This is a genomic window from Kribbella sp. NPDC020701 (assembly GCF_055562215.1).
In genome coordinates, this window is sequence record NZ_JBVHFT010000001.1 from 512,029 (window position 1) to 720,423 (window position 208,395).

At 69.1% G+C, this 208,395-nt stretch carries 198 protein-coding genes, 1 pseudogene and 1 riboswitch (1 of these 200 only partly in view); of the genes and pseudogenes, 117 read left to right on the forward strand and 82 right to left on the reverse strand.

Translation table 11 applies throughout. The features are described 5' to 3' along the window. From ACZ3HV_RS02350 to ACZ3HV_RS02375, 6 genes are all read left to right on the forward strand, one after another. On the forward strand, positions 1 to 223 hold the 3' portion of the coding sequence (locus tag ACZ3HV_RS02350) for an FHA domain-containing protein (RefSeq protein ID WP_360378853.1). The gene continues 314 nt to the left of window position 1, outside the view; the window shows 223 of its 537 coding nt (coding positions 315–537); its start codon lies beyond the left edge, outside the window; the stop codon is at positions 221 to 223. Further along, complete coding sequence (gene ftsR / locus ACZ3HV_RS02355; protein WP_465680079.1) at positions 210 to 893, forward strand: transcriptional regulator FtsR; 684 nt, start codon at positions 210 to 212, stop codon at positions 891 to 893. The genes ACZ3HV_RS02350 and ftsR overlap by 14 nt, the downstream gene beginning before the upstream one ends. 48 nt (positions 894 to 941) lie before the next feature. Next, positions 942 to 1,436: a bifunctional nuclease family protein gene (locus ACZ3HV_RS02360; protein WP_132143593.1), complete on the forward strand. Its 495-nt coding sequence runs from the start codon at positions 942 to 944 to the stop codon at positions 1,434 to 1,436. Between the two features lie 208 nt (positions 1,437 to 1,644). After that, the gene (locus ACZ3HV_RS02365) at positions 1,645 to 2,259 is read left to right on the forward strand and encodes a MerR family transcriptional regulator (protein ID WP_465680081.1); all 615 of its coding nucleotides are present in this window, start codon (positions 1,645 to 1,647) and stop codon (positions 2,257 to 2,259) included. Positions 2,260 to 2,394: 135 nt separating this feature from the next. After that, positions 2,395 to 2,484: riboswitch (glycine riboswitch) on the forward strand. 82 nt (positions 2,485 to 2,566) lie between these two features. Continuing rightward, positions 2,567 to 5,407 carry an aminomethyl-transferring glycine dehydrogenase gene (gene gcvP, locus ACZ3HV_RS02370; RefSeq protein ID WP_465680083.1) on the forward strand — a complete coding sequence of 947 codons (2,841 nt, stop codon included), beginning with the start codon at positions 2,567 to 2,569 and terminating at the stop codon, positions 5,405 to 5,407. Continuing rightward, positions 5,404 to 6,726 carry a serine hydrolase domain-containing protein gene (locus tag ACZ3HV_RS02375; RefSeq protein WP_465680085.1) on the forward strand — a complete coding sequence of 441 codons (1,323 nt, stop codon included), beginning with the start codon at positions 5,404 to 5,406 and terminating at the stop codon, positions 6,724 to 6,726. The genes gcvP and ACZ3HV_RS02375 overlap by 4 nt, the downstream gene beginning before the upstream one ends. On the opposite strand, the gene ACZ3HV_RS02380 is transcribed toward ACZ3HV_RS02375, so the two are convergent. Next, positions 6,700 to 7,467 (reverse strand): hypothetical protein, encoded by a 768-nt coding sequence (locus ACZ3HV_RS02380; RefSeq protein ID WP_465680087.1) that lies wholly within the window; start codon positions 7,465 to 7,467, stop codon positions 6,700 to 6,702. The two genes, ACZ3HV_RS02375 and ACZ3HV_RS02380, sit on opposite strands and share 27 nt — an antisense overlap. Before the next feature lie 176 nt (positions 7,468 to 7,643). Here ACZ3HV_RS02380 and ACZ3HV_RS02385 point away from each other — a divergent pair, with 176 nt between their 5' ends. The 7 genes from ACZ3HV_RS02385 (at position 7,644) to ACZ3HV_RS02415 (ending at position 16,111) form a co-directional block, all read left to right on the forward strand. After that, positions 7,644 to 9,137, forward strand: a complete 1,494-nt coding sequence (locus tag ACZ3HV_RS02385; protein WP_465680089.1) for a pyridoxal phosphate-dependent decarboxylase family protein — start codon at positions 7,644 to 7,646, stop codon at positions 9,135 to 9,137. Between the two features lie 186 nt (positions 9,138 to 9,323). Then, positions 9,324 to 10,877, forward strand: coding sequence for an IucA/IucC family protein (locus ACZ3HV_RS02390; protein WP_465680091.1), 1,554 nt, complete (start codon positions 9,324 to 9,326; stop codon positions 10,875 to 10,877). A 17-nt stretch (positions 10,878 to 10,894) separates the two neighbouring features. Then, positions 10,895 to 11,443: a GNAT family N-acetyltransferase gene (locus ACZ3HV_RS02395; RefSeq protein ID WP_465680093.1), complete on the forward strand. Its 549-nt coding sequence runs from the start codon at positions 10,895 to 10,897 to the stop codon at positions 11,441 to 11,443. Beyond that, complete coding sequence (locus ACZ3HV_RS02400) at positions 11,431 to 12,711, forward strand: lysine N(6)-hydroxylase/L-ornithine N(5)-oxygenase family protein (RefSeq protein ID WP_465680095.1); 1,281 nt, start codon at positions 11,431 to 11,433, stop codon at positions 12,709 to 12,711. Before ACZ3HV_RS02395 ends, ACZ3HV_RS02400 begins: the two co-directional genes overlap by 13 nt. Beyond that, positions 12,708 to 14,429, forward strand: a complete 1,722-nt coding sequence (locus ACZ3HV_RS02405; RefSeq protein ID WP_465680097.1) for an IucA/IucC family protein — start codon at positions 12,708 to 12,710, stop codon at positions 14,427 to 14,429. Before ACZ3HV_RS02400 ends, ACZ3HV_RS02405 begins: the two co-directional genes overlap by 4 nt. A gap of 120 nt (positions 14,430 to 14,549) precedes the next feature. Continuing rightward, positions 14,550 to 15,053, forward strand: a complete 504-nt coding sequence (locus ACZ3HV_RS02410) for a hypothetical protein (protein WP_465680098.1) — start codon at positions 14,550 to 14,552, stop codon at positions 15,051 to 15,053. A gap of 143 nt (positions 15,054 to 15,196) precedes the next feature. Further along, a complete protein-coding gene (locus ACZ3HV_RS02415; RefSeq protein WP_465680099.1) occupies positions 15,197 to 16,111 on the forward strand; it encodes a hypothetical protein in 915 nt (304 codons plus the stop codon). A 3-nt stretch (positions 16,112 to 16,114) separates the two neighbouring features. Here the strand turns inward: ACZ3HV_RS02415 and ACZ3HV_RS02420 are convergent, their stop codons facing one another. Then, positions 16,115 to 17,503, reverse strand: coding sequence for an amidase (locus tag ACZ3HV_RS02420; protein WP_465680100.1), 1,389 nt, complete (start codon positions 17,501 to 17,503; stop codon positions 16,115 to 16,117). A 76-nt stretch (positions 17,504 to 17,579) separates the two neighbouring features. Continuing rightward, a complete protein-coding gene (locus tag ACZ3HV_RS02425; protein WP_165553780.1) occupies positions 17,580 to 17,735 on the reverse strand; it encodes a hypothetical protein in 156 nt (51 codons plus the stop codon). 364 nt (positions 17,736 to 18,099) lie between these two features. Between ACZ3HV_RS02425 and ACZ3HV_RS02430 the strand changes: the two genes are divergently transcribed. Next, complete coding sequence (locus tag ACZ3HV_RS02430; RefSeq protein ID WP_465680102.1) at positions 18,100 to 19,065, forward strand: Mom family adenine methylcarbamoylation protein; 966 nt, start codon at positions 18,100 to 18,102, stop codon at positions 19,063 to 19,065. Between the two features lie 31 nt (positions 19,066 to 19,096). Here the strand turns inward: ACZ3HV_RS02430 and ACZ3HV_RS02435 are convergent, their stop codons facing one another. Further along, positions 19,097 to 20,635 (reverse strand): PfkB family carbohydrate kinase, encoded by a 1,539-nt coding sequence (locus ACZ3HV_RS02435; RefSeq protein ID WP_465680104.1) that lies wholly within the window; start codon positions 20,633 to 20,635, stop codon positions 19,097 to 19,099. Positions 20,636 to 20,710: 75 nt separating this feature from the next. Further along, entirely contained in the window at positions 20,711 to 22,546 is a 1,836-nt protein-coding gene (locus ACZ3HV_RS02440; protein WP_465680434.1) for an SCO7613 C-terminal domain-containing membrane protein, read from the reverse strand. Positions 22,547 to 22,980: 434 nt separating this feature from the next. On the opposite strand from ACZ3HV_RS02440, the gene ACZ3HV_RS02445 reads away from it, so the two are divergent. Together ACZ3HV_RS02445 and ACZ3HV_RS02450 are read left to right on the forward strand one after the other, a co-directional pair. Then, entirely contained in the window at positions 22,981 to 23,643 is a 663-nt protein-coding gene (locus tag ACZ3HV_RS02445) for a class I SAM-dependent methyltransferase (RefSeq protein WP_360375863.1), read from the forward strand. 171 nt (positions 23,644 to 23,814) lie between these two features. After that, complete coding sequence (locus tag ACZ3HV_RS02450; RefSeq protein ID WP_465680106.1) at positions 23,815 to 24,234, forward strand: DUF805 domain-containing protein; 420 nt, start codon at positions 23,815 to 23,817, stop codon at positions 24,232 to 24,234. Between the two features lie 69 nt (positions 24,235 to 24,303). On the opposite strand, the gene ACZ3HV_RS02455 is transcribed toward ACZ3HV_RS02450, so the two are convergent. Both ACZ3HV_RS02455 and ACZ3HV_RS02460 read right to left on the reverse strand, forming a co-directional pair. After that, on the reverse strand, positions 24,304 to 25,713 hold the full coding sequence (locus tag ACZ3HV_RS02455; RefSeq protein WP_465680108.1) for a metallopeptidase TldD-related protein: 1,410 nt from the start codon (positions 25,711 to 25,713) through the stop codon (positions 24,304 to 24,306). Beyond that, complete coding sequence (locus tag ACZ3HV_RS02460; RefSeq protein ID WP_465680110.1) at positions 25,710 to 27,221, reverse strand: TldD/PmbA family protein; 1,512 nt, start codon at positions 27,219 to 27,221, stop codon at positions 25,710 to 25,712. Before ACZ3HV_RS02460 ends, ACZ3HV_RS02455 begins: the two co-directional genes overlap by 4 nt. Positions 27,222 to 27,334: 113 nt before the next feature. Here ACZ3HV_RS02460 and ACZ3HV_RS02465 point away from each other — a divergent pair, with 113 nt between their 5' ends. The 3 genes from ACZ3HV_RS02465 to ACZ3HV_RS02475 are packed head-to-tail and all read left to right on the forward strand — an operon-like array spanning position 27,335 to position 29,191. Beyond that, positions 27,335 to 27,844 (forward strand): RNA polymerase sigma factor, encoded by a 510-nt coding sequence (locus ACZ3HV_RS02465; protein ID WP_465680112.1) that lies wholly within the window; start codon positions 27,335 to 27,337, stop codon positions 27,842 to 27,844. After that, positions 27,841 to 28,497: a hypothetical protein gene (locus ACZ3HV_RS02470; protein WP_465680114.1), complete on the forward strand. Its 657-nt coding sequence runs from the start codon at positions 27,841 to 27,843 to the stop codon at positions 28,495 to 28,497. Before ACZ3HV_RS02465 ends, ACZ3HV_RS02470 begins: the two co-directional genes overlap by 4 nt. Positions 28,498 to 28,546: 49 nt before the next feature. Next, positions 28,547 to 29,191 (forward strand): hypothetical protein, encoded by a 645-nt coding sequence (locus ACZ3HV_RS02475; protein ID WP_465680116.1) that lies wholly within the window; start codon positions 28,547 to 28,549, stop codon positions 29,189 to 29,191. Here the strand turns inward: ACZ3HV_RS02475 and ACZ3HV_RS02480 are convergent. Then, complete coding sequence (locus ACZ3HV_RS02480; RefSeq protein ID WP_465680118.1) at positions 29,188 to 29,889, reverse strand: nucleotidyltransferase domain-containing protein; 702 nt, start codon at positions 29,887 to 29,889, stop codon at positions 29,188 to 29,190. The two genes, ACZ3HV_RS02475 and ACZ3HV_RS02480, sit on opposite strands and share 4 nt — an antisense overlap. Further along, positions 29,889 to 30,230: an alpha/beta fold hydrolase gene (locus ACZ3HV_RS02485; RefSeq protein WP_465680120.1), complete on the reverse strand. Its 342-nt coding sequence runs from the start codon at positions 30,228 to 30,230 to the stop codon at positions 29,889 to 29,891. The genes ACZ3HV_RS02480 and ACZ3HV_RS02485 overlap by 1 nt, the downstream gene beginning before the upstream one ends. Before the next feature lie 41 nt (positions 30,231 to 30,271). Between ACZ3HV_RS02485 and ACZ3HV_RS02490 the strand changes: the two genes are divergently transcribed. The 6 genes from ACZ3HV_RS02490 (at position 30,272) to ACZ3HV_RS02515 (ending at position 36,453) form a co-directional block, all read left to right on the forward strand. Beyond that, positions 30,272 to 30,763 (forward strand): GNAT family N-acetyltransferase, encoded by a 492-nt coding sequence (locus tag ACZ3HV_RS02490; protein WP_465680122.1) that lies wholly within the window; start codon positions 30,272 to 30,274, stop codon positions 30,761 to 30,763. 123 nt (positions 30,764 to 30,886) lie between these two features. After that, positions 30,887 to 31,816: an ABC transporter permease gene (locus ACZ3HV_RS02495; RefSeq protein ID WP_465680124.1), complete on the forward strand. Its 930-nt coding sequence runs from the start codon at positions 30,887 to 30,889 to the stop codon at positions 31,814 to 31,816. 1 nt (position 31,817) lies between these two features. Beyond that, positions 31,818 to 32,816 carry an ABC transporter permease gene (locus ACZ3HV_RS02500; protein WP_465680126.1) on the forward strand — a complete coding sequence of 333 codons (999 nt, stop codon included), beginning with the start codon at positions 31,818 to 31,820 and terminating at the stop codon, positions 32,814 to 32,816. Then, on the forward strand, positions 32,809 to 33,804 hold the full coding sequence (locus ACZ3HV_RS02505; protein WP_465680128.1) for an ABC transporter ATP-binding protein: 996 nt from the start codon (positions 32,809 to 32,811) through the stop codon (positions 33,802 to 33,804). Before ACZ3HV_RS02500 ends, ACZ3HV_RS02505 begins: the two co-directional genes overlap by 8 nt. Then, positions 33,797 to 34,783, forward strand: a complete 987-nt coding sequence (locus ACZ3HV_RS02510) for an ABC transporter ATP-binding protein (RefSeq protein WP_465680130.1) — start codon at positions 33,797 to 33,799, stop codon at positions 34,781 to 34,783. The genes ACZ3HV_RS02505 and ACZ3HV_RS02510 overlap by 8 nt, the downstream gene beginning before the upstream one ends. Further along, a complete protein-coding gene (locus tag ACZ3HV_RS02515; protein WP_465680132.1) occupies positions 34,780 to 36,453 on the forward strand; it encodes an ABC transporter substrate-binding protein in 1,674 nt (557 codons plus the stop codon). The genes ACZ3HV_RS02510 and ACZ3HV_RS02515 overlap by 4 nt, the downstream gene beginning before the upstream one ends. Positions 36,454 to 36,463: 10 nt before the next feature. On the opposite strand, the gene ACZ3HV_RS02520 is transcribed toward ACZ3HV_RS02515, so the two are convergent. Together ACZ3HV_RS02520 and ACZ3HV_RS02525 are read right to left on the reverse strand one after the other, a co-directional pair. Beyond that, a complete protein-coding gene (locus ACZ3HV_RS02520) occupies positions 36,464 to 36,961 on the reverse strand; it encodes a phosphatase domain-containing protein (protein ID WP_465680134.1) in 498 nt (165 codons plus the stop codon). Further along, positions 36,954 to 37,499 (reverse strand): GNAT family N-acetyltransferase, encoded by a 546-nt coding sequence (locus ACZ3HV_RS02525; protein WP_465680136.1) that lies wholly within the window; start codon positions 37,497 to 37,499, stop codon positions 36,954 to 36,956. The genes ACZ3HV_RS02520 and ACZ3HV_RS02525 overlap by 8 nt, the downstream gene beginning before the upstream one ends. 162 nt (positions 37,500 to 37,661) lie before the next feature. On the opposite strand from ACZ3HV_RS02525, the gene ACZ3HV_RS02530 reads away from it, so the two are divergent. Then, complete coding sequence (locus ACZ3HV_RS02530; protein ID WP_465680138.1) at positions 37,662 to 38,789, forward strand: metallophosphoesterase family protein; 1,128 nt, start codon at positions 37,662 to 37,664, stop codon at positions 38,787 to 38,789. Positions 38,790 to 38,850: 61 nt separating this feature from the next. Then, positions 38,851 to 41,547 carry an AAA family ATPase gene (locus tag ACZ3HV_RS02535; RefSeq protein ID WP_465680140.1) on the forward strand — a complete coding sequence of 899 codons (2,697 nt, stop codon included), beginning with the start codon at positions 38,851 to 38,853 and terminating at the stop codon, positions 41,545 to 41,547. On the opposite strand, the gene fdhD is transcribed toward ACZ3HV_RS02535, so the two are convergent. Both fdhD and ACZ3HV_RS02545 read right to left on the reverse strand, forming a co-directional pair. Continuing rightward, positions 41,531 to 42,364 (reverse strand): formate dehydrogenase accessory sulfurtransferase FdhD, encoded by an 834-nt coding sequence (gene fdhD / locus ACZ3HV_RS02540; RefSeq protein ID WP_465680141.1) that lies wholly within the window; start codon positions 42,362 to 42,364, stop codon positions 41,531 to 41,533. The two genes, ACZ3HV_RS02535 and fdhD, sit on opposite strands and share 17 nt — an antisense overlap. Before the next feature lie 17 nt (positions 42,365 to 42,381). Continuing rightward, entirely contained in the window at positions 42,382 to 43,356 is a 975-nt protein-coding gene (locus ACZ3HV_RS02545) for a phosphotransferase family protein (RefSeq protein WP_465680143.1), read from the reverse strand. 56 nt (positions 43,357 to 43,412) lie between these two features. On the opposite strand from ACZ3HV_RS02545, the gene ACZ3HV_RS02550 reads away from it, so the two are divergent. After that, on the forward strand, positions 43,413 to 44,030 hold the full coding sequence (locus ACZ3HV_RS02550; RefSeq protein WP_465680145.1) for a trimeric intracellular cation channel family protein: 618 nt from the start codon (positions 43,413 to 43,415) through the stop codon (positions 44,028 to 44,030). Here the strand turns inward: ACZ3HV_RS02550 and ACZ3HV_RS02555 are convergent. Together ACZ3HV_RS02555 and ACZ3HV_RS02560 are read right to left on the reverse strand one after the other, a co-directional pair. Then, the gene (locus ACZ3HV_RS02555) at positions 44,013 to 44,741 is read right to left on the reverse strand and encodes a MerR family transcriptional regulator (RefSeq protein ID WP_465680147.1); all 729 of its coding nucleotides are present in this window, start codon (positions 44,739 to 44,741) and stop codon (positions 44,013 to 44,015) included. The genes ACZ3HV_RS02550 and ACZ3HV_RS02555 overlap by 18 nt on opposite strands. A gap of 39 nt (positions 44,742 to 44,780) precedes the next feature. After that, positions 44,781 to 45,980, reverse strand: coding sequence for an MFS transporter (locus tag ACZ3HV_RS02560; RefSeq protein WP_465680149.1), 1,200 nt, complete (start codon positions 45,978 to 45,980; stop codon positions 44,781 to 44,783). Between the two features lie 48 nt (positions 45,981 to 46,028). On the opposite strand from ACZ3HV_RS02560, the gene ACZ3HV_RS02565 reads away from it, so the two are divergent. The 3 genes from ACZ3HV_RS02565 (at position 46,029) to ACZ3HV_RS02575 (ending at position 48,500) form a co-directional block, all read left to right on the forward strand. Further along, complete coding sequence (locus ACZ3HV_RS02565; RefSeq protein ID WP_465680150.1) at positions 46,029 to 47,108, forward strand: ferrochelatase; 1,080 nt, start codon at positions 46,029 to 46,031, stop codon at positions 47,106 to 47,108. After that, positions 47,105 to 47,905, forward strand: coding sequence for an inositol monophosphatase family protein (locus tag ACZ3HV_RS02570; protein WP_465680152.1), 801 nt, complete (start codon positions 47,105 to 47,107; stop codon positions 47,903 to 47,905). Before ACZ3HV_RS02565 ends, ACZ3HV_RS02570 begins: the two co-directional genes overlap by 4 nt. A gap of 295 nt (positions 47,906 to 48,200) precedes the next feature. Further along, positions 48,201 to 48,500, forward strand: a complete 300-nt coding sequence (locus tag ACZ3HV_RS02575; RefSeq protein WP_130379292.1) for a DUF4193 domain-containing protein — start codon at positions 48,201 to 48,203, stop codon at positions 48,498 to 48,500. Between the two features lie 138 nt (positions 48,501 to 48,638). Here the strand turns inward: ACZ3HV_RS02575 and ACZ3HV_RS02580 are convergent, their stop codons facing one another. Further along, positions 48,639 to 48,965: a DUF4235 domain-containing protein gene (locus tag ACZ3HV_RS02580; RefSeq protein ID WP_360375809.1), complete on the reverse strand. Its 327-nt coding sequence runs from the start codon at positions 48,963 to 48,965 to the stop codon at positions 48,639 to 48,641. A 30-nt stretch (positions 48,966 to 48,995) separates the two neighbouring features. Next, positions 48,996 to 49,451 (reverse strand): DUF3093 domain-containing protein, encoded by a 456-nt coding sequence (locus ACZ3HV_RS02585; RefSeq protein ID WP_465680153.1) that lies wholly within the window; start codon positions 49,449 to 49,451, stop codon positions 48,996 to 48,998. A gap of 52 nt (positions 49,452 to 49,503) precedes the next feature. On the opposite strand from ACZ3HV_RS02585, the gene dut reads away from it, so the two are divergent. The 4 genes from dut (at position 49,504) to ACZ3HV_RS02605 (ending at position 51,897) form a co-directional block, all read left to right on the forward strand. After that, positions 49,504 to 49,956, forward strand: a complete 453-nt coding sequence (dut, locus tag ACZ3HV_RS02590) for a dUTP diphosphatase (RefSeq protein ID WP_465680155.1) — start codon at positions 49,504 to 49,506, stop codon at positions 49,954 to 49,956. A 101-nt stretch (positions 49,957 to 50,057) separates the two neighbouring features. Continuing rightward, positions 50,058 to 50,714: a DUF3710 domain-containing protein gene (locus ACZ3HV_RS02595; RefSeq protein ID WP_465680157.1), complete on the forward strand. Its 657-nt coding sequence runs from the start codon at positions 50,058 to 50,060 to the stop codon at positions 50,712 to 50,714. 18 nt (positions 50,715 to 50,732) lie between these two features. After that, positions 50,733 to 51,122, forward strand: a complete 390-nt coding sequence (locus ACZ3HV_RS02600; protein ID WP_360375801.1) for an OB-fold nucleic acid binding domain-containing protein — start codon at positions 50,733 to 50,735, stop codon at positions 51,120 to 51,122. Further along, positions 51,115 to 51,897 carry a DUF3159 domain-containing protein gene (locus ACZ3HV_RS02605; protein ID WP_465680159.1) on the forward strand — a complete coding sequence of 261 codons (783 nt, stop codon included), beginning with the start codon at positions 51,115 to 51,117 and terminating at the stop codon, positions 51,895 to 51,897. The genes ACZ3HV_RS02600 and ACZ3HV_RS02605 overlap by 8 nt, the downstream gene beginning before the upstream one ends. Positions 51,898 to 51,965: 68 nt before the next feature. Here ACZ3HV_RS02605 and ACZ3HV_RS02610 read toward each other — a convergent pair whose 3' ends face one another. Both ACZ3HV_RS02610 and ACZ3HV_RS02615 read right to left on the reverse strand, forming a co-directional pair. Further along, positions 51,966 to 52,643: a potassium channel family protein gene (locus ACZ3HV_RS02610; protein ID WP_360375797.1), complete on the reverse strand. Its 678-nt coding sequence runs from the start codon at positions 52,641 to 52,643 to the stop codon at positions 51,966 to 51,968. Continuing rightward, positions 52,643 to 53,305 (reverse strand): potassium channel family protein, encoded by a 663-nt coding sequence (locus ACZ3HV_RS02615; RefSeq protein WP_360375795.1) that lies wholly within the window; start codon positions 53,303 to 53,305, stop codon positions 52,643 to 52,645. The genes ACZ3HV_RS02610 and ACZ3HV_RS02615 overlap by 1 nt, the downstream gene beginning before the upstream one ends. A 155-nt stretch (positions 53,306 to 53,460) precedes the next feature. Between ACZ3HV_RS02615 and ACZ3HV_RS02620 the strand changes: the two genes are divergently transcribed. From ACZ3HV_RS02620 to ACZ3HV_RS02665, 10 genes are all read left to right on the forward strand, one after another. After that, complete coding sequence (locus tag ACZ3HV_RS02620) at positions 53,461 to 55,491, forward strand: APC family permease (RefSeq protein ID WP_465680162.1); 2,031 nt, start codon at positions 53,461 to 53,463, stop codon at positions 55,489 to 55,491. Beyond that, positions 55,488 to 56,696 (forward strand): class I SAM-dependent RNA methyltransferase, encoded by a 1,209-nt coding sequence (locus ACZ3HV_RS02625; RefSeq protein ID WP_465680163.1) that lies wholly within the window; start codon positions 55,488 to 55,490, stop codon positions 56,694 to 56,696. The genes ACZ3HV_RS02620 and ACZ3HV_RS02625 overlap by 4 nt, the downstream gene beginning before the upstream one ends. 141 nt (positions 56,697 to 56,837) lie before the next feature. After that, positions 56,838 to 61,151: a hypothetical protein gene (locus ACZ3HV_RS02630; RefSeq protein ID WP_465680165.1), complete on the forward strand. Its 4,314-nt coding sequence runs from the start codon at positions 56,838 to 56,840 to the stop codon at positions 61,149 to 61,151. A 10-nt stretch (positions 61,152 to 61,161) separates the two neighbouring features. Next, on the forward strand, positions 61,162 to 62,094 hold the full coding sequence (locus ACZ3HV_RS02635) for an LLM class F420-dependent oxidoreductase (protein ID WP_465680167.1): 933 nt from the start codon (positions 61,162 to 61,164) through the stop codon (positions 62,092 to 62,094). A 96-nt stretch (positions 62,095 to 62,190) separates the two neighbouring features. Further along, positions 62,191 to 63,405 (forward strand): Fic family protein, encoded by a 1,215-nt coding sequence (locus tag ACZ3HV_RS02640; protein WP_465680169.1) that lies wholly within the window; start codon positions 62,191 to 62,193, stop codon positions 63,403 to 63,405. A gap of 171 nt (positions 63,406 to 63,576) precedes the next feature. After that, positions 63,577 to 66,351: an aconitate hydratase AcnA gene (gene acnA, locus ACZ3HV_RS02645; protein ID WP_465680171.1), complete on the forward strand. Its 2,775-nt coding sequence runs from the start codon at positions 63,577 to 63,579 to the stop codon at positions 66,349 to 66,351. A gap of 77 nt (positions 66,352 to 66,428) precedes the next feature. Further along, positions 66,429 to 66,989, forward strand: coding sequence for a HEAT repeat domain-containing protein (locus ACZ3HV_RS02650; protein ID WP_465680173.1), 561 nt, complete (start codon positions 66,429 to 66,431; stop codon positions 66,987 to 66,989). 38 nt (positions 66,990 to 67,027) lie between these two features. Then, positions 67,028 to 67,393, forward strand: a complete 366-nt coding sequence (locus tag ACZ3HV_RS02655) for a YciI family protein (protein ID WP_465680175.1) — start codon at positions 67,028 to 67,030, stop codon at positions 67,391 to 67,393. Continuing rightward, positions 67,383 to 68,621, forward strand: coding sequence for an RNA polymerase sigma factor (locus tag ACZ3HV_RS02660; RefSeq protein ID WP_465680177.1), 1,239 nt, complete (start codon positions 67,383 to 67,385; stop codon positions 68,619 to 68,621). Before ACZ3HV_RS02655 ends, ACZ3HV_RS02660 begins: the two co-directional genes overlap by 11 nt. Before the next feature lie 74 nt (positions 68,622 to 68,695). After that, on the forward strand, positions 68,696 to 69,388 hold the full coding sequence (locus ACZ3HV_RS02665; protein WP_465680179.1) for a dihydrofolate reductase family protein: 693 nt from the start codon (positions 68,696 to 68,698) through the stop codon (positions 69,386 to 69,388). 214 nt (positions 69,389 to 69,602) lie between these two features. Here ACZ3HV_RS02665 and ACZ3HV_RS02670 read toward each other — a convergent pair whose 3' ends face one another. Both ACZ3HV_RS02670 and ACZ3HV_RS02675 read right to left on the reverse strand, forming a co-directional pair. After that, positions 69,603 to 70,019: an HIT family protein gene (locus ACZ3HV_RS02670; RefSeq protein ID WP_465680181.1), complete on the reverse strand. Its 417-nt coding sequence runs from the start codon at positions 70,017 to 70,019 to the stop codon at positions 69,603 to 69,605. After that, positions 70,019 to 71,926, reverse strand: a complete 1,908-nt coding sequence (locus ACZ3HV_RS02675) for a Na+/H+ antiporter (RefSeq protein ID WP_465680182.1) — start codon at positions 71,924 to 71,926, stop codon at positions 70,019 to 70,021. Before ACZ3HV_RS02675 ends, ACZ3HV_RS02670 begins: the two co-directional genes overlap by 1 nt. Positions 71,927 to 72,058: 132 nt before the next feature. Here ACZ3HV_RS02675 and ACZ3HV_RS02680 point away from each other — a divergent pair, with 132 nt between their 5' ends. Both ACZ3HV_RS02680 and ACZ3HV_RS02685 read left to right on the forward strand, forming a co-directional pair. Continuing rightward, entirely contained in the window at positions 72,059 to 72,898 is an 840-nt protein-coding gene (locus tag ACZ3HV_RS02680; RefSeq protein WP_465680184.1) for a CocE/NonD family hydrolase, read from the forward strand. Continuing rightward, a complete protein-coding gene (locus ACZ3HV_RS02685) occupies positions 72,895 to 73,410 on the forward strand; it encodes a hypothetical protein (RefSeq protein ID WP_465680186.1) in 516 nt (171 codons plus the stop codon). Before ACZ3HV_RS02680 ends, ACZ3HV_RS02685 begins: the two co-directional genes overlap by 4 nt. Here ACZ3HV_RS02685 and ACZ3HV_RS02690 read toward each other — a convergent pair. From ACZ3HV_RS02690 to ACZ3HV_RS02705, 4 genes are all read right to left on the reverse strand, one after another. Beyond that, positions 73,389 to 73,883, reverse strand: a complete 495-nt coding sequence (locus ACZ3HV_RS02690) for a DUF402 domain-containing protein (RefSeq protein ID WP_465680188.1) — start codon at positions 73,881 to 73,883, stop codon at positions 73,389 to 73,391. The genes ACZ3HV_RS02685 and ACZ3HV_RS02690 overlap by 22 nt on opposite strands. A gap of 340 nt (positions 73,884 to 74,223) precedes the next feature. Then, on the reverse strand, positions 74,224 to 74,805 hold the full coding sequence (locus tag ACZ3HV_RS02695; RefSeq protein ID WP_465680190.1) for a dihydrofolate reductase family protein: 582 nt from the start codon (positions 74,803 to 74,805) through the stop codon (positions 74,224 to 74,226). A 65-nt stretch (positions 74,806 to 74,870) separates the two neighbouring features. Next, positions 74,871 to 75,701, reverse strand: coding sequence for a helix-turn-helix domain-containing protein (locus ACZ3HV_RS02700; RefSeq protein ID WP_465680192.1), 831 nt, complete (start codon positions 75,699 to 75,701; stop codon positions 74,871 to 74,873). A gap of 407 nt (positions 75,702 to 76,108) precedes the next feature. Then, a complete protein-coding gene (locus ACZ3HV_RS02705) occupies positions 76,109 to 76,645 on the reverse strand; it encodes a DUF402 domain-containing protein (protein WP_465680194.1) in 537 nt (178 codons plus the stop codon). 147 nt (positions 76,646 to 76,792) lie between these two features. On the opposite strand from ACZ3HV_RS02705, the gene dxs reads away from it, so the two are divergent. The 5 genes from dxs (at position 76,793) to ACZ3HV_RS02730 (ending at position 84,409) form a co-directional block, all read left to right on the forward strand. After that, entirely contained in the window at positions 76,793 to 78,679 is a 1,887-nt protein-coding gene (gene dxs, locus ACZ3HV_RS02710; RefSeq protein WP_465680196.1) for a 1-deoxy-D-xylulose-5-phosphate synthase, read from the forward strand. Positions 78,680 to 78,709: 30 nt separating this feature from the next. Then, positions 78,710 to 80,056, forward strand: a complete 1,347-nt coding sequence (locus ACZ3HV_RS02715; RefSeq protein WP_465680198.1) for a gluzincin family metallopeptidase — start codon at positions 78,710 to 78,712, stop codon at positions 80,054 to 80,056. A 66-nt stretch (positions 80,057 to 80,122) separates the two neighbouring features. After that, positions 80,123 to 81,487, forward strand: a complete 1,365-nt coding sequence (locus tag ACZ3HV_RS02720) for a gluzincin family metallopeptidase (RefSeq protein ID WP_465680200.1) — start codon at positions 80,123 to 80,125, stop codon at positions 81,485 to 81,487. 69 nt (positions 81,488 to 81,556) lie between these two features. Then, the gene (locus tag ACZ3HV_RS02725) at positions 81,557 to 83,038 is read left to right on the forward strand and encodes an APC family permease (RefSeq protein WP_465680202.1); all 1,482 of its coding nucleotides are present in this window, start codon (positions 81,557 to 81,559) and stop codon (positions 83,036 to 83,038) included. Positions 83,039 to 83,098: 60 nt separating this feature from the next. Beyond that, entirely contained in the window at positions 83,099 to 84,409 is a 1,311-nt protein-coding gene (locus ACZ3HV_RS02730) for a hypothetical protein (protein WP_465680204.1), read from the forward strand. 75 nt (positions 84,410 to 84,484) lie between these two features. Here the strand turns inward: ACZ3HV_RS02730 and ACZ3HV_RS02735 are convergent, their stop codons facing one another. Both ACZ3HV_RS02735 and ACZ3HV_RS02740 read right to left on the reverse strand, forming a co-directional pair. Then, a complete protein-coding gene (locus ACZ3HV_RS02735; protein ID WP_465680206.1) occupies positions 84,485 to 86,599 on the reverse strand; it encodes a 3-hydroxyacyl-CoA dehydrogenase NAD-binding domain-containing protein in 2,115 nt (704 codons plus the stop codon). Next, positions 86,596 to 87,798 carry a thiolase family protein gene (locus ACZ3HV_RS02740; RefSeq protein WP_465680208.1) on the reverse strand — a complete coding sequence of 401 codons (1,203 nt, stop codon included), beginning with the start codon at positions 87,796 to 87,798 and terminating at the stop codon, positions 86,596 to 86,598. The genes ACZ3HV_RS02735 and ACZ3HV_RS02740 overlap by 4 nt, the downstream gene beginning before the upstream one ends. Before the next feature lie 185 nt (positions 87,799 to 87,983). On the opposite strand from ACZ3HV_RS02740, the gene ACZ3HV_RS02745 reads away from it, so the two are divergent. The 6 genes from ACZ3HV_RS02745 to ACZ3HV_RS02770 all read left to right on the forward strand — a co-directional run bounded on the left by ACZ3HV_RS02745 (position 87,984) and on the right by ACZ3HV_RS02770 (position 92,281). Then, complete coding sequence (locus ACZ3HV_RS02745) at positions 87,984 to 88,655, forward strand: hypothetical protein (RefSeq protein WP_360379482.1); 672 nt, start codon at positions 87,984 to 87,986, stop codon at positions 88,653 to 88,655. A gap of 21 nt (positions 88,656 to 88,676) precedes the next feature. Then, on the forward strand, positions 88,677 to 89,354 hold the full coding sequence (locus tag ACZ3HV_RS02750; protein ID WP_465680210.1) for a dienelactone hydrolase family protein: 678 nt from the start codon (positions 88,677 to 88,679) through the stop codon (positions 89,352 to 89,354). Beyond that, positions 89,351 to 89,839, forward strand: a complete 489-nt coding sequence (locus ACZ3HV_RS02755) for a glutathione peroxidase (RefSeq protein WP_465680212.1) — start codon at positions 89,351 to 89,353, stop codon at positions 89,837 to 89,839. The genes ACZ3HV_RS02750 and ACZ3HV_RS02755 overlap by 4 nt, the downstream gene beginning before the upstream one ends. 101 nt (positions 89,840 to 89,940) lie before the next feature. Further along, positions 89,941 to 90,531, forward strand: a complete 591-nt coding sequence (locus tag ACZ3HV_RS02760; RefSeq protein ID WP_465680214.1) for a winged helix-turn-helix domain-containing protein — start codon at positions 89,941 to 89,943, stop codon at positions 90,529 to 90,531. Beyond that, complete coding sequence (locus tag ACZ3HV_RS02765; protein ID WP_465680216.1) at positions 90,528 to 91,730, forward strand: MFS transporter; 1,203 nt, start codon at positions 90,528 to 90,530, stop codon at positions 91,728 to 91,730. The genes ACZ3HV_RS02760 and ACZ3HV_RS02765 overlap by 4 nt, the downstream gene beginning before the upstream one ends. Before the next feature lie 65 nt (positions 91,731 to 91,795). Then, the gene (locus ACZ3HV_RS02770) at positions 91,796 to 92,281 is read left to right on the forward strand and encodes a VOC family protein (RefSeq protein ID WP_465680218.1); all 486 of its coding nucleotides are present in this window, start codon (positions 91,796 to 91,798) and stop codon (positions 92,279 to 92,281) included. Here the strand turns inward: ACZ3HV_RS02770 and ACZ3HV_RS02775 are convergent, their stop codons facing one another. Then, positions 92,282 to 93,547: a ribonuclease D gene (locus tag ACZ3HV_RS02775; protein ID WP_465680220.1), complete on the reverse strand. Its 1,266-nt coding sequence runs from the start codon at positions 93,545 to 93,547 to the stop codon at positions 92,282 to 92,284. Next, complete coding sequence (locus ACZ3HV_RS02780) at positions 93,544 to 94,152, reverse strand: DUF3000 domain-containing protein (RefSeq protein ID WP_465680222.1); 609 nt, start codon at positions 94,150 to 94,152, stop codon at positions 93,544 to 93,546. Before ACZ3HV_RS02780 ends, ACZ3HV_RS02775 begins: the two co-directional genes overlap by 4 nt. Positions 94,153 to 94,265: 113 nt before the next feature. Between ACZ3HV_RS02780 and hemE the strand changes: the two genes are divergently transcribed. From hemE to ACZ3HV_RS02805, 5 genes are read left to right on the forward strand one after another with little or no spacing between them, the layout of a single operon-like run. Further along, positions 94,266 to 95,330 (forward strand): uroporphyrinogen decarboxylase, encoded by a 1,065-nt coding sequence (gene hemE, locus ACZ3HV_RS02785; RefSeq protein WP_465680436.1) that lies wholly within the window; start codon positions 94,266 to 94,268, stop codon positions 95,328 to 95,330. Continuing rightward, positions 95,317 to 95,823 (forward strand): GNAT family N-acetyltransferase, encoded by a 507-nt coding sequence (locus ACZ3HV_RS02790; protein WP_465680224.1) that lies wholly within the window; start codon positions 95,317 to 95,319, stop codon positions 95,821 to 95,823. Before hemE ends, ACZ3HV_RS02790 begins: the two co-directional genes overlap by 14 nt. Beyond that, entirely contained in the window at positions 95,820 to 97,229 is a 1,410-nt protein-coding gene (gene hemG / locus ACZ3HV_RS02795; protein WP_465680226.1) for a protoporphyrinogen oxidase, read from the forward strand. Before ACZ3HV_RS02790 ends, hemG begins: the two co-directional genes overlap by 4 nt. Next, positions 97,226 to 97,924, forward strand: a complete 699-nt coding sequence (gene hemQ, locus ACZ3HV_RS02800; RefSeq protein ID WP_465680228.1) for a hydrogen peroxide-dependent heme synthase — start codon at positions 97,226 to 97,228, stop codon at positions 97,922 to 97,924. The genes hemG and hemQ overlap by 4 nt, the downstream gene beginning before the upstream one ends. 5 nt (positions 97,925 to 97,929) lie before the next feature. Continuing rightward, positions 97,930 to 98,307, forward strand: coding sequence for a VOC family protein (locus ACZ3HV_RS02805; protein ID WP_465680229.1), 378 nt, complete (start codon positions 97,930 to 97,932; stop codon positions 98,305 to 98,307). Here ACZ3HV_RS02805 and ACZ3HV_RS02810 read toward each other — a convergent pair. Next, positions 98,304 to 100,379, reverse strand: coding sequence for an AAA family ATPase (locus tag ACZ3HV_RS02810; RefSeq protein WP_465680231.1), 2,076 nt, complete (start codon positions 100,377 to 100,379; stop codon positions 98,304 to 98,306). The genes ACZ3HV_RS02805 and ACZ3HV_RS02810 overlap by 4 nt on opposite strands. Before the next feature lie 129 nt (positions 100,380 to 100,508). Here ACZ3HV_RS02810 and ACZ3HV_RS02815 point away from each other — a divergent pair, with 129 nt between their 5' ends. Next, positions 100,509 to 101,180, forward strand: coding sequence for a GAP family protein (locus tag ACZ3HV_RS02815; RefSeq protein ID WP_465680233.1), 672 nt, complete (start codon positions 100,509 to 100,511; stop codon positions 101,178 to 101,180). 12 nt (positions 101,181 to 101,192) lie between these two features. Here the strand turns inward: ACZ3HV_RS02815 and msrB are convergent, their stop codons facing one another. The 5 genes from msrB to ACZ3HV_RS02840 form a co-directional block, all read right to left on the reverse strand. Further along, positions 101,193 to 101,615, reverse strand: a complete 423-nt coding sequence (gene msrB, locus ACZ3HV_RS02820) for a peptide-methionine (R)-S-oxide reductase MsrB (protein WP_360380143.1) — start codon at positions 101,613 to 101,615, stop codon at positions 101,193 to 101,195. A 69-nt stretch (positions 101,616 to 101,684) separates the two neighbouring features. Continuing rightward, positions 101,685 to 104,075 carry a lamin tail domain-containing protein gene (locus ACZ3HV_RS02825; RefSeq protein WP_465680235.1) on the reverse strand — a complete coding sequence of 797 codons (2,391 nt, stop codon included), beginning with the start codon at positions 104,073 to 104,075 and terminating at the stop codon, positions 101,685 to 101,687. Between the two features lie 82 nt (positions 104,076 to 104,157). Beyond that, positions 104,158 to 105,582, reverse strand: coding sequence for an adenylate/guanylate cyclase domain-containing protein (locus tag ACZ3HV_RS02830; protein WP_465680237.1), 1,425 nt, complete (start codon positions 105,580 to 105,582; stop codon positions 104,158 to 104,160). Beyond that, entirely contained in the window at positions 105,575 to 107,302 is a 1,728-nt protein-coding gene (locus ACZ3HV_RS02835; RefSeq protein WP_465680239.1) for an NAD(P)/FAD-dependent oxidoreductase, read from the reverse strand. The genes ACZ3HV_RS02830 and ACZ3HV_RS02835 overlap by 8 nt, the downstream gene beginning before the upstream one ends. A 106-nt stretch (positions 107,303 to 107,408) precedes the next feature. After that, positions 107,409 to 109,004, reverse strand: coding sequence for a M4 family metallopeptidase (locus ACZ3HV_RS02840; protein WP_465680241.1), 1,596 nt, complete (start codon positions 109,002 to 109,004; stop codon positions 107,409 to 107,411). Between the two features lie 168 nt (positions 109,005 to 109,172). Here ACZ3HV_RS02840 and ACZ3HV_RS02845 point away from each other — a divergent pair, with 168 nt between their 5' ends. Both ACZ3HV_RS02845 and ACZ3HV_RS02850 read left to right on the forward strand, forming a co-directional pair. Further along, entirely contained in the window at positions 109,173 to 110,264 is a 1,092-nt protein-coding gene (locus ACZ3HV_RS02845; protein WP_465680243.1) for a DNA polymerase domain-containing protein, read from the forward strand. Positions 110,265 to 110,329: 65 nt separating this feature from the next. Next, positions 110,330 to 110,803, forward strand: a complete 474-nt coding sequence (locus ACZ3HV_RS02850) for a carboxymuconolactone decarboxylase family protein (protein WP_465680245.1) — start codon at positions 110,330 to 110,332, stop codon at positions 110,801 to 110,803. 3 nt (positions 110,804 to 110,806) lie between these two features. Here ACZ3HV_RS02850 and ACZ3HV_RS02855 read toward each other — a convergent pair whose 3' ends face one another. The 3 genes from ACZ3HV_RS02855 to ACZ3HV_RS02865 all read right to left on the reverse strand — a co-directional run bounded on the left by ACZ3HV_RS02855 (position 110,807) and on the right by ACZ3HV_RS02865 (position 114,198). After that, on the reverse strand, positions 110,807 to 111,562 hold the full coding sequence (locus tag ACZ3HV_RS02855) for an SDR family oxidoreductase (RefSeq protein WP_465680247.1): 756 nt from the start codon (positions 111,560 to 111,562) through the stop codon (positions 110,807 to 110,809). A 64-nt stretch (positions 111,563 to 111,626) separates the two neighbouring features. Continuing rightward, positions 111,627 to 113,480 (reverse strand): glycoside hydrolase family 15 protein, encoded by a 1,854-nt coding sequence (locus ACZ3HV_RS02860; protein ID WP_465680249.1) that lies wholly within the window; start codon positions 113,478 to 113,480, stop codon positions 111,627 to 111,629. Next, complete coding sequence (locus tag ACZ3HV_RS02865) at positions 113,398 to 114,198, reverse strand: SURF1 family cytochrome oxidase biogenesis protein (RefSeq protein ID WP_465680251.1); 801 nt, start codon at positions 114,196 to 114,198, stop codon at positions 113,398 to 113,400. The genes ACZ3HV_RS02860 and ACZ3HV_RS02865 overlap by 83 nt, the downstream gene beginning before the upstream one ends. 58 nt (positions 114,199 to 114,256) lie before the next feature. On the opposite strand from ACZ3HV_RS02865, the gene moaA reads away from it, so the two are divergent. Further along, on the forward strand, positions 114,257 to 115,276 hold the full coding sequence (gene moaA, locus ACZ3HV_RS02870) for a GTP 3',8-cyclase MoaA (RefSeq protein WP_465680253.1): 1,020 nt from the start codon (positions 114,257 to 114,259) through the stop codon (positions 115,274 to 115,276). Positions 115,277 to 115,346: 70 nt separating this feature from the next. On the opposite strand, the gene ACZ3HV_RS02875 is transcribed toward moaA, so the two are convergent. Further along, positions 115,347 to 115,556, reverse strand: coding sequence for a hypothetical protein (locus ACZ3HV_RS02875; RefSeq protein WP_360381105.1), 210 nt, complete (start codon positions 115,554 to 115,556; stop codon positions 115,347 to 115,349). A gap of 178 nt (positions 115,557 to 115,734) precedes the next feature. After that, on the reverse strand, positions 115,735 to 116,082 hold the full coding sequence (locus ACZ3HV_RS02880; RefSeq protein WP_465680255.1) for a DUF3099 domain-containing protein: 348 nt from the start codon (positions 116,080 to 116,082) through the stop codon (positions 115,735 to 115,737). Between the two features lie 74 nt (positions 116,083 to 116,156). Between ACZ3HV_RS02880 and ACZ3HV_RS02885 the strand changes: the two genes are divergently transcribed. The 5 genes from ACZ3HV_RS02885 to ACZ3HV_RS02905 all read left to right on the forward strand — a co-directional run bounded on the left by ACZ3HV_RS02885 (position 116,157) and on the right by ACZ3HV_RS02905 (position 120,670). Further along, a complete protein-coding gene (locus tag ACZ3HV_RS02885; RefSeq protein ID WP_360381100.1) occupies positions 116,157 to 116,369 on the forward strand; it encodes a dodecin in 213 nt (70 codons plus the stop codon). Between the two features lie 214 nt (positions 116,370 to 116,583). Beyond that, a complete protein-coding gene (gene fabG, locus ACZ3HV_RS02890; protein ID WP_465680257.1) occupies positions 116,584 to 117,288 on the forward strand; it encodes a 3-oxoacyl-[acyl-carrier-protein] reductase in 705 nt (234 codons plus the stop codon). A gap of 36 nt (positions 117,289 to 117,324) precedes the next feature. Next, positions 117,325 to 118,095, forward strand: coding sequence for an enoyl-ACP reductase FabI (fabI, locus tag ACZ3HV_RS02895; protein WP_465680259.1), 771 nt, complete (start codon positions 117,325 to 117,327; stop codon positions 118,093 to 118,095). Further along, entirely contained in the window at positions 118,095 to 119,780 is a 1,686-nt protein-coding gene (locus ACZ3HV_RS02900; RefSeq protein ID WP_465680261.1) for a Mur ligase family protein, read from the forward strand. The genes fabI and ACZ3HV_RS02900 overlap by 1 nt, the downstream gene beginning before the upstream one ends. Before the next feature lie 38 nt (positions 119,781 to 119,818). Further along, the gene (locus tag ACZ3HV_RS02905) at positions 119,819 to 120,670 is read left to right on the forward strand and encodes a hypothetical protein (protein WP_465680263.1); all 852 of its coding nucleotides are present in this window, start codon (positions 119,819 to 119,821) and stop codon (positions 120,668 to 120,670) included. Between the two features lie 31 nt (positions 120,671 to 120,701). On the opposite strand, the gene ACZ3HV_RS02910 is transcribed toward ACZ3HV_RS02905, so the two are convergent. The 9 genes from ACZ3HV_RS02910 to ACZ3HV_RS02950 all read right to left on the reverse strand — a co-directional run bounded on the left by ACZ3HV_RS02910 (position 120,702) and on the right by ACZ3HV_RS02950 (position 131,539). After that, a complete protein-coding gene (locus ACZ3HV_RS02910; protein WP_465680265.1) occupies positions 120,702 to 121,874 on the reverse strand; it encodes a Dyp-type peroxidase in 1,173 nt (390 codons plus the stop codon). Next, positions 121,871 to 122,041, reverse strand: a complete 171-nt coding sequence (locus ACZ3HV_RS02915) for a hypothetical protein (RefSeq protein ID WP_465680267.1) — start codon at positions 122,039 to 122,041, stop codon at positions 121,871 to 121,873. The genes ACZ3HV_RS02910 and ACZ3HV_RS02915 overlap by 4 nt, the downstream gene beginning before the upstream one ends. 23 nt (positions 122,042 to 122,064) lie before the next feature. Continuing rightward, positions 122,065 to 123,207 carry a glycoside hydrolase family 99-like domain-containing protein gene (locus ACZ3HV_RS02920; RefSeq protein WP_465680269.1) on the reverse strand — a complete coding sequence of 381 codons (1,143 nt, stop codon included), beginning with the start codon at positions 123,205 to 123,207 and terminating at the stop codon, positions 122,065 to 122,067. Between the two features lie 4 nt (positions 123,208 to 123,211). Beyond that, the gene (cphA, locus tag ACZ3HV_RS02925; protein WP_465680271.1) at positions 123,212 to 126,016 is read right to left on the reverse strand and encodes a cyanophycin synthetase; all 2,805 of its coding nucleotides are present in this window, start codon (positions 126,014 to 126,016) and stop codon (positions 123,212 to 123,214) included. After that, positions 126,013 to 127,095, reverse strand: a complete 1,083-nt coding sequence (locus ACZ3HV_RS02930; protein ID WP_465680273.1) for a cyanophycinase — start codon at positions 127,093 to 127,095, stop codon at positions 126,013 to 126,015. Before ACZ3HV_RS02930 ends, cphA begins: the two co-directional genes overlap by 4 nt. Positions 127,096 to 127,137: 42 nt before the next feature. Continuing rightward, positions 127,138 to 128,508 carry a glycoside hydrolase family 16 protein gene (locus ACZ3HV_RS02935; protein ID WP_465680275.1) on the reverse strand — a complete coding sequence of 457 codons (1,371 nt, stop codon included), beginning with the start codon at positions 128,506 to 128,508 and terminating at the stop codon, positions 127,138 to 127,140. 84 nt (positions 128,509 to 128,592) lie between these two features. Then, positions 128,593 to 129,477: a GNAT family N-acetyltransferase gene (locus ACZ3HV_RS02940; RefSeq protein ID WP_465680277.1), complete on the reverse strand. Its 885-nt coding sequence runs from the start codon at positions 129,475 to 129,477 to the stop codon at positions 128,593 to 128,595. Positions 129,478 to 129,533: 56 nt separating this feature from the next. Continuing rightward, a complete protein-coding gene (gene serB / locus ACZ3HV_RS02945) occupies positions 129,534 to 130,751 on the reverse strand; it encodes a phosphoserine phosphatase SerB (RefSeq protein ID WP_465680279.1) in 1,218 nt (405 codons plus the stop codon). A gap of 53 nt (positions 130,752 to 130,804) precedes the next feature. Then, a complete protein-coding gene (locus ACZ3HV_RS02950) occupies positions 130,805 to 131,539 on the reverse strand; it encodes a hypothetical protein (protein ID WP_465680281.1) in 735 nt (244 codons plus the stop codon). Positions 131,540 to 131,600: 61 nt separating this feature from the next. Here ACZ3HV_RS02950 and ACZ3HV_RS02955 point away from each other — a divergent pair, with 61 nt between their 5' ends. The 4 genes from ACZ3HV_RS02955 to ACZ3HV_RS02970 all read left to right on the forward strand — a co-directional run bounded on the left by ACZ3HV_RS02955 (position 131,601) and on the right by ACZ3HV_RS02970 (position 135,196). Continuing rightward, positions 131,601 to 132,383, forward strand: coding sequence for an ABC transporter ATP-binding protein (locus ACZ3HV_RS02955; RefSeq protein ID WP_465680283.1), 783 nt, complete (start codon positions 131,601 to 131,603; stop codon positions 132,381 to 132,383). Positions 132,384 to 132,453: 70 nt separating this feature from the next. Next, the gene (locus ACZ3HV_RS02960) at positions 132,454 to 132,981 is read left to right on the forward strand and encodes an NfeD family protein (RefSeq protein WP_465680285.1); all 528 of its coding nucleotides are present in this window, start codon (positions 132,454 to 132,456) and stop codon (positions 132,979 to 132,981) included. A gap of 181 nt (positions 132,982 to 133,162) precedes the next feature. Next, positions 133,163 to 134,329 carry an SPFH domain-containing protein gene (locus tag ACZ3HV_RS02965; RefSeq protein WP_465680287.1) on the forward strand — a complete coding sequence of 389 codons (1,167 nt, stop codon included), beginning with the start codon at positions 133,163 to 133,165 and terminating at the stop codon, positions 134,327 to 134,329. A 120-nt stretch (positions 134,330 to 134,449) separates the two neighbouring features. Continuing rightward, complete coding sequence (locus ACZ3HV_RS02970; RefSeq protein ID WP_465680289.1) at positions 134,450 to 135,196, forward strand: sulfite exporter TauE/SafE family protein; 747 nt, start codon at positions 134,450 to 134,452, stop codon at positions 135,194 to 135,196. Here the strand turns inward: ACZ3HV_RS02970 and ACZ3HV_RS02975 are convergent. Continuing rightward, a complete protein-coding gene (locus tag ACZ3HV_RS02975; RefSeq protein WP_465680291.1) occupies positions 135,180 to 135,830 on the reverse strand; it encodes a TetR/AcrR family transcriptional regulator in 651 nt (216 codons plus the stop codon). The genes ACZ3HV_RS02970 and ACZ3HV_RS02975 overlap by 17 nt on opposite strands. A 50-nt stretch (positions 135,831 to 135,880) precedes the next feature. Between ACZ3HV_RS02975 and ACZ3HV_RS02980 the strand changes: the two genes are divergently transcribed. Beyond that, positions 135,881 to 136,834 (forward strand): quinone oxidoreductase family protein, encoded by a 954-nt coding sequence (locus tag ACZ3HV_RS02980; RefSeq protein ID WP_465680293.1) that lies wholly within the window; start codon positions 135,881 to 135,883, stop codon positions 136,832 to 136,834. Positions 136,835 to 136,846: 12 nt separating this feature from the next. After that, positions 136,847 to 137,278: an organic hydroperoxide resistance protein gene (locus tag ACZ3HV_RS02985; protein WP_360373553.1), complete on the forward strand. Its 432-nt coding sequence runs from the start codon at positions 136,847 to 136,849 to the stop codon at positions 137,276 to 137,278. Here ACZ3HV_RS02985 and ACZ3HV_RS02990 read toward each other — a convergent pair. The 5 genes from ACZ3HV_RS02990 to ACZ3HV_RS03010 form a co-directional block, all read right to left on the reverse strand. After that, positions 137,275 to 138,099, reverse strand: coding sequence for a helix-turn-helix domain-containing protein (locus ACZ3HV_RS02990; protein ID WP_360373618.1), 825 nt, complete (start codon positions 138,097 to 138,099; stop codon positions 137,275 to 137,277). The genes ACZ3HV_RS02985 and ACZ3HV_RS02990 overlap by 4 nt on opposite strands. A 111-nt stretch (positions 138,100 to 138,210) precedes the next feature. Continuing rightward, on the reverse strand, positions 138,211 to 139,305 hold the full coding sequence (locus tag ACZ3HV_RS02995) for a flavin-containing monooxygenase (protein ID WP_465680295.1): 1,095 nt from the start codon (positions 139,303 to 139,305) through the stop codon (positions 138,211 to 138,213). A gap of 78 nt (positions 139,306 to 139,383) precedes the next feature. Then, a complete protein-coding gene (locus ACZ3HV_RS03000; protein WP_465680297.1) occupies positions 139,384 to 139,998 on the reverse strand; it encodes a helix-turn-helix transcriptional regulator in 615 nt (204 codons plus the stop codon). 22 nt (positions 139,999 to 140,020) lie between these two features. After that, positions 140,021 to 140,551, reverse strand: a complete 531-nt coding sequence (locus ACZ3HV_RS03005; protein ID WP_465680299.1) for a YbaK/EbsC family protein — start codon at positions 140,549 to 140,551, stop codon at positions 140,021 to 140,023. After that, a complete protein-coding gene (locus ACZ3HV_RS03010) occupies positions 140,548 to 140,856 on the reverse strand; it encodes a GNAT family N-acetyltransferase (protein WP_465680301.1) in 309 nt (102 codons plus the stop codon). The genes ACZ3HV_RS03005 and ACZ3HV_RS03010 overlap by 4 nt, the downstream gene beginning before the upstream one ends. A 120-nt stretch (positions 140,857 to 140,976) precedes the next feature. Between ACZ3HV_RS03010 and ACZ3HV_RS03015 the strand changes: the two genes are divergently transcribed. Genes ACZ3HV_RS03015 through ACZ3HV_RS03045 form a run of 7 tightly spaced genes read left to right on the forward strand, consistent with a single transcriptional unit; the run spans position 140,977 to position 148,260 of the window. Beyond that, a complete protein-coding gene (locus ACZ3HV_RS03015; protein WP_465680303.1) occupies positions 140,977 to 142,554 on the forward strand; it encodes an MFS transporter in 1,578 nt (525 codons plus the stop codon). A 9-nt stretch (positions 142,555 to 142,563) separates the two neighbouring features. Next, positions 142,564 to 144,024, forward strand: coding sequence for a cobyric acid synthase (locus ACZ3HV_RS03020; RefSeq protein ID WP_465680305.1), 1,461 nt, complete (start codon positions 142,564 to 142,566; stop codon positions 144,022 to 144,024). 21 nt (positions 144,025 to 144,045) lie between these two features. Further along, positions 144,046 to 144,609, forward strand: coding sequence for a DinB family protein (locus tag ACZ3HV_RS03025; RefSeq protein ID WP_465680307.1), 564 nt, complete (start codon positions 144,046 to 144,048; stop codon positions 144,607 to 144,609). 4 nt (positions 144,610 to 144,613) lie between these two features. Then, complete coding sequence (sigJ, locus tag ACZ3HV_RS03030) at positions 144,614 to 145,522, forward strand: RNA polymerase sigma factor SigJ (protein WP_465680308.1); 909 nt, start codon at positions 144,614 to 144,616, stop codon at positions 145,520 to 145,522. Positions 145,523 to 145,538: 16 nt separating this feature from the next. Continuing rightward, entirely contained in the window at positions 145,539 to 145,949 is a 411-nt protein-coding gene (locus ACZ3HV_RS03035) for a hypothetical protein (protein ID WP_465680310.1), read from the forward strand. Between the two features lie 34 nt (positions 145,950 to 145,983). Beyond that, positions 145,984 to 147,105 carry a CaiB/BaiF CoA transferase family protein gene (locus ACZ3HV_RS03040; protein ID WP_465680312.1) on the forward strand — a complete coding sequence of 374 codons (1,122 nt, stop codon included), beginning with the start codon at positions 145,984 to 145,986 and terminating at the stop codon, positions 147,103 to 147,105. 12 nt (positions 147,106 to 147,117) lie between these two features. Next, positions 147,118 to 148,260 carry an acyl-CoA dehydrogenase family protein gene (locus ACZ3HV_RS03045; RefSeq protein WP_465680314.1) on the forward strand — a complete coding sequence of 381 codons (1,143 nt, stop codon included), beginning with the start codon at positions 147,118 to 147,120 and terminating at the stop codon, positions 148,258 to 148,260. 231 nt (positions 148,261 to 148,491) lie between these two features. Here ACZ3HV_RS03045 and ACZ3HV_RS03050 read toward each other — a convergent pair whose 3' ends face one another. From ACZ3HV_RS03050 to ACZ3HV_RS03060, 3 genes are all read right to left on the reverse strand, one after another. After that, on the reverse strand, positions 148,492 to 149,223 hold the full coding sequence (locus ACZ3HV_RS03050; protein WP_465680316.1) for a GAF and ANTAR domain-containing protein: 732 nt from the start codon (positions 149,221 to 149,223) through the stop codon (positions 148,492 to 148,494). Then, positions 149,223 to 149,978 (reverse strand): GAF and ANTAR domain-containing protein, encoded by a 756-nt coding sequence (locus ACZ3HV_RS03055; protein ID WP_465680318.1) that lies wholly within the window; start codon positions 149,976 to 149,978, stop codon positions 149,223 to 149,225. The genes ACZ3HV_RS03050 and ACZ3HV_RS03055 overlap by 1 nt, the downstream gene beginning before the upstream one ends. 104 nt (positions 149,979 to 150,082) lie before the next feature. Further along, entirely contained in the window at positions 150,083 to 150,214 is a 132-nt protein-coding gene (locus ACZ3HV_RS03060; protein WP_360373516.1) for a hypothetical protein, read from the reverse strand. 196 nt (positions 150,215 to 150,410) lie between these two features. Between ACZ3HV_RS03060 and ACZ3HV_RS03065 the strand changes: the two genes are divergently transcribed. The 4 genes from ACZ3HV_RS03065 to ACZ3HV_RS03080 all read left to right on the forward strand — a co-directional run bounded on the left by ACZ3HV_RS03065 (position 150,411) and on the right by ACZ3HV_RS03080 (position 152,413). Next, the gene (locus tag ACZ3HV_RS03065; RefSeq protein ID WP_465680320.1) at positions 150,411 to 151,007 is read left to right on the forward strand and encodes a sulfite oxidase-like oxidoreductase; all 597 of its coding nucleotides are present in this window, start codon (positions 150,411 to 150,413) and stop codon (positions 151,005 to 151,007) included. Beyond that, positions 150,977 to 151,726, forward strand: a complete 750-nt coding sequence (locus ACZ3HV_RS03070; RefSeq protein ID WP_465680322.1) for a ferredoxin reductase — start codon at positions 150,977 to 150,979, stop codon at positions 151,724 to 151,726. The genes ACZ3HV_RS03065 and ACZ3HV_RS03070 overlap by 31 nt, the downstream gene beginning before the upstream one ends. Before the next feature lie 2 nt (positions 151,727 to 151,728). After that, positions 151,729 to 151,995: a DUF6510 family protein gene (locus ACZ3HV_RS03075; RefSeq protein WP_465680324.1), complete on the forward strand. Its 267-nt coding sequence runs from the start codon at positions 151,729 to 151,731 to the stop codon at positions 151,993 to 151,995. A 205-nt stretch (positions 151,996 to 152,200) separates the two neighbouring features. Then, on the forward strand, positions 152,201 to 152,413 hold the full coding sequence (locus ACZ3HV_RS03080; RefSeq protein ID WP_465680326.1) for a hypothetical protein: 213 nt from the start codon (positions 152,201 to 152,203) through the stop codon (positions 152,411 to 152,413). A gap of 69 nt (positions 152,414 to 152,482) precedes the next feature. Here the strand turns inward: ACZ3HV_RS03080 and ACZ3HV_RS03085 are convergent, their stop codons facing one another. Next, on the reverse strand, positions 152,483 to 153,220 hold the full coding sequence (locus tag ACZ3HV_RS03085; RefSeq protein ID WP_465680328.1) for a MerR family transcriptional regulator: 738 nt from the start codon (positions 153,218 to 153,220) through the stop codon (positions 152,483 to 152,485). 85 nt (positions 153,221 to 153,305) lie between these two features. Between ACZ3HV_RS03085 and ACZ3HV_RS03090 the strand changes: the two genes are divergently transcribed. The 8 genes from ACZ3HV_RS03090 to ACZ3HV_RS03125 all read left to right on the forward strand — a co-directional run bounded on the left by ACZ3HV_RS03090 (position 153,306) and on the right by ACZ3HV_RS03125 (position 162,706). Continuing rightward, positions 153,306 to 154,526: an acetyl-CoA C-acetyltransferase gene (locus tag ACZ3HV_RS03090; protein WP_465680330.1), complete on the forward strand. Its 1,221-nt coding sequence runs from the start codon at positions 153,306 to 153,308 to the stop codon at positions 154,524 to 154,526. After that, positions 154,523 to 156,655, forward strand: a complete 2,133-nt coding sequence (locus tag ACZ3HV_RS03095; protein ID WP_465680332.1) for a 3-hydroxyacyl-CoA dehydrogenase NAD-binding domain-containing protein — start codon at positions 154,523 to 154,525, stop codon at positions 156,653 to 156,655. The genes ACZ3HV_RS03090 and ACZ3HV_RS03095 overlap by 4 nt, the downstream gene beginning before the upstream one ends. A gap of 304 nt (positions 156,656 to 156,959) precedes the next feature. Next, entirely contained in the window at positions 156,960 to 158,246 is a 1,287-nt protein-coding gene (locus ACZ3HV_RS03100) for an ABC transporter substrate-binding protein (protein ID WP_465680333.1), read from the forward strand. Continuing rightward, positions 158,243 to 159,205, forward strand: a complete 963-nt coding sequence (locus ACZ3HV_RS03105; protein WP_465680335.1) for a carbohydrate ABC transporter permease — start codon at positions 158,243 to 158,245, stop codon at positions 159,203 to 159,205. Before ACZ3HV_RS03100 ends, ACZ3HV_RS03105 begins: the two co-directional genes overlap by 4 nt. Continuing rightward, positions 159,205 to 160,089, forward strand: coding sequence for a carbohydrate ABC transporter permease (locus ACZ3HV_RS03110; protein WP_465680337.1), 885 nt, complete (start codon positions 159,205 to 159,207; stop codon positions 160,087 to 160,089). Before ACZ3HV_RS03105 ends, ACZ3HV_RS03110 begins: the two co-directional genes overlap by 1 nt. Before the next feature lie 311 nt (positions 160,090 to 160,400). Next, positions 160,401 to 161,555 (forward strand): helix-turn-helix domain-containing protein, encoded by a 1,155-nt coding sequence (locus ACZ3HV_RS03115; protein WP_465680339.1) that lies wholly within the window; start codon positions 160,401 to 160,403, stop codon positions 161,553 to 161,555. After that, positions 161,555 to 162,100: a hypothetical protein gene (locus tag ACZ3HV_RS03120; RefSeq protein ID WP_465680341.1), complete on the forward strand. Its 546-nt coding sequence runs from the start codon at positions 161,555 to 161,557 to the stop codon at positions 162,098 to 162,100. The genes ACZ3HV_RS03115 and ACZ3HV_RS03120 overlap by 1 nt, the downstream gene beginning before the upstream one ends. Positions 162,101 to 162,169: 69 nt before the next feature. Continuing rightward, positions 162,170 to 162,706 (forward strand): GNAT family N-acetyltransferase, encoded by a 537-nt coding sequence (locus ACZ3HV_RS03125; RefSeq protein WP_465680343.1) that lies wholly within the window; start codon positions 162,170 to 162,172, stop codon positions 162,704 to 162,706. A 4-nt stretch (positions 162,707 to 162,710) separates the two neighbouring features. Here the strand turns inward: ACZ3HV_RS03125 and ACZ3HV_RS03130 are convergent, their stop codons facing one another. From ACZ3HV_RS03130 to ACZ3HV_RS03145, 4 genes are all read right to left on the reverse strand, one after another. Then, positions 162,711 to 163,028 carry a hypothetical protein gene (locus tag ACZ3HV_RS03130; RefSeq protein ID WP_465680345.1) on the reverse strand — a complete coding sequence of 106 codons (318 nt, stop codon included), beginning with the start codon at positions 163,026 to 163,028 and terminating at the stop codon, positions 162,711 to 162,713. 91 nt (positions 163,029 to 163,119) lie between these two features. Continuing rightward, positions 163,120 to 164,043, reverse strand: coding sequence for a GNAT family N-acetyltransferase (locus ACZ3HV_RS03135; RefSeq protein ID WP_465680347.1), 924 nt, complete (start codon positions 164,041 to 164,043; stop codon positions 163,120 to 163,122). A gap of 27 nt (positions 164,044 to 164,070) precedes the next feature. Continuing rightward, positions 164,071 to 164,931, reverse strand: a complete 861-nt coding sequence (locus ACZ3HV_RS03140) for a sigma-70 family RNA polymerase sigma factor (RefSeq protein ID WP_465680349.1) — start codon at positions 164,929 to 164,931, stop codon at positions 164,071 to 164,073. A 79-nt stretch (positions 164,932 to 165,010) separates the two neighbouring features. Next, positions 165,011 to 165,541 carry a YbhB/YbcL family Raf kinase inhibitor-like protein gene (locus ACZ3HV_RS03145; RefSeq protein WP_465680351.1) on the reverse strand — a complete coding sequence of 177 codons (531 nt, stop codon included), beginning with the start codon at positions 165,539 to 165,541 and terminating at the stop codon, positions 165,011 to 165,013. A 158-nt stretch (positions 165,542 to 165,699) separates the two neighbouring features. On the opposite strand from ACZ3HV_RS03145, the gene cobT reads away from it, so the two are divergent. The 5 genes from cobT to ACZ3HV_RS03170 are packed head-to-tail and all read left to right on the forward strand — an operon-like array spanning position 165,700 to position 169,862. Further along, positions 165,700 to 166,740, forward strand: coding sequence for a nicotinate-nucleotide--dimethylbenzimidazole phosphoribosyltransferase (cobT, locus tag ACZ3HV_RS03150; RefSeq protein WP_465680353.1), 1,041 nt, complete (start codon positions 165,700 to 165,702; stop codon positions 166,738 to 166,740). Next, complete coding sequence (gene cobA / locus ACZ3HV_RS03155) at positions 166,737 to 167,975, forward strand: uroporphyrinogen-III C-methyltransferase (RefSeq protein ID WP_465680355.1); 1,239 nt, start codon at positions 166,737 to 166,739, stop codon at positions 167,973 to 167,975. Before cobT ends, cobA begins: the two co-directional genes overlap by 4 nt. Continuing rightward, a complete protein-coding gene (locus ACZ3HV_RS03160; protein WP_465680357.1) occupies positions 167,972 to 168,781 on the forward strand; it encodes a TrmH family RNA methyltransferase in 810 nt (269 codons plus the stop codon). Before cobA ends, ACZ3HV_RS03160 begins: the two co-directional genes overlap by 4 nt. An 8-nt stretch (positions 168,782 to 168,789) precedes the next feature. After that, positions 168,790 to 169,317 carry a GNAT family N-acetyltransferase gene (locus ACZ3HV_RS03165; RefSeq protein ID WP_465680358.1) on the forward strand — a complete coding sequence of 176 codons (528 nt, stop codon included), beginning with the start codon at positions 168,790 to 168,792 and terminating at the stop codon, positions 169,315 to 169,317. A gap of 14 nt (positions 169,318 to 169,331) precedes the next feature. Further along, positions 169,332 to 169,862 carry an AAA family ATPase gene (locus ACZ3HV_RS03170; protein WP_465680360.1) on the forward strand — a complete coding sequence of 177 codons (531 nt, stop codon included), beginning with the start codon at positions 169,332 to 169,334 and terminating at the stop codon, positions 169,860 to 169,862. A gap of 4 nt (positions 169,863 to 169,866) precedes the next feature. Here ACZ3HV_RS03170 and def read toward each other — a convergent pair whose 3' ends face one another. Together def and ACZ3HV_RS03180 are read right to left on the reverse strand one after the other, a co-directional pair. After that, a complete protein-coding gene (def, locus tag ACZ3HV_RS03175; RefSeq protein ID WP_465680362.1) occupies positions 169,867 to 170,472 on the reverse strand; it encodes a peptide deformylase in 606 nt (201 codons plus the stop codon). Positions 170,473 to 170,542: 70 nt separating this feature from the next. Then, entirely contained in the window at positions 170,543 to 171,358 is an 816-nt protein-coding gene (locus ACZ3HV_RS03180) for an LLM class F420-dependent oxidoreductase (RefSeq protein ID WP_360373449.1), read from the reverse strand. A gap of 76 nt (positions 171,359 to 171,434) precedes the next feature. Here ACZ3HV_RS03180 and ACZ3HV_RS03185 point away from each other — a divergent pair, with 76 nt between their 5' ends. Then, complete coding sequence (locus ACZ3HV_RS03185) at positions 171,435 to 171,944, forward strand: hypothetical protein (protein WP_465680364.1); 510 nt, start codon at positions 171,435 to 171,437, stop codon at positions 171,942 to 171,944. On the opposite strand, the gene ACZ3HV_RS03190 is transcribed toward ACZ3HV_RS03185, so the two are convergent. Continuing rightward, complete coding sequence (locus ACZ3HV_RS03190) at positions 171,923 to 172,627, reverse strand: response regulator (protein WP_465680366.1); 705 nt, start codon at positions 172,625 to 172,627, stop codon at positions 171,923 to 171,925. The two genes, ACZ3HV_RS03185 and ACZ3HV_RS03190, sit on opposite strands and share 22 nt — an antisense overlap. A 121-nt stretch (positions 172,628 to 172,748) precedes the next feature. Continuing rightward, positions 172,749 to 174,029: a sensor histidine kinase gene (locus tag ACZ3HV_RS03195; protein WP_465680368.1), complete on the reverse strand. Its 1,281-nt coding sequence runs from the start codon at positions 174,027 to 174,029 to the stop codon at positions 172,749 to 172,751. Here ACZ3HV_RS03195 and ACZ3HV_RS03200 point away from each other — a divergent pair. Genes ACZ3HV_RS03200 through ACZ3HV_RS03210 form a run of 3 tightly spaced genes read left to right on the forward strand, consistent with a single transcriptional unit; the run spans position 174,028 to position 177,176 of the window. Beyond that, positions 174,028 to 174,960: an ABC transporter ATP-binding protein gene (locus ACZ3HV_RS03200; protein ID WP_465680370.1), complete on the forward strand. Its 933-nt coding sequence runs from the start codon at positions 174,028 to 174,030 to the stop codon at positions 174,958 to 174,960. The two genes, ACZ3HV_RS03195 and ACZ3HV_RS03200, sit on opposite strands and share 2 nt — an antisense overlap. 3 nt (positions 174,961 to 174,963) lie before the next feature. After that, a complete protein-coding gene (locus ACZ3HV_RS03205) occupies positions 174,964 to 176,379 on the forward strand; it encodes a hypothetical protein (protein ID WP_465680372.1) in 1,416 nt (471 codons plus the stop codon). Then, positions 176,379 to 177,176: an ABC transporter permease gene (locus ACZ3HV_RS03210; protein WP_465680374.1), complete on the forward strand. Its 798-nt coding sequence runs from the start codon at positions 176,379 to 176,381 to the stop codon at positions 177,174 to 177,176. Before ACZ3HV_RS03205 ends, ACZ3HV_RS03210 begins: the two co-directional genes overlap by 1 nt. A gap of 7 nt (positions 177,177 to 177,183) precedes the next feature. Here the strand turns inward: ACZ3HV_RS03210 and ACZ3HV_RS03215 are convergent, their stop codons facing one another. The 9 genes from ACZ3HV_RS03215 to tkt all read right to left on the reverse strand — a co-directional run bounded on the left by ACZ3HV_RS03215 (position 177,184) and on the right by tkt (position 187,473). After that, the gene (locus ACZ3HV_RS03215) at positions 177,184 to 177,591 is read right to left on the reverse strand and encodes an SRPBCC family protein (RefSeq protein WP_465680376.1); all 408 of its coding nucleotides are present in this window, start codon (positions 177,589 to 177,591) and stop codon (positions 177,184 to 177,186) included. A gap of 74 nt (positions 177,592 to 177,665) precedes the next feature. Further along, a complete protein-coding gene (locus ACZ3HV_RS03220) occupies positions 177,666 to 178,247 on the reverse strand; it encodes a hypothetical protein (RefSeq protein WP_465680378.1) in 582 nt (193 codons plus the stop codon). Next, positions 178,234 to 179,055 carry an isocitrate lyase/PEP mutase family protein gene (locus tag ACZ3HV_RS03225; RefSeq protein WP_465680380.1) on the reverse strand — a complete coding sequence of 274 codons (822 nt, stop codon included), beginning with the start codon at positions 179,053 to 179,055 and terminating at the stop codon, positions 178,234 to 178,236. Before ACZ3HV_RS03225 ends, ACZ3HV_RS03220 begins: the two co-directional genes overlap by 14 nt. A gap of 42 nt (positions 179,056 to 179,097) precedes the next feature. Continuing rightward, entirely contained in the window at positions 179,098 to 179,826 is a 729-nt protein-coding gene (gene pgl, locus ACZ3HV_RS03230) for a 6-phosphogluconolactonase (RefSeq protein WP_465680382.1), read from the reverse strand. Next, a complete protein-coding gene (locus ACZ3HV_RS03235) occupies positions 179,823 to 181,007 on the reverse strand; it encodes a glucose-6-phosphate dehydrogenase assembly protein OpcA (protein WP_465680384.1) in 1,185 nt (394 codons plus the stop codon). The genes pgl and ACZ3HV_RS03235 overlap by 4 nt, the downstream gene beginning before the upstream one ends. Next, a complete protein-coding gene (zwf, locus tag ACZ3HV_RS03240; RefSeq protein ID WP_360373414.1) occupies positions 181,004 to 182,554 on the reverse strand; it encodes a glucose-6-phosphate dehydrogenase in 1,551 nt (516 codons plus the stop codon). The genes ACZ3HV_RS03235 and zwf overlap by 4 nt, the downstream gene beginning before the upstream one ends. 22 nt (positions 182,555 to 182,576) lie before the next feature. Beyond that, positions 182,577 to 184,160, reverse strand: a complete 1,584-nt coding sequence (locus tag ACZ3HV_RS03245; protein WP_465680386.1) for a glucose-6-phosphate isomerase — start codon at positions 184,158 to 184,160, stop codon at positions 182,577 to 182,579. Next, positions 184,157 to 185,266 (reverse strand): transaldolase, encoded by a 1,110-nt coding sequence (tal, locus tag ACZ3HV_RS03250; protein ID WP_465680388.1) that lies wholly within the window; start codon positions 185,264 to 185,266, stop codon positions 184,157 to 184,159. Before tal ends, ACZ3HV_RS03245 begins: the two co-directional genes overlap by 4 nt. A 35-nt stretch (positions 185,267 to 185,301) precedes the next feature. Further along, positions 185,302 to 187,473, reverse strand: coding sequence for a transketolase (tkt, locus tag ACZ3HV_RS03255; RefSeq protein ID WP_465680390.1), 2,172 nt, complete (start codon positions 187,471 to 187,473; stop codon positions 185,302 to 185,304). 274 nt (positions 187,474 to 187,747) lie between these two features. Here tkt and ACZ3HV_RS03260 point away from each other — a divergent pair, with 274 nt between their 5' ends. Both ACZ3HV_RS03260 and ACZ3HV_RS03265 read left to right on the forward strand, forming a co-directional pair. Beyond that, positions 187,748 to 188,662, forward strand: coding sequence for a heme o synthase (locus tag ACZ3HV_RS03260; protein ID WP_360373609.1), 915 nt, complete (start codon positions 187,748 to 187,750; stop codon positions 188,660 to 188,662). A gap of 725 nt (positions 188,663 to 189,387) precedes the next feature. After that, positions 189,388 to 190,203 (forward strand): annotated as a pseudogene (locus ACZ3HV_RS03265) (ScyD/ScyE family protein); the annotation flags it as partial. A gap of 36 nt (positions 190,204 to 190,239) precedes the next feature. Here ACZ3HV_RS03265 and ACZ3HV_RS03270 read toward each other — a convergent pair. Genes ACZ3HV_RS03270 through ACZ3HV_RS03280 form a run of 3 tightly spaced genes read right to left on the reverse strand, consistent with a single transcriptional unit; the run spans position 190,240 to position 192,690 of the window. Beyond that, a complete protein-coding gene (locus tag ACZ3HV_RS03270; protein ID WP_465680392.1) occupies positions 190,240 to 191,166 on the reverse strand; it encodes a COX15/CtaA family protein in 927 nt (308 codons plus the stop codon). A 19-nt stretch (positions 191,167 to 191,185) separates the two neighbouring features. Further along, the gene (locus ACZ3HV_RS03275) at positions 191,186 to 191,971 is read right to left on the reverse strand and encodes an ABC transporter permease (protein ID WP_465680394.1); all 786 of its coding nucleotides are present in this window, start codon (positions 191,969 to 191,971) and stop codon (positions 191,186 to 191,188) included. Next, on the reverse strand, positions 191,971 to 192,690 hold the full coding sequence (locus tag ACZ3HV_RS03280; RefSeq protein WP_465680395.1) for an ABC transporter ATP-binding protein: 720 nt from the start codon (positions 192,688 to 192,690) through the stop codon (positions 191,971 to 191,973). Before ACZ3HV_RS03280 ends, ACZ3HV_RS03275 begins: the two co-directional genes overlap by 1 nt. Before the next feature lie 155 nt (positions 192,691 to 192,845). Between ACZ3HV_RS03280 and ACZ3HV_RS03285 the strand changes: the two genes are divergently transcribed. From ACZ3HV_RS03285 to ACZ3HV_RS03325, 9 genes are read left to right on the forward strand one after another with little or no spacing between them, the layout of a single operon-like run. Next, positions 192,846 to 193,544 carry a helix-turn-helix transcriptional regulator gene (locus ACZ3HV_RS03285; RefSeq protein WP_465680438.1) on the forward strand — a complete coding sequence of 233 codons (699 nt, stop codon included), beginning with the start codon at positions 192,846 to 192,848 and terminating at the stop codon, positions 193,542 to 193,544. Further along, positions 193,541 to 194,953 (forward strand): Fe-S cluster assembly protein SufB, encoded by a 1,413-nt coding sequence (sufB, locus tag ACZ3HV_RS03290; RefSeq protein WP_465680397.1) that lies wholly within the window; start codon positions 193,541 to 193,543, stop codon positions 194,951 to 194,953. The genes ACZ3HV_RS03285 and sufB overlap by 4 nt, the downstream gene beginning before the upstream one ends. Beyond that, the gene (sufD, locus tag ACZ3HV_RS03295) at positions 194,953 to 196,173 is read left to right on the forward strand and encodes a Fe-S cluster assembly protein SufD (RefSeq protein WP_465680399.1); all 1,221 of its coding nucleotides are present in this window, start codon (positions 194,953 to 194,955) and stop codon (positions 196,171 to 196,173) included. Before sufB ends, sufD begins: the two co-directional genes overlap by 1 nt. Beyond that, entirely contained in the window at positions 196,170 to 196,508 is a 339-nt protein-coding gene (locus tag ACZ3HV_RS03300; RefSeq protein ID WP_465680401.1) for a non-heme iron oxygenase ferredoxin subunit, read from the forward strand. The genes sufD and ACZ3HV_RS03300 overlap by 4 nt, the downstream gene beginning before the upstream one ends. Positions 196,509 to 196,529: 21 nt before the next feature. Beyond that, positions 196,530 to 197,291 carry a Fe-S cluster assembly ATPase SufC gene (gene sufC / locus ACZ3HV_RS03305; RefSeq protein ID WP_465680403.1) on the forward strand — a complete coding sequence of 254 codons (762 nt, stop codon included), beginning with the start codon at positions 196,530 to 196,532 and terminating at the stop codon, positions 197,289 to 197,291. Further along, on the forward strand, positions 197,288 to 198,544 hold the full coding sequence (locus tag ACZ3HV_RS03310) for a cysteine desulfurase (RefSeq protein ID WP_465680405.1): 1,257 nt from the start codon (positions 197,288 to 197,290) through the stop codon (positions 198,542 to 198,544). Before sufC ends, ACZ3HV_RS03310 begins: the two co-directional genes overlap by 4 nt. 1 nt (position 198,545) lies before the next feature. Next, positions 198,546 to 199,004: a Fe-S cluster assembly sulfur transfer protein SufU gene (sufU, locus tag ACZ3HV_RS03315; RefSeq protein ID WP_465680407.1), complete on the forward strand. Its 459-nt coding sequence runs from the start codon at positions 198,546 to 198,548 to the stop codon at positions 199,002 to 199,004. Next, positions 198,997 to 199,380 (forward strand): metal-sulfur cluster assembly factor, encoded by a 384-nt coding sequence (locus ACZ3HV_RS03320; protein WP_360372035.1) that lies wholly within the window; start codon positions 198,997 to 198,999, stop codon positions 199,378 to 199,380. Before sufU ends, ACZ3HV_RS03320 begins: the two co-directional genes overlap by 8 nt. Continuing rightward, the gene (locus tag ACZ3HV_RS03325; protein WP_465680408.1) at positions 199,377 to 200,000 is read left to right on the forward strand and encodes an acVLRF1 family peptidyl-tRNA hydrolase; all 624 of its coding nucleotides are present in this window, start codon (positions 199,377 to 199,379) and stop codon (positions 199,998 to 200,000) included. Before ACZ3HV_RS03320 ends, ACZ3HV_RS03325 begins: the two co-directional genes overlap by 4 nt. Here ACZ3HV_RS03325 and ACZ3HV_RS03330 read toward each other — a convergent pair. The 3 genes from ACZ3HV_RS03330 to ACZ3HV_RS03340 are packed head-to-tail and all read right to left on the reverse strand — an operon-like array spanning position 199,982 to position 208,185. Continuing rightward, entirely contained in the window at positions 199,982 to 200,542 is a 561-nt protein-coding gene (locus ACZ3HV_RS03330; RefSeq protein ID WP_465680409.1) for a hypothetical protein, read from the reverse strand. The two genes, ACZ3HV_RS03325 and ACZ3HV_RS03330, sit on opposite strands and share 19 nt — an antisense overlap. A 3-nt stretch (positions 200,543 to 200,545) precedes the next feature. Then, on the reverse strand, positions 200,546 to 201,076 hold the full coding sequence (locus tag ACZ3HV_RS03335) for a hypothetical protein (RefSeq protein ID WP_465680411.1): 531 nt from the start codon (positions 201,074 to 201,076) through the stop codon (positions 200,546 to 200,548). A 26-nt stretch (positions 201,077 to 201,102) separates the two neighbouring features. Further along, positions 201,103 to 208,185, reverse strand: a complete 7,083-nt coding sequence (locus tag ACZ3HV_RS03340) for a hypothetical protein (RefSeq protein ID WP_465680413.1) — start codon at positions 208,183 to 208,185, stop codon at positions 201,103 to 201,105. Positions 208,186 to 208,395: the final 210 nt, after the last annotated feature.

Below are 208,395 nucleotides of genomic sequence, written 5' to 3' on the forward strand. Positions count from 1 at the left end.
CGGCCGGCACCCGGACAGCGACATCTTCCTCGACGACGTGACGGTGTCCCGCCGGCACGCCGAGTTCCGCCGGGACGCGAACGGCGTGAAGGTCCGCGATGTCGGCAGCCTCAACGGCACCTACGTGAACCGGGACCGGATCGACGAGGTCCGGCTGACCAACGGCGACGAGGTCCAGATCGGCAAGTACCGGTTGGTGTACTACGCCAGTGGCCAAGCCTGATCCGGCCATCGAGGGCCGCGGCATCGGAGCGGTGCTGCAGCTGCTGCAGGCTGAGTTCGCGGACGTCACCATCTCCAAGATCCGCTTCCTCGAGGCCGAGGGACTGGTGACACCGGCGCGGACCGCGTCGGGCTACCGGAAGTTCAGCGCCGCGGACGTCGAGCGGCTGCGGTACGTGCTGACCGCGCAGCGTGACCACTATCTGCCGCTGAAGGTGATCAAGGAACACCTCGGTGCGATCGACCGCGGTCTGCGTCCGGCGGCCGGTGGCCCACCGGTCGCCCCGAGTTCGTTGCCGCAGACCCCGGGGCAGCCGGCGCCGGTGGACTTCGGTGCCGACGGCATCGAGCTGAAGCTGACCCGGGCGGAGCTGCGCGCGGCCGCGGGGATTTCGGCGGAGCTGCTGGACCAGTTGGAGAGCCACGGCCTGGTGGTGGCCCGTGGCAACCACTACGGCGGGGACGCGATCGTCGTCGCCCGAGTGGCCGCGGAGTTCGCGCCGTACGGGATCGAGCCGCGGCACCTGCGGCAGTTCCGTACGGCGGCCGATCGCGAGGTCGGCCTGATCGAGCAGGTCACCGGGCCCCGCCGTACCGAGCAGACCGAGGAGCTGGCCGCGCTGGCCGTCCGGTTGCACACGGCGCTGGTGCGTTCCCGGCTGCCCCGCTAGCCACCCCGAGGGCCTACCAGGACGAACACCTCGGAGTAGGCTGAAGGTGTGCGCGAAGTCGACGTGGTCGGAGTCCGGGTAGAGATGCCCTCGAGTCAGCCGATCGTGCTGCTCCGGGAGGTCGGCGGAGAGCGTTACCTGCCGATCTGGATCGGCGCGGCCGAGGCGAGTGCGATCGCGTTCGCCCAGCAGGGCATGGAGCCACCCCGGCCCCTGACCCACGACCTGTTCGCCGAGACGATCCGCGTGCTCGGGCACACGCTCAGTCAGGTCCGGATCGTGAACCTGACCGACGGCGTGTTCGAAGCGATCCTGGTCTTCGACGACAAGACCGAGATCTCCGCGCGGCCGTCGGACTCGATCGCCCTGGCGCTGCGCACCGGGACACCGGTGTTCTGCACCGAGGAGATCCTGGCCGAGGCCGGCATCCCGGTTCCGGACAGTGAGGACACCGGCGCCGACGAGGTGGAGGAGGAAGAAGAGGTCGAGCGCTTCCGCGAGTTCCTCGACCAGGTGACTCCGGAGGATTTCGACAAGAGCTGACGTCCGGGAGGTGCGGCGGGAGCGGTCAGCCGACCGGCGTGGTACAAGACCAGATAGGTAACGATTCGGGCGGCGGTCGCGACACGCTCTCCGCTCGGCGCGGTTGTCGTTGACCCTCCCAGGTCGGCGGCTTACCTTGAAGGAGTTGTGGGGTGTTGTCACTCCACGGATGTGACCCGTTCCAGTCGGTACCCAGGGAGGCTCAGGCGTGACACGCACCGGCGACACGGATCTGACGGCGCAGTCGACGTCCGAAGCACGCGCCGAGGCGGCGGCCGCCGCCGGCGTTCAGGGTCTGCTCTTCGACGACGACCTGCGGCCGATGCCGGAGGACGTCGGGTTCCGTGGTCCGACGGCGTGCGCCGCGGCCGGGATCACCTACCGTCAGCTCGACTACTGGGCCCGTACCGGCCTGGTCTCCCCGTCCGTGCGCCCGGCGACCGGCTCCGGCACGCAGCGGTTGTACGGTTTCCGTGACGTCCTGTTGCTCAAAGTGATCAAGCGGCTGCTCGACGCCGGCATCTCACTGCAGCAGATCCGGACCGCGATCGCCCACCTGAGCAAGCAGGGCATCGACGACCTGACCCAGATCACGCTGATGAGCGACGGTGCCTCGGTCTACATGTGCACCTCGCCGGACGAGGTGATCGATCTGCTGGCCGGTGGCCAGGGCGTGTTCGGGATCGCCCTCGGTGGTGTCTGGCGCGAGGTCGAGGGTTCGCTGTCGGAGCTGCCGACCGAGCGTGCCGACGGCCACGAGGACGGCGACGGCCACGGCAACGACGAACTCGCCGCCCGCCGCCGCGCCCGCATGACCGGCTGACCTGTTCTTCACCCTGTGCGCCCACTCACCGCCAACGCGCTACGCGGTGTGTGGGCCACTTCGTTGTTACCCCTCGACGCTCGCGGGCTGCTGCCCGAACTGTTCGGGGATTCCTGGTAGCCTCGGGGCAGCCGTACACAGCACTCGGGAGAGACCCGTTCATCCGGGCGCCGAAGGGGCAATTCCTCCCCGGAACCTCTCAGGCCCATGGACCGAGTGCCACAGGCGACTCTGGAGCGCCCCCGCGTGAGCTGGGCGTGACAGAGGGGGAGGCGACCGGAAGCACTGTCAGCAACGGAGCCTCTAGATGAACAACTCACCCCAGCTCTCGGCGACCTTCGCCGACCGGCACATCGGACCCCGCCCGGACGAGATCGCCCGGATGGTCCAGCTTCTCGGGTACGACGACGTCGACGCGCTGGTGGATGCCGCGGTGCCGGCGTCCATCCGGTCCGCCGAGGCGCTCCGGCTACCCGAACCGGCCTCCGAGGTCGACGCTCTCACCGAGCTGCGCCAGCTGGCCGCTCGCAACACCGTGGCCACCTCGATGATCGGCCAGGGGTACTACGGCACCTTCACGCCGTCGGTCATCGTCCGGCGCCTCGTCGAGAACCCGGCCTGGTACACCGCGTACACGCCGTACCAGCCGGAGATCTCCCAGGGCCGGCTCGAGGCGCTGCTGAACTTCCAGACCGCCGTCTCCGACCTGACCGGTCTGCCGACCGCCAACGCGTCGCTGCTGGACGAGGGCACCGCGGCGGCCGAGGCGATGACGCTGGCGCACCGGTCGAACAAGAAGAGCAAGTCCGACCGCTTCCTGGTCGACGCCGACTGCTTCGCGCAGACCATCGCCGTGGTCCAGACCCGCGCCGAGGCGCTGGGCATCGAGGTCGTCGTCGCCGACACGACCGACGGTCTGCCCGAGGGTGACTTCTTCGGCTTCCTGGTGCAGTACCCCGGCTCCGGTGGTGTCGTCCGTGACCTCAAGCCGCTGATCGCCGCCGCGCACGAGCGCGACACCCTGGTCGCGGTCGCCTCCGACCTGCTCGCACTGACGGTGCTCGAGGCCCCGGGTGAGTCCGGCGCCGACATCGTGATCGGGTCCTCGCAGCGCTTCGGCGTACCGCTGTTCTACGGCGGTCCGCACGCCGGCTTCATGTCCGTCCGGACCGGTCTCGAGCGGTCGTTGCCGGGTCGCCTCGTCGGCGTCTCGGTCGACGCCGACGGCGCACCGGCGTACCGGCTGGCGCTGCAGACCCGCGAGCAGCACATCCGTCGCGAGAAGGCGACCTCCAACATCTGTACGGCGCAGGTCCTGCTGGCCGTGGTCGCGTCGATGTACGCCGTCTACCACGGGCCCGACGGCTTGCAGGCGATCGCCGAGCGGGTCCACGGGTACGCCGGCAAGCTGGCCGCGTCCCTGCGCGCGGGTGGTGTCGAGGTTGTGCACGCCGACTTCTTCGACACCGTGCTCGCCCGGGTTCCCGGCCAGGCCGCGGACGTCGTCGACGCCGCCCGGCAGAACGGCATCTGGCTCCGGCAGGTCGACGCGGACCACGTCGGCATCTCCTGTGACGAGAAGACCGATGTCGCCGCGCTGACCCGGGTCTGCCAGTCCTTCGGCGTCCGGTACGACGGTTCGCTCGACGCGCCCGCGGTGGCCGTCCCGCGGACGACGGACTACCTGACGCATCCGGTGTTCAACACGCATCGGTCCGAGACCGCCATGCTGCGGTACCTGCGCAAGCTGTCCGACTACGACTACGCGCTGGACCGCGGGATGATCCCGCTCGGGTCCTGCACGATGAAGCTGAACGCGACCACCGAGATGGAGCCGGTCACCTGGCCGGAGTTCTCCGATGTGCACCCGTTCGCGCCGATCGAGGACGCGGCCGGGTACGTGACGCTGATCGGCCAGCTGGAGCGCTGGCTGGCCGAGGTGACCGGGTACGCGAAGGTCTCGATCCAGCCGAACGCGGGCTCGCAGGGTGAGCTCGCCGGTCTGCTCGCGATCCGCGGGTACCACCACGCGCAGGGCGACTTCGAGCGGAACGTCTGCCTGATCCCGGCGAGTGCGCACGGCACGAACGCCGCCTCCGCGGTGATGGCCGGCATGAAGGTGGTCGTTGTCAAGGGCAACGATGACGGCACGATCGACCTGGACGACCTGCGGGCGAAGGCTTCCGAGCACGCTGCGCACCTCGCGGCGATCATGATCACCTACCCGTCGACGCACGGCGTGTACGAGGAGAGCGTGCGCGAGGTCTGCCAGATCGTCCACGACCACGGCGGCCAGGTGTACGTCGACGGCGCGAACCTGAACGCGCTGCTCGGCCTGGCCAAGCCCGGTGAGTTCGGCGGCGACGTCAGCCATCTGAACCTGCACAAGACGTTCTGCATCCCGCACGGCGGCGGTGGTCCGGGTGTCGGACCGGTGGCCGTGGCCGAGCACCTGGCGCCGTACCTGCCGAACCACCCGCTGCTGGATCAGGCCGGTCCGGAGTCCGGGGTCGGGCCGATCAGCGCCGCGCCGTTCGGTTCCGCCGGTGTGCTGGCGATCTCGTGGGCGTACATCCGGATGATGGGTGCCGAGGGCCTGACGGCCGCCACGAAGGCCGCCGTACTGACCGCGAACTACGTGGCGAAGCGGCTCGAGGGCGCCTTCCCGGTGCTCTACACCGGCGAGAACGGCCTGGTCGCGCACGAGTGCATCCTGGATCTGCGGCCGATGACCAAGGAGACCGGGATCAGCGTCGACGACGTCGCGAAGCGGCTGATCGACTACGGCTTCCACGCGCCGACGATGTCGTTCCCGGTGGCCGGCACGCTGATGGTGGAGCCGACCGAGTCCGAGGATCTCGGTGAGCTCGACCGGTTCTGCGACGCGATGATCGCGATCCGGCACGAGATCGACCGGGTCGCGGCGGGGGAGTGGCCGGCCGCCGACAACCCGCTGGTGAACGCGCCGCACACCGCCGAGTCGGTGATCAACGACAAGTGGGAGCACGCCTACACCCGCGAGGAGGCCGCGTTCCCGCGCTCGGTCGACCGGACCTCCAAGTACTGGCCCCCGGTCCGCCGCATCGACGGCGCCTACGGCGACCGCAACCTCATCTGCTCCTGCCCATCCCCGGAGGCCTTTGAGTGACCCTGGTTCGACCTGATACCGCCGCCGCGCTCTTGGCCGGGATTGCGGCGGCGCAGAGCGAAGGGAAGTTGCCGTCGGTGAATGCCGGCCTGGTCCGGGACGGGGCGCTGGTGTGGACCGGGTCGCGGGGCCAGTTCGCGACCGTCGATGGTGGGGTGCCAGGGCCGGACGTGCAGTACCGGATCGGGTCGATCACCAAGACGCTGACCGCTGTGCTGGTGCTGCAGTGCCGTGACGACGGGTTGCTCGCGCTGAACGATGCCGTGGGCAAGCATCTGCCGGGGATCGCGTTCGGTGATCGGACGATCCGGCACCTGCTCGCGCACAGCGGCGGGATGAACGCCGAGCCCGATGGCCCGTGGTGGGAGCGGAGTCCGGGTGTCACGTTCGACCAGCTGACGGCGGCGATGGACGAGTCGCAGGCCGTGGGTCCGGCCGACCGTCGCCATCACTACTCGAACCTCGGCTACGGACTGCTCGGTGAGATGGTCGCCCGGTTGCGGGGCTCGTCGTGGCTCGAGCTGGTTCAGGAACGCATCCTCGATCCGCTCGAGATGCGTCGTACGACGTACTTCCCGTCGGGGGCGTCCGCACAAGGGTTCTCCGTGCATCCGTTCAGCGGTCAGCTGGTGGAGGAACCGGCGTACGACGCGGGGGCGATGGCGCCGGCCGGGCAGTTGTGGAGCACGATCGAGGACCTGGCGAAGTACGCGATGTTCTTGATCGACCCGGTCTACGAGGTGCTCCACCGGGACACGGTCGAGGAGATGGCGGCACCGATGGCCGCGGATCCACGGGAAGGGCTGACCGCGTCGTACGGACTGGGTCTGCGACTGATTGCCGACGACCCGCACCTGCTGGTCGGGCACACCGGCTCGATGCCCGGCTTCCTGGCCGGCCTGTTCGTCGACCGCGCCCGCCGGCTCGGCGCTGTCACCTTGGGCAACGCCACCTTCGGCCGAGTCGCCTCGTTGCCACCCGACTTGATCGACACGCTGGCCACGTACGAGCCCATCCTGCCGCCCGAGTGGCTGCCTGAGCCTCCGCTGACCCAAGGCTCAGATCTCCTCGGCCACTGGTACTGGGGCAACACCCCGCTCACCATGTCCGTGTCCGCCGGCATCCTCCAACTCGCCGGCGGCCTCACCACCCGCTTCTCCCCGCTGGCGCCCGACCTCTACCAAGGCCGCGACGGCTACCTGGCCGGCGAGAAACTCCGAGTAATCCGCAAGGGCACCACCATCACCCACCTCAACATCGCCACCTTCGTCTTGACCAGGACGCCGTACGGGCTAGGCGATGATCTCGACCAGGCGTAGGCCTTCGGTTGGGCCGGTGACGGACAGTTCCGCGACCTGGCCGATCCCTCTGACGTAGTACTTGTTGTCCAGGACGTCTGGTTCGAGCGCGGTTGTCTCGGCTGTGCGGAGGGCGTGGCGGAAGGTGCCGAGGGGGACGGTCACCTTGGCGTTGCGGCCGACGACCCAGAAGATGTCCTCGGCGTGGCCGGCGTACCACTCCTGGCGGAACTTGCGGCCGAGTTGTGGGTGGGCCTGCATGAAGACCCCGGGCTGCGCGCCGTCGACGCCCGCGTGGAAGCTGCCTTCGCGGCTGACGACGCGACCGCGGCTGTCCAACTCGGCAGTGTCCTCGCCGAAGTACCAGACGTTGCCGCAGCGGTCCTGGGCGTAGTAGTCGCTGGTGCGCTCCTCCAGGACGTTGTTCAGGTAGAGGCGGTCCTCGACGATCCGGGTCCGGACTCCCGCGATCACTCTGGTCCGGGACGTCGTGACGACCAGGTTGAGGGCCTTCTCACCGTCCTTGACGCCGGTGGAGACCAGCGTGCGCCCGGGTTTGAGCGGGAACCACGGGTTGGTCACGTTCGGCGAGAAGTCGTCGGGGTTGATCTTCGGGTGGTAGTGGCTGCCGGGTCCGAACACCGGCAGTTTGCACGTCGACGGGTGGCGGTGGTCCGGGTGCGCGGAGCTTGTGGTGGGGGTGGCGCCGGCGAGCAGGGCGGCGACTGCGAGCAGGACACCGGGCTTCATCCAGCCGATCATGAGCTGTGCTCCTTTCGTTCACGATTCAGCCTGCGACCGAGGCGCTGAACGAGGCCTGAACGGGTGAGGCTCGCCACTGCGGGGGTGGCCGAGTTGACACGATGAGTCAGCGCGGCAAAAGTTAGGGCTGCCTTAGTAAGGCTTGCCTTACTCGACAACTTCTCCTGGGAGTCTGGATGTCGCAGCCCGCGCGTCTGACCGCGCTGCCCACACCCGTTCGCGACCCGTTCGCCGCGCGGTGGCCGCTCGCCTCGACGGTGTCGGATCGTGAGCGTGGACCGTTGCCGCACGGGTCGCCGGCGGAGGTACTGCGGCGTGCGGCGGAGGTCCTGGGCGAGCCGCGAATCCCGTCGACCGGGGTCGGCGAATCCGCGGCGCTGGACCTGATCGCGGGCCTACTCGAGGAGAACGGGATCGACCTGAGCCACCCGCACGCGGCCGCGCACCTGCAGCCGCCGGTGCTGCAGGTCGCGGTGGACGCGGACGCACTGGCGTCGGCGAGCAACGCGTCGATGGACACCTACGACTCCGGTCCCGCGACGCTCGCGATCGAGCAGTGGGTGGTCAAGGCGCTGGCCGGCCTGGCCGGGTTCGGTCCGGCGGCGGACGGCGTACTCACGCCGGGCGGCTCGATCTCGAACCTGCTCGCCGTGCTGATCGCTCGCGACGTCGCGGCCGCCGCTGCGGGAGTCGACGTACGGCGCAATGGCCTGCAGGGACTCGATCGCCCGGTGGTGTTCTGCTCCGAGCTCGCCCACTTCTCGGTCCAGCGAGCCTGCGCCGCCCTCGGGCTCGGTGAGGAGGCCGCGATCACGATCGCCTCCGACAAGAACTTCCGGATGCGCACCGACGTACTGGCCGACGAGCTCGCCAAACCCGGCCGTACGCCGGTCGCGGTGATCGCCACGGCCGGTACGACGGACTTCGGCACGGTGGACCCGATCGCGCCGATCGCCGAGCTGGCCCGACGGTACGGCGCCTGGGTGCACGTGGACGCGGCGTACGGGTTCGGGGCGTTGTTCTCGGATCGGCTCGCGGCGCTGCTCGCGGACCTGCCGCACGCGGACTCGGTCACGCTGGACCTGCACAAGATCGGCTGGCAGCCGGCCGCGACCAGCGTGCTGCTGGTGGCTGACCGGAACCGGTTCGCCGCCTTCGGCCGCTCGGTGGACTACCTGAACCCGGCCGACGACATCGACTCCGGGCTGGACGGTCTGCTCGGCAGGAGCCTGCAGACCACCCGTCGTCCGGATGCGGTCAAGGTCGCCACCACACTGACGGCATACGGGCGGGCCGGACTGGGCACAATGCTCGACACCTGTCACGAGCTCGCGCACGCCGCCGCGGCCCGGGTCGTTGCCGACAGCAACCTTGAGTTGCTGGCGCCGGTGACCCTGACCACGGTGCTGTTCCGGGTCGCCGGGCAGGGGCTGGAGGCGTCCGCGGCGGATGCCCTCCAGGGTGAGGTCCGGCGCCGGTTGCTGACGTCCGGGCGGGTGCTGATCGGCCGGACGAAGCTCCCGGCCCGCGGCGGCCGCCCGGCGGCGGTCGCGTTGAAGCTGACGCTGCTGAACCCGAATGCCACTGCGACGGACATCGAGAATCTGCTCGATCAGGTCGTAGCCACCGGCTTGAACGTGCTGGCGGAAACTGGCGAAGGAGCAGCGTGAGTTCTGTACTTTGGCCGGGCCTTCGGCGCCGGCGTGGTCATGGGGCTTGGTCTCCCGGCCTTCCCTCGTCGCTCCAGTCGCTTCGCTCCCTCCGCTCCTCAGTCCAGGCCGGGAGGCCCCATGACCTCGACAGCGGCTGTTGCACATCTCAATGCGATCCTGCGGTGCTATACGCGGGAGACCGCTGTGCCTGTGGCCGTGGGGACGCTGAGCTTCCAGGTCGGCGACTCGACCGTCACAGCGCGCGTGGAGCACGCGTCGCGGACCGGTTTGCACCAGTTCGCCGATGTGCAGGTCGACGGCGTACCGGCGGTTCCTGAAGACCTGGTCAGGTTGCTGTCCGCGGATGCGGATCCGGTTGAAATCGACGACCTGGCGGCGCGGACCGCGGAGTCTGTGCGCAACGTCGACCTGTTCGTGTCGGCGGCTGACGGTGAACGCGGGCCGGGGCGCTTCCTGGAGTTGGAGCAGGCGTTGCTGCTCGGGCACCTGAATCACCCTGCGCCGAAGAGCCGGGACGGACTGAGCGGTGACGAACTGGCGGCGTACTCGCCGGAGCTCGGTGGCCGCTTCGCACTGCACTGGTTCGAAGCCGATGCCGAGCTGGTGTCGTCGGACCAAGTGGCCGGCGCGCCCTCGCTACAGGGACTGGACGCCGTGCAGTTGATGGGCGCGCTGGCCGGTATCACTCCGTCGGCCGGGCGGATGCTGATCCCGGCCCATCCGTGGCAGGCGGCGTCCGTACTGCAGCGTCCGCGGGTGGCCTCGCTCGTCAAGGCCGGCCGGGTGAAGGCTCTCGGTCCGCAGGGTGCCGAGTGGTACCCGACGTCGAGTCTGCGGACTGTTTTCCACCCGGACCTGCCAGTGATGCTGAAGCTGTCGCTCGGACTGCGCATCACCAACTCCCGGCGCGAGTCGACGCCGACCGAGCTCCGCCGCGGGCTGGAGATCAACCGGCTGCTGGACGCGGCCTACAACGCCGGTACGGCGACCGCGCACCCGCGGTTCACCATCGTCCGCGACCCCGCGTGGGTTGCTCTTGACGAAGGTGGACCAACATTGACTGGTCTTGACGTTGCTGTACGAGAGGTGCCGGCAGATGTCAACAGTTATGCATGTTTGGCCGGTCTTGTTGCGCCGCGTCCGGGTGGTGTCAGTCGTCTGAGCGAGTACGCCGCGGAGGACCCGGCCGGCTGGGTGGCGACGTACATCGACCATGTGTTGATCCCGATGCTGCACCTGTACGCCGAGACCGGCATCGGACTGGAAGCACACCAGCAGAACACCCTCGTCCGGCTGGATGGGCTCGGGCGGATCAAGGGCGGTGCGTATCGCGACAACCAGGGCTACTACCTGGCTTCGTCGTACCTGCGCGGTTTGCTCGGCGTGACCGGCCTGAGCGACTCGACGCTGGCAGTTGTCGATGATCCGATTGTCGACGATCGACTGACCTACTACCTGCTGCACAACCAGGCGCTGGCCGCTGTCGGCTGCCTGGCCGTGGACGGGCTTGCGGACGAGGGCGAGCTGCTGAGCGTGGTGCGCGATCGGCTGACGCTGGCGTTGCCCTTGCTGAAGGCGGCTGGGCCGGATGGCGATCGGCTGGCCCGGCGCTGGCTCGAGGCGGAGACGCTGCCGTGCAAGGCCAACATGATGACCCGGCTGCGCGGCATCGACGAGGTCGTCGCCCCGCTGGATGCGCAGTCGGTCTATCTCGACATCCCGAACCCGCTCCGATGAGGTGTGATACCGGGCCGATGCTCCACCTGGACAACGGTTTCGACCTCCGCCCGGCCGGTGCCGAGGATGCCGGCAGGATCGCGTTGTGGATGGCGCAGCCGCACATCAGGCAGTGGTGGCACCAGGACTGGTCGGTGGAGCGCTGGGCGCAGGAGATCACCCGGCAGGCGGTGGGGGAGCACTCGGTGCCGTGCGTGGCCGCGGTCGACGCGGAGGACTTCGGGTACGTCGAGTTGTACCGAGTACGGCACGACCGGTTGGCGGAGTACTACGCCAGCGACGAGCACGACTGGGGAGTGCACGTCGCCATCGGTGACCTCACCAGGGTCGGACGCGGGCTCGGGCGCCAACTGCTGCGTGCGCTCGCGGATGCGGTGCTGCGGGCCGATCCGGCCTGTCAGCGAGTCGTGGCCGAGCCGGACCTCGAGAACACGCCGTCCGTCCGTGCGTTCGTCGCGGCCGGCTTCGTCCAGCAAGGGGAGCTGCAGTTGCCCGACAAGAGAGCACTACTGATGGTTCGCACCCGGACCATGCAGGAATCGGGAGGCATGACATGTACGACGTGATCGCGATCGGCTGCGGCCCGTTCAACCTCGGGCTGGCTGCGCTGGCGTCCGGTGTGGACGACGTACAACTCGCTGTGCTGGACAGCCGGCCCGAGTTCACCTGGCACCGCGGGCTGATGTTCGACGACGCGATGCTGCAGGTGTCTTTCCTGGCGGACCTGGTCAGCCTGGTGGAGCCGGCGCATCCGTTGTCGTTCCTGTCGTATCTGCGGGACAACGACCGGCTGTACCAGTTCTATGTACGGGAGAAGTTCCATCCGACGCGGCGCGAGTACGAGACGTACCTGCGCTGGTGTGCGGCGCAGCTGGACTCACTGCACTTCGGCCACCACGTGCGGGACGCTGTGTGGACCGGCTCTGCGTTCGAGCTCACTGTGGAGCGCGGCGACGTCGTGGAGACGTTCGAGACCCGGCATCTGGTCGTTGGAGTGGGCACTGAGCCCGCTGTTCCGGCTGCACTGGCCGGACTGCCCGAGGAGCGGTTCCTGCACTCCGCGGACTACCTGTTCCGGCGGGAGGACCTGCTACGGACCGGTCGGGTCACGGTCGTCGGGTCCGGCCAGTCCGGTGCGGAGTGTGCTCTCGACCTGCTGCGCGCCAACGCCGACGGTGGGCCTGCAGTGTCGTGGCTGACCCGGACTCCGTCGTTCACACCGCTGGACTACTCGAAGCTCGTGCTGGAGATGACGACACCGTCGTACGTCGACTACTTCCACGCACTGGACGAGGCGGCCCGCGACAAGTTGGTCAAGGAGCAGTGGCGGCACTACAAGGGCATCTCGTCGGACACCCTCGATGACATCCACGACGTGCTCTACCAGCGCGATCTGAGTGCTGCGCCCGTCGCACCGGTCGAGCTGCAGGTCGGCGTGGCCGTGGTGTCCGCGGTGGCTCGTGCAGACGGTGTCGAGCTGACGCTGCAGCACTCCGACAGCGGCAGGACGTTCCAGCACCACTGCGACGCCGTGGTGGCGGCCACCGGCTACCGCAACCGCACGCTGCCCTTTCTGACGTCGGTGGAGGATCGGATCACGCGTGACGCCGCGGGGCGTTGGGTGATCAACCGGGACCACAGTGTTCACGCGGACGACGAACTCGCGGGCCGGATCTTCGTGGCGAACGCGGATCTGCACAGCCATGGTGTCGCTGCTCCGGACCTGGGCATCGGGGCGATCCGCAATGCGGGCATCCTGAACAGCGTGGCCGGGCGTGAGGTGTTCCGCTTGCCCAAGTCCACGGCCTTCACGACCTTCGCCATCCCCGGATGAATCACTGGGATCGCTGTTCGGCAGAGCTGCTGGCGAAGCTGATCTCGCAGTTCTGCACGGAGAACCTGCTGCAGCCTGTCGACAATCGCCTGGACTTGGGTGAGGTGTCATACACCTTCGAGGCGACCCGTGGCGCGTTTGGCAGCTGGCGGGTCGCAGTCGACTCGGTACGCCGTACCACGGCCGGCATCCTCGGGAACGACGAGAGTGAGGTCGCGACCGACCCAGTGCAGTTCCTCGTCGACGCGGCCGGCGTACTGGGGCTGGACGGGTCAACCGTGGCTGGCTATGTCGCGGAGTTGACCAGCACGCTGGCGGCCGACGTACGGATGGCTTCCAGTGCTGTGCCGGCTTCTGAGCTGTTGGAGCTGCACCACAGCCGGTTGGAAGGGCATCTGACCGGTCATCCGTTGCTGGTGGCCAACAAGGGCCGACTAGGGTTTTCTGCGGAGGACAGTCTGCGCTATACGCCGGAGGCACGGACTCCGCTGCGCTTGGTGTGGCTCGCCGTACGGCGTGGGCTTGCAGAGTTCCGCGGTACGCCGGACTTGTCGGAGCACTCGGTGGTCGGGCGTGAGCTGGGCCCATCGGTGTTGGAGGAGTTCCGCGGTCAGCTAGTCGATCCGGACTCGTATGTATGGCTTCCGTGTCACCCGTGGCAGTTGGACCACGTCGTACGAACGCAGTGGGCGCGTGAGCTGGCCACGGGGGAGATCGTCGTACTGGGGGAAGGGCCGGACGAGTACCTGCCCACGCAGTCGATCCGGACGATGGTGAACATCTCCTCACCCCTGCGATACCAGGTGAAGCTGCCCCTCAAGATCCTCAACACCTCGGTCTACCGCGGCATCCCCGAACACTGCACCCTCGCGGCTCCGATGATCACCCAGTGGCTCCGCGGCCTCTGGTACCGCGACGAGGTCTTCGCCCGCCTGGGCACGGAGTTGCTGGGCGAAGTCGCCTCCGTCACCGTCCGCCACCCACAACTCTCCACCGCCCCCGGCATCCCTTACCAATGGACGGAAACCCTAGGCTGCATCTGGCGCGACCCCGTCGACCCTCGCCTGCGGGAAGGCGAGACCGTCTGGCCCCTTGCCGCCGTCCTCCACCCCGGCCTGACCGAGGCCTTTGTCACCCGCTCCGGCGCCGAGGCCGCCACCTGGATCAGCCACCTCCTAGCCACCCTCCTCCGCCCCCTACTCCATCTCATGCACCACTACGGCATCACCGTGAACCCCCACGGCGAAAACCTAGTCATCATCTGCACCCCCGAAGGCCTCCCGTCCCGCCTGGTCATCAAAGACCTGGTCGACGACATCAACATCTCCACCACCCCCATCCTTGCCCGAGGCCCCGAACCCGACTCCCACCACCGAGTCCTCCCACGCAAGCCGTGGCACATCCTCCGCCAATATCTGGTAGACGCCCTCCTCCTAGGAGTCCTCAACCCCCTAGCCGACCTCAACCTCATCCCCGCCGAAACCTTCTGGGGCCTGGCCCGAGGCGAAGTCGACCTCTACACCACCACCCACCCCGAGTACGCCGACCGCCTGTCCGCCACCGCCCTCACCGCCGAAACCTTCGCCCGCTACCCCCTGAACGGCTACCGCCTGACCCTCGGCTACGCAGACCTGGCCACCCGCCCGCCAATCCCCACCACCGGCACGATCCCGAATCCGTTGTCGAATGCACATCCCATCCGCCCCGAATGCCCTTGATAGTCGAGCCCTCCATGCCTCGGGCATCAGATCGCGTTTCCCTGGGTAGAAATCCAGAGAGGCAACACGATTCTGTGAGCTGACGCGAAGATTGGCGCCGGCTCGCCAGGAGGGGGATCGATGCAGAGCCTGCTGCTTCTCTCATCCGACAACCTGAGCCAACTGCCGGTCACTCCCGAGGGAGCCTTCTACCCGGCGACGTCGGACTCTGCTCACTTGCCCAAACAGGACGGCCGCGACGCCGCGAACCGTTGGATCACGGCGGCGCGACGCCTGGCACTCCATCCCAGCTTCGAGAATTCGTACTTCCTCCGCGTCGCCACCCTCGAGACCCAGCGAGGCAAGGAAGTGCGATTCGACGAGACGGGGCGGCTCCGGACGGTCGACGGGTTGTCCCTCCGAGTCGTCGCGTCCATCTACGGCAAGGAGTATGCACCGGATGCGGAATTCAAGCTCACCTGCACGACAGACGGCACCAATGTTCGAGTCGCGTCAGAGGATGTCTGTCAAACGACTGCACCAATTGGCGTTACGGCAATGTGTCGACCGCGACGGTTTCATCAGGCGTCGCCGGGGAGAAACAGACTGGTAGGTGGAAATGCGAATGGTGACCGAGGGCGCTGACCAGTGGATTGTGGTCCCGGAGAGGTGAGCCGGCAGGTGTATGGACAGTTGGTCATGCCTTGATGTGCTTCACCGCGAAGGGTTAGCCGACGACTCTGTGAGCTGACGGCGCGGTTTTAGCGCCGGCACCGGGGAGGGGACCGATGAACGGCCTGCTACTTCTCTCGTCAGATGACCGCCGACGGTACGCCGAGGATATCCAGACCGCTCTGGCGCTGCCGGAAGGCGGCATCATTCAGTTTCGCTATCGCATGCGGTGGGTTGCGCCTGCGCTGCAGGATGCGGTGCGGCATCAGCAGGTTGTGGGTGCGGTCGCCGTTCTGGGGTTTGTGGGTGCGGACCGGCCGCATGAGCCGTTCGTGCTGCCGGTGCGGTATGCGACGGTTGTGAAGGCGGACGTGGTTGCCGACATGGTGATTTTCCAGCTGCGCGTGCGGGGCTATCCGAATCTCGAGCTGTACCCGCCGTCCTTCGCGGGGATCGTCGAGATGAGCCGCGGGATGATGGGTCAGTTGAAGAGGAGAGGGAAGTTCTACCCAGCTACCTCGAGCTTCCCGGCGATGCCGGACGAGGTCCTGGAGGATGCTCCGCGGCGTTGGCTCAGTGCTGCGCGACTACTTGCGCTTCACCCGACGTTCAAGGGTTCCTCCTTCCTTCGGGTCGCGCCGGTTGAGACCACGCGGCGCAAGCTGGTGCTCGACGCCCAGGGCCGGATCACGACGGTGCACGACGAATCGCTGCGCATCACCACGTACGTCTTCGCCGAGAGCTACCAGCCGGATGCCGAGTTCAAGTTGACCTGCTCGACGGACGGCGCCAACCTGCGGGTTGCGTCGGACAACCCCTATCGCGTTGCGCTGAGGTACGACTCCGTCGAGTTCTGGCTGCACTCTGCCGGGCAGACCGATGACACGTCTTCACTGGTCACGATCAGCTTGGCGAGTGAGAAGAACCGTGCTCGGACGGTCGCGGCCAACGTTCGGCTGCCTGTGGTGGTGAGGCGATCGAAGTCACGGGGGCTGCGGGGGTGGGCGGCGGTCTTCAGTTCGCCGAAGTAGGGCTCAGGGGCTGGGGGCGTGGCGCCACATTCGTAGGTCTTCGTCGATGGCGACGCCGAGGCTGACGAGGTCTGCTTCGCGTTCGGGGATGGTGGCTAGGGAGAGGCCTACGGGGAGGGATCGGGGGTCTTTGCCGGCGGGGACGTTGAGGGCGGGGAAGTCGGCGATGGACCAGGGGACGGAGAGGCGGATGCGGGGGCCCTTGGGTGGGCGGGTGTGGTCGATGAGGGGTGGAGCGGCGTCGATCGTCGGGTGGGCCAGGGCGTCCAGGCGATGGGTGGTCATGATTTCGCGCCAGTCGTGCGTCCACTGATCACGGAGGCGGAGGGCTTCGGCGTACCGTTCGGGGCTGATGCGTTCGCCTTTGCGGACGCGTTCGCGGACCTGGGGTGTGTAGAGGTGGCTGTGGGGGACCAGGGCGTCGTGGATCTGGTGGGCTTCGCTCTCGTTGATGGTGTCGAAGACGCCGGTGGATTTCTCCAGGACGGCCTTGGTGTTCGGTGGGCTGTCGATCTCGATCAGGTGGGCGCCGCGGGCGACGAGCAGGTCAAGGGCGTCACGGCAGACGGTGGCGATGCGATCGTCGACCTGCTGCCAGGACATCTCGGTCGGAAGCCCGATCCGGACACCGCTGAGGTCGGTCGGGGGCTCGAGCGGGTACGGCGGAATCGGCTCGTCCCGCGTTGCCGGGTCGCGGGAATCGGGTCCGGCCAGTACGCGCATCAGGATCGAGATGTCGAGCATCCGGCGCGCCATCGGCCCGGCCACGTCGAACGAGGGGCTCAGCGGGATCACGCCGTACCGGGAGATCCGGCCGCGGGCGCTGCGGAGGGTACTGACGCCGCACGCGGCGGCCGGGATGCGGAGCGAGCCGCCGGTGTCCGTGCCGGTGGCGATCGGGACCATGCGACTGGCGAGCGCGGCCGCGGATCCGCCGGACGATCCGCCGGGGGTACGGCGTACGTCCCACGGGTTGGCCGTCGGCGTCGACGCCGTACCGTAGGCGAACTCGTGGGTCGTGGTCTTGCCGAGCAAGCCGGCGCCCGCGGCCGACAGGCGCTCCCAGACGGCCGCGTCCTCGGCCGGGACGTAGTTGGCCAGCACCTGGCTGCCCGCGGTGGTGAGCACGCCCTTGGTCAGGAACACGTCCTTGACCGCGACGGGTACGCCGGCCAGCGCACCGACCGGCTCGCCCGTGGCGCGGGCCTGGTCGGCGCGGTGGGCGGCCTCCAGCGCGAGTTCGGGGGTGCGGGTGACGAATGCGCGAATCGTCGATTCGGACAGGTCGATCCGGCGCAGGCAATCCTCGACGAGTTCGCGCGCGGAGAGTTTGCGCTGCGCCAATAACGGCAGCAACTCGGTCAGGCTGAGATCCGCGGCGGAGTCACTCACGAATGCGAGCCTACAAAAATACCCGCCCGGGGAGTCCCGGGCGGGTGTCGAGCGGGTGTTGCCGGAGCGCTGCGGCTCAGCGCCCCATGGCGGTTGCGACGTTGTAGAGGCCGAAGCAGAAGACCATGACCACCCCGAAGAGCAGAATGAACAGAATCTGTTTCCAGAAGGAGATCAGGAGTACCGCACTGGCCAGCACGACGACGGTCGCGACGAATTCGTTGGGAGGCATGGCGTTTCCTCTTTCCTTCGATTCACTTCCCTTGAGTTCTTGTCTTTCGCCGCTCACTGGTTAGAGTTGGGCGGCGGCTCGGCGTTATTGGTTACGCTTTCAGTGAACGCCGCGACAATCGGTTGTCAATGGAGATAATTTGGCACCTGGTTCTATGTCCGGACATGATTTTGGCAACCTCGCTCCGGGAGTGTCCGGGGTGTTTGGCGGGCGGCGGTGATACGCTGGCAGCTTTCCTGGTATCGCTTTGCGCCAATTGGCAGACCTGGCCTGCCAATTGGCGGCCGCCGGTCCAACACGCCGCCAAAACTCGTCCGGTTGGGAAGTTGCCAGGCCGCGGCAACGGTCGGCTAGCATTCCAGGTGTGGTGATCAGCGCCGCCGGCCCGGCGGCTCCCGCGGTCGTCCCGCCGCCTCCAGTCCCAGCAGTCGACGTGTCCCCAGCAGCCAGGCTTTCGCTCGATGATTGCCGAAGGCATGCACCCGGGTTCGCCGACCTGCTCGTCGACGCCGTGCACCGGCACGGCGTCCCGCAGCGCGCGCTCAGCGTCCGTACGCTGCTGCACCTGCCGCGCCTGGCCCGCCCGAACGGCATGATCGGGCTCAAGCCGGTGATCGCGGAACTGAATCGCAACGCGGCCCGATTACGGCGCGATCAGCGGGCCATCGACGACTTGATTCCGAAAGACAAGTACGAGTTGACCGATCTGCGTTTCGTGCGGCTCGGGAACCTTGAAGCGGACCGGATCTTCAGCCATCTGCATTATCTGCGCAGTGCCCGCGAGGGCTCGGTGAACTTCGCGCTGGTGGACCCGGTGAACAAGCTCCCGGTGACGCTCTGCAGTGTTTCCCCGCTGGAATGGATGAAGGTCGGACGGCAGATTCAGGCGCAGTTCGGCGTACCGCTCGGTGCGGCGTGGGACGTGTCCCGGGTGTATTCGTTCGATGTCGCGCCGGCGAATGCGATCTCGTATCTGCTGTCGAAGGTCCGGCAGGTGATCCGGCGCGAGATTCCCAGCGTGCAACTGCTGACCACGGCGGTCGATCCGAATCTCGGGTTCGTCGGAGCCAGCTACCGGGCCGCCAACTGGCAGCAGTGGATGTCGATCGAGGCCCGGCCGTATCTGTATGTCGACGGCATCTACGCCAGCCCGCGCCAGCTCCGGACCCGGTACGGCGGCGCCAATCTGAGCGAACTGCGTCGAGCCAACCCGAGCGGGCGCTTCGAGCAGAGCCGGGCCAAGCTGCTCGACTCGGTGATCTACTGCTGCCGCCTGCGCGGCATCACCGAAGCCGTCCCGCTCGAGAACCAGCGCCGCCTCCGCCGCTGACCAGTTGAAGCCGCCGTCAACGGTGAAGCGATTAGTTGAAGCCGCCGTTGACGGTGAAGGGGGAGCGGGCCAGGAGGGCCTCGATGCGGAGGCGGTCCGGCATCGAGTTCGACAGCGGGAAGTCGGTGGTCGCGCACGACATGGCGGCCGCCGCCCAGACGGCCACCGCCCCGTCGAACTTCCGCTTGTTGTCGATCAGCTTCACCGCCAGCGCCGCGCAGAACGCGTCCCGGGCGGTCGCCGACTCCTTGTAGATCGACGGGATCGTCGGCACGCTGAGCACGTCGTGAGCGGCCCCTGAGTACACCGTGCAGCCGCCGTTGACGAGCATGCACAGGGTCTCCACCCCGAAGGCGAGCAGATTCCGCGCGACCGGGTCGGGGTCGAACGGAACCATGCCGGCTGACGCGAAGTGGCCGAGCTCCCACGGGTGCGCGACCAGGTAGTCGATCCGGGGGAACGCATCGCGCGAGATGCGCTCGTCGACGTACGGCTGGCCCGGCGTCACGAGCACGAGCGGCCGGTTGTCCGGGTCCCGGTGGGCCAAGGCGAGCGTTCGCTGCATCGTCTCCCGGGGCACCTCGAAGGTCATCAGCAGCGCATCGCAGCCGGAGACCGCCTCGAACCGTTCGTCCACGTCCTCCGGCGACAGGAACACCTCGTTCTGGTTCCGCCAGTTGACCGCGATGCTGTCGCCGAGTTCCTTCTCGAACACCCCGGTGAACGGCGTACGACGTCCGCGCACGCGCTTCACGAGTGATGTGTCGACGCCCTCGTCCTCCAGGTACTGGATGATCTCCTCGCCGAAGCGGTCGTCGGTGACCGCGGCGATCAGGGAGGTGTGCATCCCGAGCCGGGCGGCCGCGACAGCCTGGTTCAAACCCTTGCCGCCGGGCGACAGATCGAAGCCGTAGGCCTCACTCGACGTCTCAGGTGCCGGCGTGTTCTTCACCCGGAAGGTCGCGTCCATCACTGCACCGCCGACCACGATCACCTGACCGGCGGGAGCAGCGTTCGCGGCAGGCGCGGCGTCCATCATGACCACGGTCTTCGAGCCGACGGAGTAGATGTCGCGGCGGATGAGCTGGTTGGCCAGCTCCCGGAGGACGGCGGGTTCGGTGGTGCCGCGTAGGGCTCGGTCACTGGGAGCTTCGCCGGGTTGGTGGCCCAGAGCTTGGTGGAGGCGGTGCCAGTGGTTGAGGAGGGTTTCGCGGCGGCGGCCCAGGGACGTGCTGTACAGAGAATGGGTGATGCGGTCGTCGATGCCGGCCCGGGCGTAGATGTCGGCGTGGAGGCCGAGGGCGAGGATTGCGTCGGCTACCAGTTGCTGGGTGCCGTGCAGGTCGTCGCGGACGCACGTGGCGACCAGGTCGAGGGCTGCGGAGGCCGGCTCGAGATCGTGGACGCTGGCGAAGCGGCGGGTGGCGGCCAGGTCGACCAGGGGTGCGGCGATGCCGGAGCGACTCGCGTGCAGCCGGGCGATGGTGAGGCCGTCATGGGTGCGGAGCTTCTCGAGCACGCTGGCAAGCAGCAGCACGTCCGCCGTCTGCTTGTCGCTGCGATTCGTCATCCGGCCCCCGGGTCGCGATTCTCCTCGAACCAAGTATGCGGACCCAGGGGCCACGGGGGAAACCGAGAGCGCGCGTCACCGCAGGGCGGTGATCCAGCGGGCAGCTTGTTTGGCCTGGGTGAGGCGGCGTTCGTAGGTGGCGCCGACGGCGAGGAGGATGGCGCCGGCGGCACCGAGGGTGATCCAGCGGGGGATCAGCGGGGCGACCTCGAGGAACTGCCAGATGCCGATCTTGGCGAGGACGGCGGCGCCGATGACGAAGGGGGCCTGGAGCCCGCGTTGGGTGCCGATCACGATGACGGCGAGCGCCGCGGCGACGACGAGCGTGACGCGGATCCAGTTGTCGTTGCTGTCAGCAAGCAATGTGGACGGGACCAGGCCGATCAGCAGGCCGGGGCCGAGGTAGACCCAGCTCGATTGGTTGCGCCAGGCAAGGATGCCGATGCCGAGCAGGACGATGGCAGGCGGAACGGTGAACCACTCGACCGCGGTGGCGCCGGATGCCAGAACGAAGGCGGTGTTGGCGATGATCAGCAACGCGCCGGCCACCAGCAGACCCGCGCGCCGGGCAGGATTCATGCCGTACGCAACCAAGGGGGCGGCGGCGATCGTGAGTACGACGCCGGTCGCGGTGTCCGCGTCGACCGTCGCTGCCATGATCCGGGCGAGCAGTACGGCGCAGGCGGCCGTCGAGATCAACACTCGCTCCAACGGCTGACCGACGTACCGGCAGGCGAGGGCGATACCGGTCGCGCCGACGAGCGCGAGACTGACGGCGCCGGCCCACAAACCGATGTAATCGTCGATGGCGAACATCACGATGGCGAACTGGGCGCCGAGCGAAGCGACCGCGGCGGCCGGAACGGCGTCGACGACCTTGCGCAAGGCCGCGAAGACGGCCAGTACGGCGACGGTCGCGGCGAAGTAGCCGAGTTGCCGGATGTCGTCGGTCAGCAGGCAGAAGAGGAGGTCGACCGCGGCGACGGTGATGGTCGAGACGTGCAGGACGAGCGCCAGCCTGCCGGTACGGCGGGCTACCAGCACCTCCGTGATTCCGAGCGCGGCGACGACGCCGGTGGTCAGCCAGCGGCCGGGACCGGGCAGTTGCGGAAGGCAGGTGGCGACGGCGAACCCGGCCGCTGCCGCGCAAACGGCCTCGCCGACTCCCGACTGGATCGCTGCGGGGAGTGGCCGCTTGGTGAGGATGACGAGTCCGGTCGCGGCGGCGAGACAGACGACCGCGGCCGTTGCGACCGTCTTCAGCAACTCGGCGTGCGTGGGGATCGGACCGGTGAGGTCGAAGTAGGTGCTCGAGTAGGTGGCGAGCAGACCGAGGAAGGTCCGCGTCATGCCGGCGACGAGGATGCCGCAGAAGACCACGGCCGAAGTGATGGCTCCGGTACGGCGAACGATGGGGGTGCCCTTGGCCGACAGGACTAGGGTGATGACGACCTGGGCCAGCAAGGCGGCAAGCAGTACCGGCAGGTTCGTCCGGTCGACCAGGATCAGGGGGAGCGGGAGCTGACCGGCGATCACGGTGGTGACACCGTAAGTAACCACGCGGGGTGCGAGCCGGGTCATCAACAGGTTGATCAGGGCAAGGGATCCGAAGACGATCGCGCTGTAGGTGAACCAGTCGATGGTTTCCAGTGAGCCGAGGCTCAGGGCGCGGGCGCCGTACAGGTCGACGGTGAGCAGGCCGCAGCCGAGGATGGCGAGGGCCTCGGCGGTACCGGCCAAGGAGCGCCGGCTGGCGGGGATGGAGCCCGCGAACGCCAGCGCGGCAAGGGTGCCGATGATGCCGGCCTGGATCGCGGCCGGAAGGCTGTCCCAGTTGACGGCGAGGAAGGTGACGGTGGCGGCGAGGAGCAGCAGGACGCCCAGGCCCAGCAAAGTGGCCTGCGGGCTCAGCTTCCGGGGTTTGTGAGGCGGCTTCGGAGGCTTCGGTGGCTTGGGCGGCGGCGGGAGGTGGCGAGGTTCGCCAACCGACGCTGGTGCGGGAACGCCAACCGCTGCTGGTGCTGGAACGCGAACCGATGGTGGTGCTGGAATGCCCCGCGGGGGCGGTGCCGGGTACGTCGGCGGCGGCACCGGAACGGGAGCGAACTGAGGCTGTGGAAAACCTTGTGGGTAACGCTGTGGAGCCGGCGCGGGCTCGATGGTGAGCTGCAGCGGGCTCTTACACGTCGGGCAGGTGATAGCGGCGGTAGGCATCGAGTCCTCCTAGGCTCACTTCACTATCTCGACGGGAACGGAGAACCGCGTGAGTACGTCTACTCAAATCTGTCGTAGGCTGCTGCGGTCTGCCGGTCGTCCAGATTGGCGTGACGAACACGGGGAGCAACATGAAGACTGGACACGTCGAGCTTGCGAGAGCTCAGCAGGAACGCTGGCAGACCGCGTACGCACAGCATCCGCAACTGCACGGATCGGAGCCGTCGGCCGCGGCGCGATGGGCGGCCGAGGCATTCGGTGCCGCAGGCATCGATGATGTGCTGGAGCTCGGCGCCGGGCATGGCCGCGACGCGCTCTTCCTGGCCAGACAGGGATTCAGCGTGCATGCCACCGACTTCAGCGAGTCGGCGCTCGACCAGCTGCGGCTGGAAGCACAGCGTGAAGGCCTCGACGACCGCGTCACCGCCGCGCTGCACGATGTCCGCGATCCGTTGCCGCCGGCCGATGCCACGGTCAACGCCGTGTTCGCGAATCTCCTGCTCAACATGGCGTTCTCCCGCACCGAGCTGCGCTCCCTGGTCGCGGAGATCCACCGCGTCCTCTGCCCTGGCGGGCTTTTCGTGTACGCCGTGTGGTCGGCGGAGGACCCGTGCTCGAGTCATTGGCAGCAGCTCGACAACGGTCTGTGCATGCACGACGGTTTCGTCGGCCGGTTCTTCGACGAGCAACTGGTGACCGAGCTCGCCGATCAGTGGACCTTCGACCAGGCAACGCCGTACGACGAGGGCCAACGGCGGATGTGGCGGGTCACGTTGACCAAGCCGGAAAGCTGAAGCCGGCTCTAGCATCCCGACGCTGCCGGATTCCGAAGAGGTGAAGTTGGCTCTGGTTCCGGCGCGGGAGATTGCGGTGTGGTCACCAAAGCGAAAAGTTGCATTGACGAACCCCGACCGGTTCCGACAGGCTCTGTCCGCGTCTCACCTTCGACCATCGGAGAAACAGTAATGCAGTGGTACATCGACGTTCTCAAGAAGTACGCCGTGTTCAGTGGCCGAGCCCGGCGGAAAGAGTACTGGATGTTCGTACTCTTCAACGTGATCGTGTCCATCATCCTGAGCATCCTGGACAGGATCATCGGCACGGACTACGCCAACGGGAGCAGTGGCGTCCTCTCGACGATCTACAGCCTGGCCGTGCTGCTGCCGTCGATCGGTGTGGCCATCCGCCGTATGCACGACACGAACCGCAGCGGCTGGTGGATCCTGATCAACCTGGTTCCCTGCATCGGCTGGATCTGGTTCATCGTGCTGGCGGCCCAGGAGGGCACCGCCGGCGACAACCAGTACGGTCCGGACCCGAAGGCGGCCGAGCGCTTCGGCCAGCCGGGTGCCGGTCCGGCCGAGCCGGGCTACCCCACCGTCTGATCCCAGACACGCAGAACGCCCCGCGAACCCACCGAGGGTTCGCGGGGTGTTCCGTTGTCCGGCAGAAGTTCAGCTGGCCTGGCTGACGCTGGACATGTTGAAGTCGGGCACGAGCAGCGGCGGCGTCGCGGTGCGGGAGAAGTCGTCGCCCCACTCCCTCGAGAACGACGGGACCGTGGCGCCGGCGGCGGTGAACCGGGCGAGCAGGTCGACCGGGCTCTCGTTGAAGCGGAAGTTGTTCACGGCACCGGTCACCTCGCCGTTCTCGACCAGGTAGACGCCGTCGCGAGTCAAGCCGGTGAGCAGCAGCGTCTGCGGATCGACCATCCGGATGTACCACAGGCAGGTGAGCAGCAGGCCGTGCTCGAGCCCGGCGACGAGGTCGTCGGTCGATCCGGTCGCGCCGTCGACCGACAGCACGTAGTTGTCGACGGCCGGGGTCGCGGCCTGCGCGCCGATCAGCGACGCCGTGTGCCGGCTGGTCATCAGGTTCTCGAGCTTGCCGCCACGGATCCAATCCGTCGCGGTCAGCGTGAGTCCGTTGTCGAACACGCTCGACGATCCACCGGACGATCGGGCCACCGCGAACGGGAACGTCTCGAGCCCCGGCAGCTGCGGGTCGGACAGCAGGTTCACCGGCTGCGACGACAGCGCGTCACCGATCCGGGTGCCGCCTCCCGCCTTCGAGAACACCGTCCGCCCCTCGAAAGCCTCCCGCCCGTCGAGGTACCAGTACAGGTACGTCATCACGTCCGCGACGGCCGCCGGTGGCAGCACCGTCGCGTGCCGGCCCGGATCGACCGAGACGGTCCGCGAAGCCCAGCCGAGGCGCCGGGTGAGCTCGCTGTCGAGTGCGAGCGCGTCGATGTCGCTGAAGTCGCGGGTGGCCGCGCCGACCCAGGCCGATTGACTCAGGTCACCGGACTTGCCGGTCGCGGTGACGTGGCCGCGGGGGAGCGCCTGGCGCAGCCGCAGTCCGGTGGACGAGCCGACGTACAGCGTGATGACCTCGTGGTCGGCGAAGCCGTACAGCCAGCGGCTCTCCTTCGTAGCCTTCTGCAACGTCTCGCCGAGCGCCGGAGCGAACGACGAGTAGACGCTGACCGACGTCTCGTCCGGCTCGGCGTCCCAGTCCGCGCCGACGCTGCCGTCGACGAGCGGTCGGGCGTCCTCGGCCGGGCTGGACCCGCGGGCGGTCGCGATCGCGGCGGACACGACCTCGCGCAGTGAATCGTCGGTGACCGACGAGCGGCCGACCACTCCGGCCGCCGTACCCTCGCCGGCTCCGACCGTGGCGATCACGGTCACGCTCGAGCCGCGCATCGCGCCGTTGGTGGTGAGCGTGTTGTTCGCCCAGCGCAGGTTGGCACTGGAGGTCTCCGCGACGATGACGACGCAGCCGTCGGCGCCGCCGGCCGCCGCCAGGGCGAGCCCCCGTTCGATGGTGTCCTGCGGGGTGAGCTGAATGGCGGTCGTCACCGGCCGGCCTCCTGCGTGGTGTTGAGAATGCGGACGCTGCGGAACAGGGCGGACGGGCAGCCGTGGCTGACGGCACCGGACTGCGCGGGCTGGGCCTTGCCGCAGTTCAGCGCGCCGCCGAGGACGTACGTCTGCGGGCCGCCGACCGCCTCCATCGAGCCCCAGAAGTCCGTGGTGGTGGCCTGGTAGGCAACGTCGCGCAGTTGACCGTCGAGTTTGCCGTCGGTGATCTTGTAGAACCGCTGTCCGGTGAACTGGAAGTTGTACCGCTGCATGTCGATCGACCAGGACTTGTCGCCGACGATGTAGATCCCGTTCTTGACCCGGCTGATCAGCTCGTCGGTGGACGGGCCGTCCGCGGCGGGCTGCAACGACACGTTGGCCATTCGCTGGATGGGGATGTGACCGGACGAGTCGGCGTACGCGCAGCCGTTGGAGCGCGGCGTACCGAGCAGGTCCTCGTTCACCCTCGCCATCCGGCGGTCGACCTGGTAGCCGACCAGTACGCCGTCCTTGACCAGGTCCCACTGCTGCCCGGCGACACCCTCGTCGTCGTACCCGACGGTCGACAGGCCGTTCTCGGCGGTGCGGTCGCCGGTGACGTGCATGACCGGTGAGCCGTACTTCAGGGTGCCGAGCTTGTCCGTGGTGGCGAAGCTGGTGCCGGCGTAGTTCGCCTCGTAGCCGAGGGCGCGGTCCAGTTCGGTGGCGTGGCCGATCGACTCGTGGATCGTGAGCCAGAGGTTGGTCGGGTCGATCACCAGGTCGTACGCGCCCGGCTCGACGCCCGGCGCGGCCATCTTCTCGGCCAGCCAGCCGGGGAGCTGTGCGAGCTCCTCGTCCCAGTTCCAGCCGGTGCCGGTCATGTACTCCCAGCCGCGGCCGGCCGGCGGCGCGCACGTCGACATCGAGTCGAACCGGTCGGCCTGCACCGCATGGGCGGTCAGGTCCGGACCGATCCGGACCCGCTGCTGCGTGTACGACGTACCTTCGGAGTTCGCGTAGAACTTGCACTCGTGGACCGTGGCGACGCGGACGCTCACATGCGCGACGCCCTCGGCCTTCAGCAGCCGGTCGCTGTAGTCGGTGAGCAGCGCAACCTTCTCCGCCCGCGGCACGCTGAACGGGTCGATCTCGTACGACGACACCCAGCTGACGTCGTCGTACACCGGCTCGTCGGCGAGCTCGATCGGCTCGGCGTTGATCGGCCGGGACACCTGCGCCATGTTCACCGCCTGCTCGGCGACCTGGACCGCCTCGTCCTCGGTGAGCGCGACGCCGGCGGCGAAACCCCAGGTGCCGTCGTGGATGACACGCACCGCCAGGCCGAGATCCTCGTCGTCCGTGGCGCTCTCCAGCACGCTGTCGCGCAGGGCGATGGACTCGGACCGGATCCGCTCCAGCCGGAACTCCGCGTAGGTGGCGCCCAGGTCGCGGGCACGCTGCAAGGCGGCCTCGGCCAGGGCATGACGGGGCAGAGCGAGAAACGCTGCGTCGATATCAGGCACAACCCGACCCTATACACGGGAACCTGGCGATGATTGGCGGTGTACTCACAGTGTCCGGAAGTAGACAGGGGGCCTAGATCAGCCAGGGTGATGAGGCGGAGATCCTGGCTCGGGTGCGTGCTGGTGAGTCGGCCGCGTACGGCGAGCTGGTGCTGCTGCACGCCCAGGTGGCGAAGCGTACGGCGGTGTTCCTCGGCGCCGGTGCGGATGCGGACGATGTGGTCCAGGAGGCGTTCGTGAAGGCCTACCGAGCACTCGGGGGCTTCCGCTCGGGTTCCGCGTTCCGGCCGTGGTTCCTGCGGATCGTCGCCAACGAGACCCGGAACGTCGTACGGTCGCGCGGTCGCAGGTCCCGTCGTGAGGAGCTGGCCGCGCCGCTGGACGTCGTACTGGATCCAGCCGAGCACGCGGTGTCGCTGGAACGGCGGACCGAGCTTCTGACGGCCGTACGGGCGCTGCCGGATCCCATGCGGCTCGTCGTGACCTGTCGCTACCTCTTGGACCTGGACGAGCAGGAGACGGCCGTTGTGCTCGGTTGGCCACGTGGGACGGTCAAGTCCCGGCTGCATCGTGCACTGGGCCGGCTACGGGACGCTCTACCCGACAAGGAGGTGCAGCGATGAACTTGGACGACGAACTGCGAGTCCTTGGACGTTCTGCCGTCGTACCTCCGGTCGATGAGGAACTGACCGCCGCAGTGCTGACGCGGGTCGCGGATCTGCCCATCCGGCGGAGGCTGCGGGACAGGTGGCGTGCGTTCCTGGCCGGCTTCCTGGTGCTGCTCGCCGGTCTGGCTCTGACACCACCTGTACGCGCGACTGTGGCTGAGTGGCTGCGCATCGGGGGAGTGGAGGCCCAGCCGGTCGGTACTGGTCCGAGCACCGCGCCGCCGGTGCCTGAAGTCCAGGGGCGCCTGTCGCTGGAGCAAGCCGAGCGGACTGCTGGGTTCCGGCCCGCTCTGCCGAGGGATCTCGGTGCACCAACCGGTGTCGAGGCGTCGAAGGGTTTCGTGGCGATGAGCTGGGACGGTGTCCGGCTGGAGCAGTTCCAGGCGGAGGTGTCGCCGCTGTACTTCAAGAAGTACTACGAGAGCCTGGAGTTCGTGCCGGACCTCGACGCCTTCTGGTTCAAGACACCGCACGAGCTGGTGCTGGCTGATCAGCGAGTGGTCCGGATTGCCGGGCCTACGCTCGTCTGGGTGCGTGGAGGGGTCACCTTCCGGCTGGAGGTGGCCGACAAGACCCGGGCGGTCGAGTTGGCACGCGGAACCTTCTAGCCGGTCGCGGTGTATCCGGGGTGAGTCCTCGTCTTCAGGGAGAGCCACCATGGTCCGCCGTACGCTCACACTGCTCGCCGCCCTGTTCGCCGTCGCCGCCCTCGGCACCACTCCCGCGCACGCGGGCGGTCCGACCAGCGTCCTGCTCAGCGCACCGCCGCAGGTGCTCGCCTTCGGCTACGAGGATCGCGCGTACAGCGACCTGCAGCAGCTGACCGAGGTGGCCGGCGGCCGCGCGGATGACGGCAACGGACCGCACGACGTCGGTCAGTTCGTCCGTGCCACCTGGCTGATCCATGACATGTCGGTCTGGCGGATCGACGTCATCTACCCGGAGGCACCCGGCGGCCCCTGGATCGCGACCACCGAGTCGCTGACGACCGGCACCATGCCCGAGAAGCCGACGTGGCACACCGCCACGAACCCCAGCGCCCTCGTAGAGTTCATCCGCTCACTCAAGCTCCTGAACGGGCAGACTTTCGACGGCGGCCCCACCACCATCGACTCCGTTCCCTCCCCGCTCACCGAGCCCACGCAGGCGCCGCTCCCGGCGCAGGCTGAGATCGACTCAACCGGCTTCTTCACCGGCTGGCGCTGGACCATCCCTGGCTTCCTCATCGGCGCGGCAGCGGCGGTCCTCGCCATCCGCCTGATCCCCAAACGCCGCTGGGACCTGGTGGACGTAGAGCCTTAGACGTCGGCCGCCAGCTCGAAGCCGTCGAAGAGTCTGCCGCCGTACGCGGCGAGGATGCGGTCTACGGCCTCGGCCAGGGTGTTGTCGTCGGTTCCGACGCCGTGCATCAGGGCCCGGGCGTGGTCGGTCCCGTGTGCCTTGTCGTAGGCCACCACCTCGCGCAGCAGGCCCTTGCCGGTGCCGGACCAGTGGCCGGCGCCGGTCAGCAACAGTCGGGCGGCGTCTTGCCAGAGGATCGAAGCGATGGCGGTGCGTTCGTCGCCTGTGGAGTCGGACAGGTCGTCCAGGAGGTTGGTGATGGTGTAGCGGAGGAGGTCAAGCTCGGTGGAGGTCAAGGGCTTGGGTCCGGCCGCCACCTCCGCCAAGCACGCCGCCTGCAACCGCGCTCCGGAACCGTCGGTGTCCAGGAGTACGACGGACTCGCCGACGAGCCGCATCATGGTCGGCTGACGACGGTCCTGGTCCTTGCCGCTGAAGTGGGCCAGCGACTTTTCGGTGTGGACGAACAGCTCGACCGGCCAGCCGCCGTACTCCAAGGACTTCCGCATCGGGGCCGGTGGGCCGTCGAGCAGCACTGTGATGTCCAGGTCGGACGTCGGAGAGGCGTTGCCGCGCACCACACTCCCGCCGAGCCACGCTGCTCGGGCAGCGGGGAACTGCTCGGTCACCAGTCGCAGCGCGACGTCTTTCGGCTCCATCAGGACAGTTTCAACCAGCCCAGCAGGTCGCGATAGGCATTTACCGGCTGGATGTGGCCGCCGGTGACCGCGAACCGCTCCCACCCGAGCGAGTCCGCCAGCGCCTCGGCGTCCGCGACCACGGAGGCCACGCTGCGCCCCGGTTGTCGCGTCGAGCCGCCGCACCCGGGGCGGTCCGGCATCACCATCCACAGGCCGGACTTCTCGATCGCCCCGACGGCCTCCGGCTGTTTCCATCGTGTGCTCGGCGATCCGCCGAACGACATCGCCGACAGGCCTCCCACCGACCCGTAGACGGAGTACCGCACCACCCGCTCGCCGACCTGCACCTCGCTGTCCACGGAGCGGAGCGTACTCAGTGCGACTGCGATAGAACATCGGGATGCAACTCGACATCGCGTCGTTGGCCGAACTCGAAGAGGTGCTCGGCGTGCTGGACGAAGCGGCGGGCTGGCTGAAGAAGGTCGGAGTCGACGACCAGTGGCCACCGCGGTTCCGGCCGGGGATGGTCGCTCCCGCGGTCGAGCGTGGCGAGACCTGGCTGGCTCGGGTCGACGGTGCCGTCGTGGGAACGATCACGCTGGACTGGGACGATCCGTTGTGGGCCGATGCCGAAGGGACGGCCGGCTACGTGCATCGGCTGGCGGTACGGCGGTCCGCGGCCGGAAGGGGTGCCTGGCTGCTGGATTGGGCCGTCGGCGCGACGCGTGAGCAGGAGCGTGAGTTCGTGCGACTCGACTGTGCGCGCTCGAACCGGCGACTCAGGTCCTACTACGAAGACCGGGGGTTCCAGCACCACGGCGACGTACCGGTGGGGCGGCGGGAGCAGGACGGACCCATGATCTGGATGAGCCGCTATCAGTTGCGCCTGTGATCCCTACCCGAATCTCGAGTTACCGAGTTGGGATTCTCGGGATTCGAGACGAGTTCGGCGTGGTGGGAGGATGCGGCCTAGCGTTTGTCGGCTGCGTGAATCGAACCCCTGTCTGGAGTACTTGTGAGTTCCTCGGTCGCCGTGACCGTTTCGCCGACCCGGCAGGCGTTGCGCCGGGTCCGGCGGGATCGCAGTGCCCGCGTCGGCGTCATCATCGTCGCCGGGTTGATCCTGATCGCGGCCGCGGCGCCGCTGCTGGTCAAGCTGGCCGGGCAGGACGCGTACACGTACCACATCGACCTGCTCGATCCCGCCCGCGGAAACGCCCCGAGAGGCGCCCTCGGCGGGGTGAGCAGCGACCACTGGTTCGGCGTCGAGCCGCTGACCGGCCGGGACCTGTTCTCGATCACGGTGCTCGGCCTCCGTACGTCGCTGTTCATCGCGATCGTGGTCACCCTGATCACGACCGTCGTCGGCACCCTGGTCGGCATCAGCGCGGCCTACCTCGGCGGCTGGTACGACGCGATCGTGTCCCGGCTGCTCGACTTCCTCTTCGGCTTCCCGCAGCTCGTCTTCATGATTGCCCTGGGCATCATCATCCCGGCCCGCTTCCCGCGCTGGCTGCTGCTGATCCTGGTACTCAGCGTGTTCGGCTGGGCCGGCCTGGCCCGGCTGATCCGCAACCAGGCGAAGTCCCTGGTCGCCCGCGAGTTCGTCGAGGCGGCCCGGAGCGTCGGCTCGTCCGGCTGGCACGTGATCACCCGCGAACTGCTGCCGAACCTGCTCGGCCCGGTCCTCGTCGTCGCCACGCTGGCCATCCCGGGCTACATCGGGGCGGAGGCCGCGCTGTCCTTCCTCGGCGTCGGCGTACCACCGCCGACACCCAGCCTCGGCCGGTCCATCTCCGACTCGATCGCCTGGGTCTACACCGGCGCCGATCCGTGGTTCCTGGTCTTCCCCGGCGCCATGCTGTTCCTCGCCGTCCTCGGCTTCACGCTGCTCGGCGACGGGGTCCGCGACGCGTTCGACGTCCGGTTGCGGAGGACGAGCTGAGATGCCCGACCTCGTCTGGTTCGTGATCCGCCGCCTGTTCTCGGCCCTGCTGGTGATGCTCGCGCTGAGCCTCGCCGTCTACCTGGTCTTCTACGCGATCCCCGCCGACCCGGCGCACCTGGCCTGCGGCAAGCCCTGTACGCCGGACCGCCTCGAGCAGGCGCGGCACTTCATGCAACTGGATCAGACCACGCTGCAGCAGTACCTGAACTTCCTCAAAGGCATCTTCGCCGGCCGCACGTTCGGTGACGGTGCGGCGGCCGTGCACTGCAACGCACCGTGCTTCGGCTACTCGTTCCCGCTGGCCCGCCCGGTCACCACGCTGATCCTCGACCGGCTGCCGGTCACCGCGTCGATCGCCATCGGCGCCGCCGTACTCTGGCTGCTCTTCGGGGTGTCGCTCGGCGTGATCGCCGCGCTCAACCGTGGCCGGCTGCTCGACCGGCTGGCCATCGGGGTCGCGCTGATCGGGGTGTCGACCCCGACGTTCCTGCTCGGCCTGCTGGCGATCCTGGTCTTCGGGTTCTGGCTGAACATGGTCCCGGTGAACGGCTACGTGCCGCTGACCGAGAGCCCGGTCGACTGGGCCTGGCACCTGATCACGCCGTGGCTCGTGCTCGCGGTGGTGCAGGCGGCGGCGTACATCCGGCTGACCCGTGCGCAGATGCTCGAGGAGCTGAACCTCGACCACATCACCACCGCTCGGGCGAAGGGCGCCGGCGAGTCGCGCGTGGTGGTGACGCACGGGTTGCGCGGCGTCATGGTGCCGATCATCACGCTCTTCGGCCTGGACCTCGGAGCTCTGCTCGGTGGCGCGATCATCACCGAGAAGGTGTTCAGCATGCAGGGTCTGGGGGAGTTGCTGATCAGCGCGGTCGGTCAGCTGGACGTGGCCGTGGTCGTCGGCGTGACGCTGTTCTCGGCCTTCCTGATCATCCTGGCGAATCTGGTGGTGGACGTGGTGCACGGTGTGCTCGACCCGAGGGTGAGCCATGGCTGAGCCGGTGCTGGAGGTGCACGACCTGCACGTCACGTTCTCGACCGAGGGCGGCCTCGTCCCGGCCGTCGACGGCATCGACTTCTCGGTCGCGCCGGGTGAGACGCTCGCGATCGTCGGGGAGTCCGGCTCGGGGAAGAGCGTCAGCTCGGCCGCCGTGATGGGCATCCTGCCCTCGAACGCCGACGTCAGCGGCGAGGTGCTGCTCGACGGCCGCGAGCTGATCGGCCTGCCGAACGACGAGCTGCGCAAGGTCCGCGGCAACGACATCGCGCTCGTCTTCCAGGACGCGCTGTCAGCCCTGAATCCGTACTACAGCGTCGGCTGGCAGGTCGCCGAGGCGTATCGGCTGCACCACGACGTCTCGAAGAAGACCGCCCGCCGGCGGGCGGTCGAGATGCTGGACAAGGTCGGCATCCCGGATGCGGCCCGCCGGGTGGACAGCTACCCGCACGAGTTCTCCGGGGGAATGCGGCAGCGGGTCGTGATTGCTATGGCTCTGGTGAACGACCCCAGAGTGCTGATCGCGGACGAGCCGACGACCGCACTCGACGTGACCGTGCAGGCACAGATCATGCGTTTGCTCGCCGACGTCCAGGCGGAGTTCGGTACGGCGCTCGTCCTCATCTCGCACGACCTCGGAGTGGTTGCGGAGGTCGCCGACGACGTCCTGGTGATGTACGCCGGGCGCGCGGCCGAGCGTGGCACGGTCCGTGACCTGTTCTACCGGGCGGCCCATCCGTACAGCCTGGGTCTGCTCGGTGCCATGCCGCGGGTCGACGTACCGCCGAAGCCGCGGCTGACCACGATCCCCGGCAGTCCGCCGTCTCCGGGCTCGATCACCACCGGCTGCCCGTTCCAGCCGCGGTGCGCGTACGCCGCCCAGGTCGGCGAGCGCTGCATCACCGAGCGGCCGGAGCTCACGCCGCGCCCGGGCGAGGGCGACCACGAGGCCGCCTGCCATCTGGGTCGGAGGCCGTCGGATGCCTGATGAGCTGCTCCGCCTCAAGAACGTCAAGAAGTACTTCGGCCTCCGGGGTGCGCCGTGGCGCGAGACGCAGGCGGTCCGCGCGGTCGACGGCGTGAACTTCGTCGTCCGCAAGGGCGAGACGGTCGGCCTGGTCGGCGAGTCCGGCTCGGGCAAGTCCACGCTGGCCCGGGTCGCGACCCGGCTCCTGGACCCGACCCAGGGCAGGGTCGAGATCGGCGGCACGGACGTCACCAGGCTGCGCGGCCGCCGGCTCCGGCCGGTCCGGCGGAAGATCCAGATGGTCTTCCAGGACCCGCAGGCGTCGCTGAACCCGCGCCAGTCGGTCGGCACCATCCTGAGTACGCCGTTCCGCGCGCAAGGGATCAAGCCGACCCGGGCCCAGCTCGTCGGGTTGCTCGAACAGGTCGGTCTCGCCGAGCAGCACCTGGAGCGCTACCCGCACGAGTTCTCCGGCGGACAGCGGCAGCGGATCGGGATCGCGCGGGCGCTGTCGGTGAAGCCCGAGCTGCTGGTCTGCGACGAGCCGGTGTCCGCGCTCGACGTGTCCGTCCAGGCGCAGGTACTGAACCTGCTCGCCGACCTGCGCGACGAGCTCGGCCTGTCGTACGTGCTGGTCGCTCACGACCTGGCCGTCGTACGGCAGGTGGCGAACCGGCTGGCCGTGATGTATCTCGGCACGATCGTCGAGGAGGGTCCGGCCGACCAGGTGTACTCGGCGCCGGCCCATCCCTACACGAAGGCCCTCCTGTCTGCGGTCCCGGTGCCCGAGCCGGGCGTCGTCCGCGATCGGATCGTCCTGACCGGCGATGTGCCCACCCCGATCGCACCGCCGTCGGGATGCCCGTTCCGGACCCGGTGTTACAAGGCCGAGGACGTGTGCGCCACCCAACGACCGGTGCTCGAGCCCGTCCAGGGATCGACCGAGCACCAGGCCGCCTGCTACTTCCCTGAGCCCCCCACCTCTGAGAGGAACCAATGAAACACCTAACCCGAGCGGTCGCGGTCGCGGCCGCGTTGGTGCTGGCGGCGGCCGCCTGCAACGCCAACGACAAGTCCACCGCTGGCGGTGGCAGCACCGCGGCCGCGGAGCAGGGCGGCACCTTCCACGTGCTCAGCACGAGCAAGGAGATCAGCCTCGACCCGGCCAAGAGCCAGAACCTGGGCACCAGCTCGATCCACCTGGTGCTGCGCGGCCTGACGTCGTGGAAGACCGAGCCGGGCAAGGCGGCCGAGTTGGTCCCCGACCTGGCCACCGACACCGGACAGGTCAGCGACGGCGGCAAGACCTGGACCTACAAGCTGAAGCCGGGCCTGAAGTACGCCGACGGGTCGACGATCGTTGCCGCCGACATCAAGTACGGCATCGAGCGGTCGTTCGCGCCGGAGCTGTCCGGCGGCCTCGGCTACCACAAGTCGCTGCTGGTCGGCGGCGACAAGTACACCGGTCCGTACAAGGGCGGCGAGCTGGCCTCGGTCGAGACCCCGGACGACACCACGATCGTCTTCAAGCTGAACAAGCCGTTCGGCGACTGGCCGTGGATCGTCAGCATGCCGGCCTTCTCGCCGGTGCCGAAGAAGGCCGACACCGACCCGGCGCACTACGGTGAGAAGCCGGTCGCCAGCGGCCCGTACCAGGTGGAGTCGTACACGCCCGGCTCGAAGCTCGTGCTGGTCCGCAACCCGAACTGGGACAAGTCGACCGACCAGGCCAGGACCGGCCTGCCCGACTCGATCGTCACCGACATGGGCCTGCAGCCCGACGTGGTCAACCAGCGGCTGATCGCGGACACCGGCGACGACAAGTTCGCCGCCTCCACTGGCACCTCCGTGCCGGCCGCGCTGATCCCGACCGTCACCGGCAACCCGGCGGTCAAGGCCCGCGTCGCCACGTCGCCGTCCGGTGCGCTGCAGTACCTGGCGATAAATACCAAGCGCCCGGCGCTGGTGAACCAAGCAGTGCGCAAAGCGATCGAGTTGGCCGTCGACAAGCAGGCTGTCCAGGTCGCCGAGGGCGGACCGGAGTACGGCGGTGAGATCGCGACGACCCTGATCACGCCGGGGATCGACGGCTACGACAAGTACGATATGTATCCGGCGCCGCCGACGGGTGATCCGGAGAAGGCCAAGCAGATACTCGCGTCCGGGGGTATCAGCAACCTCAACCTGGTGCTGGCCGCCGACAACACGACCGGTCTCGGCGTGGCTCAGGCGATCCAGCAGGGGCTGAAGCGGGCCGGGATCACGGTCACCATCAAGCCGCTGGACACCGAGCCGCTGACCGACCTGATCACCGGGAACAAGCCCGACTTCGACCTGACCGTGTCGACCTGGCTTCCGGACTACCCGAGTGCGCTCGGCAACATCCAGCCGCTGTTCGCGTCGTCGGAGATCGGCAACGGCGGGTACAACATCTCGCGCTACTCCAGCGCCTTGGTGGACTCCCAGATCGCCGCGGCCACGGCCGAGTCGGACCGGACCAAGGCGGCCAAGATGTGGGGCGCGGTGGACAAGCAGATCATGTCCGACGCGCCGGTCGTTCCGCTGATCTACGCGCGCAACGCGTTCCTGCACGGCTCGAAGGTGCAGAACTTCTACCTGCCGCCGTACCCGCCGTACCCGAACGTGCTGATCGTCGGCCTGAGCAAGTAGCAGTACGGCCTCAGGTCCGGCCTTCGGATTCCTGAGCGTCGAAGAGGGTCGGCTGGGTCTCGGCATCGAGTCCCCAGTCGGCCCTCATCACTGTGTAGCCGGCCTTCTCCGCGGCCGCGCACACCTTCACATCGTCGTCGACCAGGACGGCGATCGAGCGGTCCTCGGCCAGGCGTTTCAGCCGGCCGAGCTTCATCAGCACCGACGGTCGGCGGTCGGTGTTGCCGCGCATGTAGATCGTGCCGTCCGGGAAGCCGTTGTCCTTCAGCCACTTCACCGTGTCCCGGCGGAGCCGCTCGGGCCGGCCGGTCAGGTAGACGACCTCGTGGTCGGCCGCCAGCGTCGTCGCGACCGCGAGCCCTTCGTCCAGGACCGCGTCCTCCTTCGCGTGCGCGAAGAACGAGTCCCAGTCCTTCGGGCGCTTCGCCAGGAAGTGGATCCGCTTGCTGGTGTCGGACAGGGTCGCGTCGATGTCGAGTACGGCGTACGGGCGTCGATCGTCAGGCACGACGTCCAGCTTCCCAGGTCCGCCGCTCGATGGCGTACTCGACCTCGCCGAACGCGGTCCCGGGCAGCGGGTCGTCGAAGTGCTCGTGGTAGATCCGGACGAACCGCAACCCCGACCGCCGCATCACCGCGCGGGACCGGTGGTTGACCGCCATCGTGTCGGCGACGACCCGCTCCATCCCGAGCTCGGTGAACGCCTTGTCGATCAGGGCTCGTGTTCCCTCGGTCGCGTACCCCTTGCCCCAGGCGGTCCGGTTCAGCCGGTACCCGACGCCCACGGTCGTGGCGTCCGTGGTCGGCTGCAGGCCGAACCATCCGATGAAGGCGCCATCGGATTTCTGGTGAGCCGCGAACGTCCCCAGCTGCGGATGCTCGGCGTACACCTTGAGGATCGCCGGCAGTACGACGTTCTCGATCTCCTCGCGCGGGGTCGGCTGCCCAGTCAGGAACCGCATCACCTCGAGGTCTGAGTCGAGCCCGGTCAGCAAGTCGACGTCCGCCGCGGTGAACCGCCGCAACCTCAAACGCTCCGTCTCCACTCGCCGATCCTGCCAGCTGACCTTGGGCACCCACCAACCATTTCGGCCGCGGAGAAATGGTTGACCCGTGCCCAAAGTGGTGTCCGGAGTGTGGGCGGTGTGGGGGTGGTGGGTGTGTTGGTTCGGCGGTTGTCGGCGGGGCAGGTTAGCGTTCTCACCGCAATGGACGACTCGATCACGTTTCTGCACAGCTCGGACTGGCAGCTGGGGATGCTTCGCCGGTTCCTGGGGCCGGACGGCCAGGCCCGGTGGGGGCAGGGCCGGCTGGACGCTGTCGCGCGGATCGGCGAGGTCGCGACGGCCACCGGAGCGGCGTTCGTGGTCGTCACCGGGGACGTGTTCGAGCACAACCAGGTCGAGCGGCAGACGATCCTGCGGGCCTGTGAAGCGCTCAAGCGGATCCCGGTTCCGGTCGTCCTGCTGCCCGGCAACCACGACGCGCTCGAGCCCGGTTCGCTGTGGACCTCGAGCCAGTGGCAGGCGCACGCACCGTCGCACGTGACCGTTCTGACCGAGAGCAAGCCGGTCGAGATCGTGCCGGGGGTGGAGATCGTCGGCGCGCCCTGGCGCTCCCGCCGGCCGATGTCCGACCCGGCCGCCCCTGGGTACGCCGAGTTGACACCGGCCGATCCGGGGACGACGAGGATCCTGCTGGCGCACGGCCAGCTGACCAGCCTGTCCGGCGGGATGTCCGACGTACCGACGATCGATCAGGTCGCGCTGGAGGCGGCGGTCGCGGACGGCCGGCTGCAGTACGTCGGTCTCGGCGACCGGCACTCGACCACCCGCGTGACCGATCGGATCTGGTTCTCCGGGACGCAGGAGGTCACGTCGCCCGAGGAGGACGCGCCGGGCAACGTGCTCAAGGTGACGATCGGCGACGGCATCCTTGTCGAGCCGGTGCGCGTCGGCGCGTGGCACATGGTCGACCATCGGGTCGAGCTGTTCGACGAGGAGTCGCTGAAGGCGCTCGAGGACTGGTTCGCCGAGCTGCCGGAGAAGGAGCGGACCTACGTCCGGCTGGCCGGCGATGGTTCGCTGCCGCTTCCGCTGCTGAGTCGGCTCGACGCGATGATCGACGCGCAGGGCGAGGTGTTCGCGAGTGTCGAGCGCTGGGCGAAGTTCTGGACCGTACGGCCGGCACCGGACGCCGCGGATCTGGACGCGTTGCAGCTGAGCGGTCCGGCCCGGGCCGCGATGGAGGAGTTGCGCCAGGCGCTGGCCGGTGGCGACGAGGGCGCGGGCGCCGCGCTGTCGTTGATGCACAGACTGGCGCGGGACGCGGGATGAGGCTCCGTTGAGACTGCACTGTTTGGCGCTTCGTCATTTTCGCGGCGTCAAGGACCGTACCGTGCGGCTTCCGGCGCTGGGGACCACCGTGGTGGTCGGCGACAACGAGGTCGGAAAGTCAAGTCTGGTCGAGGCGTTCGGGCTGATCTTCGACCTGCCCGACGACTCGAAGTCGACCCGGATCCGCGACATCCAGCCGGTCGGCCAGGACGTCGGTCCGGAGGTGACCGTCGAGCTGACGCTGGGCGGCCGCGAGCTCACCTACACCAAGCGCTGGCTGAAGAACCGCTCCACCGAGCTTGCCGTGGTCGAGCCCGACGGCCGCCGCCGGTTGTGGACCGGCCGCGAGGCGCACAACGAGGCCGAGCGGCTCTTCCACGAGAACGTCGACCCGGTGCTGTGGCAGACCCTGATGGTCAGCCAGGGTCAGTCGTTGGTGCTGCCAACGCCGGCCGATGCCGAGCCGCTGATCACCGCGGTGACGGCCGAGTCGGGGACGCCGGTCGACGGTGCGTCGATGCCGCTGGTGTCCGCGGTCGAGCACGAGTACCTGCGGTACTGGACCCGTGGTGGCCGGGCGACGGGTGACTTCGCGAAGTCCGAGAAGGCCGTCGCCACTGCCGAGCTCACTTCGGCCCAGGCGCTGAAGGCGATGGAGGAGGTCCAGCAGGACATCCGGCGCGCCGAGCGACTGACCTTGGACCTCGAGGACGTCACCAGCCGGCTGACCGATCACCTCACCTCGGTCGAGGGACTGCGGGAACGCAAGAAGGCGACCGACGAGATCCTGCTCCGCCGCGACTCGGTCCGGAGCCGCGCCGAGACCGCACGCGCCCGGTTGGAGAACCACACCCGGACCCGGGTCGAGCGGGAGCGCCTGCTCGACGAGGCCGAGCGGTTCACGAAGACCGAGGCCGAGCTGGCCGAACGCCGTACCGATGCCGAGCTGGTCGCCAAGACCGCGGTCGAGATGGTGCAGGCGGCCGAGGCGGCGCTGGCGGAGGTGGTCGAGCTCAAGGACCTTCGGCGTACCGATGTGCAGGACGCGGAGCGCCGGGTCTCCGAGCTGATGGATCGTGCCGAGCTCGACCGGCTGCTCGGGCAGCAGGCCGAGTTGGTCGACGTCCGGGTGCGGATCGCGGCGGCCGGCACGATCCTGGACCGGATCAAGGTCGACGACGCGCTCGTCGCCGCGCTGGAAGACGCCCGCGCGGCGGTCGTCGAGGCCCGCGCGGCGCTCGCCGCCGGCGTGCCGGAGGTGTCGGTACGACGGCTTGGCGCGGAGCCGGTCGAGTTGTCGGGGACCGGGCTGGACGGCGAGGTGCCTTCCGAGCTGGGCTTCGACGAGTCGACCGAGGTGCTGGTCGCCGGTGAGCTCGTGATCGGCGTGCCCGGGCAGCTCGAGGTGACCGTCCGCGCCGGTGGCGAGGCGGCGACGCTGCGGTCGCGGGTGGACGACGCCGTCCGGCGTGAGAAGGACCTGCTGAAGAAGGCCGGCGTCAAGGATGTCGCGGCCGCGCGCGAGTTGCTGCGGAAGGCCGACACCGCGTCGGCCGAGTTGCACGAGGCCCGCCGGACCGAGCGGTCGCTGACGGCCGGTGGCGATCCGGGGGAGCGGATCGCTGTCCTGACCGCGCGGCTCGGTGACGACGACGAATCCGATGAAACCGCCGGGAAGCAACCCGCGGTCGAGGGCGTGCCCGGGCAGATGTCGCTGTTCGGGGAGTTCGAGTCGCCGCATGACACCTTGTTCGACGACTTCGAGGTGCCGGCTGCGGAGCCCGACGATCTGGCCGGTGCGCAGCGGGCGCTGGAGGACGCGCGGGACGGGCTGGCGGAGGCCGAGCGGTTGCTGGCGGACGCGGAGTTCGCGGCACAGCAGGCGCGGAAGGCGGCGGACGAGGACCGGTCCGAGGCGCAGCAGGCACGGGCACGGTCGGAGCTCGCGGGGGAGCGGTTGGCCGCTGCGGTCGAGGCGTTGGACGCGGCTCGGACCGTTCTCGACGACGAAGCGGTGGCTGCGGCCGAGGTGGAGGCAACCGCCGATGTCGAGGCGGTGCTGGAGGAGCTGACCGGCGTCCAGGAGCAGGCGGACGCAGCCGGTGCCGATCAGGTTGCGGGCGAGCTGGCCGATGCGCTGGCGGTCGCGACGCGGCTGCAGGGTGAGCGGGACACGCTGCGCGACGCGTTGCGAACGACCGAGGGCCGGCTCGAGCAGTCCGGGCGCGACGGCTTGGCGACCCGGCGCGATGTGGCCGACGTCGAGCTGGACGCCGTACGCGCGGAGCACGACGGTCTGCGGCGTCGCGCGGAAGCAGCTCGGCGGGTGCACGAGACTCTGAGCCGGCACCGGGCCGAGGCACAGACGAAGTACTCCGAGCCGCTGCAGAGCCGGATCGAGTCCCTCGGGCGGAGTGTGTACGGGCCGTCGTTCCGGATCTGGCTGGACGACGATCTGGCCGTCGCCGAGCGCGAGCTGGACGGCGTGCGACTGCCCGTCGAGGCGTTGTCGACGGGTGCCCAGGAGCAGCTCGCGATCATCACCCGGCTCGCGATCAGCCACCTGGTCAGCACCGGCGAGGGCAGCGTCCCGGTGATCTTCGACGACGCCCTCGGCTGGTCCGACAAGGCCCGCCTCCGCGACATGGGCGCCCTCCTCGGCCGCGCCGGGGACCACGGCCAGATCATCATCCTGACCTGCATGCCGGACCGCTACGAGTACGTCCCCAGAGCAACCTTCATCAAGCTGGACGGATGATGCGCTCCGGGGCGCTGTAGATGACGCAGCGGTTGCCTCGGGTGAAGCCGGCGAGGGTGATGTTGAAGCGGCGAGCGAGGTCTACGGCGAGGCTGGAGGGCGCGCCGACGGCGACGATCATGCCGATGCCTGCTGCTACGGCTTTCTGGATGATCTCGTAGCCGGCTCGGCCGCTGACAGCGAGGACCAGGCCTCGGCGGGTGTGGTGGTTGAGGACGGTCCAGCCGACGACCTTGTCGACGGCGTTGTGGCGCCCGACGTCTTCCTTGACGACCACCTTTCGGCCGTCGGCGGTGAACAGGCCGGCCGCGTGCAGGCCGCCGGTTCGGGTGAACGTCGGCTGGGCTTCGCGGAGTAGGTCCGGTAGGCGGCGTACGACGTCGACCGATACCTCGACGGGGTCGACCGGGTCGTAGTCGCGCTCGGCCAGCTCGTCGAGGCTTTGCTGGCCGCAGACACCGCAGGCCGCGGACGTGACGCCGTACCGCTGGGGTGGTTCGCGGTCGGGCGGTCCGTCGAACGTGACCGTGACGGTGTTGAACTGCTGCTCCTGCGTCAGCTTCACGTCGGTGCAGTAGGCGACCGTCCGGATCGCGTCCGGCCGGACCGCGAACCCCTCGCCGAGGCAGAACCCGGCGGCCAGCTCGAAGTCGGACCCCGGCGTCCGCATCGTCACCACGAGCGGCTCGGGCGGCCGGCCCGGCCACTCCAGCCGGAGCTCCAGCGGCTCCTCGGTGACGACGACGTCCTCCCGTCGCGACGTCCGGTCACCGTCCAGCACCTCGACCTTGAACCTGGCGGTCGGACCTTTAGTCATACCTCCACGGTAGGCGCTCACCACCCACGGCGTGCGGCAAGCCAGTCGAGGAAGGTCCAGGCGTACAGGCGCTGATGCTCGCGAAGGGCCGGCGTACAGCCAGGCGGTGGGGGTGCGTCGGCGTTGCGCAACATGTACGCCGCCACCACCGCGTTGTAGCAGTCGAGATGATCAGCAGGTACGTCGGCGGTCAGCGGGCTGCTGCGGATCGCGGCGGCCGTGTCGATGCCGTGGTACTGCGCGATGGGGAGCAGCCCGGCCCAGTCCAGCCAGCGGGGTCCGAGCGCCAGCCAGTTCCAGTCCACCGTCCAGCACGTACGGTCGGCGTCGATGATCAGGTTGTCCGGCCGGAGATCTCCGTGGGATGCCGCGTCCCCGGCGAAGGCTTCCGGCGCCAGCTGGACCAGGTCGGCGAGCTCGGGCAGGATCCGCCGTACCCACGGCTGCAATCCGCTCGGCAGCGGGCGATCACCCGCGATGATCTGGGCCGGCACGAGCAGCGGTGACTCACCCTCCACGAGGTCTTCGAGGAAGAGCTTCATCCCGTCGAACGGGCTCGGGTCCATCACCTCCACGATCCGCTCACAGGTCACGGTCACCAGCTCGAAGTCCTCGGCCGTCCACGGTGAACCAGGCATCCGCCCGTCCACCCACTCCGATACCACGGCGAACCAGTTCTCCGCCGACGCGGTGGCGACGATCGCCGGGACCTTGATCGCGGCCGGCAACTGCGGGACCACCTCGGCCTCACGCTGGTACGCGCGGTAGGAGTGCAGCGTGTCGGCCGAAGCCTTGATGAAGACCCGGCGGCCGTCGCCCAACCGGACCGGGGCAGCGAAGCCGCCCGTGAACCCGGACCTGACCGGCGCGGCGACCTCGGCGATCTCGGTGCCGAGGGCAACAGCCAGCGCCTCGTGAAGCGCGACCGGAAGCGCGTCCCACTCCGGTCGCAACGAAGTGGCGCTGTAGTCGACGTCGGGCGCTCGGCTCATGTCCACCGACGATAGAGCGGTCGGGGCGCGGGCGCCTGTGGTTTAGCGTGCGGGGTGTGAGTGGATCTGTGGGTCTGCAGGTGCTCGATCTGGTGGGCATCTTTGTGTTCGGGATCACTGGCGCGCTGGTCGGCGTACGCAAGAAGCTCGATGTGTTCGGCATCATGGTGCTCGCGCTGGTCACCGGGCTGGGCGGTGGATTCCTGCGAGACGTTCTGATCGGCGCGACGCCGCCGGCGGCGCTGCAGGACTGGCGCTACCTCGTGGTGCCGGTCGTGGCCGGGTTGCTCACGTTCTTCCTGCATCCCGGGATCGGCCGGGTGGAGCGATTGGTGAACATCTTCGACGCGGCCGGTCTCGCACTGTTCTGCGTCACCGGCGCGCTGAAGGCCATCGAGTACGGGCTGACGCCGCTCCCGGCGGTCGTGCTCGGCACGATCTCCGGCATCGGCGGCGGCGTGATCCGCGACATCCTCAGCGGCCGGGTTCCCGTCGTGCTCCGGTCCGAGATCTACGCCATCCCGGCCTTCCTCGGCGCCGCCATCGTGGTCGTCGCCGCGGCCCTCGAGTACCACGCCCTCTGGGTTCCGTTCGCCGCGGCCCTGGCGTGTTTCGCGATCCGGCTGGTCGCGATCCGCCGCGGCTGGAACGCGCCGCTACCCCGCAACCCGTGACGGTGCGGCCCAGCCGTTGACCACGGCAAGCAACTCCAGATACCTCGGCCAGCGCGGGTCGGCCTCGGTACGGCGAAGTTCGATCAGCCGCCCGCGGAACTCCGGGTCGTGCCACAGGGGCTGGTCCGTGGCGAGAGCACGGTAGCCCACGGCCATCCGCCGTACCGATGCCCGGAAGGTCTCGTCCTGCGTCAGCGTCGCCAGCTCCAGCCACGCCTCGACCTGCCGTCCGTCGGCATCGTCGGGGAGCACCGGGGTCAGGTTCTGGCGGACCGCGGCGAGCTCGGGCTCGTCGCCGAGGACGGCGGTCAGGAAGTCCGCGATCAGCGCGCGGCGCTCGTGGTCGGACTGGGCAGTGAGGTCATGCATGAGTTCGAGCTCCTCGGGAGTGGAATGGCGTTGGGCGACCACCGACAGGACGGCCTGCTGCAGCTGCAGGGTCCGGATCTGCACGGTCAGCGCCTCGGCGTGTGCGGTGACGACCTCGGCGAGCGTCCGCTCCTGCTCCAGCACCGCGCGCACCGTCGGCAGATCGATGCCTAGGGCACGCAACGTCCGGATGAGCTCGAGCCTCGCGACCGCGTCGCCGTCGTACCGGCGGTGACCGGCAGCAGTACGCCGTGACGCCAGCAGCCCTTGGTCGGAGTAGTACCGCACCGTCTTCACCGACACCCCGGCCAGCCGAGCGACCGCACCGATCGAGTGGTCCATGCCCACAGCCTCACACCTCCCCTGAGAGGAGATACAAGCCTAGTTATGAGCGAAGCGCCTCTTGGGCCGGGCGAAGGTGGTCGAGAAGGCGGCGACCAGGGCGCAGGCGATGCCGATCGAGAACGGGACCCAGTAGGCCTTCGACGGGCCCCAGAGGTCGACGGCGTGACCGGCGGCGGCGTTGCCCGGGGCGACGCCGAGGAGGATGCCGGTGACGGTCCAGGTGATCGCCTCGGTGAGGCGCTGGGGCGGGACCCACTCCTCGACGCAGGCAGTGACGGCAACCATGGTCGGCGCGATGGTGGTGCCGCAGAAGAACAGCACCACACCAAGCATCAGCACGCTGTCGACCCAGGGCAGCGGCGCGAGGGTGACGGCGAGCAAGACCGTGCCGAACAGCAAGCGCCGCTCGACCCGAGCACGCCAGTGCACCGAGCCGTACCAGAGTCCGGCCAGCAGGCTGCCGAACGCCCACACGGCCAGTACGACGCCGGACAGCCCTGCCTGACCCTTCTCGGTGGTGAACGCGATCGTGATCACCTCGGTGCCACCCAGGGTCGCTCCGAGCCCGGCACCGATGAGGCTGAGCAGCAGGATCGAGACCCAGGGGAGTGGCGTCTGCTCGGCGCCGTCGGACTTGCCGCGGCCGGGCGGATCCGAGGCGCGCAACATCGCCAGCCAGACACCGCCGATCAGTCCGAGCAGTCCGGCCGCGGACAGAGCGGCGTACGGGCTGACCTGGGTGGCGAGCGCGGTGACCAGAACCGGACCGACGATGAAGACGACCTCGTCGCCGACCGCCTCGAGGGCGAACGCCGTCTGCAGCGCACGCCCGCGGCCGAGCAGATGCGTCCAGCGGGCGCGGACGAACGAGCCGACCTGCGGACGGGTGCCACCGGCAACGAATGACAGGACGTACATGACCCACGTAGCGGCGTCGGCACGGACCGCGACGAGCAGCGCCCCGAGAGCGACGGTGCAGACGACCGAACCGATCAGGATCAGCATCCGCTGGCCGAAGCGATCGACCAGCCGGCCCTGGATCGGGCCGGTCAGCGCGCCGGCGATCACGGCGACGCCGGAGACCGTGCCGGCCAGGCCGTACGAGCCGCTCTCCTGGGCGATCAGGATGACGATACCGAGGCCGATCATCGAGATCGGCATACGCCCGAGGATCCCGGCGGCGAAGAACGCACTGGCACCGGGACGGCGCATGAGGTGGACGTAGGGCTTGAGCATGAGGGACCGGCAACACCCTAGCTGTTGGCGGTCTGAGAAACTCGGAATATGCCGCTGCCCCAGTCGCCTGCCGCCGCGCCGTACGACGCGGTCCTGCTGTTGTCCTTCGGTGGTCCCGAGAAGCCCGACGACGTCCTGCCGTTCCTGCAGAACGTCACCCGGGGACGGGGGATCCCGGACGAGCGGCTGAAGGAGGTCGGCGAGCACTACTACGCGTTCGGCGGGAAGAGCCCGATCAACGACCAGAACCGGCAGTTGCTGAAGGCGCTGCGGGAGTCGTTCGACGAGATCGGCCTGGACCTGCCGATCTACTGGGGCAACCGTAACTGGGCGCCGTACCTGACCGACACGATGCGCGAGATGGCCGCCGACGGGATCCGCCGGGCAGTGGTGATCGTCACGTCGGCCTATCCGTCGTACTCCGGGTGCCGGCAGTACCGCGAGAACCTGGAGGACGCGGCGCGCGCGGTCCCGGACGCGCCGCGGATCGACAAGCTCCGGCACTACGCGAACCACCCGGGCTTCGTCGGCTCGTTCGTCGAGTCGACCGCCGAGGCGCTGGGCACGCTGCCCGAGGGGTCCGCGATCGCCTACGTGACGCACTCGATCCCGACCGCGATGAACGCGACCAGCGGTCCCGACGGCAACGCGTACGTCGACTGGCACCTGGACGTGGCCGCGGAGATCAATGCCGAGCTCGAGCGCCGGACCGGGCAGACCCGGCGGACCGATCTGGTCTACTGCTCGCGGTCCGGCCCGGCGCAGGTCCCGTGGCTCGAGCCGGACGTGAACGACCACCTGGAGGCGCTCGCGGCCGAGGGTGTTCCGGGGGTGGCCGTCGTACCGATCGGGTTCGTGAGCGACCACATGGAGGTCATCTACGACCTCGACACCGAGGCCGCCCGGACGGCCGGGAAGCTGCGCCTGCCGATGGCCCGGGCCGCGACCCCCGGCACCGACGAGAAGTTCGTCACCATGCTCCGCGACCTGGTCGTCGAGCGGGCCGCGGCCGAACGCGGCGAGCAGCCGGCCCGGCCGTGCGTCGGCAAGCTCGGCCCGGCGTGGGACGACTGCCGTCACGACTGCTGCCCACCCCTGCGCCGACCTACCCCTAAGGAAGTTGTATGACCGCCGAGAGCCCCCAGCACCTCCTGAAGCTGGCCGTGGAGGTGGCGGAGGAGGCGGCCCGGCTGATCGTCGAGCGGCGCCGCGGCACGATCACGGTCGCCGACACCAAGAGCACCGTCACCGACGTCGTCACCGCGGTCGACCGCGAGTCCGAGGAGCTGATCCGGGCCCGGGTCCTGCAGGCCCGCCCGGACGACTCGTTCCTCGGCGAGGAGGGTGACGACGTGGTCGGCTCCAGCGGCGTGCGCTGGGTGGTCGACCCGATCGACGGCACGGTCAACTACCTGTACGACCTCCCGACGTACGCCGTCTCGATCGCGGTCGAGTACGACGGGGAGACGGTCGCCGGCGTGGTGGTGGACGCACCCAAGGGCGAGGTGTTCACCGCGACCAAGGGCGGTGGCGCGTTCGTGGACGGCAAGCCCATCCAGGTGTCGGGCTGCACCGAGCTGAGCACGGCACTGGTCGGGACCGGATTCGGCTACGACCCCCTCCGCCGGCAGGTCCAGGCCGAGGTGATCCAGCACCTGATCACCAAGGTCCGTGACATCCGCCGGATCGGGGTCGGCGCGATCGACCTGTGCTACGTCGCCTGCGGCCGGCTGGACGCCGTCTTCGAACGCGGGCTGAATCCGTGGGACTACGGAGCGGGTGCGCTGATCGCGGCCGAGGCCGGCGCGACCATCGGCGGGCTGAACGGGGCGCCGGTGTCGCCGGAGATGTCGATCGCGGCCAGTCCGGCGCTGTTCGGGCCGTTCCACGACCTGCTGGCCGCCGCGGACCCGTTGCGGGCCTAAGCAGTCGTGAGTGCTCGTTTCTGCGCAGTGCCGCGCAGTAACGAGCATTTAGGTGTTCGGTCCTGACATTTGTTGCGACACGCGGGTCACACGGTGGACCCAGTCGTGCATCGCGGAGCTTTATAGGGCACAATCCCGTCCTCGGGAGCGGTGGTTGCCGGTCCCGGCCTGGCTGTCAAGGGTTTCGGGGGACGAAGGTTCAGCGCGGTGCTTCGGCGCGGAATTTCTCGGCCGCTTTACCCGTTCAAGGGCTCAGCAGGCAACACCACGGGTATGAAGAGGGCAGGGAACTACCATGGCGACTGATTACGACGCCCCGCGCAAGACGGACGAGGACGCTTCCGAAGAGTCGATCGAGGAACTGAAGACTCGCCGTCACGACAAGAACTCCGGCAAGGTCGACGAGGACGAGGCCGAGGCCGCGGAGAGCTTCGAGCTGCCCGGCGCCGACCTGAGCCACGAGGAGCTGGCGGTGCGGGTGCTCCCGCGCCAGGCCGACGAGTTCACCTGTTCGAGCTGCTTCCTGGTTCACCACCGCAGTCAGCTCGCGGAGACGAAGAACGGGCAGCTGATCTGCCGCGACTGCGCAGCCTGACACCAGCGCCCTTCTTCTGCTTGAAGCACAACGGGACCGTTCCCAGACCCTGGGAACGGTCCCGCTTGTCATGTCCGGCCCCGCTGGTCCGCCTTCGCCAGGCCGCTACCACCCACGCCGAGCGGAGCGAGGCGGGTTTCAGTCGTCCTTCTTCACCAGATCCGTATCCGTGTCCTTGATCAAGCCCTTGGTCGCGTCCTGCTCGTAGCCCGGCGGCGCGTACCCGGTCGACTTGAGCCAGTACTCGGCCGCCCGCCGCTCGGCGAACAGCTTGGCGGCCGCCGCGGCGGCACCACTCGCCACCGCCCACGTGACGACTTCGGCGTACCCGCCCTCGCCGTGCTTCGGCGGTTTCCCGCCCGAACCCAGCTTCCAGGCGGTACTGACCGCCTTGTTCGCGACCAGACCCACCACCAGCGTGAACACGGCCAGTACCAGCTTCCAGCCGATCTTCGCTCCGACCACAGCAGCCTCCTTACAGCAAGTCCCCGACAATCAGGATCTTGTCACGCTGTGCCCGGTCAGCGCTGCTGCCAGTCGTTCCGGGTGCCGCGTGGCGATCACCCAGTACGGCGCGGGGTCGCGCGGATCGGTGATCTCGACCCGGACCGCGCCCCGTACGTAGCTGCGCAGCAGCAGGTACGCCTTCGGGTCGCACTCCCGCCCGAACGCGTCGCGCGCGTCCTGCCCGGTCAGCGCCTCGACCTTGCCGAGGTACGCCCGTTCGATGACGGCCTCCCCGGCCCGGAACCGCTCGGCGTCCACCTCGACCCGTGCCCCGCCGTACTGGAGGAAGGTGAGCACCAGGATGAGTGCGGCGAGGCCGCCGACGAAGGTGCCGCCGAACGACCCGACGGGTACGTAGGTGATCACGAAGAGCGTGACGACCAGGGCCGCGCCGATGATCCACCACGCCACCGGCACGCTCAGACGCTCGCGATAGGTACCCACAGGACCAGCCTGGCATGTGGTCGGTCCAGCCGTCTCGGTAGGGTCACCTCCCGTGACCGAGGTTCTGATCCAGCGACTCGACCCCGACCTGCCGCTCCCGTCGTACGCGCATCCTGGCGACGCCGGCGCGGACCTGGTGGCGGCCAGCGACATCACTCTCAAGCCCGGCGAGCGGGGCCTGGTCGGCACCGGCATCGCGATCGCCCTGCAGGACGGGTACGCCGCCTTCGTGCATCCGCGTTCCGGACTGGCCGCGAAGCACGGGGTGTCGCTCGTGAACACACCGGGCACTGTGGATGCGGGTTACCGTGGCGAGATCAAGGTGTGCCTGATCAACCACGACCCGCACACCGAGGTGACGCTGCGGCGCGGCGACCGGATCGCCCAGCTGATCATCCAGCAGGTGGAGAAGGCGCGCTTCGTCGAGGTGACTTCCTTGCCCGGTTCGGCCCGGGGCGCTGGCGGACACGGCTCGACCGGCGGTTTCGGTGATGTGACACGCTGAGCCTGGACGCGATGAGCTGTCCAAATGTGAACAGTGCATCCCTTGAGCTGACGGGTGCGCGAAACTACGGCGGGCTTGTACCGACACCATAAGGAAACAGAATGATTTTCCGCCGCAAGGCAAAGAACGAAGACCCCGAGACGACCGAGACGGAAGCGGCCGTCGAGGAGACCGGTACGGCGGAACCCCGCGCCGAGGGGCCGTTCGACTCCAGCGAAGTCGATGCCGAGGTGCTGGAGGCGGAGGACCGGATCGACCTGGGCGCGCTGGTGATCACCGGCATGCCCGGGATGGAGCTGCGGCTGCAGGTCGACGAGCAGACCGGCCAGGTGCAGGCGATCCTGCTGGTGCTGGAGGACTCCGCGCTCGAACTGCGGGCGTTCGCGGCACCGAAGAAGAGCGGCATCTGGGGCGAGGTCCGGCGTGAGATTGCCGCCGAGGCCACCCGGATGGGCGGCACGGCGACCGAGACCGAGGGACCGTTCGGCACCGAGCTCGTGCTGGTCGTGCCGGTCGAGGACCCCGAAGGACAGATCTTCAGCCAGACCTCGCGGGTGATCGGAGTGGACGGCCCGCGCTGGCTGCTCCGGGCCACCGTGCTCGGCCGGGCCGCGGTCGAGCCGGACTCCGCGCCGCCGATGGAGGAGAGGCTGCGCAGCGTCGTCGTGGTTCGCGGCCCCGAGCCGATGGCTGTCCGCGAGTCGCTGCCGTTGCGGCTCCCGCCGGGCGCTCAGCCGGCGGACGAGGAACAGGCGTGACGGGACTACACTCGAATCATGGGTAGCGACAAACCCGCGGGGCTGTGGAAGCGCGCGTTCCGGGGACTGGCCGGAGACCGCGACCAGCAGGACGCCGAGGTTCTGCAGGACTTCGCGCAGGACTGTGGTGCGCGGTCGATCACCGGCTGCCACGACCGGGAGATGGTCACGCTGTTCGGCACGTTGCGCACGATCACATTCAGCCCGCGCGGCGGCGTACCGGCCTTGGAGGGCGAGTTGTACGACGGCACCGGCACGGTCAAGCTGATCTGGCTCGGCCGGCGCAAGATCGCCGGGATCCACCCCGGCTCGGAACTGATCGCCTCCGGGCGGATCGGCGTCGTCGACGGTGACCGCGTGATGTTCAACCCGCGGTACGAGCTCCGTCCGACGGCCGCCCATGGCTGAGCCGACGTCGCGCCGCGACCAGGTCGAGGAGAACCTGGAAGAGAAGCTGGTCGACATCCTTCAGCCCGAGGTGGAAGCTGCCGCGACCACCCCGCCGGCCGAGGAGACCGAGAAGCCCGCGCAGACCACCGACAAGGACTTCTTCCACGCACTGGGTGGCTGGGGCGCGCTGCTCGACATCGGCCTGCCCTGGATCGCGTTCCTGATCGTCTACGCGGCCACCGACCACAACCTGCGGATCGCGCTGATCGTGGCGGTCGGCTGCGGTGCCGCGGTCGCCGTGCTGCGGCTGGTCCGCAAGCAGGCGCTCCGCAACGTCTTCGGCGGTTTCGTCGGCGTCCTGATCTCCGCCTGGGTCGCGAACCGCACCGGCAACGCCAAGGACGTCTACATCCCGGGCCTGCTCACGAACCTCGGGTACGGCGCTCTTTACCTGATCACCGTGCTGATCCGTTGGCCGCTGTTCGGCGTGCTGTACGGCCTGATCACGCAGACCGGCACGGCGTGGCGCAAGGACCCGGCGATGCTGAAGGGTTTCTCGCGGGCCACTCTGGTGTTCGTCGGCCTGTTCGCGATCCGCCTGATCGTCCAGGTGCCGCTGTACTTCACCGGCAGCCTGAACGCACTCGGCATCGCGAAGATCGGCCTTGGCCTGCCGTTCTACGCGCTCGCACTCTGGCTCGCGTACGCCGTACTGCGCGGATCGCTGCCGCCGGAGAAGTGGGCCGAGACACGTGACCACGTGACCCACCTGCTCCGAGGCAACAAGAAGTAGACAGCCGCCAGCCCTCGCACGCTAGGCAGGCGCTACGAGGTAGCGCCTGCCTAGCACGCGGGGGATTTCTACTGCTCGGCCTTGCGGTGGTGGGGGGAGAGCATGTCCTCGAGTTGTTCCTCGGTCTCGTCCGCGGCGACGAACAGCAGCTCGTCGTTCAGCTCGAGGGTGCCTTCCGGGTCCGGGCGCAGGACCCGGCCCTCGCGCAGGATGACCACCAGCGCGGTGTCCAGCGGCCAGTCGATGTCGCCGACCCGCTGACCGATCATCGGGGAGTCCTCGGGCAGGGTCAGCTCGACCAGGTTCGCGTCGCCCTGGCGGAAGGTGAACAGCCGGACCAGGTCGCCGACCGAGACGGCCTCCTCGACCAGCGCGGACATGATCCGCGGGGTCGAGACCGCGACGTCCACGCCCCAGGCCTCGTTGAACATCCACTCGTTCCGCGGATGGTTGACCCGGGCAACGGTCCGGGGGACACCGAACTCGGTCTTGGCGAGCAGTGAGACGACCAGGTTGACCTTGTCGTCGCCGGTGCTCGCGATCGCCACCTGGCAGCGCTGCAGCGCGGCTTCCTCGAGCGAGGACAGCTCGCACGCGTCGGCCAGCAGCCACTCGGCCCGCGGCACCGACTCGGCCTTGATCGCCCGCGGGTCCTTGTCGATCAGCAGCACCTCGTGGCCGTTCTCCAGCAGCTCGCCGGCGATCGAACGACCGACGTTGCCGGCTCCGGCGATGGCTACCCGCATCACAGCTCCTCAGGCTTGGTGCCGAGTTGGGCCTCGACCGCGGCGGCGTCGCGTTCCAGCATCACCACGTGCACCAGATCACCCTCCTGGATGACCGTGTCGGCCCGGGGCAGCAGACCCTCGCCGAGCCGGGTCAGGAACGCGACCCGGACGCCGGCGGCCTTCTCGATGTCGAGCACGAGCCGGCCGACCCAGTCGGAGTGCACGTGCACCTCGGCCAGCCGGACCGTCCCGGACGGATCGCGCCACTCCGGCTCGGACCCCTCCGGCAGCAGCCGGCGCATCATCTGGTCGACGGTCCAGCGGACGGTGCCGACGGTCGGGATACCGAGCCGCTGGTACACCTCGGCGCGGCCCGGGTCGTAGATCCGGGCCACCACGTTGCTGATGCCGAACGTCTCCCGGGCCACCCGGGCGGCCAGGATGTTGGAGTTGTCGCCGTTCGAGACCGCGGCGAACGCCTCGGCGTCCTCGATCCCGGCCTCGATCAGGACCTCGCGGTCGAAACCCATCCCGACGATCGTCCGGCCGGTGTAGTTCGGGCTGAGCCGGCGGAAGGCATCGGCCGACTGGTCGATGATGGCGACCGTGTGGCCACGCTTCTCCAAGCCCCGCGCCAGCGTCGACCCGACGCGGCCGCAGCCCATGATGACGACGTGCACTCGGTGATCACTCCTTGCCCCGTCTGGGGGCCGCTGGCTCGGGTTCGGCAGGGATAGACGCTACACCGGACCGGGGCTTCGGCTGACATCACAGACCGGCCACCCTCTGACTCCCTCTGACGTCACGCACCGCTCCTCCCTCTAACATCACCGGTGTGACTCCCGCTCTAGGCGATATCGGTAAACGGCTGCTGCTCGGGCGCAAACTGCGCAGCACCCAGCTGGGTGAGACCCTGCTGCCGAAGCGCATAGCCCTCCCGGTGTTCGCCAGCGACGCCCTGTCGTCGGTGGCCTACGCCCCGGACGAGATCTTCCTGACGCTGTCGATCGCCGGCCTGGCCGCGCTGACGATCTCGTGGAAGATCTCACTGGCCGTCGCGGTGGTCCTGGTCGTGGTGGTGCTGTCCTACCGGCAGAACGTCCACGCCTACCCTTCCGGCGGCGGCGACTACGAGGTCGCCAACGAGAACCTGGGTCCGACCGCCGGACTCACCGTGGCCAGCGCGCTGATGGTCGACTACGTGCTCACCGTCGCCGTGTCGATCTCGTCGGCCGCGCAGTACGCCGCGTCGGCGATACCGGCGCTGGAAGGACACCAGGCCACGGCGGCCGTGATCGCGGTGCTCTTCCTGACCACGATGAACCTGCGGGGCGTGCGCGAATCGGGCGCCGCGTTCGCGATCCCGACGTACATCTTCATGTTCACCATCCTGGGGATGGCCGCGTGGGGTTTCGGCCGGCTGCTGTTCGGGACTCTGCCGGACGCGAGCAGCTCGAACCTGGGTCTCGCCGCCGAGGGTCAGTTCGCGCACGGGGCGAGCGGGCTGGCGATGGCGTTCCTGGTCCTGCGGGCGTTCTCGTCCGGCTGTGCTGCGCTGACGGGTGTCGAGGCGATCAGCAACGGCGTGCCCGCCTTCAAGAAGCCGAAGAGCAAGAACGCGGCGACCACGCTGGCCCTGCTCGGCTCCATCTCGATCGCCATGGTGGTCAGTGTGGTCGCGCTGGCCAACGTGATGAAGGTGCGCTTCGCCGAGAACCCGGCCACCCAGCTGACCCTGGACGGGGTGCCGGTCGGGGAGGAATACCACCAGGACCCGGTGATCGGGCAGTTGGCCAAGGGTATCTTCGACCACTTCTCGCCCGGCTTCTACCTGGTCGCGGCGGCCACCGGCGTGATCCTGGTGCTGGCCGCGAACACCGCGTTCAACGGGTTCCCGGTGCTCGGCTCGATCCTGGCCCGGGACGGCTACCTGCCGCGTCAGCTGCACACCCGTGGCGACCGGCTCGCGTTCAGCAACGGCATCGTCATCCTGGCCGGCTTCGCGATCGTCCTGATCGTCGCGTTCAACGCCGAGGTGACCCGGCTGATCCAGCTCTACATCGTCGGTGTGTTCGTGTCCTTCACGATCAGCCAGACCGGCATGGTCCGGCACTGGACCCGGCTGCTGCGCGACGAGCAGAACCCCGGCGAGCGCGCCCGGATGAAGCGGTCCCGGGTGATCAACACCATCGGCCTGACGCTGACCGGCATCGTGCTGATCATCGTGCTGATCACCAAGTTCCTGCTCGGGGCGTACATCGCGATCATCGCGATGGCGGTGCTGTTCATGCTGATGAAGGGGATCCGCCGGCACTACGACACGGTCGCTCGGCAGATGGCGGCCGAGGGCGACGAGCCGCTGATGCTGCCGTCCCGGGTGCACGCGATCGTGCTGGTCTCCAAGCTGCACAAGCCGACCCTGCGGGCCCTGGCGTTCGCCAAGGCAGCCCGGCCGTACCAGCTCGAGGCGGTCACGGTCGACGTCGACCGGGACGAGTCGGACCAGCTCCAGGCCGAGTGGGACACCCGGGGCATCCCGATCCCGCTGAAGCGGCTGGCCTCGCCGTACCGGGAGATCACCCGGCCGATCCTGCAGTACGTCCGGGACATCCGGCGGCAGTCTCCTCGGGACGTGGTGATGGTCTACATCCCGGAGTACGTCGTCGGCCACTGGTGGGAGCACTTCCTGCACAACCAGAGCGCCCTGCGGCTCAAGGGGCGGCTCTTGTTCACACCTGGTGTGATGGTTACGTCCGTTCCTTATCAGCTGATCTCGGCGAGTGACGCGGAGGAGCGGCAGGATCGGGTGGAACGGGTCGCAGGCCAGGTACGGCGTGGAGCCCGTAAACCGTCAGGAGATCGGTGACAGACGAGACCATCGTCGGGACAGTAGTCGAGCTGGACGTCGGGCCAGTCGCGCACGGAGGGCACTGTGTAGCCCGGTACGAGGGACAGGTGGTCTTCGTCCGGCACGCGCTGCCGGGCGAGCTGGTGCACGCTCGCATCACCGAGCAGAACGCCAAGTACCTGCGGGCGGACGCCGTCCAGGTGCTCACACCGTCTCCACAACGGATCGAACCGCCCTGCCCGTACGCCGGTCCCGGCCTGTGCGGCGGCTGTGACTTCCAGCATGCCAACATCGTGGAGCAGCGGCGGCTGAAGGCGACCGTCGTGTCGGACACGCTCCGGCGCATCGGCGGGATCGAGCGCACGATCGTGATGGAGTCCCCAGGCGACGACGGCCTCGGCTGGCGGACCCGGATGCGGTACGCCGTGGTGGACGGGCGGCCGGGGATGTACGCGCACCGCTCGCACGACCTGATCCCGATCGACCGGTGTCTGATCGCCCACCAGGACACTCCCGACGTACTGAGTGAGCGGTGGCCGGGCGTGTCATCCGTACAGGCCGTGGTGTCCTCCGAGGGCAAGACCGCCGTACAGACCGATGCAGATCCCGGTGGGCGAGTCGTGGAGGTCGTGCGCAACCGGCGGTTCCGGGTGGAGGCCGGTGGGTTCTGGCAGGTGCACCCCGCGGCTCCCGAGACGCTGGTGGACGCCGTACTGAGCGGGCTGGAGCCGGCGGCGGGGGAGACCGCGCTGGATCTGTACTCGGGGGTCGGGCTGTTCGCGGCGTTCCTGGCCGAGGCGGGGTGCGCGGTGCTGGCGATCGAGGGTGACAAGGACGCGGTGCGCAACGCGCGGCGGAACCTGCATGACCTGCCGGACGTGACTTTGGAGAACGGTGACGTCGACCGGGTGCTCAATATGGCGGCCGGACAGGGGCTGGAGCGCGTCGATCTGGTCGTCCTGGACCCACCGCGGACGGGTGCCGGGAAGGACGTCGTACGACGGATCGCCGCACTGGGACCGCGGCGAGTGGCGTATGTGGCGTGTGATCCGGCAGCGCTGGCGCGGGACCTCAAGACGTTCGGGCGACTCGGCTACGGGATCGCCTCGCTGCGCGCTTTCGACCTGTTCGGCATGACACACCACATCGAATGCGTAGCCATCCTCGAGCCTGTGGACAGTACTGATGCCGCGCCTCCGGCGCGGCGGGTCATGGGGCTTTGACTCCCGGCCTTCCTCGTCGCTCCAGTCGCTTCGCTCCCTCCACTCCTCAGTCCAGGCCGGGAGGCCCCAGGACCGTGAAGTGGTGAGTGGGGGAGCCCTCGGGTAGCGTTCTGGCCTGGATTCCAATGCGCTGGAGACCTGATGCCGCTCGTTGACCTGGATGACCCGGAGGAGTTGCGCGCCCGCTGGACCGCACTCGCCGCGGTCGCCCATGCCACGGGCTTCGACCGGCGGTGGTACGCCGACGCCGCCGGGTACCACCATCAGGACGAGACGGCGTCCGTGTTGCGGATGGTGCGGCTGGGCGACGGGCGGACGGTGCTGTTCGGGTTCCACACCCAGCACAGCCAGACCACCGGCGCCGACCTGCTCGCGGGGTCGCCGGACTGGATCGGCCAGCCCGAGGTGCGGCGGCGACAGTCGGCGGGTGAGCTCGGGTTCGTGTACGGCGCGTTCAACGGGACCTGGGCGCGGGCGTCGTACCCGGGGGATCCGTGGCAGCCGGTGGAGGACGGGTTCGCGCCGATCGCGCAGTGGATCATCTCCGACGAGGCCGCCGCCGACGAGATGATCGAGTGGGTTACGGAGTGGGCCGACTACCTCGGCGGTCTGGACGAGCTCCGGCCGTCCGGGGTCGGGCTGATCCGGAGCATTTCGGCTTCCGGGATCACCGCCGCGGCGCTGGGTGCCTTCTTCGACCGCTTCGAGATCGACCCGCGTTCCCCGGTGCAGCCGGACGTGCCGGCCGGTGTGGCCGCGGGAGCGGACTTCACCCGGAACTTTGCGGTCACGGAAAATTTCGCCGACGAACCTGACACAGCCGAGGTCTCGGTCGTTGAGGATGTCGTGATTGGAACATCCGACGGCCCGCCGGTCGACGACGAGGAGGAATCCTTCGTCGTCCCACCCGGCATCAGCCCGTTCACCGGCCAGCCGATCGACGAGGCGCCGCCGGTTGCGCCGTACGAACAGGTCCCGTACCGCTCCGCCCGCGACGAGACCCCGCCGGCAACGCCGAACGAACAGGTCCCGTACCGCTCCGCCCGCGACGAGGACTACGGCGTCACCGCCAAGAAACAAGGCTGGCTCCGCCGCCGCAAACATGACGACACCCCGGCATCCGGCTCTCCGGACGCGCCCACACCCCACCAATCGCGCGGTCCCGGCGCCGACCCGTCAGGCCACCCCGGCACCCACCCATCGGGCGGCTACCCCCAGGGTGGCCCAGCTCCGGGAACCTATGTGCCCAACGGCATGACAGGCACCGGGCTGCCCAGCCGCTCGGGGTACGACCCCACCCTCCCGTCCGCCGAGCCACCACGCGTAGGCGGTGGTGTGCACGAGGGCGACGACTTCTACGCCAGCCTCTTCGCCGACGCCCCCGCAGCTGCCTACCAGCCAGAACCCCCCGCCCCCGACGCACAAGACTGGGAAACCGCCGAACAACCCTCCTGGTCCGACCAGGACGCCACCAGCGAATACAACCCCTTCGCCGACGACCCCACCCCATCCCGCCCAACCACCCCGCCGCGCGCCCCGGACCGCGAATGGGTAGGCGGCGCCTGGATCAACGGCGAATGGGTAGAAGACCCCACAGCCAACACCCAGCCCAACGAGTCGCCCTTCGCGCACCCGAACGACCCCCGGCCCCCTGAGCCGCCTCTCGCGCACCCGGCCGACCCCCGGCCCACCAAGCCGCCCCTCGCACGCCAGGCCGACTCCCGGCCCACTGAGCCGCCCCACGCGCACCCGGCCGACTCCCAGCCCGCCGAGTCCCCCTTCACGCGCCCCGCCGACTCGCCGCCGACCGGATCCCCCTTCACCACGCCGGCCGACGCACACGCAACCGACTCACCCTTCGCCCCACCGGCTGACCCGCACCCGGCGGCGCCTTTCGTCTCCCCAGCCGCCCCCCAGTCGACCGACTCTCCTTTCGCGCCGTCAGCCGACCCCCAGCCGACCGCCCCGCCTTTCGCCTCTTCACCGGGCGCCGAGGATGCAGAGGACGACGACGCTCCCACCGCCGAGATCGCCGCCGTCCTCGACGCGGACCCAGCGGAAGAAGAGCCGTCCTCCTTCACCGGCCCATCCCCGTTCGCCCCGGTCCAGCAGCCGGAACCCGCCGCATTCGCCGCGGATGACGCCGAGGACCAGACGGCCGAGATCCCCGCGGTATCAGCCGACCCCACCACGGCCGAGCCCACCGAGGCGATCGCCGAGGAAGCCCCCGCAGCACCTGCGCACCCCCTCACACGACCCGCAGAGGAGCCGCTCGCGGCACCCGCAGCGCAGCAATTCACAGCGGCAGAGGAACAGTTCACGCCAGCTGCGCAGGACCCGTTCGCACCAGGTGCAGCCCGGGAGCCATTTGCGGCATCTGAAGCTCAGGAGCCGTCAGCTACAGCTGCGGATGAGCAGTTCGCGGCCGCTGCAGATCAGTCGGCGCGACCAGCACTTCGGTTCAACGGCGCGGATGCGGAGGACGAGAACGAGGTCTTCGGCACGCGTGCTCCGGAGGCTAAAGCTCAGGTTCACCCTCAACCGCAACCATGGCCGCGTCCAGACCCGCACCCCGAGCCATGGCCCCAGCCCGACCCCCACCCGGCTCCCTGGCCGCAGCCCACCCCGCCCAGCCCAGAGCCCACTCCACCCACCCCCGGGCCGACGCCAACCCCCGACCCGTACCCAACCCCCGTACCAGGCCCCCAGCCCGGCCCACGACCCGAGCCGACGCCAGGCCCAGGCCCACACCCGGGCCCCACCCCCGAGCCAATCCCAGGTCCCGACCCCCAGCCGGGACCCGAGCCGACCCCAGACCCCGAGCCGCAACCGTGGCCGGACCCCGAGCCATCTCCCCAGCCCTGGCCCGACCCAGAGCCAGCTCCCCAACCGGAGCCCGACCCGCAGCCCGAGCCGGACCCTGCCCCCTGGCCGGACCCCGAACCAGAGCCCCCCACCGAGCAAGACCCCCAACCCCACCCCGAACCCACTCACGCCGAACCCACTCACGCCGAGCCCGCCTACGCCGAGCATTCCGAGCTCGCCCATCCCGAACGCACTCACGTCGAGCCCGCCTACGCCGAGCACTCCGAACCCGCCCACGCCGAGCACCCCGCATGGCTCGGTGAGATGGACGAAAACGAGTCTGCCGCGGCCGAACTGTCGTCGCCGTTCACGCCCACGCCCGAGGACGAAGAGCCAACCGGCTTCGTCCCGGTGGTAGACGAGACCGAGCCAACCCACCTGCCGGAGACGGCCGAGCCGGGCCGCACGCCGGTGACAGGCGAGAACGGCCAGAGCCGCGTGCCGGCCGCCGAGTACGCGGACCCCAAGCCCGCACCGGATGACGCCGCCGAGTACGCCGCCTTCCCGTCCGCCCCGGAGGCGGACGCGCACAAGAGGTTCGTGACGGCTACAGATGCCGACGACCGTGCGGGGTACGACGCCGAGGCCGACGAGCGTGCTGGGTACGACGCCGAGGACGACGAGCCGACCGGCTTCGTGCCGGTCATTGCTGAGTACGCGGAGTTCATGCCCGTGCCGGAGGCGAACGGGCACGCGGGGTTTGTGGACGAGGATGACGAGCCGACGGGCTTCGTGCCGATCGTCGACGCCGACGACGATGCGGAGGTCGCGTCCGTCGCGGGGACCGGGCAGGGCGCACCGGAGGAAGGTTGGCTGGACGCTGGGCGACCGGCGGACGGGGTCAACGGGCACGACTACGCCGCAGCCGAGGCGGCCAACCGGTACGACTACGCCGCGGGTGAGCGCGCGGCGGCGGAGGCGGCCAACGGGCGCGACTACGCGGCGAACGGGCGCGGGGCCGCGGTCGAGGATGGCGGCCGGCACGATCATGCTGCCGCCGAGGTGGGTGGTGGGCCTGACCCGCTCGCGGTGGAGCGGGCGGCGGCGGTGGTGGCTCGGATGTCTATTCCGGGGTTGGGGCTGGTGGGGGCTGATGGGCCTCGGATTCAGCCGGCGCCGGGGTCGATCGAGGAGGCGATGCGGGCCGAGGTCGAGCGTCCGCGTCCGCGGCCGACCGATTCGGAGGCGATGACGGCGTTGCACGCGTGGTGCCGGGCCCGGACCGCGGTCGTGCCGTCGGGGTTCACCATTCAGGTCCAGGTGCTGGACCCGAGCGCCCCGTCGTACCGGTTCGACCTCGAGCCCCCGGACGTGGACGACCCGGAGTACGCCGCCGACAAGCTGAGCGGCCTGCTCGGCGATCTGTGGCTGACCGAGGCGCAGACCGAGCAGGGCGGCTGGCTGTTCGCCCGGATCGACGCCGCCGGCCGGACTCTGCGCATCGACCGCTGGTACGACCAAGTGCCGGACTGGTGGGACAACCCGATCGAGCCGCGCCTCGACGTACACGGTCTTGTACGCCGTCTGTACGGGCGTGGTCCCGACTGGCAACCGTCGTACCTGGAGAAGTTGTACATCAGCGCGGGATAGCGTTGGCGCCATGCTTCTCAGGATCTTCACCGAACCTCAGCAAGGTGCCTCCTACGACGATCTGCTCGCGGTGGCACGCAAGACCGAGGAGAACGGCTTCGACGCGTTCTTCCGGTCCGACCACTACATGGTGATGGGCGACGACGACGGCCTCCCCGGGCCGACCGACGCCTGGATCACGCTGGCCGGACTCGCGCGCGAGACCAGCCGGATCAAGCTCGGAACGCTGGTCAGCTCGGCCACCTTCCGCAACCCCGGCGTACTGGCGATCTCGGTCGCCCAGGTCGATCAGATGAGCGGGGGGCGGGCGGAGCTCGGGCTCGGTGCCGGCTGGTTCGAGGCGGAGCACCAGGCGTACGGCCTGGACTTCCCGGACACGCCCGGCCGGTTCGACCTGCTGACCGAGCAGCTCGAGCTGATCACCGGCCTGTGGGACACGCCGCTGGGGGAGAAGTACAACTTCCAGGGCAAGCACTACCAGTTGACCGACTCGCCGGCGCTGCCGAAGCCGGTCCAGCAGCCGCACCCGCCGGTCATCGTCGGCGGCGCGGGCAAGAAGCGGACGCCGTCGCTCGCCGCGAAACACGCGAGTGAGTTCAACGCCGGCTTCCGCTCGGTCGAGCTGACCGACACCCTCTTCAAGCGCGTCCAGGCCGCGTGCGAGGAGATCGGCCGCGACCCGAAGACGCTCGCTCTGTCCACCGCGCACACGGTCGTCGTCGGGAAGGACGACGCCGAGGTCAAGCAACGCGCCGAGGCGATCGGCCGCGACGTCGAAGACCTCAAGGCCAACGCGATCGCCGGCACCCCCGCCGAGGTCGTCGACCGCCTGGGCCAGTTCGCCGCCGTCGGCTCCCAACGCCAGTACGTCCAGATCATGGACCTCCAAGACCTCACCCACCTCGACCTCATCGCGTCCGAGGTCCTCCCACAGGTCTCCTGAACGTCGGCGCCTAAGTCGGAACAAGGGCACAGGTAGTCTGAGTTAGACTACATAAGTCGGAATATCTCCGACCTTGTTCCGACTTGGGGAACGACGGTGGCCTTCGAGAACGCAGACGGCGCTGAGCCGGCGTGGCCAGCCCACGTGCCGGAACGGCGGCCGTGGCGGCAGCGCAGTCGGGGTGGTGCGGCCGCGGATCGCATGCTCAGCGACGTGATCACGATGCGACCGCCGTTGATCGCGGACCGCCAGGCGCGGCTGGGACCTGAACTCCAGGTGGCGATGGAGGCGTGCGTCATGGAGATTGTGGCGCTCGATCACTCCCACGGCGCCGAGCTCGGAGCCCTCGAGACGTTGCTCCTGCGGACCGAGTCGGTCGCTTCGTCGAAGATCGAGCACATCGATGCGTCGGTGGATGACTATGCCCGGGCGCTCCACGGCATCAAGTCGAATCCGTCGGCGACATCGATGGCGGCGTCGACCGCTGCGCTGGCAGCGTTGATCGGCTCTGTCGACACCGGTGCGGATATCGAGGTGCAGATGATCTTGATGGCCCACCTGGCGCTGATGCTCGATGATCCGCAGGAGAGCGCGTACGCGGGCCGCTTCCGCGACCTGCAGAACTGGATCGGCGGCAGCGACTACTCCCCACGGAACGCCGTGTACGTCCCGCCGCCTCCCGAGACGGTTCCGGAGTACATGGCTGATCTCGTCGCGTTTGCGAACCGCACCGATCTGCCGGTGCTGGTCCAGGCGGCGGTCGTCCATGCCCAGTTCGAGTCCGTCCATCCGTTCACCGACGGAAACGGCCGGATCGGCCGCGCGCTGATCAACACCGTCCTGCGTCGACGGGGCGCGACTCGCCGGGTGGTGGTCCCCTTGGCCTCGGCGCTGGTAGCGCGTCGCGACGACTACTTCGACGTACTGGCGAAGTACCGCGAGGGCAGCATCGAACCGATCATCCAGTCGTTCACCGAGGCTTCGATCATCGCGGCGCGCGAGGCCCGGGTGACCGCGGCCAAGATCGCGGAGTTGCCGCCCCGGTGGCAGCGAGAGGTCGGTGCGCGCGGTGGTAGCGCGACTGCTCGCTTGCTGGATCGGCTGATCGCGGCACCGATCTTCTCGGCGAGCGACGCGGAGGAGGCAATCGGAGGCGCGTCGAGCAGTGTGTACGCCGGTATCGAACGCCTGCACGCGGTTGGAGTGATCCGCCCACTGACATCGCGAACGAGAAACCAGGTCTGGGGTGCGGCGGATCTCCTCGACGAACTGGACGATCTCGCGGTCAGGATCGCGGCCGCGGCGCGCTGATCGCCAGGTGTTCGTCCACAGGTTCTCGATTGCTGGAGGGAGTGGCTCGATGTCGTGTATCTTGATGTCGAGAGAGTTTGGTGTGAGGTTAGGGGAGCCTGATCTCGCGGCTGGGTGGGTTACTCGGCAGGATGGGCCTCAGCGAACAGGACTGGACAGAGGAGCAGGTTGATGGCGAGCGTCGACAGCTTCGGTGCCAAAGGGGCACTCGAGGTCAACGGACAGTCGTACGAGATCTTCAGGTTGGCGGGCATCGAGGGTGCGGACACGCTGCCGTACTCGCTGAAGATCCTGCTGGAGAACCTGCTGCGCACCGAGGACGGCGCGAACATCACCGCCGAGCACATCAGCAAGCTCGGCAACTGGGACCAGAACGCGGCGCCGGACACCGAGATCCAGTTCACGCCGGCCCGGGTGATCATGCAGGACTTCACCGGCGTCCCGTGCGTGGTCGACCTGGCCACGATGCGCGAGGCGGTCGGTGAGCTGGGCGGCGACCCGACCAAGGTCAACCCGCTGGCCCCGGCCGAGCTGGTGATCGACCACTCGGTCATCACCGATGTCTTCGGCCGCCCGGACGCGTTCGAGCGCAACGTCGAGTTCGAGTATCAGCGCAACGGCGAGCGGTACCAGTTCCTCCGCTGGGGCCAGACCGCGTTCGACGACTTCAAGGTCGTCCCGCCGGGCACCGGCATCGTGCACCAGGTCAACATCGAGCATCTCGCGCGTACGGTCATGGTTCGCGACGGCGTGGCCTACCCGGACACCTGCGTCGGCACCGACAGCCACACCACGATGGTGAACGGCCTCGGCGTGCTCGGCTGGGGCGTCGGCGGCATCGAGGCCGAGGCGGCCATGCTCGGCCAGCCCGTGTCGATGCTGATCCCCAAGGTCGTCGGTTTCAAGCTGACCGGCTCGGTGCCGGCCGGCGCCACCGCGACCGACGTCGTACTCACAATCACGCAGCAGCTGCGGAAGCACGGTGTGGTCGGCAAGTTCGTCGAGTTCTACGGCGAGGGTGTCGCGGCCGTCCCGCTGGCGAACCGGGCCACGATCGGCAACATGAGCCCGGAGTTCGGCTCCACCTGCGCGATCTTCCCGATCGACGACGTCACCCTGGAGTACCTGCGGCTGACCGGCCGCAGCGACCAGGACGTCGCCCTGGTTGAGGCGTACGCCAAGGAGCAGGGCCTGTGGCACGACGTTTCGGTCGAGCCCCGCTTCTCGGAGTACCTCGAGCTTGACCTGTCCACGGTCGTCCCGTCGATCGCCGGCCCGAAGCGGCCGCAGGACCGGGTCTCGCTGAGCGAGTCGAAGGAGGCCTTCCGCGGCGCGCTCGCCGACTACGCCACCGAAGAGCTGGATGTCGACCCGTCGGAGACCGGGAGCTTCCCGGCCAGCGACGCGCCGAACGGCCACGGCAACGTGAACGACGAGCCGCACGTCCCGCACGGCGGTCCCGGCCGGCCGGCGAAGAAGACCAGGATCACGCTGAACGGCGCGGAGACCGAGCTCGACCACGGCCACGTCGTGATCGCCAGCATCACCTCCTGCACCAACACGTCGAACCCGTCGGTCATGCTGGCCGCCGCGCTGCTGGCCAAGAACGCGGTGGACAAGGGCCTCGCGTCCAAGCCGTGGGTGAAGACCTCGCTCGCGCCCGGGTCGAAGGTCGTCACCGACTACTACGAGAAGGCCGGCGTCACGCCGTACCTGGAGAAGCTCGGCTTCCACCTGGTCGGCTACGGCTGCACCACCTGCATCGGCAACTCCGGCCCGCTGCCGGAGGCGGTCTCTGCCGGGGTGCAGGAGGCCGACCTGGCGGTCGTTTCGGTGCTGTCCGGCAACCGGAACTTCGAGGGCCGGATCAACCCGGACGTCAAGATGAACTACCTGGCGAGCCCGCCGCTGGTGATCGCCTACGCGCTCGCCGGGACGATGGACTTCGACTTCGAGACCGACGCCCTGGGCCAGGACACCGACGGGAACGACGTGTTCCTGAAGGACATCTGGCCGGCCGCGGACGAGGTCGAGGCGGTGATCGCGACCTCGATCAACAAGGAGATGTTCGCCAAGGACTACGCGGACGTGTTCGCCGGTGACGAGCGCTGGCAGTCGCTGCCGACGCCCGAGGGCAAGACGTTCGCCTGGGACGCCGAGTCGACGTACGTGCGCAAGCCTCCGTACTTCGAGGGGATGGCGAAGGACCCGTCGCCGGTCACCGACATCGCCGGTGCCCGGGTGCTGGCCAAGCTGGGGGACTCCGTCACCACCGACCACATCTCCCCGGCCGGTTCGATCAAGGCCGACAGCCCGGCCGGCAAGTACCTGGCCGAGCACGGCGTCGACCGCAAGGACTTCAACTCCTACGGGTCGCGGCGCGGCAACCACGAGGTGATGATCCGGGGCACGTTCGCGAACATCCGCCTGCGCAACCAGATCGCGCCGGGCACCGAGGGTGGCTTCACCCGCGACTTCACCCAGGCCGACGCGCCGGTCACCACGATCTACGACGCGGCCCAGGCGTACGCCGCCGACGGGACCCCTCTGGTGATCCTGGCCGGCAAGGAGTACGGCTCGGGTTCGTCGCGGGACTGGGCCGCCAAGGGTACGGCGCTGCTCGGGGCGAAAGCCGTGATCACCGAGTCCTTCGAGCGCATCCACCGGTCGAACCTGATCGGCATGGGCGTGCTGCCCCTGCAGTACCCGGAGGGCGAGAACGCGGAGTCGCTCGGCCTGACCGGCGAGGAGACGTTCGACATCACGGGCGTGACCGCGCTGAACGACGGCGAGATCCCGCGCACCGTGCACGTCAAGGTCACCTCGCCCGACGGCGCCGAGCAGGAGTTCGACGCGGTCGTCCGGATCGACACCCCCGGTGAGGCCGACTACTACCGCAACGGCGGCATCCTGCAGTACGTGCTCCGCTCGCTGATCGCGAGCTGACACACCTGCTGGGAGAAAGGGCCGGGTCCGCCGTGGACCCGGCCCTTTCTGTCGGTGTGGGGCGCTTTACTGAGCGCATGGCCAAAGAGCGGGACGCGCCGCGCGAGATCGTCCGGGCTGCCTGTGCCGAGTATGGCGAGGACACAGTCATCGACTGGTGTACTGCCTTCCTCACCGAGGAGATCTCGGGGGAGGACGCGTACGGCGCTCAGCTGCCGAAGTTGGTCGCGATCACGGGCAGTCCCAACCCCGGCGGCTGGTCCGCGCCGGTCGACCCGGTGAACTACTACTGGATCAGGGTCTGGGCCGCTCGCGTCTTCCTCTACGTCTGGCGTGACGACGTCGTAGACGCGCTGCAGGTCGCCGCGCGGGATCCAGCGTGGCGCGTGCGCGAGCATGTCGCCCGCCTGACCGCGCAGCGAGAGCTGGGTCAGCTCGTCGACGCTTTGCTACCCGACCTCGAGCACGAGCTGCCAAGAGTCCGCTCGACGGCCGCCCGCGCGGTCGGTGCCGCCGGCGAGGCCGAGCACGCCGAAGCCCTCCGGCAACTCCTCGACGACCCGGAGCTCACGGTCCGCACGGCCGCCGAAAAGGCCCTCGACAGGCTGGAAGCCCGACTCGACCGCAGCTTCCGCTGAACCGCCGCCGGCGAGGCGCAACTCCAGGAGGAGACGCAATGAAGTACCTGATGCTGATCTACGGCAACGAGGACGTCTGGAACAGCTTGGCGCCGGATGACCTGGCCGCCCTGATCGACGAGGTCGACGGCTTCAACGAGGAGTTGCGTGGGTCCGGAGAGCTGCTCAGTGCCGAAGGGCTCATCTCCCGGCCGCGATCGGTGCGGTCGGTCGCCGGCGAGGTGATCCTCACCGACGGTCCCTACATCGAGTCGAAGGAGTTCGTCGGCTCCTACTTCGTGGTCGACGTCGACCGCGAGCAACGGGCCGGCGAGATCGCGCGGTCCTATCCGGGGCTGCGCTACGGCGGCGGAGTGGAGGTCTGGCCGCTGATGGCGAGCGGATGGGCCAGCGTTGAGCCGTGACGAGCCGGTCGAGCAGCTGCTGAGGTCTCTGGCGTCCCAGGTGCTCGGTGCACTCATGCGACGGTACGGCGATTTCGCCCGGTGCGAGGACGCGGTCCAGGAGGCTCTCATCGCCGCGAGCCAGAGCTGGCCGCAGGCTGGTGTTCCGGCTCGTCCGCGGGGCTGGCTCACCACCGTCGCGGTGAACCGTTACATCGACTCCGTGCGGTCCGACAGTGCCCGGGAGCGTCGGGAGCGGGCCGCCCTGGATGCCACGCCGCGTGATGCTCTGGTCACCCCACCACCGGACACGGAGGAGGCCCGGGACGACCTGCTCGAGCTGCTGTTCCTGTGCTGCCATCCGGCCTTGACCGCCCCGTCCCAGCTCGCGCTGACGCTGCGGGCGGTCGCCGGACTGACCACGAGTGAGATCGCCGCTTCCTTCCTCGTGCCCGAGAAGACGATCGGTCAGCGCATCTCCCGGGCGAAGCAACGTCTCCGCGAGGCCGGAGCGCGTTTCGCCGTACCCACGGAGCCCGAGCTGGAGTCCCGGCTGCAGGTCGTCCTGCACGTGCTGTACCTGATGTTCAACGAGGGCTACAGCGCCAGTTCCGGCGCGCACCTGCGACGCCCCGACCTCACCCGGCAGGCCCTGACTCTGGTACGGCGGTTGCACACGCGGCTACCCGATTCCGGCGAAACCTCGGGCCTACTGGCGTTGATGCTGCTCACCGAGGCCCGCAGCGCGGCACGAACCGGCCCGGACGGTGTCCTGATCCCACTCGCGGAGCAGGACCGCGCAGCCTGGGACAGCGCCGCCATTGCCGAGGGCACCGAACTCCTCACCGGCACGCTGGCCGCCCGCCCGCTCGGTCCGTACCAGGTGCAGGCCGCGATTGCGGCGATCCACGACGAGGCACCGTCGACGGACGCAACCGACTGGCGGCAGATCCTGGCCCTCTACGGGATCCTCGAGCGCCTGCAACCCCACCCCGTCACGACCCTCAACCGGGCGGTGGCGCTGGCGATGGTGCATGGACCCGACGCGGGACTGACGTTGCTGAAGGAACTGGAATCAGGTGCGCTCGCCGGCCATCATCGGCTGCTGGCTGTTCGCGCGTATCTGCTCGACCAGGCCGGCGAGAGCGCGGCCGCCGCCGCGGAGTACCAGCAGGCCGCACGTCTGGCAGGCAGCCGGCCCGAGCAGCGGTTCCTCTTGCAGCGTGCAATCCGATGCCTGGGCACGTAGAAATCCGGTCCGTGGCTCCGATCCTCCTGTGAGCAGCTCAAATCTGGAGCTGCCGGAAACAGGAGTGAAGCGAAATGACAAAAGTGACGGCTCAGATGTCAGTGTCGCTCGACGGCTGTTACGCCGGCCCGCGCCACGAAGGGGACGACCGCGAGTGGATGCAGTCGGCGGAGGCGGCAGGTTTCTTCCGGGTCACCCGCTGGGTGATCGACGCGATGGCCTGGCGGGAACGGCTTGGCTTCGCCGGAGGCGAACGCAACCCCGACTCCGACATCGTCGCCGAGTCGTTCGACGCGGCCGGCGCCTACGTGATGGGGCGGCGGATGGCTGACGGCGGTGAAGTGCCGTGGGGTGAGACCCCGCCTTTCCGTGCGCCGGTGTTCGTGGTCACCCACCGCGCCCGCGAGCCCCTGGCGCGGCAGGGCGGAACAACCTTCACCTATGTCACGGACGGGATCGTCAAAGCCGTGGAGCAGGCGCGGGCAGCAGCCAACGGTAAGAACGTCGCGATCGCCGGCGGCGGGACCTTGGTGCGCCAGGTACTTGCGGCCGGTCTGCTGGATGAGCTGGAACTGCACATCGCCCCGGCCGTCCTGGGCCGAGGCATGCGCCTGCTCGACGGGGTGGGACTGGCCGGCGAGGAAGCGATCGAGCTCACGCCCACCAGGGTTGTTCACAGTCCCGGGGTCACCCATCTTCGCTACACGGTGAATGGACGAGCGCCCCTCGTCCTCGATGACCGCGGCCGCGAGGCGGGCCTCGCCTGAGACGACGGGCCGCGGTTCCGTCGTGAATCCGGTCTAGTGATCAGCAGCTGCGTGTGAGCTCCCTGAGCTGTGAACTCGCGATGGACTGGGGAGGGTTTTCTCCCTGATTCGGGGGTAAAAGCCTCCCCGGTCCACGGGTGGCTGGCGGCCGGCTTGACGGCGGTCGTCTCGCGGGCACCCGCCGGCCTGGGGTGGTTGCTCGCGGGCGGCAGGACTAGCCGGCGAGGGCGGCTCGTAGTTTGCCGGCGTACTCGGCGGCTTCGGCGTCGTCGGCGTACTTGGTTCGGGGCCAGAAGAAGCCGCGTAGTCCGTCCCCCTTCGTCCGTGGCACCACGTGCACATGGAGGTGGGGGACGGACTGCGACACGACGTTGTTCACGGCAACGAATGATCCTTGGGCGTCCAGTGCGGTGCAGACGGCCGAGGCCAGGGATCGTGCGGCGCCGAACAGTGGGACCATCAGTTCGTCCGGCAACTCGATGAGCGTCGGCACGTGCTCGCGCGGCACGATCAGCGTGTGGCCTTTGAACACCGGCCGTACGTCGAGGAAGCCGACGACCTCCGGGGTGTCCAGCACGATCTGCGCCGGCGTCGTACCGGCGATGATGGAGCAGAAGAGACAGTCCGCCATCAGCCCAGCTTCTCGTCAACGAAGCACCAGCGCCAATTCTCGCCGGGTTCGAAGCTGCGCATGACCGGGTGCTGGGTCTCGTCGTAGTGCTTGCTGGCGTGCTTCATCACCGACGAGTCACAGCAGCCGACGTGCCCGCAGCCGAGGCAGAGCCGCAGGTGGACCCAGGTGCCGCCGTCTGCCAGGCACTCCTCGCAGCCGTCGGGCGTGTTCGGCGCGACCACGATCGGTGCCTGCTCGAGGTGGTCGCAGGCCCCGCCCGGAAGCACCTTGATCCGCAGGTCCTCCGACCGCCCGCCGACGTCGTCGTCCTCGTCCCGATCCAGGATCGACTCCTCGATGTCGAGCGCGATCTGCGCCCGCTGCAGTACCTCGTCGGCGACCAGGCCGGCGTCGCGAACCTTGAGGATGTGCTCGCGCTCGGCCTCCAGCATGGCGATCCGCAACCGGCGGTAGGCCTCGCTCGGCGTCTCGTACTCGCTCTCCGGCCGGCCGAGCCGCTCCCACGCGGCCTGCGCCCGGGCCTCGCCGCGCTGCCGGAGCAGGTTGACCACCTCGGGCGGGTCGTCCGGTGAGACGATCTCCTGGAGCTTGTCCTCCGCCGCGCGATGCGCACCTTGCAGTACGGCGGCCTCCTGCAGCGCATCCTCGGCCGGATCCGGTCCGGGCAGGCGCAGCCAGCGTACGAGCCAAGGCAGCGTCGAGCCCTGCAAGAGCAACGTGCCCGCGGTCACGGCCAGCGCGATGAACACGAGAACTTCGCGATCCGGGGTGCTTTCGGGGAGCGTGAAGACCGCGGCCAGCGTGACCACGCCGCGCATCCCGGCCCACGACACCACGACCAGGGCTTGCCACGACACCGGCCCCGGCCGGGACGGACCGAGGACCCGCCGGGACAGCAGCGTGGTCGGAATGAGCCAGATCGGCCGCAGCAGGACGACGGCGGCGAACACCGCGATCGTCGACGCCGCGATCAGCCAGGCCGGCAGCGGGCTCTGCGCCACATCGTCGAGGATCCACCGGGTCTGCAGGCCGATCAGCAGGAAGACCGTGTTCTCGAGCAGGAACTGGAACGTCCGCCAGTTGGTCCGCTCCGACATCCGCGACTTGGCCGACTGGATGATCGGTGCCTTGTGCCCGAGCACCAGACCGGTCACGACCACAGCCAGTACGCCGGACGCGTGGATGTAATGGTTCTCCGCCGCGATGTAGGCGATGAACGGCGCGGTCAGGCTGAGCGTGGTGTCGAGCACCGGGTCGGTGAACCGGCGGCGGATCTTGGCCAGCACGATCGCCACGATCAGGCCGATCGCGACACCTCCACCGGCCGCCCGAAGGAAGTCCAGCCCGACGTGCAGCACGGTCGGCGCGACCACAGCGGCCGCGAGCGCCGTACGGAGACAGACCAGGGCCGTGGCGTCGTTGACCAGGCTCTCGCCTTCGAGGATCGTGACGATCCGGCGGGGGAGTCCGACCCGCTTGGCGATCGCGGTCGCGGCTACCGCGTCGGGTGGCGCGACGACCGCGCCGATCGCGAAGGCGGCCCAGAACGGGAGCGGCTCGTGGCCCTGGGCCTCCGCGACTACACCGAGCAACCACCAGGCGACCACCCCGACGCCGAGGGCGGTGAACACGACCAGCCCGACCGACAGGAGGCCGATGGAGCGGCGGTGCTTGGAGAAGTCGACCCAGCTGGTCTTGATCGCCGCCGAGTACAGCAGCGGCGGCAGGAAGCCGACCAGGACAACCTCGGGCTCGAGTTCGACCCGGGGCACGAACGGCAGGTACGACGCGGCGATCCCGATGACCACCAACAGCAGGGGAGCCGAGATCCCGAGTCGCCGGGCCAGCGCGGCCCCGGCCGCGACCACGGCGACGAGGGCTACGACCTCGATCGCGATATGCACGAGGCACAGTGTCGCAGCGTCGGCGCGGTTTGGTGCCGTCGGTTCGCCGTGAGCGCAGCCGGGATCTGGTCAGTGGGGGTGTGGTGGTCTAGCGTGTGCGGAACGAGATCCATCGATCACTGGGGGTGACTGGTGCGCCGTCGGATTGTCTCTCTCGCTTGTGCGCTTGTTGTGGTCGCGTCCTCGTTGCTCGCGGTGCCCGCCGCGGCCGCGTCGACGGTCAGCAACGGGTGCGTCACCTCGGTCCCGGAGCCTGGTACGACGACGCCCGTACGGATCTGTTATTCGCCCTTCGAGCCCGCCGGCGCCTCGGCTGCCCACACTGTCCCGTTGATCTTCCACAGTCATGGCTGGGGTGGCAGCCGGACCAAGGACCCGGGCGCGTTCAAGGCCTGGTTCGACGCGGGATTCGGCGTACTGAGTTTCGACCAGCGCAGCTTCGGCGAGAGTACGGGCGTCGCCCATGTGATGAACCCGGACTACGAGGGTCGCGACGTGGTCAAGCTCGTCGACCTGGTCGCCGGCCTCGACTGGGTGACGAAGCAGCGGCCGGGTGATCCGCTGATTGGTGCGATCGGCGGGTCGTACGGCGGCGGGTACCAGTTCGCCGGCGCGTTCACCGAGCTGCGGGACCGCGGGCGGACCCGGTTCGACGCGCTCGCGCCCGAGGTCACCTGGTGGGATCTGAAGCAGAGCCTCGCCCCGGATGAGGCCGCGCGGACGCTCTGGCTCTCGCTTCTGTACGCCGGTGGCGGCACCCACCTTCCACCGGCGGTGTCGGCCGCGTTCGTCGCCCTGATAACGACCGGCGCCTGGCCGCCGGGTAAGGCCGGGCGCGATCTGGATGCGTTCTTCGCGCACGTGGTCATACGCTGCCGAGCGTCGTACCTCCTGGCTTCGCGACCGCTGGTGATCCGTGCTCGATCGCGCTGGCGTCGCCGAACTTCTCGGACCTCGCGGTGCGCTTCATGACCGCGAACCTGCTCGGCAAGGCGACCGGACTGTCCGGCTTCGGCGTCTATCACCTGTCGACCGCGGATGGTCGTTGCCTGACACAACGGAATCTGGCGCCGAACCAGCGGATTGCACTCGGCAAGATCCTCACCCCGACGGGCGCCGGCTTGCCGCCGAATCTGAAGATCGCGGCCGGACCGCTGACCGTGGCTGGAACACCCCGGCTCTCCGGCAAGCTCTACACGCTGGTCCCGGACTCGGGCTCCTTCTTCGCGCTCAGCGTCGGCGCCAACCCGCTGACCGCCAAGGTCGTACAGAACAACACGATGCCGCTTCGGGAGAAGCGCGTCGCCAAGGGTGTCCAACGCACGGTCGAGCTCCCCGCGATCGCCGTCGACGTACCGGCCGGCCAGAACCTCTACCTCACCGTCACCCCGGTCGCGGACATGTTCGCCGGCCAACGCGGCCCGCTCCCCGGCGCGATGCTCCTGAAGAACGCGACGCTGAGCTATCGAACCTTGTCGAGATAAGTCTTGTAGACGGACAGAAACGGCTCCTCCGTCGCGACCGCGCCGACCAGCCGGTCACAGGTCTCCTGCGCCGTCGCGATCACGTCGGCCGGATACCCGTACTTGACCTGATGCTCGGCGAACTCGTCCTCGTCGTCGACGAGCACCGTCCCGTCCCGCTTCTTGATCACGTCCAGATCGAGATCGATCATCGTGACCACGTCCTCGGAGAACTCCACCGGCGTGGTGATGTCGCAGTAGATCTCCGTCGACCGCGGCTCGTCGTTGAAGATCGCCGTGAACCACTGGTCCCGCGGGAACAACTGCACATGAGCCTGCTCCTGCGTCACCACCGGCTCGTCCCCGCGCTGCGACACCGAGTTCGCCGGCGCGCCCAGCCACACCCCGAACTCGTCCTCCCCGAGATACCGCATCCACTGATGCCAGTGCAGCTTCTCGTCGAACTTCCGATAAACCACCCGAACATCACGCATAGCCCCAAACCTATCGTCGCGGGGGTGCGCGGCCGTTCCACAAATGGCTCTTCGCAGTTGAAGGTGTAGTCGCTGGCTGGATGGTGGCTGGCGCGTCGGTCCCGGGGTAGGTGTCGAGGTCTTCCGAGGATGGAGGTCCTACGCCGCCCATCTGGAAGACCTCGAGTGCCTGACGCTACCTTCGGTTGCCCTGACCTGACCACGTTCTGCCGCCTGGATGAGCTCGGCCTGGTCGTGGTCGGCCAGCGTCTGGAGCCCGATCGCACGGTCCTGGCGTGCCGGCCCGCCGCCTACCGGCAACCGTTCGCAGTGGACCTCTTCGCGTGCCTGCTCAGATCGGTCAGCGGCGCACCTGATAGCGCAGGTGAAGCACCCGGTTGCCCTGAATCACCACCTCAGGATCTTCCAACAGGTGCTGCGCGTGGACCGACCCGAAGTAGCGTTTGCCGGACCCGAACACGACGGGTACGACGTCCATGCGCACCTCGTCGACCAGACCTGCGGCAAGCACCTGGCCACCGACGTCGCCGGCGGCGACCTCGACTATGCGGTCACCGGCAAGCTCCTGCGCCTTGGCCATGGCTGCCTCGACGCCGTCGACGAAGTGAAACGGCGCCTCGGGGTCCCAGCCCTCGGGCTCCGGCCGGTGCGTCACGACGACCACGTGGTCGATCCCGGCCGGAGGCTTCCCGTCCCAGCCGTCCGTCATGTCGAAGACGTGGCGGCCGGCGACTGTCACCCCGATCTGGTCCCAGTACGCCCGGGTGTAGTCGTTGGACACCTGCGACACCTTGAGCACGCCGCTGTCGTCCAACGGGACGTCACCGCTGGTCAACCAGTCGAACAGCGGTCCGGGTTGGTCATTCTCGTCCGCGATGAAGCCGTCCACTGACACCGAGCTGTACATGACCACCTTGCCCACGGGGCGCTCCTTTGCTTTGGGTGCCCCCAAATTAGCGAGTTGTGAGCTGTCGGTCTTGTAAGAAATCAATCGGCCGGCAGCGGCCAGCCTTCCAGCGTGTGGCCGGGATGTTCACGCAGGAACCGCCGCCGGACTTCGACGTACTGGGTTGGTGTGAGCCCGGTGAACGCCCGGAACTCGTGGCTGAAGTGGGCCTGGTCGAAGTAGCCTGCGCCGGCGGCGAGGTGACCCCAGTCGACCGGTCCGGCGGGGTTGATCGCGAACACGGTGGCGGTGAAGCGGTGGGTGCGGGCCAGCCGCTTCGGCGTGACGCCGATGAGCTCCTTGAACCGCTGTGCCAGATGAGTGGTGCTGACACCGGCTGCCGCGCTCAGGTCGCCGATCGCCACCGCCCCGCTGGTCGCCGCGATGACACTGCTCGTATGGCGAACCAGCCCCAGCCCGGCGGTCTCGCACAGCCGTCGGATCAGCTCCTCCTCGAGCAGCGTCAGCATCTCGCGCGGTCGGTCCGCCGTGGCCAGCCGGTCTCGCAGCTCAGCAATGGCGTGCCGGCCCCAAACCTGCTCTATCGTCACCGGCCGGTCACACAGCTCGGCCGCGGGCATCGGCAGGAACGGCGCCAGCCCCCACGGCTTGAAGTGCACGCCGACGGACCGGGTCCGGAGTGGGTAGCCGAACTCGAACGCGCGGGTCGGCATCGTGACCACGCAGCCGTCGGCGTACTCGGCCGTCTCGACGTCGGTGCCGGCGCGGATGCGGAACGGCGCCCCGAGGTTGACGATGAGCAACGCCGACGGCGACGGCGGCAGTGTCAGCCGGGCGTACGGCGACGCACCCTCCAGGTAGTAAAGGTCGTCGATCAGCCCGTCCAGCGGCGGTCGCGGAACTCTGGACACGTACTCCACTCCCACAGCATCGCCGACGCCCCGCCGGCATCGCCAGCCGCGCTGCCGCCTGTGCCCTGCTACGCGGCCGCGGGCGGTTCGCCGCCAAAGTCGACCTCGTCGACGGTCGTTCTCGGCGATCACGCCCTGGTTGCCGAACCGGGTCCAGGCGGAGAACCCGTTGTAGGCCTCGGCCTTTTGGTGGCGCGGTCACCCGTGCCCGCAGTGTGAAGAGCCCACAAACTGCAGGTTGCCGCGGCCGGTTCTGCAGGTTGATGCAACTTTGCTGCTAGCTATGGCTCGGGCGCGGATAGTGATCGAGCATGGTGAGGTTGCTACTGGGGGTGGCAACGTTTGATCGGCCCTCGTCGGCTCAGGGGGGCTCCTAGCCGATGAGGGCCGGTTGTTGTCCGCCGGCGCTACAGGGTGCGGATCAGTTCTAAGTAGGGCTTGTAGGCGGTGGTGAAGGGTTCTGTGGTGGTGATGTGGGTGGCTAGGTAGTCGCAGGTGGCTTGGGCGGTGGCTACTACCTGGGGTGGGTAGTTGTACTTGACCTGGTGCTGGTGGAACTCGTCTTCGTCCATGACGCGGACGGAGCCGTCTCGCATCAACCGGATGTCGAGGTCGAGGTCGACGGTGGTGACGGTGTCGACGCCGAACTCGGCGGGCATGGTGATGTCGCAGTAGATGGCGGTCTGGTGGGGGGTGTCGTTGAAGAGGGCGCTCCACCATTGGCCGTGCGGGAAGAGGCGGACGCGGTGGTGGTCGATGGTGGTCCAGCTGCCGTCGGCGCGCTGGCCGCGGGTGCCGGGGACCGAGCCCACCCACAGGCCGTGCTCGTCCTCACCGAGGCGGACGGCTTCCACGAGCCGGTGCGGCTGTCCGTCGTACTTGCAGAACAGCGTCCGCACCATGCCGATACCTTCCCCACCCCACCTTCCCCGGTCTGGCTGCATGCGATCACTCTAGGTGAAAGCCGAACCAACCTGCCGGAGCCGACGTCCTGGAATGTGAGATTGCTCCGGTGGTGGTTGCCAAGTTCGGAAACCGGGCGCCGGGTGAATAGACTCAAGTGTTCGAGGACGACCTGCGGGAGGAGCTCGATGCGTGTGCTGGAGAGGGTCGGAGGGCCGGCGGACCTCAAGACGCTGACCGGTCAGCAGCTCACTGATCTCGCGGCGGAGATCCGCGATGTGCTGGTCGAGACGGTGTCTCGGACCGGTGGCCACCTGGGGCCGAACCTCGGCATGGTCGAGATCACCCTGGCCATGCACCGCGTGTTCGACTCTCCACGCGACCGGCTGATCTACGACGTCGGGCACCAGGCGTATGTGCACAAGCTGGTCACCGGCCGGGTCTCGGAGTTCGACACGCTGCGTCAGCAAGGCGGCCTGTCGGGCTACCCGAACCAGGCCGAGTCCGAGCATGACATCGTCGAGAACAGCCACGCCTCGACCGCCCTGTCGTACGCCGACGGCCTGGCCAAGGCCTACAAGCTCCGCGGCGAGGACCGGCACGTGGTCGCGCTGATCGGCGACGGTGGCCTGACCGGTGGCATGGCCTGGGAGGCGCTGAACAACATCGCCGCCGCCAAGGACCTCAAGCTGGTCATCATCGTCAACGACAACGGCCGCTCCTACAGCGACACCGTCGGCGGCCTGGCCACGCACTTGACCAGCCTGCGCACCAACCCGCGCTACGAGAAGATCCTCGACCTGATCAAGAAGAATCTCGGGCGTACGCCGTACGTCGGCGCACCGATGTATGAGGTGCTGCACGGGGTCAAGAAGGGCCTGAAGGACATGCTCGCCCCGCAGGGCATGTTCGAAGACCTCGGCCTGAAGTACGTCGGCCCCGTCGCGGGCCACGACCGTGAGGCGATGGAGGACGCGCTGCGCAGCGCGAAGGCCTTCGGCGGCCCGGTGATCGTGCACGCGGTGACCCAGAAGGGCTTCGGGTACGCCGCCGCCGAGCAGGACGAAGAGGACAACTTCCACCAGATCCGCCCGGCCAACAAGCCCAGGGGCTGGACCGACGTGTTCAGCGACGAGATCGTGCGGATCGGTCACCGCCGCCCGGATGTGGTTGCGGTGACGGCGGCGATGCTGCACCCGACCGGCCTGGCGCCGTTCGCCGAGGAGTTCCCGGACCGGATCTTCGATGTCGGCATCGCCGAGCAGCACGCGGTGACGAGCGCGGCCGGGCTGGCGATGGGCGGTCTGCACCCGGTCGTCGGTCTCTACGCGACGTTCCTGAACCGGGCCTTCGACCAGGTCCTCATGGATGTCGCGCTGCACAACTGCGGCGTCACGTTCATGCTGGACCGGGCGGGTGTCACTGGTGATGACGGCCCGTCCCACAACGGCATGTGGGACATGTCGATCCTGCAGGTCGTCCCCGGCCTCCGCCTTGCGGCGCCCCGGGACGGCAAGCGGCTCGAGGAGCTCCTCAACGAAGCCGTCGACGTGAACGACGCGCCCACCGTCCTGCGCTACGCCAAGGGTGAGGTGTACGCCGACATCGACGCGATCGACCAGGTCGGCGGAGTCGACGTACTCAAGAAGTCCGGCAGCGACGTGTTGCTGGTTGGCATCGGGGCGATGACCGCGACCGCGATGGATGTCGCGCACCGGCTGGAGGCGCAGGGCTTCGGCGTGACCGTGGTGGACCCGCGGTGGGTCAAGCCCGTCGATCCGGCGCTGGTCGAGCTGGCCGCGAACGTCAACCTGGTGGTCACGATCGAGGACAACGGCCGCGCCGGTGGTTGCGGGTCGATGATCGCCCAGGCGCTGCGTGACGCGAAGGTGGCGACGCCGGTCCGCGACTTCGGGATCCCGCAAGAGTTCCTCCAGCACGCCAAGCGTCCTGCCGTACTGCAGGAGATCGGGCTGACCGGGCAGGAGCTCGCCCGCGACATCACCGAACTCATCGCCAAGCACCACGGCGACGCCCTCAACGAGCCGGCCGGCGGCCGACCGGGCAGCGCCTGAGCCGGACCAGGCCCGGGCCGGAGCGGGACCGTGACTGAGGCAGGGCGGCACACCGGACCGCCGCGGAGCCGGCATGCCGCCCGCCGCCGGACGCGGGTCTGGCCGGTCTTGCTGTCGCTGGTTCTCGTGGCGGCCGCGGTCGCCGGCGGTCTTGCCCTGCATAACTCCAGCGATCGGGCAGGCGGGTCGGGTGCCGCCGTGGCCACCACGCCGGACATCGACCTGGCCGCCCGGGCCGCGGCCGTGGACAAGGTGCTGAAGAAGCGCGCCCAGGCCGTGCTCGCCGACAACGAAAAGGACTTCCTGGCCGACGTCGACCCGGGCAACAAGAGCCTGATGGCCCGGCAGCGGACGCTCTTCACGAACCTCCGCCAGTTCGGCTTCGCCCGGCTCGCCTACCAGCAGCTGGCCCAGCAGTACGACGACGCCATCACCAAGAAGTACGGCCCGTCGACCTACCTGATCGCGATCGCGATGGTGTACCAGATCAAGGGGATCGACATGGTCCCGGTCCGCGCGATGCTCGGCTACACGTTCACCGAACGGCCGACCGGCGAATGGATGCTGGTGTCCGACACCGACCTGGACAACCGGCTGCCGCGCGGATCGCACCAGGAGGCGTGGGACACCGGCGACGTTCTGGTGAAGCGCGCGCCGCGGGTTCTCGTGGTCGTCGAGAGGGGCCAGGTGCAGCTCGCGACCAAGCTGGTCGGGATGGCGAGCAGCGCGGTCAAGGCGGTCAGCAAGAGTTGGCCCGGCGGCTGGAACGGCTCCGGCATGGTGATCGCGCTCGACGACAAGATCGTCCGCGGTGCCGACTACACGCAGCCGAAGAACGCCGAGGACGCGCTGGCGATGGCGACCTGGGTCTACCGGACGCTGCCGGGCGAGGTCACCGGCGAGGGGGAGCGCGCCGACTCGTACGTCGTCATCAACCCGCGCAACCGTGACAAGATCGACGCGCGGACGCTGGCGCACGAGTTCACCCATGTCGCGACCGCGCCGTACGGGCCGTACGCCCCGCGCTGGCTGGTCGAGGGCGCGGCGACGTACGTCGAGTTCCTGCCGATGGACGGTGCGGAGCCGCTGGCGCTCGACAAGTACAAGCGGGACGTCCGGACGAAGTACCTGGCCAAGGCCAAGAGCCTGCCCGCCGACGCGGTCTTCTTCCAGCAGTCCGACAGCTCGTATCCGCTGTCCTGGCTGGCCGTCGACTACCTCTTCGCCCGGTACGGCGGGACCGAGATCGGCACGCTCTACCAGGAGCTGGCAGCGCTCGGCAAGACGCAGGCCGATCGAGACCGAATCATGCTCGAACACGTCGGACTGACCGAGGCAGGATTGTTCCAAGCCCTGAAAGCCGCCGCGGCGGCCTAGAACGGCCCGCGTCGAGTAGGGTAGCCGGGCCGTGACTGACGGGTACTCGGAGGGGAACGACCCGAAGTGAGTGCGACCACCCCTAGCGCCGGACCGCCGGGCGCTCAGGTTCCGCATGGTCCCCGCCGCTGGCTGGGATTGCTGGCGGCGGTGGCACTGGTGTGCGGCGGCGTGGTCTACACCGTTGGAGAGCGGCACGAGGACGCCCGGGCCAGGTCCGTGGCGCCCCTGACGCCAGGGCCGAGCCAGAGCACCAAGCCGTCGAAGACCGCCGCCGCAGTCGCTGCCCGGCGGGTTGCGATCGACACCATCCTGCTGCGTCGTGCGCAGGCCGTGCAGACCGGGAACGAGCAGTTGTTCCTGGCCGATGTCGATCCGGCCAACAAGAAGCTGGTGGCCGCGCAGAAGGTGCTGTTCGCGAACCTGGTCGAGATCGGCTTCACCGAGCTCGGCTACAGCCAGGCCGAGGAGCGGTTCAATCCCGCGGTGCTGCAGGCGCACGGCCGGACGACGTACCTGGTCCGGGTGCTGATGCGCTACCAGATCCCGAAGGTCGACATCACGCCGGTGACGACCGAGCTCGGGTACACGTTCGTCAGCCAGGCGGGCCGGTGGGTGCTCACCGACGACGACGATCTGGACAGCGACCTCGGCCCTGGTGCGCACCAGGAGGCCTGGGACCTGGGCCGGATCGAGGTGCTCCGCGGGCCGCGGGTGCTGGTCGTGGTGGAGAAGGGCGACACCAAGCGCGGCCGGGCGATCGTGACCGAGGCATCCGAGGGACTGGCCGAGGTGTCGGCGTACTGGCCGCGGAAGTGGCGTGGCTCGGTCTTCGTGATCGCGCTCGACGAGACCAACGTCCGCGACGCCCGGTTCGCCGACGAAGACATCGAGTCGGCCGCGAGTGCGGGCTCGACGTTCTCCTCGCTGCCCGGTCAGGACACCGCCGACGGCACGGTCGCCGGCGCCTACATCGTGATCAACCCGAACGAGCGTGACCGGGTCGACGAGATCCTGCTGTCGCACGAGACCACCCACGTGGCCACCGCCGACCTGGGCGGCTACGAACCGCTGTGGCTGGCCGAGGGCGCGGCCGAGTACGTGTCCTGGCGGGGGATCGAGGCGATCAGCGGACCGGGTGAGGTCGGCAAGTGGGAACAGGACGTCATCGACGAGGCGCTGCCGGCCATGAGCTCGCTGCCCGACGACGCGGGCTTCTACCAGAACTCCGCCGACGTGTACGGCGTCAGCTGGCTGGCCGTGCGCTACCTGGTGCAGCGACTCGGGCTCGACCATGTCGAGGAGCTGTACGAGGACATGGCGATGCACGGCACCGACCAGGCCTCCCGGGACCGCATCCTGCTCAGCCGCAGCGGCCTCACCGAGGCGACGTTGTGGACCTCACTGCAGACCTACCAGCCGCAACGCTGAGTGGCGGTTTGACCTCGCGCGGTCAGAGCGGCAGTCTCGAATGGGTTCCGTCCATTCGAGGAGGCGCAAATGAGTCTTGTGCGGAAGAAGACGATCGAGCAGTCGATCGCGGACACCGACGAACCGGAGTACCAGCTCAAGAAACGCCTCACCGCGGTCGATCTGACCGTCTTCGGCATCGGTGTCATCATCGGCGCCGGCATCTTCACGCTGACCGGTCGCGCGGCCAAGGCGTACGCCGGGCCGGGCATCGCGCTGTCGTTCGTGCTGGCCGCGGTCTGCTGTGCGCTCGCCGCACTGTGCTACGCCGAGTTCTCGTCCACGGTCCCGGTGTCGGGGTCGGCGTACACGTTCTCGTACTTCTCCCTCGGTGAGATCTTCGCCTGGATCATCGGCTGGGACCTGCTGCTCGAGTTGATGCTCGGGGCAAGCGTCGTCGCCCAGGGCTGGTCGACGTACGCGGCTCTGTTCCTTGATGAGATCGGGTTGGGCTGGCCGGAATCGATCGGGCCGGACAGCAACGTGAACGTGCTCGCGATGCTGCTGGTCGCGGTGCTGGCGACGCTCGCGACGATCGGGATCAAGGAGTCGCTGCGGGTCAACCTGGTGCTCGTCGCGATCAAGCTCTTCGTGGTGCTGTTCGTGATCATCGCCGGCCTGTTCTACATCAAGGGCTCGAACCTCTCGCCCTTCATCCCGCCGAGCGTGCCGGCCCCGAACGGCGATGTCACCATCACCACCCCGCTGTTCCAGGCGCTGTTCGGGTTCACCCCGTCGACGTTCGGCGTGATGGGCCTGGTGTCGGGCGCGTCGCTGGTGTTCTTCGCATTCATCGGGTTCGACGTGGTCGCGACCACCGCCGAGGAGGCGAAGAACCCGCAGCGCGACCTGCCGCGCGGCATCATCGGCTCGCTGGCGATCTGCACCGTGCTCTACGTCCTGGTCTGCATCGTGATCACCGGCATGGTGAAGTACACCGACATCAACGGTGAGGCGGCGCTGGCCGAGGCGTTCCGCTCGGTCGGGCGCGGTGGCTTCGCGACACTCATCTCCGCGGGTGCCGTGGCCGGTCTGACCACGGTGGTGCTGACCCTGATGATCGGCGCCGCCCGCGTGGTGTTCGCGATGAGCCGCGACCACCTGATGCCGCGTCAGCTGGGCAAGACGCACCCGAAGTGGGGTACGCCGTACCGCCTGACCATCGCGATCGGCATCATCGTCGCGATCGTGGCCGGTCTCACCCCGATCGGGAAGCTCGAGGAGATGGTGAACATCGGCACCCTGGCCGCGTTCACCCTGGTCTCGATCGCCGTACCGCTGCTGCGCAAGAGCCGGCCGGACATCGAGCGTTCGTTCCGGGTGCCGGGCAGCCCGGTGATCCCGATCCTGGCCGCGCTCATCTGCCTCTACCTGATGCTGAACCTGTCGCTGGAGACCTGGCTGCGGTTCGCCATCTGGATGGTGCTCGGCTTCCTCGTCTACGCCCTCTACGGCTACCGCAGGAGCCGGGTGGGCATCGAGGAACGCACCGGCGAGGTCACCAAGGCCTGACCTGCCCGCTCGGATGGTCGGCGGACGGTAGGATCAGCCGACCATCCGAGGGGGATATCGATGAAGCACCCGAGACGCTTGCTCGCGGGCTGTGCCGCTCTGGCGCTCGCCGCGACCGCGGGTGTCATCGTCGTCCGCGATCAGCAGGGCGCGTCGCCCGGCAGCAATGCCGCGGCCGCGGTCGAGGCCACCGCGACGCCCGGCCGCCTCACGGATGCGCAGAAGAAGGTCCGCAAGGACCAGGTCGACGTCGTCCTGGCGGCTCGGGCGAGAGCGGTGCTGAAGGGCAGCCAGGGCGGTTTCCTCGCCGCGGTCGATCCGAAGCAGCCGCGGCTGGTGGCGCGGCAGAAGCTGTTGTTCACGAACCTGCGGAAGTTCGGGTTCACCAAGCTGACGTACTTCGCCGCGGAGGAGCGCGAGTCGCCGGAGCTGACCACGAAGTACGGCGCGGGTGCGTTCACGACCCGGGTGATGATGCGGTACCAGCTGGCCGGCCTGGACGCGAAGCCGGTGCAGACCGACCTCGGGTACACGTTCGTACGGCGCTCGGGGGCCTGGATCCTGGTCGAGGACAGTGCGATCGACGGCGAGCTGAGCGACGACGGGCACCGGCAGCCGTGGGACTACCAGGAAGTCGCGGTGGTCCGGCGCGGCAAGGTCGTCGTCGTGGTCGACAAGCGCGAGCTCGCGCTCGGGCAGAAGGTCGCGAAGGTGTCGCAGGGGGCGGTCGACGCGGTCCGGCGGCACTGGCCGCGACCGTGGAACGGCGCGGTGATGGTGGTCGCGATGGCCGAACCGCGGGTGATGTCGCTGCTGTGGACGTCCGGCTCGGGCTCCGGCTGGACCATCGCTGCCAAGGCGGTCACCCTGTACGACGGGGAGCCGATCGGGCCGAAGACGACGACGCCGGTGAGCAGCCGGATCGTGGTGAACCCGGCGGTCCGCACGCGGCTCGACGAGGATCTGCTGGTGCACGAGATGACGCACGTCGCGACCGTGCCGATCGGTCACAACACCCCGATCTGGCTGGTCGAGGGGCTCGCGGAGTACGTGCGCTGTGCGTCGATCGAGGATGATCCGCACTGGACCGTCGACCCGTACCGCAAGACGGTGCGCACCAAGTATCTGCCGGGGATGAAGGTGCTGCCCGGTCCCGCGGAGTTCGACGCCGACGGGGATCGCTCGTACGGGCAGAGCTGGTGGGTCACGGCGTACCTGGAGTCGAAGCTGGGGGAGAAGGGTGTGGCGTCGCTCTACACCGACCTGGCGCAGCACACCACGACTCAGGCGGCGTACGAGGCGATCCTCAAGAAGCACACGGGGAAGACGCCGGCCCAGCTGGTCGCCGCCGTCAAGAAGTTCAAAGGCTGAAAAGCACCCGCCCCCCTCGCTTCGCTCGGGGGGGCGGGGATGGGACACAAAGCCGGGGGCTCGGCAGGTCCCTGGTCAGGCGAGGCTTGCGATGCCCTTCGGCAGGAAGCGGGTGCCGTTGACCTTTTCGGCGATGCCGGTGCGGTCCAGGTAGGGGGTGATGCCGCCCAGGTGGAAGGGCCAGCCGGCGCCGAGGAGGAGGCAGAGGTCGATGTCTGCGGCCTCGGCGACCACGCCCTCGTCGAGCATGATCTTGATTTCTTCGGCCAGGGCGGTGAGGACCCGGTCGCGCAGTTCGTCGGGGGTGGACGGCTTGTCGCCGACCGTCACCAGGGCCTCGACCTCGGGGTCGACGACCGGCTTGCCCTCCGGCCACAGGTAGAACGAGTTCTTGCCGGCGGCAACGACCTTGGCGAGGTTCTCCGAGACCGTGAAGCGGTCCGGGTACGCCCGGTTCATCGTCTCCGCCACGTGCAGCGCGACCGGCAGACCGACCAGCTGCAGCAGTACGAACGGCGGCATCGGCAGCCCCAGCGCCGACAACGCCTTGTCCGCCGCCGGAATCGGCGTGCCTTCGTCCACCGCCGCGCTGACCTCACCCAGGAACCGGGTCAGCAGCCGGTTCACCACGAACGCCGGCGCGTCCTTCACCAGGACGCACGACTTCTTCAGCGTCTTGCCGACCGCGAACGCGGTGGCCAGCGACGCGTCGTCGGTCTGGCCGGCCCGGATGATCTCGAGCAGCGGCAGTACCGCGACCGGGTTGAAGAAGTGGAACCCGACCACCCGCTCCGGGTGCTCCAGGTCCGCGGCCATGTCCGTGACCGACAGGGACGAGGTGTTCGTGGCCAGGATCGCGTCCGGCCGGACGATCTTCTCCAGGTCCGCGAAGATCGTCTTCTTCAGCTGCAGTTCCTCGAACACGGCCTCGATCACGAAGTCGGCGTCCGCGAACACGGCCCGGTCCACCGAGCCGGAGACGAGCGCCTTCAGCTGGTTCGCCTTGTCCGGCCGGATCCGGCCCTTGCCGAGCAGCTTGTCGATCTCGCCGTGCACATACCCGACCCCACGGACCACGCGCTCCTGGTCGAGGTCCGTGAGTACGACGGGGACCTCGAGGCGCCGTACGAACAGCAGCGCCAGCTGGCCCGCCATCAGACCGGCGCCGACGACGCCGACCTTGGTGACCGGGCGGGCGAGCGACTTGTCCGGCGCACCGGCGGGGCGCTTGGCCCTCTTGTTCACCAGGTCGAAAGCGTAGAGGCCGCTGCGCAGCTCCTCGCTCATGATCAGGTCGGCCAGCGCCTCGTCCTCGGCCGCGAACCCCCGGTCGCGATCGTTGTCCTTGGCCGCCGCGATCAGCTCCAGCGCCCGGTACGGCGCCGGCGCCGCACCGCTCACCTTGACGTCGGCGAATCCCTTGCCCCGGGCAACAGCCGCGTCCCACGCGGCACCGCGGTCGACGTCCGCCCGCTCGACGACAACCGAGCCGGTCAGCACCTTGCTCGCCCAGATCAGCGACTGCTCGAGGAAGTCCGCCGAGTCCAGCAGTACGTCGCCGATGCCGAATCGCACCGCCTCCGGCCCGCTCAGCATCTTGTTCTGGTTCAGGGCGTTCTCGACCACGACCTTGACGGCCTTGTCGGCGCCGATCAGGTTCGGCAGCAGGAAGTTGCCACCCCAGCCCGGGATCAGGCCGAGGAAGACCTCCGGCGTCGACAGCATGCCGGCCGCGACCGAGATGGTCCGGTACGTCGCGTGCAGCGCGACCTCGAGTCCGCCACCCAGCGCGACACCGTTCACGAAGGCAAAGCTGGGCTTCCCGCCGTCGACCAGCTTGCGCAGCACCCCGTGCCCGATCCGGCCCAGGTTCAGCGCCTGCTCCCGGTCGACCAGCTTCGGTACGCCGGTCAGGTCGGCGCCCGCGGCCAGGATGAACGGCTTGCCGGTCACACCGATCGCGACGATCTCGTCGCGCGCCAGAGCGGCGTCGATCGCGGTGTTGAGCGAGGCTAGACCCTTCGGGCCGAAGGTGTTCGGCTTGGTGTGGTCATGCCCGTTGTCGAGCGTGATCAGCGCCATCGTGCCGGCCTTCCCAGGCAGCACCACATCGCGAGAACGGGCGAGCGTGACGACCTCGTCGCCGGACAGCGCGACCGCGGTGTCGATCAGTTCCTGCAAGTCGCTCATGCGGCCGCGTTCCCTTCCCAGTTCGGGTTCTCCCAGATGACGGTTCCGCCCATGCCGAGGCCGACGCACATGGTGGTGAGGCCGTAGCGGACCTCGGGGCGCTGCTCGAACTGCTTGGCCAGCTGGTTCATCAGCCGGACGCCGGACGACGCCAGCGGGTGGCCGTACGCGATCGCACCGCCGTACGGGTTGACCCTCGGGTCGTCGTCGGCGATGCCGTAGTGCTCCAGGAACGCGATCGCCTGGACGGCGAACGCCTCGTTCACCTCGAACGCCTGGATGTCGTCGATCGTCAGCCCGGCCAGCTTGAGGGCCTTCTCGGTCGCCGGGATCGGCCCGACGCCCATCACCTCGGGCTCGACGCCGGCGAAGCCGTAGGAGACCAGCTTCATCTTCGGGGTCAGCCCGAGCTCCGCGGCGGCCTCGGCGGACGCGAGGACGCAGGCGGTGGCGCCGTCGTTGATGCCGGCGGAGTTGCCCGCGGTGACGCGGCCGTGCGGACGGAACGGGGTCTTCAGCTTGGCGAGGTCCTCGGCCGTCGTGCCGGGGCGCATGGGCTCGTCAGTGGACGCGTAGCCCCAGCCCTGCTCGGCCGACCGGGTCGCGATCGGGACCAGGTCCGGCTGGATCAGGTCGTTGGCGTAGGCCTTCGCGGCCCGCTCCTGAGACGCGACGGCGAACGCGTCCGCGCGCTCCTTGGTGATGGCCGGGAACCGGTCGTGCAGGTTCTCCGCGGTCGAGCCCATCACCAGGGCGGAGGTGTCGACCAGCTTCTCGGAGATGATCCGCGGGTTCGGGTCCACACCCTCGCCCATCGGGTGCCGGCCCATGTGCTCGACACCGCCGGCCACGACCACGTCGTACGCGCCGAAGGCGATCCCGGCGGCGGTGGTGGTGACGGCGGTCATCGCGCCGGCGCACATCCGGTCGATGGCGTAGCCCGGGGTGGTGTTCGGCAGGCCGGCCAGCAGGGCCGCGGTCCGGCCGATGGTCAGGCCCTGGTCGCCGATCTGGGTGGTGGCCGCGATCGCGACCTCGTCCACCCGCTCCGGCGGGAGCTCCGGGTTCCGCCGCAGCAACTCCCGGATGCACTTGATGACGAGGTCGTCGGCGCGGGTTTCGGCGTATTGACCTTTTGCCTTGCCGAACGGGGTGCGAACGCCGTCGACGAACACGACATCGCGGATCTCACGGGGCACGAGGGCCCTCCTCTGGGGGTCGGGAAAGCTACCCCGATGCTACCCGCCGGTAACAGAACTCCCCAACCACCCCACGCTGTGCGGCTGCTCACAAACCACAGCCATGTGGTCACTCAGGCGTAACCCGTGGCGAATGGCGTCGAATCGGCGCATGCTGGTGCCAGGTAGCGATGGGGAGCCGTTCTATGAACAACTTTGATCTCGCCGTACCCGTCCTCAGCCGGGGGAAGCACCGCAATCCGCGTAAGGGCGCCTGTTTCATGGAGTTCGCCTCGTATCTGGCGGGCGAGCCATGGTCGGACCACCCTGCCTGCACGCATCCGCTGCTCGCGGGCGTGGCGCGGGACGTCAACGACTGTACGACGGATGCCGGCCGGTCGCGGCTGGCGCCGCTGATCCCGTCCGTGATCGGCCTGACGCCCGACGATCCGCACGTCGTGCCGCGGGTGACCGCGCGCTGCATCCAGCACGCGCTGCCGGTGGTCTCGCAGGAGCGCCAGTACATCCTGGCCGTCGCGTTGCTGGTGGGGGAGAAGCACCTGGCCGCGCTGGACGGACGTCCGCTGGACGACCTCGAGCCGGACTCGCTCGCGGTGCTGGAGTCGGTCCCGTCCGCGACCAAGTGGGCGCGGTCCTTCACCGCCCGGACCCGCCGGGGTACGCCGGACTTCGCCCGCCGGACCGCACCCCGGGCCGTGTCGTGCGCGGTCGAAGGCATCTCGCAGGCCTGCGTACCGGACCCGGACGACCGGCTGTACAACCTGCTCATCGCCGCGATCGCGGAATGCAAGGCCTGGGTGCCCAAGCCCGCGCCTGCTCCGATGCCGATCACGGAAGACCGGGTGGAAGTTCGCTAGCCGAGAAGTAGGCTTCACCGTGTGACGTTGGAGATCGATACCGGTAGCGGGTTGATGCCAGTCCACGAGTGGGGCTCCACGGACAGCGACACGCCGGGGGTGCTGCTCCTTCAGGAGATCTTCGGGGTCTCCGACTACATCAAGCAGCGTGCGGCGGATCTTGCTGCGCTCGGGTACTACGTGGTGGCGCCCGAGATCTACTGGCGGCTGGACGAGACCGAGCTGGACGAGTCGGACCCTGAGTTGCTGCAGCGCGCCATGGGCATCGTGCAGCGGCTCGACTGGGACCTGGCCGTTTCGGACGCGGTCGCCGCGCTGGAGTACTTGCGCAGTCGCGACCGCGCCACCGGCGTGGTCGGCTTCTGCTTCGGTGGTGGCCTCGGCTTCAACGTCGCCGCGGCCTCGTCGCCGGACGTCCTGGTGAGCTACTACGGCTCCGCGCTGCCGCGGCTCCTGGAGCTCGCGCCGAAGGTGGATGCGCGAAGCCTGCATCACTTCGGCGACGCGGACACCTATCTCGAGGTGGACGCGGTCGTCCCGGCGCTGGGCGAGGCCGAGATCCACCGGTACCCCGGCGCCGGTCACGCGTTCGACAACCCCTTGCCTGCCTTCCACCACGCGGACGCCGCCGAGCTCGCGTGGCGCCGTACCGTCGACTTCCTCTCTCGCAACCTCCCAACCTCCCAAGGAACAGCATGAGCCTGTACGACATCCCGCTGACGACCCTCTCCGGTGCACCGACCTCCCTCGGTGACTACAAGGGCAAGGCCGTCCTCGTCGTCAACGTCGCGTCGAAGTGTGGCCTGACCCCGCAGTACGAGGGCCTGGAGAAGCTCCAGGAGACGTACGCGTCCCGCGGCTTCACCGTGCTCGGTGCCCCGTGCAACCAGTTCGGCGGCCAGGAGCCGGGGACGGCGGAGGAGATCGAGACCTTCTGCTCCACGACGTACGGCGTGACCTTCCCGATGCTGGACAAGCTCGAGGTCAACGGCGACGGCCGGCACCCGCTGTACGCCGAGCTGACCGCGACGCCGGACGCCGACGGCGAGGCCGGTGACATCCAGTGGAACTTCGAGAAGTTCCTGATCAGCCCCGAAGGTACGGTCGCGGCCCGCTTCCGGCCCCGCACCGAGCCGCAGTCCGACGAGATCGTCACCGCGATCGAAGCCCAGCTCCCGGCCTAGTTACGCCTGCTCGTCAGATCGCCCACCGCGGGTCCGCGGTGGGCGATTTCTTTGGTCCGGATTCTGTTGCAACAACTCTTTCGAAAGAGTACTTTCGACGCATGCCGAACCCGCATCGTCGCCTCAGCGACCCGCGTGAACTCACCGCTCTGGCGCACCCGGTGCGGATGGCGATCATCGAACTGCTGTCGATCAGCGGTCCATTGACCGCGACCGAACTGGCCGACCGGCTCGACGAGACGCCGGCCAACTGCTCGTGGCACCTGCGGAAGCTGGCGCAGTACGGGTTCGTCGAGGAGGCCGCGGGCGGGAAGGGCCGGCAGCGACCGTGGCAGGTGCCGGGGCTCGGATTCCGTTGGGACGACGAGCACGCGTCGGGGTCGCTCGACGAGCGGCGGGCCGCGCAGGCGCTGTCCGAGGTGGTGATGGGTCGCGCGATGGACCGGCTGCGGGAGGCGCAGCAGCGCGCGCCGGAGGAGTCCGAGGAATGGCGCGAGGCGCACAGCAGCACCGAGATGGTCGCGTGGCTGACCGCGGCCGAGCTCAAGGAGATGAATGACGCGATCAATGCGGTCCTCGACCGCCATGTGGAGCGACTGACCGAACCGGAGCAGCGGCCGCCCGGCTCGAGGCTGTGTGAGTTCGTCGCGTGGGGCGTACCGACGTACCTCCCGGGGGTCGAGCCGGCATGAGGAAGCTGTTCGCACAGCCCGGGTTCCCGCGCCTCTTCGGCGGGTTGAGTACGTCGATGCTCGGCGACTCGATGATGTTGCTGGTGCTGAGCATGTGGGTGAAGACGCTCACCGGCTCCAACGCGCTCGCCGGGCTGACGTTCTTCTTCATGGTGCTGCCCGCGCTCGGTGCTCCGCTGCTCGGCGTCTGGGTCGACCGGCTGCCCCGCAAGGCGATCCTCGTCTGGGGCAACTTCGCCAGTGCGGCCGCGGTGCTCCCACTCGTGTTCGTGCGGGGCGAGAACGACGTCTGGCTGATCTGGGTGGTCGCGTTCCTGTACGGCGTCTCGTTCGTCGTCCTGCCCGCCGCCGTCAACGGGCTGCTCAAGGAGTTGCTACCGGACGACCTGCTCGTCGACGCCAACTCCAGCCTCGCCACGATCAAGGAGGGGTACCGGCTGTTCGGGCCGCTGGTCGGGGCCGCGATCTTCGCCACCGCGGGCGGCTGGCTGGTGGCGGTCGTCGACGCGGCCAGCTTCGCCGTCGCCGGACTGCTGATCGCGACGATCAAGGTCACCGAGAGCCCGGCGCCGGTGCGGAACACCTTCCGGGAGGACCTCCTTGGGGGTGTCCGCTTCCTGGTCGACGACCGGGTGCTCCGCCACGTCCTCGGTGGGCTCGCGATCTCGATCCTCGTCATCGGCTTCTTCGAGTCGTCGATCTACGCGCTGATGGACGCCTTCGACAAGCCGCCGACCTTCTCCGGCGTCTTCGTGACCTGCCAGGGCGTCGGCGCGGTCATCGGCGGACTCACCGCGAGCCGCGTCGTACGGCGTCTCGGCGAGGTCTCCGGCTGTGCGATCGGCCTGGCCGCGCTGGCCGTCGCCACCATCGTGTGCGCCGGCGCGCCCACCATCGCGGTGGTGCTGGTCGGCGCTGGCATCTGTGGTCTCGGCCTGCCGTGGACGTTCGTCGCGTTCACAACGTTGCTGCAGCGCCGCTCGCCCGGCCACCTCATCGGCCGGGTGTCGACCGCGGTCGAGGTCCTGCTGTCCACGCCGCAGGCGATCTCCCTCGCACTCGGCAGCCTGCTCGTCAGCCTGCTGAGCTACCGCACGATCTTCGTCATCATCGCGACGGTGATCCTGCTCGGCGCACTCCAGATCGTTCTCACCCTCGGCGATCAGATCCGTCGAAAGCCGACCGTCAGCGTGGAGTAGAGGACCGAAGTTGTCCTGTACTGCTTCTAGCGTGAGGGGTAGCCGACCGCGAAGGAGCAGGAATCATGACGACTGTGAACCCGATCCCCGAGGGATACCACTCGGTGACGCCGTGGATCATCGGGCGCGACACCGCCGGGCTGATGGACTTCCTGGCGGCCGCGTTCGATGCCGAGGACCTGGGCGGACGGGTCGTGGACGAGCACGGGAACATCGGGCACGCCGAGATGCGGATCGGGGACTCGGTGGTGATGATGTTCGACAAGCCGGACTGGCCGCCGACGCCGGCGTTCCTGCGGCTCTACGTGCCGGATGTGCACGAGACGCTGAAGAAGGCCGTTGCGGCCGGGGGCACGGTGGTGACCGAGCCGACGCATCTGTTCTGGGGCGATGTCGTGGCGCGGGTACACGACCCCTTCGGGAACTTGTACTGGCTGCAGACGCGGATCGAGGTTGTCGACGAAGCCGAGTTGGGGCGCCGGTTCGCCGATGAGAAGTTCACCAAGGCGCTGGAGTACGTGCAGAGCTCGTTGTTCCGCCCGGTGGGCTGATCAGTCCAGCGGTTTGGCGGGCGCGGCCTCGGAGGCCATGGCGTCGGTCAGGGTCTCGGCGGTGAGGCCGATCTGCCAGCCGCGGGCGTGGTGCTCGCGCAGGAACGTCGTCACCACGTCGAGGCTCAGGTCGGGCGGCGGCGACCATGCGAGGCGCCGGATCGTGTCGGGGGAGAGCAGGTTCTCGGTCGGCAGCCGGTGTGCCTCGGCGATCTCCGAGACCGCGGCTCGCGCGGCGGACAACCGTGCTGCCGCGTCCGGGTCGCGGTCGGCCCAGGCTCGGGCCGGCGGCGGGCCGTCGTACCGGGGTCCTTGCTTGGGGAGCTCGGACTCGGGGAGGCGGCGTGCGTGCTCGACGGCCTCCCACCAGGTCCGCATGTGCCGGTGCGCGCCGCGGCCCTTGAACGCGGTCAGGCGCTGCAGCGTGTCCCGGTCGGCCGGCATCGCCGACGCCGCCTCGACGATCGCCGCGTCGGGCAGGATCCGGCCGGGGGAGATGTCCGCGGTCTCGGCGATCTGGTCGCGGGCCTCCCACAACGCCCGTACGACGGCCAGACTCCGGCGATTGCGGACCCGGTGCATGCCCGACGTACGACGCCACGGGTCGGGCCTCGGCTCCCGCGGGGGAGCCTCGAGGATCGCGGAGAACTCCTGCTCGGCCCACTCCCACTTGCCCTCGCGGCGCAGCTCCTGCTCGATCGCGTCGCGCAGCTCGATCAGCATCTCGACGTCCAGCGCGGCGTACACGAGCCAGGGCGCGGGCAGCGGCCGGGTCGACCAGTCGGCGGCGGAGTGCTCCTTGCGCATCCGGTAGCCGAGGACTTCGCTCACCAGCGAGGCCAGGCCGACCTTCGGGTACCCGAGGAGGCGGCCGGCCAGCTCGGTGTCGAACACCGTCCGCGGCACCATCCCGACCTCGGCCAGGCAGGCCAGGTCCTGGTTGGCGGCGTGGATGATCCACTCGGTGTCGACGATCGCGTCGCCGAGCGCGGACAGGTCACCGAACGGGATCGGGTCGATCAGCGCGGAGCCGGAGCCCTCGCGGCGCAGCTGCACCAGGTACGCGCGGTGCGAGTACCGGTAACCGGACGCGCGCTCGGCGTCGACGGCGACCGGGCCCGTGCCGGAGCGGAACGCGTCGACCACCTCGGTCAGCGCGGAGTCGGAGTCGACGACCTCGGAGAGCCCGTCGCGCAGCTCGAGCAGCGGCAACTGCGCGGTCGGGTCGTCCGGGACGGGCGACTGCTGGGTCTCGGCTGGGCTCATCGGCCCCGCTGTCCGCGCCGGGTCGGCATCGCGACCACTCCCGGCGGAACCGGCGGCAGGCCGGCCGCCGTGCAGAGCACCTCGCCCCACGCCTCGGCGTGCCGGGTCACGTCCACGCTGCGACCGTCACCAGGTCCCGGTACCGGACTCCAGGACGCGCGGATCTCGATCTCCGCCGTCGCGTCGTCGTCGGCCATGCCGCCGAAGCTTTCCGATACCACTCTGGTGACGGTACCGCTCGGGGCCAGGAAGTCCGCACCCCGGTCGGTCAGCGCCTCCATCAGCCAGGTCCAGCCCACGCCACCGAGCAGCGCGTCGGTCACCATCTCCGGTTCGACGGCGGCACGCACGTACGCGACACAGCGGAAGGTCGACTGCCAGGCGTCGTTCCCGTCCGGGTCGTAGAGGATGACCAGGCGGCCGGTGGCGATGTCGTCGCCGTCGACCGTCACGTCGGCGCTGACCGCCGCCGCATGCGGTGCGATCCGCTGCGGTGCGGGCATCTCCTCGACGAATACCTCGGGCCGGAACCGGGCACCGCGCAATTGCGACACTGCCTCGGCGAACTCCGCGGGTGGCGCGTCGACCTGCTTGCGGGCACCCATGCTTCGCAGCCTACGACTGATTACTCACCGACGCTGCTCTCGACGCGCCGGTAACAGGCCGCGACCACCCTGTGAGCAGCCTGAAGGCGGCGTGGGATCATCGCTCTGTGCCCTTGACAGACACCTCGGCGACCGCCCGTTCTCCCTTCCTGCTCGCGGCCCGCGGCGAGCCCGGACCGCACACGCCGGTCTGGTTCATGCGCCAGGCGGGGCGTTCGCTGCCGGAGTATCACAAGGTCCGTGAGGGGACCACGATGCTCGAGTCGTGTATGCGTCCCGACCTCGTCGTCGAGATAACGCTGCAGCCGGTACGCCGTTACGGCGTGGACGCGGCGGTCTTCTACTCCGACATCGTCCTGCCGCTGAAGTCGGTCGGTTTCGACATCGAGATCAAGCCCGGCGTCGGCCCGGTGGTCGCGAACCCGATCCGCGACGCCGCCGGCCTGGAGACGGTCCGCCCGGTCACACCGGCCGATGTGCCGTACATCACCGAGTCGGTGCAGCAGTTGGTCTCCGAGCTCGGCGGGACCCCGCTGATCGGGTTCGCGGGCGCGCCGTTCACGGTCGCGTCGTACCTGGTCGAGGGTGGGCCGAGCAAGGACCACGCCAAGACGAAGGCGCTCATGCACGGCAACCCGGCGCTGTGGCACGCGCTCGCGGACCGGTTGGCCGATGTCGCCATCGCGTACCTCTCGGTCCAGGTCGAAGCGGGTGCGTCCGCGATCCAGCTGTTCGACTCGTGGGCGGGCGGGCTGTCGCCGCGGGACTACGAGCGGTTCGTCGAGCCGCACTCGGCCAAGGTCTTCGACGCGCTGGCGTCGTACGACGTACCGCGGTTGCACTTCGGCGTGAACACGGGCGAGCTGCTCGGCCTGATGAGCGCGGCCGGCGCCGACGTCGTCGGGGTCGACTGGCGCGTGCCCCTGGACGAGGCGGTACGGCGGATCACGGCGGCCGGCGCGGGTCCGAAGCCGGTGCAGGGCAACCTGGACCCGGCGCTGCTCTTCGCCGGCTGGGACGCCCTCGAGCCCGAGATCGACCGGATCCTGGCCGAGGGGCACGCGGCACCCGGTCACATCTTCAACCTCGGCCACGGTGTCCCGCCGAACGCCGACCCCGAGGTCCTCGGCCGGATCGTCAAGTACGTCCACGCGAAGTCCGCCCGTGTACCTGCCTGACCACGAGGTGACGCTGGAGCGTCTCACCGCAGCGCACGCCGACGCCGTACTGGCGTTCGAGCTGGAGAACCGCGAGTACTTCGCCTCGTGGGTGTGGGACCGCGGTGACGACTACTTCACGTCCTTCGCGGCCATTCACGCGGCCCGCCTGGCCGAGCAGGAGGCTGGGGTCTGCCAGTTCCACGTCCTGGTGGACAAGTCCGGTGCGGTGGTCGGCAGGGTGAACCTGGTCGACCTCGAGAACGGGTCGGCCGAGCTCGGCTACCGGATCGCGGAGAAGGCCGGCGGCAAGGGGCTCGCCACGGCCGCGGTGCGCGCGGTCATCCAGCTCGCTGCGTCGGAGTACAGGCTGACGAGGCTGTGGGCGGGGGCGTCGGACCGCAACCCCGCGTCGCAGACGATCTTGACGCGGGCAGGCTTCCGGCCGATCGGCAAGTCGAACACGGACCTGGGACCGGGGACGAGGTACGAGCTGATGCTGGAGGACTCGTGAGCAGGGTGGTTGTGGTTGGTGGCGGGATCAGCGGGCTGGCGGCTGCGTACGCGCTGGCGACCGGGCCGAATCCTCCACAGATCACCGTGCTCGAGGGGTCGCCGCGGCTCGGGGGCAAGCTGGCGGGCGATGAGCTCGAGGGTGTGCCGGTCGACCTGGGCGCCGAGTCGGTGCTGGCCCGGCGGCCGGAGGCGGTCGACCTGATTCGCGCGGTCGGGCTCGGCGACGACCTGGTGCATCCGGCCACGACGTCCGCCGGGCTATGGGTCGGGGACCGGATCCGGGCGATCCCGCCGACCATCATGGGCGTCCCGGTCGACCCGGCCACGACGGTCGACGTACTCGGATCATCGGCCGCTTCCCAGGTCGCACATGAGGCGGAGTTGCCCGCGCCGGCGCTCACCGAGGACGTTGCGATCGGACGGTTCGTCGGGGAGCGCATGGGGTCGGCGGTGACGGACAAGCTGATCGATCCGCTGCTCGGCGGGGTGTACGCCGGCAAAGCCGAGGAGATCTCGCTGGCGGCCGCGGTCCCGGAGCTCTACGCCAAGCTGCGGACGGCCCCGAGCCTGCTCACGGCGACCGCCGAGCTGCGGGAGGCAGGACAGCGTCGGGCCGGTCAGCCGGTGTTCGCGGGCGTCGTCGGTGGGGTCAACCGGGTGATCGAGGCGCTGGAGAAGGATCTGACGGCTCGTGGTGTCGACATCCGGCGCAAGCTCGCCGTACGGCGGATCACGCGGACGGCCGATGGATACACGCTGGAGGCCGGGCCGGTGCCGGCTCCGACTCTGCTGACCGCGGACGCCGTGATCGTCGCCGTACCCGCGGCGCCCGCGGCCCGGATGCTGGCCGACCTGGTGCCGGCGGCATCGACCGAGCTGGCGACGATCGAGTACGCGAGCATGGCGATCGTGACGCTGGCGGTCCGGAAGAAGGACTGGCCGGCTGATGCGATCGGGTCGGGGTTCCTCGTGCCGTCGGTGGAGGGGCGGACGATCAAGGCTGCGACGTACTCGCACGCGAAGTGGGAGTGGTCGAGCGAGGCCGGGGGAGACCTGGCGGTACTGCGTGCCTCGGTCGGACGGCTCGGTGAGGAGTACGTGTTGCAGCGGTCCGATGAGGAGCTGATAGCGCTGGCCACCGCGGACCTCGGGCGTGCCATGGGGTTGCAGGCGCCGGTGGTCGGGTCCCTGGTGACTCGCTGGGGTGGTGGGCTTCCGCAGTACGCCGTGGGTCACCTGGACCGCGTCGACCGACTGGAGGCGGCCGTGCAGGCGGAGCCCGGTCTGGCTGTGTGCGGAGCGGCGTACCGGGGCGTCGGGATCGCCGCCTGCGTGGCGTCGGGTGGCAAGGCGGCCACCCGGGTGCAGGCTCATCTGGCCACATTGGAGACAATGGGTTCGTGACAGAGAAGCCGAAAGCTCGCGAACTCAACAATGTGATCCGGTACACCCTGTGGTCGGTCTTCAAGGTCGAGACGCCGCTGGGGGACGCGGACCGGGACGAGCTGACCGCTGAGCTGTCCGACCTGCTGGCGAAGCTGCGGGCCGACGACGACGTGGTGATCCGCGGCATCTACGACGTCGAAGGATTCCGGGCCGACGCCGACTTCATGATCTGGTGGCACGCGCCGACGTCGGACTCGCTGCAGAAGGCGTACCACGCGCTGCGCCGGTCGAGGCTCGGGCGGCACCTGGTTCCGGTCTGGTCGCAGTTCGCGCTGCACCGGCCGGCGGAGTTCAACAAGAGCCACATCCCGGCGTTCCTGGCCGACGAGGAGCCGCGGGCCTACGTGTGCGTCTACCCGTTCGTGCGGTCCTACGAGTGGTACCTGCTGCCGGACGAGGAGCGGCGCTTCATGCTGGCCGAGCACGGCAAGATGGCGCGCACCTACCCGGACGTGCGGGCGAACACGGTGGCGTCGTTCGCGCTCGGCGACTACGAGTGGATGCTGGCGTTCGAGGCCGACGAGCTGCACCGGATGGTCGACCTGATGCGCGATCTGCGCGCGTCCACGGCCCGGCGGCACGTCCGCGAGGAGATCCCGTTCTACACCGGCAAGCGGACCGAGCTCGGCGAGCTGGTCGCGAACCTGGCGTAGCGGACGTGCACCGCAAGGCGTTCCCGGTCCTGTACGTCGCCGACGTACGCCGGTCCGTGGAGTTCTACACGCTGCTCGGCTATGAGTCGACGTACCAGTTCCCGCTCGAGGGCGACCCGCACTACGTCGGCCTGGAACGCGGTGACTCCTCGCTCGGGCTGTCCGACGTGAGCTGGCCGGAAGCCCAGCTCGGCATCACCGTCGGTACGGCGCCCCGCTTCGAGCTCTTCGTGTACGTCGACGACGTCGAAACGGCTGTGGAATCCTTCCGGGCCGCCGGGTACAAAGTCCTGCAGGAGCCGGCGACCATGCCCTGGGGCGAGCGCCAGGCCTACATCTCCGACCCCGAAGGCAACCCGGTCGCCCTCGCCACCCCGATTTAGGTCCCCGGCTTCTGGAACAGGTAGTCCTCGGCGCGCATGGACGAGGGCGGCTTGACGTCGTCGGGGAGCAGTTCGCGCAGGTCGCGTTCGGTCAGGCTGTCCGCGTCGCGGGTGGACAGCCGGGTCGCCTGGTTGGAGATGGCCTCCTCGAGCACGTTCCGGATGAACCGGCCGTTGCCGAAGTTGTGGCTGCGCGGCGCCGGCGGGATGACGCTGCGGACCTTGGCCAGCACGTCGTCGGTGTAGATCATGCCCTTCTGCCCGGCCTGCAGCTCGAAGATCGCGATCAGCTGGTCGTTGTCGTACTCGCTGAACGACAGCAGCTTCGGGAACCGTGAGGCCAGCCCGGTGTTGGACTCCATGAACCGCTGCATCTCGCGGTGGTACCCGGCGACGATCACGATGCAATCGTCGCGGTGGTCCTCCATCATCTTCAGGATCGTGGTGACGGCTTCGAGGCCGAAGTCGCCCGGGCTGTTCTCCGGTACCAGGGTGTACGCCTCGTCGACGAACAGCACCCCGCCGAGCGCCTCGCGGAACTTGGCCGCGGTCATCGGCGCAGTCTGGCCGACGCTGGAACCGACCAGGTCGGACCGGTCGACCTCGACCACGTGACCCTGCTCGAGTACGCCGAGCTGCTTGTAGATCCGGCTGAGCAGCCGGGCGATCGTGGTCTTGGCGGTACCGGGCTTGCCGACGAACACCATGTGCCGGGCGCGCTCGTGCGTCGGGAGGCCGAGCTCCATGCGGCGCAGGTTGGTCCTGACCTCGGCCACCATCCGGCGGACCGCGTCCTTGACCGAGTCCAGCCCGATCAGCGTGTCCAGCTCGGCGAGCGGGTTGTCCCCAGGCGTAGCCCCGGGAAGAACCAACTCCTCAGGCTCAGGCCGGCTCTGAGGAGCGACGGACTCCGGAGCGACGTCGGCGATCGGCGCAGGCTCAGGCTGGGCCGGCGGCTCGGGCTCAGGAGCGATCTCGGCCACAGGTTCGGGCGCGGGGACGGCCGCGATCCTCGGCTCCGGGACAGCCTCGACCGGCCGGCGGTGGTCTTCGTGGAGGTGCCGGAAGAAGGTAGTCAGGTCCGGGATCTGCGGGTCCGGCCAGGGTGCGTCCGACAAGACGCCGGACAGGTGGACCGACACGCGGGTAGCGGCCGCGGCCCAGGAGCGCGCGAGTACCTGCTGGTCGTCGCGCACCGCACGGGCGAGCCACTCGGTGTTCCCGGCCAGCCAGGCGGCCGGCTCGAAGTCGTCCTTGGTGTCGGCGACGGCGTTCACCACGTCCCAGCCGGCGCCGCCCATGACCTGACCCACGGCCGGGGGAAGGCCGTCGAGCCCGGTCGTCAGGATCAGCTGAGCCATCAGCTGGGCGAAGGAGCCGGCCTGGTCGTCTGGAACCGTCATCAGCAGCTTCGTGTGCGCGTCCTGCAGCGTGCTGAGCGAGTACTGCAGGGCCGACGCGGAGCCGGCCAGCTCCGGCAGCACCGCGCGCTCGTTGTCGCTGAGCGCGGCCGTCCGCCAGAACTGAGCGATCGTCTCGTAGTCGGCGAGCGCGTGCATGCGAGTGACCTCGCGGTCGGCCAGCACCCGGTCGAACACGGTGGTCAGAACGCGGGCGCGAGCCGCCATCGGCGGCGCGTCGACGAACAGGCTTACCACGTCCCGAGACAGTTGCAGCGCCTGCCGGCGGGCCTGCTCGGGGAAGCTCCGTGCACCAGACACCGCCTGCAGCGGCCAGTCGGTGTCCGCGACCCGGATCACGTATCCGGCGCCGCCGAACCGGTACGGCGGCCGGTAGAAGTCCCGGGTGAGTTCGGCCGCGACGTCGGCGTACTCGCCGTGCAGGACCGGGATCCAGCCGGTCAGCAGCGGGGCGACCTGATGGGTGAACCACACCGCGGCCGGCGTCCCGTTGACGAAGTCCGGAAAGGCGGCCGGCCGCAGCGTGTTCGCGTCCTCGGCCCAGGTGCGCAGCTGGCTGCGGACACCGGCCAGCCAGTCGCCCGGCACCTCCCAGGGCTGGTCGGCAGCAAGGACATCGAGAACGCCGGGTCTCCGGGTGTCGTCAGCCACGCTGGCTCACTTTAGTGCGTCAGCGGGCGACGCCCGGAGCATCCTCATCCCGCGTGGGTGATGTCGGTCCGTGGCGGCGGGTGATCGACTTCTGACGGTCGGCACCAGGGCAATCGAGAGGGCTGCGACATGGGTGGTGTCATCGGCGAGATCCTGCCGCTCGCGCTGGGCGTGGCGATCAGCCCGATTCCGGTGATCGCGGCGATTCTCATGCTGCTCTCGCCTAGGGCGGGGTCGACGAGTATCGGATTCCTGGCCGGCTGGGTGGCCGGGATCGCCGTCGCGGCGACGGCGTTCACCTTGCTGTCCGCGCTCCTGCCCGAGACGGACTCCGACGCCTCGAAGCCGGTGCTCGGCACGATCAAGCTGGTGCTGGGGGCACTGCTCATCCTGCTGGCGGTCCGTGAGTGGCGAGGCCGGCCTCGGACCGACGCCGAGCCGGCGCTGCCGAAGTGGATGTCGGCCATCGACACGCTGACCCCGGTCAAAGGACTCGGCCTCGGCTTCCTGCTCTCGGCCCTGAACCCGAAGAACCTGATCATGGCCGCCGGGGCCGGCATCGCCATCGGGACCGCATCACTCGGCACGGGTCAGGTCGTCGTGGTGCTGGTGATCTTCACCGTGATCGCCGCGTCCACCGTCGCCGTCCCGGTGCTGGCCTACCTCGCGGCCGCCGACCGGATGGCCGCCCCACTCGAGTCGCTCCGCGGCTGGCTGGTCCACGAGAACGCCGTCGTCATGGCGACCCTTCTCCTGGTGATCGGGGTCGTCATGATCGGCAAGGGCATCGGCAGTTTCTAGGCGGCCCGGCCCTCAGGCTGAGGCGGGCTCGAGGTTGAGGCTGACGCTGTTGATGCAGTAACGGAGGTCGGTGGGGGTGTTGTAGCCCTCACCTTCGAAGACGTGGCCCAGGTGGGACCCGCAGTTGGCGCACCGGACCTCGACGCGCTTCATGCCCAGGGTGGAGTCCTCGATGTACTGGACCCGGTCCTCGGCCAGCGGCGCGAAGAACGACGGCCAGCCGCAGTGCGAGTCGAACTTGTTCTCGCTTCGGAAGAGTTCCGCGTCACACGCCCGGCACTTGTAGACCCCGACGGTCTTGGTGTCGGTGTACTCACCGGTGAACGGCCGCTCGGTGCCGGCCTTGCGCAGCACGTGGAACTCGGCGGGGGAGAGCTGCGCCTTCCACTCCGCCTCGGACTTACTCACGGCGTACTGCTTGATGTCATCTGTCACGACCCCAGTATCGGCGCCCGGGCAAGCAAAACCCCGCCCGGACGCCGTACGTAAGGGTCCCGTGATCGGTCAGCGCACCCAGGACGGGAGCGGGATGACGCGGACCACCTGGGGGTCGTGGTCGCTGATCTGGTCCGGGAACTCGGCGTTCATGTGGACCACGTCGTACGTCGAGGCCGGCTGCAGGTTCCTCGAGATCAGGATCTGGTCGAGGATCTGGCTGTTGCCCTCGAACACGTAGCTGTAGCGCTCCTTCAGCGGCAGCGTCCGTGGCATGTCGATCAGCGCGGTCTTGCCCGACCCGACCAGGATGTCGGCTGTCTCGGACCAGTCGAAGTCGTTCAGGTCACCGAGCACGATCACGTTCGCGCCCTTGTCCTTGGCGAAGATCTCGTCGGCGAACCCGCGGACCGCCTGGGCCTGCAGGTGCCGCTTCGCCGCGGTCACCTGGACCGGCGGCTGGGTGCGGCCCCACAGCGGGTCGTCGCCGCCCTTGGAGCTGAAGTGGTTGACCACCACGAACAGGCTCTGACCGTGCCAGGTGAACTCGCCGGCCAGCGGGACACGGGTGGCGTCCCAGGCCGCCGTGTTGCCCGGGTCGACGCGACCCGGCGACGAGCTCAGGTGCGGCCGGCCGAACCGGTCGGTGGTGATCGTGGTCGCGACCGTCGAGGTGCCACCCGGGCGGTCGACGAACTTCACCGGCTTGTCGGTCCGGTACAGGAATGCGACCCGGATGTTCCCGCCCGGCTCGCCGCCCTCCTTGTTGTTGACCGGATCGATCTGGCGGTAGTCGTACTTCGGTCCGCCCGCATTCTGGATCGCGGCGACGAGCAGGTCGAGGGTGACGTCGGCCGCGGTGGTGCCGGAGTTCGTGGCGCCGTCGTTGTCCTGCACTTCCTCCAGGCCGATGATGTCCGGCGCCGCGAGGTTCTTCACCACCGCCTGGGCCAGCCCGTCGAACTTGGCGTCACCGTCGGACGGGTCCAGGTTCTCCACGTTGAACGTCGCCACCGACACCTGCAGCGGCGAGGACTTCTGCGTCGTCTCCCGCTGCACGCCACCGTCGATCACGGTCGGGGTCACGGTCGGCAGGAACTTGAAGTTCCCGAACGAGTAGTCCAGGACACCGGTCACCACGCCGGCCAGCTTGTCGCCCGTCTTCGCGTCCGGGATGGGCGTGAGTACGTCGTCGAGCAGCACGCGCTCGGGGTTGCTGTCGGTCTTCTGCAGCAGGATGCCGCCGCGCACGGTCCGGACGCCGGACCCGGCCGGTACGACGGACAGTTCGCGGAACGAACTGGTCGGGCCGGTCACCTCGGGCTGGTCGATCCCCAGCCACATCCCCTCCAGCGACTCCCAGAAGTCGAGCCCGTCGTTGGCCGGGTCGAACGCCGTGCTGGTGGTCTCCACGTCACCGTTGGAGTCGTCGTCGATCACGGTCGACGGCGGGACGCGCCCACCCGGGCCGACGATCGTCGGTGCCGGTACGGCGGCGGTGCCGGTGACGGTGATGGTCGGGTTGGTGAGCTCCGTGGTGGTCAGGTTGTCGGTGCCCGAGCCGCCGGGGCGGAACTCGGCGACCGTGCCCTTGACCGTGACCGCGTCACCGACTGACACCGTCGGCGCGGAGCTGGTGAAGACGAACAGGCCCTCGCTGGTCGCCGGGTCGTTGTCCGGCTGCGGGTCCTGGAACCAGAACCCGTTCGTGGTCTTCGCGGTGACCACACCGGTCACGTTCTCGGCCACCTTGCCGTTCAGCGGCGACAGGTGCGCGGCGCCCTGGATGTCGTGGATCTTCGCGTCGACCGGCGGTTCGGTCGGGGTCGAGGTCAGCGTGCCCGGCGAGGGGTTGCCCACGGCGAAGTCGGCACCGTTGTTGTCGGTGTCCTTCGTCGGGTCGATCCGCGCCGCGGACGCCGTGTTCGACAGCGTGCCGGTCGGCGCGGTCTCGGAGTCGTTCGCCGCGGTGCCGTAGCCCACGTAGTCGCGAACGGACGGGTCGGCGTGGCAGGCCGAGCCACACGCGAGCGCGGTCTGGGTGGTGACCAGCGCGACCTTGCCGGCGCCCGCCGCCATCATGATCGTGCCCGAGACGTCCGGAGTCGGCATCGGTGCGCCGTTCCCCGCGCCGGCGCCCTCCTGGACCAGGTACGCCGCTCCCGGGGCGATGCTGCCCGTCAGCTTCGTGACCTGCCAGGTCGTGCCACCGGCCGCGGCGTACTGGACCGACCAGCCGCTCACGTCGACCGGGGCCGAGCTGTTGTTCGTCAGCTCGATGAAGTCATTGGTGTACGGCGCGCCGCTGTTGCCGCCACCGCCGTACACCTCGGTGATGACCACGTCGGCGGACGCGGCCGCGGCCGGTCGGGCCACGAACGCGGCCACCCCGGCGAAGACGAGACTGGAAGTGACCACGAGGGCGCCCAGGCGGCGCCGTGATCGGATCTGGGCAGACATGTGCCGGATTCTCACACCGGGACCCTGCCCGGCCAAGGTCCAACACGTGAACACCAGGTACGTGCCCGAAAGGCACGGGTGATCATTCGCCGGGCGCGTGCGCGTGCAGTGCGAGCAGGTGGTGGACCTCCAGCGGCTCGGCCTTCCCCTTGAGCGTGAGCAGGCCCAGCGACTCGGTGACAGCGTCCGGCAGGAGCTCCTTGGTCCCAGGGCCGATGGCGACGCCGCCGCCCGGAGCCTTGCCCTCGATCCGGGACGCCACGTTCACGGTGTCGCCGATGACGGTGTGGGTCCGCCCGCCCTCGGTCCCGAGCAGGCTGACCGACGCGATGCCGCTGTTGATCCCGACCCGGAACTGCGGCCAGTGCGGGTGCGCTGCCCGGACAGCGACCGCCGCCTCCTGCAACGCGAGCCCTGCCGCGGCCGCCCGGGCCGCGTGGTCCGGCTGATCACCGCGCTTGTTGAAGGTCACCATCAGCGCGTCCCCGATGATCCGGTCGACCACGCCGCCATGCCGCCGTACGACGGGCGGAACGACCACCTGGAAGTACGTGTTCAGCATCGCCGTGATCTCGGCCGGACCGTGCTTCTCGGAAAACGTCGTGAATCCCTCCAGGTCCGCGAACAGGACGCTCAGTTCACGCTGTCCCGAGACGGTGTCCTCCAGGTACAGATCCGCGAACCGCTCCTCGTACCACTGGATCCGCACCCCGGCCATGACCAGCACGAACGCGGCGAGCATGAGCACGTGCCACTCCCACCACGACAGCGCCCAGTTCCGGGCGAACACCAGCGCGACCATCGCCTCGGCCAGCAGCACGAACGCGGCGACCATCGACAACAGCATCAGCGACGGCCGCTCCCACCACGTCCGCAGATAACGAGCCGCGGCGATGACGTAAAGCAGGACAGCCGGTACGGCCAGCGCCGTAAGGATGCCGTCGGCAACCTCAGGCACCGCCGTGGCGTGCAGCGGTGGCAGCCGGAGTACGGAAGCCGCAGCCCACAACGCCATCAGCGTGAGCAGTCCGGCCCGAAGCCACCGCCCCCAGCGGACCGCCGCAACCGCCCTCCCACCCGACAGATTCAGGCTGGACAAGAACGCGAACACCGACCCCAGCGCCACACCTACCGGAGTCGCGAGCGTGAACCCGGCGTTCGGTGTGTCCAGCAACACCTTCGGCGTGGCCAGCGCGTGCAACCCGAGAAACCCGGCCGCCGACAGAAACGTCAGTGACACCAGCAGCACCCGCGGATCGCCCCGCCGAATCGCCGCAGCACCGGTCGCATACGCCAGTACGGCGCTCGACCCGGCCGTCACCAGCACCAGCCAGAAGTGCGACGGGTGATGTTCCCAGTGCACGTCGAGCCGCGGCTCGCGGATCAGCAGGATCAGCCCGGCCAGCGGGATGAGCAGCGCCAGTGCGGTCAGCGCGACCATTGCCGGGGTGTAGACGAACCGCTGCGATGTTGTCTGGTTCACCCGCTCGCGCTCGCGATCAGGCATCCGACGAGACCTTGAAGTGGGTGTGGATCTGCGACACGACCACCGAGCCCTCGCCCACCGCGGACGCGACCCGTTTCACCGACCCGCTACGCACATCCCCGATCGCGAACAATCCCGGGACGGTCGTTTCGTAAGGCTGCGGCGGCCGCTCCTCGGGCCAGCGCGGATCCGCGGCTGCGTCCGAGCCGGTCAGCACGAATCCGTGCTCCTCGCGGCCGAGCTCCTCCGGCAGCCAGCCGGTCCCCGGCACCGCGCCGATCATCACGAAAAGCCCGTTCGCGGGCAGCGTCTCCTCGGCGCCGGTCTCGCGATCCCGCACCGTCACCTCCTGCAGCCGTCCTTCGCCGCTACCGCCGACGACCTCACAGGAGGCGCGCACCGTCACGTTGGGCGCGGCGTCGATCTCATCGATCAAGTACTGCGACATGCTCGCGGTCAGGTCCTTGCCCCGGATCACCAACGTGACCTGCCGGCAGTACCGGGCCAGGTGCAGCACGGCCTGCCCGGCCGAGTTCCCGCCGCCGACCACGCAGGCGTCAAGCCCCTTCAAACCATGGGCTTCCGACACACTGGCGCCGTAGTAGACGCCGTTTCCCATCAGCTTCTCCAGCGACGGTACGGCGAGCCGCCGATAGGACACCCCGGTCGCCAGGACCACGGCCCGCGCCGTCACCTCGCCCACATCACCGATCACGGCGACGAACTGGCCGTCCCGCCTCTCGATCGTCTCCACCGTCCGCATCAGCATGAAATGCGCACCGAACACCCACGCCTGCTGATAGCCCCGCTGCGCCAGCTCCGACCCGCGGATCCCGCGCGAGAACCCGAGGTAGTTGCGGATCAGCGAGCTCGTTCCGGCCTGCCCGCCGATCGACTCCCGTTCCACCACCAGCGTCCGCAGCCCCTCGGACGACGCGTAGACAGCCGCCGCCAGCCCACCCGGGCCGGCGCCGATCACGAGCACGTCGAACGACGAATCCTCGCCCTCGGCCAGCCTCGTCGACACACCCCACGCCTCGGCGATCTCCACATCGGTCGGATCGTGCAGTACGGCGCCACCCACCGCCGACATCCACACCAGCACACCGTCGCCCGGATCCGGTTCCCCGATGTAGGCCAGGACGTCGTTCGCCAGGTCCGAACCGCTGGGCCGAAAAGCGCTCGGGATGCCGTTGCGCGCGAGCAGGCTGCGGATCTCCTGACCACGGACCGAAGTGGCCGAGGCGATCACCACCACCTCACGCCAGTTCGCGACCTCGTACCGCGACCACTCCTGGACGAACTCCGCCACCGTTCGGTGGAACAGCTCGTCGTGCGCGATCCACGGCTTGAGTACGTAGTAGTTGATGTCGCCGACCGACATCGCGGCCAGGATCGCGGTGGCGGTCGCCCGGTCCGCCCACGCACCCCACTCGATCAGCAACGCCCGGCGGGCGTCGGGATGCAGTGTCCGGGACGCCGCGAAGATCTCGGCGCGGTGCTCGTCCGGGATGGCATGGTCGACCAGGACAACGGCGACTCGTTGTCCCGCATCGTGTGCCCGGCGTAGGGAGTCGAGTGCGGCGGCGGCCGACGGTTCGCCGCGCACTCGGAAGTCCGCGCCGAAGCCGCGTTCCAGCTCTGTCTCGCATCGGTCCAGACGCCCAGGGTCAGCGTCGACCACGAGCAGTAACGGCCGTGCGCGATGCAGCTTGTTCAATGCCCCGGGATCCCCGCCCATGCTTGTGACGGTAGGTCGGCCGCACCGGGGGAGCAATGGCCAAAACGTTTGTTCGCCGGTCCTGCCCGCCCCAGTGGGACAGGACCGGCGAAGTTGTCACAGTCAGTCAGTTGACGCTGACTGCGGACCACGCGGCGGCGACGGTTGCGCGCTCGGTGCTGTTGGCGCCGTACAGGTCGGTGGCCGCGTTCAGGGTCGCGGTCCGGGCCTGGGCGTACGTCGTACCGGTGGTCATGTAGGTGGTCAGTGCCCGGTACCAGATCTTGCCGAGCTTGTCGTGGCCGATGCCGGTGACGGTCGAACCGTTGCAGGTCGGCGAGTTGTGCGGCAGGCCGCCGATCGTCTTCGCGCCGGAGCCCTCGGCGAGCAGGTAGGCGAAGTGGTTCGCGATCCCGGAGGAGTAGTGCACGTCGAGGTTGCCGACGCCCGAGGACCAGCAGTCGGGGGAGTTGCCGTCCTTGCTCGGCTTGTCCATGAACCGCAGCGCCGGGCGGTCCTTCATGATCTCTTCGCCGATGTAGTAGTCGCCCGGGTCGGCCGCCTTGTTCGAGTAGAACTCGACGAGGGTGCCGAAGATGTCGCTGGTCGCCTCGTTCAGGCCGCCGGACTCACCGGAGTAGGTCAGGTTCGCGGTCGCCGAGGTGACGCCGTGGGACATCTCGTGGCCGGCCACGTCGATCGACACGAGCGGACCAGCGACGACGTTGTCGCCGTCGCCGTACGTCATCTGCTTGCCGTCCCAGAACGCGTTCACGTAGTTGGTGCCGTAGTGCACCCGGCTCGGGACGCCCTTGCCGTCGTTGAAGATGCCGTTCCGGCCATGGATGTTCTTGTAGTAGTCGAACGTGGTCGCGGCGCCGTAGTGCGCGTCCACGGCGGCGGTGGCCCGGTTCGCGTTGGTGCCGGTGCCCCAGTGGTTGTCCGCGTCGGTGAAGCGCGTCGGCGTCGGGCAGCCGAGGCCGAACAGCTGGCACAGGATGGAGTCGGTCTTGTTGTTCGCGTCGGCGGTGAAGCCGTTGCCGCGGGCCGGGTCGGTCAGTGTGAAGCCGCCGGTGGCCGGCGTGGTGTCGAGCGGCACGGTCCCGCTGTACAGGCTCTGGCCGTCACCGGTCGCCGTCTCGATGTGCTGCTCGCTGACCAGCTTGGCACCGGTCAGGGCGTCCACGGTCGTGGTGATCTGGCTCGGCGTACCGTCGGCCTGGGTGCCGACCGTGGTGACCAGGTAGGCCAGTCGCGGCGCGCCCTTGCGGGCCTCGATCACCAGCGTGGGCTTGCCCTCGGCCTTCAGGCCCTTGCCGAGTGCCTTCGAGGTGGCCGCGGCGACGCTGACCTTCGGCGTCCGGTTCACGTTCGCGCTGCGGCTCAGCGTCAGGCTGGCGCTCTGGAAGCTGCCGTCCTTGGCCTGGTGGACGACCACGTCACCACCGAGGACCTGGAGCCCACCGATGGTCCGGTCCATCCGGACGTGGCTGGCGCCGTCGGGGTCGACGATGACGTCCTTGACCACGAACGCGTCGGCACCGGTGGCCCGCAGTACGGCGAGATTCTCGCCGATCGCGGCCTTGGCCCGGGCAACGGCCGCGGCAGGTGTGGGGACGGGGTCTGCGGTCGGTGCACCCGTAGCGGTGGTGGCACTGGACAGACCGAGGGCGGTAGTGGTCGCCACTGCGGTGGCAGCGGCGAACAGGGCGGATCTGTTCATCCTCGTGCTCCTTCAGAGGTGTCCCGGGGGCCTCACGCCCCAGGAACGAGGTGCAGGAACGTTACCGCTCGGTCACCTACCGTGGCCAGAGGTTGAGAAAAGTTGCCTTTCCTGCAGCCTTGCGGGAAATTCCGCGTTTTCGTCGTCGTCGGGCGATAGCGTCGCGGCATGGCGAAGAGCACAGCGGTGGTGGTCACCGTGGGAGACCGCGAGGTCCGGGTGTCCAGCCCCGATCGGGTTGTCTACGCAGCGACCGACTGGGCTCCGGAGGTCACGAAGCTGCAGGTCTGCGAGTACTTCATCGGTGTGGCTCCCGCGTTCATGCGAGCCTCCGGCGACCGTCCGGTCGCCCTGGAACGCTGGCCCGGTGGGTGGCGCGAGGGGATGACGCTGTCGGTGGATGCGACCGGTCGTCAGACCGGGGACGGCTTCTACTCCAAGCGCCTCCCCAAGGGTGCGCCCGACTGGCTCCAGACCTGCCGCATCCTGACGCCGAACGGCCGCCCGATCGACGAGCTGTGCCTGACGGAGCCTGCCGCCGCGGTGTGGGCGGCCCACATGGGCACGCTGACCTTCCACCCGTGGGCCGTGCGGAGCAACGATCTCGACCACCCCGACGAGCTGCGCCTCGATCTCGATCCACAGCCCGGCGCGACGTTCGCCGACGCCCGGCGGGTGGCCGGCGTCGCCCGTGAACTTCTCGAGGAGCTGGGCCTTCGGGGATATCCGAAGACCAGTGGCAACCGGGGTATCCACATCTACGTGCGGATCCGGCCGGAGTGGACCTTCGACCAGGTCCGGCACGCCGCCGTCGGCCTCGGCCGCGAGCTCGAGCGCCGTGACGACGGCGTGACGACGGCCTGGTGGAAGGAGGAACGCGGCGAGGCTTCGATCTTCCTGGACTTCAACCAGAACCTCCGCGACCGCACGGTGGCGGGCGCCTGGTCGCTGCGACCGCGGCCGGGTGCGCCGGTCAGTACGCCGATGACCTGGGACCGGCTTGCCGAGGTGGACGACCCGCGTGCCTTCAACCTGCACACGGTTCCGGACTACCTCGCCGACGGCGATCCCTGGGCGGACATGGACGACACGGCGTACCCGCTCGATCCGTTGCTGCGCCTGTGGGAGGAGCTCCCTGGCGGAGAGCTGAACTTCCCACCCGACTACCCGAAGATGCCGGGAGAGCCGCCCCGCGTCCAGCCGAGCAAGAAGGTTGCCGAGCACTGGGACGAGCAGGGCAACCGCATCGCCCCCGACTGACACTTTTCGGGGCTGTCTCGTCGGAGTGGTGTCAACAACTCATCCGCTAAGGAGAAGACACCACTATGGACGCCCGTTTGGATCTGTTCACCAATCCGGTCGCGATGAAGTTCATCAAGCATGTCAACGCGGGGAGCCTGGTTGCGCGGTCGGCCGGCGTGCCGATCGACACGCTCGAGCTGATGGCGTTGCGCATCAGCCAGATCAACGGCTGCGCGGTCTGCGTCGACATGCACACCAAGGACGCGATCGAGCGCGGGGAGACCTCGCTGCGCCTCAACCTGGTCGTGGCCTGGCGGGAGGCGACGGTCTTCACCGAGGCCGAGCGCGCCGCCCTCGCGCTGGCGGAGGAGGGCACCCGGCTCGCCGACGCCGCACCGGGGGTCAGCGACGAGGTGTGGGCCAACGCGGCCAAGCACTACAACGAGGAGCAGCTTGCGGCGCTCATCGCCACCATCGCGATCATGAACACCTGGAACCGCCTGAACATCATCACCCAGCAGCCGGCCGGCGACTACGTGCCCGGCCAGTGGGGCTGACGGTCAGATCGTTCGCAAGGCCCCGCCGTCGACCGGGATGATCGTCCCGGTGATGTAGGAGGCGGCGGGGGAGAGGATGAAGGCGGCGACGCGGCCGAACTCGTCGGGGTCGCCGTAACGACGCAGGGGGATGGTCTTCTCGGAGGCGCGCCTGGCCGCCTCCGGGTCGCCACCCTTGCCGTCGAGCTCCTTCAGGCGGTCGGTCGCGATCCGGCCGGGCATCAGGCCGTTCACCCGGGTGCCGTTCGGGCCGAGCTCGTCGGCCAATGTCTTCGCGACCATCGCGAGACCGGGACGCAGGCCGTTGGAGATGGCCAGTCCGCTGATCGGGGACTTCACCGACGACGACAGTACGAAGGCGATCGACGTACCGTCCGAGCCGGTCCGGGCGACCGCGCGGGCGATTCGCAGGGCACCGAGGAACACGCTGTCGAACGCCGCCCGCCAGTCCTCCTCGTCGGAGTCGAGTGCCGTGCCCGGCCGGGGACCGCCGACGCTGATCAGGGCGCCGTGCAGTGCGCCCCACTTGGCGACCGCGGTCGCGGCCAGCCGCTCGGCGCTGTCCGGCGTGGCGTTGTCGACCGGGATGCCGACCACGTTCTCGCCGAGCTCGGCGGCGGCCCGGGTGATCGCCTCCTCGTTGCGGCTGGAGATCACCAGCCGGGCGCCTTCGGCAGCAAGGGCTTTCGCGGTGGCGAAGCCGAGTCCGGCGCTGGCGCCGGTGACGATGTAGGTGCGATCGCGCAGTCCGAGGTCCACGCCTCCATCCTGCCTCACCACTGTCCGTCGCGCACCTCGACCGGTTCGTGGCCGATGGCAAGAACTAGTACGCCGACCTGCGCAGTGGGGACTCGGCCGTGGTCAAGTGCCAGGCGGTGTTGACCAGGCCGAGATGCGAGAAGGCCTGCGGGAAGTTCCCGAGCATCCGGCCGGTGGCCGGGTCGTACTCCTCCGCGAGCAGTCCCACATCGTTGCGCAGGGCAACGAGCTTCTCGTACAGGTCCCGGGCCTCGCCGACCCGGCCGATCATCGCCAGCGCGTCGGCCAGCCAGAACGAGCAGATCAGGAACACGCCCTCGTCGTCCTGCAGCCCGTCGTCGGTGTGCTCGGTCAGGTACCGCCGGACGAACCCGCCGGACGACAGTTCGCGCTGCACGGCCTCGACGGTCCCGACCACCCGCGGGTCGTCGGCCGGCAGGAACCCGACCTGCGGGATGAGCAGTACGGCGGCATCGAGCGCCCTGCTCCCGTAGGCCTGGGTGAACGTGTTCCGGTCGGCGTCGAACGCCTTCGCGCACACGTCGCGATGGATCTCGTCGGCCATCGCCCGCCACTGCTTGTCCGGACCGCCCAGTCCGTATCGTTCGACCGCCCGCGCGGCCCGGTCGAACGCGACCCAGGCCATCACCTTCGAATAGGTGAAGTGCTGCCGGCCGCCACGGACCTCCCAGATGCCTTCGTCCGGCTGGTCCCACACCTCGCTGAGGTGGCGCATCAGCCCGCGCTGTACGGCCCACGCCTCGTCGCTCGACCCGATCTGCGTTTCGCGGGCCAGCGCGAGGACGTCCATCACCTCGCCGAACACATCGATCTGCAGCTGGTCCGCGGCCGCGTTCCCGATCCGTACCGGCGCCGACGCGCCGAATCCGGGCAGCCAGTCCGCCTCGAACTCCGACAGCCGGCGTTCGCCGGTCACGCCGTACATGATCTGGAGGTCGGCGGGCGATCCGGCGATAGCGCGGAGCAGCCAGTCGCGCCAGGCAACCGCCTCCTCGGTGTACCCGGACCGGAGCATTGCGGCCAGCGTCATCGTTGCGTCCCGCAACCAGCAGAACCGGTAGTCCCAGTTGCGCTGCCCGCCCAGCGACTCGGGCAACGAGGTGGTCGGCGCCGCGACGATGCCGCCGGACGGCCCGTAGGTGAGTGCCTTCAGTGTGAGGATCGACCGCGTGACCTCCTCGCCGAACCCGTTCGCACCTTTGCTGCGGGCGATCCATTCGGTCCAGAACGTCTCGGTCGGCTCCAGCGCCGCGAGGGCGTCGGTCGGCTCCGGCACCGGGTGGTGCGACGGATGCCAGGTGAGCACGAACCAGGCCCGGTCCCCGGCCGAGACCCGGAAATCGCCGTACGTCGCGAAGTCACGCCCGTGCTGGTGGACGTCGGATCGCAGCGACACCGCGTCCGGACCCGCGATCGCGACCACCTGGCCGTTCAGGTTCCGCACCCACGGAACGACGTGACCGTAGTCGAACCGCAATCGCAGCTCGGACCGCATCTCCACGGTCCCGCTGATGCCTTCGACGATGCGCACGATGTCCGGCGCGGCATCGCGGGGCGGCATGAAGTCGATCACCCGGACCGAGCCGGTGTCCGTCGACCACTCGGTCTCCAGGATCAGCGTGTCGTCGCGGTAGTGCCGGCTGCTGACCGCGTCTGCATCGCGCGGGGCGACCCGCCAGTGGCCGTTGTCGTCGGTGCCGAGCAGGGCCGCGAAGCAAGCAGGTGAGTCGAAGCGCGGAAGGCACAGCCAGTCGATCGAGCCCTGCTTGGACACCAGTGCGGCGGTCTGCAGGTCCCCGATCAGTGCATAGTCCTCAATCTGCCGCGCCGGCACGTGCTTCCGGCCGTGGCTCCGCGGGGGACTCGGGTGCTGCCGCATCGCCTGCTGACTTGCCACCGTGACCTTCCTGTCTGGAGAAGTAGACCAGTCCGCCGAGCGCCAGCAGCGCGAAGAAGAACCACTGCAGCGCGTAGAAGAAGTGTGGCCCGTCGTCGATCTCCGGTCCCGGGAACGCGCCGAACGCCGGGTCGTTGGCCGGCTCCTGCTTGTCCACGGTCAGGTAGCCGTCGTACAGGTTCAGCCCGAGGACCTTCGCGAAGTCCGGTCCGTTGATCAGTCGCGCCGTACCGTCGTCCGGCGTGCCGCCGTTGGTGCTGCCGCCGCGTTCGCTGCGCTGGAGCCGGCCGGTGATCGTCACCTCGCCGGTCGGTGTGGCGGGAATGCTGAGCGGCGCGAGCTCGGCGCCTTGACGGGCCAGGAAGCCACGGTCGACCAGCACGGCCTTGCCGTCGGCCAGGCGCAGCGGGGTGACGATCTCGAAGCCGGGCCGGTCGTCCACGTTGCGGTAGCGCATGACGATCTGCTTGGACGCGTCGAACGTGCCCGTGACGACTGCCGTCCGCCAGGCATGCTGGTCGCCGACCACGCCCTGCGGGCCGACGATCTGGTCGATCGGCGCGGGCGGAGCGGCCAGGTTGGTCCGGGTGACGTCGTTGCGGGCCTTGCGCTCGTCCAGGCGGTGTAACTGCCAACGGCCGAGCTGGACGCACACCCCGGCGAGCACGAGGACGGCCAGCGCGGCGGCGATCCAGCGGACATTCATCAAGCGACCCACAGCTCGAACTTTAGCCATGCGCTGAAACCACCCGCCCCCGGGACGTAGGCTGGGGGCGATGACAGCAACCGAAGAGGCGACGCAGTTGGGTCTGGCGGACCGGTACGGCCGGGTCGCCACAGACCTGCGCGTGTCGCTCACGGATCGTTGCAACCTGCGCTGCACCTACTGCATGCCCGAGGAAGGCCTGGACTGGCTGCCCAAGCCGGACCTGCTCACCGACGACGAGATCGTCCGGCTGGTCTCGGTCGCTGTGACCCGCCTGGGTGTGCGGGAGATCCGCTTCACCGGTGGTGAGCCCCTGCTCCGGCGTGGTCTCGTCGGCATCGTCGCGCGTACGACGGAACTCGCACCACGACCCGAGGTGTCGCTGACGACCAACGGGATCGGCCTGGCCCGGCAGGCGCAGGCCCTCAAGGACGCCGGCCTGGACCGGGTGAATGTGAGCCTGGACACGATTCGGCCGGAAACGTTCGTCGAGCTCGCCCGCCGGGACCGGCTGAAGGACGTGCAGGCCGGGCTCGAGGCGGCGCATGATGCGGGGCTGACCCCGGTGAAGGTGAATGCCGTCCTGATGCGCGGTGTGAACGACCAGCAGGCGCCCGAGCTGCTGGAGTACTGCCTGGAACGTGGCTACGAACTGCGCTTCATCGAGCAGATGCCGCTGGACGCCCAGCACGGCTGGAACCGCGCCACCATGATCACCGCGGACGAGATCCACGAACAGCTGGACGAGCGGTTCGGCCTCACGCCGGTCGACGCGTCGACTCGGGGGAGTGCACCGGCGGAATCATTCCTGGTCCGCGGCGGGCCGCAAACCGTCGGCATCATCGCCTCGGTCACCCGGCCGTTCTGCGGTGACTGCGACCGGGTCCGGCTGACCGCCGACGGTCAGGTCCGGGACTGCCTGTTCGCGCGCACCGAGTCGGACTTGCGGACGGCACTGCGGTCGGGGGCCGACGACGACGAGCTGGCCGACCGCTGGCGACGGGCGATGCGGAACAAACTCCCCGGTCACGGCATCAACGACCCGAGCTTCCTGCAACCGACCCGGCCGATGTCCGCGATCGGCGGCTGAGCGCCATACCGGACCAATCCGGCGGAGTCTCACACTGGCCCAATCCGGAAATGTACTTTTTCGGTGCGGGCTAACGCGCTGAGGAGAAAGGCTCGACCTCACGTAGGAATGACCGGCGGGCCAGGAAGTCGGACAAGCTGTCCTTGTGCTCGTCGCAGGCCAGCCACGTCTTACGCCGGTCAGGAGTGTGGATCTTCGGGTTGTTCCACAGCAGCGCCCAGGTGGCCGGCTGCCCGCAGCCCCTGGCGGAGCAGACGGACGGAAGCGCTTCCTCGGTCACCTGTTGGCCTATTCCTGATTACTCAATAATCAAAAGACTGGGGAAATGAAGCGACGTCGGACAGCCACGGGGGGAGCCGTCCGACGCCGCATCAAGTCTCTGAATTTCACTCATGAACTTCAGAGCACGCGGGAGATTCTGACACGGATGCTGCCAAAGTTTCCAGTCCCGGCGAGGATCACTTTTCGGTGTCGTTGTCGCGGTCCGGATCCGGCGGTGTGACGACCCCCGGCTGCGACCCGATCGCAGGCCGTTGCGGCGCCACGAACGCCGCCGGGCTGTCCACCGTCGTGGTGCGCTGGGTGTTGGCCAGGACGACCGCGATGTAGGGCAGGAACACGGCCGCGACGATGAACCCCCAGCGCCACGGCGACGGGGTGACCACGGCGAGCACGAAGCAGACGATCCGGATCGACATCATCCAGGCATACCGAACGATCCGGCTGTCCAGATCCGCGGACCGGCCCGGCTGCGCACTCGTCACCGAAATGACGGTCTCGCCGCTCCGTTCACGACGTCTCGACATCTATCCTCCTCACCAGGAACAACGGTACGCCGCGTCACCCGCTCCGGCGCAGCCAGGATGGAGAGGAACGTCTCATGACCGATCGCACCTACCGAGTCACCGAGATCGTGGGCACGTCCAAGGAAGGCCTGAACCAGGCGATCACGAACGGGATCCACCGGGCCGGCGAGACGCTGCGGCACCTCGACTGGTTCGAGGTCACCGACATCCGCGGCCACCTCGCCGACAACCAGATCGATCACTACCAGGTGACCATGAAGGTCGGCTTCCGCCTCGAAGACGGCTGATCCCCCCGCGCATCCCCCCGCGCATCCCCCCGCGCACAACCCTCCAACTCGGTGGATAACCACTGAGCTGGAGGGTTGCCCACTGAGAATCTGACCGGGCAACCCTCCAACTCAGGGGATAGCCCCCGAGTTGGAGGGTTGTGCCGGGGTGCGGGTGGGGGTGGGGGGTGGGCGCGATAGCGTTCGTGCGAACTGTGTCGGGTGAGGAGGGCTTGTGAGCAGGTCTGTGTTGGTGACCGGTGGCAGCCGGGGGATCGGGCTGGCGATCGCGACCGCGTTCCGGGACGCCGGTGACCAGGTCGCCGTGACGTACAACAGCAGCGAGCCGCCGGCCGGCTTCCTCGGGGTCAAGTGCGACGTCACCGACGCCGCCCAGGTGGACGCCGCGTTCGACACCGTCCAGGAGCAGCAAGGCCCGGTCGAGGTGCTGGTGGCCAACGCCGGCATCACCCGCGACACGCTGCTGCTGCGGATGTCCGACGACGACTGGGACGCCGTCATCCAGGCCAACCTCACCGGCGCGTTCCGGGTGGCCAAGCGGGCCGCCAAGGGCATGCTGCGGCTGCGCCGGGGCCGGATCATCTTCATCTCGTCCGTGGTCGGCATGCTCGGCTCGCCCGGCCAGGTCAACTACGCGGCCAGCAAGTCCGGAATGATCGGCATGTCCCGCTCGATCGCGCGGGAGCTCGGCAGCCGCGGGATCACCGCGAACGTGGTCGCCCCGGGCTTCGTCGAGACCGACATGACCGCGGTCCTGCCGGAGGAGACCCAGAAGCAGTACCTGAGCCAGATCCCGCTCGGCCGCTTCGGCCGGACCGAGGAGATCGCGCAGACGGTCCGCTGGCTCGCCTCCGAGGAGGCCGGGTACATCACCGGTGCGGTGATCCCGGTCGACGGCGGCATCGGCATGGGCAACTGAACACCAATACCCACTTTTTCTGAGAAAGGGACGCCGGTGGGCATCCTCGACGGCAAGCGGATCCTGGTCGCCGGAGTCACGCTGGACTCCTCCATCGGCTTCGCGACGGCCAAGGTGGCGCAGGAACAAGGCGCCACCGTGCTGATCTCGAACTTCGGCCGCGCGCTGAGCATCACCAAACGGATCGCCAAACGCCTGCCGGTCGAACCTCCGGTACTGGAGCTCGACGTCACCAACCCCGACCACCTGGCCGCGCTGCCGGATGCCGTCCGCGAGCACGTCGACGGCCTGGACGGTGTCGTGCACTCGATCGCCTATGGGAACCCGGAGACGATCCTCGGCGGCAAGTTCCTGGACGGCCCGTGGGACGACGTGGCCCAGGCCGTGCACGTCTCGGCGTACTCGCTCAAGGCGCTGGCCGTCACCTGTGCGCCGTTGATGAGCCGCGGCGGCAGTGTCGTCGGGATGACCTTCGACGCGACCGTCGCCTGGCCCGGGTACGACTGGATGGGCGTGGCCAAGGCCGCGCTCGAGTCCACCAACCGCTACCTGGCCCGCGATCTGGGGGGCCAGGGCATCCGCTGCAACCTGGTCTCGGCCGGACCGCTGAAGACGCTGGCCGCGAAGGCGATCCCGGGCTTCGAGAAGTTCGAGGAGCCGTGGCTGGATCGCGCCCCGCTGGGCTGGGACCCTTCCGACCTGGAGCCCACCGGCCGGACCATCGTCGCGCTGCTGAGCGACTTCTTCCCCGCGACCACCGGCGAGATCGTCCACGTCGACGGCGGCTACCACGCGATGGGCGCTTGATGGCGTCTTCGCTGGTTGAGCTCCGGGTCCTGGACGGCGCCAACCTTTACTTCAGCCGTGCCGCCATCAAGCTCACGCTCGACGTGTCGGCCCTCGTCGACGCCCCGGCGCCGGCCGCGAAAGCCTATGGACAGGCCATCGGTCTCGGGGCCACCCGGCCCGGCCGGATCGGGTCCGGGTTCCGGCAGCGGTTCGCGATCCGCGTCGTGGGTCACGTCGTACGGCGGATCGCGCGGGAGGCCGGGATCGGCCGGATCGGTGTCCGGGTCCGCCCGGAGTCCGACGTACGGCGGCTGGTCGTGGCGTTCCCCTGGGCCCACGAGGGGCGCGCACGGGCGCTCGGGGCCGCGATCGTCGAGGTGCTGGACGCGTTCGGGCAGGACGACCTGACCGACCTGATCGCGACCGTCGGCGACCGGGTCCGCAACGAACCACCGGGGAACCCGCCGCCGACCCTGCGCCCGAAGGTGCCGGTCGTCGCGGTGACCGGCACGAACGGCAAGACCACGACGTCGCGGATGATCGCGCACATCGGCCTGGCGGCCGGCCTGCACGTCGGCTGGTCGAGCACCGATGGCGTCTACTTCGACGGCAAGCTGGTCAAGTACGGCGACTTCTCCGGACCGAGTGGTGCCGGTCAGGTGCTGTCCCAGCCGGGGATCCAGCTGGCGGTGACCGAGACGGCCCGGGGCGGGATCCTGCGCCGCGGCGTCGGCGTGGTCTCCAACGACGTCTCAGTCGTGACGAACGTGACCGCGGACCACCTCGGCCTGGGCGGCATCGACACCGTCGACCAGTTGGCCGAGGTGAAGGCGGTCATCACCCAGATCACCCGGCCGCGCGGCTGGTGCGTGGTGAACGGCGACGACCCGCGGACGTTCGCGATGCGGCTCGGTTCACCGGCCAAGTGCTGGGTGTTCTCGCGTGACCCGGACTCGCCGTCGATCCGGACCGTGCTGGACGAGGGCGGCCGGGCGACGACCGTACTGGACGGGTTCATCACGGTGCTCGACCAGGCGAGTGACCCGGAGCCGTTGCTGAAGGTCGTCGACGTACCGATGACGCTGTCCGGGCTGTCGCACTACAACGTCGAGAACGCGCTGGCGGCCGCGTCGGCCGCGCTCGGGCTCGGGTTGCCGCGGGCGGCGGTGATCGAGGGACTGAGCACGTTCGCGCCGAACGAGAACAACCCCGGCCGGATGAACATGTACTCGCTGCGCGACTTCACCGTCGTGATCGACCTCGCCCACAACGAGGCCGGGCTGGAGGCGCTGCTCGAGATCATGAACGGCGTCCGGCCAGAGGGCGGACGGTTGCTGCTGGCCCTCGGTTCGCCGGGGGACCGGGCCGACGACATGGTGTCCGCGCTGGGTGCGATCGGGGCCCGGGGCGCCGATCGGGTGGCGATCGGCCACAAGAGCGAATACCTGCGGGGCCGGCCGCCGGCCGAGCTCGAGGAGGTGTTCCGGGAGGGCGCCGCGTCGGTGGGCGTGGACGACGTACCGGCGTACCCGACCGAGCTGGAGGCGGCGCAGGCGCTGGTCGGCGAGGCGAAGCCCGGGGACGTGGTCGCGGTGATGTCTCTGCAGGATCGGGCGAGTCTTGACAGCTGGTTGCGGTCCGAGGGGGCTACCGTCGACACACCGGAGATCTTGAAGAGCAAGGTCGACAGAGCCCAGCACTAGCCCCGTCCGCCCGCGGTTGGGGCGGGGAACGGGGTGTCATGCGCTACCTGTGGTCGATTCCGTCCGCGGTGATCGCCTGGTTCGTGGCAGGCTTCTCCGCGACGTACCTGAAGGGTCTGCCAGGCGGTACGACGTTGTTCGTGCCGCCGCGGATCGACCTGCTGGTGCTGGGCGGGTTCGCCGGGGGAGTGCTGGCCGGGCTCCTGATCGCCCGGGTGCGGGTTGCCGTGCCGGTGGTGCTGATCGTTGCCGCGGGCATGTGGTGGCTGACCGGGAACAGCTGGTCCGACCGTTCGCTGGTGATCATGTTGCTGGTGGCAAGCGCTGTCGGCGCCCTGTTCGGTGCTTCGGGCGCCAGAAGCTCGGTCATCGCCGCGTTCGCACTCGCCTTGCCGGTCGCGTGGTACGCCCTGCGTCCCGCTCAGCAACTGGACGAGTGGCGCTGGCTCTGGCAGTTGAACGGTTTGCTGGTCGCGATCGGGCTCGCTCTGCTCCTGTACGTCGCCTGCTGGCGTCGAGGCTGGCGGTCGGCGTACTTCTGGGTGCCGCTCGCGGGCTTCTACCTGGCCTCGTTCGGCATCGTGGACGCGGTCCGCGTGATCAGCCGCTCGAGCGGCAAGCCGATGGACGCGGTCGGCGACCGCGCCACCGAGGCCTTCTTCCAGTCCTTCGAGCCACTGCTCCGCGAGTACTGGCCGTGGCTGGTCCTCGCCGTCCTGCTCGCCATCCCGATGGTCGCCCTCAAACTCCGCGCCCTCCCGCCGCCACCGCCCCCGGTCGACCCGTACGCCGACAGGTCCAACGACGCCGTCCTGTCCGACGACCTCGACTGGATCGACCGGGACGAACCCCGCCGCCGGCTCCTGCCGAGGCGGGATCCGGTCACTTAGCGGGCCGTGGTCAGCGTTGCAGGGTGACAGGTCAGCCGAGGAGTTTCTGGCCGAGCCAGCCGCCGGGCTGGAAGCCGGGCGGGAGGGCGAAGACGGCGGATCCGATCGTGGTGGTCCACTCGTTCAGGGCGTCGGCGGCGTCCAGGCGGGCGAGCAGCGGGAGGAACTGGCCGGCGATATCCGCCTGGTGGCTGAGGAAGATCAGGCCGGACTCGCGGGCCGGGCCGTTGTCCTGGACGTAGTTGAGGCCTTTGCGGAAGATCCGGCGGCCGTCGTTCTCGGAATGGTGGGACAGGCGCGCGTGGGCGTTCCCGGCGATCGCCAGGCGGCCGTCGGCGTCCCGGGCTTCGAGATCGAGTTCGTCGTGCTCGGCGTTGCCTGTCAGCGGTGCGCCGGTGGAGAACTTGCGCCCGACGGCGCGTTCTTGTTCGGACCGGGTCAGCTCGTCCCAGGTGTCGAGGTTCATCCGGATCCGCCGTACGACGAGCGTCGTACCACCGCGGAACCAGTCGGGGCCGTCCGTCGACCACACCGTGCTGTCGAACTCCGGCGTACCGACGGCCGGGTTGCCGGTGCCGTCCACCTGGCCGAACAGGTTCCGCCCGGTCACGGGTTGCCCGTCGGACCCGGTCCCGTTCCAGAACCCGGTCTGCCGCCACACCGGGGTCGCGAACGGCTGCGCGTCCGCGACCAGCCGTCGTACGGCGTGCACCACGCTGACCGGATCGTCCGCGCCGACGAGCACCAGCAGGTCCCCACCCGACCAGGCCGGCTCCAGCCGGTCGTGCTTCATCACCGGCAAGTCATCCAGCCCACCAGGCTTGCTCCCGGTCAACTCGAACACCCGCGCACCGAATCCGACGGTCACGGTCAACGCGACGTTCGCGATCGCCAACTCCGGCGCCGTGTCTCCCGGTGTCGGCCGCCCATCGGCCAAGGCAACAATGTCGCTGGTCCACAACCGCATCAGCCGCCCTAGCCCGGCCTTGTCCGTCCCAAGCCGGAAGCCCACGAGCTCGGCATGTTCGGGTGACGGGGCAGCGATCCCCGGCTGGTGGTCGCCGTACGGCGAGATCACCCGAGCCACCGGCTGCTGGTCGTTGTCGAGAGCAACTACCGCGCCGCCGCCGACGGCCGCACCCGCGGCCGCCACCCCGGCGAACCCGATCAGCTGCCGCCGGGACGGCCTCCCCGCGTCCGTCACTTCGTCGTGGGCGTGGGGTGGTAGTGCTCCTCTTCCTCGGTGAAGGCCTTCACCGGGACGGTCAGGTCGTGGCTGCTGCCGTCGGAGAACCCTCCGTGCATCGCCATCTCGTGCAGCTGGACCACGCCCGCCACCGGGGAAGTTGCCGAGGTCAACTTGATCTTCACGGACAGGCCAACGACGATGACGGCTACGGAGTTCCGAACGTGTCGCGGATCGCTTCCAGGAAGCCGTGCCCGTGGGTCGTGTCGGGCAGCAGGTACGAGCCCTCGGTCCACTCGTTCCACGCGTTGACGGTGACGACCGGATGCCGTGGGCGATGCCGGTCGAGGAAGTCTTGCGCGAGTTCGAGCCCGGCCTTGAACTCCGCCGGGCTCTGATCCCACACCGGCGTCCACGGGTAGATCGACCGCCGGAACGGCACACTCTGATCGGTCCGTGGCGACGAGTCCCAGCCCACCGTGACGTTGGGATAGAACGGTACGCCGAGTTGCCCGGCGTACCGCTCGTACTCCGCGAACGCGGACGCCCGCAGTTCGTCGACGGACCCGGTCGGGAAGTCGGCCTTCCCGGCGTCGTAGTGATGCAGCCACACGTACGACGTCCCGGAGTCGAACCCGAGCCGGTCGAACGTCTCGTGGGCGCTCAGCGGCGAGTCGGACCCGGTCGGGATCACCGCGGCACTCCAGAGCACCGCATCCAGGTGCAGCCCTGGATGCCCGGCCCGCTCGGTCTCCGCGCGGAACCAGTCGAGCGCGTCCCGCGCCTCGTCCAGTCCGCCGAGACCCTGCACGAAGTTGGCTACGTCGTACAGGGTGAACCACGGCCGCCCGTCGATCCGAAGGTAGTTCGGCCGGGAGAAGTAGCGCTCGATCACGAACCGGGCCATCGCTTCGAAGGCCGTCCGGTCGACCGCGCCGTCCTTCAGTTGCTGCGGGATGGCACCGTCCGTACTGCGACTCGGGAAGATGTCGACCAGGTGATGGTTCGCCCACATCAGCGCGAACGTCATCCGCTCGTTGTTGCCCGCGGCCAGGAACCCGTTGTCCAAGGCCCCGGACAGATACGGCCCGTCGTCGTACCAGTAATAGTCGAACAAGAATCCGTCGACACCGTGGGCCACGGCGAGGTCCACGTCCTCGGCCGCGACCACCGGATCGTTCTCGTCACGGCAGCCGAGCGCGGGCACCCGCGGCTGACGATGACCCTCGAACCGAGCGGTCGCGCCCTTGACCAGCTCCCACTCGCTCCAGCCGTCACCGAACCACTGGGCATTCCGGGGATCCCGGTGCCAGCTGGGGAAGTAGTAGGCAAGGACGGTGGGGCGGGTCATCTGGTCACTCCATCGAGGGGTCGGGCTCTTCGTCGGGTTGGACGAAGTCGGGGTCGCCGCCTTCGTCGCCGGAGCGGGCCCCGGCCTGGGCGAGGTGGGAGACGGACTCGAGCTCGGCCAGCACGGTCTGGTGCTGATCGACGCACAGGACGACGAGATCGCCACGGTTGGAGCGGCTGAGGGCGTGCCGGATTGCGGTCAGCTCGTCGAGCACGATGTCGACCTGCCGGCAGCGGGCGCCCTTCTCCATCGCCGCCCGTACGCCGGTCTCGACCAGGGCAGCCGACTCACCGCGCTTCCGTCCGCGCAGCCGCGCGTCCTCGCGGACCACGACCACGTCGAAGTGCTCGGCCGCGACCTCGCCCAGCTCGCGGATGTCGTCGTCACGCCGATCGCCCGCGGTCGCGACCACGCCGATCCGGGACGGCCGCCCGAGCTCCGACGACGCGCTCAGGCTCTCGCCGAGCTTGTCGACGAAGTCCCCGAGCATCCGCATCGCCGGAGCGTTATGACAGTAGTCGACGATCACCGTCCGCCCGTCGACATCGATCTCGTTCAACCGACCGGGGGACAGGTAGTACGACGTACTGAACGTCCGCAGCCCTTGCCGGATGTCGTGCAACGGCGCACCGGCCGCGAACGCCGCCGCCGCGGCCGCCATCGCGTTCTGCACATTCATCATCGCCCGCCCGCCGAACGTTGCCGGGAGCAAGTGTGTCCAGGCCAGCTGCATCGACCGGCGACCGTGCTTCACCACGATCATGTCGCCGAGATCCGACCGCTCCAGGACGACGGCCCGCCCGCCGCGCCGGCAGTGTCCTTCGATGTAGTCGCGGACCTCGCTGCCCGGCTCGGCCATGCTGAACCACACCACCTGGCCGGAACAGCGCCGGCGCATCTTGCGGACCAGCGGGTCGTCGGCGTTCAGTACGGCGTACCCGGTCCGTGGTACTGCCTCGACCAGGACCGCCTTCACGTCGGCGAGCTGCTCGAGCGTCTCGATGCCACGCAGCCCGAGGTGATCGGGCTGGACGTTCAGCACCACGGCCACGTCGTTGCGCTCGTACCCGAGTCCTTCCCGCAGGATGCCGCCGCGCGCCACCTCGAAGACGGCGAAGTCGACCCGCGGGTTCTGCAGCACCATCCGGGCGGACTTCGGCCCGGACGCGTCCTGGCGGATCACCAGCCGCTCGTCGATCACGATGCCGTCGGTCGACGTCATCCCGACCTTGCGGCCGATGCCCTTGAAGACATGGCTGATCATCCGCGAGGTGGTGGTCTTCCCGTTCGTCCCGGTCACCGCGATGATCGGGATCCGGCTGGTCGCGCCCGGCGGGAACAGCATGTCGACGACCGGCTTGGCGATGTACTGCGGCTCGCCGATCGTCGGGTTGGTGTGCATCCGGAACCCGGGCGCCGCGTTCACCTCGCAGATCGCGCCGCCGGTCTCGCGGACCGGCTGGCTGATGTCCGGGCAGATGAAGTCGATGCCGGCGATGTCGAGCCCGATCATCCGGGCCGCCTCCTCGGCGATCTCCACGTTCTCCGGGTGTGCCTCGAAGGTGCGGTCGATCGAGATGCCGCCGGTGGACATGTTGCCGGTCAGCGTCAGCTTCACCATCGACTCTTCGGGCGGTACGTCGTCCAGCTCGAAACCCTGGCTGCGGACGAGCTCCCGGGCCGCGGCGTTCACGGTGATCCGGGTCAGGATCTTCTCGTGCCCCACACCGCGCCGCGGGTCCGCGTTGGTGATGTCGACCAGCTCCGCGACCGTGTGGATGCCGTCGCCGACCACGTGCGCGGGGACGCGTTCGGCGATCGCCTCCATCCGGCCGTTGATGATCAGGCAGCGGTAGTCCTTGCCGGTGACGAAGCTCTCGACGATCACCGAACCACGCCGCGACTGCTCGGCGGCGATCGGGAAGGCTTCCCGGACGGCGTCCGCGTCCTGCAGGTTCAGGCAGACACCACGGCCGTGGTTGCCGTCGAGCGGCTTGCACACGACGGGGTAGCCGATCTTGTTCGCCGCCGACACAGCTTCGTCGACCTCGCGGACCGAGACCGACCGCGGTACCGGCAGACCGGCGGAGGCGAGCAGTTTGGTGGTGAGGTCCTTGTCGCTGGCCACGTCCACCGCGATCGAGCCGGTCTCGGACGTCATGGTGGCCCGGATCCGCTTCGCGTGCACACCCTGACCGAGCTGCACCAGGCTGAACTTGTTCAGCCGGATCCACGGGATGTCGCGGGACACCGCCTCGTCGACGATGGCCTGCGTCGACGGTCCGAAAGCGCTCCGCTCGGCCTGCCGGATGAACTTCTCCAGCTCGGTGGTGAAGTCGAAGTCCGGCGTGGGCTGGACCAGGTAGTTCACGAACCGGACGGCGAGCTCACCCGCGGCCAGGCCGACGCCCTCGTCGGCGTACGCGTAGACGATGTTGTAGCGGCCGGGCACGCCCTTGACCTGGCGGGTCTTGCCCCGGCGCATGTCGTGGCCGGCCTCCTGCTGGAGCTGCAGCGCGACGTGTTCGGCGATGTGGCCGAGCCAGGTCCCTTCGTTCAGGCGCTCGATGAAGCCGCCTCGGCGGCCGCGCGAGCAGTGATGCTGGTCGAGCCGGGGCAGGTACTCGAGCAACCTCTCGGTGAAGCCCGGGATCGTGTTCGACGGGAAGTTCTCCAGCGAGCCCAGATCGACCACGAGATGAATGGCGGGCTCGTAGCTCCACACGTTCGGTCCGCGATAGACGCGGGTCTCGATGATCTTGAGGTCCGGGCTGGGAGTGCCGGTGGTGCCGGTGGTGGTGTCGGTCATGCGTGTCCACTGTCTGGTTGCGGGCTGTCGGGGTGGTTGAGTTCGGCGCCGGCCGTGATCGGCTCGGTCGCCTTCGGTCTGGACTCCCCGGCGGCCGCGGGTCTCGTGGCCCGCTTCGACGCTCCAGTCTGTGCCGTACGACGTCCTTCCCGCCGCTTGCGCTCCGCGTAGTACTTGGGTGACACGCCCTCGGCGGCGATCTCCTTGGCCAGCTTGCGCAGGTCCGCCTCGGCCGCCTGCATCTCGGCGATCTCGGCGGGCGGCGGCTGCTTGCCGTACGACAGCAGTACGCGCGCCTGCAGGTCGAAGGTCGCCGTCGCCGGCAGCACGTGCAGTACGACGCCGGACGCGAGGATCGGCTCGGACCGGGCGGCGTAGTGGGCGTTCGACGTGATCCGGCTGCCGTCGAAGATCGTCACCGCACCCCGGCCGACGACCTCCAGGTGAGATCCGCGGAAGACGGCCGCGGTGTCCTCGTCGACGCCGATCCCGAGCAGGCCGGGGGACTGGGCGACGAGGGACAGCAGGCGACCGTACCGGTTCCGCTGGGCGAAGTGCTGGTCGACGATGGCGCCCTGGACCAGGCCGAGGCCGTTGGAAAGCTGGCTCATCCGCTGCCGCGGGGTGGCGCCGGAGCGGCCGAACGCGATCATGTGCTCGGCCAGGATGCTCGCGCCGGCCGACGTACCGCCGACCGCGGCACCGCGCGCGTGGGCGGCGGTGACCGCGCGGCCGAACGCCGTACCGGTGACGACTCCGGCCAGCTTGAGCTGGTTGCCGCCGGTCATGAAGATCCCGGTCGCGTCGTTCAGCGGCGCGATGAACGCCGGATCGTCGGCGTCCTCCCGGTTCTCCGGGCGAACGCCGACGACACTCGCGGCACCGAGCGCGGCGAACAGGGCGTGGTAGACGTCGACGACATCCGGCCCGAGCGCCGACGCGGTCGGCACGACCACTATCCGCGCCTTCGGGCCGCCCGCCGCCTCGACGAACTCCTGCAGCACCAGCCGCTTCTTCAGCTTGTCCTCGGCACCACCGATAGCGAACAGAGCCCCCGGCCCACCCTGCACATCAGACATAGCCGAAGGATAGGTGCTCACCCCCTCCGGAACCGCAATCGGTCAGTGGCCGAAGGTGAACCAGTTGAGGTTGACGTAGTCGGCAGGTTGGCCGCTGGTGAAGGTTATGTAGACGTCGTGGGTGCCGGTGACGGCGGAGATGTTGGCGGGGACGGATCGCCAGGACTGCCAGCCGCCGGTGTTGGCGACGGCGAAGCTGCCGATCGGGGCGTTGGAGCGGCTGTCGAGGCGCACCTCGACGAGACCGCTGACACCACCTGCGGCGCCGGATGCGACCCGGCCGACGAACTGGTGTGCGGCGCTGCTGCCGAAGTCGATGCCTCGGTAGAGAGCCCAGTCGCCGTTGCTGATCTGCATCAGGTTCTGGCCGCCGCCGGAGTCCGTGGTCGTCTCGACGCCCGTACCGGATTGCTGCTGGAACGACTCAGCTTGCAGCGTGCTGTACGCCGTGCCACCACCGCCCGGCGGGGGAGTGGTCGGGGGCGTGGTGGTGCCGCCGCCCTTCGAGGACACCGCCACGTAGTCGACGACCATCGGGCGGTCAGGCACCGTCTCAGCGCGCGGAGTCGGCCCGTTGAGCGCATCGGGGAACGCACCACCGATTGCGACGTTCAGCAGGATGAAGTAGCCGGCGTGCGAGGTCATGTTGGTCCACGTGTCGGCCGGCAACTGGCCCTGACTGACCGAGTGGAACTGCTGTCCGTCGACGTACCAACGCAACTGGTTCGGCGACACGCTGGTGTCCCACTCGAAGCGATAGGTGTGGAAACCCGACTGACAGGTCGAGCCCGGGCATGCACGGCTGGCGCCGATGCCTGTGGTCTCGTTGCAGGGACCGCCGGGGTTCACGCCGCAGTGCAGCACGCCCCAGACCGAGTTGATCCCGTTGACGTTCTCCATGATGTCGAACTCGCCGATACCCGGCCAGTTCCAGTAGTTGCCGCGGTACGGCGCGCCCAACGCCCAGAACGCCGGCCAGTACCCGAGGGCCGCGTTGCCCGTGACGTTCGGCATCTGGATCCGGCTCTCGATCGCCAGCACCCCACCGGCCGGTGGCTTGAAATCGCTGCGCTGGCTCTCGACCCGCGCGGAGGTCCAGTTCCCGGCACCGTCCCGGCGGGGTGTGATCCGCAGGTTGCCGGTGCCGTCGAGGGCGAGGTTGTTCGTGCTGTTGGTGTAGTTCTGGATCTCTCCGGTACCCCAGTTACCCGGACCGCCCGGGTAGCCGTGCCCGGTGTCGATGATCCAGTTCGCGCCCGACGGCAGCGTGCCGTTGGCGCCGTCGAAATCGTCACTCCAGACGGTGGTCCACCCGGCCGGAGGGGTCGGGACACTGGCCTGCGCCGCGACGGCGAGGGCTCCGGTGACCAGGAGTGGGGCGAGCAATGCGGTGATGAGGGGGCGGGAACGCATAGCGACCTCCAGGATTTGATGAGGCCAATGTGAGCGCTCTCATGCCTGGGTGTCAACAGCTCGTCACCCTCCGGATCATCTGGATCAGAGGTTGGTGCGGTAGACCGTCGTACTGCGGCGGACGTGCATGCCGAGGCGTTCGTACATGGCCAGAGCGCCGGTGCCGGAGTGCGTCCAGAGGATGCAGCTGCGGCGGCCGAGCTGATGGAACACGACACACGTCTCGTCGAGCATGGCCCGGGCGATGCCCTGGTTGCGGTGGTCGGCGCGGACGGCGAGCCGCTCGACGTACCCCTCGTCGCTGTTCGGCAGGTCGAGCGAGATCACCGCACCGACCACCTCGTCACCGATGTAGGCCAGCGTCGAGGCGTCCGGCCGGAAGGTGGATCGCTCCACCGTCAGCCTGGCGAACTCGGCGAAGGACTTCCGGCGCGGCTGGAACTCCGAGAACGCGTCCTCGACCAGCTCGTACACCTCTTCGGTCCGCGTCGCGTCGTAGCTGCCGAGGCGCAGCCCGGCCACCGGCTCCGGCGACCGCGGTCCGTCGATCGGCCGCTCGAGCAGCCAGTTGGTCGCGAGTACGTCGTACCCCCGGGACTGCAGCAGGCCGGTCCCGGCCTTGTCCGCGTCGTCGACGATCTGGGCCACCCAGTCGCTGCCGACCTCGCGAGCCCGCTCCTCGACCCAGCCGATCAGCATCGTCCCGATCCCGGCCGAACGGTACGACGGCAAGACGTTGACCTGCGCGTGTTTGCCCAGATGGACCCACGCCCACGCGGCGAGATCACCATTGCCGGCGTGCACGACCAGCGAGTCGCGCTCGGGATCCAGCTCGGGCCGGACCAGATCCGCCGCGACCTGGTCCGGGACCACCTCGACCTGTCCGTGCCATTCCTGCTCGGCTGCGGCGATCAGTTCGTAGATGGCCTGCGCGTCCGCGGCCGTCGCCGGTCGGCTCGAGAAATCCATGGCCCGAGTTTCGCGCACCCGGGCCGGCGATCCGGCCGTTTTGCAGCTTGCTGCAATCAGGCCGGGTTTTCCGCGTCGGCGGCTTCGACTTCCTCGCGGCTGATACCGAGCAGGTAGAGGATCGTGTCCAGGTAGGGGACGCTCAGGTGGGTGTCCGCCGCGGCCCGGACGACCGGCTTGGCGTTGAAGGCGACGCCGAGGCCGGCGGCGGCGAGCATGTCGAGGTCGTTGGCGCCGTCGCCGATCGCGACCGTCTGGGACAACGGCGTACCGGACCGGGCCGCGAACTGGCGCAGCGCGGTGGCCTTGCCGGGGCGGTCGACGATCTCGCCGATGACCCGGCCGGTGAGCTTGCCGTCGACGATCTCGAGCTCGTTCGCCTTGGCGTAGTCGATGCCGAGCTCGGCGGCCAGCTTGTCGGTGATCTGGCTGAATCCACCGCTGACGATCGCGAACTGGTACCCGAGCCGCTTGAGCGTCCGCACCAGCGTCCGGGCTCCGGGGGCCAGCTCGATCGCGGCGTACACCTCGTCCAGAGCCGACACCGGCAGGCCCTCGAGCCGGGCGACCCGGTGCCGCAGCGACTCGGCGAAGTCGAGCTCGCCGCGCATCGCCTGTTCGGTGACCGCGGCAACCTCCGCCGCCCGGCCCGCGTGCCCGGCGAGCATCTCGATCACCTCGCCCTGGATCAGGGTCGAGTCGACGTCCATCACGATCAGCCGCTTGGCCCGGCGGTACAGCCCGCCGTCCTGGACGGCGACATCGAGCCCCTGCCGGACACCTTCCAGCGCGAGCACGGTCCGCAGCGCTTCCGGATCGGCACCGGAGACGGCGAACTCCATCGCGGTCACCGGGTAGCGCGCCATCCGGCTGATCCGGTCGATGTTCGCGCCGGTGTCGGCGATCCGGCCGGCGATCGCGGCCAGGCCCTCCGCGGACAGCGGATGCCCGATGACGGTCACCTGGCTGCGGCCCTTGCGCCGCGGTTCGTTGTCGCCGACACCCTTCTTCACCGAAATCTCGACGTCGAGAACGCTCGCCAGTGCCTTCAGTTCTTCCTTGAGGCTCTTGTGGTCGCGCGGCGCGGACAGCAGGACGCCGAGCACCAGCCGGCCCCGGAGGACGACCTGTTCGGCGTCGATCACCTCGAGCCCGCGGCCGGCGAGCGTCGAGAGCACAGCCGACGTCAGCCCCGGCCGGTCCGTACCCGTCAACGTCACCAGCAGCGTCGGCCGCTCAGCCGCCCGCCTCTCAACCTCACCGAGATCAGTCATGGCACCACGAACGCTACCTAAATCAGTTGGCGTTGCGCCGTTCGGTCCAGATCTCAAGCATGAACAGGCGGGGCGCAGGCGGCGACCAGGGCTCGGCGGGCGGCGGAGGCGAGGTCGAGGAGGGCGCGGCGGCGGGCGTCGGCCTCGGCTCCGGTGACCGCGGCGCCGTCGTCCTCGAGCGCCGCGTCCGCGATCGCCAGACAGCGGCGAGCCGTTGCCGCCGCCTTCACCGCACGCGGTTGGTAGCCGGGGGCAAGGTCGTCGTTCTTGCCGGTGCCGATCCGGCGGATGTCGATCAGCGCGTCCGCGACCTCCGGCTTCCATCGCGCGACGTCGAGCTCAGCCAGTGACTCGGCCGCTTCGATCAACGCCTGCCGCAGACCGCGATCCGCCTCACCTAAGTCGGCCGGCGGCGGGCTCGTCGCCGGCAACACTGTCCACTGCACGGCCGGACCGACGTACGCCGGAACCAGTCCGATCGCGGCGCCCGTGAGTACGACGGCCTCGCCGGTCTCCAACGCGGCCTCGTTGAACGACGGGGGACCGGCCAGTCCGATCGGATCACCTGGAACAGGCAACGCGAGGTGGGCCTGGGTCGCACCGGCGGCCCGCAACAGGTTCAGCGCGACCGGCAACGTGGCCGGTTCCGGATGCGCGGCCAGACCCGCGACATGGTGACCGACGTCCTCGCCGAGGATCTTCAGCGCGGCGGTGTCGGGGTCGCAGGCACCGGTGAGCATCGCGTTCGTCCACACGGTGAACCGGACGGAGGCGGAGGTGGTCAGCACGCCCGCAAGTCTCTCACCACCCGAAGACACGTCGCGGAGGGCGACCCCTTAGGTTTTGAGCATGACTGCAGTGGTGGAGCTGGCCGGGGTGTCGATCGTTCGCGGTGACGCACTTCTGCTCGAGGGGATCGACTGGACCGTCGACGAGGCCGACCGGTGGGTGGTGATCGGGCCGAACGGCGCCGGCAAGACGACCCTGCTGCAGATCCTCGCCGCACAGATCCACCCGACCGGCGGTGTCGCCGGACTGCTCGATGAAGTGCTCGGTGCGGTCGACGTCTTCGAGCTGCGGCCGCGGATCGGACTGACCAGTGCCGCATTGGCCGACCGCCTGCCCAAGGGGGAGCGCGTCTCGGATGTCGTGGTCTCCGCGTCGTACGCCGTACTCGGTCGCTGGCGTGAGGAGTACGACGAGCTGGATCACCAGCGGGCGAAGGAGTTGCTGGCCGAGCTCGGCATCGCGCACCTCGCCGACCGTACGTTCGGCACACTGTCGGAGGGGGAGCGGAAGCGGGTGCAGATCGCCCGTGCGCTGATGACCGACCCCGAGCTGATGCTGATGGACGAGCCCGCGGCCGGTCTCGACCTGATCGGACGCGAGCAGCTGGTCCGGTCGCTCAGCTCGATCGCGACCGCGGTCGGTGCGCCCGCGATGGTCCTGGTCACCCACCACGTCGAGGAGATCCCGCCGGGCTTCACGCACGCTCTGCTGCTCAAGCAGGGCCGCATCGTCTCGGCCGGTCCGCTGGACCAGGCCCTGACCGCCGAGACCCTGAGCGAGACCTTCGACCTGGCCCTGTCCCTCAAGCAGGAGGACGGCCGCTACACAGCCCGCGCGCTCTGACCGGGAGCGCGTGACCGACCAGACGCGTCCAACAGCCACGGGAAGCCCCCAACGTGGATAGGCTTGGGAAATGATGGATTGGCTGCGGGACAACATGTGGGCGGCATGGCTGACGGTCGCCGCCGTCCTCGGTCTGGCCGAGCTGGCATCGCTCGACTTCACCCTGCTGATGCTGGCCGCCGGCGCGCTCACGGCCGCCGGTGTGGCGGCCTTCTTCCCAGGGCTGCTGTGGCTTCAGATCGTCATCGGTCTGATCACCGCGGGCGCGATGCTGGGAGCCATCCGTCCGCTGCTGGTGCGCAAGATCCATCACGGCACCGAGCTGAAGACCGGCTCGGCCCACGTCATCGGGCGCATGGGGACCGTCGTCAAGGAGATCCACCCCGACGGCGGCGGCTCGATCCGGCTGAACGGTGAGCTCTGGACGGCACGCCCGTACGACGAGGTGTCGACGATCGCGCCCGGGACCCGGGTCGAGGTCATGTCGATCGACGGGGCGACGGCGGTCGTCTACCCGGTCGGCGACCCCCTGCACCACCAGCTGAACAACCCCGAGCAGACCCCGAACCCGAACCCCACGGACCCGCCGCAGAGCTAACCCATGAGCACGCCGGCGCCGAAGGCCCGGCCAATTGCATGGCGAAGTACTGTCGGTAGTGAGGGACGGCCGGTAAGTACCTGCTTGATCAGGCAGCCGACGCGCCGGGAACCGGTACGCCAGGTGGACCGTCGATAGGAAAGACTGTCCGTCCTGAGGGTTCTGTCGAGTGGAGGGTCAAGTGACCGCGTTCCTCATAGTGCTGGCATTGGTCGCCTTACTGGTGATCGTCACACTGGTTAAGTCCGTCCGGGTGGTGCAGCAGCAGACCGTCGGGATCGTCGAGCGATTCGGCAAGTTCAAGACCGGTCTGCAGCCGGGGCTGAACCTGTTGACGCCGTTCGTCGACAAGGTCCGCTACACCATCGACATGCGCGAGCAGGTCGTCGCGTTCCCGCCCCAGGGCGTCATCACCGAGGACAACCTGATGGTGTCGATCGACTCCGTCATCTACTTCCAGGTGAACGACCCGGTCCGGGCGACGTACGAGATCTCCAACTACATCCAGGCGATCGAGCAGCTGACCATGACGACGCTGCGAAACATCATCGGTGGCATGGATCTGGAGCAGACGCTGACCAGCCGTGAGGAGATCAACGAGAAGCTCCGCTACGTGCTGGACGAGGCGACCGGCAAGTGGGGCATCCGGGTCAACCGGGTCGAGCTGCGCTCGATCGACCCGCCGCCCTCGATCCAGGACTCGATGGAGAAGCAGATGCGCGCCGACCGCGACAAGCGCGCCGCGATCCTGACCGCCGAAGGTATGCGGCAGTCGGCCGTCCTGTCGGCCGAGGGCCAGAAGCAGTCCGCGATCCTGACCGCCGAGGGTGACAAGCAGTCCCGGATCCTGCGGGCCGAGGCCGAGCGGCAGGCGCGGATCCTGAAGGCCCAGGGTGAGGCACAGGCCATCACCACGGTCTTCAACGCGATCCACGCCGGCAAGCCGGACCAGGGTCTGCTCGCGTACCAGTACCTGCAGATGCTGCCGTCGATCGCTCAGGGCGACGCGAACAAGCTCTGGATCGTGCCGAGCGAGATCGGCGACGCGCTCAAGGGCCTGGGTAGCGCGGTCGGCCAGGTGGCCGGCATCCCGGCGAAGGCTGAGGGCACCTGGCAGGCGCCGGAGCTGTCCAACGGCGAGGTGCCGGAGCTGGACAGCACCGGGGCGACGACCGGTGCGCCGGCCGCGGCGGTGGCCGAGGCCGACAACGCGGTCCGCGAGGCGATCGCCGCGGCCGAGAACGCCGCGGTCGGCAACCGTGGCCAGGTGCCGGTGACGCCGTCGATCAACTCGCAGCAGGACCTTCCGACCCAGGAGCCGCCGGCCGCCGAGCCGCCACAGCGTTGACGCAGAACCATGCAGAGGGCCTTTCCGGATCCGTCCGGGAAGGCCCTCTGCATTACTTGTCTGTTCAACTGACGGACGGATGAGCGCCGGGTGCGGTCAGGTGCGTAAAGTCGGGCAGCGATGACATGGTACGAGGCGCTGTTCGTCCTGATGGCGGGGCTGGGCGCGGGCACGATCAACGCCGTGGTGGGGTCGGGCACGCTGCTGACCTTTCCCGCGTTGCTTGCCGTCGGCATCCCACCCGTCCTGGCGAACGTCAGCAATACGGTCGGTCTCGCGCCGGGTACGGCGGCCGGCGCGATCGGCTACCGGCGTGAGCTCCAGGGCCAGCGCGGCCGCATGCTCCGGCTGATCCCGGCGTCGCTGCTCGGCGGCATCGTCGGGGCGGTGCTGCTGCTGACGCTGCCCGACTCCGCGTTCCACGCCGTCGTACCGGTCCTGATCCTGCTCGGCTGTCTGCTGGTCGCCTTCCAGCCGTGGCTGTCGCGCTGGATCAGCGTGCCGTCGCATCAGCACCGGGGTGCGTGGTGGGTGATCCCCGCGGTGTTCGCGACCGGCGTCTACGGCGGGTACTTCGGTGCCGCCCAGGGCGTGCTGCTGATGGCGATCCTGGGCCTCGGCCTGGACACGAACCTGCAGCGGATGAACGGCCTGAAGAACGTCCTCGCCACGGTCGTGAACTCGATCGCCGCGGTGCTGTTCATCCTTGTCCACGACATCGACTGGCTGGCCGCCGGCCTGATCGCGGTCGGCTCCACCATCGGCGGCTTCATCGGCGCCCGCTACGGCCGCAAGCTCCCGCCGATCGCACTGCGCGCGCTGATCGTCTGCATCGGCATCCTCGCCATCGTCACGATGGTGTTCTGACCCGTAGTCCCTCGAGCAGCAGGTCCAGCCCGTAGTCGAATTGCTCGTCGCCGCCGGTTGTCCGGGCCAGCTCCGGGGCGAGCTCGACGACTGACGGAAACTCCTGGGCCGACAACGACTCCATGGTCGTCCGTAGGCGCCGCCACGCCTCGGGATCACGGCGCTCGGCCGCCATCTGGATCTCCCAGGACGTTGCCCCGAGCACGTACGTGAACAGCGTGGTGTGTGTCCGTGCCGCCGTCTCCGGGTCGAACCCGGCCGCGCGCAGCACGCCGAGCAGGCCTTCGGCCACCCGAGCGGTCTCGTGCCCGCTCAGCGGCCGGCCCGCGAGTAGTTGCGCAAGGCAAGGATGCTGCAGCATCAGCAGCCGCAGCGACCGGCACACCGCCCGCACCTGGTCCGGCCAGGCCACCTCCTGCGGTACGGCGGGCAGCAGCCCCATCAGGTGATCCCGGACGGCGTCGTACAGGTCGTCCTTGTTCCGGAAGTAGGTGTAGAGCGCCATCGGGCCGACACCGAGCTCGGCGGCGACACCACGCAGGCTGAAGGCGTCCGCGCCATTGGACTCCATCAACTCGAGCGCGGTCCGCACGATCAGCTCGGAGCTCAACGTGTTCCGCGGTGTGCGCGCCATGTGACGCAGCTCCCTTCGATCTACCTAACGTACAGTGTATAGTACGGTGTATGCGAGCGATTCAGATCACCGAGTTCGGTGGACCCGAGGTCCTGAAGATCAGCGACGTGGCGGACCCGATCGCCGGTGACGGCCAGGTGCTGATCACCGTCGACCGCGCCGGCATCAACTACGCCGACACGCATCAGGTCGAGAACAGCTACCTGTCCAGGACCGAGCTTCCGCTGATCCCGGGCGGTGAGGTCGTCGGGCACACCGACGACGGCCGCCGCGTGGTCGCACTGGTCGGCTCCGGTGGGTACGCCGAGAAGGCCGTGGCCCACGCGCCGTACGCCTGGGACGTCCCGGAAGGTGTCAGCGACGGCGACGCGCTCGCTCTGGTCCTGCAGGGCACGACCGCCTGGCACCTGCTGAAGACCTCGACGCACTTGCAGTCGGGGGAGTCCGTCCTGGTGCACGCCGGTGCCGGCGGGGTCGGATCGCTCGCCGTGCAGCTCGCGAAGCAGTGGGGCGCAGGCCGCGTGATCGCGACCGCGTCATCGGACGAGAAGCGCAAGCAGGTGCTCGAGCTCGGCGCGGACGCCGCAATCGACGGTACGCCGGAAGGCTTGAAGGACCGGATCATCGAGGCGAACGGCGGTAAGCCCGTCGACATCGTCCTGGAGATGGTCGGTGGGCCGACGTTCGACGAGTCGTTCGCCGCGCTGGCCCGGTTCGGCCGCCTGGTCACCTTCGGTGCCGCGTCCCGGCAGTCGGCCGCGCCGATCGATCCGAGCCGGTTGATGAAGGGCTCGAAGACCATCGCCGGCTTCTGGCTGGCCGACTGCTTCGGCAACCCCGCGTTGCTCGCCGAGCCGTTGGCCGAGCTCTTCGACCTGACCGTGGCAGGCACCCTCCGCCCGATCGTCGGCGGCGAGTACGCGTTGTCCGACATCGCCACCGCCCACGAAGACCTGCGAGCCCGCCGGACCGTCGGCAAGCTCGTGCTCGACCCCACCCGCTAGGAGAATCCTGATATGACGATTGCAGTTGAGAAGGTTCTGTACACCGCGCACGCCACCGCCCACGGCGGTCGCGACGGCAAGGTCGCCACGAACGACGGCAAGCTCGACGTCACGGTCGCGCCGCCGGTCGAGATGGGCGGCAACGGCCAGGGCACGAACCCGGAGCAGCTGTTCGCGGCCGGTTACGCGGCCTGTTTCCACAGCGCGCTGAAGCTGGTCGCGCGCAAGGCCCGCCAGGACGCCGACGGCTCGACCGTCACCGCGTCGGTCGGCATCGGCCCGATCAACGGCGGCGCCGGCTACGGCCTGGAGGTCGAGCTCGAGGTCAGCCTGCCTGGCGTCGACCGCGCGGTCGCCGAGGAGCTGGTCGCGAAGGCCCACGAGGTCTGCCCGTACTCCAACGCCACCCGCGGCAACATCAAGGTCGACCTGACGGTCGCCTAGTCCATTCGAGCGAGGGCCTCTTTCAGGAGACTCTCCGTCTGGGAGACGGGTGCGGCCGCGATCGTGAGCCCCTCCATGATCGCGACGTACTCGTCGACCTCTTCCCGCTTGTCCAGGTATAGCGCGCTGGCCGCGTGCTCGATGTAGACGACGTCAGGCAGGTCGCCCTCGGGGAACCGCAGGATGCTGAACGCGCCGCCCGCGCCCGGGTACCCGACGCTGCTGAACGGCATCACCTGCAGCGTGATGTTGGGCTGCTGGGTCCACATGATCAGGTGCTCGATCTGGGCCCGGATGATCTTCTCGCCTCCGACCGGCCGGTGCAGGACCGACTCGTCGATGACCACCCACAGCCGGGCCGGGTTCGGGCGGGTCAGGATCTGCTGCCGGTTCACCCGCAGTCCGACCCGTTGGTCCACCTCGGTCCCGGGCAGGTAGGACTTGCCGAGCTGGACGACGGCTCGCGCGTACTCCTCGGTCTGCAGCAGGCCGGGGACGAACATCACCTCGTAGGTCCGGATCAGCGTCGCCGCGACCTCGAGGCCGACGTAGTTGGTGAACCAGCTCGGCATCACGTCGCCGTACCGGGACCACCAGCCCGGGTTGTTCGCGGCCCGGGCCAGCTCCATCATCCGGAAGCGTTCCTCGTCGTCGGCCATCCCGTAGAGCTCGAGCAGGTCGCTGACATCGCGTTCCTTGAACCCGACCCGGCCGAGCTCCATCCGGCTGACCTTGGACTCCGACGCGCGGATCTGCCAGCCGGCGTCGGCACGGCTGATCCCGGCCGCCTCCCGCATCCGCCGCAGCTGTCCGCCGAGCATGATCCGGAGCGCGGTCGGACCACCGTCGCCACCACTCACCGTCACTGGATCACTCACTCGACTCCGAACCCACCCTCGCGCGCGTCCACTCACCCATTTCAGCCCGCGATGCTACCGCCTGTCCACGGCAACAGGCCGGTCGGCACCCCGCGGAGTCAGATTGCGGACTCGCCGGGCCAGATATCGCGCGTCCCTGTCCACGCCTTGGATGGTCGCGGACGCCACCGTGAACTGGAAATCCAGTCCCAGGAACAGCAGGCCCGGCTCGGCTGCCACGACGCCGCGCTCGTGCCGGACCCGTCCGCCGTCGAACACTGCCAGGTCGATCCAGCTGTGGTCCGGACCGGAACCGGTGCACCACACCACGGTCGATACCTCATCGAGTACGTCGCCCTCCGCGGTCACCGGCCGTCCGTCACGCACACCCTCGATGCGCCCGATCCGGACGATGCCGGCCGCGTCGAGGTGGGCCAGCTTGTTCCGGGTCAGCGGGAGGCCGCGCTGCTGGGTGCTCGCGATCGCCTTGCGGCCGATCGGTGTCCCGCGGGTGAGCACGTATTTGAAGAGGAACATCACGAGTGGCGTGGTCAGCCGTCCGACGGTGGAGTCGATATCGACCGGGATCTGGCCCGGGTGCCGGCCGGCCAGCAGGACGCGATGGGTCTTGGCTGCTTCGAGCGCGACGTCCGTACCGGAGTTGGCGGCGCCGACCACCAGCACCGTTCCGTCCGCGAACTGCGCCGGGTTGCGGTACTCCAGCGAGTGCAGTTGCCGGATCGATGGATTGAGCTCAGCGGCGAATGCCGGCCGATGCGCCGTCGTGTGCATGCCTGCCGCAACGACGACCTGATCAGCTCGCCAGTCCTCACCAGTGGTCTCGATCACGAAGCCCTGATCGTCCCGCGACAGCCGCGTCACCCGTACGCCGGTCCGGACCGGCAGCTCGTGGTGGACGGCGTACCGCTCCAGGTAGTCGGCCATCTCGTCGCGAGTCGGACAGCCGCGCGTCCCGATCCGCAGTCCCGGGAGACTCGCGTACCGCGGCCGGCTGAACAGCAGCAACGAGTCGTACCGCTCCCGCCAGCAGTCACCGATCCGCTCATCCGCATCGAGGACGACGAAGTCCTCGCCCGCCTTGCGGAGGTAGTAGCCCATCGCCAGACCGGCCTGGCCGCCCCCGATCACCACAATCCCGACCCTGTTCATGAGTTCACGCTAGGCGTCGGGTCGCCGTCGCCACATCGGCCGACCACGCCAACTCAGCTCGGCGCCGAGTGGTCATTTCTACCCAGTCAGCTTGTGCTGATACGCCCATGCCGTGGCGGCCGCCCGGCTCGAGACTCCCAACTTGCCGAAGATGTTGCTCACGTGACGGGCGATGGTCCGCTCACTGAGGAAGAGCTGGTCGGCGATCGCCCGGTTCGTCACGCCGGTGGCGAGCAACCGCAGTACCTCCACCTCCCGCGGACTCAGCACACTGCTGCGATCCGCTTGATCGAGGGCTGCCAGGTCCGCCACCGCACCGAGTCGCTCGAACACCACCCGCGCGCTGTCGAGTTCCATCTGCTCGGCGTCGGCCTGCAGGAGCAGTCCGGTCAGCTCGCTGTTGTCGTCCGGGACGAGTCGCTCGGTCCGGGCCCGCCAGCCCGCCGCCCGAGCGACCTCGCCGTGCTGCTGCAGATGGAACCCGAGCCAGAAGGCGCTCCGCAACGCCGGCACCAGCTCACCACGGGCCAGATGTTCCTCGTGCGCGCGCTCCCGGTAGACGGTGACCTCGTCGTCGTGCCCGAGCACGAACGCGGCGATGGCCAGCCGGTCCAGATCCTCCGGTGGGAGCGGACTACGCCGGTCAGCGGCGGTCAGTTCCGCGTATTCCGCCGGCCAGTCGTGCTGCTCCATCGCCCCATGCCTCGGTCCATCGCTACTGCTGGGCCAGGTCCAGCACTGTTGCTGTCGGCAACTTCGCCAGCTCGGCGCCGTCGAGGAGCAGCTTGGAACCCCGGATCCCGCTGCCGATCACCACCAGCCCGGCCGCGGTCACGCGCGAGTCCACGAGGATCGGCCAGTCCGCGGGCAGTCCGATCGCGGTGATCCCGCCGTACTCCATACCGGTCGAGGCGACCGCGTCGTCCTGGGCGGTGAAGGAGATCTTCCGGACGCCGAGGTGCTTGCGGATCACGCCGTTCACGTCGGCCCGGTCGGTGGCCAGCACCATGACCGCGGCGTACGTCTCCTCGCCGGCGCGCTTGCCGAGCACGATCACGCAGTTCGCTGACGCGGCCATCGGTACGTCGTACTCCGCGCAGAAGGCCGCGGTGTCGGCCAGGCCGGGTTCGATCGCCGCGGCGTACGCCGGGATGTCACCGAGGGCCTCGCGCACCGGCGCCGCGAGCAGTTCGGGTACGTCGGCCGCCGGCTGCCACTCGAGCTTGCCCAGCACCGGGGCCGTCACTCGGACTCCTCGCCGGGGCGCTTGATCAGGTCGGCGTACTCGGTGTGCTCCTCGAGAAAGTCCTGGTAGAACGGGCAGGCCGGCTTCACCCGGAGCCCTTGCGTCCGCGCCTCGTCGAGCGACTGCGTCGCGATCCGGCCGGCTACGCCCCGACCGCGGAAGTCCGGCAGTGTCTCGGCGTGCAGGAAGGCGATCACACCAGGATGCCGCTTGTAGTCGACGAAGCCCATCAGGTTGCCGTCGGCGTCCAACGCCTCGTACCGGCTGCGCTCCTTGGCGTCCACCACGTTGATCTCGTTCTCCATGCCGCAACTCTAGCCATCGGGCCGGCGTCGTCACCGAGGGTTTGGAATTTGTGACTCCCGGGGTACCGCCAGAGGGGCGTGCCCGGCACGCCGGCGGAATCTGGTCTCGGGAGGAGCAGGATGAGCGAGCACGCGCTGGAAGAAGGCAAAGCGATACCGAGTCTCGTGCCGGCCAGGATGGACCGGCTGCCGTGGACCCGGTTCCACTGGATGATCGTCATCGGTCTGGGCGTCTCCTGGATCCTGGACGGGCTCGAGATCCAGCTGGTCTCGCTGGTCGGCAACGTGCTCAAAGAGCCGGCGACCCTGGGCCTTTCGACCGCCCAGGTCGGCCTGATGGCGTCGGTCTACCTCGGTGGCGAAGTCGTCGGCGCACTGGTCTTCGGCCGGCTCACCGACAAGTGGGGCCGGCGCAGCCTGTTCATCATCACGCTGATGGTCTACCTGATCGCCTCCGGCCTGGCCGGCCTGTCGTGGGACATCTGGTCGCTGCTGCTCTTCCGGTTCATCGCCGGCATGGGCATCGGCGGTGAGTACGCCGCGATCAACTCCGCGATCGACGAGCTGATCCCGTCGAAGTACCGCGGCCGGGTCGACATCGGCGTCAACGGCACTTACTGGGCCGGTGCGCTGATCGGCTCCGCCGTCGGTCTGGTGTTCCTGAACGAGGACATCATCCCGATCGAGTGGGGCTGGCGGCTGTGCTTCCTGATCGGCCCGGTGATGGGTCTGATGATCATCTACCTGCGCCGGCACATCCCGGAGAGCCCGCGCTGGCTGATGACGCACGGCCGGGTCGAGGAGGCCGAGCGCACCGTCGACGGCATCGAGGAGACGGTCCGGCGCCAGGGCGGCGAGCTGCGCGAGGTGGGCGACGACGAGGCGATCAATGTGGTCGACTACCCGCCGGTGAGGTACCGCGAGATCGCCCGGGTGATGCTGCGCGACTACCGCAGCCGGTCCTTCCTCGGCTTCTCGATGATGGTCACCCAGGCCTTCCTCTACAACGCGATCTTCTTCACCTACGCGCTCGTACTGAAGGCGTACTTCGGGCTGAGCGACTCCAGCATCGCGCTGTACTTCTTCCCGTTCGCGATCGGCAACCTGGCCGGACCGCTGTTGCTCGGGCATCTCTTCGACACCATCGGCCGGCGCAAGATGATCTTCGGCACGTACTCCGTGGCCGCCGTGGTGCTGTTCATCACCGCGATGCTGTTCAACGCCGGTGCGCTGAACGCCGCCTCGCTGACCGCCCTGTGGTGCGTGGTGTTCTTCTTCGCCTCGGCCGGTGCGTCGTCGGCGTACCTGACGGTGAGTGAGATCTTCCCGATCGAGCTGCGTGGTCAGGCGATCTCGTTCTTCTTCGCGATCTCGCAGCTGACCGGTGGTGTGATCGCGCCGTTCCTGTTCGCCTCGCTGATCGGTGAGGGCGACAACCCGGCCCGTGGTCCACTGACCGTCGGATACGTCATCGGCGCCGCGGTCATGCTGGCCGGCGGCATCATCGCGTGGATCTTCGGCGTCGACGCCGAAGGCCAGTCGCTGGAGAACATCGCCAAGCCGCTGTCGGCGCGCGAGCGCGGGTCGACCCGGTTCCAGGGTGCGGCGCCGCGGCTGCCCAGCACCGACGCGCAGGGGCGCCGCATCACCCCGGTCAAGCCGGAGGCCGAGCAGGGCAGGCCCACCGACGAGCCATAAGATCACCGGGTGGGTTCGCTTCTGATCGCTGGCACGACGTCCGACGCGGGCAAGACGACAGTCGTGACCGGACTGTGCCGGTGGCTGGCGCGCCAGGGCATCCGGGTGGCGCCGTACAAGGCCCAGAACATGTCGAACAACTCGATGGTCTGTGCCGACGGCGCCGAGATCGGCCGCGCGCAGTGGATCCAGGCCGTTGCCGCGGGCGCCGAGCCCGAGGCCGCGATGAACCCGGTCCTGCTCAAACCGGGCAGCGATCGCCGCAGCCACGTCGTCCTGATGGGGGAGCCGTGGGGTGAGCTGACCGCTCGCGGGTTCCTGACCGAGCGGGCCGAGCTCGCCAAGGCGGCCTTCGCGGCGTACGACGACCTCGCGTCCAGGTACGACGTGATCATCAGCGAGGGCGCCGGCAGCCCGACCGAGATCAACCTCCGGCGCTCCGACTACGTCAACATGGGCCTCGCCCAGCACATCACGGCGCCGGTGATCGTGGTCGGGGACATCGATCGCGGGGGAGTGTTCGCGTCGATGTTCGGCACGGTCGCGTTGCTGGACGCCGCCGACCAGGCGCTGATCAGCGGCTTCCTGGTGAACAAGTTCCGCGGTGACGTCTCGCTCCTGCAGCCCGGGATCGACATGCTCACGTCGGTCACCGGCCGGCCGACGTACGGCGTACTCCCGTGGCTGCCCGAGCTCTGGCTGGACTCGGAAGACGCTCTCGACATCCCCGTACGGCGAACTTCCCCGGCCGACCTGCTCACGGTGGCGGTGGTCAGGTTCCCGCGGATCAGCAACTTCACCGATCTGGACGCACTCGCGGTCGAGCCGACCAACAGCGTGTTCTTCACGACGAGCGCGGCCGAGGTGCGGGACGCGGATCTCGTCGTCCTGCCGGGCTCGCGGGCGACCGTCTCGGACCTGGAATGGTTGCGGTCGCAGGGCCTGGCTGACGCTGTGGCGTCCCGGGTCGCGGCCGGCCGGCCGGTGCTCGGGATCTGCGGCGGATACCAGGCCCTCGGCGCCACGATCTCCGATCCTCACGGTGTCGAGGGCGGCGGCGAGCACGCCGGGCTCGGGTTGTTGCCGGTCGCAACGACCTTCCACGCCGAGAAGACGCTGGCGCGTCCGGCGCCCACGGCGTACGAGATCCACCACGGTGTGGTCACGGTCACCGGGGACGCCACCGCGTTCCCGGGCGGCTGCCGCGCGGGTAACACCTGGGGGACCATCTGGCACGGTCTCCTCGACGACGACACCGCCCGTCACACTTTCCTGGCCGAGATCGCCGAGCTGACCGGCAAGCCCGCGCCTGATGGAACCGTTTCCTTCGCCCAGTTGCGCGAGGCGCGCCTGGGTCGGCTCGCCGACACCATCGACGAGTACGCCGACACCGCCGCGCTGCTTCGGCTGATCGAGCAGGGCCCGACCTCGGCGCCCTTCGTGCCGCCGGGTGCGCCGGAAACTGTCTGACGCTCGGCTACCGTCCCCCGCATGAAAGCCGAACTGCAGACGTATCTCCAGGCGACCCGGGCACTGCTGCTCGCGAAACTCGACGGGCTGAGTGAGTACGATCGCCGCCGGCCACTGGTGCCCTCCGGGACGAACCTGCTCGGCCTGGTCAAGCACCTGGTCGGGATCGAGTACGTCTACCTCGGCACGAGTGTCGGGCGGCCGCCGTCGGAGCAGCTGCCGTGGGACGCGGACGGCACAGTCTGGGAGGGCGCCGACATGTGGGCGCTGCCGACCGAGTCCAGCGACTACCTCACCGGGCTGTACAAGGAGGCCTGCGCACACAGCGACCGGTCGATCGCCGAGATCGACCTGGACACGCCGGCCGAGGTTCCCCACTGGGCCGAGGGGAACCGGCGTACGACGTTCGGCGCGCTGCTGGTCCGGGTCGTCGACGAGACGGCCCATCACGCCGGGCATGCGGACATCGTCCGGGAGTTGATCGACGGGCAGGGTGGCGCGGATGCGGACATGCTCGACGAGGCCGGCTGGTCGGAGTACTACCTGAAGGTCCAGCGGGCGGCGGAGAGCTTCCTGACAGACTGAGGACGTGGATGACTTCGAGCGTCTGCGGGGACGGCTGTTCGGGATCGCCTATCGGATGCTGGGTACGGCGACCGATGCCGAGGAGATCCTGCAGGAAGCGTGGGTGCGCTGGCAGGGTGTCGACCACGCGACCGTGCGAGACCCTGACGCCTACCTGGCCAGGGTGGTCACCAATCTCTCGATGAAGGAGCTGACGTCGGCCCGGGTACGGCGGGAGACGTACGTGGGGGAGTGGTTGCCCGAGCCGGTGCTGACCGGGCGGACGGAGTACGACGCGCTCGGGCCGCTCGAGGTCGTCGCGGAGCGGGAGTCCGTGTCGTTCGCGCTGCTGTTGTTGCTCGAACGACTCACGCCGGCGGAGCGGGCGGCGTACGTACTGCATGAGGCGTTCGCCTACGGCTTTCGCGAGGTCGCCGAGCTGATCGGCACGAGCGAGGCGAACGCGCGTCAGCTCGCGTCGCGGGCCGGCAAACGGATCGCCGCCGGGTCACGCCGGGAGCAGCCCGTCGATCGGGCCGGGTGGCAGAAACTCGTGGAGCGCTTCCTCGCGGCCGCTCGGCTGGGGGAGATCGAGGAGCTGGAGCAGTTGCTGGCCGAGGACGTGGTGTCCACGGCGGACGGCGGCGGCAAGGTCATCGCGGCCCGGAACGCGATCGCCGGGCGGGATCGGGTTGCTCGCTACCTGATCGGCACGCTGGAACGTTTCGGGGCCGGGATCGAGGCTGGTTTCGCCGAGGCGAACGGACGGCCCGCACTGGTTGCCGTAGGCCCTGAAGGAGTGGTGGCGATCTGCTTCCTCGAGGCTGGTCCGGACGGTGTGACCGACCTGCGCTTCGTGATGAACCCCGACAAGCTCGCCTTCGCTGCAAGCCAGTTGTCACGAATCGGAGGGCTACCGGATCTGAGCTGGTGAAACGAAAGGACACCACATGACGACTCGGAGCGCAGTCATGAATACCTACGTCCGCACGGTCCTGGTGGTCTTCGCCGCCTACGAGATCATCCTCGGTCTCTGGCTCACGATCGTCCCGAAGACGTTCTACGACCACGTGCCGACGGTCAACTGGACCCCGCCGTACAGCGACCATCTGTTCCACGACTTCGGCGGCGCGACCCTCGGCCTCGGCATCGTGCTCACCGCCGCCGCGATCCGCTTCGACCGCTTCCTCACCACCGTCGCCCTGCTGGCGTACCTGGCTTATGCGGTGCCGCACCTGTTCTTCCACCTCGGGCATCTGGAGGGGAACGAACCCGGCTGGTCGATCGCCCTCGCGGTCGTGCTCGCGCTGAGCGCTCTGATTCCGGCCTCCGCGGTGGTGGCGGCGCGCACAATGACTTGACGACTGTGACAGTAGAACTGTCACAATGGCCTGCATGGGTCCACTCGAGGGCGTGAAGGTGGTCGAGCTGGCCGGGATCGGGCCGGCGCCGTTCGCGTGCATGATGCTCGCCGAGCTCGGTGCCGACGTACTCCGGATCGACCGCCCGGGCGGCGGACTCTCGATGGGTCCGCCGGAGCTCGACCTTGTCAACCGTGGCCGTCGCAGCGTGGCCCTGGACCTCAAGAACCCCTCGGCGGTCGACGTCGTACGACGCCTCGTCGCACAGGCCGACGTACTCGTCGAGGGATTCCGGCCGGGCGTCGCCGAGCGGCTGGGCGTCGGTCCGGAGGAGTGCCACGCGATCAACCCGGGGCTCGTCTACGGCCGGATGACCGGCTGGGGTCAGGACGGCCCGCTCGCGCAGACCGCCGGGCACGACATCGACTACCTTGCGTTGTCGGGCGCACTGCACCTGATCGGCAGGATCGGTGGTCCGCCGCAGGTCCCGGCGAACCTGCTCGGCGACTTCGCCGGCGGCTCGCTGTACCTGGTCATCGGCGTACTCGCGGCGCTGCACAACGCCCAGCACAGCGGTCAAGGCCAGGTGGTCGACGCCGCGATCGTCGACGGCTCGGCGCATCTGACCACGATGCTGCTCGGTGCCCTCGCGGCCGGGACCTGGCGGCAGGAGCGCGGCACGAACCTGCTCGACACGGGTGCGCCGTTCTACGACGTGTACCAGACCTCGGACGGCAAGCACGTCGCGGTCGGCGCGCTGGAGCCGCAGTTCTATGCCGAGCTGCTCGAGAAACTCGACCTCACCGCCCCGGACCGCAACGACCCGGCGCAGTGGCCCGAGCTTCGGAAGGTGCTGACCGAGACCTTCCGGCGGCGCACCCAGGCCGAGTGGGCCGAGCTGTTCGACGGATCGGACGCCTGTGTCACGCCCGTCCTCCCGCTGGCCGCCGATCATCCGCATCTCGTTGCCCGAGGCACCTTTGTGGATCACCACGGCGTCCGGCAGGCCGCGCCGGCCCCACGCTTCGACCGGACGCCGACCAGCCTCGACCGGCCGCCCGCGCGAGCGGGGCAACACACCCGCGAAGCCCTGGCCGACTGGGGCATCACCGATGTCGACGACCTGCTCGCCGCGGGCGCCGCCATCCAGAACTGAGAGGAACCGCCCGTGGAACGTCAGCTGTTCGACTCCGATCACGATGCCTTCCGCGAGACCGCGCGAGCGTTCTGCGACAAGGAGATCGTGCCGCACCACGACAGCTGGGAGGAGGCCGGCATCGTCCCGCGCGAGCTGTGGACGGCGGCCGGCCAGGCGGGCCTGCTCGGCTTCATGATGCCCGAGCGGTACGGCGGTGGCGGGGTCCGCGACTTCCGGTTCAACACCGTGCTGATCGAGGAACTGACCCGGGTGCGCGCGAGTGGGGTCGGCTTCACGATCCACACCGACATCAACTCGGCGTACCTGCTGGACTATGCGACCGAGGAGCAGAAGGCGCGCTGGCTGCCCGCGTTCTGCTCGGGGGAGACGATCACCGCGATCGCGATGACCGAGCCGGGCGCCGGCAGTGACCTGCAGGGGATCCGGACCACGGCACGGCGCGACGGGGACCGCTACGTGCTGAACGGCCAGAAGACGTTCATCTCCAACGGGATCCTCGCCGACCTCGTCATCGTCGTCGCCAAGACCGACCCCGAAGCCGGTGCGCAAGGCATCTCGCTGCTGGTCGTCGAGCGCGGGATGCCCGGCTTCGAGCGCGGCCGCAACCTCGACAAGATCGGCCTGAAGGCGCAGGACACGGCCGAGTTGTTCTTCGACGACGTGCGCGTCCCGGCCGCGAACCTGCTCGGCGAGGAGGGCCAGGGCTTCGTCTACCTGATGGAGAAGCTGCCCCAGGAGCGCCTGACCATCGCGGTCGTCGCGGCCGCCGCCTGCGAGAACGTCCTCGACGAGACGTTGCGCTACGTGAAGGAGCGCAAGGCCTTCGGCCGGCCGATCGGCTCGTTCCAGAACAGCCGGTTCGTGCTGGCCGAGCTCGCCACCGAGACCCAGATCGCCCGCGTCTTCGTCGACCGCTGCATCCAGGAACTGAACGCCGGAACGCTGACCGTCGCCGAGGCCGCGATGGCCAAGTGGTGGACCACCGAACTGCAGAAGAAGGTTGTCGATCGCTGTCTGCAACTGCACGGTGGCTACGGGTTCATGACCGAGTACCCGATCGCGAAGGCCTACCTCGACACCCGGATCCAGACCATCTACGGCGGCACCACCGAGATCATGAAGGAAATCATCGGCCGCACGATGGGCGTATAGCCCGCTCGCAGGAAACCCGCCACTCGTGCGCTCGCGGGTCGCGCGCAGCGTGGCGGGTCCTGCGCCTGATCCGCCAGCCATGCGGAGGGTGCGTCCGAAGCTGACTCCTACCGTGCCACGCCAACCCCTCCCTGGGGCACGACACGGTCGGACGCCGGGGTCTGGGGCATACCTGGACAGGCCACCTCAGCGTAGCCATCGACACCGGACTGCGCCAGACTGTGGATCGTTCTACCGCGAGGGCGCGGAGGGGGGAACGGGGATCGCGATCCGATCCTGGACGACGTCGTCGGCGACCGCGGTCAGGCGGCGATTGTTCGTGCGGGCGTAGGACCGCAGCGCGTTGAACGCCTCGTCGACCCCGATGCCGAGGCTGTGGCTCAGGAAGCCCTTCGCCTGCTCGATCTGGATCCGGCTGTTGAGGGCCGTCTGCAACTGCTCGGTGACGATCTCGTGCCGGGCCACGGCGCGCTGGTGCACGATGCCGATGGTGGCGGCGTCGGCCAGCGCTTGCCCGAGCGCGATCGTGGCGTCGTCCAGCGGTCCCGTCGCGGGGCCGAACAGGTTCACGGCTCCGAGGACGGTGTCACGCAGCCGCATCGGCAACGCCTGTACCGAGAAGTAGCCGGCCGCTGCGGCCGCGGCTGCGAACTGCGGCCAGCGCGGGTCACCGGCGCGGAGGTCGGCCCGCACCGGTTGTCCGGTGGTGATCGCGTCCAGGCAGGGCCCCGCGGAGTTCTGCAGCTGGGTCAGCTCCACCAGCCGGGCCTCCTCGGTCGAGGCCGCCACCAGATTGAGTACGCCGCGGTGGTCGACAACCAGGATGCCGCAGGCCGAGACGCCCAGGAGTTCACTGCAGCGTTCCGCGAGCCGGTCCAGGAAGTCGATGATGTCGAAATCCTCGACCAGCGTGTCGACGAGCTCGATGAACACCTCTCGCACTCTCCGATCTGATGTGCTCATCAGTTCTCCTCCTGTTGGTGCTCGTTCTTGCTGCCTTCGTCGCGGTCGCTCTCCAGGACCAGCCGGCCCGCCATCACCTCGGTGGCGATCTCGTGCAACGGGCGTTCCCGGCTGTACGCGTAGGCGCGCAGCCGGCTCAAGGCGTCGGCGACATCGATGCGCTGCTGGGCGGCGACGACCCCGGCAGCCTGGTGCACCTCGGCCCGCCGCGTGGAGAACGCCGCATCGATCACCTCGGTCAGGTCGGTGCTGAGGCCGTGCCGGTGGTCCAGCGCCAGGACGAACACCGCGTCGGCGAACATCAGAGCGTCCTGGAGCTGCTCGGGTCGCAGCGGTCCGGCCTGTTCCCGGTACACGCTCAGCACCCCCAGCCGGGCAGCTCCGGCGCCGACCGGAAACGCGAACAGACCGTGCACGCCTCGCGCGGTGGCGGCTGCCGAGAACTCCGGCCACCGCTGTCCGGCGGAGAGGTCGGACAGATCAGCCCGCAGGACGGGCGCACCCGTTGCGACGACGTCACCGGTCGGTCCTTCCCCGAGGGTGGCCTGCAGTTCTTCCAGTTCGGCTGTCTGCTCGTCGGTGGCCAGCAACGGCTCCAGGACCTGGCCGTTGCGCTGCATCGACAACCCGGCGCCCATCGCGTCCAGGGCCTGGGCGCACGCGATCACGGCGTACCGCAGGGCCGGCGATGCGCCTGCGCTCTTGGCAGCAGCATCGATCGCCCCCCACACCCTGGCACCGCGGTCGTGATCCACCCGTTCCGTCCACAGTCGGGCCGCCGCCGGGCGGATGCTCCACCCTAGCGGTACCACCGCCAGAGTTCTCATCATCTCCCCGCCGTACCCTGTTTGACTGATCTTCACTCGTCCGCCGACGGCTCCTCGAGCGGTGTCTCGGCGGATTCCGAGTCGGCCGTCGGTCGTTCGGCCGGCCGCGCGCCCGCGGTCGGCGTCGTTTCGCCGACGGGTCTCAATCCGAACCATTCGCTCATCGGTGCACCCTCTAGGGACGGTCGCGCGCAGCGCGCCACCGAGGTCCAGGGCAGCACCACCAGCCTGCAGTCTAGGCCGATTCCGGGCGTGGCGCTCGCCCTCGCGGGCGCGCCGGTACGACGAATTCCCGGCCAGGGGATGGAGTTCGGGCGGAGCCGTGGTTGACTTCCCCTCAGGATCTTCAGGGAGGTCGACATGGGCATCGTGTCGCCAGGTTTCACCGGTCGTCGCGGGAGTGGGGCGGATCTGCCGCCGGGGCAGTATCTGACCAGGGATTTCCCGGTGTTGTCGGCCGGTCCGACACCGCACATCCGCACCGATCACTGGGAGTTCACGGTCACCACCGAGACGGGCGAGAAGTCCCGGTGGGACTGGGCCGGGCTGCTCGCGTTGCCGGCCGAGGACATCACCAAGGACATCCACTGCGTGACCCGGTGGTCGAAGCTGCAGACGGAGTGGAAGGGCGTCTCGCTCGACACACTGCTCGCTGATGTCGAGACGGGCGCCGACTTCGCACTTGCGCACAGCTACGGCGGCTACACGACCAATCTGCCGCTCGAGGACCTGCTCGACGGCCAGGCCTGGATCGTGTACGAGTACGACGGTGAGCCGCTGGACCCCGAACACGGTGGCCCGGCCCGCCTGCTTGTGCCGCATCTGTACTTCTGGAAGAGCGCCAAATGGGTGCGCGGACTGGTCCTGACCGACACCGAGGACCTCGGCTTCTGGGAAACCGCCGGCTACCACGAGTACGGAGACCCATGGAAAGAACAGCGATACGCCGGCGACTGACCTGGCAGACGGCCACAGTCTCCGACGTACGGCGTGAGACGGCGACCGCCCGGACGATCGTGCTCGACGTACCCGAGTGGCCCGGGCACCTCGCCGGGCAGCACCTGGACGTCCGGCTGACCGCACCGGATGGCTACCGGGCCTCCCGCTCGTACTCCATCGCTTCGGCGTGGACCGGCGGCGACACCATCGAGCTGACCGTCGAGCAGGTTCCCGACGGTGAGGTCTCGTCGTACCTGGTCGACGTACTGAAGGTCGGTGACCCGCTGGAGATCCGTGGGCCGGTCGGCGGGTGGTTCGTCTGGAAGCCGGAACAGGAGGGGCCGGTCCAGCTGATCGGCGGGGGATCGGGTGTCGTCCCGCTGCGGGCGATGCTGCGCGCCCACGCCGCCGCGGACAGTACGACGCCGGTCCAGCTGATCTATTCGGTACGGCGTCCTGCCTCGGTGATCTACGTGGCCGACTTGAAGGAGCTGGCCGGCTCCGACGATGTCGACGTACGACTCGTCTACACGCGCGAGGCCCCGGAGGGTGAGCCGCGGGTGGGACGGATCGATGCCGATGTGATCGAGCGGCTCGCGTTCCGGCCCGAGGACGCGCCGACGACGTACGTGTGTGGGCCGACGCCGTTCGTGGAGACGGTGGCGGATCTGCTGGTCGCGGCCGGTCACGACCCGGCCCGGGTGAGAACAGAGCGCTTCGGACCGACAGGAGAATAGTGATGACTGAAGCCAGTTATCTTGACGGCAATGCCGCGGCCGGAGCTATGAGTGAGCTCTTCGCCGTCGACATCACCGCCGCGATCACCCGCTGCGCTGCCTGCGGTCAGCTGGGAGTGTTCGCGGACTCACACGTTTATATGAACGCGCCCGGCCTGGTCGCCCGGTGCCGGGGCTGTGACAGCGTCCTCGTCCGGGTGGTGACGACCGGCGAGGAGACTTACCTCGACCTGCGCGGGCTCACCTACCTGCGCATCCCCAGCGCCTAGACCGCACCACCTTGCAACCCCGGTCACAAGCCCGACCGGGGGGACTCGACGCGCCGCCTGTGCTGGCGGGTGCCGGTGGCAAACAAACGGATGACAACTGGACGGCCGGTGCGGGTCGCCGCACTGAGCTGGTGATTTGCAGACCGGAAGCGTAGCGTGAGCTCCGCCCCGGACCCTGGCGCCGATCGTCGCGCTGGAGAGGGTCATGGACTCACAATTCCTGGATCGATTGGCGACGTCCGAGCGCCTGGAATCCTGGCAACCCGGGGATCTCGCGGCCGCGCTGGAGGTCGTCGAACGACTGGATGCCGCGCGTCAGGGACCGGACGGGAGCCTGTGGGCGCTCGACATCAGGCTGGCGATCTGCCGGCAACGGCTGCAGTTCGAGCTCGACCGCCGGGCGGCAGAAACCGGCTAGCGGCATCTTGAACCGCTGGACCGTCCGCGAGTGTCAGGGGAAACTCGTGGGGAGGGGACGGTCCAGCCCTCAGCGGCGCTGTTTGCTCTGCGTCCGGCGGATGGTGTCGCGCTGGGTCTCGCCGACGGCGCGTTCGTAGGCGAGCACGAGCCCCTGGATCGTGACCGGCTTGAACCGCTCGACCAACTGCTGGAGGTGCTCGGGCGGTCCACCGGAGACCCGGTAGTGCGGCCAGACCTTGGTCCGGAACACCTCGGTCAATTCCTCGGCGATGGCCCGGCCGTGCTCGGTGAAGATCCGCCCCGCGGAGAGCACCGCCTCGACCGGCAGGTCCAGGTCGAGCATCTCGACCCCGAGGCTGAGGTGGGCGGTCGCCACCTGGAAGACGTCCTCGTCGGGCGTCGGCTCGACCACGCCGAGCGCGATCAGCATCTCGATGTCGTCGTCGGTCAGCTCGCGACCGGTCCGGCGTACGAGCGTGGCGCGGTTGAGCGTCTCGGGCAGGTCGCGCATCCACGGCGTGAGCAGGGTGCGGTGCAGCGCGATGTCTTGCGGCGACGCATCGGTCGGGATGCGCTCCAGGTACCCCTCGATCGCCGACAGCGTGAACCCGTGCGCCTGCAACTCGCGGACCAGGTCGAGCCGGGCGATGTGTTCCGGCCCGTAGTACCCCACCCGTCCGCGCCGGACCGGCGGCGGGATCAACCCGCGCCCGGCGTAGAACCGCAGTGTCCGCACTGTCATCCCGACCCGCGTCGACAACTCGTCGACCGTAAGGGTCGCAGCATCCCCCGTGACTTCCGACATGGCGGAGATCATAACGACCCCTCCTTGACCATCGTGACAGCGATACTGTCACAATCGGAGGGACTTCTCGACCGACGGGATCATCATGAGTGACGAAGCCTTCCTGTACGACGCGATCCGCACCCCGCGCGGCAAGGGCAAACCGACCGGGGCGCTGCACGAGGTCAAGCCGATCCAGCTGATCACCGGCCTCCTGCACGAGCTGCGGGAGCGGCATCCGGACCTGGATCCGACGGCCATCGACGACGTCGTGCTCGGTGTGGTCACGCCGATCGGCGACCAGGGCATGGACATCGCGAGGACCGCGGTCCTCGCCGCCGGCTACCCCGAGACGACCGGTGGCGTGCAGCTCAACCGGTTCTGTGCCTCCGGCCTGGAAGCGGTGAATCAAGCGGCTCAGCGAGTCCGGTCCGGGTGGGAGGACTTCATCCTCGCGGGCGGTGTCGAGTCGATGTCGCGCGTACCGATGGCCTCTGACGGCGGCGCCTGGGCGATGGACCCGGAGACGGCGCTGCAGACCAACTTCATCCCGCAGGGCATCAGCGCCGACCTGATCGCGACCCTCGACGGCTTCTCCCGCACCGACGTCGACGCGTACGCCGCCGAGTCGCACGCGCGCGCCGCCAAGGCGTGGGCAAACGGATACTTCACCCGCTCGGTCGTGCAGGTGCGCGACCGCAACGGGCTGCAGATCCTCGACCACGACCAGCTGGTCCGGCCGGGTACGACGGTCGAGACGCTGGCCGGGCTGCCCGTGTCGTTCGCGGCGATCGGCGAGCACGGCGGGTTCGACGCGGTCGCCCTGGAGAAGTACCTGACTGTTGAGCGGATCGAGCACGTGCACCACGCGGGCAACTCGTCCGGCATCGTCGACGGTGCGGCCCTGGTTGCTATCGGCAACGAGAAGGCCGGTGAGGCGCTCGGCCAGGCGCCACGCGGCCGGGTGGTCGCCGCCGCGGTGAGCGGCGCGGATCCGACCATCATGCTGACCGGTCCGGCGCCGGCCGCCCGCAAGGCGCTGACCAAGGCAGGACTCGAGGTCAGCGACATCGATTTGTTCGAGATGAACGAGGCGTTCGCGGCCGCCGTGCTGCATTTCATGAAGGATCTCGGCGTACCGCACGAGAAGGTGAACGTGAACGGTGGCGCGATCGCGCTCGGTCACCCGCTCGGTGCCACCGGCGCGATGCTGATCGGAACCCTGCTTGACGAACTGGAGCGGCGTGAGCTCCGGTACGGACTGGCCACCCTGTGCGTCGGCGGCGGGATGGGCGTCGCAACAATCATCGAGAGGCTTGCCGCATGATCTCCTGGACCAACGTCGACGGTGTCGTCACGCTGACGATGGACGACCCCGATGCCTCGGCGAACACGATGAACGACACGTACCTCGCGGCGATGGGCTCGGTGGTCGAGCGCCTGCAGGCTTCGTCCGGCTTGAAGGGCGTGATCGTCACCAGCGCGAAGTCGACGTTCTTCGCCGGCGGGAACCTGCAGATGCTGTCGCAGATCCAGCCGTCACAAGCGGCTCAGGTCTTCGAAACAGTCGAGGAGGTCAAGCGTCAGCTGCGAATCCTCGAAACCCTGGGTGTGCCGGTCGTTGCGGCGATCAACGGCAGCGCGCTCGGCGGTGGGCTGGAGATCGCGCTGGCCTGTCACCACCGGATCGTGGCCGACGACAGCCGGATCGAGCTCGGCGTACCCGAGGTGACGCTCGGACTGCTGCCGGGCGGCGGCGGAGTGACCCGCAGCGTCCGCATGCTCGGGCTGCAGGACGCGCTGATGAAGGTGCTGCTGCAGGGCCAGCGGATGAAGCCCGCGCACGCATTGAGTGTCGGCATCGTCGACGAGGTGGTGCCGGCCGATCAACTGCTCGACGCCGCGCAGGCCTGGATCGCGTCGTACGACGGCGACGCGAAGCAGCCGTGGGATCGCGATGGATACAAGATCCCAGGCGGTACGCCGGCCTCGCCGAAGCTGGCCGCCTTCCTGCCGGCGTTCCCGGCGAACCTGCGCAAGCAGTTGAAGGGTGCGCCGTACCCGGCACCGCGGGCGATCATGAGCGCCGCCGTCGAGGGCAGCCAGGTCGACTTCGCCACCGCGTCGCGGATCGAGTCCCGGTACTTCGTCTCGCTGGCGACCGGGCAGATCGCGAAGAACATGATCCAGGCGTTCTTCTTCGATCTGCAGGCGATCAACGCCGGCGCCTCGCGGCCGAGCGGCGTACCTCGGTACTCCGCGCGCAAGGTCGGCGTACTCGGTGCCGGGATGATGGGCGCGGGGATCGCGTACGTGTGCGCGAAGGCCGGGATCGAGGTCGTGCTCAAGGACGTCTCGCTGGAGGCCGCGTCGAAGGGCAAGGAGTACTCCGAGAAGCTGCTGGCCAAGCAGGTGCAGAAGGGGCGGAGCTCCGCGGCCGACGTGGAGGCGTTCCTGAGCCGGATCACGCCGACCGCGGACCCGAACGACCTGGCCGGGTGTGACCTGGTGATCGAAGCCGTGTTCGAGAGCGAGGAGCTCAAGCAGAAGGTGTTCGCCGAGATCGCGGGCGTGGTCGAGCCGGACGCGCTGCTCTGCTCGAACACCTCGACCCTGCCGATCACGTCGCTCGCCGACGGGATCGACCGGCCGGACGACTTCATCGGCATGCACTTCTTCTCACCGGTCGACCGGATGCCGCTGGTCGAGCTGATCGCGGGGGAGAAGACGTCGGATCGTGCCATCGCCAGGGCGTACGACGTGGTGCGGCAGATCAAGAAGACACCGATCGTGGTCAACGACAGCCGCGGCTTCTTCACCTCGCGGGTGTTCGGCACGCTGGTGATGGAGGGCGCGGCGATGGTGGCCGAGGGCGTCGACCCGGTGATGATCGAGCGGGCAGCGACGCAGGCCGGCTTTCCCGCGCCGCCGCTGGCGATGCTCGACGAGGTCACGCTGACGCTCCCGCAGAAGATCCGCGATGCGGCCAGGGCGGCCGGCGACAGCGCGGGTGCCTTCGACGACCACCCGGGCATGGGAGTGACGGATCGGCTCGTCAACGAGTTCGATCGCCGGGGCAAGGCGGCCGGTGCCGGGTTCTACGACTATCCGGCCGACGGCGCCAAGCGTCTGTGGCCAGGACTGTGGGAGCACTTCGCGCGTGACAACGACGTACCGCTGGTCGATCTTCAGGAGCGGATGACGTTCGCGATGTCGCTCGAGACCGTGAAGTGCCTGGACGAAGGCGTACTCCGTTCGGCTGCCGACGCCAACGTGGGTTCGATCTTCGGCATCGGCTTCCCGCCCCTGCACGGCGGGGCGTTGCAGTACATCAACGCCTACGGGTTGCCCGCCTTCGTCGAGCGGTCCCGCGAACTGGCCTCGTCGTACGGCACACGCTTCGAGCCTCCTGCCCTCCTGGTGCGGAAGGCGGAGGCCGGCGAACAGTTCCGCTGATCACGGCGCGGTATCAACTCCAGCAAACCTCCACATATTCGAACAAACAAGAGCGCGTCCGGTCTTGCGCCGGACGCGCTTTTGAGACATTGTGCTGACACTTCTACAACGATTGACCTTGACCGGGATGGCGTGGCGGCTTCCGATGCGGCGGCTTCCGTGCCAGAACGGTCCCTGGCGAAGTCTGTTGTGGTGTTGGTTTTAGTTGTACCGTGTGCGAAATCGGAGATGCTTAACGGTGTTAAGTAACTCGGAACCGTCGGCGTCGTACCCCCTGCGGCGTCGCTTTCGGGAGGTGGAATACGTGCCTGCTCATGTTCCGAACGCCGGCCTGACCCGGCGGGATCTGCTGAAGCGGACCGGAGGTCTGGCCGCACTCGCAGCGCTGACCGCGGCCTGCGGTGGCAACAGCGGCCGGCCGTCGTCGGACAGCGGCGGAGGCGGCGGAGCGAAGGTCAATCTGTCCCAGTGGTACCACCAGTACGGCGAAGCCGGGACGCAGCAGGCTGCGACGAAGTACGCCAAGGCCTACACCGACGCGAATGTCTCCGTGGCGTGGACCCCCGGTGACTACGCCAGCAAACTGTCGTCCGGCCTGCTGTCCAACAAGGGCCCGGACGTGTTCGAGAGCCAGCTCAACATCGGCATGGTGAAGAGCAACCAGGTGGTCGCGCTGGACGACATCCTGGCCGACGTGAAGGACGACTTCCAGCCCGGTGACCTGGCCACCAACACCGTCGACGGCAAGATCTACGGGATCCGGATGATCGTCGACCCGCAGGTCATCTACTACCGCAAGTCCCTGCTGGACAAGGCCGGGATCAAGCCGCCGGAGACCATCGACGATCTGATCTCCGCGGCCAAGGAACTCACCACGAACAAGGTGAAGGGCATCTTCGTCGGCAACGACGGCGGCAACGCGATGGGCGGGCCGGCGATGTGGGCCTCGGGCGGCAACTACCTGACCGACGACAACAAGCCGGGCTTCACCGGCGAGAGTCAGGCGAAGGCGTTCGGCAAGCTGCACGAGCTCTATGCGAGCAAGAGCGTCCTGCTGGGCTCGCCGACGGACTGGACCGACCCGGGCGCGATCAACCAGGGCCTCGCGGCGATGCAGTGGATCGGCATGTGGGCCGTTCCCGGGATGCAGAAGGCCCTCGGCGACGACCTCGGCGTGATCCCGTTCCCCGCGCTCGACGCGCAGAACAAGCCGGCCGTGTACTCCGGCGGCTGGACCCAGTTCGTCTCGGCCAAGAGCCCGAACGTCGACGCGGCGAAGAAGTTCGTGAAGTGGCTGTGGATCGACAAGGAGGACTTCCAGGAGGACTGGTCGCTGAACTACGGCTTCCACATCCCGCCGCGGAAGAGCCTTGCGGCCAAGGCGTCCAAGCTGCAGAGCGGTGTCGCGGCCGACACGGTCAAGCTGACCCAGGACTACGGCCACACCGACAACCCGGCCTGGACTCCCAAGATGGGTACGGCGTTCGGTGACATGCTCACCAACATCATCAAGAAGGGAGCCGACCCCGCTGCCGAAATCACCAAGGCCGAGAAGACCGTCAACGACGAACTGACCCGGTTGTTCGGATGAGCGCTTCGGTCAAGACTCCCCGCACGACGGACCCCGCCGCCACTGGTGAGCGGCGGGGTTCCCGGCGCCGCAAGGGCATCGCCGGGAACACGATGTGGTTCTGGATCTTCGTCGGCCCGTTCGTGATCGGGCTGCTGGTCTTCTCCTACCTGCCGATCATCTGGAGCCTGGTCCTCAGCTTCTTCGAGGCCTACAACACGGTCACGCCGTCGAAGTTCGTCGGGCTGCAGAACTACATCGACATGCTGAAGGACCACAACTTCATCTCCAGCCTCGGCACGTTCACGATCTTCGCGATCTTCATCGTGCCGTTGACGTTCATCCTCTCGCTGGCCTTGGCGTTGCTGGTCAACCAGGTGAAGATCGCGCGGGCGTTCTTCCGGTCGGTGTTCTTCCTGCCGACCGCGTGTTCCTATGTGGTCGCGTCCCTGATCTGGCGGTTGTCGATCTTCAACGGCGTCCGGTTCGGGCTGGCCAACACGGTGCTCGGCTGGTTCGGTGCCGACGGGATCGCGTGGCTGTCGACGGTCGACCCACCGTGGTACTGGCTCCCGATCGTGACGGTCCGGCTGTGGTTGCAGCTCGGGTTCTACATGATCCTGTTCATCGCCGGTCTGCAACGGATCTCGCCGACGCTCTACGAGGCGGCGTACGTCGACGGGGCGAAGCCCGGGTGGCAGGTGTTCCGGTACATCACGCTGCCGCAACTGCGGGCGACGTCGGTCGCCGTACTGATCCTGAACCTGATCGCGGCGTACCAGGCGTTCGACGAGTTCTACAACCTGGTCGGCAACGTGAACTACGCCCGTCCGCCGCTGGTCTACCTGTACGGGATATCCCTGGGGTCGATCCAGGACCTCGGCCACGGCTCCGCCGGTGCGCTCATCCTCGCGGTCATCATCATGATCGTGACACTGCTGCAGAACCGGATCTTCGGTTTCGGAAAGGCGGGTGACTGATGGCTGTCGCCGAGCGTACGACGGGAACCCCCCAGCCGATCGGCTTCAACCGGAGCGCGATGGGCCGGGTCGGCCTGGTGCTGCGGTGGGTCGCGCTGTTCATCGCGGTGGTCCTGTTCCTGCTGCCGTTCTACCTGATCCTGCGCAACGCCCTGTCCACCGAGGCCGACATCACGGCGCCTTCGTGGACGTTGTTCCCTTCGCATCTGCAATGGAGCAACATCACCGAGCTGTTCAACGACACCGAGGTCCCGATGGCACGGGCGCTCTACAACTCCGCCGTCGTGGGGATCCTGGGCACGGCCGGACAGTTGCTCCTGGCATCAATGGCCGGCTACGGGCTGGCCAGGATCCCGTATCGTCACGCCGACAAGATCTTCTACGCGATCGTCGCGACCCTGATGATCCCGGGTGCGGTCACCTTCATCCCGAGCTTCATCGTCGTGTCGTCGCTGGGCTGGGTCTCGTCGCTGCGTGGTCTGATCATCCCGACGTTGTTCAGCGGGTTCGCGGCGTTCTTGTTCCGGCAGTACTTCCTGGGATTCCCCAAGGAGCTGGAGGAAGCCGCGCGGGTCGACGGTGCCGGGCATTTCGGTGTGTTCTGGCGGATCGTCGTACCCAACTCCCTGCCGTTCTTCGCGGCGCTGGCGGCGATCACCTTCATCGGCAACTGGAACTCGTTCCTCTGGCCCTTGGTGATCGGCCAGGACTCGTCCTCCTGGACAGTCCAGGTCGCGATGTCGACGTTCGTCACCGCCCAAACCATCAACATCCACGAACTCTTCATGGCAGTAGCCGTCTCCATCCTCCCCTTGGTCCTGATCTTCGCCTTCCTCCAGCGCTACCTGATCCAGGGCGTAACCCAATCCGGCATCAAGGACTGAAAGACAACTGAAGAATGTAAGAAGTCGGACACCGCTTCGCGGCGACAGTTCCTTCGGCCGCCTCCGGCGGTGCGCCAACCGTGGTCAGGGAACGGCGCACTCGGCGCGAAGAGCTGTCACAGGGAACACCGCACGATTGCCGGGCACCGAGACAGTCACAGAGCAGTCCCACTAGCGGGCGGCGGGGAGTCCACCAGGCTCCCCGCCGCCGTCGTACGAGTGCCGTCGTGTATCTCGGCGCTGGCTCACATGTCATGCTTGGGGGTGGGCGAGTGTTGGGAAAATCCCAACGGTTTTGCTAGGCTCGGGTTATGGATCAGCAACTGGCGGCAGTCGGCGAGCGCATCCGTGCACGCATGCCCGCCGGCCTCAGTCAGCGGAAGCTGGCGAGTGCGGTCGACATGCCGCCCGACGCGTTGTCTCGCGCTCTCAATGGGCAGCGTGGCTTCTCGTCGATCGAGCTGGCGCGGCTCGCGGAGGCGCTGGGGGTCGGCTTGCACTGGCTGATCACTGGCCAAGAGGATCCCCTGCGCGTGGATGTCGCGGCTCGACACGCGTGGGATGCGCTCCGTGCGGAGCGCGTGAATCCCGGCCGTGAGGCCGACGACGAGGTGATCCAGAAGGTCATCGCTGTCTACCACGAGGCCTACCCTGACGGGCCGCCGAGTTCGCGGGCGCTTCCGAGCGCACCAGACGTACTCCGCAGGGAGTTGAAGGACGGCTTCGTCCGTCGGATCGCGGAGTTGGTCGAGAAGACCTTTGCTATCGACGTCATTCGCGTGCCTGAGTTGTCGACTGACTATTCGCTGCGCATCGGCAGCCGCTCGGTGATCCTCCTGGTGAGCACGACGAACTGGTTCCGCAACAACTGGTCGGTTGCGCATGAGCTCGGGCATCTCGCGCTCGGACACCATGCTGGTGATGCCGTTGACGTGACAAATGAGCGTCCGGCCAACGATTTTGCCGCAGCGATGCTGCTGCCCGAGGCCTGGATGCGCCGGACCAAATGGGCCCAGCTTGATGAGCGGGGGCTCGCCGAGATCGTCTGGGGTGCTGGCGTCTCTGTCGAAGCGCTGCGGAATCGGCTCCGCGAGCTGCGCATCAAGGCTGGGCCTGTGGTGGAAGGCTCGCTCAAGCAGTCCACGCAGCGCCTTCTCCGTCCGCACGTGAAGGCGATCGCCGGCACGGATGCCGACGTCGATGCCATCGTGGAGCGAGAGGCCGCATCTACCGGGCGCAGGTTCCCGCTGCAGGTACTTTCAGACCTCTCCCAGCGGGTTGGTGCCGGCCAGGCCGATCCCTACGTGCTCGCGTGGGCGATGGGTGTCCCGGTCGACGAGATCGATTTCCCCGAGCCAGATGAGGACCTGGCGTCGACGGAGTACGAAGAGCTGCTCGCCGCGCGACCCAGTGCCCGCGAATGGGCGGAGCGACTGGCATCCGAGCGTGGACAGACGGAAGCTTGATGGCTGAGCGCCGCCTTCAATGGAGTCGGATCAACAAGCAAGAAGCTCGGGAACTGCAGTCCTTCACCTGCACGGTCGAGTGGCCGTGTACTCCGCGGGGACGGAGGGAGCCTGAACACCCACGTCCCTGGGAGTGGCAGGCCCAGCGTCACCTTCGCCAGCTGACGCAACACCTGCGCGAGGGCGACATTGCCCTCGTCGGGCGCGATGACGAGGGCTTGGTCGGCGCCGCACTGCACCTGTCGTGTGCGGCCAGCAGAGGCTTCCTGGTAGTCGAGGTCAAGGTCGGCGCGGTGAGCGTGCGGTATCGCCACCAGAGGGGTCGGTTCCTCGGCGATGAGCTCATCGACGTTGCGAGAGCGACCGCGATCGACGAGGCCAGACGGATTGGTGCGTCGGCGCTGAGTTCTTTGGGTTACATCCACGAACGCAACTTGGCGAGCACCTACATGGCGATGCGAGCTGGAGCAGAGCCGCAAGGGATGCCAGACGAGCGCGGCTACCAGGTATGGCGCTATGACGCCGGCGTGCCGCCAGTTGACTGACCTCGGAACGGCCAACTCCGGTTGCGGGATCGGCTCGGAGGTGCACTGGTGTGGTGACAGGGTTGGGGTGTGGATGACGTGATCAGGGCTGGGTGGCTGAGGTTGCGGGGGTTTACGAGCGGTGATGTCGCGTGGGTGTTCGAGGTTTCTCAGGATCCTGCTGTGCAGGAGTTTGTGCAGGTGCCTTCGCCGTACCTGATGGAGCATGCGCGATTCTTTGTCGAGTGCCTGGCGATCGAGAAGGTGGCTACTGGGGAGCGAGCCGAGTTTGTGGTTGAGGATGCCGAGTCGGGGGAGCGGTTGGGGCGGGTTGGGTTGGGGATGGGGGCGAATGCCTCGGCGGAGATTGGTTACTGGGTTGCGCCGGGGGCTCGTGGGCGAGGGGTGGCTCCGACGGCTGTGCGGGCCGTTTGCCGGTGGGCGTTCAGTACGAAGGGCCTCGAGCTCATCGAGTGGCGGGCTGAGGTGGGGAACGAGGCGTCGCGGCGGGTTGCGGAGAAGGCGGGCTTCCGGATGGAGGGGGAGTTGCGGAAGCGGTTGGTTCATCGCGGGGTGCGAGTGGATGCGTGGGTTGGCTCGCTGCTCAAGGATGAGACCTTTGGGTAGACAGTCACCTGTGGGACCAAAAGAGGGCGTGGCCGGCGGTGCCTTCGGGGACGTAGTGCTGGGAGTCGACTGTCAGGCCGGCCTGGGTTAGCCAGGTGCGGTTGGTGGCGGCGTCGGTGTGGCTCCACCACATGGGGGTTCCGCCGTCGAGCCAGTTGTCTTCTACGCCGGTCCACTCACTCACCAACTGCGTGGGGTCGGGGCGGATCACGCTCAGTTCGCGGCTGGTGGTGGGTGTTCGCGGGGTTGGTGAGTGCGGCAGGGCCGCGATGGCGGCGGTTCGCGGCGGGGGCGTGCTGGGCGGCGCGGACGTGCAGGCCATCACATTGGCAGTGCTCGGGTCGCGTCCCGCGGGGGCGCGCGGTGAAGACCAGGTTGTGATGGCCTGGCGGTTCGCTGCCCACGGGAAGGAGCTACTCGGTCAGGCCCATGGACGCCAGGCGGTCCGGGGCGCTGATGGGCGGTCCCGAGAGGGTGAGGTGGTGGCCTTCGGCCAGAGTGAGGGTGAAGGTTCGGCGGTGCCACGGGGTATCGGTGGGGGGAGTGGAGTCCACCAGGCCGGCGGATACGGCGGCGTCGTACAGGGGGTCGACCAGTACGCCGACGTCGAAGGTGATGGTGGCTGGGGCGATCTCGGCTGTTGCGCGTTGTACGTCGAGGCCGCTGCCGCCGTTCCAGGGGGTGAAGCCGAGGGACGCGAACTCCGGCTCTGGTTCGCCGAACTGGAAGTGGGTGTGCAGGCCGAGCAGGTCGCTCAGGAGGGTGACCGTGGCGGCGACGTCGCGGACGTGGAGGACGGGACGGACCGCGAAGGTGGTCGGGTCTGATGGATGAGCGGCGCGGGCCATGACTACGGACTGGGCGATTTCGCCCTTGTCAGATCGAGGGAGTCGGCCGACGAGGTCGAGACCGGCGTGCCGGGCGACGCCGATCGAGCGCGTGTTGCGGGAATCGATCCAGGCTTCGACCCCGGCAATGCTGGGCTGCGACAGGAGGTAGTCGACGACCGTACGCGCCGCCTCGCTCATCAGACCGGAACCCCAGTAGGCGCGCTGGAGATACCAGCTCATCCCGCGGATCGGTGTGCCCTGGTCCGAGAAGACGCCGATCACCCCAACGGCGGTCTCGTCCGGCCGGATCCGCAGTACCCAGGTCCAGCCGCCGTTGTCGCCGAACTCCCGCTGCAACCGCTCGTGACTCTCCTCCGAACTGTGACTCGGCGTGGAGTAGCCGGCACGCGCCCACTCCGGGTCCGCGAACATCGCATGCAGCGCGCCGAGGTCGCGGGCAGCGTCGTACGGCGCCAATTCGAGCCGTCGGGTCATCAGCAGTTGCATCGTCCAAGTCTGCCGCCCGGAGAGGGTCTACTCGGTCAGGCCCATGGAGGCTAGGCGGTCCGGGTCGCTGACGGAGGTGATGCCGGTGATGCGGCCGTTGACGATGGTGCAGGCCATCACGCCGAGGAGGTTGCCGTTCGCGCCGTACGTGACGATGCCGGGCTCGCCGTTGACGAGGGCTGCGCGGGCGGTGACCGTGGCGCGGGCGCCGCGCTGGACGCGGGTGGCGACCTCGGTCGCGCCCTGGCGGACGACCAGGCCGCGCCGGGTGTGGGAGTGCCAGATCACGTCCGGGTCGAGCATCCGCAGCAGGCCTTCGAAGTCGCCCTCGCGGGCCGCCGCGAGAAAGGCGTCGACCACCGCGCGCTGCCGCGACTCGTCGGCCGGGTGCCGCGTGCCCTGCACCTTCCGGCGGGCCCGGCTGGCGAGCATCTTGGTGGCGTCCGCGGACTTGCCGATGATCTGACCGATCTCGGCGAACGGCACCGCGAACAGGTCGTGCAGTACGAACGCCAGCCGCTCGCTGGGACCGAGTGTGTCAAGCACCACAAGCAGCGCCACCCCGACCGACTCGGCCATCAGCGCGTTGTCCTCGGGTGCCTCGGCGCCGTCCTCGATGACCACGAGCTCGGGCAGCTGGTCGTCGTACGACGCCTCGGGCCGGGTCTTGCGGGAGCGCAGTACGTCGATGCAGACCCGGCCCACCACCGTCGTGAGCCAACCGGAGAGGTTGTCGATCGAGCCGGCGTCCTGGCGCGCCAGGCGCAGCCAGGCCTCCTGTACGGCGTCCTCCGCGTCCGCCCGCGATCCGAGCATCCGGTGGGCCACCGCCACCAGCCGCCGGCGCTGCTCCTCGAACGCTCCGGCCAGGGCGTCATCCGGGGTCATCCAGTTACCTTCCTCCAGCGAGTTCCGTCATGACCATGACGAGCCCAGACCGGCAAAGGTAACTGGACGACCCGGGGAACTACTCCGCGATCTGGTAGGTCGGGGTGATGATCGCCCGGGCCAGCGTGTGGAAGGCCAGGTTGAAGCTGACCACGGCCGGGCTGGCGTCGGCGTCCACGTCCAGGGCCTCGACGTCGATCGCGTGGACGGCGAAGTAGTAGCGGTGGACCTGGTCGCCGGGCGGCGGGGCGGCGCCGCCGAAGTTCTTGGTGCTGAAGTCGTTGCGGACGTGGAAGGCGCCGTTGTCGAGGCGGTCGGTGCTGCCGGCGCCGGTGGGGAGCTCGGTCACGGTCGCGGGGAGGTTGACCAGGACCCAGTGCCAGAAACCGGACGGGACCGGCGCGTCAGGGTCGAAGCAGGTGACGACGAACGCCTTGGTCTCGGCCGGGAAGCCGGACCAGCTGAGCTGCGGCGACTTGTTGCCGCCGGCGAAGGCCTGGTCGTCGGACAACTGCTGGCCGTCGGCGACGTCCGTACTGGTGACCGTGAAGGAACCGGCCTTGGGGAGCAGTTCGTACGGGTCCGGGGTGACAGGACGATCGAGCGACATCTGGATCCTCCGGGATCTCGCGACGTGTGGTGATTCCGACATTACTGTCCACCGGAACCGGATCCGTCCCGGGGCAGGGGTCGGAGGATGCGAAGATCGGGGCAATCGGAACGGTCGCGCCGCGGACGTGGCGGCCGGCAACGGAGTGGAGGAGCGCGGTGGAGCAGTACCTGGACCGGATCGGACCGGCGGACGAGGTCGCGATGCGAGCGGCCACCGAGCGGCAGGCCGGGTTGACGAAACCGGCCGGTTCCCTCGGTGTGCTCGAGGAGCTGTCCGTCCGGGTGGCCGGGATGACCGGCAGTTGCCCGCCCGCGGTGCCGGCACCGGCCGTGGTGACGGTCTTCGCCGCCGACCACGGCGTGCACGCCCAGGGTGTGTCGCCCTGGCCGCAGGAGGTGACCGCCGCGATGCTGGCGAACTTCGCCGCCGGCGGTGCCGCGGTGAACGCGTTCGCGGCGAACAACCGCGTCGACGTCCGCGTGGTCGACGTCGGGGTCGCCACGCCGGTGGACGAGCTGGACATCGTGCACGCGAAGGTCCGGCCCGGTACGCGCGACCTGTCCACGGAGGCGGCACTCACCGAGGACGAGGCCCGCGCGGCGATCGCGGTCGGGTTCGACCTGGCGGACACGCTCGTCAGGGACGGCTACCGCTGCCTGCTCACCGGCGACATGGGGATCGCGAACACCACCGCGAGCGCCGCCCTGATCGCCACCTTCACCGGCTCGACGGCCGACGTGGTCACCGGCCGTGGCACCGGTATCGACGACGCCACGTTGGCCCACAAGACCGCGATCGTGCGGTCCGCTCTGGCGCTACACGACGTACCGGCGACCGATCCGCTCGGCGCACTTCAGGCGTACGGCGGCCTCGAACACGCGGCGTTGGCCGGGTACATCCTGGGTGCCGCGGCCAACAAGGTGCCGGTGATCCTGGACGGGGTGATCGCGGGTGCCGCGGCGCTCGTCGCGCAGGCTCTCCACCCGGCGGTGATCGACTACTGTGTCGCCGGCCACCGGTCCGCCGAGCCCGGGCATGCGGTCGCGCTGAAGACTCTCGGGCTGCAGCCGCTGGTCGATCTCGATCTGCGGCTGGGCGAGGGGACCGGCGCGGTACTCGCGTACCCGATCCTGACCTGCGCCGTCCGCGCGTTGGCCGAAATGGCGACGTTCGAGTCCGCGGGGATCACCTCGTGACGAGTCAGTACCTGTCCGGTCTGGTCCTCGACGGGCGGCGCGTTGTCGTCGTCGGAGGCGGCGGCGTGGCCCAGCGTCGGCTGCCCCGGCTGCTCGAGGCGGGCGCCCGGATCGACCTGATCTCGCCGTCGATCACGCCGACGATCGAGGGCCTCCTCAGCAACCCGTCGCTGACCTGGATCGAGCGCGGCTACACCGACGGCGATCTCGACGGCGCTTGGTACGTCGTGGTCGCGACCGACGACACCGCGGTGAACGACCAGGTCTCGGCGGAGGCCGAGGGGCGGCGGATCTTCTGTGTCCGCTCCGACGACCGCTCGCGCGCGACCGCGTGGACGCCGGCGTCCGGGCAGCACGATCACGTGACCATCGGCGTACTCGGCGGCGGCGATCACCGGCGCTCGGCCGCGGTCCGGGACGCGATCCTGGAAGGTCTGCGGACGGGGGAGTTGGGAGCGCGTCAGGTCGACAAGCATCCCGGCGTGTACCTCGTCGGCGGAGGGCCCGGCGATCCGGATCTGATCACCGTCCGCGGGCGGCGGTTGCTGGCCGAGGCGGACGTGGTGGTGGCAGATCGGCTCGCGCCGCAGCCGTTGCTGGACGAGTTGCATCCGGACGTCGAACTGTTCGACGCGGCCAAGCTGCCGCGTGGACGAGCGGCTCAGCAGGAGGAGATCAACCGGATCCTGGTGGATCGCGGCCGGCAGGGGAAGGTCGTCGTACGGCTGAAGGGCGGCGACCCGTACGTGTTCGGCCGCGGCTTCGAGGAGGCGCTCGCCTGCGCGGAGGCCGGTGTGCCGTGGACGGTCGTGCCGGGGATCACCAGCTCGATCTCGGTGCCGGCGGTGTCGGGGATTCCGGTCACGCATCGCGGCGTCACGCATGAGTTCACGGTGGTGTCGGGGCACATCCCGCCGTCGCATCCGGACTCGTTGATCAACTGGGACGCGCTGGCCCAGCTGAGCGGGACGCTGGTGCTGTTGATGGCGGTCGAGAACCTGCCCGCCATCACCGAGCGGCTGATCGCCGCCGGGCGGCCCGCGACGACGCCCGCCGCGGCGATTGCCGACGGCACCCTTCCGGGGCAGAAGATGGTGACGTCGGAGCTGGCCGGGATCGCCCAGGCGATGAAGGAGGCGGGCGTCGGAGCGCCGGCGATCGTTGTCATCGGCAACGTGGTGGCGGTGGCCGAGCAGGCCCGGGGCGCCGCGGACGCCGGCGGTCGGCCGGCGTGAGTTCACTGGTACCGCTGGATGATCCGGCCGACAGCCGGCTGGCGGACTACGTGCAGCTGCGGGAGGTGAATCTGCGGCGCCTGCTGGAGGAGGCGCACGGACTCTTCATTGCCGAGGGCGACAAAGTGATCCGCCGCGCCGCGGACGCCGGCTACGAACCGCGCTCGTTCCTGCTGGCGCCCCGCTGGTTGGAGTCCCTCGAGGACGTGCTCGAGAAATGGCCCGACACCCCGGTGTACGTCGTCTCCGAGGAGCTGGCCGAGCAGGTCACGGGCTTCCACGTGCACCGTGGCGCGCTGGCGTCGTACAAACGCCGCGCCGCCGTCCCGCTGACCGAGCTCCTTCGCGACGCTCCCCAGCGGATCGCGATCTTCGATGACATCGTCGATCACACCAACGTCGGCGCCGGGTTCCGGGCGGCCGCGGCGATGGGCGTCGAGCTCGTGCTGGTGACGCCGACGTGTGCGGATCCGCTGTACCGGCGTTCGATCAAGGTCTCGATGGGCACGGTCTTCCAGGTCCCGTGGACGCGGCTGGAGTCCTGGCCCGGAGATCTGGAACTCCTTCAGGACAAGGGATACGTCGCCGCGGCGTTCGCGCTCACCGACGACTCGATCACCCTCGGCGACCTCGCGGCGCGCCACGACGAGCGGCTCGCGCTGATCTTCGGCACGGAAGGCCACGGCCTGAAGCCCCACGTGCTCGAAAAGGCAGACCTCACCGTGCGCATCCCGATGGCCGGCGGCGTCGACTCCCTCAATGTGGCATCCTCGGCAGCAGTCGCGTTCTACGCCACACGACCCTAGGGGGAGTCATGCGTACGACGGAACGCCTGCTGCTACGCCCGTTTCGTGAAGAGGACCTGGAGCCGTGGGCCGCGCTGAACGCCGACCCGGAGGTGACCGAGTTTCTCGGGGAGCCGTTGAGCCGGGAGGAGTGCGATCGGATCGCGGCGGCGGTGAACGAGCAGTACACCGCTGAGGGTTTCGGGTTCCTAGCGGTCGAGCGTCGTACGGACGGGGCGTTCCTGGGCGCGGCCGGTCTCAGTCGTGAGCAGTGGTACCCCGAAGATCTCGAGATCGGCTGGCGGCTGGCCCGCGAGTACTGGGGTCAGGGCTACGCCACCGAAGCGGCAGCGTCCTGGCTGGACCACGGGTTCGGCGCCCTGAGCCTGCGGCGCGTTATTGCGGTGACCGATACGCCGAACGTCCGTAGCATCGCCGTCATGCGCCGGCTCGGGATGAGCTTCGACCACGAGACAGTTCTGGAGGAGGACGGCGTCGAGTTCGCGGCGACCATCTACTCACTCACGGCGGAGGCATGGAGCACAGCCCGAAAGTAGTCCCCAAGGTTGTCATGGTCACCGGCATGCAGGCCGCGGGGAAGTCGACGGTCGCGCCGCTGCTGGCCGCGCGACTCGGTCCGCCGGCGGCGACGCTGGACGGGGATGTGTTCTATCGCGGCGTGGTCGCAGGAGCCGAGGTCATGACGCCGGAGCCCTCCGCGGAGGCTGTGCGGCAGTTGGAGCTGCGGTACGACGCCTCCGCGCTGGTGGCGCAGCACTACGCGGACGCCGGATTCGATTTCGTCTGCAGTGACATCATCCTGGGCGAGCACGTCGAGCGCTGGTTCGCCCGGTTGCACGGTGTGGCGACGTATCTGGTGGTGCTGATCCCGTCGGTGGAGTCGATCGTCGAGCGGGAGATCGGTCGAGGCGGCAACAATTCGTACCGCGACTGGGGTCCCTCGCTCGAGGACGGCGTCCGTGCGTTGCAGGCAGGTTTGGAAGAGATCCCGCGCCGGGGGCTGTGGCTCGACACGACCGGACAGACCCCGGAGCAGACCGTCGACGTGATCGTCGCCGACTTGGAGAAGGCCCGCTGGTAGACCGTCAGGTGGCGGGAGTGTCCTCGTGGGCGTCCTCGTGCTCGATCATCGGGGAGACCGGCCAGTCGGACGGGTAGTCGGCGGCGAGCTCCTCGGCCTCTCCGAACAGGCGCTTGCGGTACTTGCGGGACAGGCGGTCGCCGAAGACCGTGCCCTGAGTGTGGTCGGTCTCGTGCTGCAGGCAGCGGGCGAGCAGACCGTCGCCCTCGAAAGTGACCGGCTCGCCGTGCTGGTCGACGCCCCTGACCCGGGCGAAATCGGGGCGGGCGCACTTGGTGAACGCACCCGGCAGGGACAGGCAGCCCTCGTCGCCCTCGTCCAACTGGCGGTCCTTGCCCTCCGGGAGCTCGATCACCGGGTTGCAGACGACGCCCTGGACCCGGTTGCCGTCCTTGTCCGGGCAGTCGAACACGAACAGTTGCAGGTCCACGCCGACCTGGTTCGCGGCCAGGCCGACGCCTTCGGCCGCGTTCATCGTCGCGACCATGTCGGCGACCAGCGTCTGCAGGTCGTCGCCGAAGTCGGTGACCGGCTGGTTGACCCGGTGCATGACGTCCTCACCCCAGCGGGTGATGGGCCGCACCGAACCGTTCTCAGGCAACGTAGACATGCCGGAAATCCTAGCGGGACTCCGTTGCGTCCGGAGAACCGTGCGCAACGGCCCTCCGGACGCAGCCGGACTACTTCGCGTTCAGGTCGTCGCGCCAGGCGACCCAGTCACGCAGCAGGCCCAGGTCGTAGTCCGGGCCGGAGGCGTGCACGGTGAACAGCCGGGTGCCGACGTCGAGGAGCGACTTGCCGGTCTCCTCGGGCGTCTTGGTGCCGACCGCGGTCGAGCGCTCGATCTCGCCCGGGTCGCGGCCGATCGTGCGGCAGTGCTCGTCCAGGACGGCGTGCTTGTGCGCGATCGTCTCGGCGTCGCCGAAGCCGTGCCAGATGTGCGCGTGCTGGGCGACCAGCTTCAGCGTCTTCTTCTCGCCGCCGCCGCCGATCAGCACCGGGATGTCCCGGGTCGGCTTCGGGTTCAGCTTGGCCCAGCGCTGCTCGATCCGCGGCAGCGCCTCGCCGAGGGCGTCCAGCCGGCCGCCCGCCGTACCGAACTCGTAGCCGTACTCGTCGTAGTCCTTCTCGAACCAGCCCGAACCGATGCCGAAGATCAGCCGGCCGTCGCTGATGTGGTCGACCGTGCGGGCCATGTCGGCGAGCAGGTCGGGGTTGCGGTAGGAGTTGCAGGTGACCAGGGCGCCGATCTCGACCCGCTCGGTCGCCTCGGCCCAGGCGGCCAGCATGGTCCAGCACTCGAAGTGCAGGCCCTCCGGCTCACCGGACAGCGGGTAGAAGTGGTCCCAGTTGAAGAGGACGTCGACACCGATCTCCTCGGCCGCGGCGGCGGTCCGCCGGATGTCGGCGTACTGAGCATGCTGGGGCTGGAGCTGCAGGCCGATCCGTACCGGGAAGGCGGCGTACGGGCGGTCGGTGGACTCGGAATCTGTCATGGTGGTGATCCTATCCGGCGTTGCGGAGGGTCCTCCGGATCGCCCCGGATAGCGGACCACGAGGGAGTACGGCGCGATGCCGGACGAGAACGGGATCGACGAGTTCGCGCGGCTGTTCAGGGGCTTCCTGGAGCGGATGCAGTCTCCCGGGCCGAAGAACGCCCGGGAGAGCCTGAGAGAGCGGTTGCGGACGCATGTCGGCGTCGACCCCGAGCAGGTGCCGGTGGTGTCGTCGAGCTTCCCGTCGTACGACCTGCCGAACGTGCAGCGCGCGATCGAGGCGTGGTTCGACGAGTTCGAGGTGCTTGGGCTGGCCGGATCGAACCGCGGTCACCATTCGCTCGGCGAGCTGCTCGAACTGGCCGAGTACGACCGGTTCGGGATCGGCGCGGTGGACTACCAGCGGCTGCAGATCGACGTCGACGAGGAGATGGACTGCGTCGCGTTCGGCTTCTACCTCGGTGTCCACGGCGAGGACCGGTACGTCGCTCTGTTGCGCGCGGCGAATCCGCAGTACGTGCGCGACTACCGGCCGGGCCCGGCACGCGCGCCCGCTCCCGGCGTCTACAAAGGCCTCATCGGCTGAGAGTTTCGGCGGGTGGTGCCTGGGATGACGAGGCCTGACTCGTAGGCCGCGATGACGGCCTGGGTGCGGTCGCGCAGGCCGAGCTTGCCGAGCAGCCGGCTGACGTGGGTCTTGACCGTCTCCTCACTGACCACGAGTCGGCTCGCGATCTCCGGGTTGGACAGACCCTCGGCGATCAGGCGGAGCACCTCCAGTTCGCGCGGTGTGAGGCGCCCGAGCGGCACGCCCGATTCCGCTGCGGGCCGGAGTCGGGCGAACTCCGCGATCAGCCGGCGGGTCACGGTCGGCGCGAGCAGGCCGCCTCCGGACGCGATCACCCGGACCGCGTCGAAGAGGCGTTCGGCGGTCACGTCCTTCAGGAGGAAGCCGCTGGCTCCGGCGGCCAACGCGTCGTACACGTGCTCGTCGAGGTCGAACGTCGTCAGCATCAGGATCCGTGGGCCTGGTGCGGGGGCAGACTCGGCGACGATGCGCCGCGTCGCCTCGATACCGTCCAGCACCGGCATCCGCACATCCATCAGGACGACGTCGACGGACACGTCGTGGCACAGCCGGACCGCCTCGCTGCCATCGGCAGCGGTACCCGCGACGACGAAGTCCGGCTGGGTGCCGAGGAGTGCGCCGAACCCGGCCCGGACCACCTCCTGGTCGTCGACGACGGCGATCCGCGTGGGCGAGGTCATGGGGCCTCCCGGCCTGGACTGAGGAGCGCAGGGAGCGCAGCGACTGGAGGGACGAGGGAAGGCCGGGAACCAAGGCCCCATGACCCTGCCGGCGCCGGAGGCCCGGCCAAAAGCACCGCCGTCATGGCTCGTCCGGCGGGATCGGCAGCACGGCCTCGACCACGAAACCGCCGCCCGGCGACCGGCCGAAGACCAGGGTTCCGCCCATCATCGCGGCGCGCTCGCGCATACCCACCAACCCGTGCCCACCGGTTCCGTCCTGGTCGAGCGCGGGGCCCGGGCCGTTGTCGCGGATCCGCAGGCGCAGTGCCTCGTCGGTGTAGTCCAACTCGACATCCGCGGCCGCGCAAGGCGCATGCCGCCGCGCGTTGGTCAGCGCCTCCTGCACGATCCGGAACGCCGTCAGCTGGACACCGGGGTCCAGCGGCACGACGTGGCCGCGGACGATCAGCCGGGTACTCGCGCCCGACGACGCGCGGGCCTCGTCGACAAGGGCGTTCAGCTGTTCCAGGCCGGGCTGCGGTGACCGCGCGCCGCGGGTGCCGCTGTCGACGTCCTCGCGTAGTACGCCGAGCAGCCGGCGCATCTCCGTGAGCGCGGACCGTGCGGTGTCGCCGATCGCGACCAGTCGTTGCGCGCCCTCGGGCGGCATGCCCGGTGTCGTCAGCCGGGTGGTCTCGGCCTGTACGGCGATGATCGAGATGTGGTGCGCGACGACGTCGTGCAGCTCGCGGGCGATCCGGGCCCGCTCACCTCGTGCCGTGTAGTCGAGCAGGGTCTCCGCCGTCTCCCGGCCGGCCGCCGCGGTGGCGGCCGCGGTACCGCGCTCCCGCACGGCGGCGCCGAGGAGGACGGCGGCCGTCATCAGCACCAGTACGGCGGTCGAGCCCGGCCGCTGCTCCGCGAGCGCGAACACCACGAACGGCAGCAGGAAGGGAAACGCCAGCCGGCGCGATCGGCTCCGCGCCAGCCGGTACAGAGCGACGAGCCCGGCAAGGATCCCCGCGACGTACGGCGCATCGGAGCCGGCGAGCACCACGACGTTCGCGAGCGTGACGGCCAGCGCCACCGGGATCGGATGGGCCGGCAGGAACGCGATCGGCACGGTCGCGCACAGCCCGAGGAGCAGTCCGGTGCCTAGATCCAGGCCGGTCCGGTCGCCCCCGTTGCCGGCCTCCATGAGGGCGACCAGGGCGAGCGCCACTGCCGCGACGACGAACGCTTCGCGGGTGCCGGCGATCCTGCGGACGCTGACCAGCGCGCGGTCGCCCAGCTCACGGGCCTGGCTCACAGCCTCATTGTCCGCCCGGTTCGTCACCCCGGCGTCCCCCACGCGAGGGACGCCCAGACGGCTCGGCAGCGTGACGACAGCGGCCCGGCGGCTGCGTAGCGTCAACGCCATGGAAGCTAACACCGTCGAGGTGCACGAGCTGCACAAGACCTACGGCGCCACGATCGCGGTGGACGGACTCTCGTTCACCGTCCGGCCGGGTCAGGTGACCGGCTTCGTCGGGCCGAACGGTGCCGGCAAGTCGACGACGATGCGCGTGATCCTGGGGCTGGACGCGCCGGACAGGGGCAACGCACTGATCGGGGGACGCCGCTACCGGGACCTCGAGACGCCGTTGCGCGACGTCGGCGCGCTGCTCGATGCGGCCGCGGTTCATCCGGGCCGCAAGGCACGCGACCATCTGCTGTGGATGGCGCAGTACAACGGCTTGCCGGCCCGGCGCGTGGATGAGGTCCTCGAACAGGTGGGCCTCACCGAGGTGGCGCGACGCCGGGCCGGCGGGTTCTCCCTGGGGATGCGCCAGCGTCTGGGCATCGCCGGCGCCCTGCTGGGGGATCCGCCGGTGCTGCTGTTCGACGAACCGGTGAACGGGCTGGATCCGGAGGGCATCGTGTGGATCCGCGGCCTGCTGAAGTCGCTGGCCGCCGACGGCCGAGCGGTGCTGGTGTCGAGTCACTTGATGGGTGAACTCGAGGGCAGCGCGGACCATCTGATCGTGATCGGCCGTGGCCGGCTGATCGCCGACACCACGGTGCACGAGTTGGTGGCCGCCGCATCGGCGGACCGGGTCGTGCTCCGCACGCTGGACCGGACGCAGGCGATGACAGTGCTGGCGACCGCCGGCGCCACCGTCGCCGCCACGGACCATGATCGGCTGACCGTCACCGGGCTGACGTCAGAGCAGGTCATCAAGATGCTGAACCAGCACGGCCTGGCTTTCACCGAGGTGGCCGCACATCGTGCGTCCTTGGAAGAGGCCTACATGGACCTGACCCGGGACGCGGTCGAGTTCGCCGCGCGGACCCCGCCCCAGGAGGTGTGAGCGATGCGCGGCTTCCTGCGGGTCCTGCACGGGGAGTGGACGAAGTTCCGCTCGGTGCGCAGTACGGCGCTGTGCCTGGTCGCCGCCGTCGGAGTCAGCGTGCTGCTGGAAGTGCTGGGTTCGTCGGCCGGTAAGACCGATGCCAACGAGCTGCCGCGGTACACGGATCAGGCGTACTTCGTGCACAAGCCGCTGGCCGGCAACGGGTCGGTGATCGCCCGGGTCGTCAGCCAGCAGAGCAGTCACGAGTGGGCGAAGGCCGGCCTACTGGTGAAGGCCGGCGTTGCGCCGGGAACGCCGTACGCCGCCGTGCTGGTCACGCCGGACCACGGCGTACGGATGGAGGCGATGTTCGACACCGAGCAGGCCGGTCCGGCCGACCGGGCGCCGCGCTGGCTCAAGCTGACCCGGGCCGGCAACTCGATCACCGGGTACTCGTCAGCCGACGGCCAGGCCTGGCAAGAGGTCGGCACGATGACCGTGGCTTTGCCGCGCGACGTCGAGGTCGGCCTGTTCGTCGCGTCGCCACCGCGTTATGTGTCGACACGGACGGGCAGCGGGTCGGCGATTTCGATCGAGAACACCGTGGGTTCGGCGGTCTTCGACAGCGTCGCGCTGGCAGGGGCGCAACCGGGGCAGCAGGACTGGACCGGCCACAACATCTCGACGCTTCCGTCGAAGCAGACCGGCGGGGTTCCGACCGGCGACCTGCGCCGGTCCGGCGACACGTTCACGATCACCGGATCGGGCGACATCTCCGGCTACGGCATCGGCAGCTGGCATTCGCCGGGGGAGGACGACGTGGTGCTGCTCAGCCTGTTCGGCGTCCGGGTCGGCATGATCGCGGTGATCGCGCTCGGCGTGCTGTGGATGACCGCGGAGTACCGGACCGGAATGATCCGTACGACGTTCGCCGCCGGACCCCGGCGCGGTCGCGTGCTCGCCGCGAAGGCGGTCGTACTCGGCGGCACGGTCTTCGTCGCCGGGCTGGTCGCGAGCGTCGCCTCGTTCCTGCTTGCGCAGCCGGGCATGCACGCGGGCGGCTACAACCCGCCTGCCTATCCGCATGTCTCGCTGTTCGACGGCCCTAGTCTGCGGGCGGTCATCGGTACGGCGATCTTCCTGGCCCTGATCGCGCTGTTCAGTCTCGGCATCGCGGTGCTCAGGCGGCGCACGGTCGGCGCGATCGTGTTCGTGATCGCGCTCGTCGTGGTGCCACAGATCGTCGTACCGGTGATCTCGCCGGAGGCCGATGTCTGGGCAAGCCGGCTGACGCCGATCGCGGGTCTGGCCGTCCAGCAAACCGTCGACCGGGCCGGCCAGGCCATCGGCCCGTGGGCAGGCCTGGGTGTGCTCTGCGCGTACGTCGTCGTCGCGCTCGGCCTGGCCCGCTGGCAACTCGGCCGCCGGGACGCGTGATGCGTGCCGGGCGGGCGTTGCGAGCAGAGTGGACCAAGTTGCGCACGGCGCCGAGTACCGGCTGGACGCTGCTCGCGGTGATCCTGTCGACAGCAGCGGTCGGTGGCTTGGTGACGTGGGATCTGACCCCGCCGAACTGCGCGCGCTCGGACCCGTCCTGCGACTTCGACCTCGCCAAACTCAGTCTGTCGGGCGTGTACCTCGGCCAGGCCGCGGTGATCGTGGTGGCCGCGCTGGCCGTCACCGCCGAGTACGAGACCGCGATGATCCGGACCACCTTGGCGGCCTGTCCGCGCCGATTCGCCGTACTGGCTGCGAAAGCGGTGACCGTCGCCGCGGCGGTCCTCGGCGCCTCCGCCCTGAGTGTGCTCACGTCCTTGCTGGTCGGCCGCGGGTTCCTGGCAGCCAACGGGTTCACCGCGGCGGCGGGTTATCGGCCGCTGTCGCTCGCCGACGGGCCGACGTTGCGCGCGTACGCCGGAACCGTGCTGTACCTCGGCCTGGTCGCCCTGATCAGTCTCGGTGTCGCGTTCGTCGTCCGCCATACCGGCGGCACGGTGACGATCCTGCTCGTGCTGTTCTACGTCGCACCGATCGTTTCGATCGCCGTCACAGATCCGCGGTGGAAGGAGTGGATCCTGAAGGTCTCGCCGATGACGGCCGGCCTCGGGATCCAGGCGACACTGCGCCTGGACGCGCTGCCGATAGCACCGTGGCCGGGACTCGGTGTGCTCGCTCTGTATGCCGTGGCTGCCTTGTCTGCGGGGCTGATCCTGTTCCGCTTCCGGGACGCGTGAGCGAGGCTTACCGGCTGAAGTACGACGCCATGTGCCCGAGCATGATCGCCACACCGGGCTTGATGGTCTTCTCGCCCTCGGCGGACAGGCCTTCGCTCCGATAGTCCAGCTGGGTCCGTCCGCCGGCCAGCTCCGACAGTTGCACGGTGATCTCCTCGGCCGGCTCGTCGAAGAGGAGTACGACGCTGCGCGGCAGATCGACCGCACCGAAGCGCAGGGTGAACGGCACCTCGGTGTCGCCTTCGCCGACGAACACGGCCGAGATCTGCCCACCGCGCCGCGCGTCGATGGTGACGCGGTCGGCCGGGGTGGTGAAGCCTTCCGCGAGGAACCAGGCGGCGAACGGCTCCGGCTCGGTAAACGCGCGGGCGACCTCGGCAGGCGGTGCGTCGATGGTCTGGCTGAGGGTGAACATGTCGCGGACCTCCTGGAATCGGACTGACTCCAGTACTGTCCCGCGACCGGTTTACGAAATCTTTCCGGTCGGGATCAGTCCGGCCGGGGGACTGAGGTGGAGCGACCGAGGCGGAGACTCCAGAGCGGGAAGAGCAGGTAGGTGCCCGCCCAGCTGAAGCCGCCGAAGTAGGTCCAGGCGGGCGCAGCGTCCATGTCGTCGAGACCCATCGCGATGCCGGGCGCGCTGACGAAGCCGAGCAGCATCACGATGCCGGCAACCAGGCCGGCTCTCCGCAGCTGACGGAGCCAGGGGTCGTCGGGCCTTCGGTTGATGGCGACCAGCCAGATCCCGATCACCGCGAACCCGAGGCTCGACACCAGACCCGCGAGGAAGAACCCGGTCGCGTCGGTGAGGACCAGGATCGAACCGATGACGGTGATCCCGGCGCCGAGCGCCGCGATCACCACGAACGCGCGCCCAGCGGTCACGCCGGCCTGCTGGCACCGCCAAGCCAGCGCAGCGCTGAGCAGCCCCAGTACGCCGTTGCCCACGTCGTTGACGGCTCCGAACGCGTCGATGCCGAGGTAGAGCAGGATCAGGCACAGGCAGGTACCGAGGCCGACGATCCCGTGGATCGTCGGCAGCGTCCGGAGGCATCCTTCAGGCCGGCTCACCCTTGGATGATCGCGCAAAGAGCTGGTTGAGGTCAGCCTGGGGGATCTGGTCGGCGGCGAAGGTGATGGTGCCTTTGGTGGCTAGTTCTTCGGCGCTGCGGCGGATGAAGCCGAGGGCGGCTCGGGCGATGCTGCCGCCGAGGCTGATCCGGGTGACGCCGGCGGACTGGAGGTCGGCGACGGTGAGGGTCGACGTACCGAGGCCGATGACGACGTTGAGGGGTCCGTCGATCTCCCGGACGAGGGTGCGGATGGTGTCGAGGTCGTTCACGCCGGGGACGTAGAGGCAGTCGGCGCCCGCCGCGCGGAAGCGGTTGGCGCGATCGATGGAGTCGCTCAGCGAGGTCGGCGTACGCAGCAACTGACCGTCGGTCCGGGCGGTCAGCACGAAGTCCTCGCCGGCGGCCTCGCGGGCGGCGACGATGCGCTCCACCGACAGCTCGACGTCGTACAGCTCCCGCCCGTCGTAGTCCTCGATGTTCCCGCCGGCCAGCCCGGCGTCGCGGGCCAGGGCGATCGTGTCCGCAACCCGTGAAGGCTGAGCTCCGTACCCGTCCTCGAGGTCGCCGTTGACAGGTACAGCGCTCACCGCCGTGATCTCCCGGATCCGCTCGAACATGACCTCACGGGACACCGACGGCGCGCCATCGGGCAGCGTGTGATCGCCCTTCGCCAGCGAGAAGGCGATCCCGGCACTGGTGGTCGCGATCGCCGGAAAGCCCGCCTCCGCCAGGAGTACGGCGCCGCCGGCGTCCCAGGCGTTCGGCATCACGAAGTGACCGGTGTGCAGCCCGCGGAAGCTCGTCATGCCGCCGAGTCTGCCACCCAGACTGTTCGGCGCCCGCCGAAGTCAGCCTTGACTCTCGGACAGTCTTCCAGCGGCTGCTTCGTCGAGCAACCAGAGGGTGCGGTCGAGGCCGCGGGGGCGTGCCGCGGGGACGTCGCCGCCGGACAGGGCCTTCGCGACCGCGTCCGCCTTGTCCTCGCCGGAGACCACGAACCACACCTCGCGCGCCCGGTCGATGGCCGGGAGGGTGAGGGAGACCCGGGTCGGCGGCGGCTTGGGGGAGTCGTGTACGGCGACCGCGGCAACGTCGGTGATCTTCACCTGCGGATAGCCCGGAAACAGCGACGCCACATGCCCGTCCGGGCCAACGCCGAGCATCAGTACGTCGAAGGTCGGTGAGCCGGCCGCGGCCAACTCGGCCGCGTAGGCCTCGGCTGCTGCCTCGGCGCCCTGGCCCGCGTCGGCCGGCATCGGGTGCACCCTGGCCGGGTCGACGTCCACATGCGAGAGCAGAGCATCCCGAGCCTGCGTCTCGTTGCGCTCCGGATCGCCGTCGGGCAGGAAGCGCTCGTCACCCCACCAGAACTCGACCCGGCTCCAGTTGATCGCGGTCCGGGCCGGCGACTCCGCGACGGCCCGGTGGACGACCGCGGCGACGCGACCGCCGGTCAGCACGACCTGTGCGACCCGACCGTTGCTCTGGGCATCGACCACCGCAGTGAGGAAGCGCGCGGCGACGGCGTGGGCGAGGCCCTCGGCGTCGCGGTTCAGCAGGACGGACGGGGCGCTCATGAGCGTCCCGCCACCCGCTTGCTCGCCGTCTTCTTCGCGGCCGTCTTCTTGGCCGCGGCCTTCTTGGCGGCACCCTTCTTGACCGCGGTCTTCTTGGCAGCGGCCTTGCGTACGGTCGCCTTCTTCGCCCCGGACTTCTCGGCCGCAGTCTTTGCGGTCACAGCCGCCTTCTTCGCCGGAGCCGGCGAGGCCTCGGCCGTCCGGGCTGCCGCTGTCGACACCGCCGACTGCACCGAGCGCTTGTCCGCCGCGTCGACCTTCTTCGCGGCTTCCGGCAGGTTGTCCCGGTCGACCATGCACGCCAGCGTCTTCGCGTACACGTCGTCCGGGTCGAGCCGCCGCAACTCCTCGCTCAGCAGCTCGGACGTCGTACGGCGCTTCAACGCCACCGGCCGATCCGGCTGCCCCGGGATGCTGAACGTCGCCACCGAACCGTCCGGCCGGGTCAGCGCGATCGGCCCTGACGGCGTGAACATCCGTACGGCGGTCACGCCCGGGCCGCGCGAGTTCTTCTGCTCGACCGGGACGCCGAGCCGGCACTGCAGCCACGCGGCCATCAGATCCGCACTCGGATTGCCCTTGGCCGATACGACCTCGGCAGCCGTCACCTTGGTCGGGTACTGATCCAGGGCAGCCGCCATCAGCGCGCGCCACGGGGTCAGCCGGGCCCACGCGAAGTCGGTGTCGCCGGGCTGGTAGCCCTCGGCCCGCGCGGTGAAGTCGACGGAGGCGCGACGGGTCGCCGCCGCGTCCGTCACCCGGCGCCGGCCGAGCCGGCCCAGTGGGTCGTCGGCCGGAACCTTCGGTCCGCCACCCGGCCACCAAACGATGACGGGGGAGTCGGGCAGCAGCAGCGGCGTGACCACGGACTCCGGCACCTTGGCCAGCTCGCCGTGCAGCCGGAGCAGCACCGCCTCGCCGGGGATGCCTTCGCCGACGCGGACCTCCGCGTCCAGGCCCGTCGCGCCGCGGCCGGGCCGCAGGATCGCGACCAGCACCCGGGACGGGTGCTCCCGGCCGGCCTCGTTCGCGGCCTTCATCGCGTCGTGGTGGGAAGCCTCGTCGACGACCACCACGATCGTGCCGACCATGCCCATCGCCGGCGAGCCGGCGTTCCGGCGGGCCTTCAGCAGCGCCGAGGCGATCTCGCTCGACGTCGTGTCGGTGAGGTCGATGATCATGGCCGCCTCCAGGCGCGTCCGTCGCGGGCGAGCATCTCGTGCGCCGAGTCCGGGCCCCAGCCGCCGGACGCGTACTGCTCCGGCGTGCCGTGCTTGGCCCAGTAGTTGATCACCGGGTCGAGGATCTTCCAGCCCAGCTCCACCTCGGTGTGCTGTGGGAACAGTGGCGGATCACCGAGCAGGACATCCAGAATGAGTCGCTCGTACGCCTCGGGCGAGGACTCCGTGAACGAACCGCCGTACTGGAAGTCCATGTTGACGTCGCGGATCTCCATCATCGTGCCGGGCACCTTGGCGCCGAAGCGCATGGTGATGCCCTCGTCCGGTTGGATCCGCAGCACCAGCGCGTTCTGGCCGAGCTCTTCGGTCTCGGTCTTGTTGAACGGCAGGTGCGGTGCGCGCTTGAACATCACGGCGACCTCGGTGACCCGGCGGCCCAGGCGCTTGCCCGTGCGCAGGTAGAACGGAACTCCTGCCCAGCGACGGGTGTCGACGTCGACGCGCAGCGCCGCGAAGGTCTCGGTCGCGGACGACGCGGGGATGCCGTCCTCCTGCAGGTAGCCCTTGACCTTGGTGCCACCGGCCCAGCCGGCCGCGTACTGACCGCGGGCCGAGTGCAGGTCGAGGCGCTCCGGCAACTGCACCGCGGCGAGAACCTTCTTCTTCTCCTGGCGCAGCGACCAGGCGTCAAAGCTGACCGGCTCCTCCATCGCGACCAGCGCGAGCAGTTGGAGCAGGTGGTTCTGGATCACGTCGCGGGCCGCGCCGATGCCGTCGTAGTACCCGGCCCGGCCGCCGATGCCGATGTCCTCGGCCATCGTGATCTGGACGTGGTCGACATAGTGGCTGTTCCAGACCGGCTCGAACATGGCGTTGGCGAACCGCAGCGCCAGCATGTTCTGGACGGTTTCCTTGCCCAGGTAGTGGTCGATCCGGAACACCGCCTCGGGCGGGAACACCGACTCGACCACGCGGTTCAGCTCCCGCGCGCTCTTCAGGTCGTGTCCGAACGGCTTCTCGATCACCACCCGCCGCCACGAGCCGGGCGTCTCGTCGGTCAGCCCGTGCTCGGACAGCTGCCGCACGACCTCCGGGAACAGGCCCGGCGGGATGGACAGGTAGAAGGCGTGGTTGCCACCGGTACCGCGGGTGACGTCCAGCTCGTCCACGGTCTCCCGCAGCCGCTTGAACGCCTCGTCGTCGGTCAGGTCACCCGGCACGAACCGGAAGCCCTCGGCGAGCTGCTGCCAGACCTCCTCGCGGAACGGGGTCCGGGCGTGCTCCTTCACCGAGTCGTGCACGATCTGGGCGAAGTCCTGGTTGGTGTAGTCGCGGCGGGCGAACCCGACCAGGGCGAAACCCGGGGGCAGCAGCCCCCGGTTCGCCAGGTCGTAGACCGCCGGCATCAGCTTCTTGCGGGCCAGGTCGCCGGTGACGCCGAAGATCACCAGGCTGCACGGCCCGGCGATCCGGGGGAGCCGCCGGTCCTGCGGGTCCCGCAGCGGGTTCACCGGGCCGGCCGGCCCGTCGTCGAGCTCAGCGGTCATCAGCCGCTTCCCTCCGAGGTTTCTAGTTACCGAACAGGGACAGGAGTTGCTGTACGCCGCTCGCCGGATCGGTCAGGTGGAGCCGCAGCACCGGACGGCCGCGCTCGGCGAGCACATTCGCGTCTCCGGCGGCCTGCGCCGAGATCAGTGTGCCGAACGTGAACGGCCGATCGGGGATTTCCACATCCGCCGGGTGTGCCGCGGTGATCTGCAGGAACACGCCCTGCGGGTGGCCACCCTTGTGGTACTGACCGGTCGAGTGCAGGAACCGCGGACCCCAGCCGAAGGTCACCGGCCGTCCCGTCCGCGACGCCAGCGCCGGCCGGACACCCGCCAGGTCGGCGTCGCGCTCGGAGTCCAGGTACGCCATCACGGCCAGGTAGCCGACCGCGTCGAGCTTGCCCAGCAGCGCGTCGACCGCGCCCTGCAGCGAGTCCACGCCGTCCAGCAGACCCTCGGAGCCACGGACCTCGACGACACCGTCGGTGAAGGCCGCCGCCTCCGGCTCGGGCTGAGCGTCGAGCAGACCGCGAGCGGCCTTCTTCGCGCTCTCCACGTCCGGCTGGTCGAACGGGTCGATGCCGAGCAGGTAGCCGGCCACCGCCGTCGCCACCTCCCAGAGCAGGAACTGACCACCGAGCGAACCCGAGGTCAGCGCCGTCGGCACACCGCTCGTCGCCTTCTCCGCCAGCAGCGCGTTGGTCAGGTCCGCCGCCTCGCTGCGCAGCTCCGGCGCGCCGACCTCAACCGCGACCGGCAGCACGCCGGTGCCCTGCTTGCCGGTGCTCTCCGCGATCAACTGCTCGGCCCAATCCGGGAACCCGACGATGTCGGACCCGTCGGCCGTGATGATCGCCTTGTCCCGGCCCGCGCTGGCCGCGAGTACGGCGCCCAGCCACAGGGCCGGGTTGTCCTTCGAGTCAGCCTGCAGAGCCGGGGCGGCCTCGGCCGCCTGGTCGAGCAACTCGGCGATGTCGGCCCCGGCCAGACCGGACGGAACCAGTCCGAACGCGGTCAGCGCGCTATAACGGCCGCCCACGTTCGGGTCGGCCAGGAACGTCTTGCGGTACCCCTCGTCGGCCGACAGCTTCTCGAACGGCGACCCCGGGTCCGTCACCACGACGACTCGCGAAGCGGCGTCGATGCCCGCGTCGGTGAACGCCTTGATGAACGTCCGCCGGTGGCTGTCGGTCTCGACCGTGCCACCGGACTTGCTGGAGACCACGATGACCGTCTTCGACAGGTCACCGGCCAGCGCCCGCCCGACCACGCTGGGGTCGGTCGAGTCCAGTACGACGAGCTCCACGCCGGCGGTCCGGGTGATCACCTCGGGCGCCAGTGACGAACCGCCCATGCCGGACAGCACGATCCGGTCCAGACCCTCGGACCGCAGGTCCGCCTGCAGGGCCTCGATCTCGGCCAGCAGCGGCCGCGAGGTCTCGTGCAGGTCGACCCAGCCGAGCCGGATCGAGGCCTCGGACTCGGCGTCCGGACCCCAGATCGTCGCGTCCTTCGCGGCGATCCGGGACGCGATCTTCTCCTCGACGAGCTTGCCGACCACCTCGGCCCAGTCGCCGTTCTGCGTGCTGACCTGCGGAGCGCTCACTTGGCCGCACCCTTCAGCGCCGCGGTGACGGTGTCCTGCAGCTCCGACCAGGACGCGTCGAACTTCGCCACGCCCTCGTCCTCGAGCACCTGCACGACCTCGTCGTACGAGATGCCGAGCCGCTCCAGGTCGTCGATCACCTTGCGGTCGCCGGCGTAGTCACCGCGGACCGTGTCACCGGAGAACTCGCTGTGCTCCTCGGCCGCCTTGATGGTTGCCTCAGGCATCGTGTTGACGACACCACGGGTGACCAGGTTGTCGACGTACAGGGTGGGGGAGTACGCCGGGTCCTTGGTGCCGGTGGAGGCCCACAGCGGGCGCTGCGGCTTGGCGCCGGCGGTCTCGATCTCGCGCCAGCGGTCGGTGTCGAAGATCTCCTCGTACGCCTCGAACGCGAGCCGGGCGTTGGCGATCCCGGCCTTGCCCTTGAGCGCTTTCGCCTCGTCGGTGCCGATCGCGTCCAGCCGCTTGTCCACCTCGGTGTCCACCCGGCTGACGAAGAACGACGCCACGCTGGCCAGCTTGGTCACGTCGTGGCCGTTCTCGATCGCCTGCTCAAGGCCGGACAGGAACGCGTCCACGACCGCCTTGTAGCGGTCGAGGGAGAAGATCAGCGTCACGTTCACGCTGACCCCGGCGGCGAGTGTCGCGGTGATCGCCGGCAGGCCCGCCTTGGTGGCGGGGATCTTCACGAAGATGTTCTCGCGGCCGACGATGTCCCACAGCAGCTTGGCCTGCTCGATCGTCTTCGCGGTGTCGTGCGCCAGACTCGGCTCGACCTCGATCGAGACCCGGCCGTCCTGGCCCTCGGTGTCGTCGTAGGTCGGCTTGAAGACGTCGGCGGCGTTCCGGACGTCGTCGGTCGTGATGGCCCGGATCGCCAGGTCGGTGCTGACGCCGTCGGCGGCCAGGCGGGACACCTGCTCGGCGTACGCGTCGGCATCCGAGATGGCCTTGGCGAAGATGGTCGGGTTGGTGGTCACGCCGACCACGTGCTTGTCCTGGATCAGGGCGGCCAGGCTGCCGCTGGTCAGCCGCTCCCGGGAGAGGTCGTCGAGCCAGATGGAGACACCCGCGTCAGCGAGTGCTTTCAAGCGATCGTTCATGTCCGAAGCCTTCCGAATCTTCTGTTGTGGGTGTCTCAGTTGGCGGCGTCGGCGGGTCCGACCGGGCCGGCGGCGGCGCGCTTGGGCGGCACGCCCGGGCCGCTGATCCCGGCGGCGGTGGCGATGCTGTCCTTGGCGGCCTGGACGACGGCCTCGGCGGTGATGCCGAACTCGTCGTACAGGGTCTGGTAGGCGGCCGACGCGCCGTAGTGCTCCAGGCTGACCGTGCGGCCGGCGTCGCCGACGATGTCGTGCCAGCTCTGCGCGATCCCTGCCTCGACCGAGACCCGGGCCCGGACGTCCGCCGGGATGACGGACTCGCGGTACGCGTCGTCCTGCTCGTCGAACCACTCGCGGGAGACCATCGAGACGACGCGCGCCTTGATGCCCTCGGCGGCCAGCGTGTTGCGGGCCTCGACGGCCAGCTGCAGCTCGGAGCCGGTCCCGATCAGGACCACGTCCGGCGTGCCGTCGGTGTCGAGCAGCGTGTAGCCGCCCTTCTTCACGTTCTCCGTGGTGGCGAAGCCGTCGGTGCCCCGCGGGAACGTCGGCACGTTCTGCCGGGTCAGCGCCAGGCCGGCCGGGCGGTCGGTGTGCTCGAGGATCGTGGCCCACGCGGCCGCGGTCTCGTTGGCGTCACCAGGCCGTACGACGTCCAGGCCCGGGATGGCCCGCAGTGCCGACAGGTGCTCGATCGGCTGGTGCGTCGGGCCGTCCTCGCCGAGGCCGATCGAGTCGTGCGTCCACACGTAGGTGACCGGGAGCCGCATCAGCGCGGCCAGCCGGACCGCCGGGCGCATGTAGTCGCTGAAGACCAGGAACGTACCGCCGTACGGGCGGGTCAGGCCGTGCAGGGCGATGCCGTTCAGCACCGAGCCCATGCCGTGCTCGCGGATGCCGAAGTGCAGGACCCGGCCGTACTCGTTGCCCTGGAACTCCTTGGTGGCGTGCTCGGCCGGGATGAACGACGGCTCACCCTTCGGGGTGGTGTTGTTCGAACCGGCCAGGTCGGCCGAGCCGCCCCAGAGCTCGGGCAGCTCCGGCGCCAGCTTGGTCAGCACGTCACCGGAGGCGGCGCGGGTGGCCACGCCCTTGGCGTCGGCATCCCAGCTCGGCAGCGCGTCCTTCCAGCCGGCCGGCAGCTGACGCTTGCCCAGCCGGTCGTACAGCTCCGCGCGCTCCGGGGTGGCCGTCCGCCAGGCGTCGTACTTGATGTTCCAGTCGTCCTGCAGGGCCTTGCCGCGGTCGAGCGCCTTGCGGGTGTAGGCGATCACGTCGTCGGCGACCTGGAAGGACTGCTCCGGGTCCCAGCCGAGCACCTTCTTGGTCGCGGCGACCTCGTCGGCACCGAGGGCGGACCCGTGGATCTTGCCGGTGTTCTGCTTGGTCGGGGCCGGCCAGCCGATGATCGTGTGCAGCCGGATGAAGCTCGGCTTGTCGGTGACCGCCCTGGCCGCCTCGATGGCGTCGTACAGGGCCTGGGCGTCCTCCTCGTAGCCGGTGCCGCCGTTGGTCCAGTCGACGTCCTGGACGTGCCAGCCGTACGCCGCGTAACGGGCCGCGACGTCCTCGGAGAACGCGATGTTGGTGTCGTCCTCGATCGAGATCTTGTTCGCGTCGTAGATCACCGTGAGGTTGCCGAGCTGCTGGTGACCGGCCAGCGAGGACGCCTCCGCCGAGACACCTTCCTCCAGGTCACCGTCCGAAGCGATCACGTAGATCTGGTGGTCGAACACACCCGCGCCGGAGGCTGCCTCGGGCTCGAGCAGGCCGCGCTCGCGGCGGGCCGCCATCGCCATGCCGACCGCGTTGCCGACGCCCTGGCCGAGCGGGCCGGTGGTCGTCTCGACACCGGGGGTGTGGGCGTACTCCGGGTGACCGGGGGTCCTGCTGCCCCAGGTCCGCAGCGCCTTCAGGTCGTCCAGCTCGAGGCCGAAGCCGGCCAGGTACAGCTGGATGTACAGGGTGAGGCTGGAGTGACCGGCCGAGAGCACGAACCGGTCGCGTCCGGCCCAGTGCGGGTCGGCCGGGTTGTGCCGCATCACCTTCTGGAACAGCAGGTACGCCGCCGGTGCCAGGCTCATCGCCGTCCCGGGGTGGCCGTTGCCGACCTTCTCGACCGCGTCCATAGCGAGCACCCGCACGGTGTCGACCGCGCGCTGGTCGAGCTCGGTCCATTCAAGCTTGGGGCTGGTCTTCTCCGTCACGCCGGCGGCGCTCCTCTCGATGGCTGTGGACACGTACTGGTCCTCCGCCAGGAGCCTACTCGCCAGCACGTTTCAGGCTTCTCACAGACAAGCAACCCGGACATGTCCATCGTTGTTCCCGGACTCACCCAGGGGGGTGGTCAGCCCCTCCTACGAGGCGTCGTAGACTGTCGAATCGTCAGCGCCGGGCCTCCGGCGTCAACCCACTGTTTTCGAGGTGTTCGTGACGGCCGTCGACCCGCGTCCAGCCGCGACGACGTCGTACCCGACGCCGCTGGTGGACGCTCCTGCTGTGGTGAGTCCGTCGGTGCGCGACGTGGTGAAGGCGTACGTCGGTCTGACCAAGCCACGCATCATCGAGCTGCTGCTGATCACCACGGTGCCGGTGATGTTCCTGGCCGCCGGGGGAGTGCCCGGTCTGGGCGTCGTCGCGGCCACCCTGGTCGGCGGCATCCTGGCCTCCGGCAGCGCCAACACGATCAACTGCGTGCTGGACCGCGACATCGACGAGCAGATGCGCCGGACCCGTCGCCGGCCGCTGCCGCGGCACGCGGTCAGCCCGCGCTCGGCGACGATCTTCGGTGTCGTGCTCGGCATCCTGGCCACGCTCGAGCTCGGGTTCTTCGTCAACTGGCTGTCGTCCGGCCTGGCACTCGCCGCGAACCTGTTCTACGTGTTCGGCTACACGATGGTGCTCAAGCGCCGGACCGTGCAGAACATCGTCTGGGGCGGGATCGCCGGCTGCTTCCCGACCCTGATCGGCTGGACCGCGGTCACCAACGAGCTGGCCTGGACGCCGATCGTGCTGTTCGGGGTGGTGTTCTTCTGGACCCCGCCGCACACCTGGTCGCTGGCGATGCGCTACCGCGAGGACTACGCGTCGGTCGACGTACCGATGCTGCCTGTAGTCGCCACCCCGGTCGCCACCGCCCGGCAGATCATGGCCTACTCGGTGGTCATGGTGATCACCTCGATCGCCCTGTGGCCGGTCGCCGACACCGGCTTCGTCTACCCGCTGGCCGCGATCGTGCTCGGCGTGCTGTTCCTCCGCGAGGCCCGCGCGTTGTTGCTCCGAGCCCACACCGGCGCCGACGGAGCCGCCCTCCGCCCCATGCGCCTGTTCCACTTCTCCAACATCTACTTGGCCCTCCTCTTCATAGCCGCAGCCATCGACCCCCTCCTGCACTAAGCAGTCCCGCTTCCGCACCGAGCGGTCTCGTGATGGCCTTCTGCACCGAGCGGTCTCGTGGTTGGCGGCGGCTCCGGGCTGCGTGATGGTGCTGGTCGGGGTGGCGTGCGTCAAGGGCGCCTTCGGCGTCCCTGCGGGATCTTCGACCCTTGACCCACACCACCCCGACCAGGGAAGGCCGCAGCTACGCCAGGAGCCGCTCACCCGAGTGGTCGCACGCCAACCGGATTCCGTCAACGAACCGGGTGGTGCTGCTCGCCGCTGTGTCGAGTCGTGGAGATTGGCGCCCACCCGATCCGCCGAGTCGCGGGAACTGGTTGCGCCACGCCGACGATTCCCCACCAAAATCCACGACTCGCCGCCCAGACCGCGCCCGTCCCGGCCCGGCCCGGGATGTGGTCGGACCCGTCCGCATCGCGGGATTTGGGGCCGACATCGGGCCAACTGCAGGGGGCTTGCACCCCCGGTGGGGGCCTTGAACAAGTTATGACCTGTTCAACGCCCCCACTGAGGGTCCACACCCCCGTCTTCCGCACGGCACACCGGGTCCACGGCACCGTTTTCGCACGAGGGATCGGGCTAGACCCGTCCGCGGGTTCCGAATAGCTGCGTCCTTCCCTGGTCGTGGTGGTGTGGGTCAAGGGTCGAAGATCCCGCAGGGACGCCGAAGGCGCCCTTGACGCACGCCACCACGACTAGAACGATCCCGCAGCGGAGCCCGCGAAACCACAGTCCGCGCCGAAGGCCGCCCGAGACCGCGCCCGGTGCCGAAGGCCCGCGAAACCACACGGCTGCGTCCGGGCAAGTCGCCGGTCGCGGTGGCCGACATCGGCAAGTACCAGGCCACGGACCCGGATCCGTACAACACCAACGGACCGCCCGACGAGTCCAACCCGTTCGGCGTCGCGACGCTGCGGGACGGGACGATCCTGGTGTCGGATGCCGCCGGCAACGACCTGCTGCGGGTCTGGCCGAACGGCAAGATCAAGACGGTCGCCCGGCTGAAGCCGCGCACGGTCAAGGTCCCGCCGGGCCTGGCTCCCGGCAACCCGCCCGCCGGTACGCCGATCTCGGCCGAAGCGGTCGCCACGTCGGTGACGGTCGGCTCGGACGGCTACTGGTACGTCGGTGAGCTTCGTGGCTTCCCGGCCACGCCGAAGACCTCACAGATCTGGCGGATCAAGCCCGGTTCGGTCAACGCGGTCTGTGACCCGTACCGGCCGAACAAGGGCAACTGCCAGCGGTACGCCGATGGCTACACGTCGATCGTCGACCTGGCCGGTGGTCCACACGGCACGATCGCCGTCGTCGAGCTGGCCAAGGCCAGCTGGCTGAAGTTCGAAGAGGGCGGCGGCGTACCGATCGTCGGCTCCCTGTTCCTGCAGTACCCGGGCAAGCACCACAAGGCGGGCTTCAAGAAGGAGCTCGCACCCGGCAAGCTGCTGCTGCCAGGTGGCGCGGCCATCAGCAGGTCAGGCACCGTCTACGTCTCGTCGCCGCTGTTCGGGCCCGGGGCGATCTACAAAGTTGTGAAGAAGTAGAAGCGATCCGGGGCGTCCGACGGGGCGCCCCGGTTCCTAGGTGGCCGGTGTGCCGCGTTCGCCGTACACCGCTGTCACCAGAGCGATCAACACCGCGGCGAAGAACATGTGCACCAGGACCAGGCCCCACGGGAGGCCGGTGAAGTACTGCGTGAAGCCGACGGCGCCCTGGAGCAGCTCCATCGCGAGCAACCACGCGGCCAGCTTCCGCAACGTGCGTGACGTCGCGGTCACGCGAGTGGCGATCACCAGCGCGATCGTGATCCCGAGCAGCCCGAACACCACATCCGCGTGCAGCTGGCTGATCAGCTCCTCGTTGAACCCGTTCCGCCCGGTCTCGGGATCACCCGAGTGCGGACCGGCGCCGGTGACCAAGGTGCCGAGGGCAACGGTCAGCCAGACCGCCACCACACTGGCGGTCGCGAGCGCCCGGACGACCGGGGGAGTGTGCGGGTAAGGGCTGGTCCGGGACCGGCGCATCATCGAGACCGTCAGCGTGATGATCACCGGTGAGACCAGGAAGTGTGCCGACACGATCCACGGGTTCAGCCCGGTCAGCACGCTGATGCCGCCGATCACCGCCTGCAGCGGGACACCGAGCGCGGCCGCGGTCGCCAGCCGGCGCAGGTCCCGCCGGACCGGGCGGTACCGCATCACCACGAGCCAGGTGCAGATCGCGACGATCGCGACCACGAAGCCGAGCATCCGGTTGCCGAACTCGATCGCGCCATGGATGCCGAGCGCCGAGTGCGGTACGTACGACTGGTCCGTGCACTGCGGCCAGGTCGGGCAGCCGAGGCCGGAGCCGGTCAACCGGACCAGACCACCGGTCACCACGATGCCGATGTTCACCACCACCGACGCCCAGCCCCAGTGCCGGACGGTGTCCAGGGTCGGCTCGGGAACCAGTCGCCAGAATCGGCTGACTGGCTCGGTCTCTTGTGGCGGGGTCTCCGTGCTCATCACCGGCACACTCTAAAGGTCAGTCCCATCGGAACGTTCGGGACACCAGGTAGCCGAGCCCACCGGCCCAGAGCGCCAGCGACAGTGCGGCCGCCCACGGGATCACGCCTTCGACTGTCGAGTTCGCCAGCCCGTTGGCCAGCGCCGCACTCGGCAGGAGTCGTACGACGCCCTGCATGCCGGCCGGGTACTCGTCGACCGGTGTCATCACCGCACCGCCGACCAGGAGCAGCAGATAGAGCAGGTTCGCCGCAGCCAGCGTGGCCTCCGCCCGCAGTACGCCGGCCATCAGCAGACCGAGTGACGCGAAGGCCGCCGTACCGCACAGAACCATCAGGATCACCCCGAACACAGCGTCGAACCCGCCGGCCGGGTTCCATCCGAGGGCGAAGCCGGTGCCGATCAGTACGGCGAGCTGGATCACCTCGACCACCAGGACCGCGCCGATCTTGCCGGCCAGCAGTCCGGTCCGGGACAGCGGAGACGCGCCGAGCCGCTTGATCACGCCGTACCGCCGCTCGAAGCCGGTCGCGATCGCCAGTGAGGTGAAGGACGACGAGAGCACCGCCAGCGCGAGCACCCGCGGCACCGCCTGGTCGATGGCCGGCCCATCGCCGAGGGGGAGCCGGTCGCCGAGGCCTGTGCCGCCCAGCAGCAGGAGGACGCCCAGTGGGATCACCAGGGCCAGCAGCAACTGCTCACCGTTGCGGATGAGCAGCTTGAATTCCATCCGGGCGTGGGCGAGCACCTTCCGCGGCCACGGCGCGCTGCCCGGCCGCGGTGCGTAGGTCGCCTCGGCGCTCATCAGTTCCCCCGCTTCGGCGCGGTCAGCTCGAGGAAGACGTCCTCGAGCGACTTCGTGTGGTGCTGGGTCAGCGCGTCCGGCGTCCCGGAGGCGATCAGCTTCCCGGCGGACACGACGTGCACCTGGTCTGACAGCTGCTCGGCCTCGTCCATCGCGTGGGTAGTGAGGACGACGGTCACGCCGTCGTCCCGCAGGTCGCGGATCAGCTGCCAGATCTCCCGCCGGCCGTGCGGGTCCAGACCGGTGGTCGGCTCGTCCAGGAACGCGATCTCCGGTCTGCCGACGATCGCCAGCGCGAACGAGAGCCGCTGCTTCTGCCCGCCCGACAACCGCCGGTACGGCGTCCTGCCGCAGCTACCGAGGTCGAGTCGCTCGGCCAGCGCCGGGATGTCGAGCGGATGGGTATGCAGGGTGGCGACGTACCGGAGCATCTCGAGTGCGCGGACGCCGGACCAGGCGCCGCCCTCCTGGAGCATCACACCGATCCGCGGCATCAGCTCGTCATGGTTCGCGATCGGGTCCAGCCCGAGCACCCGGACGCGACCGGAGTCCGGCCGGCGGAACCCCTCACAGCTCTCCACGGTCGTGGTCTTGCCGGCGCCGTTGGGGCCGAGCACGGACGTCACCGTGCCGCCGGTTACGGTGAGACTGAGACCGTCGACCGCGGTTTTCTCGCCGTACCGCACGACGAGGTTGTCGATCTCCACCGCGACTGGCACAACGGCAGTCTAGGGAACGCCCCGGAGTGACCTCGCTCACGGTCGGGTCCGAAACTCCCGCGTGGGCGCGCGAACCGGTTAGGGGAGCCTTATTTGAAGGCCCCCGGGAATTACGCGACACTGTTGTTGTGAAAACTCCTGCGACGAACGGACCGGTGCCCGCGGGCACGGCCGTGACGCGGGACGAGTCCACCCGGGACCGGGTCGCCCGCTCGATCCTGACCAACGGTCCGTCCAGCGCCGCGGTGCTCGCCGAGCGCCTGGAGCTGACGCCGGCGGCGGTCCGCCGGCACCTCGACCACCTGCTCGACGAGGGCCTGGTCGAGTCCCGCGAGGAGCGTGTCTACGGCCCGCGTGGCCGCGGCCGCCCCGCGAAGGTCTTCGTGCTGACCGACACCGGCCGGCACGCGTTCCACCAGGCGTACGACGACCTGGCGGCCACCGCGATGCGGTTCATCGCCGATGCCGGCGGTGACGAGGCGGTCGCGGAGTTCGCCCGGCGCCGGGTCGCCGAGGTGGAGCAGCGGTACCGGGAGCTGGTCGACGCGGCTCCGGAGAACACCAAGGCGGAGGCACTCGCCCGGGCCCTGACCGCGGACGGGTACGCCGCGTCCACGGCCGAGGCCGGTCACGGTGCGCAGCTCTGCCAGCACCACTGCCCGGTCGCGCACGTGGCCGAGCAGTTCCCCCAGTTGTGCGAGGCCGAGACCGAGGTCTTCTCGCGGTTGCTCGGCAAGCACGTCCAGCGATTGGCCACCATCGCCCACGGCGACGGTGTTTGCACGACTCACATCCCCGGCCCCCAGCCGGTGACTGCCCCTGTAATCGACGGCGAATCTGCGAGGACTCGATGACGCAAACCGCTCACCCCGAACTGGAAGGTCTCGGTAACTACCAGTACGGCTGGGCCGACTCCGACGCCGCCGGCGCGGTCGCCCAGCGCGGCCTCAGCACCGACGTGGTGCGGGGCATCTCCGCCCTCAAGAACGAGCCGGAGTGGATGCTCGACCTGCGCCTGAAGGGCCTGAAGCTGTTCGACCGCAAGCCGATGCCGTCGTGGGGTGCGGACCTGTCCGGGATCGACTTCGACAACATCAAGTACTTCGTCCGCTCGACGGAGAAGCAGGCCACCAGCTGGGAAGAGCTGCCCGAGGACATCAAGAACACCTACGACAAGCTCGGCATCCCCGAGGCGGAGAAGCAGCGCCTGGTCGCCGGCGTCGCCGCGCAGTACGAGTCGGAGGTCGTCTACCACCAGATCCGTGAGGACCTGGAGGCCCAGGGCGTGATCTTCCTGGACACCGACACCGGCCTGCGCGAGCACCCGGAGATCTTCCAGGAGTACTTCGGCTCCGTGATCCCGGTCGGCGACAACAAGTTCGCCTCGCTGAACACGGCGGTCTGGTCCGGCGGCTCGTTCATCTACGTGCCCAAGGGCGTGAAGGTGGACATCCCGCTGCAGGCCTACTTCCGGATCAACACCGAGAACATGGGCCAGTTCGAGCGGACCCTGATCATCGTCGACGAGGGCGCCTACGTGCACTACGTCGAGGGCTGTACGGCGCCGATCTACAAGTCGGACTCGCTGCACTCCGCGGTGGTCGAGATCATCGTGAAGAAGGGTGCTCGCTGCCGCTACACGACGATCCAGAACTGGTCGAACAACGTCTACAACCTGGTCACCAAGCGCGCCACCTGCGAAGAGGGCGCGACGATGGAGTGGATCGACGGCAACATCGGTTCCAAGGTGACGATGAAGTACCCGGCCGTCTACCTGATGGGTGAGCACGCCAAGGGCGAGACCCTGTCGGTCGCGTTCGCGGGCGAGGGCCAGCACCAGGACGCCGGCTCCAAGATGGTGCACAACGCGCCGTACACCTCCAGCTCGATCGTGTCGAAGTCAGTGGCCCGCGGTGGCGGCCGGACGTCGTACCGCGGTCTGGTCGAGGTGGCGCCGGGTTCGCACCACAGCAAGTCCACGGTGCGCTGTGACGCGCTGCTGGTCGACACCATCAGCCGTTCGGACACCTACCCGTACGTCGACGTCCGCGAGGACGACGTGGCGATGGGGCACGAGGCGACCGTGTCCAAGGTCAGCGACGACCAGCTCTTCTACCTGATGAGCCGGGGCATGGCCGAGGACGAGGCGATGGCGATGATCGTCCGCGGCTTCATCGAGCCGATCGCCCGCGAGCTCCCGATGGAGTACGCGCTGGAGTTGAACCGACTGATCGAGCTGCAGATGGAAGGGGCCGTCGGCTGATGACCGCCACCGAAACCCTGGTCGCCACCGGCAACCAGGCGCACTCCCACGGGCCGGGTTCGCCGGTCCCGCTCCAGGCGCGGAGCGAGCGGCCCACGTCGTACGACGTGGCCGACTTCCCGGTGCCGAACGGGCGCGAGGAGGAGTGGCGCTTCACCCCGGTCAAGACGCTCAAGCAGCTGTTCGCCGACGAGGCCGGCACCGAGACCCCGAAGATCGACGCGTTCGGTCCGGACGGTGTGGTGTTCGAGACCGTCGCGGCCGACTCGCTCAAGGTCGGCACGCCGCAGGACCGGTCCGCTGCCATCGCCTGGAACCAGGCCGGCGAGGCGTTCGCGGTGCGGATCCCGGTCGAGGCCGAGCTGACCGAGCCGGTGCACGTCAACGTCGCGAGCCTCGGTGCCCGCGGCTTCACCCACCTGATCGTCGACGCCGGCCGGCACAGCAAGGCGATCGTGATCATCGATTACACCGGCGCCGGTGAGCTGGGCAGCAACGTCGAGATCGTCGCCGGCGACGGCGCCGAGCTCCGGGTCGTCTCGATCCAGCAGGCCGACCACGAGTCGATCCACCTCGCCCAGCACGATGCGCTGGTCGGCCGGGACGCGAAGCTCCACCATGTCGTCGTCACCCTCGGCGGCAAGGTGGTCCGGGTCGCCACCAATGTCCGGTACGCCGGGCCTGGCGGCGACGCGGAGCTCCTCGGTGTGTACTTCGCCGAGTCGGGCCAGCACCACGAGAACCGGCTCTTCGTCGACCACGAGGCCGCCCACTGCAAGAGCAACGTGATCTACAAGGGCGCGCTGGCCGGCGACCACGCCCGCTCGGTGTGGATCGGCGATGTCCTGATCCGTGCCGCGGCCGAAGGCACCAACACCTTCGAGCTGAACCGGAACCTGGTCCTGACCGATGGCGCCCGCGCCGACTCGGTGCCGAACCTGGAGATCGAGACCGGCGAGATCGAGGGCGCCGGCCACGCGTCCGCGACCGGCCGGTTCGACGACGAGCAGCTGTTCTACCTGCAGGCCCGCGGCATCCCCGAGGACGCCGCCCGGCGGCTGGTGGTGTCCGGCTTCTTCAACGACATCATCGGCAAGATCGGCGTTCCCGAGGTCACCGAGCACCTGCACGACGTGATCGAGGAGAAGCTGGCGCGGGCCGCGGAGTTGAGCGCATCGGCACTGCCCGCTTCGGCGGATCAGGCGGTTGTCGGGCAGTGAGCGACAGCTTCGAGCGCGCCTGCGCCGCCGCCGACGTACCGGATGAGGGAGTCATCCCGGTCGAGGTCGGTGGCGTCGAGGTGGCGGTGGTGAAGAGCGAGGGACAGTTCTTCGCGGTGCGGGACGAGTGCTCGCACGCGCAGATCCAGCTGTCCGAGGGTGACGTCGGCGAGTGCCAGATCGAGTGCTGGCTGCACGGATCCCGCTTCGACCTGCGCACCGGCGAGCCGACCAGCCTGCCCGCGTACGACCCGGTGCCGGTGTATCCGGTCCGGCTGGACGGCGACGACGTACTCGTCGATGTCAAGAACCCCCTGAACCAGGCATCCCTGTAAAGCGACGGAGATAGAAACCTCATGGCGACACTCGAGATCCGCGACCTGCACGTGTCGGTCGACACCGAGAGCGGCCCGAAGCAGATCCTGCGCGGCGTCAACCTGACCATCAGCGGTGGCCAGACGCACGCGATCATGGGCCCGAACGGTTCCGGCAAGTCCACCCTGGCGTACTCGATCGCCGGCCACCCGAAGTACAACATCACCTCCGGCACGGTGACGCTGGACGGCGAGGACGTGCTCGACATGAAGGTCGACGAGCGCGCCCGGGCCGGCCTGTTCCTGGCCATGCAGTACCCGGTCGAGGTGCCCGGCGTGTCGGTGGCGAACTTCCTGCGGACCGCGAAGACCGCGATCGACGGCGAGGCGCCGAAGCTGCGCACCTGGGTCAAGGACGTCAACAAGGCGCTCGGTGACCTCGAGATGGACCCGGACTTCGGCACCCGCAACGTGAACGAGGGCTTCTCCGGCGGTGAGAAGAAGCGTCACGAGATCGTCCAGCTGGAGCTACTGAACCCGAAGATCGCGATCCTCGACGAGACCGACTCCGGCCTCGACATCGACGCGCTGAAGGTCGTCTCCACCGGCGTGAACCGGTTCGCCGAGCAGGGTGACAAGGGCGTCCTGCTGATCACCCACTACACGCGGATCCTGCGCTATATCAAGCCGGACTTCGTGCACGTGTTCGTCGACGGCCGGGTGGCCGAAGAGGGCGGCCCGGAGCTGGCCGAAGAGCTCGAGGCCAACGGCTACGAGCGGTTCCTGAAGGCAGGCGCGAAGTGACCACCGCCCGGACGTTCAGCAGTCCCCTGGACCTGCAGTCGGTCCGGGCGGACTTCCCGATCCTGTCCCGCGAGCTCGCGGGCGGGTTCCCGCTGGTCTACCTGGACTCGGCGAACTCCTCGCAGAAGCCGCGCCAGGTGGTCCAGGCGATCGAGGACCACTACCTCAAGCACAACGCGAACGTCGCCCGGGCCATGCACCAGCTCGGTGCCGAGGCGACCGCGGCGTACGAGGGCGGCCGGGACAAGGTCGCGGCCTTCATCGGTGCGAAGAACCGGGACGAGATCGTCTTCACCAAGAACGCCTCCGAGGCGCTCAACCTGGCCGCGTACACGCTCGGCGCCTCGCTGAAGCCGGGCGATGTCGTGGTGATCTCCGAGATGGAGCACCACAGCAACATCGTCCCGTGGCAGCTCGCGTGCGAGCGGACCGGCGCGACCCTGAAGTGGTTCGGCGTGACCGAGGACGGCCGGCTCGACCTCAGCACCATCGACGAGCTGCTCACCGAGAACACCAAGGTCGTCGCGCTGACCTGGGTGTCGAACGCACTCGGCACGATCAACCCGATCAGCGACATCGCCGCCAAGGCGCACGCGGTCGGCGCGACTGTGGTCGTCGACGCCTCGCAGGCAGTGCCGCAGTTCCCGGTCGACGTGTCGACGCTGGGGGTGGACCTGCTGGCCTTCACCGGACACAAGGTGGTCGGCCCGACCGGCATCGGTGTGCTCTGGGGACGGTACGACCTGCTTGCTTCACTGCCGCCGTTCCTCGGTGGTGGCGAGATGATCGAGGTCGTGCGGATGACGGGCTCGACGTACGCCCCGCCGCCCGCCCGGTTCGAGGCCGGTACGCCGCCGATCGCACAGGCCGTCGGCCTCGGTGCGGCCGTCGACTATCTGTCCGGGATCGGGATGGACAAGATCGCGGCCCACGAGCACGCGATCGTGGAGTACGCGCTCGAGGGGCTGAAGACCGTGCCTGGTCTGAGCATCCTCGGCCCGACCGATGCGAAGGACCACGGTGGTGCGATCAGCTTCGCGCTGGACGGCGTCCACCCGCACGACGTCTCGACCGTGCTGGACACCCGCGGGATCGCGGTCCGGGCCGGGCACCACTGTGCGCGGCCGGTGCACGAGCGGTTCGGAATGCAATCGTCGACCAGAGCGTCTTTCTACCTGTACACGACGCCCGAGGAGATCGACGCACTCGTCGACGGCCTCGGCTTCGTCCGTTCGTTCTTCAAGGTGGACTGATATGCAGCTGGACTCCCTGTACCAGGAGATCATCCTGGACCACTACCGCAGCCCGCACCACGCGGGTCTCGCGGACCCGTACGACGTGGAGGTGCACCACGTGAACCCGTCCTGCGGGGACGAGGTCACGCTCCGGGTCGAGCTCGACGGCGACACCGTGAAGGGGGTGACGCACGAGAGCGTCGGCTGTTCGATCAGCCAGGCCGCCACCTCGGTGATGTCGGACCTGGTCATCGGCAAGCCGGTCGCCGAGGGCATGGCGGCGTACGAGAAGTTCCTCGAGCTGATGCAGAGCCGGGGGACCGTGGAACCGGATGAAGAAGTTCTCGAAGACGGCGTCGCGTTCGCCGGGGTCGCGCAGTTCCCGGCCCGGGTGAAGTGTGCGCTGCTGGGCTGGTCGGCCTGGCGGGACGCCACCGCCCAAGCGCTGGCCGCGAAAGAAGGAGTGAGCAATGCCTGACCAGACCGACGAGAAGATCGAGCTGCCCGAGGTCGACCTGGAAGCGGCGGCTCAGCCCGGCACCGAACCGGCCAAGGTCGAGGACGTGAACGAGGCCCTCAAGGATGTCGTCGACCCCGAGCTCGGCATCAACGTGGTCGACCTGGGCCTGATCTACGGCATCACCGTCGACGACACCAGTACGGCGATCATCGACATGACGCTGACGTCGGCGGCCTGCCCGCTGACCGACGTGATCGAGGACCAGACCCGGATGGCGCTCGACGGCCTGGTCAACGACTTCCGGATCAACTGGGTCTGGATGCCGCCGTGGGGCCCGGAGAAGATCACCGACGACGGCCGCGACCAGCTGCGGGCGCTCGGCTTCAACGTGTGAGCCGAGTCGTCTCCGTCGCCCCCGAGCGACTGGACAAGTGGCTGACCGGCTTCGGCGAACGCCACGGTGCCGTCGAGTACGACGTGACGCCGGCGAGCGTCACGGTGTCCGCCGAGGACGGTTCGTCGGCTGTCGTCACGGTGCCCTTCGAGCCCCTCGCGGTGTTGTCCCGCGAGGGGCTCGTCGCGCACGTGCTGACCGAGCGGCGGCTCGGCGTCCTGCTCGTCCGGCGCGGCGGCTACGGCGCCGGAGTGTTTGCCGGAGGCAAGCTTCTCGACTCCAAGGTCGGCTCCCGTCATGTGCAGGGCACGACCAAGGCCGGCGGCTGGTCACAGCAGCGGTACGCGCGCCGCCGTGACAACCAGGCCCGGGAAGCCTTCGCGGCCGCGACCGAGGTCGCCGTACGGATCCTGGCCCCGGCGAGGCTCGAGGTGCTCGTCTGCGGGGGAGACCGGCGGGCCGTCGACACCGTGCTCGAGGACCCGCGGTTGAAGGACCTGACCGGACTCGTGCGGCCGCCGTTCCTCGGCGTACCGGATCCGAAGCAGAAGGTCCTCGAGCAGGCCGGCGTGGACGCCCGGGCGATCCGGATCGAGGTGACTCAGGAAGACCCGTCGTAGAGCGCGCGGAAGTCCTCGAGCGTTCCGCGGTAGTACTCCAGGTCGTCTTCCAGCTTGGCCCGCGTCACCAGGTGCCCGTTCTCCGCCCGGGCCTGCCGGCCGAACTCCGACCACACCGCCGCGTCCGGCGCCTCGTTGGCTCCGGCCGGCACGAACTTGAGGGCCTCACGGACCGCGTCGGCCGCAAACTCCCAGTTAAGCTCGACGACGGTGCGATCCTGGCCGGGCGCACCGGTGTAGGCCATGTCGGCTTCCAGCGCCCGTCGGGCGAAGGTCGCGGCCACCACGGCCCACTGCGCCGCGTCGACCAGCTGGGAGACGCCGAGGCCGAACCGGGCGCCGACCGTCCGGGACGCGTTCTCGGAGTCGAACGGGATGAGCAGTTCACCGGCCGTCGACCGGAGCGTCCAGCCGTCGGGTCCTTCGAGCAGGTTCTCCCCGGGCTGCAGCGGGGCGGGCTCGCTCGCCGGCACCTCGAGATCCGCCGCCGTCGTCAGGCTCACGTAGATCTGCGCCTCGGCCAGGGTCCTTGCGGTCAGCATCGGTTATCTCGCTCCTGTCTCTCGGACCAGATCGCGGTACGTGTCGCGCACCACCAGCAGCCGGTCCAGCCGGAACCGCCCCGGCTCCGCGTCCCGGACCGCCCGGCCCGCAGCCGTCCAGAACTCGTCCTCCGGTACGGCGTCCTGCCCGGCCGGCACGAACTTGATCACCTCGTCCACGGCCGCCTGCGCGACGGCCAGCACCCTACCCGCCTCGACCGGCTTCGTGGGGACCGCCGTCGCCGCACGATCGGCGACCTCCATCCACTGACCCGCATCCAGCAGCTCGGACGGCTCCGGCCCGCCGAACGTCGGCCACCCGGCGGCGCCGGTCTCCCGGGCCGGGAGACCGAACAGGTACTCGCGTTCGGCGTCGCAGCCGGGGCAGATCCCCGCGTAGCTGGTCACGAGCTCGCCGTCCACCTCGGCCAGCCCGTGCTCCCAGGGTGTTTCGGTCGAACCGCAGTCGGGGCAGGGGTGCAACTCGAGGTAGAGCTGCGCCTCGTCCCTGGTGCGCGCCACGGCGAACGCCATACCCTGCGTCTCCTCGTCTGGACCGGTCACGGTCCGGCCAGAATCGGGCCGCCGCCCGCGGTCTGTGTCATGGCCCGGCCGGCCGCCGCGCCGTCAGTCGTCGGCCTCGTGCCGTGGACCGCCGTCGGTGGGTTCTCGCGCTTGGCCGAGGAGTAGGTGAGTCCCTTCAGCATGGCTTTCGGCACACCGTGCTCCTCGAGAGCGGCCGCGACCTCGGTGCTGAAGTTGCTCCCCGGCTCCGAAGTGTTGAACAGCTCCCGCAGGTCGACGCGATCCTCGGCCATCATCACCAGGTTCCGGTCGAGGGTGGCGAAGGCGGTGGCGAATCCGCCGTCGCTGCCGCCGTCCATCGTCCCGTCCTCGAAGGCCTGGTAGAGCCGCTCGTTGCCGTCGGCATCCGTGACCGAGAGCACCACCGTGGTCTCCTCGGCGATCGCCTTCTCGATCGCTGCCCGCAGCGGCCGGTACGGCTGGTGCACAGGCTTGCCCGAGGCGTCCTTGACCCACTCCGAAGCGCGCAGGTCCGGCTTGCCGAGCTTTTCCGGCACGGCCCGCAGCCGGGATCCTCCCAGCGAGACCTCTCCGCCGGACTCCAGCTGCCGCAGTCCCTCGAGGTACTCGTGGTACTGCATCCGCACGTAGAACTCGGCCCGGCCGGCGTCCTTCAGCTGCGTGGTCCGCTTGGCCGCCGGCGTGCCGCGGCCCTTGTCGGTCAACCGGTCGATGGTGGCCCTGTACTCGACCGGCACGCGGACCGTGACGATGTCTCCGTTCCGGAAGGCGGTCGTCTCACGCCGGGTGCCCCAGGAGTTCGAGGACTGCTGCTTGACCTGGTCGCCGACCGACCCGCTGACCGAGACGATGCCGCCGCCGGCGCCACCGGTCGCGGTGAGCGGCAGCGCGTTGGTCCCGGTGGTCGAGGACGTGCTCTGGTCCTGTCCGCGCCGGACCGTGCCGCTCTGACCGGGCGCCGGTCCGGTGACGAGCTGCCAGCCGACCGGCTTGGCGTGGATGCGAACGCCGACCGTGGTCCGGCCGTTGCCACCGGTCGCCATCGGCTCCAGCCGGAGACCGCCCGGGCTGGTCAGCTCCTCGAGGTTGGCCTGCATGGCGGTGGGCTGCAGCTGAATCCCGATCGACGGCTCGTACTGCGCCAAGCCGCCAGGCCCGAGAAGATCGCGCCGGCCAAGGCGACCGGTGAGCCGGTCGTACAGCTCATCGGTCACGGCCTCGCCTTTGCGGAACGGCCGCATCGCCTCGGCCGCGGCACCCTCGGGCATTTCGACGGAGCGATGCTCGGGCTGGAACTCTTCGGCACTGGGTTGGGCGACGGCCGCCGGCGGATCGCCGACGACGCCGGTCGGCACGAGAGCCGTCAGCTCCGCACGCAACTGGCGGGGGCGCGCGGTCAGGGTCTGCGCCGCCGGAGCCGTGCGGTTGAGCCGCCACCGCACGCTCGCCAGCGCGGCCGCGCCGGCGTTCTGGATGCGCCGGACCTCAGTGGTGAAGACCATCGTGCGGTAGAGCGGTGTCTGCTCGAAGTCCCCGGTCCGGGCGAGTGTGGTGTTCTGCTCGGAACTGCCGGCGGTGACCTGCCGGACCCGGTCGGTGCTGACACCCCCGGACAGAGAGCCGTCCCCGCCGTCCTCGCCCTTGAGCCCCACACTGCCTGAGTACGTCGTGGTATGGCTGATCGACCGGGTCTTCCCGAGGTACTTGTACTTCTGGATGAAGCCCAGCGCCGCGGCCTTGGCCAGCTCGGGGGTGCCGTCGACGGTCGGTTCGCCCACGAACTCGGCCTCGACCGTGATGAGCAGGAGGTCGGGCCGGTCCTGGCCCTCGACCGGAACCTCGATCGGGGTGGTGTACCCGCGGGGGCCGAGCATGTTCTCCAGCTGGCCCTGGTAGCTGTCCTTGGCCAGGTCGACGTCCAGTATCGGTGCGAGCAGCTCGTCGGACGCGAGCAGCCCCGGCGCGACCTCCTCGAGCTGCTCTTTGATCTGCGGGAGCAGATCGACGTCCTGGTCGGCGTCTCCGTCCACCTTGATCATGTACAGCTGGCTCGACGCCAGGCTGGCCTCGTACTGCTCCGAGACACCGACGACGCGCCGGCTCTCGGCCAGCGCGTGGACCTTGACCAGCGACTCCTTGAGGCGTTCTTCAGCAGTCGGGGCGGTGGACTCCGCGACACCGGTCCGGTCCAGGATCTTCGCGTTCAGGCGTTCTGCTGTGTGCCCGGCGGCCAGGCCGGTCGTCGCGCCCGCGGCCTGCTCCTGCTTGTAGCGGCGGACGAAGCCGGTCGCGACCCGCTTCGGGATCTCGACCTTCCCGGTGAGGTACCGCTCGGCCACGTCGGCGGCGATCGCCGGCGGCAGATCGAACTTGTCACCGGCGTAGAGCTCGAGCGCCGCGTACTCGGGAATCGTCTTCTGCAGCAGCGCGTCCTGCAGCGGCACCGTCTGGACGACCTTGCCGTCGTGCACGATCTCGGCCACCATCCGGTGCCGCTCGATCAGCTCGTAGTGGACGCCGTTGTTGACCCGCAGCCGCTCGTCGCCGGTGGTCTGGCTGGTCCCGGTCGACTGCGACGTACCGCCGACCCGGCCGGCGCCCAGCGTGCCGCTGACCGAGGGTTCGCCGGAAGTGACCGCCCCGCCGCTGCCGTCGACCGACACCCCACCCGATGTCGAGGTGCCGGAGGTGTGGCCCACGTCGTTCATCGTGAAGTTGATGTTCGCGGTGTTCTGGTCGTTCAGCGCAGCGAACGTCTGGCTGACCGGCGTGCTGCGGATCACCACCTTGTACTCCCGCGGGAGTAGCGTCCGGTCGGCCAAGGCCTGCGCCGGATTCGCCGGCGGCGGCGTGATGACCAGCGGCAGCTCGTACCTGCCGTTGGTGATCCACTCCGTGTTGGAGACCAGGCTCTCCGAGGACAGGGCGGCGTGCAGCTGCAGATACCCGGTGGTGTCCGCGCGGATGGCATCCACCTCCGCGAACAGCCGATCGGCCGGTTCGCCCGCGTCGACCGCCACCGGGATCGACCGGCTGACGGCTTCGGCGTGCGGCGCCTTCGGGTCCGTGGCGAACACCGGCGCCTCGGCCCTGGCCAGCGAGCTGTCGTACGGCAGCACCATGCTGCCCTGGACATCTGCCAGCGGTTCGGAGTCGCCGTGGTCGGTCATCTCGGTGACGGTGATCCGGATGCCCTGACGGACCAGGTCCACCTCGGCCGTGCTCTCGTTCAGCGTGACCCGGTTCACCCGGCGGCCGAGGGTCCAGCTGAAGCTCCGTCCGATCGCGCTCCGGCTCAGCTTCAGGCCCAACCGCCCGGCCAGGCCCGACTGTCCTTCGGCCGGTCCGTTGCTCACGCCGGCACCGGCGGAGAGCGGCACCGACTTCGATCGGCCGGAGGTCTGCTGGCTGGCGCGGGAGCTGATGCCGAGCCGGGCGATGAACCTGGACGCGGTGGTGCCGACCGGGGTGATGTCGTCGAAGTCCTGCGTGACGGACAGCCGGAACAGGCGGGTCCGCGGTGCGTGGCCGGTGCGGTGCTCGACCAGCGGGATCACCAGTCCGGACTGGCAGGCCGTGTTCATGCCCGCCACGAGCCGGTAGTCGGTGATGTCCTGGATGACGCGGTCGCGGTTCGCCACCTGGGCGGCCGTCGGCTTGCCGTGCAGCGGCGGCACCAGGCCCATCTCGCGGAACCTGGCGAGAGCTTGGTCCCGCGCCTCGTCGGCGCCCTTGACCTCGTCGGGCAGGGACTTGCCGGTACCGCGCAGCTGATTCGCACCGCGTCCGTGCCAGGGTGGCATGGTCAGCCGTCCGGACGGCGGTTCGGGATCGCCGGCCAGCAATGCGCGGCCGTCCGGGCCCGTCCGGATGGTGCCGTCGTCCTCGCGCAGTACGGCGTCCTTGCCGGCCGGAGCGCCCGCCCGCAGCAACCGGTTGGGCGTGAGCCGCACCTTCGCCTCACAGGTCGCCGTGACGACGACGGGCTTGGCCCGGGGATCGCGGAGCTTGCGCAGCGTCGCCGTCACCTCGACGTCGACGAGGGCACCCTGGGTCGCGGCCATGTCGCGATCGACCACCGGCGTGATCGCCGTCGTACTCACGCTCTGCCCGCCCTGCCGCGAGACGTTCCGCCCGACCGACACGCTGGGCGAGAGGTCCGCGGTCGAGGACCCCAGGTCGCTCAGGGCCGTCGGGCTCGGTAGGTAGCCGGGCACCGGCTGCGCGGGGTCGAGCGGCTTGCCCGGGTAGGCCAGGCTGGCCGAGCCGGTCAGCGAGGCGCTGGAGATCCGGCCGGCGTTGACGCCGGCGAAGTCGACCTGGACCTTCTCCTGGCCCATCTCCGCACTGCTCTCACCGACGAGCCTGGCCGTGCGCCAGATCGGCTTGGCCTCGAGGGTGAGCTCGTACTCCGATCCGCCGCCGACCGGGATCGTCCGGCTGAGACCGCCCTCGGTGCCCTGCTCGGCCAGCAGGCGCAGCGGGTCCTTGGTGACGAACTGGCTGATCTGGTCGTGCCCGACCCGATCGATCGGCCCGAGCTGCTCGCGGGCCTCGGCGACGAGGCGGGAGTTGAGGTCGCCCAGGCCGCTGATCCGGTTGACGGTGAGCCGGGGGGTCTCCTCCGTGCACTGGTCGCCCAGGCCGAGCTGCTCCAGGGTGACGGTCTCGGTCGGCGCCGGCACCGTGTACGGGCTGGGCACCCAGGTCAGCTGCTCACCGGCGTCGACGGTCTCGACCGGCGACCACGGCTCGGTGGCCGAGCCGCGGATCTCGATCTCGTACTCGCCGAGCCACCGGTACGGGATCGACTCGCCCTTGAAGACGTCGACCCAGCCGAGCTGGGCGTGCGCGCTCGCGCCGGCGGTCACGGCCTCGGTCGTGCCGGTGGTCGCCTCGACCTTGGGGGCGATCACCTGCGACATCGCGCTCACCACACCGCCGTCCGGAGCCAGCGCCAGGAACGGCTGCAGGTTGACGCCGTAGGTGACGCTCGAGGAGTGGGTGGCGGTGATGGCGTTGCTCTGGCCGCCTTCGCCGAGGGTGCCGGACATCTGCTCTGCGAGGGTGTAGTCGAGACCCGTCACCTCGCTCAGATCACGGGCCTTCATCCGGACGCGGACCTGGGCGATCTTGGTGACGTCGTCGTCAGGGTCGCCGTCGACCGTGAAGACCATGCCTTCGGAGAACAGCAGCCGGTAGTCGGCCATCGGTGCTGGAATCGGGCCGTGGTCGGCGATCCGACGGCTGCTGCCGCTCCGGGACAGCATCTCGTTGATCTTGCCGACCGGCAGGCGCAACCGTTCGTCGGTCGGCACACCTGTCTCCAGGTGGTCGACCGGCAACGCCTGGCGCAGACTCGCCTCGTAGGCGTCGCTCCTCCCGGCCGCCTCCCTGGCCAGCTCGGCCCTCCGTCCCGGCTGCTGGTCCGGGTTGTCGAGCTCATCTAGCAGGGTCTGGTATCCGGCCAGGGCCCGGCCGGCGTCGGTGGCCGCCTGCTGGTAGGCATGCGCCATCGTCACGTGGCGCCGCCCCTTGCCGAAGGCGTTCTCCGCGTCAACCCGCAGGCGGCGGGCCCGCTCGGGTGCGCCGATGTCCTGCAACAGGTCCTCGGCGACGGCCTGGTCCAGCTTCGAGGTCGCCTCGTCGACCGCGTCCGCGGCGCTTGCCGTCTTGCCCTCGGCTTTGGTCTCGAGGTCCGCAACGGCTGCTTCCAGCGCCGCGATCTGTTCAGTGACCTGCTGGCGAAGATGTGCCGCGGTGTTCGGCTCCGGGATGGCCGCGGCGGCGGCGCGCTCGGCGGCGAGGCCGTCGGCAGCCGCAGCGGGGGAGTAGGTCGAGTCGTTGGCCCAGGGTCGCTGGGGCCGCGCACCGCTCCGGCGCTCGATGGCCGTGGCCAGGACCTCGAGATCGCGCTCGAGGTCCTGGACGCTCAGTGGCCCGTTGGGACGGCCTTCGCGGGCGGACTGCCAGTCCCTGGACAGCTTCCGGTAGACCGCCAGGTCGGCGTTGATCCGGTGGTCGCGCCGTTCGTGCCTGAAGGCCGCACGCAGTCTGCCGAGGACGCCGGACGGTCGGTCGGCCCGCGTCGCCTCTTGTTGCTGGGTCATCTGGCTAAGTTGGTGGACCCAGACATCGCCGTACTGCTCTGGGGACAGCCCGGGGTCGATCCGCAGGACGTGCGGGTCGGTCGCCGTCCCCGAGCGGATCCGGCCCTGGGCGACCAGACCACGGACAGCCGTCCGGATCTCGACCCGGAAGTGCTGCGGTTCGTCGCTCGTGGTCGTCGTGACGACCGCCATCCGGGACTGGGCATCGGCGGTTGGCGGGCCGGTGACGGACGACCCGAGGTCGGCCGCACCGAGTCGCGTCAGCGCCGCCAGCGCGGCCGATTCGCGCTCATGCGGGTCTGCCGCCGGGCCGTCGGCGGCGAGACCGGTGCCGGGGATCTCCCGGGTCAGCGTCTGACGCAATGGCGGGCGGCGATGCTTCACGCCGACCGGCGCGCCGCGGCGCCTGCCACGCGGGGCCGTCGAGGTGCGGCGACCCGTCGCGGCGAGCGCTGCGGCGTCGTGGCTGATCCGCCGGGAGGCCGCGACGATCTCAGTGGCCACCGGCACCTTCGCCGCACCCGGCAGGGCAGCGAGACGCGCAGCGGCTCTGACGGAGTCTCTGGCCGCCAGCCGCAGCGCGAGGCGGAGCATCGCCTCGCCTTCGGTACGGCGTGATTGGTCCAGTCCGGGAACCCGCAGCAGTCGGTCGAGGGCATCCGCGGCACCGGTCTCGGGCGACTCGCCCCGGACCCGGGCGACCTCCGCGCCAAGGACGCCGACTGCCTCGGCGAGCATCCGGTCGTCACTGGCCCGGTCGGCCGCTCGGCGGCTGAGCTGCGCTTCCAGTCCGCGGACGATGGAGGCCGGCAGTACGTCGCGCCGACTGGTCAACCAGACCCGGCCGTCCCGCAATGGCACTGCCTTCGGCCAGACGTAACCCAGGGCGGTCCCGATCGCTGTTCGCGCGCGGGTGACCGACTCAGGGGCGGCTGTCGTGGGTGTCGTCAGCCGAATCACCCCCTTGCTTCGTGCCTCGGTGCTCACCAGTTGTCACCAAGACCTTGGTTCCGGAATTTAGCAAACTTTCGGTTACTCGCCAGCTACTCAGAACACCCGAACTGTTAACAATTAACGCCCGTCGGCCACCTAGGATTCGGCGCATGTTGCGTTCTGGAAGCTGGGCCAGGCCGGCGGGTGTGAGTCCCGTCCCGGTAGGTACCGGAGCGCCGGGTAGCAGGCCCCGGTTCATTGGAG

Excerpts from the sequence above, each read along its gene's own strand:
- ACZ3HV_RS02940 (WP_465680277.1), bottom strand. The coding sequence starts at position 129,477 with ATGGATTTCTCGAGCCGACCGGCGACGGCCGCGGACGCGCAGGCCATC.
- tal (WP_465680388.1), bottom strand. The coding sequence starts at position 185,266 with ATGAACGATCGCTTGAAAGCACTCGCTGACGCGGGTGTCTCCATCTGG.
- ACZ3HV_RS03130 (WP_465680345.1), bottom strand. The coding sequence starts at position 163,028 with ATGGCCTGCACGTCCGCGCCGCCCAGCACGCCCCCGCCGCGAACCGCC.
- ACZ3HV_RS02955 (WP_465680283.1), top strand. The coding sequence starts at position 131,601 with ATGACTGCAGTGGTGGAGCTGGCCGGGGTGTCGATCGTTCGCGGTGAC.
- ACZ3HV_RS03195 (WP_465680368.1), bottom strand. The coding sequence starts at position 174,029 with ATGGCGTTGACGCTACGCAGCCGCCGGGCCGCTGTCGTCACGCTGCCG.
- ACZ3HV_RS02735 (WP_465680206.1), bottom strand. The coding sequence starts at position 86,599 with ATGAGCGACTTGCAGGAACTGATCGACACCGCGGTCGCGCTGTCCGGC.
- ACZ3HV_RS03000 (WP_465680297.1), bottom strand. The coding sequence starts at position 139,998 with ATGGAGCAGCACGACTGGCCGGCGGAATACGCGGAACTGACCGCCGCT.
- ACZ3HV_RS03085 (WP_465680328.1), bottom strand. The coding sequence starts at position 153,220 with ATGTCGGAAGTCACGGGGGATGCTGCGACCCTTACGGTCGACGAGTTG.
- ACZ3HV_RS02995 (WP_465680295.1), bottom strand. The coding sequence starts at position 139,305 with ATGAACAGGGTCGGGATTGTGGTGATCGGGGGCGGCCAGGCCGGTCTG.
- ACZ3HV_RS02665 (WP_465680179.1), top strand. The coding sequence starts at position 68,696 with ATGACAAAAGTGACGGCTCAGATGTCAGTGTCGCTCGACGGCTGTTAC.
- ACZ3HV_RS02685 (WP_465680186.1), top strand. The coding sequence starts at position 72,895 with ATGACCGCGAACCTGCTCGGCAAGGCGACCGGACTGTCCGGCTTCGGC.
- ACZ3HV_RS02610 (WP_360375797.1), bottom strand. The coding sequence starts at position 52,643 with ATGCGGGTAGCCATCGCCGGAGCCGGCAACGTCGGTCGTTCGATCGCC.
- pgl (WP_465680382.1), bottom strand. The coding sequence starts at position 179,826 with ATGAGCGCCCCGTCCGTCCTGCTGAACCGCGACGCCGAGGGCCTCGCC.
- ACZ3HV_RS02470 (WP_465680114.1), top strand. The coding sequence starts at position 27,841 with ATGAACTTGGACGACGAACTGCGAGTCCTTGGACGTTCTGCCGTCGTA.
- ACZ3HV_RS03115 (WP_465680339.1), top strand. The coding sequence starts at position 160,401 with ATGGATCAGCAACTGGCGGCAGTCGGCGAGCGCATCCGTGCACGCATG.
- ACZ3HV_RS02815 (WP_465680233.1), top strand. The coding sequence starts at position 100,509 with ATGGGTGGTGTCATCGGCGAGATCCTGCCGCTCGCGCTGGGCGTGGCG.
- ACZ3HV_RS02405 (WP_465680097.1), top strand. The coding sequence starts at position 12,708 with ATGAATCACTGGGATCGCTGTTCGGCAGAGCTGCTGGCGAAGCTGATC.
- ACZ3HV_RS02565 (WP_465680150.1), top strand. The coding sequence starts at position 46,029 with ATGCCGCTGCCCCAGTCGCCTGCCGCCGCGCCGTACGACGCGGTCCTG.
- dxs (WP_465680196.1), top strand. The coding sequence starts at position 76,793 with ATGCGTGTGCTGGAGAGGGTCGGAGGGCCGGCGGACCTCAAGACGCTG.
- ACZ3HV_RS03170 (WP_465680360.1), top strand. The coding sequence starts at position 169,332 with ATGGTCACCGGCATGCAGGCCGCGGGGAAGTCGACGGTCGCGCCGCTG.
- ACZ3HV_RS02840 (WP_465680241.1), bottom strand. The coding sequence starts at position 109,004 with ATGAACAGATCCGCCCTGTTCGCCGCTGCCACCGCAGTGGCGACCACT.
- ACZ3HV_RS02380 (WP_465680087.1), bottom strand. The coding sequence starts at position 7,467 with ATGATCGGCTGGATGAAGCCCGGTGTCCTGCTCGCAGTCGCCGCCCTG.
- ACZ3HV_RS03075 (WP_465680324.1), top strand. The coding sequence starts at position 151,729 with ATGACTGAAGCCAGTTATCTTGACGGCAATGCCGCGGCCGGAGCTATG.
- ACZ3HV_RS02835 (WP_465680239.1), bottom strand. The coding sequence starts at position 107,302 with ATGGGCGGGGATCCCGGGGCATTGAACAAGCTGCATCGCGCACGGCCG.
- moaA (WP_465680253.1), top strand. The coding sequence starts at position 114,257 with ATGACAGCAACCGAAGAGGCGACGCAGTTGGGTCTGGCGGACCGGTAC.
- ACZ3HV_RS03145 (WP_465680351.1), bottom strand. The coding sequence starts at position 165,541 with ATGTCGCTCGATCGTCCTGTCACCCCGGACCCGTACGAACTGCTCCCC.
- ACZ3HV_RS02725 (WP_465680202.1), top strand. The coding sequence starts at position 81,557 with ATGAGTCTTGTGCGGAAGAAGACGATCGAGCAGTCGATCGCGGACACC.
- ACZ3HV_RS02415 (WP_465680099.1), top strand. The coding sequence starts at position 15,197 with ATGAACGGCCTGCTACTTCTCTCGTCAGATGACCGCCGACGGTACGCC.
- ACZ3HV_RS02490 (WP_465680122.1), top strand. The coding sequence starts at position 30,272 with ATGCAACTCGACATCGCGTCGTTGGCCGAACTCGAAGAGGTGCTCGGC.
- ACZ3HV_RS02970 (WP_465680289.1), top strand. The coding sequence starts at position 134,450 with ATGACATGGTACGAGGCGCTGTTCGTCCTGATGGCGGGGCTGGGCGCG.
- ACZ3HV_RS02635 (WP_465680167.1), top strand. The coding sequence starts at position 61,162 with ATGCTTCTCAGGATCTTCACCGAACCTCAGCAAGGTGCCTCCTACGAC.
- ACZ3HV_RS03025 (WP_465680307.1), top strand. The coding sequence starts at position 144,046 with ATGAAAGCCGAACTGCAGACGTATCTCCAGGCGACCCGGGCACTGCTG.
- gcvP (WP_465680083.1), top strand. The coding sequence starts at position 2,567 with ATGAACAACTCACCCCAGCTCTCGGCGACCTTCGCCGACCGGCACATC.
- cphA (WP_465680271.1), bottom strand. The coding sequence starts at position 126,016 with ATGACCGACACCACCACCGGCACCACCGGCACTCCCAGCCCGGACCTC.
- ACZ3HV_RS03070 (WP_465680322.1), top strand. The coding sequence starts at position 150,977 with ATGGAAAGAACAGCGATACGCCGGCGACTGACCTGGCAGACGGCCACA.
- ACZ3HV_RS02605 (WP_465680159.1), top strand. The coding sequence starts at position 51,115 with ATGGCTGAGCCGACGTCGCGCCGCGACCAGGTCGAGGAGAACCTGGAA.
- ACZ3HV_RS02745 (WP_360379482.1), top strand. The coding sequence starts at position 87,984 with ATGAACAACTTTGATCTCGCCGTACCCGTCCTCAGCCGGGGGAAGCAC.
- ACZ3HV_RS02935 (WP_465680275.1), bottom strand. The coding sequence starts at position 128,508 with ATGCGTTCCCGCCCCCTCATCACCGCATTGCTCGCCCCACTCCTGGTC.
- ACZ3HV_RS02705 (WP_465680194.1), bottom strand. The coding sequence starts at position 76,645 with ATGCAGCCAGACCGGGGAAGGTGGGGTGGGGAAGGTATCGGCATGGTG.
- ACZ3HV_RS02410 (WP_465680098.1), top strand. The coding sequence starts at position 14,550 with ATGCAGAGCCTGCTGCTTCTCTCATCCGACAACCTGAGCCAACTGCCG.
- ACZ3HV_RS02690 (WP_465680188.1), bottom strand. The coding sequence starts at position 73,883 with ATGCGTGATGTTCGGGTGGTTTATCGGAAGTTCGACGAGAAGCTGCAC.
- serB (WP_465680279.1), bottom strand. The coding sequence starts at position 130,751 with ATGACTGATCTCGGTGAGGTTGAGAGGCGGGCGGCTGAGCGGCCGACG.
- ACZ3HV_RS03190 (WP_465680366.1), bottom strand. The coding sequence starts at position 172,627 with ATGACCTCGCCCACGCGGATCGCCGTCGTCGACGACCAGGAGGTGGTC.
- ACZ3HV_RS02480 (WP_465680118.1), bottom strand. The coding sequence starts at position 29,889 with ATGGAGCCGAAAGACGTCGCGCTGCGACTGGTGACCGAGCAGTTCCCC.
- ACZ3HV_RS02765 (WP_465680216.1), top strand. The coding sequence starts at position 90,528 with ATGAGGAAGCTGTTCGCACAGCCCGGGTTCCCGCGCCTCTTCGGCGGG.
- ACZ3HV_RS02555 (WP_465680147.1), bottom strand. The coding sequence starts at position 44,741 with ATGGACCACTCGATCGGTGCGGTCGCTCGGCTGGCCGGGGTGTCGGTG.
- ACZ3HV_RS03065 (WP_465680320.1), top strand. The coding sequence starts at position 150,411 with ATGGGCATCGTGTCGCCAGGTTTCACCGGTCGTCGCGGGAGTGGGGCG.
- ACZ3HV_RS02385 (WP_465680089.1), top strand. The coding sequence starts at position 7,644 with ATGTCGCAGCCCGCGCGTCTGACCGCGCTGCCCACACCCGTTCGCGAC.
- ACZ3HV_RS03235 (WP_465680384.1), bottom strand. The coding sequence starts at position 181,007 with ATGATCATCGACCTCACCGACACGACGTCGAGCGAGATCGCCTCGGCG.
- sufC (WP_465680403.1), top strand. The coding sequence starts at position 196,530 with ATGGCGACACTCGAGATCCGCGACCTGCACGTGTCGGTCGACACCGAG.
- ACZ3HV_RS02825 (WP_465680235.1), bottom strand. The coding sequence starts at position 104,075 with ATGTCTGCCCAGATCCGATCACGGCGCCGCCTGGGCGCCCTCGTGGTC.
- sufU (WP_465680407.1), top strand. The coding sequence starts at position 198,546 with ATGCAGCTGGACTCCCTGTACCAGGAGATCATCCTGGACCACTACCGC.
- ACZ3HV_RS03275 (WP_465680394.1), bottom strand. The coding sequence starts at position 191,971 with ATGAGCGCCGAGGCGACCTACGCACCGCGGCCGGGCAGCGCGCCGTGG.
- ACZ3HV_RS02775 (WP_465680220.1), bottom strand. The coding sequence starts at position 93,547 with ATGAGCCCAGCCGAGACCCAGCAGTCGCCCGTCCCGGACGACCCGACC.
- ACZ3HV_RS03110 (WP_465680337.1), top strand. The coding sequence starts at position 159,205 with ATGGCTGTCGCCGAGCGTACGACGGGAACCCCCCAGCCGATCGGCTTC.
- ACZ3HV_RS03335 (WP_465680411.1), bottom strand. The coding sequence starts at position 201,076 with ATGGCGTTCGCCGTGGCGCGCACCAGGGACGAGGCGCAGCTCTACCTC.
- ACZ3HV_RS03320 (WP_360372035.1), top strand. The coding sequence starts at position 198,997 with ATGCCTGACCAGACCGACGAGAAGATCGAGCTGCCCGAGGTCGACCTG.
- sufB (WP_465680397.1), top strand. The coding sequence starts at position 193,541 with ATGACGCAAACCGCTCACCCCGAACTGGAAGGTCTCGGTAACTACCAG.
- ACZ3HV_RS03010 (WP_465680301.1), bottom strand. The coding sequence starts at position 140,856 with ATGGAGAACGAGATCAACGTGGTGGACGCCAAGGAGCGCAGCCGGTAC.
- ACZ3HV_RS03060 (WP_360373516.1), bottom strand. The coding sequence starts at position 150,214 with ATGAGCGAATGGTTCGGATTGAGACCCGTCGGCGAAACGACGCCGACC.
- ACZ3HV_RS02920 (WP_465680269.1), bottom strand. The coding sequence starts at position 123,207 with ATGACCCGCCCCACCGTCCTTGCCTACTACTTCCCCAGCTGGCACCGG.
- ACZ3HV_RS03330 (WP_465680409.1), bottom strand. The coding sequence starts at position 200,542 with ATGCTGACCGCAAGGACCCTGGCCGAGGCGCAGATCTACGTGAGCCTG.
- ACZ3HV_RS02975 (WP_465680291.1), bottom strand. The coding sequence starts at position 135,830 with ATGGCGCGCACACCGCGGAACACGTTGAGCTCCGAGCTGATCGTGCGG.
- ACZ3HV_RS03140 (WP_465680349.1), bottom strand. The coding sequence starts at position 164,931 with ATGACCCCGGATGACGCCCTGGCCGGAGCGTTCGAGGAGCAGCGCCGG.
- ACZ3HV_RS02560 (WP_465680149.1), bottom strand. The coding sequence starts at position 45,980 with ATGCTCAAGCCCTACGTCCACCTCATGCGCCGTCCCGGTGCCAGTGCG.
- ACZ3HV_RS03015 (WP_465680303.1), top strand. The coding sequence starts at position 140,977 with ATGAGCGAGCACGCGCTGGAAGAAGGCAAAGCGATACCGAGTCTCGTG.
- ACZ3HV_RS02730 (WP_465680204.1), top strand. The coding sequence starts at position 83,099 with ATGAAGCACCCGAGACGCTTGCTCGCGGGCTGTGCCGCTCTGGCGCTC.
- ACZ3HV_RS03040 (WP_465680312.1), top strand. The coding sequence starts at position 145,984 with ATGGGTCCACTCGAGGGCGTGAAGGTGGTCGAGCTGGCCGGGATCGGG.
- ACZ3HV_RS03215 (WP_465680376.1), bottom strand. The coding sequence starts at position 177,591 with ATGTTCACCCTCAGCCAGACCATCGACGCACCGCCTGCCGAGGTCGCC.
- zwf (WP_360373414.1), bottom strand. The coding sequence starts at position 182,554 with ATGACCGCTGAGCTCGACGACGGGCCGGCCGGCCCGGTGAACCCGCTG.
- ACZ3HV_RS02500 (WP_465680126.1), top strand. The coding sequence starts at position 31,818 with ATGCCCGACCTCGTCTGGTTCGTGATCCGCCGCCTGTTCTCGGCCCTG.
- ACZ3HV_RS02760 (WP_465680214.1), top strand. The coding sequence starts at position 89,941 with ATGCCGAACCCGCATCGTCGCCTCAGCGACCCGCGTGAACTCACCGCT.
- ACZ3HV_RS03270 (WP_465680392.1), bottom strand. The coding sequence starts at position 191,166 with ATGAGCACGGAGACCCCGCCACAAGAGACCGAGCCAGTCAGCCGATTC.
- ACZ3HV_RS02445 (WP_360375863.1), top strand. The coding sequence starts at position 22,981 with ATGAAGACTGGACACGTCGAGCTTGCGAGAGCTCAGCAGGAACGCTGG.
- ACZ3HV_RS03095 (WP_465680332.1), top strand. The coding sequence starts at position 154,523 with ATGATCTCCTGGACCAACGTCGACGGTGTCGTCACGCTGACGATGGAC.
- ACZ3HV_RS03185 (WP_465680364.1), top strand. The coding sequence starts at position 171,435 with ATGCCGGACGAGAACGGGATCGACGAGTTCGCGCGGCTGTTCAGGGGC.
- ACZ3HV_RS02930 (WP_465680273.1), bottom strand. The coding sequence starts at position 127,095 with ATGTCTGATGTGCAGGGTGGGCCGGGGGCTCTGTTCGCTATCGGTGGT.
- acnA (WP_465680171.1), top strand. The coding sequence starts at position 63,577 with ATGGCGAGCGTCGACAGCTTCGGTGCCAAAGGGGCACTCGAGGTCAAC.
- ACZ3HV_RS03080 (WP_465680326.1), top strand. The coding sequence starts at position 152,201 with ATGGACTCACAATTCCTGGATCGATTGGCGACGTCCGAGCGCCTGGAA.
- ACZ3HV_RS02515 (WP_465680132.1), top strand. The coding sequence starts at position 34,780 with ATGAAACACCTAACCCGAGCGGTCGCGGTCGCGGCCGCGTTGGTGCTG.
- ACZ3HV_RS02780 (WP_465680222.1), bottom strand. The coding sequence starts at position 94,152 with ATGGGTGCCCGCAAGCAGGTCGACGCGCCACCCGCGGAGTTCGCCGAG.
- ACZ3HV_RS02980 (WP_465680293.1), top strand. The coding sequence starts at position 135,881 with ATGCGAGCGATTCAGATCACCGAGTTCGGTGGACCCGAGGTCCTGAAG.
- ACZ3HV_RS03120 (WP_465680341.1), top strand. The coding sequence starts at position 161,555 with ATGGCTGAGCGCCGCCTTCAATGGAGTCGGATCAACAAGCAAGAAGCT.
- ACZ3HV_RS02880 (WP_465680255.1), bottom strand. The coding sequence starts at position 116,082 with ATGTCGAGACGTCGTGAACGGAGCGGCGAGACCGTCATTTCGGTGACG.
- ACZ3HV_RS02630 (WP_465680165.1), top strand. The coding sequence starts at position 56,838 with ATGCCGCTCGTTGACCTGGATGACCCGGAGGAGTTGCGCGCCCGCTGG.
- ACZ3HV_RS02885 (WP_360381100.1), top strand. The coding sequence starts at position 116,157 with ATGACCGATCGCACCTACCGAGTCACCGAGATCGTGGGCACGTCCAAG.
- ACZ3HV_RS02770 (WP_465680218.1), top strand. The coding sequence starts at position 91,796 with ATGACGACTGTGAACCCGATCCCCGAGGGATACCACTCGGTGACGCCG.
- ACZ3HV_RS02400 (WP_465680095.1), top strand. The coding sequence starts at position 11,431 with ATGTACGACGTGATCGCGATCGGCTGCGGCCCGTTCAACCTCGGGCTG.
- ACZ3HV_RS02475 (WP_465680116.1), top strand. The coding sequence starts at position 28,547 with ATGGTCCGCCGTACGCTCACACTGCTCGCCGCCCTGTTCGCCGTCGCC.
- ACZ3HV_RS02900 (WP_465680261.1), top strand. The coding sequence starts at position 118,095 with ATGGCGTCTTCGCTGGTTGAGCTCCGGGTCCTGGACGGCGCCAACCTT.
- ACZ3HV_RS02545 (WP_465680143.1), bottom strand. The coding sequence starts at position 43,356 with ATGAGCCGAGCGCCCGACGTCGACTACAGCGCCACTTCGTTGCGACCG.
- ACZ3HV_RS03165 (WP_465680358.1), top strand. The coding sequence starts at position 168,790 with ATGCGTACGACGGAACGCCTGCTGCTACGCCCGTTTCGTGAAGAGGAC.
- sufD (WP_465680399.1), top strand. The coding sequence starts at position 194,953 with ATGACCGCCACCGAAACCCTGGTCGCCACCGGCAACCAGGCGCACTCC.
- def (WP_465680362.1), bottom strand. The coding sequence starts at position 170,472 with ATGTCTACGTTGCCTGAGAACGGTTCGGTGCGGCCCATCACCCGCTGG.
- ACZ3HV_RS03210 (WP_465680374.1), top strand. The coding sequence starts at position 176,379 with ATGCGTGCCGGGCGGGCGTTGCGAGCAGAGTGGACCAAGTTGCGCACG.
- ACZ3HV_RS03135 (WP_465680347.1), bottom strand. The coding sequence starts at position 164,043 with ATGCAACTGCTGATGACCCGACGGCTCGAATTGGCGCCGTACGACGCT.
- ACZ3HV_RS02650 (WP_465680173.1), top strand. The coding sequence starts at position 66,429 with ATGGCCAAAGAGCGGGACGCGCCGCGCGAGATCGTCCGGGCTGCCTGT.
- ACZ3HV_RS02595 (WP_465680157.1), top strand. The coding sequence starts at position 50,058 with ATGATTTTCCGCCGCAAGGCAAAGAACGAAGACCCCGAGACGACCGAG.
- ACZ3HV_RS02530 (WP_465680138.1), top strand. The coding sequence starts at position 37,662 with ATGGACGACTCGATCACGTTTCTGCACAGCTCGGACTGGCAGCTGGGG.
- ACZ3HV_RS03205 (WP_465680372.1), top strand. The coding sequence starts at position 174,964 with ATGCGCGGCTTCCTGCGGGTCCTGCACGGGGAGTGGACGAAGTTCCGC.
- ACZ3HV_RS03180 (WP_360373449.1), bottom strand. The coding sequence starts at position 171,358 with ATGACAGATTCCGAGTCCACCGACCGCCCGTACGCCGCCTTCCCGGTA.
- ACZ3HV_RS02450 (WP_465680106.1), top strand. The coding sequence starts at position 23,815 with ATGCAGTGGTACATCGACGTTCTCAAGAAGTACGCCGTGTTCAGTGGC.
- ACZ3HV_RS02655 (WP_465680175.1), top strand. The coding sequence starts at position 67,028 with ATGAAGTACCTGATGCTGATCTACGGCAACGAGGACGTCTGGAACAGC.
- ACZ3HV_RS02985 (WP_360373553.1), top strand. The coding sequence starts at position 136,847 with ATGACGATTGCAGTTGAGAAGGTTCTGTACACCGCGCACGCCACCGCC.
- ACZ3HV_RS02575 (WP_130379292.1), top strand. The coding sequence starts at position 48,201 with ATGGCGACTGATTACGACGCCCCGCGCAAGACGGACGAGGACGCTTCC.
- ACZ3HV_RS03090 (WP_465680330.1), top strand. The coding sequence starts at position 153,306 with ATGAGTGACGAAGCCTTCCTGTACGACGCGATCCGCACCCCGCGCGGC.
- ACZ3HV_RS03225 (WP_465680380.1), bottom strand. The coding sequence starts at position 179,055 with ATGACGAGCTTCCGCGGGCTGCACACCGGTCACTTCGTGATGCCGAAC.
- ACZ3HV_RS02960 (WP_465680285.1), top strand. The coding sequence starts at position 132,454 with ATGATGGATTGGCTGCGGGACAACATGTGGGCGGCATGGCTGACGGTC.
- ACZ3HV_RS02755 (WP_465680212.1), top strand. The coding sequence starts at position 89,351 with ATGAGCCTGTACGACATCCCGCTGACGACCCTCTCCGGTGCACCGACC.
- ACZ3HV_RS02505 (WP_465680128.1), top strand. The coding sequence starts at position 32,809 with ATGGCTGAGCCGGTGCTGGAGGTGCACGACCTGCACGTCACGTTCTCG.
- ACZ3HV_RS02850 (WP_465680245.1), top strand. The coding sequence starts at position 110,330 with ATGGACGCCCGTTTGGATCTGTTCACCAATCCGGTCGCGATGAAGTTC.
- ACZ3HV_RS02600 (WP_360375801.1), top strand. The coding sequence starts at position 50,733 with ATGGGTAGCGACAAACCCGCGGGGCTGTGGAAGCGCGCGTTCCGGGGA.
- ACZ3HV_RS03035 (WP_465680310.1), top strand. The coding sequence starts at position 145,539 with ATGACGACTCGGAGCGCAGTCATGAATACCTACGTCCGCACGGTCCTG.
- ACZ3HV_RS03050 (WP_465680316.1), bottom strand. The coding sequence starts at position 149,223 with ATGAGCACATCAGATCGGAGAGTGCGAGAGGTGTTCATCGAGCTCGTC.
- ACZ3HV_RS02425 (WP_165553780.1), bottom strand. The coding sequence starts at position 17,735 with ATGCCTCCCAACGAATTCGTCGCGACCGTCGTCGTGCTGGCCAGTGCG.
- ACZ3HV_RS03200 (WP_465680370.1), top strand. The coding sequence starts at position 174,028 with ATGGAAGCTAACACCGTCGAGGTGCACGAGCTGCACAAGACCTACGGC.
- ACZ3HV_RS02395 (WP_465680093.1), top strand. The coding sequence starts at position 10,895 with ATGCTCCACCTGGACAACGGTTTCGACCTCCGCCCGGCCGGTGCCGAG.
- ACZ3HV_RS03105 (WP_465680335.1), top strand. The coding sequence starts at position 158,243 with ATGAGCGCTTCGGTCAAGACTCCCCGCACGACGGACCCCGCCGCCACT.
- ACZ3HV_RS02670 (WP_465680181.1), bottom strand. The coding sequence starts at position 70,019 with ATGGCGGACTGTCTCTTCTGCTCCATCATCGCCGGTACGACGCCGGCG.
- ACZ3HV_RS02510 (WP_465680130.1), top strand. The coding sequence starts at position 33,797 with ATGCCTGATGAGCTGCTCCGCCTCAAGAACGTCAAGAAGTACTTCGGC.
- fdhD (WP_465680141.1), bottom strand. The coding sequence starts at position 42,364 with ATGACTAAAGGTCCGACCGCCAGGTTCAAGGTCGAGGTGCTGGACGGT.
- ACZ3HV_RS02990 (WP_360373618.1), bottom strand. The coding sequence starts at position 138,099 with ATGCTCGGCGGACAGCTGCGGCGGATGCGGGAGGCGGCCGGGATCAGC.
- ACZ3HV_RS02845 (WP_465680243.1), top strand. The coding sequence starts at position 109,173 with ATGGCGAAGAGCACAGCGGTGGTGGTCACCGTGGGAGACCGCGAGGTC.
- ACZ3HV_RS02435 (WP_465680104.1), bottom strand. The coding sequence starts at position 20,635 with ATGACGAATCGCAGCGACAAGCAGACGGCGGACGTGCTGCTGCTTGCC.
- ACZ3HV_RS02570 (WP_465680152.1), top strand. The coding sequence starts at position 47,105 with ATGACCGCCGAGAGCCCCCAGCACCTCCTGAAGCTGGCCGTGGAGGTG.
- ACZ3HV_RS02905 (WP_465680263.1), top strand. The coding sequence starts at position 119,819 with ATGCGCTACCTGTGGTCGATTCCGTCCGCGGTGATCGCCTGGTTCGTG.
- ACZ3HV_RS02830 (WP_465680237.1), bottom strand. The coding sequence starts at position 105,582 with ATGCCTGATCGCGAGCGCGAGCGGGTGAACCAGACAACATCGCAGCGG.